Annotated in this window: 228 protein-coding genes and 9 tRNA genes (2 of these 237 running past the window's edge); 139 read left to right on the top strand and 98 right to left on the bottom strand. The window is 54.4% G+C overall.

The window, feature by feature from the left end:
• The 17 genes from DFP90_RS01725 to DFP90_RS01645 form a co-directional block, all read right to left on the bottom strand.
• Window positions 1-819: the 5' portion of an 8-amino-7-oxononanoate synthase gene (locus DFP90_RS01725; RefSeq protein WP_115934685.1), read on the bottom strand. Its footprint begins 303 nt before the window's first position; only the first 819 of its 1,122 coding nucleotides appear in the window; its start codon is at window positions 817-819; its stop codon lies beyond the left edge, outside the window.
• Window positions 767-1,786 carry a biotin synthase BioB gene (gene bioB / locus DFP90_RS01720; RefSeq protein WP_181905135.1) on the bottom strand — a complete coding sequence of 340 codons (1,020 nt, stop codon included), beginning with the start codon at window positions 1,784-1,786 and terminating at the stop codon, window positions 767-769. Before bioB ends, DFP90_RS01725 begins: the two co-directional genes overlap by 53 nt.
• 180 nt (window positions 1,787-1,966) lie before the next feature.
• On the bottom strand, window positions 1,967-3,622 hold the full coding sequence (locus DFP90_RS01715; protein WP_115934684.1) for a DUF4384 domain-containing protein: 1,656 nt from the start codon (window positions 3,620-3,622) through the stop codon (window positions 1,967-1,969).
• A 34-nt stretch (window positions 3,623-3,656) separates the two neighbouring features.
• Window positions 3,657-4,202 (bottom strand): OmpA family protein, encoded by a 546-nt coding sequence (locus DFP90_RS01710; RefSeq protein WP_181905134.1) that lies wholly within the window; start codon window positions 4,200-4,202, stop codon window positions 3,657-3,659.
• Between the two features lie 51 nt (window positions 4,203-4,253).
• Complete coding sequence (locus DFP90_RS01705) at window positions 4,254-4,988, bottom strand: hypothetical protein (protein WP_115934682.1); 735 nt, start codon at window positions 4,986-4,988, stop codon at window positions 4,254-4,256.
• Window positions 4,985-6,280 carry a hypothetical protein gene (locus DFP90_RS01700; protein ID WP_115934681.1) on the bottom strand — a complete coding sequence of 432 codons (1,296 nt, stop codon included), beginning with the start codon at window positions 6,278-6,280 and terminating at the stop codon, window positions 4,985-4,987. Before DFP90_RS01700 ends, DFP90_RS01705 begins: the two co-directional genes overlap by 4 nt.
• A gap of 42 nt (window positions 6,281-6,322) precedes the next feature.
• Window positions 6,323-6,973 (bottom strand): hypothetical protein, encoded by a 651-nt coding sequence (locus DFP90_RS01695; protein WP_115934680.1) that lies wholly within the window; start codon window positions 6,971-6,973, stop codon window positions 6,323-6,325.
• 1 nt (window position 6,974) lies between these two features.
• Entirely contained in the window at window positions 6,975-7,496 is a 522-nt protein-coding gene (locus tag DFP90_RS01690; RefSeq protein ID WP_115934679.1) for a hypothetical protein, read from the bottom strand.
• Window positions 7,496-7,885, bottom strand: coding sequence for a hypothetical protein (locus DFP90_RS01685; RefSeq protein ID WP_115934678.1), 390 nt, complete (start codon window positions 7,883-7,885; stop codon window positions 7,496-7,498). Before DFP90_RS01685 ends, DFP90_RS01690 begins: the two co-directional genes overlap by 1 nt.
• A gap of 41 nt (window positions 7,886-7,926) precedes the next feature.
• Complete coding sequence (locus DFP90_RS01680) at window positions 7,927-8,823, bottom strand: hypothetical protein (RefSeq protein ID WP_115934677.1); 897 nt, start codon at window positions 8,821-8,823, stop codon at window positions 7,927-7,929.
• A gap of 26 nt (window positions 8,824-8,849) precedes the next feature.
• Complete coding sequence (locus tag DFP90_RS01675; RefSeq protein ID WP_115934676.1) at window positions 8,850-9,443, bottom strand: hypothetical protein; 594 nt, start codon at window positions 9,441-9,443, stop codon at window positions 8,850-8,852.
• A gap of 147 nt (window positions 9,444-9,590) precedes the next feature.
• Entirely contained in the window at window positions 9,591-10,541 is a 951-nt protein-coding gene (locus DFP90_RS01670) for a hypothetical protein (protein ID WP_115934675.1), read from the bottom strand.
• A gap of 134 nt (window positions 10,542-10,675) precedes the next feature.
• Complete coding sequence (locus tag DFP90_RS01665) at window positions 10,676-11,524, bottom strand: class I SAM-dependent methyltransferase (RefSeq protein WP_115934674.1); 849 nt, start codon at window positions 11,522-11,524, stop codon at window positions 10,676-10,678.
• 7 nt (window positions 11,525-11,531) lie between these two features.
• Entirely contained in the window at window positions 11,532-12,020 is a 489-nt protein-coding gene (locus tag DFP90_RS01660) for a cold-shock protein (RefSeq protein ID WP_115934673.1), read from the bottom strand.
• 176 nt (window positions 12,021-12,196) lie between these two features.
• On the bottom strand, window positions 12,197-12,895 hold the full coding sequence (locus DFP90_RS01655; protein ID WP_115934672.1) for a glutathione S-transferase N-terminal domain-containing protein: 699 nt from the start codon (window positions 12,893-12,895) through the stop codon (window positions 12,197-12,199).
• Window positions 12,896-12,920: 25 nt separating this feature from the next.
• Window positions 12,921-13,610 carry a glutathione S-transferase N-terminal domain-containing protein gene (locus DFP90_RS01650; protein WP_115934671.1) on the bottom strand — a complete coding sequence of 230 codons (690 nt, stop codon included), beginning with the start codon at window positions 13,608-13,610 and terminating at the stop codon, window positions 12,921-12,923.
• Window positions 13,611-13,687: 77 nt separating this feature from the next.
• Window positions 13,688-14,470 (bottom strand): substrate-binding periplasmic protein, encoded by a 783-nt coding sequence (locus tag DFP90_RS01645; protein ID WP_245956981.1) that lies wholly within the window; start codon window positions 14,468-14,470, stop codon window positions 13,688-13,690.
• A gap of 330 nt (window positions 14,471-14,800) precedes the next feature.
• Between DFP90_RS01645 and DFP90_RS01635 the strand changes: the two genes are divergently transcribed.
• Both DFP90_RS01635 and DFP90_RS01630 read left to right on the top strand, forming a co-directional pair.
• Window positions 14,801-15,859 carry a hypothetical protein gene (locus tag DFP90_RS01635; RefSeq protein WP_218044547.1) on the top strand — a complete coding sequence of 353 codons (1,059 nt, stop codon included), beginning with the start codon at window positions 14,801-14,803 and terminating at the stop codon, window positions 15,857-15,859.
• A 6-nt stretch (window positions 15,860-15,865) separates the two neighbouring features.
• Window positions 15,866-17,275 carry a hypothetical protein gene (locus tag DFP90_RS01630; protein WP_147300904.1) on the top strand — a complete coding sequence of 470 codons (1,410 nt, stop codon included), beginning with the start codon at window positions 15,866-15,868 and terminating at the stop codon, window positions 17,273-17,275.
• 91 nt (window positions 17,276-17,366) lie between these two features.
• Here DFP90_RS01630 and DFP90_RS01625 read toward each other — a convergent pair whose 3' ends face one another.
• The gene (locus tag DFP90_RS01625; protein WP_147300903.1) at window positions 17,367-18,371 is read right to left on the bottom strand and encodes a hypothetical protein; all 1,005 of its coding nucleotides are present in this window, start codon (window positions 18,369-18,371) and stop codon (window positions 17,367-17,369) included.
• Between the two features lie 334 nt (window positions 18,372-18,705).
• Here DFP90_RS01625 and DFP90_RS01620 point away from each other — a divergent pair, with 334 nt between their 5' ends.
• From DFP90_RS01620 to mltG, 10 genes are all read left to right on the top strand, one after another.
• Window positions 18,706-19,143: a hypothetical protein gene (locus tag DFP90_RS01620; RefSeq protein ID WP_115934665.1), complete on the top strand. Its 438-nt coding sequence runs from the start codon at window positions 18,706-18,708 to the stop codon at window positions 19,141-19,143.
• Window positions 19,144-19,145: 2 nt separating this feature from the next.
• A complete protein-coding gene (locus DFP90_RS01615; RefSeq protein ID WP_181905131.1) occupies window positions 19,146-20,033 on the top strand; it encodes a lytic transglycosylase domain-containing protein in 888 nt (295 codons plus the stop codon).
• A 175-nt stretch (window positions 20,034-20,208) separates the two neighbouring features.
• The gene (locus tag DFP90_RS01610) at window positions 20,209-21,714 is read left to right on the top strand and encodes a hypothetical protein (RefSeq protein ID WP_115934663.1); all 1,506 of its coding nucleotides are present in this window, start codon (window positions 20,209-20,211) and stop codon (window positions 21,712-21,714) included.
• Entirely contained in the window at window positions 21,711-22,265 is a 555-nt protein-coding gene (locus tag DFP90_RS01605; protein ID WP_115934662.1) for a hypothetical protein, read from the top strand. Before DFP90_RS01610 ends, DFP90_RS01605 begins: the two co-directional genes overlap by 4 nt.
• On the top strand, window positions 22,262-23,662 hold the full coding sequence (locus tag DFP90_RS01600) for a hypothetical protein (protein WP_147300902.1): 1,401 nt from the start codon (window positions 22,262-22,264) through the stop codon (window positions 23,660-23,662). The genes DFP90_RS01605 and DFP90_RS01600 overlap by 4 nt, the downstream gene beginning before the upstream one ends.
• Window positions 23,663-23,803: 141 nt before the next feature.
• Window positions 23,804-24,745: an ACP S-malonyltransferase gene (fabD, locus tag DFP90_RS01595; protein ID WP_115934660.1), complete on the top strand. Its 942-nt coding sequence runs from the start codon at window positions 23,804-23,806 to the stop codon at window positions 24,743-24,745.
• 37 nt (window positions 24,746-24,782) lie between these two features.
• Complete coding sequence (fabG, locus tag DFP90_RS01590; protein ID WP_115934659.1) at window positions 24,783-25,520, top strand: 3-oxoacyl-[acyl-carrier-protein] reductase; 738 nt, start codon at window positions 24,783-24,785, stop codon at window positions 25,518-25,520.
• A 179-nt stretch (window positions 25,521-25,699) separates the two neighbouring features.
• Window positions 25,700-25,936 (top strand): acyl carrier protein, encoded by a 237-nt coding sequence (locus DFP90_RS01585; protein ID WP_115934658.1) that lies wholly within the window; start codon window positions 25,700-25,702, stop codon window positions 25,934-25,936.
• A 162-nt stretch (window positions 25,937-26,098) separates the two neighbouring features.
• Window positions 26,099-27,361, top strand: a complete 1,263-nt coding sequence (gene fabF, locus DFP90_RS01580) for a beta-ketoacyl-ACP synthase II (RefSeq protein ID WP_115935480.1) — start codon at window positions 26,099-26,101, stop codon at window positions 27,359-27,361.
• Window positions 27,362-27,377: 16 nt separating this feature from the next.
• A complete protein-coding gene (mltG, locus tag DFP90_RS01575) occupies window positions 27,378-28,367 on the top strand; it encodes an endolytic transglycosylase MltG (RefSeq protein ID WP_115934657.1) in 990 nt (329 codons plus the stop codon).
• A 2-nt stretch (window positions 28,368-28,369) separates the two neighbouring features.
• On the opposite strand, the gene DFP90_RS01570 is transcribed toward mltG, so the two are convergent.
• The gene (locus DFP90_RS01570) at window positions 28,370-29,140 is read right to left on the bottom strand and encodes an SDR family NAD(P)-dependent oxidoreductase (RefSeq protein WP_115934656.1); all 771 of its coding nucleotides are present in this window, start codon (window positions 29,138-29,140) and stop codon (window positions 28,370-28,372) included.
• 141 nt (window positions 29,141-29,281) lie between these two features.
• Between DFP90_RS01570 and DFP90_RS01565 the strand changes: the two genes are divergently transcribed.
• Window positions 29,282-30,154, top strand: a complete 873-nt coding sequence (locus DFP90_RS01565; protein WP_115934655.1) for a YicC/YloC family endoribonuclease — start codon at window positions 29,282-29,284, stop codon at window positions 30,152-30,154.
• Window positions 30,155-30,198: 44 nt separating this feature from the next.
• Window positions 30,199-30,852: a guanylate kinase gene (gene gmk, locus DFP90_RS01560; RefSeq protein ID WP_115934654.1), complete on the top strand. Its 654-nt coding sequence runs from the start codon at window positions 30,199-30,201 to the stop codon at window positions 30,850-30,852.
• A gap of 3 nt (window positions 30,853-30,855) precedes the next feature.
• Here the strand turns inward: gmk and DFP90_RS01555 are convergent, their stop codons facing one another.
• Window positions 30,856-31,281 carry a hypothetical protein gene (locus DFP90_RS01555; protein WP_115934653.1) on the bottom strand — a complete coding sequence of 142 codons (426 nt, stop codon included), beginning with the start codon at window positions 31,279-31,281 and terminating at the stop codon, window positions 30,856-30,858.
• Window positions 31,282-31,480: 199 nt separating this feature from the next.
• Here DFP90_RS01555 and DFP90_RS01550 point away from each other — a divergent pair, with 199 nt between their 5' ends.
• Both DFP90_RS01550 and DFP90_RS01545 read left to right on the top strand, forming a co-directional pair.
• Window positions 31,481-35,221, top strand: a complete 3,741-nt coding sequence (locus DFP90_RS01550; RefSeq protein ID WP_115934652.1) for a hybrid sensor histidine kinase/response regulator — start codon at window positions 31,481-31,483, stop codon at window positions 35,219-35,221.
• Between the two features lie 9 nt (window positions 35,222-35,230).
• Window positions 35,231-35,941 carry a response regulator gene (locus DFP90_RS01545; protein WP_115934651.1) on the top strand — a complete coding sequence of 237 codons (711 nt, stop codon included), beginning with the start codon at window positions 35,231-35,233 and terminating at the stop codon, window positions 35,939-35,941.
• Window positions 35,942-35,966: 25 nt separating this feature from the next.
• On the opposite strand, the gene rsmA is transcribed toward DFP90_RS01545, so the two are convergent.
• From rsmA to DFP90_RS01515, 6 genes are all read right to left on the bottom strand, one after another.
• Window positions 35,967-36,818 carry a 16S rRNA (adenine(1518)-N(6)/adenine(1519)-N(6))-dimethyltransferase RsmA gene (rsmA, locus tag DFP90_RS01540; RefSeq protein ID WP_115934650.1) on the bottom strand — a complete coding sequence of 284 codons (852 nt, stop codon included), beginning with the start codon at window positions 36,816-36,818 and terminating at the stop codon, window positions 35,967-35,969.
• A gap of 2 nt (window positions 36,819-36,820) precedes the next feature.
• Entirely contained in the window at window positions 36,821-37,831 is a 1,011-nt protein-coding gene (gene pdxA, locus DFP90_RS01535; protein ID WP_115934649.1) for a 4-hydroxythreonine-4-phosphate dehydrogenase PdxA, read from the bottom strand.
• A 24-nt stretch (window positions 37,832-37,855) separates the two neighbouring features.
• Window positions 37,856-39,127 carry a peptidylprolyl isomerase gene (locus tag DFP90_RS01530; RefSeq protein ID WP_281269683.1) on the bottom strand — a complete coding sequence of 424 codons (1,272 nt, stop codon included), beginning with the start codon at window positions 39,125-39,127 and terminating at the stop codon, window positions 37,856-37,858.
• A gap of 34 nt (window positions 39,128-39,161) precedes the next feature.
• Entirely contained in the window at window positions 39,162-41,237 is a 2,076-nt protein-coding gene (locus tag DFP90_RS01525) for an LPS-assembly protein LptD (protein WP_181905130.1), read from the bottom strand.
• Between the two features lie 115 nt (window positions 41,238-41,352).
• Window positions 41,353-42,444, bottom strand: coding sequence for an LPS export ABC transporter permease LptG (lptG, locus tag DFP90_RS01520; RefSeq protein WP_115934646.1), 1,092 nt, complete (start codon window positions 42,442-42,444; stop codon window positions 41,353-41,355).
• Window positions 42,445-42,457: 13 nt separating this feature from the next.
• Window positions 42,458-43,558 (bottom strand): LptF/LptG family permease, encoded by a 1,101-nt coding sequence (locus tag DFP90_RS01515; RefSeq protein ID WP_281269682.1) that lies wholly within the window; start codon window positions 43,556-43,558, stop codon window positions 42,458-42,460.
• A gap of 331 nt (window positions 43,559-43,889) precedes the next feature.
• Here DFP90_RS01515 and DFP90_RS01510 point away from each other — a divergent pair, with 331 nt between their 5' ends.
• Both DFP90_RS01510 and DFP90_RS01505 read left to right on the top strand, forming a co-directional pair.
• Entirely contained in the window at window positions 43,890-45,350 is a 1,461-nt protein-coding gene (locus tag DFP90_RS01510) for a leucyl aminopeptidase (protein ID WP_115934644.1), read from the top strand.
• A gap of 23 nt (window positions 45,351-45,373) precedes the next feature.
• Complete coding sequence (locus DFP90_RS01505; protein ID WP_115934643.1) at window positions 45,374-45,838, top strand: DNA polymerase III subunit chi; 465 nt, start codon at window positions 45,374-45,376, stop codon at window positions 45,836-45,838.
• A gap of 45 nt (window positions 45,839-45,883) precedes the next feature.
• Here DFP90_RS01505 and DFP90_RS01500 read toward each other — a convergent pair whose 3' ends face one another.
• Entirely contained in the window at window positions 45,884-47,614 is a 1,731-nt protein-coding gene (locus DFP90_RS01500; protein WP_115934642.1) for a SpoIIE family protein phosphatase, read from the bottom strand.
• Window positions 47,615-47,802: 188 nt separating this feature from the next.
• On the opposite strand from DFP90_RS01500, the gene DFP90_RS01495 reads away from it, so the two are divergent.
• On the top strand, window positions 47,803-48,513 hold the full coding sequence (locus DFP90_RS01495) for a 5'-methylthioadenosine/adenosylhomocysteine nucleosidase (RefSeq protein ID WP_245956979.1): 711 nt from the start codon (window positions 47,803-47,805) through the stop codon (window positions 48,511-48,513).
• Window positions 48,506-48,958, top strand: a complete 453-nt coding sequence (locus DFP90_RS01490; protein WP_181905128.1) for a GNAT family N-acetyltransferase — start codon at window positions 48,506-48,508, stop codon at window positions 48,956-48,958. Before DFP90_RS01495 ends, DFP90_RS01490 begins: the two co-directional genes overlap by 8 nt.
• A 74-nt stretch (window positions 48,959-49,032) precedes the next feature.
• On the opposite strand, the gene DFP90_RS01485 is transcribed toward DFP90_RS01490, so the two are convergent.
• A tRNA-Gln gene (locus tag DFP90_RS01485) sits at window positions 49,033-49,106 on the bottom strand.
• A gap of 277 nt (window positions 49,107-49,383) precedes the next feature.
• On the opposite strand from DFP90_RS01485, the gene DFP90_RS01480 reads away from it, so the two are divergent.
• The 5 genes from DFP90_RS01480 (at window position 49,384) to dtd (ending at window position 52,552) form a co-directional block, all read left to right on the top strand.
• On the top strand, window positions 49,384-50,433 hold the full coding sequence (locus DFP90_RS01480; RefSeq protein ID WP_245956937.1) for a Ppx/GppA phosphatase family protein: 1,050 nt from the start codon (window positions 49,384-49,386) through the stop codon (window positions 50,431-50,433).
• The gene (locus DFP90_RS01475) at window positions 50,423-51,172 is read left to right on the top strand and encodes an RlmE family RNA methyltransferase (protein ID WP_115934639.1); all 750 of its coding nucleotides are present in this window, start codon (window positions 50,423-50,425) and stop codon (window positions 51,170-51,172) included. The genes DFP90_RS01480 and DFP90_RS01475 overlap by 11 nt, the downstream gene beginning before the upstream one ends.
• Before the next feature lie 115 nt (window positions 51,173-51,287).
• Window positions 51,288-51,827, top strand: coding sequence for a DUF2975 domain-containing protein (locus DFP90_RS01470; protein ID WP_115934638.1), 540 nt, complete (start codon window positions 51,288-51,290; stop codon window positions 51,825-51,827).
• Window positions 51,827-52,102, top strand: a complete 276-nt coding sequence (locus DFP90_RS01465; RefSeq protein WP_115934637.1) for a helix-turn-helix domain-containing protein — start codon at window positions 51,827-51,829, stop codon at window positions 52,100-52,102. The genes DFP90_RS01470 and DFP90_RS01465 overlap by 1 nt, the downstream gene beginning before the upstream one ends.
• A 3-nt stretch (window positions 52,103-52,105) precedes the next feature.
• Window positions 52,106-52,552: a D-aminoacyl-tRNA deacylase gene (gene dtd, locus DFP90_RS01460; protein ID WP_115934636.1), complete on the top strand. Its 447-nt coding sequence runs from the start codon at window positions 52,106-52,108 to the stop codon at window positions 52,550-52,552.
• Window positions 52,553-52,573: 21 nt separating this feature from the next.
• On the opposite strand, the gene DFP90_RS01455 is transcribed toward dtd, so the two are convergent.
• The 7 genes from DFP90_RS01455 to guaB all read right to left on the bottom strand — a co-directional run bounded on the left by DFP90_RS01455 (window position 52,574) and on the right by guaB (window position 59,725).
• Window positions 52,574-53,698 carry an agmatine deiminase family protein gene (locus DFP90_RS01455; protein WP_218044546.1) on the bottom strand — a complete coding sequence of 375 codons (1,125 nt, stop codon included), beginning with the start codon at window positions 53,696-53,698 and terminating at the stop codon, window positions 52,574-52,576.
• A gap of 37 nt (window positions 53,699-53,735) precedes the next feature.
• Window positions 53,736-54,458, bottom strand: a complete 723-nt coding sequence (locus DFP90_RS01450; RefSeq protein WP_115934635.1) for a ribonuclease T2 family protein — start codon at window positions 54,456-54,458, stop codon at window positions 53,736-53,738.
• Entirely contained in the window at window positions 54,455-54,670 is a 216-nt protein-coding gene (locus DFP90_RS01445; protein ID WP_115934634.1) for a hypothetical protein, read from the bottom strand. Before DFP90_RS01445 ends, DFP90_RS01450 begins: the two co-directional genes overlap by 4 nt.
• Window positions 54,671-54,774: 104 nt before the next feature.
• Window positions 54,775-56,328: a glutamine-hydrolyzing GMP synthase gene (guaA, locus tag DFP90_RS01440; RefSeq protein ID WP_115934633.1), complete on the bottom strand. Its 1,554-nt coding sequence runs from the start codon at window positions 56,326-56,328 to the stop codon at window positions 54,775-54,777.
• A gap of 11 nt (window positions 56,329-56,339) precedes the next feature.
• Window positions 56,340-57,659, bottom strand: a complete 1,320-nt coding sequence (locus DFP90_RS01435) for an RsmB/NOP family class I SAM-dependent RNA methyltransferase (protein ID WP_115934632.1) — start codon at window positions 57,657-57,659, stop codon at window positions 56,340-56,342.
• 8 nt (window positions 57,660-57,667) lie between these two features.
• The gene (locus DFP90_RS01430; protein ID WP_115934631.1) at window positions 57,668-58,231 is read right to left on the bottom strand and encodes a GNAT family N-acetyltransferase; all 564 of its coding nucleotides are present in this window, start codon (window positions 58,229-58,231) and stop codon (window positions 57,668-57,670) included.
• A gap of 30 nt (window positions 58,232-58,261) precedes the next feature.
• Window positions 58,262-59,725, bottom strand: a complete 1,464-nt coding sequence (guaB, locus tag DFP90_RS01425; RefSeq protein ID WP_115934630.1) for an IMP dehydrogenase — start codon at window positions 59,723-59,725, stop codon at window positions 58,262-58,264.
• Window positions 59,726-60,028: 303 nt separating this feature from the next.
• On the opposite strand from guaB, the gene DFP90_RS01420 reads away from it, so the two are divergent.
• A complete protein-coding gene (locus DFP90_RS01420) occupies window positions 60,029-60,772 on the top strand; it encodes a substrate-binding periplasmic protein (RefSeq protein WP_181905127.1) in 744 nt (247 codons plus the stop codon).
• On the opposite strand, the gene DFP90_RS01415 is transcribed toward DFP90_RS01420, so the two are convergent.
• Window positions 60,747-62,024 (bottom strand): MFS transporter, encoded by a 1,278-nt coding sequence (locus DFP90_RS01415; protein ID WP_115934628.1) that lies wholly within the window; start codon window positions 62,022-62,024, stop codon window positions 60,747-60,749. The two genes, DFP90_RS01420 and DFP90_RS01415, sit on opposite strands and share 26 nt — an antisense overlap.
• 251 nt (window positions 62,025-62,275) lie before the next feature.
• On the opposite strand from DFP90_RS01415, the gene DFP90_RS01410 reads away from it, so the two are divergent.
• From DFP90_RS01410 to DFP90_RS01400, 3 genes are all read left to right on the top strand, one after another.
• Entirely contained in the window at window positions 62,276-62,911 is a 636-nt protein-coding gene (locus tag DFP90_RS01410) for a glutathione S-transferase N-terminal domain-containing protein (RefSeq protein ID WP_115934627.1), read from the top strand.
• Window positions 62,912-63,041: 130 nt separating this feature from the next.
• Window positions 63,042-63,130: transfer RNA gene (locus DFP90_RS01405), tRNA-Ser, on the top strand.
• A 98-nt stretch (window positions 63,131-63,228) separates the two neighbouring features.
• The gene (locus DFP90_RS01400; RefSeq protein ID WP_218044545.1) at window positions 63,229-64,938 is read left to right on the top strand and encodes a site-specific integrase; all 1,710 of its coding nucleotides are present in this window, start codon (window positions 63,229-63,231) and stop codon (window positions 64,936-64,938) included.
• Window positions 64,939-65,477: 539 nt separating this feature from the next.
• On the opposite strand, the gene DFP90_RS01390 is transcribed toward DFP90_RS01400, so the two are convergent.
• Window positions 65,478-66,086 carry a virion core protein, T7 gp14 family gene (locus DFP90_RS01390; RefSeq protein ID WP_115934625.1) on the bottom strand — a complete coding sequence of 203 codons (609 nt, stop codon included), beginning with the start codon at window positions 66,084-66,086 and terminating at the stop codon, window positions 65,478-65,480.
• Entirely contained in the window at window positions 66,079-66,555 is a 477-nt protein-coding gene (locus DFP90_RS01385; RefSeq protein WP_115934624.1) for a hypothetical protein, read from the bottom strand. The genes DFP90_RS01390 and DFP90_RS01385 overlap by 8 nt, the downstream gene beginning before the upstream one ends.
• Window positions 66,556-66,906: 351 nt before the next feature.
• Between DFP90_RS01385 and DFP90_RS23315 the strand changes: the two genes are divergently transcribed.
• Window positions 66,907-67,032 (top strand): hypothetical protein, encoded by a 126-nt coding sequence (locus tag DFP90_RS23315; protein ID WP_281269663.1) that lies wholly within the window; start codon window positions 66,907-66,909, stop codon window positions 67,030-67,032.
• Between the two features lie 104 nt (window positions 67,033-67,136).
• Complete coding sequence (locus DFP90_RS01380; RefSeq protein ID WP_115934623.1) at window positions 67,137-68,027, top strand: tyrosine-type recombinase/integrase; 891 nt, start codon at window positions 67,137-67,139, stop codon at window positions 68,025-68,027.
• Between the two features lie 56 nt (window positions 68,028-68,083).
• Here the strand turns inward: DFP90_RS01380 and rnhA are convergent, their stop codons facing one another.
• A complete protein-coding gene (rnhA, locus tag DFP90_RS01375; protein ID WP_115934622.1) occupies window positions 68,084-68,539 on the bottom strand; it encodes a ribonuclease HI in 456 nt (151 codons plus the stop codon).
• A 188-nt stretch (window positions 68,540-68,727) separates the two neighbouring features.
• Window positions 68,728-69,261 (bottom strand): hypothetical protein, encoded by a 534-nt coding sequence (locus tag DFP90_RS22645; RefSeq protein ID WP_147300901.1) that lies wholly within the window; start codon window positions 69,259-69,261, stop codon window positions 68,728-68,730.
• Between the two features lie 48 nt (window positions 69,262-69,309).
• On the opposite strand from DFP90_RS22645, the gene DFP90_RS22750 reads away from it, so the two are divergent.
• The 3 genes from DFP90_RS22750 (at window position 69,310) to DFP90_RS01360 (ending at window position 71,828) form a co-directional block, all read left to right on the top strand.
• The gene (locus DFP90_RS22750) at window positions 69,310-69,468 is read left to right on the top strand and encodes a hypothetical protein (RefSeq protein WP_181905126.1); all 159 of its coding nucleotides are present in this window, start codon (window positions 69,310-69,312) and stop codon (window positions 69,466-69,468) included.
• 891 nt (window positions 69,469-70,359) lie between these two features.
• Window positions 70,360-71,124 carry a hypothetical protein gene (locus tag DFP90_RS01365; RefSeq protein ID WP_115934620.1) on the top strand — a complete coding sequence of 255 codons (765 nt, stop codon included), beginning with the start codon at window positions 70,360-70,362 and terminating at the stop codon, window positions 71,122-71,124.
• A 152-nt stretch (window positions 71,125-71,276) separates the two neighbouring features.
• The gene (locus DFP90_RS01360; RefSeq protein ID WP_115934619.1) at window positions 71,277-71,828 is read left to right on the top strand and encodes a recombinase family protein; all 552 of its coding nucleotides are present in this window, start codon (window positions 71,277-71,279) and stop codon (window positions 71,826-71,828) included.
• A gap of 228 nt (window positions 71,829-72,056) precedes the next feature.
• On the opposite strand, the gene DFP90_RS01355 is transcribed toward DFP90_RS01360, so the two are convergent.
• Window positions 72,057-72,299 (bottom strand): hypothetical protein, encoded by a 243-nt coding sequence (locus DFP90_RS01355; protein ID WP_115935476.1) that lies wholly within the window; start codon window positions 72,297-72,299, stop codon window positions 72,057-72,059.
• 112 nt (window positions 72,300-72,411) lie between these two features.
• On the opposite strand from DFP90_RS01355, the gene DFP90_RS01350 reads away from it, so the two are divergent.
• The 5 genes from DFP90_RS01350 to DFP90_RS01330 all read left to right on the top strand — a co-directional run bounded on the left by DFP90_RS01350 (window position 72,412) and on the right by DFP90_RS01330 (window position 76,845).
• Window positions 72,412-72,900, top strand: coding sequence for a hypothetical protein (locus DFP90_RS01350; protein ID WP_218044544.1), 489 nt, complete (start codon window positions 72,412-72,414; stop codon window positions 72,898-72,900).
• A 33-nt stretch (window positions 72,901-72,933) separates the two neighbouring features.
• Window positions 72,934-73,776 (top strand): putative phage abortive infection protein, encoded by an 843-nt coding sequence (locus DFP90_RS01345; RefSeq protein ID WP_115934617.1) that lies wholly within the window; start codon window positions 72,934-72,936, stop codon window positions 73,774-73,776.
• A gap of 305 nt (window positions 73,777-74,081) precedes the next feature.
• Complete coding sequence (locus tag DFP90_RS01340; RefSeq protein WP_181905125.1) at window positions 74,082-75,122, top strand: DNA cytosine methyltransferase; 1,041 nt, start codon at window positions 74,082-74,084, stop codon at window positions 75,120-75,122.
• A 1-nt stretch (window position 75,123) separates the two neighbouring features.
• Window positions 75,124-76,053, top strand: coding sequence for an NgoMIV family type II restriction endonuclease (locus tag DFP90_RS01335; protein WP_181905124.1), 930 nt, complete (start codon window positions 75,124-75,126; stop codon window positions 76,051-76,053).
• A 114-nt stretch (window positions 76,054-76,167) separates the two neighbouring features.
• Entirely contained in the window at window positions 76,168-76,845 is a 678-nt protein-coding gene (locus tag DFP90_RS01330; RefSeq protein WP_147300899.1) for a hypothetical protein, read from the top strand.
• 208 nt (window positions 76,846-77,053) lie between these two features.
• Here DFP90_RS01330 and katG read toward each other — a convergent pair whose 3' ends face one another.
• Entirely contained in the window at window positions 77,054-79,246 is a 2,193-nt protein-coding gene (gene katG / locus DFP90_RS01325; RefSeq protein WP_115934614.1) for a catalase/peroxidase HPI, read from the bottom strand.
• A gap of 202 nt (window positions 79,247-79,448) precedes the next feature.
• On the opposite strand from katG, the gene DFP90_RS01320 reads away from it, so the two are divergent.
• Entirely contained in the window at window positions 79,449-80,129 is a 681-nt protein-coding gene (locus DFP90_RS01320; RefSeq protein ID WP_245956977.1) for an RDD family protein, read from the top strand.
• Window positions 80,130-80,149: 20 nt separating this feature from the next.
• On the opposite strand, the gene def is transcribed toward DFP90_RS01320, so the two are convergent.
• The 4 genes from def to DFP90_RS01300 form a co-directional block, all read right to left on the bottom strand.
• Window positions 80,150-80,653, bottom strand: coding sequence for a peptide deformylase (gene def, locus DFP90_RS01315; protein WP_115934612.1), 504 nt, complete (start codon window positions 80,651-80,653; stop codon window positions 80,150-80,152).
• Between the two features lie 92 nt (window positions 80,654-80,745).
• Entirely contained in the window at window positions 80,746-81,135 is a 390-nt protein-coding gene (locus DFP90_RS01310) for a DM13 domain-containing protein (RefSeq protein WP_115934611.1), read from the bottom strand.
• 123 nt (window positions 81,136-81,258) lie between these two features.
• Window positions 81,259-81,645, bottom strand: coding sequence for a hypothetical protein (locus DFP90_RS01305; RefSeq protein ID WP_115934610.1), 387 nt, complete (start codon window positions 81,643-81,645; stop codon window positions 81,259-81,261).
• A 222-nt stretch (window positions 81,646-81,867) separates the two neighbouring features.
• Window positions 81,868-82,821, bottom strand: coding sequence for a glutaminase (locus DFP90_RS01300; protein WP_245956936.1), 954 nt, complete (start codon window positions 82,819-82,821; stop codon window positions 81,868-81,870).
• 65 nt (window positions 82,822-82,886) lie between these two features.
• Here DFP90_RS01300 and DFP90_RS01295 point away from each other — a divergent pair, with 65 nt between their 5' ends.
• A complete protein-coding gene (locus DFP90_RS01295; protein WP_245956976.1) occupies window positions 82,887-83,330 on the top strand; it encodes a 2-thiouracil desulfurase family protein in 444 nt (147 codons plus the stop codon).
• Here DFP90_RS01295 and DFP90_RS01290 read toward each other — a convergent pair.
• Entirely contained in the window at window positions 83,319-84,170 is an 852-nt protein-coding gene (locus DFP90_RS01290; protein ID WP_115934608.1) for a LysR family transcriptional regulator, read from the bottom strand. The two genes, DFP90_RS01295 and DFP90_RS01290, sit on opposite strands and share 12 nt — an antisense overlap.
• A 101-nt stretch (window positions 84,171-84,271) precedes the next feature.
• Here DFP90_RS01290 and DFP90_RS01285 point away from each other — a divergent pair, with 101 nt between their 5' ends.
• The 4 genes from DFP90_RS01285 to DFP90_RS01270 all read left to right on the top strand — a co-directional run bounded on the left by DFP90_RS01285 (window position 84,272) and on the right by DFP90_RS01270 (window position 87,114).
• The gene (locus DFP90_RS01285) at window positions 84,272-84,565 is read left to right on the top strand and encodes a hypothetical protein (protein ID WP_115934607.1); all 294 of its coding nucleotides are present in this window, start codon (window positions 84,272-84,274) and stop codon (window positions 84,563-84,565) included.
• A 13-nt stretch (window positions 84,566-84,578) separates the two neighbouring features.
• On the top strand, window positions 84,579-85,265 hold the full coding sequence (locus DFP90_RS01280; protein WP_115934606.1) for a hypothetical protein: 687 nt from the start codon (window positions 84,579-84,581) through the stop codon (window positions 85,263-85,265).
• A gap of 109 nt (window positions 85,266-85,374) precedes the next feature.
• Complete coding sequence (locus DFP90_RS01275) at window positions 85,375-86,124, top strand: SDR family oxidoreductase (RefSeq protein ID WP_245956935.1); 750 nt, start codon at window positions 85,375-85,377, stop codon at window positions 86,122-86,124.
• A 123-nt stretch (window positions 86,125-86,247) separates the two neighbouring features.
• A complete protein-coding gene (locus tag DFP90_RS01270) occupies window positions 86,248-87,114 on the top strand; it encodes a bile acid:sodium symporter family protein (RefSeq protein ID WP_115934605.1) in 867 nt (288 codons plus the stop codon).
• Window positions 87,115-87,185: 71 nt separating this feature from the next.
• Here DFP90_RS01270 and DFP90_RS01265 read toward each other — a convergent pair whose 3' ends face one another.
• Both DFP90_RS01265 and DFP90_RS01260 read right to left on the bottom strand, forming a co-directional pair.
• Complete coding sequence (locus tag DFP90_RS01265; protein ID WP_115934604.1) at window positions 87,186-89,609, bottom strand: GcvT family protein; 2,424 nt, start codon at window positions 89,607-89,609, stop codon at window positions 87,186-87,188.
• Window positions 89,610-89,661: 52 nt separating this feature from the next.
• On the bottom strand, window positions 89,662-91,248 hold the full coding sequence (locus tag DFP90_RS01260) for a trimethylamine methyltransferase family protein (protein ID WP_115934603.1): 1,587 nt from the start codon (window positions 91,246-91,248) through the stop codon (window positions 89,662-89,664).
• A 120-nt stretch (window positions 91,249-91,368) separates the two neighbouring features.
• Here DFP90_RS01260 and gcvA point away from each other — a divergent pair, with 120 nt between their 5' ends.
• The 4 genes from gcvA to DFP90_RS01240 all read left to right on the top strand — a co-directional run bounded on the left by gcvA (window position 91,369) and on the right by DFP90_RS01240 (window position 96,818).
• Window positions 91,369-92,286: a transcriptional regulator GcvA gene (gene gcvA / locus DFP90_RS01255; protein WP_115934602.1), complete on the top strand. Its 918-nt coding sequence runs from the start codon at window positions 91,369-91,371 to the stop codon at window positions 92,284-92,286.
• A gap of 101 nt (window positions 92,287-92,387) precedes the next feature.
• Window positions 92,388-94,244 carry an ATP-binding protein gene (locus tag DFP90_RS01250; protein WP_115934601.1) on the top strand — a complete coding sequence of 619 codons (1,857 nt, stop codon included), beginning with the start codon at window positions 92,388-92,390 and terminating at the stop codon, window positions 94,242-94,244.
• A gap of 209 nt (window positions 94,245-94,453) precedes the next feature.
• On the top strand, window positions 94,454-96,313 hold the full coding sequence (locus tag DFP90_RS23145; protein ID WP_115934600.1) for a M23 family metallopeptidase: 1,860 nt from the start codon (window positions 94,454-94,456) through the stop codon (window positions 96,311-96,313).
• On the top strand, window positions 96,297-96,818 hold the full coding sequence (locus DFP90_RS01240) for a bactofilin family protein (RefSeq protein ID WP_181905122.1): 522 nt from the start codon (window positions 96,297-96,299) through the stop codon (window positions 96,816-96,818). Before DFP90_RS23145 ends, DFP90_RS01240 begins: the two co-directional genes overlap by 17 nt.
• A gap of 6 nt (window positions 96,819-96,824) precedes the next feature.
• Here DFP90_RS01240 and DFP90_RS01235 read toward each other — a convergent pair whose 3' ends face one another.
• Genes DFP90_RS01235 through DFP90_RS01220 form a run of 4 tightly spaced genes read right to left on the bottom strand, consistent with a single transcriptional unit; the run spans window position 96,825 to window position 101,371 of the window.
• Window positions 96,825-97,823 carry a threonine ammonia-lyase gene (locus DFP90_RS01235; protein ID WP_115934598.1) on the bottom strand — a complete coding sequence of 333 codons (999 nt, stop codon included), beginning with the start codon at window positions 97,821-97,823 and terminating at the stop codon, window positions 96,825-96,827.
• Window positions 97,777-98,652, bottom strand: a complete 876-nt coding sequence (locus DFP90_RS01230) for an alpha/beta fold hydrolase (protein ID WP_115934597.1) — start codon at window positions 98,650-98,652, stop codon at window positions 97,777-97,779. The genes DFP90_RS01235 and DFP90_RS01230 overlap by 47 nt, the downstream gene beginning before the upstream one ends.
• Complete coding sequence (locus DFP90_RS01225; protein ID WP_115934596.1) at window positions 98,652-99,341, bottom strand: haloacid dehalogenase type II; 690 nt, start codon at window positions 99,339-99,341, stop codon at window positions 98,652-98,654. Before DFP90_RS01225 ends, DFP90_RS01230 begins: the two co-directional genes overlap by 1 nt.
• Before the next feature lie 8 nt (window positions 99,342-99,349).
• Window positions 99,350-101,371 carry a lytic transglycosylase domain-containing protein gene (locus tag DFP90_RS01220; protein WP_181905121.1) on the bottom strand — a complete coding sequence of 674 codons (2,022 nt, stop codon included), beginning with the start codon at window positions 101,369-101,371 and terminating at the stop codon, window positions 99,350-99,352.
• A 250-nt stretch (window positions 101,372-101,621) separates the two neighbouring features.
• Between DFP90_RS01220 and dapA the strand changes: the two genes are divergently transcribed.
• Together dapA and smpB are read left to right on the top strand one after the other, a co-directional pair.
• Window positions 101,622-102,503, top strand: a complete 882-nt coding sequence (gene dapA, locus DFP90_RS01215; protein WP_115935472.1) for a 4-hydroxy-tetrahydrodipicolinate synthase — start codon at window positions 101,622-101,624, stop codon at window positions 102,501-102,503.
• 16 nt (window positions 102,504-102,519) lie between these two features.
• Window positions 102,520-103,020: an SsrA-binding protein SmpB gene (gene smpB / locus DFP90_RS01210; RefSeq protein ID WP_115934594.1), complete on the top strand. Its 501-nt coding sequence runs from the start codon at window positions 102,520-102,522 to the stop codon at window positions 103,018-103,020.
• Between the two features lie 14 nt (window positions 103,021-103,034).
• Here the strand turns inward: smpB and DFP90_RS01205 are convergent, their stop codons facing one another.
• Both DFP90_RS01205 and DFP90_RS01200 read right to left on the bottom strand, forming a co-directional pair.
• On the bottom strand, window positions 103,035-104,273 hold the full coding sequence (locus tag DFP90_RS01205) for an NAD(P)/FAD-dependent oxidoreductase (RefSeq protein WP_181905120.1): 1,239 nt from the start codon (window positions 104,271-104,273) through the stop codon (window positions 103,035-103,037).
• 100 nt (window positions 104,274-104,373) lie between these two features.
• Window positions 104,374-105,384, bottom strand: a complete 1,011-nt coding sequence (locus tag DFP90_RS01200; protein WP_245956934.1) for a proline racemase family protein — start codon at window positions 105,382-105,384, stop codon at window positions 104,374-104,376.
• Between the two features lie 344 nt (window positions 105,385-105,728).
• Between DFP90_RS01200 and DFP90_RS01195 the strand changes: the two genes are divergently transcribed.
• The 3 genes from DFP90_RS01195 (at window position 105,729) to DFP90_RS01185 (ending at window position 109,214) form a co-directional block, all read left to right on the top strand.
• On the top strand, window positions 105,729-107,930 hold the full coding sequence (locus DFP90_RS01195; protein ID WP_115934592.1) for a sensor domain-containing protein: 2,202 nt from the start codon (window positions 105,729-105,731) through the stop codon (window positions 107,928-107,930).
• 113 nt (window positions 107,931-108,043) lie between these two features.
• Window positions 108,044-108,646: a TadE/TadG family type IV pilus assembly protein gene (locus DFP90_RS01190; RefSeq protein ID WP_115934591.1), complete on the top strand. Its 603-nt coding sequence runs from the start codon at window positions 108,044-108,046 to the stop codon at window positions 108,644-108,646.
• Window positions 108,647-108,650: 4 nt separating this feature from the next.
• Window positions 108,651-109,214, top strand: coding sequence for a TadE/TadG family type IV pilus assembly protein (locus DFP90_RS01185; RefSeq protein ID WP_115934590.1), 564 nt, complete (start codon window positions 108,651-108,653; stop codon window positions 109,212-109,214).
• Window positions 109,215-109,219: 5 nt separating this feature from the next.
• On the opposite strand, the gene DFP90_RS01180 is transcribed toward DFP90_RS01185, so the two are convergent.
• A complete protein-coding gene (locus DFP90_RS01180) occupies window positions 109,220-109,720 on the bottom strand; it encodes a CoA-binding protein (protein ID WP_115934589.1) in 501 nt (166 codons plus the stop codon).
• A 2-nt stretch (window positions 109,721-109,722) separates the two neighbouring features.
• Entirely contained in the window at window positions 109,723-110,544 is an 822-nt protein-coding gene (locus DFP90_RS01175) for an enoyl-CoA hydratase (protein ID WP_115934588.1), read from the bottom strand.
• 73 nt (window positions 110,545-110,617) lie between these two features.
• Here DFP90_RS01175 and DFP90_RS01170 point away from each other — a divergent pair, with 73 nt between their 5' ends.
• The 3 genes from DFP90_RS01170 to rpsI all read left to right on the top strand — a co-directional run bounded on the left by DFP90_RS01170 (window position 110,618) and on the right by rpsI (window position 112,217).
• Complete coding sequence (locus tag DFP90_RS01170) at window positions 110,618-111,049, top strand: PaaI family thioesterase (RefSeq protein WP_115934587.1); 432 nt, start codon at window positions 110,618-110,620, stop codon at window positions 111,047-111,049.
• Between the two features lie 206 nt (window positions 111,050-111,255).
• Window positions 111,256-111,720 carry a 50S ribosomal protein L13 gene (gene rplM, locus DFP90_RS01165; protein WP_115934586.1) on the top strand — a complete coding sequence of 155 codons (465 nt, stop codon included), beginning with the start codon at window positions 111,256-111,258 and terminating at the stop codon, window positions 111,718-111,720.
• Window positions 111,721-111,722: 2 nt separating this feature from the next.
• Window positions 111,723-112,217 carry a 30S ribosomal protein S9 gene (gene rpsI, locus DFP90_RS01160; protein WP_115934585.1) on the top strand — a complete coding sequence of 165 codons (495 nt, stop codon included), beginning with the start codon at window positions 111,723-111,725 and terminating at the stop codon, window positions 112,215-112,217.
• Between the two features lie 77 nt (window positions 112,218-112,294).
• Here the strand turns inward: rpsI and DFP90_RS01155 are convergent, their stop codons facing one another.
• Window positions 112,295-113,272 carry a GlxA family transcriptional regulator gene (locus tag DFP90_RS01155; protein ID WP_115934584.1) on the bottom strand — a complete coding sequence of 326 codons (978 nt, stop codon included), beginning with the start codon at window positions 113,270-113,272 and terminating at the stop codon, window positions 112,295-112,297.
• Between the two features lie 305 nt (window positions 113,273-113,577).
• Between DFP90_RS01155 and DFP90_RS01150 the strand changes: the two genes are divergently transcribed.
• Complete coding sequence (locus tag DFP90_RS01150; RefSeq protein ID WP_115934583.1) at window positions 113,578-115,005, top strand: alanine/glycine:cation symporter family protein; 1,428 nt, start codon at window positions 113,578-113,580, stop codon at window positions 115,003-115,005.
• A gap of 85 nt (window positions 115,006-115,090) precedes the next feature.
• On the top strand, window positions 115,091-116,248 hold the full coding sequence (alr, locus tag DFP90_RS01145) for an alanine racemase (RefSeq protein WP_115934582.1): 1,158 nt from the start codon (window positions 115,091-115,093) through the stop codon (window positions 116,246-116,248).
• 14 nt (window positions 116,249-116,262) lie between these two features.
• On the opposite strand, the gene DFP90_RS01140 is transcribed toward alr, so the two are convergent.
• Window positions 116,263-116,544: a putative quinol monooxygenase gene (locus DFP90_RS01140; RefSeq protein ID WP_115934581.1), complete on the bottom strand. Its 282-nt coding sequence runs from the start codon at window positions 116,542-116,544 to the stop codon at window positions 116,263-116,265.
• A gap of 93 nt (window positions 116,545-116,637) precedes the next feature.
• Window positions 116,638-117,531, bottom strand: coding sequence for a LysR substrate-binding domain-containing protein (locus DFP90_RS01135; protein WP_115934580.1), 894 nt, complete (start codon window positions 117,529-117,531; stop codon window positions 116,638-116,640).
• A 100-nt stretch (window positions 117,532-117,631) separates the two neighbouring features.
• On the opposite strand from DFP90_RS01135, the gene DFP90_RS01130 reads away from it, so the two are divergent.
• The 5 genes from DFP90_RS01130 to rocF all read left to right on the top strand — a co-directional run bounded on the left by DFP90_RS01130 (window position 117,632) and on the right by rocF (window position 122,375).
• On the top strand, window positions 117,632-118,555 hold the full coding sequence (locus DFP90_RS01130; protein ID WP_115934579.1) for a glutathione S-transferase C-terminal domain-containing protein: 924 nt from the start codon (window positions 117,632-117,634) through the stop codon (window positions 118,553-118,555).
• Window positions 118,552-119,148: a LysE family translocator gene (locus tag DFP90_RS01125; RefSeq protein WP_115934578.1), complete on the top strand. Its 597-nt coding sequence runs from the start codon at window positions 118,552-118,554 to the stop codon at window positions 119,146-119,148. Before DFP90_RS01130 ends, DFP90_RS01125 begins: the two co-directional genes overlap by 4 nt.
• Before the next feature lie 105 nt (window positions 119,149-119,253).
• Window positions 119,254-120,285, top strand: a complete 1,032-nt coding sequence (gene ltaE, locus DFP90_RS01120) for a low-specificity L-threonine aldolase (protein ID WP_218044543.1) — start codon at window positions 119,254-119,256, stop codon at window positions 120,283-120,285.
• A 199-nt stretch (window positions 120,286-120,484) separates the two neighbouring features.
• Window positions 120,485-121,279, top strand: coding sequence for a hypothetical protein (locus DFP90_RS01115; RefSeq protein WP_115934577.1), 795 nt, complete (start codon window positions 120,485-120,487; stop codon window positions 121,277-121,279).
• A gap of 133 nt (window positions 121,280-121,412) precedes the next feature.
• Window positions 121,413-122,375, top strand: a complete 963-nt coding sequence (gene rocF, locus DFP90_RS01110) for an arginase (RefSeq protein ID WP_115934576.1) — start codon at window positions 121,413-121,415, stop codon at window positions 122,373-122,375.
• A gap of 64 nt (window positions 122,376-122,439) precedes the next feature.
• Here the strand turns inward: rocF and DFP90_RS01105 are convergent, their stop codons facing one another.
• Entirely contained in the window at window positions 122,440-123,144 is a 705-nt protein-coding gene (locus DFP90_RS01105; RefSeq protein ID WP_245956933.1) for a DUF599 domain-containing protein, read from the bottom strand.
• Here DFP90_RS01105 and DFP90_RS23310 point away from each other — a divergent pair.
• Together DFP90_RS23310 and DFP90_RS01100 are read left to right on the top strand one after the other, a co-directional pair.
• Window positions 123,143-123,274 carry a hypothetical protein gene (locus DFP90_RS23310; protein ID WP_281269662.1) on the top strand — a complete coding sequence of 44 codons (132 nt, stop codon included), beginning with the start codon at window positions 123,143-123,145 and terminating at the stop codon, window positions 123,272-123,274. The genes DFP90_RS01105 and DFP90_RS23310 overlap by 2 nt on opposite strands.
• Window positions 123,275-123,447: 173 nt before the next feature.
• Window positions 123,448-125,898 (top strand): sensor domain-containing protein, encoded by a 2,451-nt coding sequence (locus tag DFP90_RS01100; RefSeq protein WP_115934575.1) that lies wholly within the window; start codon window positions 123,448-123,450, stop codon window positions 125,896-125,898.
• On the opposite strand, the gene DFP90_RS01095 is transcribed toward DFP90_RS01100, so the two are convergent.
• Window positions 125,899-126,810 carry a LysR substrate-binding domain-containing protein gene (locus tag DFP90_RS01095; RefSeq protein WP_115934574.1) on the bottom strand — a complete coding sequence of 304 codons (912 nt, stop codon included), beginning with the start codon at window positions 126,808-126,810 and terminating at the stop codon, window positions 125,899-125,901. It abuts the gene before it with no gap.
• A 175-nt stretch (window positions 126,811-126,985) separates the two neighbouring features.
• On the opposite strand from DFP90_RS01095, the gene DFP90_RS01090 reads away from it, so the two are divergent.
• From DFP90_RS01090 to DFP90_RS01075, 4 genes are all read left to right on the top strand, one after another.
• The gene (locus DFP90_RS01090; RefSeq protein ID WP_181905119.1) at window positions 126,986-127,501 is read left to right on the top strand and encodes a GNAT family N-acetyltransferase; all 516 of its coding nucleotides are present in this window, start codon (window positions 126,986-126,988) and stop codon (window positions 127,499-127,501) included.
• A gap of 5 nt (window positions 127,502-127,506) precedes the next feature.
• Complete coding sequence (locus DFP90_RS01085) at window positions 127,507-127,809, top strand: hypothetical protein (RefSeq protein ID WP_115934572.1); 303 nt, start codon at window positions 127,507-127,509, stop codon at window positions 127,807-127,809.
• Between the two features lie 89 nt (window positions 127,810-127,898).
• The gene (gene argC / locus DFP90_RS01080) at window positions 127,899-128,960 is read left to right on the top strand and encodes an N-acetyl-gamma-glutamyl-phosphate reductase (RefSeq protein ID WP_115934571.1); all 1,062 of its coding nucleotides are present in this window, start codon (window positions 127,899-127,901) and stop codon (window positions 128,958-128,960) included.
• An 87-nt stretch (window positions 128,961-129,047) separates the two neighbouring features.
• On the top strand, window positions 129,048-129,611 hold the full coding sequence (locus DFP90_RS01075; protein ID WP_115934570.1) for a nucleotidyltransferase family protein: 564 nt from the start codon (window positions 129,048-129,050) through the stop codon (window positions 129,609-129,611).
• Here DFP90_RS01075 and DFP90_RS01070 read toward each other — a convergent pair.
• Window positions 129,596-130,129, bottom strand: coding sequence for a PAS domain-containing protein (locus DFP90_RS01070; RefSeq protein ID WP_115934569.1), 534 nt, complete (start codon window positions 130,127-130,129; stop codon window positions 129,596-129,598). The genes DFP90_RS01075 and DFP90_RS01070 overlap by 16 nt on opposite strands.
• 184 nt (window positions 130,130-130,313) lie before the next feature.
• Here DFP90_RS01070 and DFP90_RS01065 point away from each other — a divergent pair, with 184 nt between their 5' ends.
• Both DFP90_RS01065 and DFP90_RS01060 read left to right on the top strand, forming a co-directional pair.
• The gene (locus DFP90_RS01065) at window positions 130,314-131,150 is read left to right on the top strand and encodes a glutamate racemase (RefSeq protein WP_115934568.1); all 837 of its coding nucleotides are present in this window, start codon (window positions 130,314-130,316) and stop codon (window positions 131,148-131,150) included.
• A gap of 2 nt (window positions 131,151-131,152) precedes the next feature.
• Complete coding sequence (locus DFP90_RS01060) at window positions 131,153-131,746, top strand: gamma carbonic anhydrase family protein (protein ID WP_342767782.1); 594 nt, start codon at window positions 131,153-131,155, stop codon at window positions 131,744-131,746.
• On the opposite strand, the gene DFP90_RS01055 is transcribed toward DFP90_RS01060, so the two are convergent.
• Entirely contained in the window at window positions 131,743-132,381 is a 639-nt protein-coding gene (locus tag DFP90_RS01055; protein ID WP_218044542.1) for an ureidoglycolate lyase, read from the bottom strand. The two genes, DFP90_RS01060 and DFP90_RS01055, sit on opposite strands and share 4 nt — an antisense overlap.
• 125 nt (window positions 132,382-132,506) lie before the next feature.
• Here DFP90_RS01055 and DFP90_RS01050 point away from each other — a divergent pair, with 125 nt between their 5' ends.
• Together DFP90_RS01050 and DFP90_RS01045 are read left to right on the top strand one after the other, a co-directional pair.
• Window positions 132,507-133,394, top strand: a complete 888-nt coding sequence (locus DFP90_RS01050; protein WP_115934566.1) for a LysR substrate-binding domain-containing protein — start codon at window positions 132,507-132,509, stop codon at window positions 133,392-133,394.
• On the top strand, window positions 133,391-134,806 hold the full coding sequence (locus DFP90_RS01045; protein ID WP_115934565.1) for a cryptochrome/photolyase family protein: 1,416 nt from the start codon (window positions 133,391-133,393) through the stop codon (window positions 134,804-134,806). The genes DFP90_RS01050 and DFP90_RS01045 overlap by 4 nt, the downstream gene beginning before the upstream one ends.
• A 21-nt stretch (window positions 134,807-134,827) precedes the next feature.
• On the opposite strand, the gene DFP90_RS01040 is transcribed toward DFP90_RS01045, so the two are convergent.
• Complete coding sequence (locus DFP90_RS01040; RefSeq protein WP_425452127.1) at window positions 134,828-136,630, bottom strand: PHA/PHB synthase family protein; 1,803 nt, start codon at window positions 136,628-136,630, stop codon at window positions 134,828-134,830.
• 239 nt (window positions 136,631-136,869) lie between these two features.
• Here DFP90_RS01040 and DFP90_RS01035 point away from each other — a divergent pair, with 239 nt between their 5' ends.
• The 5 genes from DFP90_RS01035 to recJ are packed head-to-tail and all read left to right on the top strand — an operon-like array spanning window position 136,870 to window position 143,253.
• Window positions 136,870-137,886: an OmpA family protein gene (locus DFP90_RS01035; RefSeq protein ID WP_115934564.1), complete on the top strand. Its 1,017-nt coding sequence runs from the start codon at window positions 136,870-136,872 to the stop codon at window positions 137,884-137,886.
• A gap of 40 nt (window positions 137,887-137,926) precedes the next feature.
• Window positions 137,927-139,126, top strand: a complete 1,200-nt coding sequence (locus tag DFP90_RS01030; RefSeq protein ID WP_115934563.1) for an LL-diaminopimelate aminotransferase — start codon at window positions 137,927-137,929, stop codon at window positions 139,124-139,126.
• 27 nt (window positions 139,127-139,153) lie between these two features.
• A complete protein-coding gene (locus tag DFP90_RS01025) occupies window positions 139,154-140,461 on the top strand; it encodes a homoserine dehydrogenase (RefSeq protein ID WP_115934562.1) in 1,308 nt (435 codons plus the stop codon).
• A gap of 16 nt (window positions 140,462-140,477) precedes the next feature.
• Window positions 140,478-141,449 carry a class II fructose-bisphosphatase gene (gene glpX, locus DFP90_RS01020; protein ID WP_115934561.1) on the top strand — a complete coding sequence of 324 codons (972 nt, stop codon included), beginning with the start codon at window positions 140,478-140,480 and terminating at the stop codon, window positions 141,447-141,449.
• 19 nt (window positions 141,450-141,468) lie between these two features.
• Window positions 141,469-143,253 carry a single-stranded-DNA-specific exonuclease RecJ gene (recJ, locus tag DFP90_RS01015; protein WP_115934560.1) on the top strand — a complete coding sequence of 595 codons (1,785 nt, stop codon included), beginning with the start codon at window positions 141,469-141,471 and terminating at the stop codon, window positions 143,251-143,253.
• Between the two features lie 18 nt (window positions 143,254-143,271).
• On the opposite strand, the gene DFP90_RS01010 is transcribed toward recJ, so the two are convergent.
• Window positions 143,272-144,549 carry a flagellar hook-basal body complex protein gene (locus DFP90_RS01010; protein ID WP_115934559.1) on the bottom strand — a complete coding sequence of 426 codons (1,278 nt, stop codon included), beginning with the start codon at window positions 144,547-144,549 and terminating at the stop codon, window positions 143,272-143,274.
• A gap of 265 nt (window positions 144,550-144,814) precedes the next feature.
• Between DFP90_RS01010 and DFP90_RS01005 the strand changes: the two genes are divergently transcribed.
• Together DFP90_RS01005 and DFP90_RS01000 are read left to right on the top strand one after the other, a co-directional pair.
• Window positions 144,815-144,890: transfer RNA gene (locus DFP90_RS01005), tRNA-Glu, on the top strand.
• 150 nt (window positions 144,891-145,040) lie between these two features.
• Window positions 145,041-145,361, top strand: a complete 321-nt coding sequence (locus DFP90_RS01000) for a peptidylprolyl isomerase (protein WP_115934558.1) — start codon at window positions 145,041-145,043, stop codon at window positions 145,359-145,361.
• A gap of 62 nt (window positions 145,362-145,423) precedes the next feature.
• Here the strand turns inward: DFP90_RS01000 and DFP90_RS00995 are convergent, their stop codons facing one another.
• The gene (locus tag DFP90_RS00995; RefSeq protein WP_115934557.1) at window positions 145,424-145,816 is read right to left on the bottom strand and encodes a DUF983 domain-containing protein; all 393 of its coding nucleotides are present in this window, start codon (window positions 145,814-145,816) and stop codon (window positions 145,424-145,426) included.
• 149 nt (window positions 145,817-145,965) lie between these two features.
• Between DFP90_RS00995 and DFP90_RS00990 the strand changes: the two genes are divergently transcribed.
• The 4 genes from DFP90_RS00990 (at window position 145,966) to DFP90_RS00975 (ending at window position 150,706) form a co-directional block, all read left to right on the top strand.
• Window positions 145,966-146,859: a DMT family transporter gene (locus DFP90_RS00990; RefSeq protein WP_115935466.1), complete on the top strand. Its 894-nt coding sequence runs from the start codon at window positions 145,966-145,968 to the stop codon at window positions 146,857-146,859.
• Window positions 146,860-146,960: 101 nt separating this feature from the next.
• Entirely contained in the window at window positions 146,961-147,677 is a 717-nt protein-coding gene (recO, locus tag DFP90_RS00985) for a DNA repair protein RecO (protein ID WP_115934556.1), read from the top strand.
• Between the two features lie 97 nt (window positions 147,678-147,774).
• Window positions 147,775-150,003, top strand: coding sequence for a DNA topoisomerase IV subunit A (gene parC, locus DFP90_RS00980; protein ID WP_115934555.1), 2,229 nt, complete (start codon window positions 147,775-147,777; stop codon window positions 150,001-150,003).
• Window positions 150,004-150,091: 88 nt separating this feature from the next.
• Window positions 150,092-150,706 (top strand): biotin transporter BioY, encoded by a 615-nt coding sequence (locus DFP90_RS00975; protein WP_115935465.1) that lies wholly within the window; start codon window positions 150,092-150,094, stop codon window positions 150,704-150,706.
• On the opposite strand, the gene DFP90_RS00970 is transcribed toward DFP90_RS00975, so the two are convergent.
• From DFP90_RS00970 to DFP90_RS00920, 11 genes are all read right to left on the bottom strand, one after another.
• Window positions 150,697-151,614 (bottom strand): GNAT family N-acetyltransferase, encoded by a 918-nt coding sequence (locus DFP90_RS00970; RefSeq protein WP_115934554.1) that lies wholly within the window; start codon window positions 151,612-151,614, stop codon window positions 150,697-150,699. The genes DFP90_RS00975 and DFP90_RS00970 overlap by 10 nt on opposite strands.
• Window positions 151,611-151,844 carry a hypothetical protein gene (locus DFP90_RS00965; RefSeq protein ID WP_115934553.1) on the bottom strand — a complete coding sequence of 78 codons (234 nt, stop codon included), beginning with the start codon at window positions 151,842-151,844 and terminating at the stop codon, window positions 151,611-151,613. Before DFP90_RS00965 ends, DFP90_RS00970 begins: the two co-directional genes overlap by 4 nt.
• 178 nt (window positions 151,845-152,022) lie before the next feature.
• Window positions 152,023-153,825 (bottom strand): TRAP transporter large permease, encoded by a 1,803-nt coding sequence (locus DFP90_RS00960; RefSeq protein ID WP_115934552.1) that lies wholly within the window; start codon window positions 153,823-153,825, stop codon window positions 152,023-152,025.
• Window positions 153,826-153,827: 2 nt separating this feature from the next.
• Complete coding sequence (locus DFP90_RS00955) at window positions 153,828-154,370, bottom strand: TRAP transporter small permease subunit (RefSeq protein ID WP_245956932.1); 543 nt, start codon at window positions 154,368-154,370, stop codon at window positions 153,828-153,830.
• 201 nt (window positions 154,371-154,571) lie between these two features.
• The gene (locus tag DFP90_RS00950) at window positions 154,572-155,666 is read right to left on the bottom strand and encodes a TRAP transporter substrate-binding protein (protein ID WP_115934551.1); all 1,095 of its coding nucleotides are present in this window, start codon (window positions 155,664-155,666) and stop codon (window positions 154,572-154,574) included.
• A 340-nt stretch (window positions 155,667-156,006) separates the two neighbouring features.
• On the bottom strand, window positions 156,007-156,723 hold the full coding sequence (locus tag DFP90_RS00945; protein WP_115934550.1) for an arginyltransferase: 717 nt from the start codon (window positions 156,721-156,723) through the stop codon (window positions 156,007-156,009).
• A gap of 88 nt (window positions 156,724-156,811) precedes the next feature.
• On the bottom strand, window positions 156,812-157,288 hold the full coding sequence (locus tag DFP90_RS00940) for an RDD family protein (RefSeq protein WP_115934549.1): 477 nt from the start codon (window positions 157,286-157,288) through the stop codon (window positions 156,812-156,814).
• Between the two features lie 78 nt (window positions 157,289-157,366).
• On the bottom strand, window positions 157,367-158,296 hold the full coding sequence (locus DFP90_RS00935; RefSeq protein ID WP_115934548.1) for a flagellar motor protein MotB: 930 nt from the start codon (window positions 158,294-158,296) through the stop codon (window positions 157,367-157,369).
• A gap of 36 nt (window positions 158,297-158,332) precedes the next feature.
• Window positions 158,333-159,277 carry a flagellar motor protein MotB gene (locus DFP90_RS00930; protein ID WP_115934547.1) on the bottom strand — a complete coding sequence of 315 codons (945 nt, stop codon included), beginning with the start codon at window positions 159,275-159,277 and terminating at the stop codon, window positions 158,333-158,335.
• Window positions 159,278-159,307: 30 nt separating this feature from the next.
• Window positions 159,308-160,168: a flagellar motor stator protein MotA gene (gene motA, locus DFP90_RS00925; RefSeq protein ID WP_115934546.1), complete on the bottom strand. Its 861-nt coding sequence runs from the start codon at window positions 160,166-160,168 to the stop codon at window positions 159,308-159,310.
• Between the two features lie 163 nt (window positions 160,169-160,331).
• On the bottom strand, window positions 160,332-161,111 hold the full coding sequence (locus tag DFP90_RS00920) for a class I SAM-dependent methyltransferase (protein ID WP_147300898.1): 780 nt from the start codon (window positions 161,109-161,111) through the stop codon (window positions 160,332-160,334).
• 108 nt (window positions 161,112-161,219) lie between these two features.
• Between DFP90_RS00920 and DFP90_RS00915 the strand changes: the two genes are divergently transcribed.
• Entirely contained in the window at window positions 161,220-161,711 is a 492-nt protein-coding gene (locus tag DFP90_RS00915) for a flavin reductase family protein (protein WP_115935463.1), read from the top strand.
• Window positions 161,712-161,754: 43 nt separating this feature from the next.
• Here the strand turns inward: DFP90_RS00915 and DFP90_RS00910 are convergent, their stop codons facing one another.
• A complete protein-coding gene (locus tag DFP90_RS00910) occupies window positions 161,755-163,131 on the bottom strand; it encodes an L-serine ammonia-lyase (protein ID WP_115934544.1) in 1,377 nt (458 codons plus the stop codon).
• A 263-nt stretch (window positions 163,132-163,394) separates the two neighbouring features.
• On the opposite strand from DFP90_RS00910, the gene DFP90_RS00905 reads away from it, so the two are divergent.
• On the top strand, window positions 163,395-163,889 hold the full coding sequence (locus DFP90_RS00905; protein ID WP_147300897.1) for a hypothetical protein: 495 nt from the start codon (window positions 163,395-163,397) through the stop codon (window positions 163,887-163,889).
• A 52-nt stretch (window positions 163,890-163,941) separates the two neighbouring features.
• On the opposite strand, the gene hemB is transcribed toward DFP90_RS00905, so the two are convergent.
• Window positions 163,942-164,946, bottom strand: coding sequence for a porphobilinogen synthase (hemB, locus tag DFP90_RS00900; RefSeq protein WP_115934542.1), 1,005 nt, complete (start codon window positions 164,944-164,946; stop codon window positions 163,942-163,944).
• 210 nt (window positions 164,947-165,156) lie between these two features.
• On the bottom strand, window positions 165,157-166,458 hold the full coding sequence (locus DFP90_RS00895) for an O-acetylhomoserine aminocarboxypropyltransferase/cysteine synthase family protein (protein WP_115934541.1): 1,302 nt from the start codon (window positions 166,456-166,458) through the stop codon (window positions 165,157-165,159).
• 218 nt (window positions 166,459-166,676) lie between these two features.
• Between DFP90_RS00895 and DFP90_RS00890 the strand changes: the two genes are divergently transcribed.
• The 4 genes from DFP90_RS00890 to DFP90_RS00875 all read left to right on the top strand — a co-directional run bounded on the left by DFP90_RS00890 (window position 166,677) and on the right by DFP90_RS00875 (window position 170,470).
• Window positions 166,677-167,813, top strand: a complete 1,137-nt coding sequence (locus tag DFP90_RS00890; protein WP_115934540.1) for an isobutyryl-CoA dehydrogenase — start codon at window positions 166,677-166,679, stop codon at window positions 167,811-167,813.
• Window positions 167,814-167,832: 19 nt separating this feature from the next.
• Complete coding sequence (locus DFP90_RS00885) at window positions 167,833-168,891, top strand: enoyl-CoA hydratase/isomerase family protein (protein WP_181905118.1); 1,059 nt, start codon at window positions 167,833-167,835, stop codon at window positions 168,889-168,891.
• Window positions 168,892-168,974: 83 nt separating this feature from the next.
• The gene (mmsB, locus tag DFP90_RS00880) at window positions 168,975-169,862 is read left to right on the top strand and encodes a 3-hydroxyisobutyrate dehydrogenase (RefSeq protein ID WP_115934538.1); all 888 of its coding nucleotides are present in this window, start codon (window positions 168,975-168,977) and stop codon (window positions 169,860-169,862) included.
• Between the two features lie 116 nt (window positions 169,863-169,978).
• Complete coding sequence (locus DFP90_RS00875) at window positions 169,979-170,470, top strand: MarR family winged helix-turn-helix transcriptional regulator (protein ID WP_115934537.1); 492 nt, start codon at window positions 169,979-169,981, stop codon at window positions 170,468-170,470.
• Between the two features lie 93 nt (window positions 170,471-170,563).
• Here the strand turns inward: DFP90_RS00875 and DFP90_RS00870 are convergent, their stop codons facing one another.
• Both DFP90_RS00870 and DFP90_RS00865 read right to left on the bottom strand, forming a co-directional pair.
• Complete coding sequence (locus tag DFP90_RS00870) at window positions 170,564-171,208, bottom strand: MlaC/ttg2D family ABC transporter substrate-binding protein (RefSeq protein WP_181905117.1); 645 nt, start codon at window positions 171,206-171,208, stop codon at window positions 170,564-170,566.
• A 182-nt stretch (window positions 171,209-171,390) separates the two neighbouring features.
• Window positions 171,391-172,584, bottom strand: a complete 1,194-nt coding sequence (locus DFP90_RS00865) for an acyl-CoA dehydrogenase (RefSeq protein ID WP_115935462.1) — start codon at window positions 172,582-172,584, stop codon at window positions 171,391-171,393.
• A 227-nt stretch (window positions 172,585-172,811) separates the two neighbouring features.
• On the opposite strand from DFP90_RS00865, the gene DFP90_RS00860 reads away from it, so the two are divergent.
• Together DFP90_RS00860 and DFP90_RS00855 are read left to right on the top strand one after the other, a co-directional pair.
• Complete coding sequence (locus DFP90_RS00860) at window positions 172,812-173,066, top strand: DUF6898 family protein (protein WP_115934535.1); 255 nt, start codon at window positions 172,812-172,814, stop codon at window positions 173,064-173,066.
• Window positions 173,067-173,149: 83 nt separating this feature from the next.
• Complete coding sequence (locus DFP90_RS00855) at window positions 173,150-173,926, top strand: phosphatase PAP2 family protein (protein ID WP_115934534.1); 777 nt, start codon at window positions 173,150-173,152, stop codon at window positions 173,924-173,926.
• Between the two features lie 112 nt (window positions 173,927-174,038).
• On the opposite strand, the gene DFP90_RS00850 is transcribed toward DFP90_RS00855, so the two are convergent.
• On the bottom strand, window positions 174,039-174,473 hold the full coding sequence (locus tag DFP90_RS00850) for a Ros/MucR family transcriptional regulator (RefSeq protein WP_115934533.1): 435 nt from the start codon (window positions 174,471-174,473) through the stop codon (window positions 174,039-174,041).
• A 455-nt stretch (window positions 174,474-174,928) separates the two neighbouring features.
• On the opposite strand from DFP90_RS00850, the gene rpiB reads away from it, so the two are divergent.
• The 4 genes from rpiB to ribD all read left to right on the top strand — a co-directional run bounded on the left by rpiB (window position 174,929) and on the right by ribD (window position 178,349).
• Window positions 174,929-175,363: a ribose 5-phosphate isomerase B gene (gene rpiB / locus DFP90_RS00845; RefSeq protein WP_115934532.1), complete on the top strand. Its 435-nt coding sequence runs from the start codon at window positions 174,929-174,931 to the stop codon at window positions 175,361-175,363.
• Between the two features lie 68 nt (window positions 175,364-175,431).
• Window positions 175,432-176,736: a serine hydroxymethyltransferase gene (gene glyA / locus DFP90_RS00840; protein WP_115934531.1), complete on the top strand. Its 1,305-nt coding sequence runs from the start codon at window positions 175,432-175,434 to the stop codon at window positions 176,734-176,736.
• Between the two features lie 43 nt (window positions 176,737-176,779).
• Complete coding sequence (nrdR, locus tag DFP90_RS00835; protein WP_115934530.1) at window positions 176,780-177,244, top strand: transcriptional regulator NrdR; 465 nt, start codon at window positions 176,780-176,782, stop codon at window positions 177,242-177,244.
• Window positions 177,234-178,349 (top strand): bifunctional diaminohydroxyphosphoribosylaminopyrimidine deaminase/5-amino-6-(5-phosphoribosylamino)uracil reductase RibD, encoded by a 1,116-nt coding sequence (gene ribD, locus DFP90_RS00830; RefSeq protein ID WP_342767779.1) that lies wholly within the window; start codon window positions 177,234-177,236, stop codon window positions 178,347-178,349. The genes nrdR and ribD overlap by 11 nt, the downstream gene beginning before the upstream one ends.
• On the opposite strand, the gene DFP90_RS00825 is transcribed toward ribD, so the two are convergent.
• On the bottom strand, window positions 178,346-179,236 hold the full coding sequence (locus DFP90_RS00825; RefSeq protein WP_115934529.1) for a LysR family transcriptional regulator: 891 nt from the start codon (window positions 179,234-179,236) through the stop codon (window positions 178,346-178,348). The two genes, ribD and DFP90_RS00825, sit on opposite strands and share 4 nt — an antisense overlap.
• Before the next feature lie 107 nt (window positions 179,237-179,343).
• On the opposite strand from DFP90_RS00825, the gene DFP90_RS00820 reads away from it, so the two are divergent.
• The 7 genes from DFP90_RS00820 (at window position 179,344) to DFP90_RS00790 (ending at window position 184,994) form a co-directional block, all read left to right on the top strand.
• A complete protein-coding gene (locus tag DFP90_RS00820) occupies window positions 179,344-180,297 on the top strand; it encodes a DMT family transporter (RefSeq protein ID WP_115934528.1) in 954 nt (317 codons plus the stop codon).
• 417 nt (window positions 180,298-180,714) lie between these two features.
• Window positions 180,715-181,326, top strand: coding sequence for a riboflavin synthase (locus DFP90_RS00815; RefSeq protein ID WP_115935460.1), 612 nt, complete (start codon window positions 180,715-180,717; stop codon window positions 181,324-181,326).
• Complete coding sequence (gene ribB / locus DFP90_RS00810; RefSeq protein ID WP_115934527.1) at window positions 181,323-182,468, top strand: 3,4-dihydroxy-2-butanone-4-phosphate synthase; 1,146 nt, start codon at window positions 181,323-181,325, stop codon at window positions 182,466-182,468. Before DFP90_RS00815 ends, ribB begins: the two co-directional genes overlap by 4 nt.
• 75 nt (window positions 182,469-182,543) lie before the next feature.
• Window positions 182,544-183,008 carry a 6,7-dimethyl-8-ribityllumazine synthase gene (locus tag DFP90_RS00805; RefSeq protein WP_115934526.1) on the top strand — a complete coding sequence of 155 codons (465 nt, stop codon included), beginning with the start codon at window positions 182,544-182,546 and terminating at the stop codon, window positions 183,006-183,008.
• On the top strand, window positions 183,005-183,463 hold the full coding sequence (gene nusB, locus DFP90_RS00800) for a transcription antitermination factor NusB (RefSeq protein ID WP_115934525.1): 459 nt from the start codon (window positions 183,005-183,007) through the stop codon (window positions 183,461-183,463). The genes DFP90_RS00805 and nusB overlap by 4 nt, the downstream gene beginning before the upstream one ends.
• Window positions 183,464-183,490: 27 nt before the next feature.
• Window positions 183,491-184,513 (top strand): thiamine-phosphate kinase, encoded by a 1,023-nt coding sequence (thiL, locus tag DFP90_RS00795; protein ID WP_115934524.1) that lies wholly within the window; start codon window positions 183,491-183,493, stop codon window positions 184,511-184,513.
• A 31-nt stretch (window positions 184,514-184,544) separates the two neighbouring features.
• On the top strand, window positions 184,545-184,994 hold the full coding sequence (locus tag DFP90_RS00790) for a hypothetical protein (RefSeq protein ID WP_115934523.1): 450 nt from the start codon (window positions 184,545-184,547) through the stop codon (window positions 184,992-184,994).
• Window positions 184,995-185,016: 22 nt separating this feature from the next.
• Here the strand turns inward: DFP90_RS00790 and DFP90_RS00785 are convergent, their stop codons facing one another.
• Entirely contained in the window at window positions 185,017-185,475 is a 459-nt protein-coding gene (locus tag DFP90_RS00785) for an outer membrane protein assembly factor BamE (RefSeq protein ID WP_147300896.1), read from the bottom strand.
• 169 nt (window positions 185,476-185,644) lie between these two features.
• Here DFP90_RS00785 and DFP90_RS00780 point away from each other — a divergent pair, with 169 nt between their 5' ends.
• The 10 genes from DFP90_RS00780 to DFP90_RS00735 all read left to right on the top strand — a co-directional run bounded on the left by DFP90_RS00780 (window position 185,645) and on the right by DFP90_RS00735 (window position 191,033).
• Complete coding sequence (locus DFP90_RS00780) at window positions 185,645-186,193, top strand: ubiquinol-cytochrome C chaperone family protein (RefSeq protein WP_115934521.1); 549 nt, start codon at window positions 185,645-185,647, stop codon at window positions 186,191-186,193.
• Window positions 186,190-186,759, top strand: coding sequence for a YceD family protein (locus DFP90_RS00775; protein ID WP_115934520.1), 570 nt, complete (start codon window positions 186,190-186,192; stop codon window positions 186,757-186,759). The genes DFP90_RS00780 and DFP90_RS00775 overlap by 4 nt, the downstream gene beginning before the upstream one ends.
• A gap of 127 nt (window positions 186,760-186,886) precedes the next feature.
• Window positions 186,887-187,066, top strand: a complete 180-nt coding sequence (gene rpmF, locus DFP90_RS00770) for a 50S ribosomal protein L32 (protein WP_115934519.1) — start codon at window positions 186,887-186,889, stop codon at window positions 187,064-187,066.
• 30 nt (window positions 187,067-187,096) lie between these two features.
• Window positions 187,097-188,164 (top strand): phosphate acyltransferase PlsX, encoded by a 1,068-nt coding sequence (gene plsX, locus DFP90_RS00765; protein WP_115934518.1) that lies wholly within the window; start codon window positions 187,097-187,099, stop codon window positions 188,162-188,164.
• 21 nt (window positions 188,165-188,185) lie between these two features.
• Window positions 188,186-189,157, top strand: a complete 972-nt coding sequence (locus DFP90_RS00760) for a beta-ketoacyl-ACP synthase III (RefSeq protein ID WP_115934517.1) — start codon at window positions 188,186-188,188, stop codon at window positions 189,155-189,157.
• 107 nt (window positions 189,158-189,264) lie between these two features.
• Window positions 189,265-189,561, top strand: a complete 297-nt coding sequence (locus DFP90_RS00755) for an integration host factor subunit alpha (protein ID WP_115934516.1) — start codon at window positions 189,265-189,267, stop codon at window positions 189,559-189,561.
• A gap of 34 nt (window positions 189,562-189,595) precedes the next feature.
• Window positions 189,596-190,105, top strand: a complete 510-nt coding sequence (locus tag DFP90_RS00750) for a MerR family transcriptional regulator (RefSeq protein ID WP_115934515.1) — start codon at window positions 189,596-189,598, stop codon at window positions 190,103-190,105.
• A 74-nt stretch (window positions 190,106-190,179) separates the two neighbouring features.
• Window positions 190,180-190,256: transfer RNA gene (locus tag DFP90_RS00745), tRNA-Pro, on the top strand.
• A 28-nt stretch (window positions 190,257-190,284) separates the two neighbouring features.
• On the top strand, window positions 190,285-190,680 hold the full coding sequence (locus DFP90_RS00740; RefSeq protein ID WP_115934514.1) for a hypothetical protein: 396 nt from the start codon (window positions 190,285-190,287) through the stop codon (window positions 190,678-190,680).
• A 140-nt stretch (window positions 190,681-190,820) separates the two neighbouring features.
• The gene (locus DFP90_RS00735) at window positions 190,821-191,033 is read left to right on the top strand and encodes a hypothetical protein (protein WP_115934513.1); all 213 of its coding nucleotides are present in this window, start codon (window positions 190,821-190,823) and stop codon (window positions 191,031-191,033) included.
• 276 nt (window positions 191,034-191,309) lie between these two features.
• On the opposite strand, the gene DFP90_RS00730 is transcribed toward DFP90_RS00735, so the two are convergent.
• Window positions 191,310-191,870 carry an IMPACT family protein gene (locus tag DFP90_RS00730; RefSeq protein ID WP_115934512.1) on the bottom strand — a complete coding sequence of 187 codons (561 nt, stop codon included), beginning with the start codon at window positions 191,868-191,870 and terminating at the stop codon, window positions 191,310-191,312.
• 231 nt (window positions 191,871-192,101) lie between these two features.
• Between DFP90_RS00730 and DFP90_RS00725 the strand changes: the two genes are divergently transcribed.
• Window positions 192,102-192,878 (top strand): DUF2189 domain-containing protein, encoded by a 777-nt coding sequence (locus tag DFP90_RS00725; RefSeq protein ID WP_115934511.1) that lies wholly within the window; start codon window positions 192,102-192,104, stop codon window positions 192,876-192,878.
• A gap of 69 nt (window positions 192,879-192,947) precedes the next feature.
• Here DFP90_RS00725 and DFP90_RS00720 read toward each other — a convergent pair whose 3' ends face one another.
• The 4 genes from DFP90_RS00720 to DFP90_RS00705 form a co-directional block, all read right to left on the bottom strand.
• Window positions 192,948-194,159 carry a multidrug effflux MFS transporter gene (locus DFP90_RS00720; RefSeq protein WP_115934510.1) on the bottom strand — a complete coding sequence of 404 codons (1,212 nt, stop codon included), beginning with the start codon at window positions 194,157-194,159 and terminating at the stop codon, window positions 192,948-192,950.
• Between the two features lie 182 nt (window positions 194,160-194,341).
• Window positions 194,342-195,547 carry a 3-oxoadipyl-CoA thiolase gene (gene pcaF / locus DFP90_RS00715; protein WP_115934509.1) on the bottom strand — a complete coding sequence of 402 codons (1,206 nt, stop codon included), beginning with the start codon at window positions 195,545-195,547 and terminating at the stop codon, window positions 194,342-194,344.
• 66 nt (window positions 195,548-195,613) lie between these two features.
• Window positions 195,614-197,125 (bottom strand): 3-hydroxyacyl-CoA dehydrogenase, encoded by a 1,512-nt coding sequence (locus tag DFP90_RS00710; protein WP_115934508.1) that lies wholly within the window; start codon window positions 197,123-197,125, stop codon window positions 195,614-195,616.
• A 3-nt stretch (window positions 197,126-197,128) separates the two neighbouring features.
• Entirely contained in the window at window positions 197,129-197,920 is a 792-nt protein-coding gene (locus DFP90_RS00705) for an enoyl-CoA hydratase-related protein (RefSeq protein ID WP_115934507.1), read from the bottom strand.
• 181 nt (window positions 197,921-198,101) lie between these two features.
• Here DFP90_RS00705 and DFP90_RS00700 point away from each other — a divergent pair, with 181 nt between their 5' ends.
• Window positions 198,102-198,584, top strand: coding sequence for a flavodoxin domain-containing protein (locus tag DFP90_RS00700; protein WP_245956931.1), 483 nt, complete (start codon window positions 198,102-198,104; stop codon window positions 198,582-198,584).
• Between the two features lie 32 nt (window positions 198,585-198,616).
• Here DFP90_RS00700 and DFP90_RS00695 read toward each other — a convergent pair whose 3' ends face one another.
• Window positions 198,617-199,051: a hypothetical protein gene (locus DFP90_RS00695; RefSeq protein WP_115934505.1), complete on the bottom strand. Its 435-nt coding sequence runs from the start codon at window positions 199,049-199,051 to the stop codon at window positions 198,617-198,619.
• Window positions 199,052-199,477: 426 nt separating this feature from the next.
• Here DFP90_RS00695 and DFP90_RS00690 point away from each other — a divergent pair, with 426 nt between their 5' ends.
• The gene (locus tag DFP90_RS00690; RefSeq protein WP_115934504.1) at window positions 199,478-199,861 is read left to right on the top strand and encodes a c-type cytochrome; all 384 of its coding nucleotides are present in this window, start codon (window positions 199,478-199,480) and stop codon (window positions 199,859-199,861) included.
• 81 nt (window positions 199,862-199,942) lie between these two features.
• Window positions 199,943-200,347 (top strand): hypothetical protein, encoded by a 405-nt coding sequence (locus DFP90_RS00685; RefSeq protein WP_115934503.1) that lies wholly within the window; start codon window positions 199,943-199,945, stop codon window positions 200,345-200,347.
• Between the two features lie 17 nt (window positions 200,348-200,364).
• Here the strand turns inward: DFP90_RS00685 and DFP90_RS00680 are convergent, their stop codons facing one another.
• The gene (locus DFP90_RS00680) at window positions 200,365-201,330 is read right to left on the bottom strand and encodes a GlxA family transcriptional regulator (protein ID WP_115934502.1); all 966 of its coding nucleotides are present in this window, start codon (window positions 201,328-201,330) and stop codon (window positions 200,365-200,367) included.
• A gap of 161 nt (window positions 201,331-201,491) precedes the next feature.
• Between DFP90_RS00680 and cdhC the strand changes: the two genes are divergently transcribed.
• The 5 genes from cdhC (at window position 201,492) to DFP90_RS00655 (ending at window position 208,039) form a co-directional block, all read left to right on the top strand.
• Window positions 201,492-202,385 (top strand): 3-dehydrocarnitine:acetyl-CoA trimethylamine transferase CdhC, encoded by an 894-nt coding sequence (gene cdhC, locus DFP90_RS00675; protein WP_115934501.1) that lies wholly within the window; start codon window positions 201,492-201,494, stop codon window positions 202,383-202,385.
• Window positions 202,386-202,435: 50 nt separating this feature from the next.
• Window positions 202,436-203,926 carry an L-carnitine dehydrogenase gene (locus DFP90_RS00670; RefSeq protein WP_115934500.1) on the top strand — a complete coding sequence of 497 codons (1,491 nt, stop codon included), beginning with the start codon at window positions 202,436-202,438 and terminating at the stop codon, window positions 203,924-203,926.
• 13 nt (window positions 203,927-203,939) lie between these two features.
• Window positions 203,940-205,100 carry an acyl-CoA dehydrogenase family protein gene (locus DFP90_RS00665; protein ID WP_115934499.1) on the top strand — a complete coding sequence of 387 codons (1,161 nt, stop codon included), beginning with the start codon at window positions 203,940-203,942 and terminating at the stop codon, window positions 205,098-205,100.
• Window positions 205,101-205,180: 80 nt separating this feature from the next.
• A complete protein-coding gene (locus DFP90_RS00660) occupies window positions 205,181-207,241 on the top strand; it encodes an acetate--CoA ligase family protein (protein ID WP_218044541.1) in 2,061 nt (686 codons plus the stop codon).
• Window positions 207,242-207,256: 15 nt separating this feature from the next.
• Entirely contained in the window at window positions 207,257-208,039 is a 783-nt protein-coding gene (locus tag DFP90_RS00655) for an enoyl-CoA hydratase-related protein (RefSeq protein ID WP_115934498.1), read from the top strand.
• Here DFP90_RS00655 and DFP90_RS22640 read toward each other — a convergent pair.
• From DFP90_RS22640 to aptA, 3 genes are all read right to left on the bottom strand, one after another.
• Entirely contained in the window at window positions 208,036-209,124 is a 1,089-nt protein-coding gene (locus DFP90_RS22640; RefSeq protein WP_147300895.1) for an ankyrin repeat domain-containing protein, read from the bottom strand. The two genes, DFP90_RS00655 and DFP90_RS22640, sit on opposite strands and share 4 nt — an antisense overlap.
• Before the next feature lie 331 nt (window positions 209,125-209,455).
• A complete protein-coding gene (locus DFP90_RS00640; RefSeq protein ID WP_147300894.1) occupies window positions 209,456-210,478 on the bottom strand; it encodes a hypothetical protein in 1,023 nt (340 codons plus the stop codon).
• Window positions 210,479-210,566: 88 nt separating this feature from the next.
• Complete coding sequence (aptA, locus tag DFP90_RS00635) at window positions 210,567-211,883, bottom strand: omega-aminotransferase AptA (protein ID WP_115934495.1); 1,317 nt, start codon at window positions 211,881-211,883, stop codon at window positions 210,567-210,569.
• Between the two features lie 281 nt (window positions 211,884-212,164).
• Here aptA and DFP90_RS00630 point away from each other — a divergent pair, with 281 nt between their 5' ends.
• Entirely contained in the window at window positions 212,165-214,336 is a 2,172-nt protein-coding gene (locus DFP90_RS00630) for a malate synthase G (protein WP_115934494.1), read from the top strand.
• 75 nt (window positions 214,337-214,411) lie between these two features.
• Here DFP90_RS00630 and DFP90_RS00625 read toward each other — a convergent pair whose 3' ends face one another.
• Window positions 214,412-214,615: a SlyX family protein gene (locus tag DFP90_RS00625; RefSeq protein ID WP_115934493.1), complete on the bottom strand. Its 204-nt coding sequence runs from the start codon at window positions 214,613-214,615 to the stop codon at window positions 214,412-214,414.
• Window positions 214,616-214,793: 178 nt separating this feature from the next.
• Here DFP90_RS00625 and DFP90_RS00620 point away from each other — a divergent pair, with 178 nt between their 5' ends.
• From DFP90_RS00620 to lon, 7 genes are all read left to right on the top strand, one after another.
• Window positions 214,794-216,284, top strand: coding sequence for an NAD(P)H-hydrate dehydratase (locus tag DFP90_RS00620; protein WP_115934492.1), 1,491 nt, complete (start codon window positions 214,794-214,796; stop codon window positions 216,282-216,284).
• Between the two features lie 220 nt (window positions 216,285-216,504).
• Window positions 216,505-216,753 (top strand): hypothetical protein, encoded by a 249-nt coding sequence (locus tag DFP90_RS00615; RefSeq protein WP_147300893.1) that lies wholly within the window; start codon window positions 216,505-216,507, stop codon window positions 216,751-216,753.
• 169 nt (window positions 216,754-216,922) lie between these two features.
• Window positions 216,923-217,007, top strand: a tRNA-Leu gene (locus tag DFP90_RS00610).
• A 77-nt stretch (window positions 217,008-217,084) separates the two neighbouring features.
• Window positions 217,085-218,503, top strand: coding sequence for a trigger factor (tig, locus tag DFP90_RS00605; protein WP_115934490.1), 1,419 nt, complete (start codon window positions 217,085-217,087; stop codon window positions 218,501-218,503).
• 148 nt (window positions 218,504-218,651) lie between these two features.
• Complete coding sequence (gene clpP, locus DFP90_RS00600; RefSeq protein ID WP_115934489.1) at window positions 218,652-219,284, top strand: ATP-dependent Clp endopeptidase proteolytic subunit ClpP; 633 nt, start codon at window positions 218,652-218,654, stop codon at window positions 219,282-219,284.
• A 257-nt stretch (window positions 219,285-219,541) separates the two neighbouring features.
• Complete coding sequence (clpX, locus tag DFP90_RS00595) at window positions 219,542-220,807, top strand: ATP-dependent Clp protease ATP-binding subunit ClpX (RefSeq protein WP_115934488.1); 1,266 nt, start codon at window positions 219,542-219,544, stop codon at window positions 220,805-220,807.
• Between the two features lie 120 nt (window positions 220,808-220,927).
• Window positions 220,928-223,333 carry an endopeptidase La gene (gene lon / locus DFP90_RS00590; protein WP_115934487.1) on the top strand — a complete coding sequence of 802 codons (2,406 nt, stop codon included), beginning with the start codon at window positions 220,928-220,930 and terminating at the stop codon, window positions 223,331-223,333.
• Here the strand turns inward: lon and DFP90_RS00585 are convergent.
• Window positions 223,320-223,535 carry a hypothetical protein gene (locus DFP90_RS00585; RefSeq protein ID WP_115934486.1) on the bottom strand — a complete coding sequence of 72 codons (216 nt, stop codon included), beginning with the start codon at window positions 223,533-223,535 and terminating at the stop codon, window positions 223,320-223,322. The two genes, lon and DFP90_RS00585, sit on opposite strands and share 14 nt — an antisense overlap.
• Window positions 223,536-223,564: 29 nt before the next feature.
• Here DFP90_RS00585 and DFP90_RS00580 point away from each other — a divergent pair, with 29 nt between their 5' ends.
• The 8 genes from DFP90_RS00580 to DFP90_RS00545 form a co-directional block, all read left to right on the top strand.
• A complete protein-coding gene (locus tag DFP90_RS00580; protein ID WP_115934485.1) occupies window positions 223,565-223,840 on the top strand; it encodes an HU family DNA-binding protein in 276 nt (91 codons plus the stop codon).
• A 130-nt stretch (window positions 223,841-223,970) separates the two neighbouring features.
• Window positions 223,971-224,046 (top strand) — tRNA-Val (locus tag DFP90_RS00575).
• A 219-nt stretch (window positions 224,047-224,265) separates the two neighbouring features.
• Window positions 224,266-224,341, top strand: a tRNA-Val gene (locus DFP90_RS00570).
• A 476-nt stretch (window positions 224,342-224,817) separates the two neighbouring features.
• Window positions 224,818-224,894, top strand: a tRNA-Asp gene (locus DFP90_RS00565).
• A 32-nt stretch (window positions 224,895-224,926) separates the two neighbouring features.
• A tRNA-Asp gene (locus tag DFP90_RS00560) sits at window positions 224,927-225,003 on the top strand.
• Window positions 225,004-225,405: 402 nt separating this feature from the next.
• On the top strand, window positions 225,406-225,771 hold the full coding sequence (locus DFP90_RS00555) for an NADH-quinone oxidoreductase subunit A (RefSeq protein WP_115934484.1): 366 nt from the start codon (window positions 225,406-225,408) through the stop codon (window positions 225,769-225,771).
• Window positions 225,762-226,310, top strand: coding sequence for a NuoB/complex I 20 kDa subunit family protein (locus DFP90_RS00550; protein ID WP_115934483.1), 549 nt, complete (start codon window positions 225,762-225,764; stop codon window positions 226,308-226,310). The genes DFP90_RS00555 and DFP90_RS00550 overlap by 10 nt, the downstream gene beginning before the upstream one ends.
• Window positions 226,311-226,335: 25 nt before the next feature.
• Window positions 226,336-226,863, top strand: partial view of an NADH-quinone oxidoreductase subunit C gene (locus tag DFP90_RS00545; RefSeq protein ID WP_115934482.1) — the 5' portion only. The gene runs 108 nt beyond the window's last position; the window shows 528 of its 636 coding nt (coding positions 1-528); it begins with the start codon at window positions 226,336-226,338; its stop codon lies beyond the right edge, outside the window.

Below are 226,863 nucleotides of genomic sequence, written 5' to 3'. Positions count from 1 at the left end.
GGCAAGGGCCTCGCGGACTGCTACCGCCATCACGGGTGAGGGGGCGGTTGTGTAGATGAAGGCACGTGATGCGTTGACCATGAAATCGCAGAGGGTGGCATCCATGGTGATCAGGGCACCGGAAACACCAAGAGCCTTGCCGCATGTATGCATGGAGATCAGGTTTTCCCGGCCTTCAAACGGTTCGGCAAGCCCGCGACCGTTTGGCCCTTGTATGCCGGTGGCGTGGGCTTCATCGACGACCAGGAAACAGCCATATTGGTCGGCAATGGCCATCAATTCCGCAATTGGCGCTTTGTCGCCATCCATGCTGTAGACGCTTTCAACCGCCAGCCAGATATTTTTAGCCCCTTTTTCCCGCCAGCGTTTGATCTCAGCCTCAAAGGCGTTCGCATCGTTATGGGCGATCTTGGATGATTTCGCGAAGGAAGCGCGGATGCCTTCCTTGGCGCTGGCATGGATCAATTCATCCATCAAAATCACATCACCGCGCTGGGGCAGAGTGCTGAAAAGGGCGAAATTGGCCATGAAGCCTGACGCCATGTAAAGCGCGGCACCCGCCCCAAAAAAACTGGCAGCATCCTGTTCCAGCGCTTCAAACGCTTTGTGATTGCCGCGCAGCAGGCGCGAACCGCCGGACCCAAGGTCCATGCCGTCGGACAGGGCGTGTTCAACGGCCATCCGGACGGCGGGATGGTTTTTCAGACCCAGAAAATCATTGGAGCTGAAATCGAACCCCGCTGTTGGTTTCAGGGAGCGCCTGCGTTCAAGCGTGCTGAGCTGCTGCAGCGTCTTCCTGTACGGACTGATGTCGGCCATTGCATTTCGCCCCTTCCGGGCGCAAACCCAGACGTTCAAACAGTTCCCGGTCCTTGTCGGCAGCCGGATTGGCGGTGGTCAGCAGCTTGTCACCATAGAAAATCGAATTGGCGCCGGCATGGAAACACAGTGCCTGGGTGGCGTCATCCATGATCTCGCGGCCGGCGCTCAGGCGAACGTGGGATTTCGGCATCATGATCCGTGCGACAGCCACGGCACGGACAAAATCAAACGGATCCAGGTCCTCGACATTTTCCAGTGGGGTGCCTTTGACCTTAATCAGCAGGTTAACCGGCACGCTTTGCGGATGCTCAGGCAGATTGGCCAGCTCCCGGAACAAATTCGCCCGGTCGGTTTCGGTTTCTCCCATGCCCATGATGCCACCGGAGCAGACATTGATCCCGGCATTGCGGACATTTTCCAATGTGTTCAACCGGTCGTCATAGGTCCGGGTCGAGATGATCTTCTCGTAATATTCCCGGCTGGTATCCAGATTATGGTTGTAATAATCCAGGCCGGCTTCTTTCAGAGCGATGGTCTGTTCGGGCGACAGCATCCCCAGGGTCATGCAACTTTCCATACCCAGATCCCTAACCCCCTCGATCATTTTCAGGACATACGGGAAATCACGGCCATTGGGGTTTTTCCAGGCGGCACCCATGCAAAATCGGGTCGCTCCTTTATCCTTGGCGGCGCGGGCCTGGGTCAGGACCTTTTCCACTTCCATGAGCTTTTCTTTATCAAGCTCGGCATTGTGATGCGCGCTCTGCGGGCAATAGGCGCAATCTTCCGGGCAGGAACCGGTCTTGATGGACAGCAGGGTGGAAACCTGGACCTCATTGGGATCGAAATTCTCACGATGAATGCACTGGGCCTTATGCAGCAGATCCATGAAGGGCATTGCGAACATCGCTTCTACCTCTTCCAGCGTCCAGTCATGCCGAATGCGTGTGTGAATCAATTCCATGAGAAATCACCGTCCTGTACCTGTGCGAGAGACCTTAAGGTCCCCCTTGTTTAGCCTGCCGTTTATAATGACCGGGACAAGGTCTGTCCAGTGACGACGGATAGTGCCGCCGTCGGATGAAAACTTCGATACCATACGCATGCGTATGGAACCTGTCCAGGCCAGCTTGACTGGTTGTTATCAGCGCCGAACCTGATAGGGGAGAATATGAATAGAGATCCGGCTGACATCCAGCTTGCTCAAGGCATTGAAAAACTGGCTGCCGTCGGTTGATCGTTTCATCGTTTCCGAGAGGGTTTGTCCGACTTCCGGGGCCAGGCTTTTAAAATCGGTGGGTTTGTTGCTGGCAATTACGATCAGGGCCTCGTGATCCTCGGGATTGTCATAGCCCGGCAGCGGCATGGACATGAAACGGCCATCCTTTTCACCCGGCAACAAAAGTGGGCTGTCTGGCTCAACCGCCAGGGACGGGCGGCGCGGGTTCGGGAATATTCGCACGACACGATTATCGGCCCCCCAGGAATAGACACCGATAAAGGCGGTGGCTGTGCTGGAAACATCCAGATAGATCGGCTCCATCGCACGATAGGTTCCTTTGCTGAGCCGGGCTTTCACGTCCGGCACCAGAACGGTTCCAACGGGGAGGACCCTGGCGCGGATTTCAACCGCGATCCGCTCACCGGGTCCGGTGGGATTGATGTCGATGAAGCGTTCCTCGATCGGGATACCGGCGCTCAGGGTCTTGGTCAGGGCATGGGCGGCATCGGCCTCGCTGACAATCTCCTTGACTGCGGGCCCCGGAATGCCTAGCGCCTGGGCAACCACGCGCGCGCGGGCCAGGTTCTGCGCGGCGCGGCGCGCGGCATCCTGGTCCAGTTTTGCGGATACTATGGCCTCTCCAACCGCACTGAAGACGCGCTCCCTGATATTCTGGGATTCCTGATGGGACTCGGGGAGCGATGCCAAGGTCAGTTTGGCACTGCCTTTGGCTGCGGTCTGGCCGCGATGATCGAAACTGACCAGCAATTGCAGGGTTGTTTCGTCCAACCGATAGAGCGTGCCGGTCAGGGAATAATGGCCGGTGGGTTGCATGGTTTCCTGTGCGGTTTCATCCAACTCCCGCTGGCGTTCATACTGTTCCTGATCCTGCCGCTGTTTCTGGGAAACCCGGCTTTCCACCTGTGTTGCTAGCTGTTTTCCAAGCCAAGCGCCAAGGTCGGTCTGGCTGCCCTTATTCTGGTCCCGGATGGCGATCCGGTCTATGGCCTTCAGATCCCCCAGCTTAGGCGCGACCTGGAAGGCAATGTCTGACAGCGCAAGCTCATAAGGTTGTGCGCCGCTTTTCTTGGCATCAAGCGGAATCACCGCCTGTGCCCGGCCCAGAGTGGTGGCATGCAGCAGGTCGCTGGCATTGCAGGCAAGCAGCACGCCGTCAACATGGGGGGTCGGGGTACAGATGATTTCCACATCTGCCTTTGCTGACCGCAGCAATTGCTCCAGATCTTCGGCATAAAACTCTTCACGGGACCGCATGATTTTGATCAGGTTCTGGCGCTCGACGAAGACATGGTCCCCGGCGCTCACCCGGAAAAAGGCGGTGAAGAGCGAATCGTAGAGGCTGTCGGCGATATCACGCGGCAGATCAGTTTCCTGGTCGAAGAACGGCCGGATCGCAAGCTTCTTGCCCCGAGGCACGTCGTAAATGATCTCGATGGCCAGCTTGCGAAGGGTGCGGTCCGCATCCGCAGCCATGGCAGCCCCCTTGAAGCTGAGCAGAATAAGCGGCAGCACCAGGGCGGTAAGAAGTTTTCTGGCAAAAGGCGTGAAAGCGATCATAATCCTATACAATATCCTGTCCCGGGGTCGGCGGTCAGTTGATGGCCTGTGTGTCGCCTTCCGGCGGTGGGGTGCCGGTGATCGGTCGGGTGGTCACCACTTCTACACGGCGATTTTCCGCCGCCAGTGGCGCTTCTGGGTGCAACAGGCGTTCCTCGCCATATCCCCGTGCCGTTAATTTTTCCGGATCAATCTTAAAGTGTTCGATCAGATAGTCGCGCACCATCTGAGCCCTTTTATCCGAAAGGGTCAGATTGTAACCCGCCGATCCGGAGGCATCGGTATGGCCGAACAGGCCGACATCCATCAAGCTGAGAGCTTCCGACTGCAAAGCCTGACCCAATTGGTTCAATTGATCCCGAGCTTGGGCGGTCAGGTCGGCAGAGCCGATTTTGAAGGGGATGGAAAGATTGACAATGGCGACCTCGCCGGTGACAGGCGTCAACTGGCCAATCAGATCGCGGCTGTCGATGATGTTGTTATCCTGTTGGGCATGGGCGGCAATGGCTGTGAGGACAATTCCCGCTGAGACAATGAAATGCAGACATTTCCGGAGAGTTTTACATTTGTGCTCGGTCATCAGCGTCATCCTCTAAATATTTGTACAGTTTAAATTTTTGCTGATTGTCGGTCAATTCGTACCAAAGGGCTTTGTGGGGGTGTAGCTGTATTGGGTGATGGTGCTGCGCCGCATGGTGGGAATAGTCGCCACGATATTGCGGGCCACATCATCGGCCAACGAAAGCGGTATTTCAGAATCACTGGACAGGGCATTTGCCTCATAGGCGCTGAAAACAGCGGAAAACGGGTTGAGCGGAAGCCCACCATCGGATCGTGACGCCACATGGCGTGCTTTCCAGAGCGGGGTGTTGTCATCGGCGCGCACAATGGAAACCTCCGCGCCGATGCTCTCCCGTGACCAGAAGACCAGATATTGATTGCCGCCGCCCCAGGGGCGGATGCGGACAAAATGGCGACAACGGCTGGTCCGGGCGTAGGCTGAGCGGTCGGATGAGTGAGACAGATCGACCGCCAGTCGGCGTTCCAGCAGGCGACGGTCCGTGCGATCGATCACCCGGGTCATCTTCATACGCATATAGCGCGAAACTGCATCTTCAACTGCTAGGTGGATCGTCGTCTGCGCGTCTCCGCCTGTATCCACCGGCAGAATGGTCACGCATTCCGGTGCATCCTGGTAGAACCGGTCGTTGATCTCATATTCGACCGTGCGGCCCAGAGTGAGCGGTTTTTCATCCCGTGCTCCATAGGGTACATGCTCGGTGGTGACGCAAGCCGACAACAGGCTTAGGCCTAACCCGGCTGTGGCCAGGATCAGGGGGCTCTTGGGTTTGAAGGATATCTTCATGTTAGCCCTCCGCAATGACGATAGGCTTCCACGGAAATTGTTCCGGAAACAGGGGTGCCATCTACCATGATAGAACGGATCTCCAGCCCGCGGCCGGATTTTTGATAGCGCGCATGAATGACGCGGGCTTGCTTGTAGCGATGCCCTATCAGTCGGCTCAAGCCGCCCAATATGACTGCATCGACAGACCGGGGGAAAACCCGGACCATGGTGGATGGCCCGGCGAGGCGGTGCTGGCGGCGAATCAGGGCGGCCTTTTTCTCTTCCGCCTGGATGACGGCGCCGGATGGCTGGCGGACGAATCCGCTATAGGCATCCATGCTAACCTGCCAGGGTTTACCGGAGCGGCCGCCTTCCCGATAGAGCATGCCGGAGCGGTCCATGACGGCGGTCACCATGCCGAAACAAGCGTTGAAACTGTCGAATAGGGCCATACGCTCCCGGTTGCTCGACGGCCAGGCGATCTCGATGGCCGGGCCGGAGCCATGTTCCAGCAAACGCAAGAGGCTGCGCCCGGCCTGTACCTCCGATTTTGACTGGCTGGCAGAGACATGGAGTACCTGATCCGCCTGTTTACGCCAGTCATCCAGTTCGGCCTTGGCGGCGGGGAGTTCTTTTGCCGCGGAGAGCGCTTGCCCGCGCGCATCTGCAACCAGGTCGGCATTGTCATTTGTCGGATAGTTCTCATGTGTTTTTTCCGGGCGGTCTTGGGGATCCGGCTGTTCCTGATTATCCTGGGGCAACTCGGCCTTGATGGGTTTTATTGGCTCAATGACCGGTCTCATTGTTTCAGGCCTGGTGGGGGCAAATGTTTGGATCGGTGTCCGGGTAACCTCTACAATCTTAGTCCGTTTCCGGGGCTTGATCGGCTCAATCGTCTTTCTCTTCTTTGTGGTCGGCGGATCTTGCGGGGCAGCCTGTTTCAGGGGCTGCACCGCCCTGACCGGGGTCGGCTTTTGCGCTTCCGGTTTCAAGACGGACCTGGTTTTGAGCGGTTTCTCCGCCGGCTTTGGGGTTTTAGCAGCGGTATCCGGCACAACTGCGGCGTTCGTTTCCATCGCTGGTGCCGGCGGCGGTGCGGGCAGGGTGACCGTGTTCATCTGCGCCTGTTCCTGCAGGGCTCGTTCCAGTTCTTTCCGGATTTCAGTCTCAGACATTTGAGCCGGGCTCTGTTTCTTCTGAACCGTCTCTTCCCGTTGTTCGGCCCGATCCTGCGGCCATTTAAGCCAGGCGAGAGACAGGGCAACGGCCAGCATCAAGGCAATGGATGCAAAATTTCCGGTCCGTTTCATGATCCTGTCTCTCCTCAACAGCGTTTTCGAATCACATGGGGCTTATTGGCCGGCCCGGTTCAAAAACATCATTTCCATATTCTGGGCGAGCGCATCCAGCTCCCGCTGGCGATCGCGCGGTGCCATCATCTGCTCGCCTTCCGCGATCTGGATGCTGTCCGGCGTTGGCGGGCTGAAGTCTCCGGCCATTTCGCGGGATTGACCGACTGCTTCCTCCAGGCCATCGATCGGTTTATAGGTGGTGACAGGGGCAATCTGAACCTCTTCGATCGGCGGCAGGGTTTCGGCGATGGCGGTCTCCTCCGGCAGGCCGATGGCGGGATCCTGATACAGCGTATCTTCCGGGTCCAGCATGGCCGCGGTGACCGGGTCGGCCTGCGCCGGGACATGGTCCGGCCCGGGTGCGATCGGTGCAGTGCTTCGGGCTGCGATTTGCAGGGAGGACACCCGCTCCTGCTCAAGGCGCGCGGCAATTTCATCGGCCACCCGGGCGGCCACCTTTTCGGCGACCTCTTCCGCGACCTTAGAGGCGGTCTTCTCTACTTCTGGTCGGATTTTATTGATCGTTTCATCCAGCCGAACTTCCGTGTTTTCAATCGCTTCGGTCGGGCTGGTCGGCAGTTGCAGATCATCTCCCGCCACCAGATAAACCAGGGCGCCGGCGACCACGATATTGAAGATAATGTATTTCATCTCATTGTCCTCCTGTCAGCAGGGGCATGCGGGCCTGTTTCGCCCGGATATTGGTATAGGTAACCAGGATCAGTGCACGCAGCAGAGCGGCCAGTGGCAGGCCGATCACGGTTGTCAGAAAGGCCAGTGAAAATTGCGCGGTCAGCCCCCGGATTACCTCTTGAACGGTTTCCGGTGTCAGGGTCTGGTCTGCCAGAGTGCCGATGCCTAAGCTGATCCCAAGAAGGGTGAATGTCAGTGCCAGCGTGGTAATGCCATTGGCGGCATGCATGCCCGCTTCCAGCCAGACGGCGGTCTCACCGGTGCGGCGCAGGATATTCACCCAACAAAACAAGGTGCCGGCAACCATGATCGTGAGCAGGGTGACGAAGGTCGGTCCCAGGACCTGCCCCATCCATTGGGCAATGTCCTGGATGCTGAGCGAGGTGGTCATGGCGGCAATCGCCAGGGTCACAACCACCCCACCCAACAGATAACTCAGCGTCCGGGAGGCGTTCCCAAGGGTTGGAGCAAGCTGTTTCATTATTTCCGCCCCACACGCGCATTCATCAGGGTATTGGTGGTGACCCCCACCTGTTCCAGCCATTGTTCGGTCATGGTGACCTGCTTTTCGGTTGCGGCATGGGCCAGGAAGGTCAGGTCGTAATTGCGGAAGGCAACCCGCACAACGGGCGTGTTTTTGCCTTTTAGATCCTTATCGCGCAGGACCATACGCTCCATATCCACCAGTCGGTGGCGGGACTGGTTCAAACGTTGCTGGCGCTCTTCCGCGCTGATGCTGGGATCCAGGATCACCTGAATGGTCTCCGCACGCTCCCGTTCCAGGTTTTCAAGCGTGCCCGCCTGAGCGGTGGTAATGCCGGCTGCGGCCAGGGCCACGGACAAAATGGTGCTTTTGAGTAAGATATTCATGGTTCAAGTCTCCTTAAGTCTATTCAAGGGCTTCATCAGGGTCAGTTCAGGAAAAGATCGACATTGTTGGCAACTGCCAGCGGATCTTCCTGTTCTTCATCATCCGGGTCGAAGCCCAACTGTTCGTCCTGGACGTCTTCTGCCAGGGCCAGCGCATCCAGCGCCACCAGTTTGGCCATGTAGCCAAGAATGCTGTCCTGTTGATCCAGCAGGGCTTTTTCGGATTCTGCGGTCTGGATCAACTGGCGCAGGTAATCCTGCTTGCTGATCGGCTCGCCGTTCATTTCCGGCTGCTGGTTCATTGGGTGGCTGTTGATTGCGGCGCTCAACTGCTGGATGGCGGCATAGTTCTTGGCATATTCCACGGAATATTTGCTCTGTTTGACACCGGGCTCGCCGAAGAGTTCCAGATCCAGCTGATCGGCAACCGTTTCAAACCGCTGGCGGGCTTCTTCCTGCTGTTGAACCAGTTGTTGCGTTTCCGGGTCCGTGCCCCGGTTTTCGCGCTGCAGTTTATTCAACAGACGTTTATAAAGGGTGATCCGGGTCTGTACTTGCTTGCGCTGCAAATCCTGGCGCTCGCCCATCAGTTTGATGAACTCCTGCTTTTCGGCTAGATGCTGGTGGCGAAGCTCGATCCGGACGTCACCATCTGCCATCTCGGCGGCTTCCTCCAGGTCCTTGATGCTTTGTTTCTTCAGGTTGACCTGGCTGCCGATATCGTTGATGGCACCCGCAAGCTCAGACCCGGCAAAATCTCGGTCGATCGCCTTTTTCAAGTAATTGCCGGGCAGTTTCACCAGGCGTTCACTGGCCTTCGGCGACCAGTTCGGCACATCGGCAAAAGTAATGGCGGGAGAGCCAAAACCGATGAAGATGGCCAAAGCCGCGCCGCATAAAACGGCCTGACGGAAGTGTTTTTTATGGGAACTGTTCATGGTTCAATCCTCCGTTTTGGGCCTGATCAATTCTGTTGCCAATAATTGACACGGCGCATTTCGGCCTTCAGATCACTATTCACATTCAGCAGGGAGAACTGGCCGTAAGAGGTGGTTTCCTCACGCGAGAGCAACGCACTCATGGTTTCTGTGAAAGAGCTACCGTCGGCGTAATAGAGGTCCTTGCCGGCAAATTCCTGCTGGAAACGCTCGAAATTATTCTGGGCGTTCGCGATCTCGCCGCCTTTCAGATAATTCTGAATGCTCAGGCCGTAGGCCCGCATCCGCTCTACAACGGCAACGCCGCGCGCTTCCGGGCCAAGGTTGGCCTCACAGCCGTCGATCAGCTTGGCGCTGGCGATATATTTTGCGGCCGACTTGGTCTGGCGTGCCTGGGCGTCCAATTCCAGGGCCTCGTCACGGCAGGCGCGATATTCGCGCATTGCGGCGATTTCCTGATAACGGGCATCATGATAACCGATCCCTTCGCCGGTGGGTTGTTTAGCACCATACATGCCGTTACAGGCGGCAAGAGAGGCGAGGGCGGTGCCCAGAATGGCCGCGCGACCAAGGCGCGCCAGGCCGGTGGCTTTTACAGGGCTGTTGAATTGCTTGGTCATAGTGGCATTCCTTATTCATCCGTTTCATGCGCCTTTCGAAGCGCTGGAACGATCTATGAAAAGGTCAGCCGCATTTTTTTGAACAGCTTGGTAAGATATTGAAAAGAAAGAACCCCGCCGGCTGGCGGGGTTCGGTGGTAGGAGGTTTTACTGAAATCTTGGCGATTTTTTGTTCTGCTTTTTTTTCGGGGGATAGGGATCCAGGATATCCAGGCGCGTGACCGAAATCCGATTGCCCGCAACTGTGATGTCCACCTCGTGATCCGGGTTGAAACCCATATCGCTCAGAAGGATGACGATCCATTTTTCAAGTTTCGCCCGGCTTGCTTTGCTGTCATAGCGATAAAGTCTTGTTGTGCGGTTCCTGCTGATCAGCTCAAGATCCTGGTAGCCTGGAAATTCATTTGTCATGACCCGGATGATTTCCCGAGATTCCTCGGAATTGAAACCTTCCAGAGTCAGCTTGAAACTGTCTTCATTATCAAAATCATCCCGGTCATCTTCATATTTCCGGTCTTTGCCGCCGGGGCTGTAAGCGGCAAGTTTTCGGCCAAGAACGGTCCCAAGGCGATTGGATATATCTTTTGCCTTGGACCCAACCACTCTGTCCATGCAGCGTTGATTGCAATCGGCGGGGGCGGAATATTCCGCGACCGGTAATTCAAATTCATCTAGGAATCGGTTCCCGGCGATGTCAAAGATCGCACCGGCCAGCCTTGTGCGTACAACCGTTGCATAACCATTGTCACGGTGCCGACTGTGCAGGCGGTAGAGAACCAGGATTTCGGGCTGCAGATTGGCCTGCCCGGACTGCCGCATCAGTTTTGCTGCCTGGATCAGATCGGATTCCGGCTGGCGATCATGGAACCGCCATCCCAGCTGGGCTTCGGCAAAATTTTCGTCCAGCAATCGAAAACCCTGGCGGGACATGGCCCCTTTCAGGCCAGCATTGACCCGGTAATGGGTGCTGTTGGAACGGGCCAGGGTGGTGGGATCAGAATCATCCGCCATCACCAGGATGGTGGTTTTGGATCGTCCGGAAAACTCACCTGGCTGGCTGGCACATGCGCCCAGCATTGCCAGGGGAACCAGGATCATGAGTTTCCAGCACTGGGTTTTCAGTCGGTAAAACACGGCATTTCCTCACTTGAAATATGTATTTCTCTCAGTTGGGCCGAGTTATGAAATGGTCAGGTGGAAAAATTGTACCACAATCAAGGGGAAGGGATGGCTTAACCTTTTTGGGCGATCAGTATCCGGGTGTGGCTGTTGAGGATCGTTGATCCCTGTTCGTCTCTTGGTAAATCTTTGAAAAGACAAAGGATGTGATTATTCAGGTGATCGAGTGCAGCTTGGTCCAGATCGGTCAGGAGATGCCCGTAAGTCATATGGAGTTGTGCCTGCCAGAAGGGGCGGTCCAAGTGCGCACGGGCCTTGTGATATTGATCCGTTTCGACCACGGAATGGAAGCCGGCATCAAGGAAAATATCCTGCAGATCACCTTTTCTGCCGAAGCGAAAGATTGATTGGTGATGGCTGTCCGGTTCCTGTCCCAGAATATCAAAGACAGCCTGAGACAGAATGCTGAACAGGGTCTGATCTTCTTGCGGTCCCCAGATCATGAAACCGCATACACCGTCTGTTGACAAAATACGTCTGCATTCGCGAGCGACCGCGGCGGGATCAGGTACAAACATGATACCGAACCGGCAACTGATCCTGTCGAAAACAGTATCGGCAAAGGGCAGGGCCTGCATATCGGCGGCGGCCAGTTTCATTTGATCCGCACCAGGCCGTTTCTGGAGGCCCGTCAGCATGCCGGGCACGAAATCCGTGGCGACCACCAGGCCGTTTTCTCCTGCGATCGATAGCGCGCTCATGGCGGGCTCACCCGCGCCGGATGCCAGGTCCAACAAACGATGGCCCGGTGCCAGGTCTATAGATTCCAGGAAAGGTATGTTGATTTTTTCGGCCAGCCTGGCAACAGGATCGGCCCATTGAACCCAATCACCCGCTTTCCCCGCCCAGTAAGACTGGGCGGCGGCGTGATCAGGCACAATCGGTGTTGCCTGCTCTGTCACGGACGGTTCAGACCAGTTCGACGCTGGTGGCCTGGGGCCCTTTCGGGCTGTCTCGCACGGTCAGTTTGACACGCTGGTCGGTTTCCAGCGACATCAATCCACTTCGCTCAAGCGTGCGGATTGAAATGAAAACATCACGGCCGCCCACATCCGGCGTGACAAAGCCAAACCCCTTGGCACTGTTGTAAAATTTAACAGATCCAACCTGAAGCGCGGCTGAATCATTCTCTTCAACCGGGCTTGGGGCGGATTCCAAATCCACTTCGTGAATTTCGGTGACCTGCCATCCTTTGCGGCCCTCAGCGATATCGCAAACGACGGATGCTTTCTCCGGTAACCCCTGCAATCCGGTTTTAATCAGTACTGATGCGTGCAGCAATGCGTCACGCTCGGAGTCTTGCGGTGTTACAAAACCGTACCCTTTTTCAGTATTGAACCACTTTACGACAGCGGGCGCTTTCTCAAATACCAAGCCCGGTGGTAGTCGTCTATCCATGGGAATCTGATGCTCCAACTAATCTCTCTCGCAGCCAACTGACATCTGCCAGGTGCGGTAGCTTAGAACTGAACAGTTCACGAACGCAACCCTTAACACTGAATTCTTGCGTCAGTTTTACGTCAGTGCACATTTTCACGATGCAATCAGAAGCTGTGTCCAAAGAGTGGTTGGTTTCAATTCCTTACGGTATTGGCGTTCTGGCCGAACAAAACCTTCCTCGCGTCATCCGTCACGGTTGGGACCTGATTGATGTTGTTGGCGATGTCATAGGCTTTTCTGACTGCGGTTCGCTTGCCGACCCGTTCAAACCAAGTCTTCAAATTCGGAAAATCCGCCAGTTCCTGACCTTGCCCTTTGTGGTTAACTATCCAGGGATAACAGGCCATATCGGCAATGGAGTAGGGGCCTGCTACATATTCCCGGTCGGCAAGGCGACGGTTTAGCACGGCGTAAAGCCTTGCGGTTTCGCCAACATAACGATCAATGGCGTAGGGAATTGTTTCTGGCGCATAGGTCTTGAAATGATGGTTTTGGCCAAGCATCGGCCCCAGACCGCCCATCTGCCACATCAGCCATTGCGTGATCTCTGTCTCCTCGCGCAGTGTTTTGCCACCAAACTGACCCGCTTTGCGTGCCAGATATTGAAGGATCGCACCGGATTCAAACAGGCTGATCGGCCCGTCGCCATCTTGCGGTTCATGATCGACCAGGGCCGGTATGCGGTTGTTGGGGGCGATTGCCAGGAATGCCGGTTCAAACTGTTCCCCTGTGCCAATATTGACCGGCTTGATGGTATAGGGAAGACCGGCTTCTTCAAGGAAGATCGTTATTTTATGGCCGTTTGGCGTGGTCCAGTAATAAAGGTCCAACATATTTTGGTTCTCCTTTGTTCCAGCGTTAAACGGGATAGCCGGCCGTTTTCAAGGGCATGCCATCGAACAGTTGCAGTAAGCGGTCGCGCCATTGGAAAACCGGGTCGCTCTGGTCCAGCAGTTTGGTTTCGGAAACCCCTCTGGCCCATTGGAAGGCACCGAACAGGATATAATCCGCGAAGCCCGGTTGTGTGCCGCAAAGGAAGTCGTTATCTGCGAAAACCGCGCGGACAGGAGACAGGGCCGTGGCAAGGCGTTCTATCTGTTCGGGGCTTTTATCCTCGCGCTGTTCAAGGGGCATGCCGAAACGTTTTTCCCGGGTGATTCGGAAATAGTCGCGGTCCTTTTCATGGATATGATTAAAGATATCCATGATGATGACGGGTAAAATCAGGGGCTGGAGTGTGCCTTCCACCCAATGGCGGAAAAACAGGGTCTGTGCCACGGCACTCTTACCGGGAAAGAGTGGATTTTCCGGGTAGGTTTCTTCCAGATAGCGCGCGATGCCCCAGGAATCATGCATGATTTTTTCACCATCCTGGAGAACAGGCACCAATTTCTGACCTGATTCCCGGATCAATTCCTTTTCGGTGAAACGGCATGGAATATAGCTGGCATCCAGCCCTTTGTGAGCCAGCGCCATCCGGATCCGCCAGCAATAAGGACTGAACAGGTTATTGTCCTGCTGTCCCGCCAATTCATAAAGTTTCATCATATTGCCCCACCCTGTCATGTTTGGAATGATCATTCTAAATGTAGGCAGGTTTTACTGAGAGTCCAGTCCCATCATTTTTATTGTGGAAAGAAGTTGGAATAATTCTCGGGAATGTAGCGGCTGAATATCTGTTGCTGAAAACCGGATAGCCGCAATTGAGCATCTGTGGCGTTGATGAGATCTAGGTCCTTTTGCGACAAGGAAGCACGCGACAACATGAAATGCACGTAATTGTCGTTCACGATCAAAGGGTGTACCCCAATCACTTGTTCTTTTGCCAACAACCGGATTAGGCTGAGGCCGTTGTATAGATCATTGACGACCACATCCATGCGACCAATGGCCAGCCATTTGAATAGCAGGATATAGTCACTGTTCAGATGTAATTGCCTTTGAAAGACGGCATCGTTTTTTTGCAACCGGTCAAATTCAGCGCCATACCAACTGCCGCGCAGAACCCCGATTTTCATCGATGAATGACGGGTGATTTCGTTCAGGCTGCTCAAGGGGCGCAACGGAATATCGTTATGGCGCATGAACAGTACCATATATTCCCTCCGGTAGGGGTTGCTGAAACGGGCGAATGTCTCACGCTCGGCCGTTTTGGAAGCCCCCAAAGCAAGGTCCACGCTTCCGGCTTTCACTTCCACAAGGACACGTTTCCAGGGCATTTTCCTGAAATCATATTGGCAACCGGCTTGGTCTAGAATCGCCCGGATGAAATCGATATCAATCCCGGCGGGTTCTCCGGTGTCATTTTGAAACTGATATGGCGCCCACTCACTCCAGGCAATTGTTATTTTTTTACTACAATCTGCGGCCACCAGGGGGGAGCTGGCAATGCCGGTTAAAAAGAGCATCAGCATGAAAAGCCAAGCATTTAGAGATTTGTAGGACCGTATCATCATGGAATAAGGGTGCACGGAGTTCATTAATTTTGAGTAAAGCGCTACAGGAGGGAGGTGGATTGGAGAACTGTGTTAGCGGCCGAATTATCTTGCCCGCTTGTCAGGAATGCTTATTTTTTTGAAGAGATGGGAATAAGAATAAATTCCGGTAAAAAGCCGGGAAACAGGGAATGAAAATGAGTGTTGTGGTAAGGTCGGTTTGCCGGCTTTTTGTGCAGGGCAGGCAAAATTGTGAATAAAGAAGCAAAAATCTCGCTCCCAAAAACCTTTTTGCAGCGTGGAGTGGCTGTCGCTTTTACCACGCCGGCACTCAAATATGCGCGTCTTAGGATAACGGCTTCCGGCAATTGGGAAGCCATGCTGCCGGGGCTGTCGGGCAGTATGGGAACCTATATTCTTCCCTGGTTCAGTCTACCCGAGATGGTCAGCTTCAGTTTGCATGACCGGGCGCTTTTTGACTTGGTGAAAACCCCAGCCGATATCCAGCCTCCTCAACTGCGGCGTCATCTTCTTTCTGTTCAGGCGGAAGGATATGACGGGCCGGATCGCGCCTTGGCCGCACAGGATTCACTCGACCGGGAAGAGGAAGCAGGTCGGGAAATTCATTACATTTTGATTGAACGGGCTTTGAAGCAATTTGGCTCGGATTCTGATCGGTCAATCACGGCGGACCAGCTTTCCGATCCCAATGTCATGGCGTGTGCGCATCAATCCCTGGATGTTGCCAAGGGACAGATCGGCATGATTGGAGAGCATGTGGTCGCGACCCTGCGGGATTGGTCCGACGTTATCCTGCCGATTGGCTTGGATCAGCCTCAGGTCAATGGCTATGTTATGGACCAGTTGCAGGCAATTGCTGCTTTCACAGCGGAGTTGCAGGAATGGGCGAGTGAGGAATCATCCAGCACCGCTGCCATGGCTGGCCAGATAAGCGATGCGGTTTCCATGAGCGGGCGTCTGGCTATGGAAACCGCTGAGAAACTGCATATGCCGGAACAGAATATCCGGGCCAGTCTGAAAAATTGGCCTGAGACCCGCAAGATGATCCGGCATCTGGTGCATTGGTGCTGCTGGCTTCTTGATGGCTGGCCGCGCTTGCTGGATCAGTGGCAGCGTGAAGCGGAAGCGCCACGCTTCCGACAGAGGGAATTGGTGGCACATCTGATACAGAACCTGCCTGTGCTGCCACAGGAAGCCTTGAGCAGCAATCAGATGGTGCTATGGGCTAATTACCGAAAGAACCAGAAAAACTGGGCGACTTTGTCTTTGCACGGTGCGCCGGAGGAAATTGATCCGGATTTGCAGGAAATGTTGGATGCATTTCCGGTTGAAGAGGGGTGAGGATTGTTGCTGAAAGCTGAAAAAAAAGAAGCGCTTCAGGCACTTTTTTCCCGGATGCCGTCCCACCGGGTCTCAGAACTGGTGACCTTGCTGGATAAAGCAAGGCAGGCCGGCGATACCGGCATACCCCATGATTTGATCATGTCCTTGCTGCGACCTTCATTACAATTCGTCAAACCGCCAAGGCGCAATACGCCACAACGGATTTTCTGTAACCCGTTTGAGGATCTGCTGACCCCGATGGATCCCCGGGTCAAGGAAAAGGCCTTGATTGCCAGGGCTTCATTGCAGCCGGTCTGGGAATGGCTGTTGCGTGCCGGTGGCGCGGATATGTCCCGGGTCTGTGCGATCTATGACAAGGTAGCTGAGCGTGGGGATAAGGAAGCGATTTGGGAAGCCCAGGTTGCAATTTGGGAAACCGCTGTTGAGGTGATTGAGGCACCGGTCGAACAGGCCTATGCAGATGCCGAGAGCGGCAAGAAACTGGCGGCAGACATCGGTGGCGTGAACCGTTTGGATGATCTGCGGGAAATGCTGCCTTTCCTACGGATCGGGGCCGAAATTGAACGGTTGAAACTGCGGCTGCCAATGAAACCGATCATGAAGCTGGACAGCAATCATGTGGGTGAGATTAAGGAGGCCTATCATAAGATTGCGGGTTCCAAGCCGGGGAATGAATCCTGGCTGGTAATCGGAATCATGCGGCGTCTCCTGCGGGATGCGGATATCCTGAAGGTGGTGCGTTCGCTTAGCCCCAAAGGCGATGACACCCTGGCCAGCATGACGGACCTCTCCCTTGTTGGCGATGTTGTGTTGCAGAATGTGGAAGCCTTCGCCGACACGATCGAAGCCGTGGCCGGGCGGCCGGGCGGCGCGCAGGAAGTGATGAAGCTGGCCCAGGAATATGTTGGCTCCTTCAAGGCGGTGACTGATAATTTGAATATCAAACGCGAAGGGGAGTGGGGCCAGCGGTTGCTGGAAACACGCAAGCGGATCAGCGGCACCATCGACAAAGTTGTTTTGCAATCGGCCAAGGAACAGGTGTTGGGGTCGCTGAAAATGCGGCGGAAAAAGATTGGCCGCACCACCACCGGAGTGGCGGATCTCAGGTCTGATATCGATCCGGCTGAATATCGTAAGGCGGAAGAAAGGGCCAAGGCAGTGCGGGAAACGGTCCGTATTGGTGAGCGGATTGGTGTCAGCAGTGCGGCCCGCGCAGTGGTCAGCAACCTGAACAAGGAATTGGACACCTATGGGGAGACCCTGCTGGATCAAATGGCCAATGTGCCGCCGGAATACCGGAAACGAGCCAAATCCTATGTGATCATGGCTGCCCATTTGAAAGAGATATTAGTCGGCCCGGATGAAGCGGATCTTTTCCGACGCCGTGCGCTGGCAAGGATCAGCGGCACATAGGGCACCTCTTGTTGGAGAGATTCCTGACAAAATAAGAAAGGCCCCTTTGATAAAGGGGCCTTTCTGTGATGGTTGGGAAGGAACGTCCGGGTCAGTTAAACCGGGAGGTTTCGTCATCCGACCGGGGTCGGTCCGGGGTCGGTACGATCTTGTCGATGATGATCCGGCCGGCCTGGACATCAATGTTGATCTGTTTGTCCACATCATAGCCCATATCGATCATCAGGATATTCAACCATTCTTCCAGTTTGCTCACCTTGGCATTGGTGACATATTCATATTTGCGGGTCACTGCGCCCTTTTCCAATAGGTCATGGGAGGAATAGCCCGGGAATTCATCAGCCATCACCCCGATGATTGAGAGTGCTTCGCGTGTGTCGAAATAATTCAATGTCACCGTGTAAGGCACCAGCATCTGGCTCTCGGCCTGGGCGGTTCCGGCGGAACCGGCATTGGCCATGCCTTCCGGCTGGTCATAGGCAACATATTCCAGTTTCTTTGCCAGGATATCCCCCAGGTTTTGGGCGATCTCTCGGGCTTTGCCACCGACAACCTCGTTAATACAGATCGAATTGCAGTCCGCAGGGGCGGCATAGGCCGCCGGGGCCAATTCAAAACTGTCGATGAAGCTGTTGCTGGCGATATCATAGATCTCGCCATCGATGCGGGTGGTCACTTTGTTGGAAAAGCTGAGGTTTTTGGACGTCGCATGAATGCGGAACAAAACCATCACCCGGCTGCGCAGATTGCCTTGGGCGGCATTGTTGGCAAGTTTTGCCGCTTCGATCAGTTCGGTTTTTGGCCGACGGTCGGTGCTTTTCCAGCCAAGATCCACGGCCATGAATTCTTCATCGACCATACGGAAACCATAGCGCTGCATGCTGCCTTTCAAACCGGCAAGAACGCGCTTGAAGATATCGCTGGATCGTTTCACGGAAGACGGGTCCGAATCCTCCCCCATCACGAGCACCGGCAAACGCGTGCTGTGTGATTGAGCGGCGGCCGTATGTGCCATGCCGGTCATTACGGTTCCAGCCAGGCCCAGCGCCGCAATCGCTGCAAGGCCATGCCTTAGTTTTTTCCCGAATACCATCATAACCTGGTTCTCCATTTTGTTTGCGCGGTTGTCACCGGCGCTGTCTATGCTGGTCACCGTAATGAAAGGCCCTGGCGGTTTTTTGCAAATGCCGGTTCAAAACCGCGATTGGTTCGATCTTTTTTCAAAGAAAACCTGATGGCCAATAGAAGTATATTTCCCGAATAAATTCAATGATATCATATGTGCAGCAGGGATCATATCCCCCTATCGGTCCAAAGGTTTTTCAGATTCTCTTGGGATTGGGCCCGGGAAAAGTCGCTTCCCCCTTCCATAGCGTTTTTCACCGGCGGACAAGCCTGCCGTTTTAATGACAAGTCAAGCGGTGAAGAGAATGGATCACGGACATCACAGCTATTCGGCCGACAGTGCCATGACAGAGATCGCATTAGCCCTGGCCATGGGGTTTTTCTCCATCATGGTGCTGACCATGGTTTCCATGGGCGCTGGCAGCGGTCAGGAAAAAGCTGCGGCGCAGGCTGTCATGTCTGTGGAATTGGCCCCCGCCAAACCCGACGCATCGGAAAATAGCGGCAAGGCCGAACCTGCCGCGGAAGACATCATCGTTATCTATCACGAAGGCAGTTTCTTCGATGCGGATCTTAAGGATCTGGATCCAATGGACCTGCCGCCGGATGGCCGGGTGATTCTGGCCATGCCGCCCAGTCTGCCCATGGTGGAGGCGCTGGAAATCCGGTCTCGGTTCAACCGCGACAATTTGATTGTTTCCACCCTGGATGCCCGGTGGATGGAAGCCCTTGGAAGGAAATGACCATGACAAAACGCATGACTGAGCTTTTCTTATCGCGATTCCTGTTTGCAATATTCGTATCCTTCACGGTCTTTGCCACCACGCTTGGCATTCTTGTGGCGACATCGGGCAGCAGCTTTGCCACCCGCCAGGATCAGGGGTACAGCCGTGAGACCATCCAGCGGATGGTGGTTGAAGAAGCCAGGAAAAACGGAGTGGTTCCGCCGGCGCTGGCCCTGGCGGTAGCCAAGGTTGAATCCGATTTTCAGGCCCATGTGGAAAGCCACGCCGGAGCGAGAGGTGTGATGCAGATTATGCCTGCAACGGCGCGGGGGGAATTTGGTGTCGCACCAAAGCGTTTATGGAACCCGAGGCTAAATATCCAGCTGGGCATCGCGTTTCTTGAAAAACTCTATCGGCAATATGGCAACCGCTGGGACCTGGCCCTGTCGCATTATAATGGCGGCACGCTGAAAGGCGGCAAGGGGGCTCGTGCCCGCGCCCATGGCTATACCCGGAAATATGTGGCGGATGTGACCCGTCATTGGCGTCGCTTCACCCGCTCTCGTGTTGTGTTGGCCGCGACCGAGGCCTCGCGAGACTATGCCAAACAGAAACAAAAGCTGACGCATGCCCCGGTTGATCCGGACGCCTATTGGCTGCTGGAAGAGGACGGTGTGGAAAAGGGCTGGCGCGACTATCTGGCTGAAGCGGACCGGATCCTGGAAGGTAAGGATCTTGTCGGCGAAGCGGTCACAAGCCAGCAGACAAGTATGCAGGAACCGTCTGTTCCGGCATGGTATGAAGCCATGGGCGAGGATCCGGAACCGGAGTTGCGCAGCCGCTTTCGCCAGAGCCTTAGTCGCTCCGAAAACCGCTTGAAGGCAAAAGGCAGCGCCCGTTTCATGTGATCAACTGTCAGATTTAACCTTCCTTCCCCTTATCCCCGGCTTTCACCCAAGGCCGGGGATATTCGCGTTTTCAGGGCTTGCGCCGCGGCTGGTTGATGCAATAATCAGGTTCTAAAGAGTTGGCTGATCAGCGCGTTAGCCGGTTTTATCGGTGACAAGACGGACCTGGGTGATTATGTCGGATTCTCCTGCTGAATTTTTTCTGCTCCAGGCGGGTAAAAGCCCGGTGCTGGAACAGATTTTTCATGCCATCGCGGATCAGGATTTCGACGGCAGGCCGCGTTTCCGGGAAAAAGAATGTATGGAACTGGGGCGCGTGATCGCCTGCCGAATCTATGCCAAGCCCATGCTGGAACTTTTGCATCTGGTGCGGGCTGCGGCCTTGATGGACCGAAAAGGGGCTTTTGAGACTCTGTTCTGGGAAGTTATTCCGGCGACGCCCACCAATTTCCGCGATGTGATCTGCGCCAAAGCGTCGTCTGGACGTGTGGCGCAGGAATATGTCAGCGTGCGCACCGACGGGATCACATTGCACTATCCGGGGGCCGAAGATTTTTCGATAAAATTTGGCCGTATGCCATTTCTGGCCATTTTGATGGATTTTCTGGTAAATGCGTTGGGCTATGTGGAATGCGCCGAGGTTTTCCAGCCTGTGCTATCACCGGATTGTAGCCAGAAGGCGGTCTCTGACGGGGCAAAGGAAATGGCGCGCCTGGTCTATCGTTTCCTGGAAGATCATCTGCCCACTGTGCAAAACCAGAAGAAATTCCGACAGATCGTAACTTTCCTCGAGGAACAGTACGGTCCATCCTTTGACGGTTCTGAAATTGATGACGCCTGTTTGCTAGCCTTCTGGCGGGAATATTCCCATCTGCCGGGCGAGGAGAGCGGGAATTTCACGGCCTTTCCTACTGTGTTCGATGGATTTGTGCGTTTCGTTCAGTCGCTCGATCATGGCAAGATGCTTCAGGCGGCTGGGCGTGCAGGCGTGATTGGCAATGATCGGGAAATGGGCGAGATCGATCCGGATTCAGCCCACCAGCTCAGCGATTTTGTCGTCGATGAGGCAATGGATCCCCTGGAACGCCTGATGGAACCGCCGCTCGACCGGATCAAATTCCTGAACAAGCGGGAAACGGAAACATTATCCTACCTATTGCCCCGCCTGGAAGAGGTCCGGCGATGGCGGATATCCTATATGCGTGCCGAGGTGTTCGGCCGCGGCCAGGCCCGGATTTCTCAAGCGCTGCGCAACAAGATGCTGGCGGATGAGTTCATGTCGCTTTTGGAAAACGCGGCGGTGGAGAATTATCAGGATCGGCTGTCGGCCATGGAAAAGGTCGCGGGGTATCTGGATAAACTGATGCTGGCGGCGCTTTATGTGGTCGGGCGCGCCCAGGAACGGGACAATGAAACCAGCACGATTGATTTTGCCGTTATGGGAAAAGCCCGCAAGGCCTTTCATAGCATTTCCCGACAGGGATTCCAGGAAGAGCTTCTGGATGAACCGGAAACCGCAGAGGCGTTTGAACAGGCTGCGGATTGTCTGGCCCCGGTCAATGGCAGGTTCCAATCGATCCTGGAATTGCTGCAAGACAGCGAGGACTGGGGTAAGATCTATGAAATGGACCGGCCGTTATTTGCGAACCAGTTCAGACGTATTTATGGAGAGTCGGCATGACGACATCCTGGAACGGGAAAACCGTTGAAGAAAAACAGGCCGCAGAGCGCCTTTTTGACGCACTCAGCAATATGGACCAGATCAGCCGGGCAATACACCGCTCTGATGCAGTCCCCGCAATAGGGTTTGCCCAGATTTATGCTTTTGCCAATGATCCGCATGCGCTGATGACACCGGAAATCAGCCGGGCCTTGAAAGAAAGCGCGCGTTTGCGACGGGATCTGGATGCCCTGATGTCGCGGACCGCGATTTATCAGTTTCCGCGTGTTGCCGCCGCCAGCAGCGGTATGGTGGATCAGCGTGAGGGCGAAGGCTTTACCCTGCGCCTCAAAGCATCGCGCAGCGGGCAGAATCAACTCTATATCATTCTTGAGCTGGGGGATTATACCCAGCAGGAACCGGGGGCTCTTGTGCTGAAGGATGCGGAGGGGCTCTATCTGAAACAGCCGCTGCCGGCACCGGTGAATGGCAGAATTCAGTTGATAGAGGAAGAAGGGTCGGATCTGGTCCGTGCGCTCAGGGATGTGAAAACGGAGCTCTATCTCCAGTGATGAAGCTGCGCATCTATATTGCGACAACAAACGGCCCCTCCGAAATCCAGAGCCTCGTAGAGGAAGATCCTGATATTTCGTCGGTGGTCTGCCTGAACGGTACCACCCAGTCCCTGCCGATTACCCCCGGTTATGATGCCTTTGTCCGCAAGCCGACGGGGGTGATCGAACGGATGACAGGCCACAGGGTTTACCGGCTGGATGTTTCCGATCCCATCACCAATGGCGAAAGCTGGCAGCTGGGGGTATATCTGGCCCATGCGTTGGCGGCAGAGGGGCGCCTGGCGCAGCGAGGGGAACCGGCCAACGGGGTTCTTTTTGTTACCGGTGCTGTCAATGCGCGCGACCTTGGGGTGGAGAAGGTCGGCCATATGGTAGAAAAACTGGATCATACCGGCCAGTTGATGATGGAAACGGCCGGTGAAGGCCTGCCCTTGACCATCTTTTTACCGAAAGCGGACCTGGATCAGGCGTTGATTGGCAAACTGCCGCCGAATGTGGATGTGTTTGCCATTGAAAATGTGTCCGAGGCCCTGGATGCCCTGCAGATGGGCGTGCCGGAAAAGACTGCCGCACCTGATAGGGAAGAGGTGCAGACATCACCCATGCCAAGTTCTGTGGATCATTCCGAAGAGGAAAAGGCAACAGAACCACCTGCTGACACAACCTCGCCATCGAGCAGTATTACCCGGTACCGGGTTTTGCTGGGACTTGGATTGATTCTCATCTTTTCGTTGGCTGCCTTTGGTTATCGCCTTTGGGATGAAGGGCCGCGGCAATGGCAGGAAATGGCGGAAAAAGGGCAGATTGAGCGCTTGGAGGCTGCGCTGAATGATCATGCCTGGCCATGGCTTGCGGAAACATATCGTGAAAAGCTGCAGCGGTCGCCGCAGGCTGTGTCGCTGGCGCTCAGCGTTCGTGGCCTACGTCCCGCCGATGGTAAAAGCTGTGCGGGCATGCGGTTTCGCAACACTTCCCTTAAGGCGGAAACCCTTAAGGTCCAGGGGGAGAACAACCTGCGTTTGACCCGCCCGGACCGATTGTGCCGTCTGGAATTTGAATTGACCAATCGGTCGGGCGCAACCCGGCAGATCTGGTCCAGCGTGATCCCTCAGATGAGTAATTCCCGCTTCCGGGATAAACAGGAAACCATGCAGCTTTTCACCGGCGAGTTGGAAAGCGGCGAATCCGTCGTGTTGCCGATCCGTCTGCCGTTGTTCCGCAGTGGGGATCTCAATTACACCGTGACCGCGCTGTCTTTCGATCAGCCGTCTGAAGAAATCTCCAGCCAGTTTTATGCCATGGTTGAGAATCCGGGCGGGACCGATGAAGTCTTTGAAAAATACAGATCTTATGGCCTGACAATGATCCGCCGTGAGATCCCGGTCACGCCATGAACGGAATATGCCATTCTGTTGGCCCAGGGCTGCCCGGCCTTGACTTAGCGGTATGGTCGACTATCAACTCGACGAATCTTTCCGAGGTGCTATCCTGCATCCCGGATCCACACATAGATTAATATCGGAGAGGTCAATCATATGGCACGCGCTTTTGTGTTTCCCGGACAGGGGTCCCAGGCGATTGGAATGGGCAAGGAACTGGCCGAAGCATACGCAACCGCCCGTGAGGTGTTCCAGGAAGTGGATGAGGCGCTGGAACAGAATCTGTTCCGTCTGATGACCGAAGGCGACGCGGACGAGTTGACCTTAACCGAAAATGCGCAGCCCGCCCTGATGGCGGTTTCTCTGGCGACCGCGCGTGTGTTGGAATCAGAGGGCGGTAAATCGCTGTCCGATATGGCCAGCCTTGTTGCAGGTCATTCGCTTGGTGAATATTCCGCGCTGGCGGCGGCCCGTGCCCTCAGCCTGGCCGATGCAGCCCGCCTTTTGAAATTGCGCGGCAAAAGCATGCAGGCGGCCGTGCCGGTGGGCGAGGGGGCCATGGCGGCTTTGTTGGGGCTGGACCTTGCTGATGCCGAAGCGGTTGCCGCCGAGGCGGCTCAGGGCGAAGTTTGCACAGCAGCCAACGACAATGCGCCGGGCCAGGTGGTGATTTCAGGTGCCCGGGCGGCGGTGGAGCGTGCTGTTGAACTGGCGAAGGCAAAGGGGGCCAAACGTGCCGTCCTGTTGCCGGTATCCGCACCGTTTCATTGCGCGCTGATGCAGCCGGCTGCTGATGCGATGGCGGATGCGCTGGCAAAAGCGGAGATCAATGCGCCCTCGCTGCCGCTGGTGGCCAATGTGGTTGCTGAGAAAATTGTCGATCCGGTACGGATCCGCGAACTTCTGGTGGAACAGGTATGCGGCCGGGTGCGCTGGCGTGAATCCGTCCTTTATATGAAGTCCCAGGATGTGGATACCCTGGTTGAGGTTGGGACGGGTAAGGTGCTGTCCGGGCTGGTGCGTCGTATCGACCGTGACATGAGTGGTGTGGCCGTCAATACCCCCGCCGACGTTGAGAGCTTCCTCGGAAGCCTGTAAGCCAATAATAGAATCCAGAGAAACAAAGGGAATAGACATGTTTGATCTGAGCGGGAAATGCGCGCTTGTTACCGGGGCGTCCGGGGATATCGGGAACGCCATTGCCAAAGCGCTGCACGCGCGGGGGGCGACTGTCGCCCTGTCCGGCACCCGGACCGAGCCGCTGGAAAAATTGAAAGCAGAACTGGGTGAGCGCGCTTTCGTGACCCCGGCGAACCTGAGCGACATGGATAGCTGCGTACAACTGATCAAAGATGCCGAGGCGGCTATGGGCCAGATCGATATTCTGGTCAATAATGCGGGCCTGACCCGGGATGGCCTGGCCATGCGCATGAAGGAAGAAGACTGGGACACCGTGATCAATGTGAACCTGAAGGCTGCTTTTAAACTGTCCCAGGCGGTCTTGCGCGGCATGATGAAACGCAAAACCGGGCGAATCATCGGCATCACCTCCATCGTCGGTGTGACCGGTAACCCCGGCCAGGCCAACTATTGCGCCTCCAAGGCTGGCATGATCGGGATGAGCAAATCACTGGCCCAGGAAGTGGCCAGCCGCGGTATCACCGTGAATTGCGTGGCCCCTGGTTTCATCGCCACGGCCATGACCGATGTATTGGACGATGCCCAGCATGAGAAGCTGAACGCCTCTATTCCTGCGGGCCGTATGGGGTCTGTCGATGATATTGCCGGGGCGGTCGTTTATCTTGCTTCCGACGAAGCGTCCTATATGACCGGCCAGACCCTGCATGTGAATGGCGGGATGGCCATGATCTAATTCTGATACATAGTCTTGCCACCGGCTGGGAGAGCATGCTAGTTGGCTCTGGCCAGCCGGGGTGAACTATGTTAGGAAACCTCGCCTCCGTGGTTCCGTGCTGAATTTTCGCGCGAAAACGGAGCAAAAGTTCTGAACCTTGGGATTGTGCCCAAAGAAATTGACAAAGGATTTTGAAAATGAGCGACGTTGCGGATCGCGTTAAAAAGATCGTTATCGATCACCTGGGTGTTGACGAAGCCAAAGTAACCGAAACCGCCAGCTTCATTGACGATCTGGGCGCAGACAGCCTGGACACCGTTGAACTGGTCATGGCCTTCGAAGAAGAGTTTGGCTGTGAAATCCCGGACGACGCGGCTGAGAAAATCCAGACCGTGAAGAACGCTATCGATTTCATCGAAGCGAACCAGGGCTAATCCTGCCGGTTTTTTTGTGAAAGGCGCGCGGTCGGTTGACGATTCGCGCGCCTTTCGCTTTTATACCCAATGATTCTGAGCGCGTTTTGGCTGACGCCGCAGAAAATGCGTGAATCATATAATCAAATTGCCATCGTTCAACAGGCTGAGAAGATCATTTCCATGAAGCGTGTCGTTGTTACTGGTCTTGGCATTGTTTCCCCGCTGGGGAACGGCATTGACCATGTTTGGAACCGTCTGACCAATGCCCATTCCGGCATTGTGCCCATCACCCATATTGATGTCTCCGATCTGCCGGCCCGGATTGCCGGTATGGTCCCGCGGGGCGATGGTTCTGATGGAACCCTCAATATCGATGATTATGTCGATAAGAAGGACCAGAAGAAGATGGATACCTTCATCACTTATGCGATGGCGGCCGGTATCCAGGCTGTTGAGGATTCCGGCTGGAAGCCGGAAACGGAAGAGGATCAGGACGAAACCGGTGTCATGATCGGTTCCGGCATTGGCGGTCTGCCGGGCATTTCGGAAGGCACGCTGACCCTGAAGGATCGCGGACCCCGCCGTTTGAGCCCGTTTTTCATCCCGGCCAATTTGATCAACCTGGCCAGTGGCTTCCTGTCGATTAAATACGGTTTCCGCGGCCCCAACCATTCCGTGGTCACCGCCTGTGCAACCGGTACCCATGCTATTGGTGATGCGGCCCGCATGGTGGCGCTGGGCGATGCCAAGGTCATGGTGGCCGGTGGTGCCGAAGCCGCGGTCTGCCGCATTGGCATGGCCGGATTTGCCGCTGCGCGTGCACTGTCCACCGGCTATAACGATACACCGGAAAAAGCGTCCCGCCCATGGGACAAGGACCGCGACGGCTTTGTCATGGGCGAGGGTGCCGGTGTGGTTGTCCTGGAAGAATATGAGCATGCCAAAGCCCGTGGCGCCAAGATTTATGGCGAGGTTCTGGGCTATGGCATGAGCGGTGACGCGCATCATGTGACAGCGCCTGCCGAAGACGGCAATGGCGGTTTCCGCGCCATGCGGGCTGCCCTGCGCAGTGCCAAGATTGACGCGGATAAGATCGATTATGTGAACGCCCATGGCACCTCGACCCCGCTGGGCGACGAGATTGAGCTGGGCGCGGTTAAACGCCTGTTTGGTGATCATGCCCATAAGCTGGCCATGTCTTCCACCAAATCGGCGGTCGGCCATCTGTTGGGTGCCGCTGGTGCCATCGAGGCGATCTTCAGCATCAAGGCCATTGAAACCGGTATTCTGCCGCCGACCTTGAACCTGGATAACCCGTCCGACAGCTGTGATTTGAACTTGGTGGCCCATGAGGCTCAGGAACGTTCTGTGAATTACGCGTTGTCCAATTCCTTCGGCTTTGGCGGCACCAATGCCAGCCTGGTCATGGGGAAGGTTTCCTGAAGGAGTTGATCCGGGGATGAAAAAAGCCCTGATTGCCTTATCTGTTTTGATTGTCGCCGCCGTGCTCACTGCCGGCGGCGCAATCATGTGGGCGCAGGAACAATTTGTGAAACCGGGGCCCCTGATCACGGATACCACGGTGGTGGTGAAACGGGGGCAGGGCGTGCGCCAGATTGCCAGAAGCCTGCAGCAGGCGGGGGTCATCGAATATGACTGGCTGTTTGCCGGGATGGTACGCTTACGTGAGCAGCATCTGACATTGGCGGCTGGGGAATACCGGTTTGAAGCGGGGATCAGCCCCGCCGAAGCATTGGATAAGATCCAGCGCCAGGAGGTGGTGGTCCGTTCCATCACCATTCCCGAAGGCCTGACCAGTCTGGAAGTGGTGGCGCTTATCGAGGAAATGGATGGCTTGTCCGGCCAGGTGACGGGGCCTGTCCCGGCAGAGGGCAGCCTGCTCCCCGAAACCTACCATTTCACCCTGAATGACGATCGCATGGGGCTGGTGGCCCGCATGCAAAAGGCGATGGATCAGGCCAGGCAGGATTTGTGGGCTGGCCGACAGGCGGGCCTGCCGGTCAAAACCTGGCATGAGGCGGTGATCCTGGCCTCAATCGTCGAAAAAGAAACCGGCCTGGCCGCCGAGCGCCCGCATGTGGCGTCGGTTTTTGTGAACCGGTTGAATAAGGGGATGCGGCTTCAGTCCGATCCGACCGTGCGGTATGCGCTGACCGACGGCAAGAAGCCGCTTGGCCGCGCGCTTACCCGCCAGGATTGGAAGTTGGTCCATCCCTATAACACTTATGTGATCCCGGGATTGCCGCCCGGCGCTATCGCCAATCCCGGGCTGGCATCCATCAAGGCCGTGTTGAACCCGTTGCAGACCAAAGACCTCTATTTCGTGGCGGACGGCAGTGGCGGTCATGCTTTTGCCCGCACATTGAAAGAACATAACCGCAATGTGGCGCGCTGGCGAAAATTCAAAAAGCAGCAGCAGGGGAACTAGGTTCACTCCTTGGCGGGCAGGCCGCTGAGCAGCGGCACCGCCAGGCGGCCCGGCAAAATCCTGAAAATCCAACTGACGAAGCGGGTCGGCCAGGGGAAGGCGATCACGGCACGGTTCACGCTAAGCCCCTTTTTGATCAGGATTGCTGCCCGGTCGGCCTTCATCAGGAAGGGCATGGGGAAACGGTTGGCATCGGTGATGCGGGATACTACAAAACCGGGGCAGATTACATTGACGGCGATGCCATCGCGTTTCAGCGCGCCTCTTAAGGCCTCGCCATAGGCTTTCACCGCAGCCTTGGAGGCAGAATAGGCCGGCGCGCCGGGCAGGCCCCGATACCCGGCCAGAGAACTGACAATGGCGATCTGGCCGCGTTGGCGGAGTTTGTACAGTTCGATTGCCGGATAGATACTGTTCAGCACACCATTGAAATTAATATCAAAAATCTGGCGGGCCTGCGCTTCGGTTTCCCCCGATTTGTCTTTGCCGGCCACACCACCCGAGATACCGGCATTAGCGATTACCAGATCAAGGGGGCTAAGCGAATCGCTTTCCCGGATCCAGGCCTCCATGGCGGCACGATCGGTGACATCCAGCGACTTTGGGTGCACATCCGCGCCCCTGTCCAGACAGTCTGCAACCGTTTCCTGCAATCGTTCAAGATTACGGCCGGACAGAAACAAAATGACGCCGGGTGCGGCATAGGCCTGCGCGAGTGCGCGCCCGATGCCGCTTGAGGCACCGGTGATCAAGATGGATTTCGGTGGTTTCACGGGCGGGGCCACTCCATTCGCAGGTGAATTGCCGGTTGTTGTCCGCATTGGGCTTCGTTATACAAACACACAGGATATTGATGTATGTATAGTGCGTTCTACCAGTCGTTTGACAGCACTGTTTTAACAAGAGGGCCTGATATGACCATTGCCAGCATGACCGGCTTTGCCCGATCCGAAGGCCATGATGACCAGTATAGCTGGGCCTGGGAAGTGCGCAGTGTCAACGGCAAGGGCCTGGATATGCGCCTACGCATGCCGCCCGGCTGGGAACGGCTGGATCCCAAGGTACGCCATGCCATCCAATCCTATTTCAAGCGCGGTTCGCTTAATATCGGGTTGACTCTGCGCTCTTCCGAAAATCAGTCCTCGATGCGGGTCAATAATGAGCTTCTCGATCAATTGACCACTTTGTGCCGCAAAATGGGTGATACGCCCAAGATTGACCAGCTCTTGGCGGTGCGCGGCGTGGTCGAGCAAAGTGATGATCGGGATGATGCGGTCAGTGACGAAGCCCGGGTCAATGCCATCCTGTCCTGCCTGGATCATACATTGAAGGCGTTGCATGCCGCCAGACTGGAAGAAGGCGCGCAGACGGCTCAGATCCTGAATGAACGGCTTGATGAAATTGAAGCCCTGGTGAATGAGGCCGAAAAGCTGGCGGTGACCCAGCCGGAAGCGCTTAAGAATCGCATCAAGAACCAAGTTGCCCTGCTGTTAGAGGCAAGTCCGGCACTGCCGGAGGAAAAACTGGCGCAAGAAGCGGCCCTTTTGGCGGTGAAGGCGGATGTCCGGGAAGAACTGGACCGGCTAAAAGGCCACGTACAAGCGGCCCGCAGCCATCTTGGTAAGGGCGGTGCAATTGGCCGGAAACTTGAATTTCTGTGCCAGGAATTTAACCGGGAAGCCAATACGCTTTGTTCGAAATCTGCGGATCTGGAACTGACCCGGATCGGCCTGGCGCTGAAATCCAGCATTGATCAGCTGCGCGAGCAGATTGCCAATATTGAATAATTGCCCCTTGTGAGGGCCAGTGAGTTATAAGCAGGAAGAAGATTATGTCGGGTGATAAAGTGGATCCGTTCAACATCAAACGCCGGGGGCTGATGCTGGTTTTGTCGTCGCCGTCAGGTGCTGGCAAATCCACGATAGCCCGGGAAATCCTGGCGACCGATCCCAATATCACGCTTTCCGTTTCCGCCACCACCCGGCCCAAACGCCCGGGTGAAGTGGCCGGGCTGGACTATCATTTTGTCGATACCTCAGAATTTAACCTGATGGTGAACCGGGGCGAGATGCTGGAACATGCCAAGGTTTTCGACAATTATTACGGCACCCCGCGCAAGCCGGTGATGGATGCCCTGGCCGGCGGCCGGGATGTTCTGTTTGACATTGACTGGCAGGGCACCCAGCAATTGGCGGAAGAGGCCAAGGATGATCTGGTGCGTATCTTCATCCTGCCACCTTCGACCAAGGAATTGGAAGAACGGTTGAAACGGCGTGCGCAGGACCCGGCGGATGTGGTCGCGAAACGCATGGCCAAAGCGGCCGATGAAATGAGCCATTATCCGGAATATGACTGGGTGATCGTCAACAATGACGTCAATGAGAGTGTGCATCAGGTGCGCTCGATCCTGACGTCCGAACGTCTGCGTCGCAGCCGCCAGCTTGGGCTGGGCGAATTTGTCAAACATTTGCGCGACGGCCAGTAATATCTAGTCCGGAAGGTTGGAAAAGGCACCTGCTATGACGGTGCCAATACCGACAACGAACATGCCAAACGAGATTTCTGTCACCCTTTGGCAGCATTTTGTCCAACAACGGCCTGCGGTTATTCCCTCATTCTGATATTTCATGGACGTATGGTATCTCAGATAGGGGATGATGCCCGCAAACGCGGCACCGGCGGCCATGAAGGCCATTCCAATCACAACCCAGGCCGATAAACCGGTCATCGATTGTTTGACCCAGATTGCCTGCAGAAAAGCCAGCAGGGTGACGGTTCCACCGCCGTTGAGGGTCAGCAATGCCTTGACCGCACCGTCATACATCGCATCCCGCCGTAGGGCATGTTCCCAGGCCTTTTCCTTTTTCCGGGCTTCTTCACCCTCGCTGCCGCTAGAGGCCTCTTCTATGGTCATTTGTCTACTCCATATAGTCGATTTCCGTATTCTGATACTACCATGATGGATGAATGAGCGGGAGTATCGGCTATGACGCAATGAATTTGGGCCAAGTGTAAATCATTGATATTCGAATAGGATTTGGGGCATAGTTACCAAGGGGTGAGGCAGGAGCCGCCGCTTTTGTCGGTGGTCAAGACTGTGACTGTAGGTGTGAATGGATTCTCTTCATGACCTGTTGGACGTAACCCCCCATGCGGCGTGCCTTGTTTCCGCATCGGGCGTGCTGGAGCGGTTGAACAGCCCGGCCCGTCACCTCTTTGCCATCTCCTCGGATCAGGTCAAATTGTCTCTGGCTGAAATTTTGGTCAAGCCGGAGCAAATGACGGTTTTGCTCAAGGGATTCGCGGGGGCGAAGGGGCAGAGCGAGATTGTCATTCCCATGCGCTCTGTCAAAGGCCGTGAATTCCGGTGCCGATTGACGGCGACAAAGGGAAACGGGATTGGAAAAGATAGCCTTCTGCTCTGGTTTGACGAGCAGCCAGGCAAGGATAAGACAGCTCAGGCGTTTCAGGAGATATTCACCCAATCTGACCAGCCTCAGCTGATTGTCTCCCGGGCGGACGGACGGATCCTTAGGGCCAATGATGCGGCCAAGGTATATTTTAGCCTGTCCGGTTCCCGCAGCAAACCTGACCGGATTGAGGATTATCTGAATCCGGATGACTGGAACAGCCTGATCGGGATCATCGATCATGATGGCAGTCTGTCTCAGTTTCGCGCTGGGTTGATCGATGGAAAAGATGACAGCCATCAATCCCTTCTGACGGCGCGTGCCCTGTCTTTTCATGATATTGCCTGCGTTGCGATCTGTTTTCTCCCGCAAGATAAAGGGGATGCCGGTGTCAGCGCTGCATTGAGCGAGATTCTCGACAGTGCACCGATGCCAACACTGGTTTGCGACCCGCTCAATGGTGCAATCCTCTCCATGAGCGGTGATTTATTGCATCTGCTTAAAATCGCTGATTTTTCACCGGGTAACGGACTGATGTTGCAACAGCTCCTGGTCGGTGGCGATCCACTGCAATTGCTGCAAAAAGTGGTGGCATCGGGCAGCCAGCATGACATCGATACGCTCTGGCGGCGCAATGACCATGGTCAATGCCGGGCTAAGGTCAGCGCGACGCCGTTTGAAGGCAGGAGCGGAACCAGAGTCATGATGGCGCTTACCGTTCAGGAAGGCCAGGATGGCACCGCCTACGAAGATTTCTTTGATAGCGCGCCGATGCCCATGTTGCTGGCATCCCGTCTGGATGGCCAGGTGAAACGGTTGAATAACCGGGCGATGGAACTGTTCGACCCCAGCGCAACCCTCTCAACCAAGACCGTTCGGTTGCGGGAATATATCGGCAGTAAACCGGCTAGGCATGTTCTCGACCGGATTAAATCGCACGGTTATGTGGGGGAGTTTGAAGCCCAGTTAATCACGGTTTATGACGAACAGATCGATTGCCTGCTGAACGGTCGCCAGGTTCTGGTCAACGGCCAGCTAATGGCGCTGATCTATATTTCGGATATCACCCAGCAAAAAGCCGCGGAAAATACCCTGAAGCGGTTCTTTGAGGCAGCCCCCATGCCTATGATGTCGGTGCGGGTGGAGAACCGTCAGGTCTTGCAGCTCAACAAGCGTGCCTCCGAGCTGTTCCTGTCACAGGACGACCTGGAGGGGTCGGAAACCTTCCTGGGGCAGTTTTTTGGTGATGAAAATGCCCTGCAATTGATGGAGAAGGTTAAGTCCGGTGGTTTTGTCGATGATCTGGAATTGAATTTCACATCTGTTTATGGCGAATCCATGTGGGTGCTGATTTCGATCCAGCTGTTGCATATGGAGGATGAGGATATCGTCCTGATCGGCATGAATGATATCACCGTGCGCAAGGAGGTGGAGCAAGCGCTCAGCGAAGCGAAGGAAGAAGCGGAAAACGCCACCAATCAGAAATCAAGTTTCCTGTCGACCATGAGCCATGAGATCCGCACCCCCATGAATGGCATGCTGGGCATGATCGGCCTGATGCAGTTGATGGAACTGGATGATGAACAACAGGAAGCCCTTGATATTATTTCTGATTCGGCCAAGTCCCTGCTCACGATCATTGATGATATTCTCGACTTCTCCAAGATTGAAGCCGGAAAGCTGGAGCTTGAATCCATTGCCACCGATCCGGAAAATGTGGTGGAAGGGGCGCTGGATATCATGGCCGGCAAGGCCCGTGAAAAAGGCGTTGAACTGGTGGCCTTCATCGCTACGGATGTGCCGCGCCAGATCACAGGCGATCCGGTGCGTCTCCGACAGGTGATATTGAACCTTGTTTCCAACGCGGTGAAATTCACGGCCAAAGGTATCATCATCACGCGACTATCTCGGCTATCCGGCAATGATGAGGGAGACGCCGACCGATTGCGGTTTGAAGTGATTGATCAGGGAATCGGGATCACGGAGAAAAAACAGAAACATTTGTTCCAGCCCTTTATTCAGGCGGAATCTTCAACTGCCCGCGAATTTGGCGGCAGTGGGCTTGGGCTTTCTATCTGCCGGGCTCTGGTGGAACTGATGGGAGGCCAGATCGGTGTTGTCAGCCGGGAGGGGGAAGGGGCAACCTTCTGGTTTGATGTGCCTTTGGACGGCAGCGAGGAGCCAGCCCGAATAAGTGATCCAATCCTGGAAGGGTTGAAGGTGCTGTTGATCCAGCAGCATGAAAAAGCCCAACTGGTTCTGGCTGGCCAGATGGAAGCAGCGGGTGCGGCTGTTGTCGGGGGGGGCGCCGGTGAGGATATTGACGGCCTGGTCCGGGATCTCGACGGCCAGGGGCCGTTTGACGTTGCAGTGATCGATTATGAGAATCATGGACCGGACGGCTGTGAGATCGCAGTCAGGCTGTCAGAGGCGGGACAGGTGAGCCGGGACCGGGTGATCATCACGGTGCCCAGCAGTCGGGAAGCAGTCACACAGCGGATCAAGGATGAACGTTTCGCTGTCCGGTTGATGAAGCCGATCCGGCGTCAGAAAATTTTGAATTCCGTGGCCGAAGTGGCGGGCCGGGTGCTGGTGACGGAGACCCGGCAGGTGGAAACGCCGAAAGTGGAGCCGCCGACCCGTGAAGAAGCCATTCGGCAAGGCGGGCTGATACTGCTGGTCGATGATAACGAGGTTAACCGGCTGGTGATCGGCAAACAGCTGACCCATCTGGGATATGCGTTTGATACGGCTGTGAATGGCGTCGATGCTTTGGAAAAGGTGGGCGAGACCCGTTATGGCTTGATATTGACGGATATCCGCATGCCACAGATGGACGGCTATGAGCTGGCCCGTCAGATCCGCGCCCAAGAAAAAGAAACAGGTACGGCGCGAATGCCGATGCTGGCGCTTACCGCCAATGCCATGGCGGAAGAAGAAGAACGCTGTTTGACGGCGGGCCTGGATGTGTATTTGTCCAAGCCATTGAAATTACAAAAATTGTCAGAAAATTTGGGCATCTGGTTACAGCGGCCGACCCCGGACACTGAAAAGCCATCATCGCAGGAGCGCGCAGAGACCCTTCCTGATGGTAAAGGAGGTTTTGTTGATCTGGCTGTTCTTTCCGAGATTTTGGGCTTGGAGGATGAGGCGGAACTGGTGTCCATCCTTGAATATTTTGCGGAATTGCTGCCGGGATTAATGAATACATTGTCAGAAGCTTTGAGTGCCCGAGATCGTGAAGCCATAAGGGATGCAGCCCATGCGGCCAAAGGAGCCTGTCGGAATGCCGGTGCGTCACGACTGGCGGAAATCCTTGAACAGATTGAGAAAGGAGCGCCGGATTTGGGAGAAGAAAGACTTGATGCCTTGTGGCAGGATGCTCAAAATGATGCGGAAGGTACATTGGCGCAGATCCGTCAGATGGCTGAAGACAGCAAATGAAGGTGGTGAATGTCTAAGATTATTAAAGGTAAAGTTGTCGTAGCCGATGATGAGATGTTTTCTCAATCGATCATTGTGCGCCAGGTCAAGGAAATCGGAGCAGAATTAATCCTGCGGGCGGCCGATGGTCGTGAATGTGTGCAACTCCTTGAAAATGATTTCAATAACGAGGTGTCACTGATCTTGCTCGACATCAATATGCCCAAGATGAACGGCCTCCAGGTGCTGAAAATGGTCCGGACCGGCGCGATCGAATGCGAGCGAGATATTCCTGTCATAATGCTGACCGGAAACACGGACCGGGAACTGGTGAGTGCCGCCATGGCTTTGGATGCGGATTCCTTTCTTGCCAAGCCGGTTTCAAAAGCATCCCTGGCTAACCGGATCCATGCTTTGTCGGAAGAGATGCGGACGATTAAGCCGGCGGATGATTATCTGTCGGTGGATATTGGTTCCGCGCTTAGGTTGAAAACCGGAAACAAAGAGGACAAACCGGTTACCGGCAAGGTCATCAAGGATGATGAAAGTGTGAAAAAGGGACGGCGTTATCCGCGCTCGGATGTGCCAATCGGCAGCATTGTCTCGGAACCGATTTATACCTCCACCGGCCAGGTACTGATCGGTGAGGGTGTGGTGATCAATGCCCGTTTGAAACGGAAGTTGGAAGAGCTGGCTACCGTTGGTGAAAATATCGGTTTCATTTGGGTCGAAGAAGACTAAGCGAGAGAGTATTTCTCCGAGACGGTCAGGATTGGTCTTTGCGCATTTCCCGATACAGCTTGGCGATGGTGGCAAATTCTTCAACAGAGAGATTTTCTGCTCGATCGGTGGCTGTGATGCCAGCCGCATCGATCAAAGCATCTGTATCGACACCCAGGCCCTTCAGGGATCGGCGCAGCATCTTGCGGCGCTGACCAAAAGCCGCGGCTGTTACCGCTTCCAAATCTTCAAGCATGCAATCAAATCGTGGTGTTTCCAACGGTCGTAGGGTCACGACAGCGGATTCCACCTTCGGCGGCGGCGTGAAGGCGCGAGGCGGTAGAACCATTTCCATCTTAGTGTCACAGCGCCAGTTGGCCAGGACGGCGAGCCTTGAATAAGCACTATCACCTGGCACCGCGACGATCCTTTCCGCCACTTCTTTTTGGAACATCAAGGTCATGGATGTGATTTCGGATGCCTGTTTGAGCCAGCCAACGAGTAACGGGGTCGCCACATTATAGGGAAGGTTGGCGACGATACGTCTGGGGGCGTCTCCAAGTTTGGTGACGTCCACGGTCAGTGCATCGCCCTCAAACATGGTGAGCCTGCCGCCGGAAGCAGCACTGATTTGATCAAGAATGGGACGGCAGCGGGGGTCTTTTTCGATGGCAACAACATTTGCTGCACCTTCCATCAGCAAAGCCCTCGTCAGACCGCCGGGACCGGGACCGACCTCGATGACTGTACCATGGCGGATATCGCCTGCGCGGCGGGCAATCTTGCAGGTTAGATTTAGGTCCAGCAGGAAATTTTGCCCCAGCTTTTTTTGGGCGTTCAACCCATGTTCGGCGATGATTTCACGCAGCGGAGGAAGGTTTGCAACAGAATCCGACATGGTTATTTCCCGTTGCGCTGTGCCGCCATGCTGGCAGCTTGCTTCAAGGCATTGAAAAAACTGGTGGGATTGGCATTCCCACTGCCGGCGAGGCCCAGGGCGGTGCCGTGGTCCGGCGATGTCCGGATAAAGGGCAAGCCGATCGTTATATTCGTCCCGCCGTGGAAATCCAGGGTCTTGATCGGTATTAGCGCCTGGTCATGATACATGCACAAGGCGACGTCATATTGCGCGCGGGCTTCTTCATGGAACATGGTGTCGGCTGAGAGCGGGCCGATGCACTCAATGCCCTCGGAGCGCAACTCTTCCATTGCCGGGCCAATGATCTTTAATTCCTCATCTCCCATACTGCCATCTTCACCAGCATGAGGATTGAGCCCGGCAAAGGCCAGCCGTGGTTGGGGAATGCCGAAATCCTGTTTCAGTCCGGCATGAGTGATGCGTGCGGTTTCCAATATGAGATCCCGGGTCAGGATTTCCGTGGCACGGCGCAAGGAAACATGAACCGTGATCGGGACCACCCGTAATTGATCACAGGCCAACATCATCACTGAACGGTGGGCGGCACCGGCCAATTCGGCGAGGAACTCGGTGTGGCCGGGATGACGGAAGCCGGCTTCATACAGCACTGATTTATGGATCGGATTGGTCACCACGGCCGAGGCATCGCCCTTGATGACAAAATCCACTGCCATTTCTATGGAGGAAAGCACTTTGGCCGCGTTCGCCACATTCAAAATGCCAGGCTCGACCGTTTCGGGGAGAGATAAAGGCAGGACTGGCAGAGCCTTGTCGAACAAGGCCGCGGCCTCGCCAGGGGCTGAAATCTCAGCGATTGGAACCGTCCATCTAAGGGTATTGGCAAGGCTGCGCAGGCGATCCGGGCAATCCAGGCAGAAAAATTGCGGCAAACCGGCCATTTCTCTATCCTGCCAGGCTCGAAGCGTCAGCTCCCCTCCGATTCCTGCCGGTTCCCCCATGGTGACTGCAAGTGGTGAGGGAGGATGGGTCATCTCCAGATCCCCGATCAGTAGCCGTTACAAACGCACATCAATGAACGCGCTATGGCGAAGGTCACGCAGATACTGGCGTGCTAATAATTCCAACCGTGCCTGTGTCAATTGTTCCCGAATATCGCGGCGGCTGGGCAGATTGGATTTAGCTTCCTGCTTGCGGCAGAGTGTAAAAATCATTGCAGCTTTTGACAGGGCCACGGGCTCTGATGTTTGACCAATTTCGAGATCGGCAACAACTTTTTGAATATTTCCGGCAAGATTGGATACCTTGACCATGCCTGTTCGGGAACTGGAAGCCCCTTCCAGAGTTTTCGCGGCTGCAGGAGAGGCGTCGCAACTGTCGATTTTATCGCGCAACCCATTTAGCTGGGCCAGGATTGTGTCGCGGGCTCCTTGGTCTTGGTTTAGAGGCAGGCTAATCTGTGCCAACTCAATGCTGGCATCTTTCTCTTCCCCGCCAAGACGCCGTTCGCCGGTGACTTTCAAAAGATACATGCCTGTGAGAGTCTCAATGGGACGGGAGACTTCACCTGCTTTGAGGTTTGCCACGGCTTGCTGCAACTCGTCTGGCAATTCGGAGGGAAGGACCCAACCTTTATCTCCCCCCAAAGCCGCAGTCTGGGCCTGGGAGAAGTTCCGAGCGATTTCCGTGAAATTTGCACCTGCCGCGAGCTGGTTGCGGATCCGTTCAATCTCCTCCTTTACCTGGCTTTCATCATCTGGCGTATCCATGGAGAGATAGATTTCAAACACACGTTTCTGGATCAGTTCAGATTTGCTCTCCAGAACGGCGAGCTGTTCGTCGATCTCTTCCTCGCCAACATTGACCCTGCGCCGCATGGTACGCCCGATTAACTTGTTCCAGATTATTTGTGCGCGTATCTGGGATTTCAATGTTTCCGGATCAATGCGGCTCGCCTGAAAGAACTTCATCAAAGAGCCGGGGGTCATGCCATTGTTTTTTTCAATATAGCTGATCTGTTCGTCGATTTCTTTTTCCCGAACCTGGATGTTTTTTTCTTCCCCGGCCTGCCGTTTCAAACTTTCGTCGATCATGACCTTAAGAACTTCGCGGGCGAGCCTCTGCCTGGTGGCGGGAGTATCCTGCATCTGCGAGGATTGAATGGTCATTCTGATCCGCGACTCAAGGTCGTAATAGGAGATGATTTCGTCATTGACGACGGCGACTATTTTCAGCGATTGCGCCCGTGCGGTGTTCAGTATGGCCAAGCTTGACAATGCCATGGTCGCCAACAAAAGGAATGATGAAATTGCGCGTGTTTTTTTTGTCATCATAGAAAAACGATACCAGCAATATAGGGGCAAATCAGATGGTAACTTCGCCCAGGGTTTTAAACGTCAATCGGAAGAAGAGTGTATCATTCGCATTCACGTCGGTTTGGTGCACAAACGAGCGTGTAAAAGAACTGTCGAAAATGAAACATTCATCTTCATATTTGATTCCAAAGCCGCTGTTGATAGAGCCACCATCTGTATTGTCCTGCAGATTACGTTTGCCGAACAGCCGGCCAGACCATTCATCGTCAAACTTGGCCCTTGCCGATGCTTGGATTTCTTGAATCTCAGAGCTTGAAGCGGAGGCCTTTTCAATATCCGTGTAGGTCAGAGTGAAACCAAATGCGTCGGTGCCACCGGAGAGGCTCACTTCGTTCCTCGTGGTGTTGAAATCGCTTTCATCCATGGCAAAACGATAATTCAGCTGTGCATATTTATGGGGCGAAATGTTGATCCAGCCAAAATAGTCCGAAGCGCCATTTTGCAATCCGGTCTCGGCTTCCAACGCGTTATTGTCGGTCAGGCGATAGCTTTGGCCCAGAAAAAACTCCACATGATCGGTGGCATTGAAATAGTGACCGGCCTTGACGCCATAGGCAACACGACTGCCGGTTTCCATACGGTCACGTCCGGCAATCCGATCCATACTGAACAGATTGGTATCATCTTCTTCGACGACGGTACTGTCGTCATTGTTAATATTCGAACTGTTGCCGCCATTTGGTGCAATGAAGACACCGGCGACAGGTTCGATCATTTGATGACCGAGATCTTCCAGCGGACGATAGAAAGGATATTGCCACTCCGCTGCCAATTGGGGGACAAGCCTGCCGGTGACACCATCCTCTTCGGTTTGGCCCAGGGAATTGGTTGACGTTGAATGATCGACGAAATAGAGATCGCTGTTCAATTTTGCCGATAAGGTCGTGATATAACCGAGGCTTGAGGCAATCGGCAAAGAATAGCCAATGTCGAAGGAAAGCCGTATGTTATCGCTTTCGTCTCTCTCGCTCAGGCCCCTGAAGCCTGCGGTCGCATCCCAACGGCCACCATATCTATCCGCTTCCCCAAACCCGGTATATTCGAGGTTAGGGAAAATGACTGGAGTGGGCGCGGTAGAATCATCCCGAAGGTCTTGGAAGTCATATACACTTGCCGCCATGTAATTGCGCTGGCGGAACCCTTCGATAAATGCACTGGAAGTCAGTGAATTTCCGGGATTTTCAAAGAAGTTGAACTTCGAGAGATAGGTTTTGTCAAAGGTGCGTTCAATATCGAATCCCCATCTATACGTATCATCGATATCGAACCGGCCAGTGCCAAAAATATGTCCGCGTACCCGGTCTTCCTTGGTGTAGGTATCATTTTCATCGCCGGCCTTTCGGTCCGCTACCACGACACTGCCGGACAGTTCCATTTCACCATTGTCAAAAGCCTGACGATATTCAGCCGCGATAATAGGGCTGGTATCTGTGGTGATGATAGGATCAAAAGTAATGTCTTTATCGTCAGACAACGCCCAGAAATAGGGGGTCCGGACAAAGGTTCCGACGGCACTGGAGGTTGTGCCGAAAGACGGGGCAAGGAAACCACTTTTCCGTCTCACACTGGGATCCGGATGCGTCAGATAGGGGGTATAAACCACCGGCACGCCGAAAAACTCCAACGTGGCATCATGATACTCGACTGTCTTGGCTTCCTGGTCATGAATGATGCGGTCTGCCTTGACCTGCCAAAGCGGTGCTTCGTCCGGTGTGTCCTTGCAGACGTCACAAGGGGAATAGACACCTTTGCTCATGATAGAAACCGTGCCGCCGACCCGGCGGGCGCCATTGGCGGCGATTCTGGCATTGTCGTCCATCAAGATGCGGATCTCGCGGATCGCGCCATCCCGCATCTGGTCATGAAGTTCCAGATATTCCGCGAAGATAACCTCTCCGCTGGGTTCGAGGATCTTGATATTGCCGGATGCCGTGACCGTATCTGTCTTTTGGTTGTAGCTCAGTGTATCAGCGAGAAGAAAACGCTCTCCCTGCGCGATTTCGACACCACCGGTGGCGACAATGATTCCCAGTTCTTCATCGTGATTGATCTGCCCTGCACGCAAGACAACCGGTTCATTACCGTCCGAACCCAAAGTTTGAGGGAACGCGGGCGGTGGAACCGCCAAGGCAGCGCATAGTGCGATTGAGCAAATTCGAGTATTTTTCCCCATTTTTTCCTTATCCGTCCTCCATATGGAGAAGGGCGGTAACCCCCAACATGACGCTTACACCTGCTGGCATCCACGCTGCGAGCGCAACGGGAATATTTGTCGTTAATCCAAGTGCATGAACCACATTAGTTAATAAGTAAAGCAAAAACCCGCTCGTGATTCCGCCTAGTATCATATAGGAGGTGCTTGCCCGGCGGCTTGCACCGAAGGAAAAAATAGCTGCGATCAAAACCATTGCGCAAAACAAAATTGGCGTAGAAAGCATGGAATGAAATCGAAGCCGATGGGCCGAAGAATCGAATCCCGCTTCATCGAGCGCCTTGATGAATTCCGGTAGCTCCCAAAAGGAAAGTGTATCGGGCGAGGAGAAACTTTCCTGGATTTTTTCCATGGTCAGGTTCGTCGGCAGCGCGTACCGGTCAAATCGTTCAGTCTTGCCCTGTAAATCGGAATGCACTGCATTGATCAGCTCCCAGTAGTTGGATCTGAGCGCGGCTTCTTCCGCGTCAATGCGGGCGTGGAATTTACCGCTGGTGTCAAACAGATAAACCACGACCTGTTCCATATTGCGACCATTGGCCGAAAGGCGATTTGAATGGATAACTGCTTGGCCGTCCTGATGACTTTGGCGCAACCAGAGACCTGTTTTTGAAATGGCCAGTTCGTTTCGCTGAGAGGCCAGGTATTTGGCTTCCAGCGCTTCATATTTTGATCGTAAGCTTGCGGCAAGTGAGCTGTAGGTCGTGATCTGGAGAATGCCAACCAAGAATGCGATCACCAGGGTCGGAAACAGGATCTGCCAGGCTGAAATACCCGCAGCACGGATAACCACCAGTTCATTTGATTTGGCCAGTCTCCAAAAACAGATCAAAGCGCCGAACAGCATGATGAACGGGAAGATATCCTGGATCAGATGCGGCAGCTTCAGAAGATTCATCTGAAGGACGATGGCAAAGGTCAGCCCCTCTTTGCCTGACGAGCGCCGCAGCAGTTCAACAAGGTCAAAAATCTCGAACAGGCCGGCCAGGGACAGAAATACGGATAGCAACCAGAATAGGAAGGATCGCGAGAGATAGGAAAATAATACGCCAAGAGTCATTGAAAGCGCCTCGTCAGGATTGGGGCCGGGCTTCTGCCGGGCGTTTTCTATATTGTTTTGGCATTAAGATGAAAATGAGACTTGCAGCCAGGGGCAGCAGGGCATTGGCATAGATTGCCGGTACGAATGCAGCATTGCCTCCGGCCGCATTCACGAGCGAAATATTTCCTATATAAATGGTAAGCATGACGCCAATGGCTGAAAGGATCGTCTTTGTCTGTCCCCGACGACTGAATCCCCCGCCAAGAATGATCGCAATCGCGACGCTGGCAAGAGTCAGGGCGATAACGGGTGAGAGAATACGGTTATGCGCCTCGGCTTTGATTTTCAAAATGAACTGCTGAACAGAAGGGTCGCTGAGATCCGGGTTCAGGAGATCTGGCAGGAAACGCTCCTGCGGTTCAATCCAACGCAACTCTTTGGATTTTTTACTAAGGCCGACATCAAGGGAGGATTGTTCAAAACTCAACAGGTGCAATCGGCCATCCTTGAAAAATTGCTTTGACCCATTTTTGACAATAATGCGAGGGCCATCCGGGCGGTCGATGATGGCTCCGCGTTCCGCTATGATAGTGAGTTGGTCCTTTTGATTATGATACAAAAGGTCGACCAACTCACCTGATGCGGTCCGTTCCCGAATGAAAATAGTTACATTATCGCCGATGCTGGTAAAGCGGCCCTCTCTCAGGAAAGCAGCCCCCCATTCTGATCGAGCCTGAAGCAGAATGGTGCGCAATTCGCTCTGGCTGGCCGGCAAAAAATAGAGCGTTTGCGAATAGAGTATGGCGGTGATGATGACCCCGAGCAACAATCCGGGCCGAGAGAGGCGTCCCCGGCTGAAACCGGCTGCCCGGAGAACAATCAATTCGCTATCGTTGATCATCCGGTTATAGGTAAACAATGTAGCGCCAAACAGAACGATAGGCAGCAGGTAAACCAGATAACGCGGTGCCGCCAGGATATTGATACGCAAAAACTCGGATAGTGGCAGCCCGTTATTAACAATCAGTTCAATGAAACGGACGGACTGAACCAACGTGATCAACATGCACATCGACAATGTTGCCACGATCGTAACGACCGTAATCTGGCGCGATATATATCGGGTTACCATGGACATGAGGCTTTGTGCCTGCCTTTACTTATTTTCTTAGCAGGTCTTTGTTATCAAACCATGGTTCATGATGCACGGATTTTTAGCGCTCATTCTGGCGTCGAATTGAATGGACAAGCTAAGCCAGGGGCCAGCATGCGAAACACACATATAAGAAGCAAAGGAAGCCGTTTTTGGGCCAATTCTGTGTTTTTTCCCGTTGCCATTTACCCTGCCTGTGCCTATCACTTTTGGGAAGGCATAAGCCGCATAAAAGTAAAAAAATCGAGGGGGCCGGTGAGTGGACTGCTGATGGAAGCTGCGCCGAGCCGGGTCTTAAAAGGGAAAAAACATGAAAATTTCTTTCAGTAAATCTCAACCGGCCAAGGGGGGTGTCCTTGTCGTCGGGGTTGAAGAGGGTAAACGCTTCCGGGAAACAGCCCAAGCGATTGACGAGCAAACCGGCGGCATGTTGTCCCGGGCGCTGAAAACAAGTGAATTCAAAGGCAAGGCCAATCAGTTCCTGGAACTGGTCGCGCCGGCCTCTTGTGAATGGAACCGGGTTTTGCTGGCGGGCCTGGGCAAAGAGCTTGCGCCGGTCGCATTGCAGAATTTGGGTGGTGCACTGTATCAGAAACTCTCAACGTCAGGTGAGAAGGATGCAGCCGTCGCGCTTGATTTTGGTGCGGAAGAAAGCGCCCAGCTGGCTTATGGTTTGAAACTGCGCAGCTATCGCTTCGACAAATACAAAACCAAAGACAAGCCGTCGGACAAAGTTAAGCTGGCCAAGCTGGCCGTGGTGACCGCGGAGCTGACGGAGGCTAAGAAACTCTTCAAGGATCTGGAAGCCGTTGCCGAAGGTGTGTTCTTCACCCGTGATCTGGTTTCCGAGCCGCCCAACATCCTCTATCCTGCAACCCTGGCTGAGCGTGCCGCCGAGTTGGAAGCCCTTGGTGTGAAGGTTGAGGTTCTCGGCGAAAAGGAAATGAAGAAACTTGGCATGGGTGCCCTGTTGGGCGTTGGTCAAGGGTCTGAACGCGAAAGCAAACTTGTCGTGATGCATTGGCAAGGGGGCGCGAAGAAAAAGGCGCCTCTGGCATTTGTCGGCAAGGGCGTGACTTTTGACACCGGCGGCATTTCCCTGAAGCCGGGGCCCGGCATGGAAGACATGAAATGGGACATGGGCGGTTCCGGTGTCGTTATCGGCCTGATGAAGGCGCTGGCCGGGCGCAAGGCGAAAGTCAATGTCGTTGGGATTGTTGGTTTGGTCGAAAATATGCCGGACGGTAACGCACAGCGCCCGGGTGATATCGTCACCAGCATGTCCGGCCAGACCATTGAAATTCTGAATACCGATGCGGAAGGCCGGTTGGTGCTGGCGGATGCGCTCTGGTATTGCCAGGACAAGTTCAGGCCGCAGTTGATGATTGACCTGGCGACCTTGACCGGGGCCATGATGGTCAGCCTGGGGACCGAACATGCCGGCTTCTTCGCTAACGACGACACTATCGCCGACCAGCTTTTCCTGGCCGGAAAGGATGTTGGTGAGAAAACCTGGCGCATGCCGCTGCATGACAATTATGATAAACTTCTGCGCTCTGATGTTGCTGATATGAAGAATATCGGTGGCCGTTACGCCGGTGCTATTACCGCGGCTCAGTTCCTGCAGCGTTTCGTCAATAATACCAAATGGGCTCATATCGATATTGCCGGCACCACATGGTCCTCCAAGGACAGTCCGACAGTGCCGAAAGGCGGTACAGGATATGGGGTCCGTTTGCTGGACCGTTTTGTGGCGGATAATTACGAATAAGGCTGCCGGAGTCATAACCTGAAATGGAAACCCGCTATTACCACCTGCAACGCAAGACACTGGAGCAGATCCTGCCCCAGCTGCTTCAGATGACCCTGGAGCGGAACTGGCGTGCGGTGGTGATGGTGGGGTCTCCGGAACGGGTCGAATTCCTGAACCGACACCTGTGGACATTTAATGACCGCAGCTTCATTCCCCATGGGGCCGCAGAGGATGGGGAGGCCGAGCTACAGCCGGTTTGGCTCACGTCGGAAGAAGAAAATCCAAATAATTCCAATGTATTATTCTTGGTCGATGGCGCGGATAGCGCCGATCTTGAACAATATGAACTGGTTTGTCGCCTGTTTGATGGCAACGATGATCTGGCGGTTGCTGATGCCCGGAAATTTTGGAAGGCTCAAAAGGATGCAGGGCACCGTCTGACCTATTGGCAGCAGACGGATCAGGGCGGCTGGACGAAAAAGGCGGAAGCCAACAGCCCCGAATAACAGATTGAACGCATTGATTTTTGGTCGGTTCGATCTGTTTTCAACTCACCGAGAGAGCCAAACCATGGTCAGGTCGTCATTCAGGGGCGGTTTGGCGTTTTCTTTAAACCGGTTTCGGACATATTCCAGATATCCACCTTCCTGGCTTTTCTCCTCCAGGGCGGCGGTTATCCATGATTTCACATGATCCATATCCATGCGCCCGCCATCGGGTAGGTCCGCTTCGAAGAGGGCGTCGCTATAGAGGAAGAGGAATGAATTTGCCGGGAAATCGATCTGATGATTTTCATAGGTTTGGGTTTTCGTGAGGCCGATCGGCAGTCCTGAGCCATCCCCCAACGCATAACTTTTCTCAGTGAGGCTTCCAAAAATGGGAGCTGGATTACAGGCGCCGGAATAGGTCAGCGTGTTCTGGGCGACATCGATGATCGCATAAATCATGGTCGCGTAATGACCTGTCTTCAGATGTGCGGCCATTTCAGCGCTGAGTTCTGAAAGATAGTCCGCGGGCGTTTGGCCTTCGGAGAGCGGTTTGTCGGCGAGGAAGGTATGGCAACGGAATGTGTTCAGGGCGGCGCCGACCCCGTGGCCGGAAAAATCGACGGTATAGAGCCCAAAACGATCGTCATCAATCGGATGCAGGCCCCAAATGTCGCCGCCTAGCTCTGAAGATGTTTCGAAATGGGCACCAAGGCTGATCCCATAGCGCTGTTCCAGGGCGGCGATTTCATCTCTGGTCGGCAACAGGTCCAACTGCATTTCCTGCGCCGTTACAAGCTCGCTGCCAATGCGGTCATGGAAGGCCTGGAGATGGTCATTGGCCGCTGCCAATTGCTGTTCGGCTTTTTTCCGTTCGGTGATGTCGGTATAGACGGCAACAAAACCACCGGATTCCACCGTGCCGTGATGCACTTCGAGAACCAATCCATCCGGTGCGTTTTCCTGCTGCCGGCCAGTTCCGCCGGGATTCCGGTAATAAGCCATCATTTTGTCGACAAGCTGTTCCGGGTCGCCGTCGCCAAAATCGCCCCGGCCGGCACGAAAACGTATGATTTCCTCAAAAGCGAGCCCGATCTTCATCAGATGTGGCGGCAGGGCAAACATTTTGACAAGTTGTGGATTAAAAGAGCGTACCTCCAGCTTCTCATCGACCAAGATTATACCGCCGGCCATGTTATTCATGGCGATTAGCAGTTTTTCTTCGCTGTCTTTGAGTTTTTGCTCCGCCTGGATGCGTTCATTGATTTCGGCTTTGAGTAGTTCATTCACCGAACGGACCCGGCTGAATTCCGAAAGGGTCAGGTCCCGGTAAGTGCGGAGATTGGTGATTAACAGGGTATAGAGCTTGGTGGCAGTTAGCTCGGTTTTGCTTTTGTAATCATTGATATCGTAATTTTGGATGACATCTTTTTCCGGTGCATAGCCGGGTTGTCCGGTTCTGAGCACGATCCGGATATAGGGGTTTTTTTGTTTGTTCCGGATCCAGTCTGCAACTTCCAGACCTTCATGTTCAGTCTCCATGACCACATCCAGCAACACGACGGCAATGTCGGAGGTATCGGCGAGTATTTCCCTGGCTCTTGCGCCGGATTCTGCATAAAGAAACTGGATTTTCCGTCCATCGAAATTTTGATCGGACAAGGCTAGGCGGGTTGCCTGAAACACTGCTTCATCATCATCAACGACCAACACCTTCCATTCACCCTCCGATATCCCGTCGGGTGTTTCGTCTTCCAATTCTTCTTCGAAGGTCAGTATGTCGTCTTCTTCAGTCACGTTTCCGGCACAGCCAAAATAGTTCTAAAGGTCATTAATTTATCAGTTTTCGGTTTCCCGAATGTTAACTGCAAATATATAGTCATGTTAATTAAGCGTTTGTGAATAAACAGAATGCTATCATTGGCATGGAACCAAATTCTATGCGGTCTGTAAATTAAATTGGTGGAGGTGGTCCTTTGCTTGCCGTGATTGGTGCTCTGGATGAGGAAATCGAGTGGATCCACTCCAGTATGGAGGCGGTGAGCGATTACCGCCATGCCGGGATCACTGTTTCCTCTGGGCTGTTCCGGGACTGTCCTATCGTGTTGGCAAAATGTGGCATCGGTAAGGTGAATGCTGCGATTTGTACCCAGATGCTGATCGACCGTTTTGAACCGGACCGGTTGTTGTTCAGCGGGGTTGCGGGGGGCTTGCTGCCCAACATGCGGGTGGGGGACTTGGTCATTGCCAGCCATCTGATCCAGTATGATATCAATCTCACCGTATTTGGACGAAGGCCTGGAGAGTTACCTGGCGAGGACAGGATGATTGAAAGTGATCCTGCCATGGTCAATTTGGCCAGTGATGCCTATGATCAGGCTTTTACGCCCGGACCGGCCGTTCCCAATCTGATGGTCGGCACGGTTGTTTCCGGCGATAAATTTATTTCCGATCAGGAAACACTGCGCTGGCTGCAACGGGAATTTGCAGCTGTGGCGACAGAGATGGAAGGGGCGGCTGTTGGTTATACCTGTCGCCTCAATGGGGTTCCCTTTGTTGTCATACGCGGCCTGTCTGATACAGCGGGAGATACCGCTCGCAAGGATTTTGATGCCAATTTGAAACTGGTTTGCCAAAATTCCTATAAACTGATTGATCTGCTGATCCCTATGCTTGGACGTGATGATCATGTCTGAACGGGCTGTTCGGGAGGCCCGGGACGAAGATAGGGAAGAGCTCGTTCACTTGGTGTCGCAGTTCTTTGAGGAAGAAGGGATAGATGTCGCCGTCAAGCAGATCACGCGAAACCTAATGGTGATGTTGGCTGATGAACGGGCAACATTCCTGGTTTGCGAAGGTGAAGGCCAAATTTTCGGATTTGTTACAGCGACAGCGACTCATGGCCTGGAATATGGCTGGGCTGCCGAGATCGAAGATCTTTATATACGGCCGGAAATGCGGGGCAGGGGGATATCGTATATTCTCTTGGCTGCAGCGGAAGACTGGTGCCGGGACCGAGGGATCGCTGATATACAAGTTGTTTTGACTGCGACGGGGCGGAAGGAGCAAGGGCTGGAACGGTTTTATCAGCGTCATGGTTATCGTAACGAAGGGCGCTTGCTGATGGTTAAGGCCCTGTAACGACAGGCTCAAGAATCCCGGAACGCAGTTGAAAAATAAAAGCCCTTGAAAACGTGATGTTTTCAAGGGCTTGTTGGCTGGGAGACGTGGATTCGAACCACGATTGACGGAGTCAGAGTCCGTAGTCCTACCATTAGACGATCTCCCAACAGTAGGTCCCGATCATCGGGTGGCCGGTTTTTAGCTTTCCAGGCCAGCGGGGTCAAGAGTGAAAACAAAAGAAAATTGCTTTTTGCCGGACTTTTTTTGTCTGTGCCGCATGCGTGAGGGTGTAAGTCGCGAAACGGGCGGTGACGAGGACCATCCACGGTTATGTTGCAGCAATCTTTTGCACCGGGGCATCCCATGCACTAATCTTTGCTGATGATTGGTAAAATTGAAGGGCGTTCGGTGCAATTGCCTAAATTGGATCGTTTGGAACGCCTATGAGCAACCGCATCAAGCAGCGGCGCATTTCGCCGAGGTCACGTTTCATGCCCTCCACAGGGCGTTGGGCGCATACATATGCGGCACTGGATCTTGGCACCCATAACTGTCGTTTGCTGGTGGCGCGGCCGACCGCAGGGAGCTTCCGGGTAATCGATTCTTTTTCCCGAGTGGTCCGGTTGGGCGAGGGGGTCGGCCAAACAGGGCGTCTGTCTGAGGCGGCCCAATTGCGGGCGATTAAGACGCTTGGCGCTTGTGCGGCCAAGATGAAAAAGCGCGGAGTGGATCGTTTCAGGGCCATTGCAACACAGGCCTGCCGCCTGGCAACCAATCAGCAGCAGTTTCTGGACCGTGTCCTGGATGAGACTGGTCTTTTACTGGAAGTCATTGATCCCGTTGAAGAGGCCAGGTTGGCCATCAGTGGCTGTGTGCCACTATTGAACCGGCGGGATGACTATGCGCTGATTTTTGATATCGGCGGCGGCAGCACACAGGTGATTTTTCTGGATGCAAAAGCGGAGATACCGTCGATCATTGACAGCCTCTCGATCCCATATGGTGTCGTCACTCTGGGAGAAAAGATTGGGCCCGGCGAGTTAGGGCAGCAGGCTTATGATCAATGGGTGATGTCTGTTGCGGATGCTTTTTCCGATTTTTGCAAACGCAATGATATTTCTGATCGGATTGAGCAAGGGCGGGTTCAGATGGTTGGCACCTCCGGGACGGTTACGACACTGAGCGGCATCCACCAGGCCTTGCCACGCTATAACCGTGCTGATGTAGATGGCAGCCGCCTTTCCTTCGAGGCTGCGCAGGCGATCAGCGACCGGTTGCGCCAGATGCCGCTGGATGAACGGATCAAGCATCCCTGCATCGGTCGGGATCGCGCGGATTTAGTATTGGCAGGCTGTATTATCTTTTCCGCGATTTGCAAATGTTGGCCGGTTGGTTCATTAAGTGTTGCGGACCGCGGAATTCGGGAAGGAATCCTGCAGGATCTGATGTTTGAGGCGGATCGGGAATCGAGAAAGAAATACCATGGCCAGTGACAAGCGCGGAAAAAAGACGGGTGCGAAAAAACCGTCGGGCAAGAAAAATGCCGGTGTCGTGGAGCATATCACGGACAGCCGCTATACAAGGGTGCGCGTAAAAACGGCCAAAAAGAGGAAAATTTCTTCCACCCGGTGGCTGGATCGTCAATTGAATGACCCCTATGTCTCGGAGGCCAAACGACTGGGGTACCGGAGCCGGGCGGCGTTCAAACTGATCGAAATTGATGATAAATATGATTTCCTTCGACCGGGTCAGACTGTCGTGGATCTGGGCTGTGCGCCCGGCGGCTGGGTCCAGGTTGCCCAGGAACGCATCGGCGGTAAGGGGGATGTGGTTGGGATCGATTTGCTTGAAGTGGAACCTATCCCCGGTGCCACCCTTTTGGTTGGGGATTTCAATGATGATGATGCCCCCGAACGCCTGAAGGCGGAATTGGGCGGGCCTGTGGATGTTGTGTTGTCTGATATGGCCCCCGCCACGACCGGTCATTCGCCAACCGATCACTTGCGTATTGTTGGCCTGGTTGAGCTGGCCATACATTTTGCGCTGGAGGTTTTAAAGCCCGGTGGCAGTTTCTCTGCCAAGGTTTTTGCTGGTGGCACGGAACAGAGTTTGTTGAACCTGCTAAAACAGAATTTCACCAAAGTGGCGCATTTTAAGCCAAAATCCAGCCGCAAGGAATCGGCGGAAATGTATGTTGTAGCCACTGGGTTCAAAGGGGATGGCAACGTCTGACTCTTATAGATCCACCGGCTTAGCGGATCGGCTGCTTCGGCAGCCGATTTTTTTTGTTGCCACGCGAAAAAATTAATGTAAAGCATTAATAAATTAAATTTTGAAAGTGGAGCCGATGCAGGAAAATTTGAGCAAGATCAAGCGGGTCAGTACTGTCTTGATGGTGCTTTGTTGGTTGGTCATCATTGTCAGTCCGGTTTTCATTGGGGTTTTTTGGATCATGCCGGAAAAGATGTCTGTGATCGCCGAAGTCGAAGGCATGGGGTTGGTTGATATGGCAACTTTGGATATCTGGCAGAAAATTAGCTGTTTTCTGGTGACCATGGTAAGCCAGGGTATCTTGTTGTATGGCATCTGGCGGCTGCAAAAATTGTTTGCGGCCTATCAGCGTGGCGAGATGTTTGAGGTTGAGACGACCGCTCACCTGAGGGCTTTCAGCATTAGTCTTTTGATCTACATGCTGGCCAAGCCGCTTGTGGGCGGGGTCATTACGGTTTTGTTGACGATGAATAATCCTGTCGGGCAGCGTGTGTTGGAGATTGATGTCAGTTCTGATGATCTGTTCCAGGTGCTGCTGGGTGCGGTCATGCTGGTGGTGGCCTGGACCTTGAATGAAGGGGCAAAAGCCGTGCGTGAAAACCGGGAGATTGTCTGATGAGAATTATCGTCAGGCTTGATGTGATGCTGGCTCAGCGCAAAATGAAATCCAAAGACTTGGCGGAAAAGATCGGCATTAGTGAGCAAAATCTGTCCATGCTGAAATCCGGCAAGGTCAAAGGGGTCCGGTTCGACACCCTGGCAAAGATTTGCCAGGTGTTGAAATGCCAGCCAGGGGAGTTGCTTGAGTTCGAGGCCAGCCCTGGCGATCCGCTGGCGGTCAAGCCTGAGCTGTTGAAAAGCATGTTTGAAGGTGTGAAGAAGGGGAGCTGAGGCGTGAAGATCGTATTGCAACGCGTGGCGGAAGCTTCGGTCACAGTAGAGGGGGAGACAACCGGCGCCATCGGCGCCGGTCTGCTGATCCTGGTTTGCGGCGAACCAGATGATAGCGACCAGGAAGTGAGTTATCTCGCCGGCAAGATCGCTAAAATGCGGATCTTTGAAGATGATCAGGGCAAGATGAACCGGTCGATCCAGGATATCGGCGGATCGGCCCTGGTGGTCAGCCAGTTTACCCTGGCTGGGGAATGGCGCAAGGGAAACCGGCCCGGCTTTTCCAAGGCGGCCCCGCCCGAGAAGGGGGAACAGCTCTATGAGGCACTTTGTGCGGAGCTGTCCCGTTTGGGGTTGCCGGTTGAGAAGGGGCGCTTTGGTGCGGATATGAAGGTGCAGCTGCTCAATGACGGGCCGGTGACCATCGTCATGGATACGGCGCGATCTTGATGAAACGGAATAGGGGCGGTGTCAGCTGGCTGGCTGTTGTTGGGTGGCGCAATGGATGCCTCCCCCCGTTTCGCCCAGCGGATCGACATTGAGTGCGATCACCTCCCGGTCCGGGTAAAGATCGCCGAGAGCCTGTCGGGCAATTTCATCGGTTTCTGGGTCGCCGAACTGGGAGCAGACAACCGCTCCGTTGCAAACATAATAGTTTACATAGGATGCCAGAAAATCCTCGGATTCGACCCGCACATTCACGGGTTCGGGTATTTTGGTGATTTCCAGTCTGCGGCCCTTGGCATCCGTCGCGTTCTCTAGAATTTCCAATGTTCTGTATATGGATTGACTGAAGGGCGGGAAGACATCCGGCCCTTCCGGCAGTTGGATCAGCACATGGCCGGGCGCCACAAAGCGGGCCGTGGCATCGATATGGTCATCGGTAATGTCCATGCCTTTGACACCGGGGGCCCAGATCATCTTATCCGCACCATAGGCTTCCAACAGTTTGGCTTCGATGACATCACGGGACTGGCTGTTGCGGTTGGGATTCACCCAACAGCTTTCATTGGCGATCAAGGTGCCTTCACCATCGGCTTCAATACCGCCGGGTTCCCCGACAATGCCATTGTCAAAGAGCGGCAGGCCCAGCCGCTCGGCGACACGGCGGGCGATTTTGCCGTCATTGCCATGAGTCTGCTTATTGCCCCAGCCGTTGAAGTTCATATGGCTGATCATCTGGCGGCCATCTTCATGAATCAGGAAGAGAGGGCCGGAATCCCGGCACCATAGATCATCTGTCGGAATATCCCAGATCTCAATTTTTGGATCCAGTTTGCGTCTGGCATCCATGGCATATTTCCGATCCATCATCAGAACCACAGGTTCAAAATCAACGATCGTATTGGCAATATCGGCTATGGTTTGCTGGATCATCTCGCGGAAAACGGGGTCGGGATGGACCCGCTTGCTGACCGGCCATTGCATGAAGGTGCGCAGGTGGTCTTCTCGTTCCTCCGGCACATAGAAACCGGTCAAATCAAGATCGTTTGTTGTTGCGTCGGAAATGGTGGCCCCCTTCGTCAAGGCGGCGGCACATCCGGCCAGCGCAAAGCGGTTAAATTGGCGACGTGAGATTTTCCGTTTCATTCGCATGTGGCGTCTTCCTTACATGGCCGGAGGCCTGATGATATCACGGGCCGCTGGGATCGATATGCAATTTGCGGTTATCGCATTTGATCGGCTGGATTGGGCGCAGATCTTCACGCGAAAGCCTAAGTTTACCATCCGGGCCTGTTTTCAGCGCGAATTGAAGCTCTACAAGGTTGAAACGGGAACCGCTTTTCTTTTGCCGGACTTTGACCGCTTGTGGCCCGACAGGACCGAAATCATGGGTCAGGCTGTTACACAGATCCCGATAGGCGATGGTCTTGCCGATATTGTCCCGTAACAGGCGTGTGGTTTCCAACTTTTCGGCGGCGTCCACCAAATCGAGGGACAGCCGGTAATAACCCCCGGCGTTCAACCCTGAACAGGTACCATGTTTTATCCATTCATGCCGGTCCAGATGGGAAGCCACCCCTGGCATTTTCTGGGCCAGTTCATCCCGAAGGGGCAAGGGCAGTTCCGTTTCCGGTAATTTTGCCCATTGCCGGTCCTTGTCCAACTGTTGGTTTTTTTCCGAAACGCCGCAATATTGCCCGGTTTCCGGCCAGAGCCCGTGAAGCACAAGGTTGCTGGCGGCATAATCATCCTCGCGTGCAGTCTTGCATTCGACCGGACGGTGGCTGACGGTTTCACAAAATGCCGGTTCCCAGCTCAAAGCCTGCACCCATTCCATGTCGGGATCCGCAGACCAACCGGTCTTGGATAGGGCGATGGCGGAGAGAAAAAGCGCGGCGAGAGAATATTTCATTTTTTGGCCCGGTCATGGGCCAGTTCGCGCAAGGATCGCAACAGCCAGATCAGAGAAAGGAAGACCGGCACCGTATAGCTGAGATTGGTCAAAAGCGCATTTTCCGCATTCATCGGCATCAGGCCATGCCCGGCGGCGGTGTCGGTGACCGCATGATAGAGGAAAAACAAGGTCAGGGTGGCGGCGATGATGGTTTTCTGTAGCGAAGTCATGGTTTTCGGCTATTGCGATGGATGAGGGGCAAAATTGGCAGGTTTACACCCGGCATGACAAGAAAAAAGCGGCCTGAAAATCAAGCCGCTTTTCTCGTTTTTGCTTATTCCCACTCAATGGTGCCCGGCGGCTTTGAGGTGATGTCATAGGTCACCCGGTTGATGCCGCGGCATTCATTGATGATCCGGTTGGCGACCCGGCTCAGGAAATCATGGTCGAAATGATAATAATCCGCCGTCATCCCGTCGGTAGAGGTCACCGCCCGCAGCGCGCAGGCATAGTCATGGGTCCGGGCATCACCCATCACGCCGACCGTCTTCACCGGCAGCAGCACCGCAAAGGCCTGCCAGATGGTGTTGTAGAGGCCAGCATTGCGGATTTCTTCCAGATAAATGCTGTCGGCTTTGCGCAGGATGTCCAGTTTCTCTCGGTTGATTGGCTGGCCCGGGATACGGATCGCCAGCCCAGGGCCGGGGAAGGGGTGGCGGTCAACAAAGCTGTCCGGCAGGCCCAGTTCGCGACCCAGGTCACGGACCTCATCCTTGAACAGTTCGCGCAGCGGCTCGACCAGCTGCATGTTCATCCGTTCCGGCAGGCCGCCCACATTATGGTGCGATTTGATCGTGACCGACGGGCCGCCGGTGAAGGAAACGCTTTCGATCACGTCGGGATAAAGCGTGCCCTGGGCCAGGAAGTCAGCGCCGCCAACTTTTTTGGCTTCTTCTTCGAACACATCGATGAAAAGCTTGCCGATCGCTTTGCGCTTCACTTCCGGATCGATGCTGTCGCCGATGGCGCCCAGGAAATCGTCGGACGCATCGCGATGCACCAACTGAATATTGTAATTGTCGCGGAACATGGAAACCACCTGTTCCGACTCACCGGCCCGCATGAAGCCGGTATCGACAAAGACGCAAGTGAGCTGTTCACCGATGGCCTCATGCAGCAGGACCGCCACAACAGAGCTGTCGACGCCACCGGATAGTCCGCAGATCACCTTGCCGTCACCCACCTGTTTGCGGATGGCATCCAGCGCCTGTTCCTTAAAGGCCGCCATGGTCCAATCACCGGAACAGCCCGCCACATTATGGGTGAAGTTTTTCAGCAGCTGCGCGCCATGGGGGGTGTGGACTACTTCCGGGTGGAACTGGACCGCGTAGAACTTTTTCTCTTCGTTGGCGACGGCCGCATAGGGCGCGCCCTCAGAAGTGGCGACCACTTCAAAACCGGGGGCCAGTTTGCCCACGCGGTCGCCGTGGCTCATCCAGACTTGTTCGGAGGTGCCGACCTCCCACACGCCATCGAACAGCGCGCAGTTTTTGTTGATCTCAACATAGGCGCGGCCAAATTCCCGATGATCCGAGGTCTCCACCTTGCCGCCCAGCTGTTCCATCATGGTCTGCTGGCCATAGCAGATGCCCAGGACCGGTACGCCCATTTCAAAGACCTTGGCCGGAGCACGCGGGCTTTCCTCCCAGGTGACAGAAGCCGGGCCGCCGGACAGGATGATCGCCTTGGGTGCATATTCTTCCAACAGTTGGTCGGTTACGCTGTTGAACGGGTGGATTTCGGAATAGACCCCGCTTTCGCGCACGCGCCGGGCGATGAGCTGGGTCACCTGGCTGCCGAAATCGATGATCAGGATGCGATCGGTCATAGGCGGATCCTTTACAATTTACGTTCCATCACGGCGACGAAGAAACCGTCTGTGCCGTGATCGAGCGGGTTGAGACGCAATGTGTCGGCGTCGGTCGGGCAGGGGGAGGGGAATTTCTCGCCCCAGATCTTGGCAATGGGATGCAGGAAAAAGCTGCTGTTTTCTTTCAGGAAATGTTCGACCTGGGCCTCATTTTCCTCTTCAAAGATCGAGCAGGTCACATAAATCAGCCGGCCGCCGGGGCTGACCAGGCGGGCCGATGAATCCAGGATCGAGGCCTGCAATTTGCTCAGCTCTTCCAGATCCTGTTCGGTGGTGCGCCATTTCTGGTCCGGGTTCCGGCGCCAGGTGCCGCTGCCGGAGCAGGGGGCGTCGACCAGGACGCGGTTAAACCCGCCATCCAGCTTGCCGGCCCGGCGTTTGATCCATTTATCGCGTTCAGAAGACAATGTGCGGGTCTCAACAGTGAAGACACCGGCGCGCTTGAACCGCTGGGTTGCGCGTTTCAACCGGGCTTCGGAAACGTCGCAGGCGATGATCCGGCCTTTGTTTTCCATCTCGGCGGCCATGGCCAGCGACTTGCCGCCGGCACCACAGCAGAAATCCACAACCTTATGGCCGGGTTTGGTATCGGCCAGTAATGCGGCCAGTTGGGAACCTTCGTCCTGAACCTCGACCAGACCATCGCGGAAACTTTTGGTGCCGCTCAAAGGCTGGCGCTTTTCCAAACGCAGGCCGATGGGGGAGAGGCGGGTCGGATCGACAATAATCTCTTCGGCCTCCAACGCCTTGATCGCGGCACTGCGGCTGGATTTTAGTGTATTTACACGCAAATCAACAGGCGCTTCCTGGTTGAAAGCGGCCAGATGCTCGATGACCTTGTTGCCATAAAGCTTGGTCATTTTTTCTTCGAGCCAGTCCGGGATGTTGCCTTTCGCAGCGATCGGCTGGCAGCCATGCATCAGTTGCTGGCCATCCAGTTCAATCAGGACACGCTTTTCCCGTTCGGTTAATTTTTCGGGGGCATAGTTGGTGCCGTCGAAATTTTCCTCAATCCGCTCCATCGGCATATCCCGGCGGAACTTGTACCAGACCAGCAGGCGTGACCGGTTGGAGATGTCGCCGCCGGCGCGCTGCAGCCACCAATCCAACTGGGCCCGTCGGCGCAGCACGCCATAGACCTTGGTGGCGATGGCGCTGCGGTCTTTGGAGCCGGCAAAACGGTTCTGGCGGCCCCAGTCGGCGAGCAGTTTATCGACCGGAATATTGTCCGGTTCATCCAGCCGGTCGAGAAGGTCGATTGCTGCGAGGGTTCTGGCAGCTGGTTTCATTTATAATCCTAACTGTTCCGGGCCGCGCGCCATTCGGCGGCGGTGATTTCAAAGGTCGGCAAGATCAGCCCATAGGCCGGAGTCTCTCCGATATAGCGCATGCCCAGTTTCTTCAATACATTCTGTGATCCGTTATTCTCCGGATCGATGCAGGCGATCAACCGGTCCAGACCGACTTCATCAAATTGCAGGGCCAGGAACGGTTCCGAGGCTTCGGTCGCAATGCCTTTGCCCCAGGAGGTTTTGCGCAGTCGGTACCCGATCTCGATCCCGCTGGCCTCAATGGTATCAAACAGCCTTCCATTGGGCTCTTCCACCGGCATCGGCTTCACCAGGACCAATCCGTGGCGTTCCCCATCGGTCTTGGAAACAATACACCATTGGCCATGAATTTTCTCTTCATCCCGGTGTAGATAATTGGGCAGGCGGGACCGGACTTCTTCCTCGGTCATGGCCCCGCCGACATGCTTCATGATCTCTGGATCCGTATCCATCTCAAGCATCAGGTCCAGGTCGCTTTCCTGCAATGGCCTGATGAAGAAACGCTCGGTCTCCAAAGTCGGTAATGTCATAGATGCCCCCTTGTCAATATGGCCGGATGATCAGCTCCCCATCTGATAGTTGGGGGCTTCCTTGGTCACCGTAATGTCATGGACATGGCTTTCGCGCAAGCCAGCCGATGTGATCCGGCGGAAGGTGCAGTTTTTTTGCATTTCCTGGATACTGCCATTGCCGGTATAACCCATGGAGGCCTTCAGTCCGCCGATCAGTTGATGAATGACACCTGCGACCGGACCTTTGTATGGAACGCGGCCTTCGACGCCTTCGGGGACGAATTTATTGGTGCTGTCCACTTCTTCCTGGAAATAGCGGTCGGCGGAACCTTTTGCCATGGCACCGGCGGAGCCCATGCCGCGATAGGATTTATAGGACCGGCCCTGATAGAGGAAGGTCTCGCCCGGGGCCTCTTCCGTGCCGGCCAGCAGGGAACCGACCATGGCGACACCGGCACCGGCTGCAATGGCTTTGGCCAGATCACCGGAGAATTTGATGCCACCATCGGCAATGGCGGTCACGCCAGCCTGTTCACAAATCTCGGCGCATTCCATGACGGCGGTCAATTGCGGGACACCGACACCGGCGACGATGCGGGTGGTGCAGATGGAACCCGGCCCAATGCCAACCTTCACCGCATCCGCACCCGCATCGATCAGCGCCTTGGCCCCCTCCGGGGTGGCGATGTTGCCGGCGATCACCTGGACGTTGCTGGATAGCTTTTTAACCATACCAACCTGGTCAAGCACGCCTTCGGAATGGCCATGGGCGGTATCCACCACGATGACATCCACACCGGCATCAATCAGGGCTTCAGCGCGGGCAATGCCGTTGGGGCCGGTGCCGGTGGCGGCGGCGACGCGCAGGCTGCCATTTTCATCCTTACAGGCATTGGGGTGAACCTGGGATTTCTCGATATCCTTCACCGTGATCAGGCCGACACAGTGTTTTTCCTCATTCACCACCAACAGTTTTTCAATGCGGTGTTTGTGCAAAAGTTGTTTTGCTTCCTCGGGTCCGACACCTTCCTTGACCGTGATCAGGCCGCGCCTGGTCATCAGATCGCGGATCGGGGTTGCCATGTCATTGGCAAAGCGGACATCGCGGTTGGTCAAGATGCCGACCAGGTGGCCCTTGCGTTTGGAAATGACCGGAATGCCGGAAATGGAATTGCGGCGCATGATTTCCAGCGCATCGGCCAGGGTCCGTTCCGGGGTGATGGTGATCGGGTTGACGACCATGCCGGATTCGAACCGTTTCACCCGCCGGACCTCTTCCGCCTGCGCTTCCACATCCAGGTTTTTATGGATAACGGCAATGCCGCCCTGCTGGGCCATGGCAATCGCGAGTCTTGCTTCCGATACCGTGTCCATGGCCGCAGCCATAAGTGGGATACCCAGCTTGATGGATTTGGTCAGCATCGTGGATGTATCGGTCTCGTGCGGCAGCACGGACGAGCGTGCGGGTTGCAGGAGAACGTCATCGAACGTGAAAGCTTCACGGATGGTCATGGCCGGGAATCCTTTATGGAAGAGGTTATGTTGCGGCGACTATATGCAATTTTTGCCAACAAACAAGGTTTGTTGTGTTTGACCTTGCATTTTTTATGCTGAAAATCGAGTTTATGTGAAAATCGCGTTACAAAATTCACGATAATGCTGTTTTTTTGAGTTCATAGCGTGCGAAATCGGGGCGAACTGCATTTTTCTGCCCGGGCGTGACATTCAAATGGTGAAAACAGACGGTAAATTGATTATGCTAGGGAATTCGAACAGGTGGTTGGCTCCGGCAACGAATGCGTTATGATGGATTGCATGAAGACTTTTTTGCTCTTTCTGGCCGTCTGGATCGGCTGCATGTCACCCGTTTCCGCCAGGCTTCTGCTGGTGACGCTTGATTATCCGCCTTATGAATATATGGAAGATGGTGAAGCCCGGGGACTTGCTGTTAATGTGGTGCGTGAGGTGTTTCGGCGTCTCGACGAGGATATTGAAATCCAGTCTTTTCCCTGGGCGCGATCACTGAAAATGGTGGAGTTGGGCAATGCCGATGCCATTTTCACCGCCTATCGCACGTCGGAGCGGGAAGCTTTTCTGGATTATTCCTCCGAAGTGCTGATGCCGCAGGAAGTCTCCTTATTTGTGCGCAATACTTCTAAGATCGAAACTTATGCCACCCTGGCGGACCTGGCCGACCAACAATTTGCTGCCCGGCATGGGGTCAGCTATGGCCAGGCCTTTGACCGGGCGGTCACAGACGGGACCATTGCCAATATTCACCGGGTCAGCGATGGCGATACGGTGATCCGCCTTTTGATGAATGGCCGGGCGGATGTTGTGGTGTTCAACCGTCTGGGCGGAATCTATCGCTTCCGTAGTCTGGGTGTTTCCGATCAGGTGCGGGAATTGCAGCCGCCTTTGCAGAGTGTGCCGAGCTATATCGCCTTTTCAAAGAAAAACCGCCTTGCCAACCTGCGCGACCGGGTGGATGCGACTTTGCGTGCGATGAAAGAAGACGGCACTTATCAGGCGCTCACGGTTTATCAGCTGATTCAATAGCCGGTTCTGATTCAATCACCGGTTCAGGCGTTTCTTCCTCGTTCCAGGCCAGATCAGTACTGGCCGGGGCGGGGGCAAGGGCTTGGAACTGTTCCTGATCGGCCTCGGGCGGTTGGGCGCGGGCGGTCAGGCGCCAAAGGGCAAAGAGTGCGAAGGCAGCGGCAACGACACCACAATAGAGCGGAAGGCCGACCGGTCCCAACCAGCCGAGCAGCGGGGTGATGGCAATCGGTCCGCTGAGCGCGCCGACCGACCAGACAATCAGGATCGTGCTGGACAGGGTCACATAATCATCTTCATCGGCCCAGTCATTGGCGTGGGCGGCGGAGATGGAATAAATCGACTCTGAGCAGCCGCCAAGCGCGGCAAAGGCGATGGCCAGAATGAGGAAGGTCTCGCCGCTCAGGCCGCTGATGAAGATGGTCAGGGCCGAAACCGCCAGGCCAGTGCCGACCAACACATACCGGCGGTCCAACCTGTCAGAGAGAAACCCCAGCGGCCACTGGATGACCAGGTTGCCGGCCTGGGTGCTGAACATCAAGAGAGAGATGGCGGCAGGTGCCAGGCCCAGAAGCCCGGCGTAAACCGCGCCGGACCCTTGCAGGCCCATACCGACCGCGCCGGAAACAAAGGCACCGACCAGGCCGACCGGCGACAATCGGTAAACCTTGACCAGATCGATGGAGATCCGGCTGGGCAGACTGGGGGCTTCGACCCGTGTGGTCGACATGGGTACTATGGCGGCGAGATAAAGCGCACAGCCGATCATCAACGGCCCGGTGGTGGTGACATCGACCCCGGTCAGGATCAGGGCGCCACCGCCATATGAGAGAGTGTACATCACATAGAAGAAGGCCATGATCTGGCCGCGGAACCGGCTTTCTGTCCGCTCATTCAACCAGCTTTGCACGATCATGAATATGGCGTTAGAGGTAAAGCCGTGAACAAAGCGCAGTCCGGCCCAGCCCTCCAGACTGATCTGCCAGGACATGGCCAGCATGACCAACCCGGAAATGCTGGCAAAGGCGGCGAACGCCCTTATATGGCCGACCCGGCGGATCAGATAACCGCTCAGCAGGCATGAGGCCAGCATGCCAGCCGCAAAACAGATCACAGCAATCATCACCTGTTCTGGACCATACCCGCCTTCCTTCAGGCGGATCGGCACATAGGTGCCCATCATGCCATTGCCGCAGGCAACGATGGCGGCGCTGAGGATGATGGTCAGGACGGCCTGATACGCTCTTAACATGCTGGTGCTCCGCTCCCTCCGGGCGGGAGGACTGTCTGTATGGCCGACGGTATTGCCGGTCTCCTAGCCCTTTAGCAGGAAAAAGGCGGTGGGCGTCAACGAAAATGCGCCAGGTTTTTATCCAATTCGCGCGGTTAACCTTTTTTTCAAACTTAGCTATCACTCTGGGCGAAGCTTGGGATATAGTCGCGCCCAACCGCTAAATTCTTGATAGTGGACAGCGACCTGACCGAATGGGGAGGATAAGTAAGATGGGGCAACGTGAGCCGATTCAGCTCTATACATGGGGAACCCCCAATGGTCGCAAGGTTTCCATCATGCTGGAGGAATGCGGCCTCCCTTACGAGGTGCATTCGGTTGATATTCTCAAGGACGAACAGTTCGGCCCGGCTTTCCTGAAAATCAGCCCCAATAACAAGATCCCGGCAATTATCGATCCCGCGGGCCCCGGCGGCGAGCCGCTCTCCCTGTTTGAAAGTGGGGCGATCCTGTTTTACCTGGCGGAAAAAACCGGCCGCTTCATGCCGGTCACGCCCCGGTCTCGCTTTGAAGTGATGCAATGGTTGATGTGGCAGATGGGCGGTATCGGTCCGTTTCTGGGCCAGGCCCATCATTTCCGGAAATTTGCTAAAGAAGAGATCCCTTACGCGATCGAGCGCTACAGCAATGAGGCAAAGCGGCTTTATTCCGTTCTCGATCAACGGCTTGCCGAAACGGATTATCTGGCGGGCCGGGATTATACGATTGCGGATATCGCCACTTATCCCTGGATCGCGCGTTGGGAATGGCAGGGAATCGACTGGGCCGATTATCCCAATGCCAGGCGCTGGTTCGAGGTGGTCGGCACCCGCCCGGCGGTGGTTCAGGGAATGGCCGTTCCGGACTGAATGCCGGGAAACAGAGCCTGTTGTTGATCCGCAGTCATAAAATCGCAATAAGATCAAATCTGGCCATTGACAGCAGCCCCCGTGAGCGATACTAACGCGCCTGCACCGAGGGAATATCCCTTGGCCATCTGGAGAGGTGGCAGAGCGGTAATGCAGCGGATTGCTAATCCGTCATGGTGTAACAATCATGCCCGGGTTCGAGTCCCGGTCTCTCCGCCAGATTTCGAAAAGCCCTGTGAAGTCAGTAACTAGCTGGTTTCCGGGGCTTTTTTCTTCCCGTTGTTCCATTGGACTGTTACAGTGAGGACATGGAGAAGATGACTGGACACCCCCGTTTATATCGCCGTGGAGCAACCTATTATCACCGTGCCGCCGTGCCGATTGATATCAAGGATTCGTACCCAAAGACCGAAGAGGTCTCCTCACTCAGGACAAAAGATAGGGCCGAAGCAATGCGGTTGGTTCGTATTGAGGCCGCAAGGGTAGATGCTTTGTTTGAGTCCCATCGTTTGGGGTTGCACCGAAAGAAGAACCCGCCCGTAAAGGAGCTGACGGCTGAACAAATGGCGCAAGCTGCTGAGTTGTACTATGCGAGTATGTTGGCGGAAGATGATGACGTTCGAGAGGGTGGGTTCTTTGATCCTGATGACGATGAACTGCCAGAACTACCCGTTCCTACCTTTGAGGAATACGAGGAAGAAATCGACGAATGGGATATGAATGCCCGTCATTACCATGCGAGAGGCAAGGTGGACAGCTTCTATCTGGCAGAGGCGGAAGACTGGATTGGTGGTATGGGAATTGAGATCGACCCCGATTCCCCCAGTATTAGACAACTGGCCCGCAAGCTTCAGGCGGGGTACATCAAAGCCAATGAAATACGTAGGGCAAGGAACAAGGGCGATATAATTGAGACTCCTGAATTTCCTGATAGCCAACCTGTTTCAAATAACAATCTGCCTCTTTTGTCTCAGGCTTCCAAGGAATGGATAGCGGAAAAGTCTCGGGGCGCATGGAGGCCAAAAATTGAGCGGGAGCATACGATTTGGATGGGGCACTTCCTTGAGGTCATTGGAGATAAGCCTATCTCTGACTATTCCAAGGCTGATGGGCGTGCTTTTAAGGCCATCCTGACGGCATTACCGGCTAATTGGGTGAAGCACCCCGCTTTGAAGTCTCTGACCATTCAGGAAGCTGCTGAGAAGGCTAGGGAGTCGAATATGACACCAATGTCTGACACCAACGCCAACAAGCTTATGGGGTTCATTGGGTCTTTCTGGACATGGGGGGAGGCGAACTATGATGATTGTACCCCGAGTCCGTTTAAAGGACTGAAGGTGAAGAACAAACGGAATATTCGAGACGAGCGATTACCGTTTACCGTCAATGAACTCAACACGATCTTCAAGACTCCCATATATACCGGCTGCAAGTCGCAATCGTCATGGAAAGATCCGGGTTCGTTGATACCAAATGACAAAGGGATCTACTGGATTCCCCTCATAGGTCTGTTCACAGGGGCTAGGGCGGGTGAGATCATCCAGTTACATGTGAACGATGTGAGGGAACAGGACGGTATCCTATATCTTGATATGAATACGGATAGCGATGACAAGACCCTGAAAACGGCGGGGAGCAAACGCAAGATTCCTGTTCATCCGACACTCATTGAGCTGGGTTTCTTGAAGCATGTTGAAAAGATGAGGAAAGCCAAAAATGACCGATTGTTCCCAGAGATCAAGAAAGGGAATGATGGGTACTGGTCTTCACCGTTTTCCAAGCACTTCTCAAGATTCCTTACGGTCCACAAACTGAAACATAACAAGATATCATTCCATTCCTTCAGGCATAACTTTGAGGATGCTTGTAGGGAAGGCGGGGTTTCAAAGGATGTGATGGACGCCATTCAAGGTCATGTGGAAACTGGTATGTCCGGGCGATATGGTTCTGGGCATTCGCTGAAGGTACTAAATGAAAACATGAAGAAGATCAGCTATGCTGGACTGGATCTGGCACACCTGATGTAAGGCGCTGGTCCGGTCACGGTGAACGAGAAAATACGGGGAGAATAAACGATTATGGCCGCTGTTACATCTGTGTTTACGCTTGCCTATGTAGCAGAACTCCTGAACCAACACCCTGACAGGATTGCGGAAACTAGTCTCGAACTAGAACCGGAAGATGGTTTCATACATGTTCACGGCTGTAATGATAAATATACTCCGGCTTTCACAGCCAAAGGGATTGAAAACCTCAAGGAGCTTCTGGAAATACATGAGAGTAGCAGAGAATCTTATTAGTGATCGAATAATAGATCCGAAACAGCTAGGTTGCTTGTTACTCATGTGATTAGTTTACTTGAACAGAAGACCGCTCAGTTAAACCTAATAGCTGACGGTATCGCTCATACTGCCAGGATCAATCGGTACCTTTTCGTTACACTGATAGTCACCGTTGCGATTGGCTTTGTCGGTGTCATAACAAGCTTGAGCATCTGACGGGAAGGGACCAACGGGATTTACCTTCCTATTGGTCCCTTCATCTCGGTCAGGCTTTGGCGTTCGGCTTAGAACCCCATCTCACCATGATGTCCGTAACCAACCCCGTATTTCTTCTGGGAGCCGGTCAACGTGCTAGTGGTCTTCTTGGTCGGAGCCTTGAGGTATTGGTTGTATGCCCCAAACCCATCAACAGCGACTTGAAGGACTGCACCAGCGGCAGACGGTCCAGAAACCGGAGCGTTAGCCATGTATTCGGACTGGTGTTGGGCATAGGCGGCTTCTTTCTGGTTCTGAAGACCCAGGACCTCTCGTTGGACGTTCGCGTCTGTCATACGGTCGAAGTTACCCATTGAGCGGTCGAAGTCTGCCATGAGGACATCATAGACCGACCCACCGGCACCAGACTCTAGGGCGGCAACCTCAGCGGATGCTTGTTCTTGAAGGGTCATCGTCTTGTTCTGCATCTTGTCCACCAAGGCCGCGTCCTGAGCCTCGATCTCTTGGGCCTGCAACTGGGCTATCTTGGAGTTGTAGTTCTTGGTGGACTGTTCCCTGTTGTATGCCTTCTGGGCGTTAATCGCATCGGTCTGTTGCTTCTGGGCTGAATAACTGACCGCTGACGTCGCAGCAGAGAGAGCCAGGGAGGCCGCGAACAGTGAAGAGGCTTCACACATGGGCGCGAACCTTTGCGTATTCATGGAATGGTAGGTTGCTCAGGCCCCATGACTGATGGGTTTGAACCTTTTGGAAGCCACACCATTCAAGCCACCGAATGCTGATAGTGTTTCGGGCATCAACACAGTTGGCCAGGACATTATGCTTGTCTTGGAACCGTTCGATCCAGCCCCGGCACTCACTCAGGAAATGACGTCGATGTTTGAGGATCTCAGGAGAGGCTAGTAGCCAGGGGATACCCAGAGAGCCATCAGGGACGGCACAGAGGCCAAAGATACCGATCACCTGACCTTCAGGGCTAACGATTGAGTATGCCTCTGAGGAGATCTCTAGGGACTCCTGGATAACCTTCAATGGATCTTTGCCTGTTGAGGTGATGACTTCTTGTTTGTCTGCTTCCCGGAGATTGGGAGCGAGTTGGAACGCATCTTCAGGGAGTGCGATGCGGATATGTAGGTTGTTGTTCAAGTTCTTTCATTCAATTGTTTTCAGACAGTGATTGCTAGGTCGGGGATGAGAAGTGATTGATGTCTAAGTCATATTAGGTGTCTCACTTGTGGGATGTCCCACATTGTCAACAATATCAAACACTTAATTGAATTGACTCGTGATTTTGGATGGCTTTATGGTCCGGTCTTGGCGGGCTTAGCAAACCGATCACAGACAGTTTTTCATTCATGTCAGTTATCGACCGGGAGCCTTACGCATATGTCCAAGGTTTAAACCCAAAGGCGTAAGGGCATGGCTCTGTGACCATGTTGTTAACTCCCGGTCATATTCGCTCTTAACAAGGCGACAAACACAGAAAGTGAGGAAGACATGAGCCCAATTTCCATTCAGCTCTATTCGTTCGAATTGGCGATTACCCCCTTTAAGATGCTGTGGCTCAAGGTGGGCCGCTGGGAGTGCTGCTGGGCCAAAGGTATGGGCCTGGAAGTAAGCTGATAGTCAATTGGGGTGTTGCCTCTTGGGTATTCCTTGGGGGTAACACTGCTGGTTGGGATGAAGGCGGTGTTTCCTCGGTATTTCATTGTAGTTAGGAGACAAAGATGTCCGTTACCGTGTTGGCTATGCCGCCTTCAATGCCTCGTTCAATGACGCTCAGACAGTTGATGGAGAGGTCTATTGCCATGATATGGGCCGGAAAGGCTTCAGAGGTTACCGTTCAAAGCTATTGGCTAGAAATAATTGATGTGCTTGGCCCAGACTTTCCCGTCGCTGATATAGATACTGAAACCATTGACCGGTTAGTGGTCCATTGGCGCAAGAAAGGGAACTGCGGAGGTACCATTAACAAGAAGCAATGCGCACTGAATGTGGCGCTTAAGTTTGCTGAGGCGCGAGGATACATCGAAAAGCTGCCAAAGTTCACCCATTTCAAGCCCAATCAGGAACGTCTTCGCTGGCTGACCGACGAAGAGGAAAAATGGCTGTTAACCTACTTCCTCGATATGGGCTGGGAAGAGATGCACGATTTCGTAATCCTTGCCCTTGATACCGGTATGCGACGAAGTGAACTCCTTAGATTGAAATGGAACCATTATGATGAACACGGTTTTCTCCACCTATGGAGAACAAAGAACTCGATCTCAAGGTCACTTCCAACAACTGACCGCGCCAAAGAGGCTTTGCTCCGTAGGAAGTTAGATCGGGCTAGAGATGGGAAGATCTTCGGTATGCTCAAGACGGCTGTTCGATACAAATGGGATGAAGGCCGAAAAGCTCTTAGGCTGTCTGGAGACAAGGAGTTTGTGCTTCACGCCTGCCGCCATACATTTGCTACAAGATTGGTCCGGGAGAATGTTCACATCAAGGTAATTCAGGAACTAATGGGTCATAAAACTCTGGAGCAGACCGCCAAGTACGCAAAGATCCACGGAAGTTTGTATCTTGATGCAATCAACCGACTGAACCGGAGGAATAACCTCAAGAAGGGCTAGCGCCGGTGGGGCCTCTCATGTTGTTTGTGGGAGGCCGTCATCTCTCTATGTCCTGCTTAGTCCAAGATACTGAGCAAGCCTTTGTGAGCCAACGCATCAGATCTTTCATTGCCGGGGTTGCCCGAGTGGCCTTTCACCCATTTCCAGTCTACCTGATGGATTTGGACTAGTTCATCTAGTCTCATCCATAGGTCCTGGTTCTTCACAGGTTTCTTGTTCGACCCACGCCAGCCGTTTTCCTTCCATTTGATGATATGCTTGGTGATGCCATTTCTTAGGTAGGCGCTGTCGGTAACGATGGTACGGGGATGGTTGCCTTGCTTCAGTGACTCCAAGGCCTTGATAGCAGCGGTCATCTCCATTCGGTTATTCGTGGTATCTGGATCTCCACCATGCATCACTTTGGTATTGCTGCCTCTGGTGAGGAATACACCCCAACCACCGGGGCCGGGATTACCTCTACAGGCGCCATCAATGTAGATGACTGTTGGGATTTCGTGTGTGTTGGACATATGCGTCCTTTCATAGGTTTGGGACATGTAGGACCGTGGCTTCTAGGTGAAGCGAAATCGGCCGGCTGTCGGGTTGTGATAGTTGAGTGTCAGTCCCGCTGGTTAAGGAAGCGGATTAGCTGCCTCATTATGAGGAGAGGAGGGTGGGGACTGGAAGGTCTAGACTGATAGGTAAAGTGACTTAACAGCTATCTATACGGTGTGATCAAAGGTTCCCTCTGTAGGATGGATTGATAGGCAAGGGACATCTCCCTTCTAAGGTCCTCTTCATAGCGGTCCTGGACGATGAAGCTGTCATGAATGCCCAGAATGGGAAGTCCTCTTCGGGTGAAGGCTGACATGATCTTCTGAGCCATGACGCTATCGAGGTGCTGAAGCCTTAACCATTGCTCGGAATAGAACAGGTTTCTTATCGGCTCATGGAAGTCCTCATAGTCGGACAAGAGCTGTTTGGGGTTGTATTGCCCCTTCAGTACCCCGTCGAACTCCTCAGTGAACATCTTGTCTATGGACTTGATGCAGGCTGATCTGTCGGTGGTATTCAAGACCCTCATGCACAGACCCTTGATGACCTCACGAGGGTAATCACCATTGGCTTGGTGACAGTCCTCAGGGGCATCCAATCCTTGAAGGTGATAAAGCATGCGAGGGTGGAGGCTCTTGAAGTCCAGCTCAACGGTAGGCAGGCCGTCGATCAGAAGAGTCTCACGTTCTTCCTTCATGAGGCCCTGAGCATCACAGTGGAACCTGCCGGTCTGCTGGAAGTTCCCATGAAAGACCCTGTGGTATTGGATCTGTTCTGTCGGGACCGTGTGATAGCAGGCGGAGAAGTGAGCATGCCTGATACGGTTCAGTCCATCCCATTCGTACCGGCGTTGAAGGCATGGCCTGTAAGTGAAGACATGCTGGCTATTGATCCGGTTAAGTGACTTTACTGCCTGTCGTTTCAGTCTGACTGTTGGGTGTGACCGATCTTGATAAGGAATGTACAGCTGTATCTCTGGACCGGTACCTCTGTTCCTCGCTTCCGCCTTGGTTTCTTTCAAGCGGATCAACTCGGTATTGTGCGTGAAACGCCCGCAAGTGAATAGGTTGCCGTTCCGGTTCAGCCAGTCCCGAGATCTATCTGTAAGTCCGAAACTGCTGGATATCCCATGGGCATGGAGAGCTGATCTGGTGCCGATGTTCTGTTGTATGAACCTCAGGTCTTCCAATCGGTCTAGCACCTTCATTAAAACCGGATGTCCGATATCGTTGGAGCGGTATTCTGAGGCCATCTTGCATGAGGCTTTGTGCCTGCTGATCAGTGCCAAGGTTTCTTTGCCTGATCGTTGTTCATGGACGTGGATACAGAAGCAGTTGTAGAGGACTAGCTGGACTGCATGTTCGTATTTCTGGCGGTAACGCTTTGGTGGTCCATCAGGGAAGGTTAGGAAATGTATCTCATTCGTGACGGACGGCTCATTCCATCCGAGGTGTTTGACTGCTTGGAATGTGTGAAGGTCGCGGCCCAGACCGGTGCTGACCTGATAGTTATACTCAGCTTTGGGCGGTATGAGGCGGTCGGAAAGTGACGGGCAGTATGGGGAGGTTTGTTGACTGGGATTAGTGGATGACTGGACGGCCATCTGATTGGTTTGTCGTAAGGGGCATAGGTTTCCTTCAAGTTTATTAAATCATGGATTCAGGCATGAGCACCTGAAAATTCTGTGAGGTTACCTCTATGGGGTGTGTTTTATTCCCCTATGGTGGGCCTTTTATTATTGAGGCGAAGAACCTAATGATACGCGAAATCAAGCGAATGAAGATGGAGTCGAAGATTGGCAAAACAGCAGTGTGGTCTGTGTGGCAAGAAAGGCGTCAAGCTGGTTGAATCGCACGTGATTCCAAGAGCTTTCTATAGGGATATTACCAACCCTGATCGGCCATTCAAACTTTTGTCGGATGATGCAAATGTGTTCCCTAAGACCTCACGGACTGGGGTGTATGATCGGATTGTTTGCATAGATTGCGAAAGGCTCTTCGGCCCTTGGGATGACTATGTATCTGGTTTGCTTTTCAGGAACATCCCTGACGGAAAGACGGGGACTAATACCGATCAGTTGACACTATATTATTCAAACTTTGACCGGCACAAGCTGAGGATGTTCTTCCTATCATTGCTTTGGAGGGCGCACGCTAGTGATCAAGATTTCTTTTCTGCTGTGGATGTCGGTCCGCACAGTGCATCAATAGCAGAGGCGCTTCTCACAAATGACCCTAACAAGGCAAAAGAGGTCGATGTTCTGCTCACAATCTTCGCAACAGAGATGACCTCGGGATTTCTATGTCCAATTCGCGAACGGAATGACTACTTTAACTGTTACCGCTTTTGCTTCCCTGGTTTCAGTTGCCTCATTAAGGTCGATCAGCGGCCTTTTACAGGCTCGTGGAAACATTTTGGTATCAACAACTCGGATAAAATCTATTTGCTTGTTAGGAGCTTTCAAGACAGCCCGGAGTTCGCCGCCTTACGTGAAGCAGCATTAACTGTTTTGAGAAGGGGGAAAGATCCTTGGGGGCGCGAATTAGAGTGGACCAAGTAAGGTTCGATGTAACAATAGAGTGTACCCTTTGGTTGCGTCATCATGTTACGTCAGATATGTAACAATAGAATTGACATTGGTTATATGTTACGCCACAGTCAAAGACTCTAAAGTCTAATGTTACTTCTTGTCACTGAATGGAGTTTGACCGAATGGGGGAGCATGTCGCCTACTTGAGGGTGTCTACCACTGATCAGAACACAGAACGCCAACTGTCCGATACGGGCTTCAAGTTTACCAAGATCTTTGAAGACAAATGCAGTGGGGCAACTGCAAGCCGTCCAGCCCTTGAAGCTCTTATCGAGTATGTTAGGGAAGGGGATACGGTCCATGTTCACAGTATCGACCGCCTTGCGCGAAACCTGAATGACCTTCTCCAATTGTTGGAACAGCTCACAGGAAACGGCGTATCAGTCACATTCCATAAAGAGAAGCTGACCTTCAACGGTGAAAACAATCCATTCCAGACGCTTCAGCTACAGGTTATCGGTGCTGTGGCCCAGTTTGAAAGATCCATGATCAAGGAGCGCCAACGTGAAGGCATAGCCAAAGCGAAGGAAGCCGGGAAGTACAAAGGTCGGAAAAGATCCATCAAACGGGATCAGGTCATCGCCATGAAGGCAGAAGGGCTTGGGCCAACCGCAATTGCAAACGAGCTAGGGGTAAGCCGTATGTCCATCCATCGCATTCTCAACAGTGGGTGAGGGCTGATTGACAGTAAAGTAGCTTTACAGGTCGGTTGCCTTGTCTCTATGGGGCGTCTTTTATTCAGTCTCCTGAAAAACACAGATGCAGACGGGAGGGGGGGCAACTATCAAGACTGGGACGGGTCGGTCCCGCCCCCTACCGGGGGAACCTCCGGGTCTCGCCCTAACGATAACCCTCTCACATTTTTGCCGGTAAACAGCCGGGTTTTTCGAATGGGTTTGGCTTCAGTGTCGGGTCGCCAAGAAAGTTCTGATCCCTTCAACCTCAATGGTCTTCAATGCTTCGTCCAAAGCGGCTTGGTCGGATGGGAATAGGTCATCCCACACAGTAGAAGCATTTTCCTCGTCAACAACTTCCAAAGACCATTCGTTATCTGTTTCCATACGGTAGATATCGATTCTGACATATGTGCCATCATCCTCAATTGTACGGGACAGAGGGGATTGTACGAGTTCAGGGTCGGTCATGATTTCCATCCAAAAGAAGGTATTCAAGTGCTGCTTAACCCTAGTCTACCAGAGTTAAAGGGTATGAAAAGCCTATAACATTTGGGATATGTAACTCCTCAGCATAACTCTCTTGTCGATGGCAATTTTAGGGGGGTATCTAATCTGGATTATTCAACCTAAGTGTTTCTGTGGAGGGGCTGTTTTGAAGTTTTCGACTTTAATGGTGATTGTTACCAGCATTGTTGTTTCTAACTCTGCTACTGCGGGACCAAAAACAGTGGAAACCAAAGTGGGGACGATTGCTGTTGAGAATGATAGTGCAACCATGTTCGCCGAGAAAGACTGGTTTGTGACAGTGAGTACTGGTCCGGTTGGAAAGACCGGTATTCCTGCAAGGATCAGACTTGGAGATGTGATATCGGTTAAGGACCGGTCTCTGACTGCGAATCATATTATTGCAACAAGGTACCTTGAGACCCTGACGTGGAAGGGTGAGGTTCTTGCTAGGGCGGGTGATACCTCCTGTATTGTGGTAGAGAAACTTACTGACATTCCATCTGATGATGCTCGTGACAGGCTTTGGATTCATGTGAAGCAATGCAAGGTCGTTTCAGATTGATATCTGGATGCCGGAAGAGAAGAGACTTGAAGGATGACGATAACGCCGAACGAAGTGCCAAGACGCAGTAGTTTGAACGTCTTAGTTCTAGTTGCTGTAGCATTTGTATTATGCCTAATACTTGGTTACGCATTTGCGTTGATCTTTGGAGAGCGCGCGTGGGTATTTGATGATATCGGAAAGGCGGGGCTGTTTGGTGACAGCTTTGGGATACTCAATTCTCTATTCTCAGGACTCGCTTTTGTCGGAATCGTTTATACGATATTGTTGCAAAAACAGGAGCTTGGATATCAAAGAGAAGAACTTGCACTAACTCGAAAGGAGTTAATGCTGTCTCGCGAGGAAATGGCCCGTCAAGTTGAAGCCTCTCAACAGCAGAACTTCGAAGCCACTTTCTTTCAGATGTTACGTTTCCACAGCGATACCATCGATTCGATGCAAGCGACATACAAACATTCGAAGTATTTGGGCCGAGAGTGTATCAAGGTTTACAGGCAATACTTTGATGATGTTATGCATGAAAAAATTCCCGCCAACGCGCCCAGTGATATCGAAGTGGAGGAACTTGCTAGGTTCAATCAGTTTTGGTCTTACGCAATGAATGACCTGCTTCCGTATTTTAAGCAGTTCCAGAAGATACTCTCTTTCATTGAGAACAGTGATGTTGCGGGCAAGCAACTCTACGCCGATTTGGTTAGTTCTAAGCTGTCTGCGCAAGAGGCGGGCCTGATCGAAGGTGTGTTGAGCTATAATAACTCATTTCCAGAATTGTCGAGTTTGGTGGAAAAGTATGAGGTTGTTCCGCTGGGTATCTCTTCAAAGCTGAAGTCAGAAGCTCCGACGAGTATTAGTGTTCGCAGGGTTGATGGGGTCTAGGCTAATACGATAGCGAATACAGCTTGGATTATGTAAGAGTTTATTGTACCGTATTGAACTTGGAAACAAACCGTGAACAGATTTGGCGTGCAGCCTTATTGTGTTACGTAAGTTTGTGAAAGGGGCGGCTCGACTGGATTGTTTCCTCGAGTGTCCGCCAAGACTGATTGGTCTCGATCTTTAGACCTATTTTTAGTGTTTCTTATGATTGTTACCTACCGTATATTGATTTTCACATAGTAATCTGACCTGTAATTCGCAGGGTGCGATCTTTCTTAAAGTAACGATTTTTGCTTGGAGTCATCATGAGAACCATAGAGATTTGTGCTGGAGCTGGCGGGCAAGCGATTGGGCTGCACATGGCCGGAGCAGAACATGTTGTGTTGGTAGAGAATGATCGTCATGCTTGTGAAACTCTTGAGAATAACAATCGTACCCATAAGCTGAACTGGGGTGAAGTTATCTGTGGGGATCTGGAAGAGTTTGTAGAGAAGCAGGCTGAGAGCTATCGTGGTCAGATAGACTTGGTTGCTGGCGGTGTTCCTTGTCCACCTTTCAGTAAGGCTGGGAAGCAACTGGGCGGAGATGACGAGCGAGATTTGTTCCCTGCGGCGTTGAAGCTGGTGGAGATCGTTCGTCCAACTGCTGTTATGCTTGAGAATGTACCTGGGTTATTGGAGCCTAAGTTCGCAGCCTATAGAAAAGAGCTTAAAGCAAGGCTACTGTCCCTTGGGTATGAGTCTGAGTGGGCGGAATTACAAGCTAGTGACTTCGGTGTATCTCAATTGCGTCCTCGTGCTGTATTAGTTGCTTTACCTAAGCAATACTTCCCGTTGTTCGAGTGGCCTGAACATTCTAAGGAAAAACCAAAATCAGTTGGAGAAACCTTGTTAGATTTGATGGAGTCTAAGGGGTGGGAAGGCGCCGCAAATTGGGCGAGCCTAGCAAATGATGTTGCTCCAACTATCGTCGGTGGCTCTAAGAAGCATGGCGGTCCTGATTTGGGACCAACAAGAGCAAAGCGGAAGTGGCACTCAATGCACGTTAACGGTCATCGTATTGGTAAGAACGATGAGGTTCCTGATAAATCCTTCCGTGGCGTACTGTCGAAAGATGGGACTATCAGGGAGGGACATGAAAATATGCCTCTCCTCACACTTAGAATGGTGGCCAGACTGCAAGGTTTCCCAGACTATTGGGAGTTCGCTGGTTCTAAGACCCATGCTTATCGACAGATTGGTAACGCTTTTCCGCCTCCCGTTGCGGAAGCTGTAGGAAGACAAATAAAGTCGGTCCTTTCGAAGATTAATGTTGATACCGATTACTTTGTTGAGGCTGCCGAATAATATGTCCTCCGCTGCGTTTTCTGCTGGTCGCCTCAATCTGCATAAGAAGCTGATTCAGGATGAAACACTTGCTTACTCACCTGTTCCTGAGAAGAACCACAAAAAACTTGGCGGTATTACAGAGATTGCCAGTTTTGGAGATGTTGGCCAAAAGCTTAGTGCCGAAGTATCGAACAGGCTTGCGGAGGTCATAGCCGATAAAGTGGATCTCCCACTAGTGAGGCGAAGTAAGAAAAAGGACGGACAAACGCTTGGCAACGAGTTTGAAGACGCATGTGCTGATTTTGTGCGAGAAACCTTTCTTGAACTCAGCCACTTGCGACCGGGGAAGTGGATTGTTGAAAAAGTCTCTAGCCGCAAGGAAAGCTTGATTGGTAGGTACGCACAATACTCGCATTTGTCCGAATTGAATGGTCTGATGGATAAGTACACAGAATTGCGGTCGTTCCTAGGTGAGGGCTATGCGATTGCACCAGATGTAATCATTGCTCGTTTGCCAGAAGAAGACGCAGAGATAAATCTGAGGACTGAACTCGTTGATGGCTCATCTGCTAAGCAAGCTGTCCTAAGGAAAGAGAACCAATATTCTGAGACTGAGACCAGTATTTTACATGCCAGTATATCTTGTAAGTATACCATGAGGTCTGATCGTGCTCAGAATACGAGAACTGAAGCGTTGAATCTCATTAGAGCCAGAAAAGGGAGGACTCCCCATATTGTTGCTGTGACTGCGGAACCCATCCCAAACAGGATTGTCTCTCTCGCACTTGGTACTGGGGATTTGGATTGCACTTATCACTTTGCTCTATATGAACTGCGGGAGACCCTTCTGCAATTGGGTAAAGAGGAATCCTTGGATACTCTGGATATGATGATAGAGGGGAAGAGACTGAAGGATATCTCGGATCTACCCTTGGACTTGGCTGTATAGTTAAGAATGCAAGTAACATTCGAACAATGTCAAAGAGAGCTTCTAGATAGAGGTGGAGCGAAGGCGAGGAGCGTATACAGTTCCTGGACCCAGAGGAGGGGCTATCAAGATGTTGTGACGTTTGTGACAGGGTTCAGGCATGAATATCTCTTCGCTATTACACCACATGATATTCAAAAGGTGATAAATGATAGCGAACATGCTTTAGGGGATGTAAAATCCAAAGAGCAATTGGCTGAAATAGAGAATTACACCTGCCCATTCGCCCTTCAGCACATATTTCATGACTATCTTGAGAAGAATCAGAAGATCCCAACGTGGCAGGATTTCTGGCTATGGATGACGGAAGATGCAAGGTCGCTTTGGTTAACACCATTAGCACCTACTCTGCATAAGTTATTTAGGCAGTATGGCTGCTGGGACAGGATCAAAAGGGCTGTTCGGTGGAGGCTGGGAAAGTTCTACTATTCAGCCATTCGTGAGGTTGATCTGATTGCACATCTTCACTCAAATGATGTTCCGGTTAAGTATCATTTGCTTGCAGACGTTTTGTTCCGAACAGACTTTTGGTTGGATGACGTAATTATCAGCCTCTATTTCAAGAACCGGAAGTATCGTGATGGACAAACCGGTCGTAAGCCAAAAACGTTTGACTTGTTTGAAGATGCTGAACCTCCATTTGAACTTCGGGAATATGGAGTTGATAGACAAGGATTTGGTGAGTTCTGGTTGGTTAAAGATGAGTCTAAACGAGAGCTTGTTGCGGAGTTATCGAAGCTTTTGGTGCGCTGAGGAATAGTATGGCTGAAGAGCTGGGAGGTATTCTGATTGATACCTTGAAACTGTTACAGTGAACCGCTACAGTGGCAACGGAAGCAATGGGCTGAATGCGGCAGAAACACTGGGTTTCTCAGTTTTGTGAGAGCTTCCCGGTCTCTCCGCCAGATTTCGAAAAGGCCAGCGCTTAGAGCGCTGGCCTTTTTCATTTCCAGGGTTAGCTTTACTTCAAATCAAACCGGTCCAGCTCCATTACCTTGCTCCAGGCTTTCACAAAATCTCGTGTAAAGCGGGGCAGGGCGTCTTTGGTGCCATAGACCTCCGAGAGGGCGCGCAGTTGGCTGTTGGAGCCGAAGATCAGATCGGCGCGGGTGCCGGTCCATTTCAGCACCCCGGTTTTCCGGTCGCGGCCTTCAAAGACACTGTCATCGTCGGAAATGGCGCTCCAACCGGTGCCCAGATCGAGGATGTTGACGAAGAAGTCGTTGCTGAGCACGCCTTTGCGGTCGGTGAAGACGCCATGGCTGGACCCATCGGCATTGGTGCCCAGAACCCTCATGCCGCCGATCAGCACGGTCATTTCCGGCGCGGTCAGGGACAGTAATTGCGCCCGGTCGACCAGCATCTCTTCGGCTGATACCGTGAATTTGGCTTTTTGATAGTTGCGGAAACCATCGGCCAGCGGTTCCAGCACGGCAAAAGAGTCGATATCGGTCTGATCCTGGCTGGCATCTGTCCGGCCGGGGGTGAAGGGAACGGCAATATCCTGTCCCGCCTCTTTGGCCGCTTTTTCGACGGCGGCCGCGCCGCCGAGCACAATGAGGTCGGCCAGCGAGATGCGTTTGCCACCGGTCTGGCTGTTATTGAAACCCTGCTGGATATCCTCCAGGATGTTAAGCACATGGGCCAGCTGTTCGGGCTGGTTCACCGCCCAATCCCTTTGCGGAGCCAGACGGATGCGTGCGCCATTGGCACCGCCGCGCATATCCGATCCCCGGAAGGTCGAGGCCGATGCCCAGGCGGTTGAAACAAGGTCTGAAACCGTCAAGCCAGAGCCGAGGATCTGTTCCTTCAGCTTAATGATATCCGCCTCATCGACCAATTCATGGTCAACCGCCGGGATCGGATCCTGCCAGATCAGGTCTTCCGCTGGCACTTCCTTGCCCAGATAACGGGCTTTCGGGCCCATGTCACGGTGGGTCAGTTTGAACCAGGCGCGGGCAAAGGCATCGGCAAACTCATCCGGATTGGCCTGGAACCGACGCGCGATTTTCTCATAAGCCGGATCGTAACGCAGCGCCATATCGGCGGTGGTCATCATGATTTTGACCCGTTTGCCGGACTCGTCGACATCGGGGGCGTGATCCGCCTCGGCCAGGTCTTTGGGCTGCCATTGATGCGCGCCCGCCGGGCTTTTGGTCAATTCCCATTCATATTTAAACAACACGTCGAAATAGGACATGTCCCATTGGGTTGGGGTCGGTGTCCAGGCGCCTTCGATGCCGCTGGTGATGGTATCAACACCCTTGCCGCTTTTGTGGCTGGAAAGCCAGCCCTGGCCCATGGCCTCGATCGGGGCGGCTTCCGGTTCCGGGCCGACCTGGGCTGCGTCGCCTGCGCCATGGGCCTTCCCGAAAGTATGGCCGCCGGCCACCAGGGCTACGGTTTCTTCATCATTCATGGCCATGCGGGCGAAGGTTTCGCGGATATCGCGGCCGGAGGCCACCGGGTCCGGATTGCCATTGGGGCCTTCCGGATTCACATAGATCAGGCCCATTTGGACTGCGGCCAGCGGATTTTCCAGGTCGCGATCACCGGAATAGCGTTTGTCATCGAGCCATTCGGTTTCGGTGCCCCAATAGATATCCTCTTCCGGCTCCCAAATGTCGGCGCGTCCACCGGCAAAACCAAAGGTTTTGAAACCCATGGATTCCAAGGCCACATTGCCTGCCAGGATCATCAGATCCGCCCAGGAGATTTTCTGGCCGTATTTTTGTTTGATGGGCCAGAGCAGCATGCGCGCCTTGTCCAGATTACCATTGTCGGGCCAGCTGTTCAGCGGGGCAAAACGCTGGTTGCCGGTCCCGCCACCACCGCGGCCATCACCCGTGCGGTATGTCCCGGCACTATGCCAGGCCATGCGGATGAACAGCGGGCCGTAATGGCCGTAATCGGCCGGCCACCATTCCTGGCTATCGGTCATCAGATGGGTCAGGTCGGCTTTTACCGCATCCAGATCCAGGCTTTTGAAGGCTTCTGCATAGTTGAAATCGTTTTCCAGCGGATCGGACAGGTTGGAATGCTGGTGCAGGATATGCAGTTTCAGTTGATTGGGCCACCAGTCGCGGTTGCGGGTGCCACCGCCCGCTTTGGGGGTGTTGGCATCATGCATGACGGGGCATTTACCTTCGGCCATGGATCTTCTCCTTGTTTGGTTCCGGTTAAGTTTGTCTTGAACTACGATCAGCTTACGTGATCGGTTTTAATGAGTGAAATTGATTTATGTCCTTTTTGTTATCGAAAAATGCGAATAATTGTCGATGGCATTAATGGCGGCGCTGTTCTATTATCAGCGGGGGCAAGTCATTGTTTTTAAGGGGGGGAATGAAAGAGTGGTGATGTTTGGCGATATGCCGGATGAGAGCCCCTATGCCGGTTTTTGGCGGCGCTGGCTGGCTTTCATGCTGGATTTGGTCCTGTTCGGGGTCGTGACTTTCGGGTTGGGAATGGCCGATGATGCGCTGTTTTCCGGTGAGTTTGGCTTTGCCAGCCCGGTGATCCTGGAAACCGAGATATTTAGAGAGGTGACGGAACGGGATCCGGAAACCGGTGCCGATATCGATGTCACGGTCTCGCGGGAGGTCCGGCAATATGGCTGGGGGGATACGGCGGTCTGGCGGGTGATAGAGCGCCGGTGGCAGAACAGGGATGAGAGGGGTTTCCTCAGCACGGAAACGGATACGGCGCGTGAGATGCTTTCCGCTAGCGGCCGGACAGAGGGCCGGTTCGATTCTGCCGGTGACCTGATTCTGCTGGCGCTGTTTGTTTTTTATTGGCTGGGGGCGGAATTGTCGCCTTTACGGGCGACACCGGGCAAGGCGCTGTTGGGCCTGACATTGACCGATAAAAATGGTGAAAAGCCATCATTGGTGCAGACGGTGATCCGCAATCTCATCAAATGGATAAGTTTGCCATTCTGGTTGCCCTTCATTGTGATCGGATTGACCCGACACAAACAGGGGCTTCATGATATGGCGGCGGGCACTTATGTGGTGAAACGGCGGGCGCTGGCGGGGTGATTGGGCAAGCCTGCCTCGTCTCAGCCGGATTTTTTGAGTTTTTTGGCCTTGCGCAACAGCATATTGCGTTTGGTTGCCGAGAGATAATCGAAATAGAGAATGCCGTCGAGATAGTCTATTTCATGCTGCAGGATCGTTGCCAGCCAGCCGTCTGCAGAGATTGAATGACTTTCTCCGTTGATATCCTGAAAAGTGACTGTGACAGAACGGGGACGGGTAATCTCCGCCGAAAGGCCGGGGAAGGACAGAGATGCTTCGGTGAAGGTCTGGGTTTCAGCCGATTTTTCAGTTACCGCCGGATTGACTAGGATCATTGGCGCTTTTGTACCACCTTCCTGCAAATCAACCACGATGATCCTCTGCAGCAAACCCAGCATATTGGCCCCGAGGCCCAGCCCCTGTTCCCGATACAGGGCCTCGAGCATGGCTTGAGCGGTTTTTCCCAATTCTTCATCAAAAAGTGTGACCGTTTCGGCCTTCTTTCTGAAAATCGGGTCCGGGCCAAGAACAAGTTCCAGGGGCATATCGCTGGGTATCCTTCCAATCAAATCGAATGGGAAAGAACTAACCGGCGTGGAGGGGAATAGACAATCCCGGAATCGAAAGGCCGGCTGAGTTATTTGCCTAGTGGCGCATGTCCCAAGGGCACCGCATAGCGTTTGCACCAGATCCAGACCTCGTCATAGGCGCTGACATCAAGGTCCGCCGGGATTGGGTAAACCTGCCGACCGCTGTTGGCCTTGAGATGGGACAGTTGAACCCGCTCGCCATTGTCGGTCCGGCCGATAACAACCTTGGGATCAGGCGCGCCATCGTGGAAAAAATCATCCTGCAAAATGACGGAAAAACCATTTGCGCCTTTTTCAAGGGTGACGCCGCCGCGGGTTTCATGGCTGGATTTTCCGCTGAATTGGCCCTGACCAAGAATCTCGTCGGCCAAACCGACAACGGGCGCGAACGTAAGCAAAAGCGCACCGGCTATGAAAAGGGGCTTCAACAGCGTCATGATCTTGTTTCCCGGTCGATTATCAGTTTCATTGACCGAAAGATGGAATGGAAAGCCCGCGGCTGCATTACACGCTTTTTCACAGCTCTGTGAAAGGCGGCAATTCAACTCTCTCAAATCAGATCAGTTCAGAAAGTCATCGGCGCGTGGATGACGCTGGGGGTCGGCGCTGGCGGTGCAGAAGAGGCCGGAATCCGTATCAAAGCAACCATATTGCCGGACCGCATGGGATTTGATGGTGAACATCTTCCATTTGTTATTGATTCGCAGGCAAAGGGATGTGTCGGTGGTGAAAATTTTCCACTCCACCGATGGCGAGGGAAAATTCTTGGTATACCAGCGCCAGTTCATATCGGGCTTTTCGGCCGAGGTGCAAACCGCCTGGGCGTCGGATTTATCAATCGGGGTCCGCACGGCCTGGCGGATTTCTTTTTGGAACATAATGGCCATGCCCAGCAGGAAAAGTGCCGCGCTCAATATTGTGAATGCGATGAGATAATTCCGTTTCATACAACTAAAGGTCCCAAGCCTACGAATACTATATTGCAGCCATGTTCGCCGGACAGGCATGCTGTTCGTGCCAACGTGCTTATCCTGCCTGACAGTTCTTTATAGGACGTTAACAAAGACGCAGGAATATCCAAGCGCAAGTTGCCTTGGGAATGTTAATCCCTGATGACGGTTTTGTTGGCAAATGGCGGTAATTGTTACCAACTTTCCCCTAAAGTCCGATCAGAATATCGATAAGCCTGTCTTCGTGGTGAAGAGTTCAAGCGCTTTCGTACCGACCAGGGAATTGCCGTTTGCATCCAGCTCCGGCGACCAGACGGAAACGGCGAACTGGCCGGGCAGAACGGCGATAATACCGCCGCCAACACCGCTTTTGGCGGGCAGGCCGACCCGATAGGCGAAATTGCCAACCGCATCATAAAGTCCGCAGGTGAGCATCAGTGCATTCAGTCGTTTGGCATCTCGGCGGTCCAGAATCTGTTGGCCGTTGATCGGGGAATAGCCGCCCTGGGCCAGGGGGGTGGCGGCCCGCGCCAGGTCGCGGCAGGAAATGGTGATGGCACATTGCCGGAAATAGACGTCCAGCAGGGTGGGGATATCGCTCTCGATATTGCCAAAGCTTTTCATCAGATTGGCAAGAGCGGCATTGCGGTAGCCATGCTCTTTTTCAGACAGCGCCACTTCCTCATCCACCCGGTTGTCCTGATTCCCGGTCAGCATACGAATAAAGTCGGCAATGCGGCGCTGAGCGCCCGCACTTCGGCTGGTGACCACGTCTGTTACCACGATGGCGCCGGCATTGATGAAGGGGTTTCTGGGAATGCCGGCCTCATGCTCCAACTGCACCAGAGAATTGAAGGCCGTGCCGGAAGGTTCGCGCCCGACACGCAGCCACAGATCATCGCCCATAATATCGAGCGCCAGCATTAGCGAAAACAGCTTGGAAACGCTCTGGATGGAAAAAGGGCTATCGGCATCACCAATAGTGAATTCATCGCCATCGACCGTGCGCACCGCCATGCCGAATTGGCGGCCGGGCACGCGGGCGAGGGCTGGAATATAGTCCGCGACCCTGCCCATGCCGAAATAGGGCTGGATTTCCTGTTCGATCTCTTGAAGAACTGCCTGGTAATCTGGCTGCATATCCCGCACCGATCTTGCTTTTTTTCGCAACATGCCTAGGGTTGCTGTCCAATGCAAGGGCGGGTTAGGTTGATTTGACAAAGAAACAGAGAATACTGGTGAGTGCCTGTCTGCTGGGCCAAGAGGTCCGCTCTGACGGCGGCCATGCTTTGAATAATCACCGCATGCTGGCACATTGGCAGTCCGAGGGTCGGATTGTGCCGTTCTGCCCGGAATGTGCGGCAGGCCTTCCAACACCCAGAGAGCCCGCAGAAATCCTAAATGGACGGGTTATGACGCCGTCCGGTGAGGACTTTACGGATGACTTTAGCCGTGGTGCTGAACTGGCCCTGAAACTGTGCCTGAACCAGGGGATAAAATTGGCGGTGTTAAAGGAGAATAGCCCGTCTTGCGGGTCAACCTTCATTTATGACGGCCAATTTACAGGCACAAAAATTTCGGGCCAGGGCATGGCGGCGCGGACGCTGAGAAAGAACGGAATCCGGGTTTTTAGTGAAGATCAGCTTGAAAAAGCCGCCCATTGGCTGGAATCAATAAGCTGACCCCTCAATCAAGACCCGCTGTTCGTCAAAAATCTCATAGAGAAAGTCCATAGCGGACCGAATGCGTGGCACATTTTTTATATCCGGATGCATCAAAGCCCAGATTTCCATATCTGGGATCGGGTCGATTCCGGGCATGCGCGTTACCCCTTCCGTTTGATCGCCCAGAAAACAGGGCAGCAAGCCGATTCCCAACCCGTCACGGATATGATCGCGCGCAATAATCAGAGAATTTGCCGTCAGCACGGTCCGGGCTGACAAAATAGGCTGGCGGGCGGGTTCATGGGTCAGGGCAATCCATCGATCCAGCTTTGGCCGGTCGGCGAGATAGCCTTCGGCCGCATAACAGGCCAGGGGGCTGTCGGCCAGTTTGCGACCAAGGGCACTGTCGGGTGGGGTTTTTGTGATCCGCACCACAATGTCCGCTTCGCGCTGGGCCAGATTGCTGAGATAATCGGTTGTGATCAGCTCGATCTCGATCATAGGGTGGCGTGCCTGAAAGCGGCCGAGGAAAGGCTGCACAATCGCAAGATACAGGCTGTCGAGCATGGAAAGGCGCACCAGTCCCGCCAGGCGGCTATCGCGGGCAAAAGCCATACGATCAATTCTGGCCATGCCGGCCTCAACCTCTTGGGCCGTTTCCAGGATATTCTGTCCAGCTTCGGTCAGGATATGCCGGGTACTGGTACGATCGAACAGGGTGGTGCCCAGTTTTTCTTCCAACTGATGCAGGCGCCTGGAGACGGTGGCATGGGTCAGTGAAAGTTGTTTGGCGGCCCCCCTGACCGTACCGGTCCGGCTGACGGCCAGGAACAGGCGGATATCATCCCAATCAAACATGGATAATTATTGCACCGCTATGTTTCAATAATGGTGAATTTTAGATCCAAAGGCTTTGTGCGATCAAGAGGTCATCAACCATTATCGAAGGAATTGTTCCTATGAAGTATGACGTTAGCCTGATTGACGCGCAGATCGAGCATGCCATGAAGGGCAAGATGCGGTTGGGAATCTGCATGGACGGCCGGGAAGCGGCTCAGGTCTCCTATGACTGGAATGATGAGCATTTCACTGCCCGTTTCATCGGTCACGCTCCCAGTATGCCGGTACCGGCCCACCCCATCGCTTTTGTGGCTAAACCACTGGAGGCTATTCAGGCAATGAAAACGGAGCGGCATAAGCTGCCGACGGATGTTTTCTACGACCATCAGGTCTCTTTCAACCTGGCGGAATGAGGGAGGGGATGTGATGGAACAAAATAAGATGGCTGCCGCGGCAGCGGTTGCAATGATCTGCCTTCTTGGTGCGCCACAAACCGGGGGGGCGGCGAGCCATGCCTTATTGGCTTTGGTCTATGGTGAGGATGGCGGCAGTATCGCAGAGCAATTGGCCACTGCAGTGGTGGAAAATGACTGTGTCGTCAAGCGTATGGGGCCGGTTCTGGGAGAGGCGGGTGCGATCAATCTCGACCAACCGGAGCAGTTCATCTGGCTCACCTGTGATCAGGCGGTTGATCTGGAGGCGGCTGGTTTCGCGGGATTGGTGAATGGACCTGACCGGCGGCCTGTATTGCTCGTTGGGCGGCAAACGGATTTTCCGGAAGATGACAGTGCTTCTGATTATCGGAACCGAGCCTATATCCTGAAAGTCAGCCACTTTAATAACGACAAGCCGCCTCGGCGACGCAAGGACCTGGAACAGATCCGCAATTGGACGCTGGACCGGAAAGACCGTTATCGCCGGGAGAGTTTCATGCGGGTGCAGGCGGCATCAGGCATGGAAACACCGGATGAAGCGGTTCTTCTGTTTTATGATTCGCCCCTTCACGGCGAACGGTTCCGGGAAAACAATCCGGATATTCTGGAGGCGATCGAAGCATTTAATGACGCCCACCTGAATGACCATACCTATTATTTTGCTGGTGCGGCGCAGTAAACAGGTCAGTATCAGGGAAAGGCGGTTGGCGGAAACGCCCGCTGCCTGTTCCCTTTTCATCCCATTCCCCTTAATGTGCGTTCGGGAAAAATTGGTGGGAGGCCTGGATTTGGATTTGTTCTCTCTTAGGGGCCGTCAGGCCCTGGTCACGGGGGCGACGCAGGGGCTTGGCCTTGAAATGGCACGGGGCATGGCCAAGGCCGGTGCATGTGTCTGGATTAATGGCCGTGACGCACAAAAAGTGGGTGATGCGGTGCAGCTGCTGGTCAATCAGGGGTATCCGGCAAAACCGGCCTTGTTTGACGTTTCTGATCCGGAAGCGGTGGCGTGTTTTTTTGATCAGGCCGACGAGCTGGACATCCTGGTCAATAATGTCGGGGTTCGGGATCGCCGCGCGCTCGATGAATTTGATCTGGAAGATCTGCGCCGCCTGCTGGAGGTGGATCTGGTGGCACCGTTCGATCTTTGTCGTCGTGCCGCCTCCTTGATGAAAAAGAGGGGCAGGGGGCGGATCATCAACATCACCTCAATTGCGGGGCCGATGTCACGTGCGAAAGATGCCGCCTATACCACGGCCAAAGGCGGGTTATCCGCCATGACACGGGCATTGGCGGCGGAGCTGGGCCCCTGCGGGATCACGGTCAATGCCATTGCACCCGGCTATTTCGCGACCGAAACCAATGCGGCCATGGCCGAAGATGAGGCGCTGCTTGACTGGTTGAAAACACGGGTTTCGCTGGAGCGATGGGGCCGTCCGGAAGAGATAGCGGGTGCCGCTGTCTTTTTGACATCCGATGCCGCCAGCTATATCACCGGTGAGACTATCACGGTCGATGGCGGCATGTCGGCGCATTTTTAGGCTAATCTGATGGAGCGATAAGTAAAACTGTTCTGGCATGAAGAGTAGTCTGGATCGTTCCAATTTGCTGCCCGCTGGGGGTAGCTTATCTGAAACTATAACAATGAAACGGGTTCTTGAGAAATGGGTATTGTCACGGACGTGGTCCTGCCGCTGGTGCTGGCCTTCATGATGTTCACGTTGGGCCTGGGCCTGACCTTTCCAGATTTTGCCAGGCTGGCCACAAGGCCGAAGGATATGCTGGTCGGGCTGTTGTTTCAGATCGTTCTGTTGCCGGCGGTGGGCTTTGCCTTGGTCTCCCTCTGGCCGCTGGCCCCAGAGATTGCCATGGGGGTCATGCTGATTGCGGTGGCGCCGGGCGGGGTCACGTCAAATTATCTGACCGCATTGGCCCGGGGCGATGTTGCGCTGTCCGTCTCCCTGACGGCGGTGGCCAGCCTGCTTTGCATTGTGACCATTCCCCTGGTTCTGGCTTTTTCCCACGAATGGATTTTGGGTGAGGCCATGAGCGGGGAAGTGACCTTGGCCGGCACGGCGATTAAAATCTTTGCCATTGTCACCGCGCCGGTTCTGCTGGGCATGCTGGTACGCAGGCTGGCAGAGAGATTTGCTTTGAAGGCGGAGCCGATCGCACGCACCGTTTCCACCATTTTCTTTGTGCTGGTTCTGGCCGGAGCAGTGTTCCAGCAACGGGACAATGTGGTGGCCTATTTTGCCGAAGCGGGCGGGGTCACGCTGGCGTTGAACCTGACCATGATGCTGTTGGCTTTCCTCGGCGCTAAAATGCTGGGCAGCGGCATGGCGCAAAGGATTTCGATCTGTGTGGAATGCGGGCTCCAGAATGGCACCTTGGCCATCGCGGTCGGGGTTCTGCTATATGGTGGCGGGGCTTATGTGATCCCGGCGGCGATCTACAGCCTGATCATGTTTGCCTCCGCCATGATCTTCCTCGGCATTTCACGGAAGAAGCTGGCGCCGCAAGCCGTTTGACGGCTCGGGTAGAGAATGACAAAGGGTCAGGAACGTTGGTTCCTGACCCTTATTTTCTTAATCATGTCGCTTTAAGCGCGTGGGCGTTCGTTATCCGGGTCGAATAAAGGTTCCTGGGCGACCGCTGCCGGATAGCGTTTGCCGAGGATCTCAACTTCCAGCTTAGTGCCGGGTTTTGCAAGATCAGTGCGGATATAGGCCAGAGCGATGGATTTGCCGATCGTATGGCCATAACCGCCGGAGGTCACCAGACCGATATTGTCGTCACCATCAAACACTGAGGAACAGAAGGGGGCATCGGCACCGTCGGCTTCGACCAGCAGGGGAACGAACCGTTCCTTGACCCCTTCCCGCAGTTCTTTTTCCAGGGCGGCCTTGCCTTTGAATGCCGCCTTGTCCAGGTCCATGAACCGGTCCAGGCTGGATTTCAGCGGGGAATATTCATGGCCCAGGTCCGACTTCCAGCCGCGATAGCATTTCTCCAGGCGCAGGCTGTCCATGGCATACATGCCAAAATCAATCAGGCCATGCTCCTGGCCCGCGTCCCAGACCAAGTCATAGACCGCGCCCAGATATTCCATTGGCACATGCAATTCCCAACCAAGCTCACCCACATAGTTGACCCGCATGGCCAACACGGAAGAAAAGCCGATATCGATTGTCTGCGCGGACAGCCAGGGGAAATCCTTGTTTTCCAGCGAGGCAGAGGTGATCTTGCCCAGGATATCCCTTGATTCCGGCCCGGCCAGTACCAGGCAGCCATAGCGCGCGGTGACATTCTCGATTGTGACAGAGCCATCTTCCGGTTTGTGGAAATTGAGCCAGTCCTCGTCATGCCACAGCCCGGCAGCTGCAGAGATCAACAGGAAACTGTCATCCGGATTGCGCAGAATGGTGAATTCGCACATCACTCCGCCTGCTTCGCCCAGCATGTAGGAGAGGGATAAACGACCGGTTTTCGGCAGTTTGCCGCAGATCATGCGGTCGAGCCACGCTTCCGCTCCGTCGCCTTTGACGATGTAGCGGGAGAAACCGCCCAAATCCAGGATGCCGGCCTTTTCACGCACAGTTTTGCATTCCTGCGCGACCGCTTCGGTCCAATTGACGTCTGACCGGCGGAAAGACAGGTCCTGTTTGGCCTCTTGCCCTTCCGGCACAAACCAGGTCGCCCGTTCCCAGCCGCCCCTGGCGCCGAACATGGCGCCCTTGGCTTTCAGTTTTTCATAGACCGGTGTGGTCTTGGCCGGGCGGCCGGCCTCGCGTTCTTCATGCGGGTAACCGATGGCATATTCATGCTGGTAAAGTTCGACCGCTTTGTCGGTGACATATTTCTGGTTGGCGTAATCAGTGTACCGTCTGGGGTCCAGGCCCCACATGTCCCATTCCGGCTCGCCTTCGACGATATATTCGGCGATGGTCTTGCCAGCCCCGCCACCCTGACAAATTCCGAAGCTGAACGAGCAGCAATGGTAGAAATTTTTCAAACCATGGGCCGGGCCGATGTAAGGATAGCCGTCGGGGGAATAAGGGATCGGGCCGTTGATCACTTTCTGGATCCCGGCGCTTGCCAGGATCGGCACGCGGCCCATGGCCTGCTCGATATACCATTCCAGCCGTTCCAGATCATCAGACCAGAGCTGATAGGCGAAGTTTTCCGGAATGCCGTCCTGCCACATTGGCGTGGCTTTCCATTCATAGGGGCCCAGGATCAGGCCATCGCGTTCTTGACGCAGATAATAGCTGTCATCGGGGTCGCGCAGCAGCGGCAGTGGCGTGTCCCGGTTGGACAGTTCCGGCACACTTTCGGTCACCAGATACTGATGCGACATGGTGGCGATGGGCAGGAACTGGCCGACCATGGCTGCGACCTCCGCCCCCCGATAGCCTGCGGCATTCACCACGATCTCGCAGGTGATGTCTCCTTCGGGCGTGGACACCTTCCATTCGCCGTTTTGCAGCTTGGAAATGCCGGTGACAGGTGTGAAGCGGTGGATCACCGCGCCCAGATCACGGGCACCCTTGGCCAACGCCTGGGTCACCTGCGAGGGGTCGATATCGCCGTCATAGGGGTCCCAGAGGCCGCCTTCCATATTATGCAACTCGAGGAAGGGATAGCGGTCCTTCATTTCCGAGGGCGAAAGCATTTCATATTCCATGCCCTGCTTGCGGGCCATGGATGTTACATGATGAAACTCATCCATCCGGTCCTTGTTATTGGCAAGCCGGATGGAGCCGGTCACATGATAGTTGATCGGATAATCGACCTCTTCCGCCAGCGTTTCATAGAGCTTGGAGGAATAGCGCTGGTATTTCATGATATTCCAACTGCCGGCATAGGTCGGGATATTGCCCGCCGCGTGCCAGGTGGAACCGGATGTCAGCTCATCCATCTCCAGCAGGACCACATCGGTTTCCCCCATTTTTGCCAGATGATAGAGAGCGCTGCAGCCGACGATCCCGCCACCGATGATAACTACACGTGCATGTGATTGCATGGGTTCTTTATCCTTCTACTCTTCGCCTGTTCTTGTCCTGCTGCCGGTTCGTTCAGGCTGAACGCTCCCAGCGACCATTGCCCGCGGTCATGTCCGCGCGGTCGATCTTGATGTCAAACCTGGCCCGGATTTCCTCGTCCATCTTATCGGAAATATGCCGGGGATAGTGGGTGGAAAGCACCTCCCGGACCTTTTTATGGGCTTTTTCGACCGCATCGGTTTCACCCTGTTCAACCCATTCCTTCGGGCTGGTCCGGTCCCCGACCTGTGGATAGACATATTCCGTTTCCATCAGGCTCAGGGTCTGGTCATGGCCCAGGAAGTGGCCGGGGCCCTGCGTGCAGACCTGGCGGATGGCCTCGACCGAGAGCGAATCTTCGCTAATTTCGATTCCGCGAACCGTGCGCAGCACCGCGCCGATGGAGTCATTGTCAATGACCAGGCTTTCGAAACAGGCCCCCAAAAGGCTTGCATGCATCCCGGCCGATTCATAGATCATGTTGAGGCCGGAATTGGCAGCCAGCGCGTGGTTATAGCCTTTTTCATAGCCGCCCTGGGCATCCGGCAGTTTTGAATCGGTCATGCCGGCCGGCGCACCGCCGGTCAGATCGTAGAATTGTGCCATCTGCCCGCATGCGGCCGAAAGCAGGGCCTGCTCGCCCGAGCCACCGGACATAGCACCGGTGCGCAAATCGGAAACAAAGGGCCAGGTGCCGAAAATTGCCGGATGGCCCGGTTTGATCGCATTAACATAAACCAACCCCGCCAGGACCTCGGCCACTTCCTGTACGATGCAGCCTGCAAGGGCGGCTGGGCTGGTGGCCCCGGCCTGTCCGGCGGAAAGCAGCAGCACCGGCATGCCGCCGCGCACGGCAACCTCCAGGCAGGCACAGGCATCCTCGGTGAATTTCAGCGGTGGCACCACGAAACAGTTGGATTGGCTGACAAAGGGGCGTGCGCGCCATTTACCCTCACCGCCGGCGATGTAGTGAAGCATCTCCAGTGATTTCTCCAGATGCTTCGGGTTGACCCAGCTGGATCCCACATGTTTGGTCGTGCCGCTGACAGAAGCATAACAGGTGTTGAAATCCATATCTGCCGGTTCCGGCAGGTCGCGAGGCACAACCATGCGCTGGAAGAAATGGATATTGTCCATCCGATCCGCCAGTCGGGACAGGTCGTAAAGATCCTGAATGTTGGAATGGCGGTATTGCTTGGTAAAGGGATCGACAATGCTGACCGCGGCACCGGCGGTGCCAAAATGGACCTTGCTGCCCCAAGGTTCCAGATCATGTTCCGGCGACTGGCCATGCAACACAAATTTGCGCGCAGCCTTCGCAAGGGTGTCTTCGACTAGGGCACGGGGGAAGAGCAGTCGGCCATTGTCAGCGAGTATTCCGCCCGCCTTGGTGATGTAATCGATACAGCTGGGGGGGGCATCAGCCATGCCCACGGTTTCGAGCACGGTTAAGGCTGCTTCATGAATGCGGAAGATATCCGATTCTTTCAGCGGTTTAAAACTACCGCCATCGAGGCCAGCACGGACAGGACGGGCGTCCTCGGTCTTTGGCGCGGCCCTCAATGCCTGGCGGGCTTGCCTTCCGCCCCTTCGGCGTGATACCTGTTGAACCTCACTCATGACGCTCTCCCAACATCGATATTGTTATTATGCGCTTTTTGCCTGTAAAGTGGGGGTGCTAGCAAATGATTGCTTTTCACCGTTAGTTGAGCTCAAGTAACCAAAGAGTGATATTGGTCCATGGCCCGTAAAATTCCCAGTCTTAGTGCGCTCAGGGCTTTTGAAGCGGCGGCACGGCATTTAAGCTTCCGCAAAGCTGCGGAGGAGTTGAACGTCACCCATTCTGCAGTCTCCCATCAGGTCAAGGGGCTTGAGGAACAGTTGGGCGTAGTTCTGTTCAACCGCTCGGCGCGCTCTGTCATGTTGACGGAAGAAGGCGCCTTCTATTATCCGATTTTGCGGGATGCCTTTGACCGGATCAGTGACGGCACCCGTTTCCTGACCGCAACAGGCTCGCCGGATGTGCTGGCGTTGCAGGTCTATATCACGGTTGCGATGAACTGGCTGGTGCCGCGGCTGCATGACTTTCAGCAGGCGGAGCCTGGCATGCAGGTGCGCCTTTCCACGTCCTATCTGGATTGGGAATTTGATCGGAATGATGCGGACCTGGCGATTCTCTATGTGCGCAAGAAACAGCAGGACCTTCAATATGTCCCCTTGTTCGACGGTGTGCTTTATCCCGTTTGCGCCCCGGCACTGGTTGACGGCGATGAGGGAATTAAATCCCCGCAGGATCTGGGCCGCCATTCCCTGTTGCGGGTCTATACCGCGCCAGAGGAATGGGATGACTGGCTCGCGGCGGCGGGTGTGCCGGAGTTGGCTGAGGCACCGGGGCCGACATTTGACAGCTATATCCTCTCCATGAAAGCCGCGATCGAGGGGCAGGGGATAGCGCTGGTCAATGGCCCCTGGGCCATGGAGGAATTGCGTAAGGGGCGACTGGTTAAGCCTTTTGAGTGTGAAATCCGCAAACCAGAAGGCTGGTGTCTTGTCTATCGCAAGGATCGACGCAACGATCCCAGTATCAAGAGGTTTCAGAATTGGTTGGTGAAACAGATCGCCAGAGATTCGGATTTTGAAGACATTTTATGCGCTTAGTTGGATATCTTGTGGCCAGCTATAGACAAATGTCATATTCTTGCCCGGCACCAAGGCAAGCAGGTAGCAGTGCAAGGATGGATGGCTGACGGTTCCTCTGTATGTTTAATTTGATCAACTCAATTCGGGCGAAACTGTTGTCTGTCGTCCTGCCGTTGATTGCAATCAGCATGATTTCGCTGTTTGCGCTGTTGGAATATGCCGGGATCACTTCGGCGCAGGAGAACCTCCAGCAGCGCTTGGTGCAAAACACCAAGGTTCAGGCCCTGGCTCTGGCCAGTCCGCTCTGGAACTATGATATCCGTGCGATCAGCCCGATTTTGCTGGCCCTCGAACAGGATCCGGATTTTCTCTATGTGACCGTGCGTGATTTCACGGGCGAGGAAGTGGCGTCATTGCGGGCAAGCGGTGTCGGCGATGTCCCGGTATCCGTCTCCAAAACCTTGCCGATTGTCTATAGCGCGAGCGACCATGAGGAGATCATCGGTTCTGTGACTGTCGCCCTGCATGGAGAGCGGATGCGTCAAGAGGTTTTCAGCCGGCTGCAGCGAAATGCGCTGATCCTTATCATTTTGACGGCGGTGATTGTGGCTGCGACGGTTATCGCGACCGAGCGGACCATCGGTTATCCCCTTCGGGAATTAATGAACTCCATCGAGTTGGTCAAAAACAGCGATATCCGCACGCCGGTGGAATGGACCTCGACCGATGAGCTGGGCGAGGTGGTGAAAGCTTATAACGAAATGCTCAAGCTGCAGGCGAATGCGGAAAACGCCATGCGTGAGAGTGAAGAGCGCGCCCGTGAATCCGAAGCGAGGCTGCGCGACGCAGTGAATTCCATGTCGGACGGATTTGCCCTGTTCGATGAGAATGACCGTCTGGTGCTCTACAACAAGAAATTTGTCAGTTTGACTCCCAGGGTTGCCCAGGTGGTCCAGGAAGGGGCTTATTTCGAGGATATCGTCCGGGCGGGGGTGGCGGCGAACCACTTCCCCGGAGCGGAGGGGCGCGAGGATGTCTTTGTGGCCGAGCAGCTGGAAGCGCATCGAAAATACAACGAGCAAAAAGTGCTTCGCTTGGATGACGGGCGGTGGATTTTGTGCACCGAGCATGGGACCAGCGCGGGTGGCACGGTTGCGGTCAGGACTGATATCACCGAGCTGAAAAAACGTGAGATGGAATTACAGATGGCCAAGGAGGACGCGGATGCGGCCAACCAGGCCAAATCCCGGTTCCTGGCGAATATGAGCCACGAATTGCGAACCCCGCTAAACGCCATTCTCGGTTTCTCGGATATCATCCGGATGGAGATGCTGGGGCAGGTTGGCCGGGTTAAATACAAGGAATATGCCGACGATATTTTCACCAGCGGCAGCCACCTGCTTGATTTGATCAACGATATTCTGGATGTTTCAAAGATTGAGGCCGGTGCCTTTACCCCACGCGATGACATTATCGACTTGCCGGCTCTGCTATCGGATTGCACACGGTTTGTGGAATACCGGGCGCGCAATAAGCGTATTGAACTCGGCAAGGCATTGACCAATGGTATACCGGTCTTGCGCGCAGATAAAAGGGCGGTGAAACAGGTTCTTCTCAATCTGGTCACAAACGCTATCAAATTCACACCCGAAGAGGGGAAGGTGGTGGTTGGTGCCCAGGTCAACGAGGCGCAGGAGCTTGAGCTTTATGTTTCCGACACGGGGTTAGGCATGTCTGGAACAGACATTGAGACCGTTATGCAGCCTTTTGGCCGCTTGGATAGCCCTTGGACTCAATCGGAAGAAGGAACCGGGCTCGGCCTGCCGCTATCCGACATGCTGATGGACGCGCATGGGGGCAAACTGAAGATTGATTCCATACCGGGCAAGGGAACGACGGTCTTTGCAATCTTCCCGAAAGACCGGCTCAATTATGATGAACAGCCTGTGGTTCAGGACGACCGGGACCGGGCTTGAACCGGCTTTCCAAAAGAATCTCATAATCTTATTAGTGACAGCTGTGGCTGTCGGCAGATTAGGTGAATGCCGACGAATCGGTTATTCTAAGCTAATCGTTTGACTCTGGGCGCTGAAGATTCTCTACTGCAACCGCAGTTTCACTGCATGGAGGGGGTCGTTAGGCCCCCGGGGCTTGGACATTCGGATGGGGACCTGTGAGAACAGGAATGGCTGATAGAAAATCGTCAGGCAGCGCATTGGGTAAGTCGCTGTTGTCACAAAAGAAACGGAAAACCTGGTTTCAGCGCCTTTTCCGTGAGCGGGAGCTTTTGCTCCGCAGTGAAGACCGGGTTCGCCATATCCGGTTGACCACAGCATTCCAGGCCGGCAGTGCGGCGATCGCATTAATTGGGTTGACCTGGGCGACCGGCGCAACCGTGGCAAGCCTTTATCAGGATAATCTTCTGGATCAGCGACGTGTTGAAATTGCCGAGGCAAAGCTGGCTTATGACAGCGTGCTGGGAGAGCTGGGTGCCTATCAGAAACAGCTTAAGACGATCTCGAACGAGATATCCGAGCGGCTCGTCAATGGACAACTGGTTGCTGCGGATTCGTCTGACTTAACCGAAGAGATGACCGCCTTTGTCGATATCGGTCGGGCGCTGACGCGGACCCTGAATCAAGCCTATATCGATCTGGATGTGCCTCCGGATGAGCGGCATCGCCTGATTGCGTCGCGGGATGTCTTGCATGACAAGATCAAGGAGTTGGAGGCAACCCTGGCGGATGCGCATGATTCGATCCGGTCTCTGGAACGGGATGCCCGGCGAAAGGATGTGTCCCTGAGTGATGCACGCCAGGAGAATGAGGATTTGATCCTGTTGCGGACTCAGCTTGAAAGCCGGGTCGACAGTTTGAAAGATTCCATTAGCCGCTCGCGGAATAACAGCGTGCGCCTGATCTCTGAAGTTGAAACCTTGAACGCGCAATTGACCCAGTCCCAAGGCAGCACACAAAAGCTGGAGCGCGACAAGGCACTTTTGACCGTTGAACTGGCTGCCACCCGCGACCGGCTGGACCAATTGAACCGCGACCAGGTTGAAATTGAGAGGCGTATTGCGGCCGTGAACGAGCGGCTGCAAAAAGTGGCACCGACAGCGCAATTGGCGGATCTCTCTGACGAAACCGGAGAATTTCGCGGTATGGCACAGCTTGCCTTGCTGGAAACCGGCAGTGCCAGTGTGATTACGAAGCTGGAGAAAAGCCGGGATGCGGCTGTTAAGGCCAACCGCGCCCTGGATACGGTGTTGGACGGGCTGAGCAGGGTGGCCGGTCACGAACCAACATCGCACGATCGCACGGGGGCTGGTGAACCGGAACGCGCTTTGGCTTTGCTCGGTGAGATCGAAAGCCTTCACGACACCCAAATGGCGCTGGTGGAACAGCTCACCGATGATACGTCGGCAAATATCGCACAGTCTGAGAAGGTGATTGCCTCCACGGGCTTGGATGTGGAACGCATGCTGGCGCTGACCGGCTTTGCAAGCGGCCAGGGCGGGCCTTTGGAACAAGAAGGCGGCAGTATTACCGGCAGCTCGGCGGATCTGGCGATGAATGTCGGGCATCTTGAAAACAAGGTGCAGCGCTGGCAGGCCCTGCGAAAAGTGCTGGGCTGTACCCCGCTTGTCTCACCGGTTGACTATTATCATTTGACCAGCAAATTCGGAAAGCGCAAGGATCCCTTCACCGGCAAACGGGCCATGCATAAAGGTGTCGATATGGGTGGTTGGCCGGGTACAAAAGTCTTCTCAACTGCGCCTGGCAAAGTCACCAAGGCAGGTAATAGCAATCAGTATGGTCGCATGGTGGAAATTGATCATGGTTGTGGCATCATCACACGCTATGGCCATCTGAAAAAAGTGCTGGTCAAGCGGGGGCAGGAAATCGGACATCGTGCAGTGATCGGTAAACTGGGCAGCACGGGGCGCAGTACCGGCCCTCATGTCCATTATGAGATCCGGGTGGATGGCAAGCCCGTGGATCCGGTGTTGTTCATTGAAGCGGGGCGCCATGTTTACAAGGGCTAAATCATCTCCGACAACAGAGGCGGAGAAAAAGCCGGTTCATCATAATCAGCTTTCGGTGCTCGCACAGGATCTGGCCATAGTCGGCAACCTGGTCAGTGACGGTGATATACAGATAGACGGCAAGGTTGATGGCGATGTTCGCAGCAGCAAGCTGACTGTGGGGGAAACCGCAATTGTGACAGGCACGATCTATGGTGACCACATTCGGATTGCCGGCACTGTTAAGGGCGAGATCGTAGCCCGCGTTGTCGTTTTGACGGCAACGGCCCGGGTGACTGGCGACATTCGTCATGACAGTCTTTCCATTGAAGCCGGGGCCTATGTGCAGGGCCTTTGCAAACGGGTTGAGCCGGACCAGTTGAAGCAAGCCATGAATACAGATCAACCGGAAAATAATCCTGCGGACTCAGCTCAGGCAACGCGGGAAAACACCGGCGCGCCCGGTGCCACTGTGTCCTCCGGTCCGCAGACAACAGGTGCCTCCGGAGCCAGTGCCGCAGAATAATATTGCTTACGCCGCTAGGATGGTGCGGAACAATTCCGCATCCACATTGCCCCCGGATAGGACGACGATGATGGTTTTTTGCCGAATATCGATCTTCCCGGCCAACACAGCGGCCAAACCGACGGCGCCGCCCGGTTCGACAACCAATTTCATTTGACCAAAGGCTAACTTGACGGCTTCGGTGACCTCTTCATCTGTCACCGAAACGGCACCTTTGAGCAGTTTCTGATTGATCGGGAAGGTGATTTCACCCGGCGACGGCGACAGCAGGGCGTCGCAGAATGACCGTGCACCGGCACTGTTGGTCTCACGTGTGCCGCTCGCCAGTGAACGCACGGTATCATCAAAGCCAGCTGGTTCCACCGCATAAAGCTCGGTTTTTGGCAAAAGCTCCTCACTGGCAAGGGCAATCCCAGACATAAGGCCGCCGCCGCCGCAGGGAGCGAGGATGATATCCGGTTGCAACGACATTTCCGCAGCCTGTTCGGCGATCTCCAGGCCGATCGTTCCCTGGCCGGTAATGGTGAGAGAGGCGTCATAAGGCTTGATCAAGGTTGCGCCGGTCTCTTCGCTAACCCGCTGGCCAATGGCCTCCCGATCTTCTGTGTAACGGTCATAAAGGATAATGTCGGCACCGTAGGCCCTGGTATTCCTGATCTTGATCGAGGGGGCATCCTTGGGCATGACGATGGTTGCGGGTATGCCCGCTTCTTTTGCTGCTGCGGCAACGCCCTGGGCATGATTTCCTGAAGAAAAAGCCGTGACACCATTGCGTCTTTGCTCATCACTCAAAGCCTGGATGGTATTGGTTGCACCCCTGTATTTGAACGAACCGGTTCGCTGAAGGTTTTCCGGTTTGAAAAGAACCCTTGCTCCCAATTGCTCATTGAGAATGGGAGACTCCAGCAGAGGCGTTCTTACGGCTTTGCCTTTGATACGTTCAGCAGCTTGAAGAATGTCACTGAATTGCGGCCGCGCTTCTGCGGTAGGGGAGAAGAAATTCATCCAAAGCCTCAACGGATTCCGGTTCTTGTAAGGATGGCACATGCCCGACATCAGGCACGGTCACACAGGTGATATTATTATGGCTTCTGTGCATGCGTGCAAAGGTTTCTTCGGTCAGGATATCAGATGTGCCACCACGGAAAGAAAGCACGGGAACATGGCTAAGAGATCGGAAAAGTGCCCATAGATCCGGTAAGGGCGCCTTAATGCGCATCGGCATCACAATATTCGGATCCCAATCATACCGGATCATGCCGTCATCACATTCCTTGCAACTGTTTTCCGTGAGCCAGCGCCAATCTTCCTCACGCTCATAACCGACCTGGGGAAAAACCGATTTGATGTGGCTGACTGCCTTTTCCCAGCTTTCGAAAACCGGACGTTGGGACAGGTAGCCGATGATGCGATCCAACCCGTCAGGTTTCAGGTCCGGGCCGACATCATTCAAGATGACCGCTTCCAGAACGGATGGCAGGGCGGCCCCAAGCCCCATGCCTAACAAGCCGCCGAGTGAGGTGCCCAGCAATATGATTTTATGGAGGTTTCGCAGGGTGAGCAAATGCCGGATATCATCCAGATAAACGGTTGGATTATATTTGGTAGGATCCGCGCAATAGTCAGAGCGGCCACGTCCGCGATAATCGAGCACGACCAAATGAAAACCCTGGCTTTTCAGGCGCAGGGCCACACGATGATAGTCCTTGGAATTCCGGGCCAGTCCGGACAGGCATAAAATGCTTGGCTGATGGGGGATCGGCTCACCATATTCCCGGTAATAGAGACGGGTTCCGTCCTGAGCGCGAAACAAATGCTCACTGAATTCCTGCATTACCGACGTGCCTCCCGCAGAAGTTCGGAAAGTTTGGTGAGGTCCGGCAGGACAGCCTTTGGTTTGCCGGGCAGGCGTTCCGGCGGCTGGTTGAAACGATTGACCCAAACGACTTGAAATCCGAAATGCGCGGCCCCGGCCGCATCCCAAGCGTTCGAAGACATGAAGCAGATCTCGTCCGCTGAAACTCCGAGGCGATCAACAGACATCTGATAGACAATCGGTGCAGGTTTGAATATGCCAATATCCGCTACAGAATGCACTTGATCCAAAAGGCTTGGTAATCCGGCCGAGTTAACAGCGGCTGTCAGCATGTCAGGGGAACCATTTGAAAGAATGGCAGTTTTTAAGTCATTTGATTTCAACTCTGTGAGCATTTCAGGCACTTCGGGATAGGCATCCAGCTCCCAATAAAGATCCAGCAGCCGCGCACGAATATCCGGATCAGCCAATTTGACACCTGCCATTGCATAATCCAGGGCGTCCCGGGTGATGTCCCAAAAATCGGCATACTCGCCCATCAGGCTTCTCAGCCAGGTATATTCCAACTGTTTTTGACGCCAAAGCGAGGACAGTTGGTCGGATTTCTCCCCCAACAATGGTTTGCAATTTGCCGCAGCGGCATGGACATCGAACAATGTGCCATAGGCGTCAAAAACACAGGCTTTGATCCCAGAGAGCGTTTCCATGATTGTCCTCAGTTGGAGGGATAGGGCTGAAGGCTGTTGATCAATTCCCAATTCAGCGCCACGTGGCGCCCCTGTTCCCGTTGGCGGTACACCACAACATTTTCCAGAACACGCTGTACATAATTCCGGGTTTCCTCGTAAGGAATGAACTCGATCCAATCCAGGGCCTCATCGGCAGAATTGCGTGGATCACCGTAATCTCTCAGCCAGCGTTTAACCCGATGCGGGCCTGCATTATATCCAGCGAATGCCATGGGCAGAGAACCATCAAACCGGTCGATCAAACCGGCCAGGTAACTCTGTCCCAGTGTGACATTGTAGGCACCATCGACCGTTAACCGGTCGCGGCTGTATTTCAGTTTATTCTGGCGGGCGACCTGCTTGGCGGTTGCGGGCATAAGCTGCATGAGACCCCGGGCCCCAGCCGAACTGCGCGCAGCCACATCAAAGGCGCTTTCCTGCCGGATGATCGCCAGCGTAACGGCCTGGTCCAGGATGTTGCCTGATTTCAAAGATAATGTCGGGAAGCCGGTCTCAGTCAGCGCAAACAGTTTTTGGTTGGCTTTGCGGGCGGTATAGACGCCGAGATCGGGCCGGTCCAAGTCATGGGAAAGCCTGGCGATCAGCACGAATGAGCCTTCATCTTCAACTGTCTGTGCCAAATGGCGAATCATGCGTTTGGTCTGATCCTCTGCCTTTGCCTGATCCAGCATCCGGATCAAACGCACAATCTCGGATTTATTGAAGGCTGAGACCTCAGCGGCACCTGGCCGGTATTCTGCGGGTAGGACGGGACGCAATGACGATGGAAGATGGTTTGCGGCCATTTGCCCGTAAAACCGCGTCGGATAGGCCGCGGCTTTTTCAAACCACAGGCGGGCTTCATGTTTGTTATTCATGCTCTCATAGGCAAGGCCGGTCCAATAGGCACCTCTTGAGAGCGAAACGGGGTATGAAACGGCTGCATGCATGCGTTTGAAATGGCCCAGCGCCATGGAGGGGTCGCGCAGAAAACGAAGGGCGATCCAGCCGGCGGTCCATTCCGCATCGGCAAAAGCGTAACCGCCCTTGGCCGCATGACCGGCGGCCAATCGGTATGCCTGGCTGATCCGCCCTTCTTTCAACGCCCAACGCGCCAGGATCGATCGCTGCCGCCACCAAAGGTGAGGATAAGCGCTTTCGTCAGCCCTGCTGTTTAAAACCAGGTCAATAGCGTCCGGGTAGCGGTCCTTGCGGACCCGCCAGCGCAGCCTTTCATAAACCAGTCCCGGATGGTTTTTCAACTTGGCCGGGACCCTGTTGACCGCACGATCCACGCCATATCCCATCCGCCGCAATGTCACCCGAGCCTCGGCGAGGGCGCGATAATCTTTGGACACCAATCGTGCCTGACGCAGGGCCGCCCTGGTTTTTCCTTCCCATAACAGACGTTCCAGCCGGGCCAGGTTATCCTCCGCGGAGATCCATTTGCGGTGGCGGGCTCGCAGGGTTTTTTCATCTGTTGTGGTCAGGTCCATTTTGACCCAACTGGTGCGGATCAGTGCCTTGGCATCCTGTTGGCGTCCAATCTGTATCAGTGCATTCGCGTAATGCAGCATGCCGCGTGCGCTGACCGGTGGATTGTTGGTAAACCAGCCAAGCAGTAATTTCCGGGGCGTCTTTTCTGTGATCTGCTGTTCGGCGTTGCGCTGCAGGCTTGTAAGTAGGGGCCAGTTCGGATTGGCATCAATAAAAGAGGTAATCTCTTCAAAAGAGGCCTGGGTACCTCGGTCCAGATAATATTGAAACTGCAGGGCTTTTAACGGCAGCTTCTCCGTTGTGCGGCCGGCATGGCGGAAGGCCGCCTGCCACTTTTTCTTGTCGGCTGCCAAAAAGGCTGCCTGGTATTCCTTCTGATCTTTCACAGACAACAATTTGGGAGGGGTGCCATGGGCCGTTCCGGCCAAGAAGGATAGGAAAACCAGTAAAAATGCGAACCGCACATGCGGCAGTTTTCTGCCAATGCCCATCTGGTTGTTCAACCCCGTCAAATTGCTGAGCCCCCGAAACCTGTCCAGCCGTCCTGTTCCTGTGTCCGGTCGAGCCCAAGTGTAAGGGCAGGGCATTTTATCAGCAAGGGATAGCTTTTCATTTCTTCCTCTTGACAAAGGTTGGGTTTGACCGCGCGGATGCGTGGAACCGCTTGTGTCTCGGCCCGGCTATGGGTATTGTCCCGCCTGCCTTAAAAGGATTTAGGGACGACAAGACGTTTGACCAATAGGAGTCGTTGAAATGCCAGCAATGTTTAATGGATCACTGACAGCCCTGATCACGCCGATGAAGGCGGATGGTGCCGTTGATGAAAAGGCATTTCAGGATTTTGTCAAATGGCAGATCGACGAAGGCACGCACGGTTTGATCCCGGTGGGAACCACCGGAGAATCTCCCACTCTCAGCCATGATGAGCATGAGCGTGTGATTGATCTTTGCCTGGAAGTTGCCAAGCCGCGGAATATTCCGGTGATTGCGGGAACTGGCTCCAACAATACTGCGGAAGCCATTTCGCTCACCCGCCATGCGGCTGAGGTCGGTGCCGATGCGGCGCTGGTCGTTACCCCTTATTACAACAAACCAAGCCAGGAAGGCCTTTATCAGCATTACAAGGCCATTGCTGAAGCAACCGATATTCCGATCATCATCTATAACATTCCGGGCCGCAGCGTGATTGATATGTCGGTTGCGACCATGGCGCGTCTGGCGAAGGATTTCTCCAACATTGTCGGAGTCAAAGATGCAACTGCCGACCTCTCACGCCCGCTGGCAACCCGGTTGGCGATCGGTGAGGATTTCTGTCAGCTCTCTGGCGAGGATGCGACCATTGCCGGTTTTCTGGCACAGGGTGGTCACGGCTGTATTTCGGTCAGCTCCAACGTCGCGCCCGGCCTCTGCTCGCGCCTACATGTGGCGTGGCAGAACAAGGATTGGGATGAGTTTGCCCGCTTGCGAGACCAATTGATGCCGATCCATGAGGCCATGTTCTGTGAAAGCTCGCCCGGTCCGGTTAAATATGCTGCCAGTCTGTTGGGCAAAGCCAACGCCAATGGTCGTCTGCCGGTTGTAGAAATCACCGATGCGGGTAAGGCGCAGGTGAAGGCCGCTCTGGAACAAGCAGGTCTGCTGTAAGCAAAGACGATTTCTGATGGCTGGTAAGAACAAGAACACGAAAAAGAATAAAACCGCGCTGGAAACGGGACGCGTGGCAACGAACCGCCGTGCGCGCTATGATTATGAAATCATTGAAACCCTTGAGGCGGGGCTGGTTCTGACCGGAACCGAGGTTAAATCCTTGCGAATGGGGACGATCAGCTTAAGCGATGCTTATGCCGGGCCGAAAAACGGCGAGCTGTATTTGTTTAATGTGCATATCGGCGAATATCCCCATGCCCATATCAAACAGCAGCATGAGCCAAAACGGCCTCGCAAAGTGCTGGTTCACAAGAAAGAACTGGCAAGGTTGTTGGGGGCGGTGACCCGTGATGGCATGACGCTGGTTCCCATGTCACTTTATTTCAATGACCGGGGCATCTTGAAATTGTCTCTGGGGCTGGCCAAGGGCAAAAAGACAGTCGACAAGCGCGACAGTATCAAGAAACGTGATTGGGAACGCCGCAAGGGCTCCATCATGCGCGAGCTTGGCTGATCCGGATTAAAACCTTAGTTGAATCGCTCGATGGAGAAGGGGCTGAGATCAATAGCCGGTTTTTCGCCATTGGCCAATTGCTGAACCAGGCGCGCGGTTCCTGCTGCCTGGGTCAGGCCCAGATGACCATGACCGAAAGCAAACAGGATATTGGGATGGCGTGGCGCCTGCCCGATCACGGCAAGCGAATCCGGTGTTGAGGGGCGCGGCCCCATCCATTCCCGTTTTTCCGTCTCATCCAGCTCGGGCAGATACTTTTTTGCAATCTTCAGCAGATTTTTGGATCGCTGGAAATTGGCCGGGGCGGAGAGACCCGCAAATTCCGCAGCGCCACCGATGCGCAGACCGCAGGCAAGCGGAGAGATTACGAAATGCTGTTCACCAAACATGATTGGTCGGTTTAACTTGAGACCGGCATTAGGCAGGGTGGTATTATAACCGCGCTCCGCCTCCAGCAGCACTTTATAGCCTAAGTCATTGGCCAATTTCTTGGACCAGACACCGGCCGCTATCACTGCTTTTTCAAAGGCGATTGTCCCGCCATTCTCCAAAAGCAGGCTGTGGCTGTCCGCGAAATGACGCGCCCGCGCTGTAATAACGGTGCCGCCTTCGGCAACAAACCGGTCAAGAAGCGTTCGGGCAATTTCATAGGGGTCGCTGACATGGGCATAGGCGGGGGTCAGGATTCCGCCGGCAAAGCGGGTGGTGAGCGCGGGTTCCATTTGGCGGATCTCGTCGCCGCTCAGTTCATGAAATTCGACACCGTTTTTCTGGCACCATTCCCAATAGCCGCGGTCGTTTTCCATGCCTTTTTGGGTTTCATAAACCATCAGCTTGCCATTCCAGGTGACCTGGTCGGCAAAATTGCTGTTGTTTGACGTTTCACGCCATTCGGATTCGGTGAGTTTCATCAGGTCCGCCTGCGCGCGGGAGGCTTTTTCAACCTGGGCATCATTGCCCATTTGGTTGAAGCGCATCAACCAGGGCACAAGTTTGGGGAAATGGCGGGCGCGAATGGAAAGTGGGCCAAGCGGATCCATCAGCCAACCTGGCACATGACGCAGCATACCCGGCAGAGAAATTGGGACGACTTCGGAGACAGCAAGACAGCCAGCATTGCCGAAGCTGGCTTCTTTCCCCGGATCACCGGATTCCAATAATGAAACCCGTTGGCCGGAACGCAACAGCTGAAGGGCGCTGAAGATACCAATAATGCCACCACCGATAACCAGGGTCTCTGTTTTACTGTTCATTTCGCCTACCTGATACAATTGCATATATCACAGATATATTTAATGCCGACGGTGCACAAGAGGGAGCTCGCCATAAATCGATAACAAGGGACTATCGCTGTTAGCGCAAAAGAAATCCAGCTCCGACCGTATCATCTGTCTCGTGAATGAAGTGGCAGCTCCCGGAATAGAAGGATTTCCCGGATACGAGGACCCGGACAGCAGGATAGTCACCGCAACTGGTTTCATTGTTGACTGCAGCGGTGAACAACGCGCCGGTGACACTCTCAAATCTGCGTTCCTGCCCGATCCGGACCAGGTCCTTGGAATATTGTACGGCCATGCGGGCTGTCACACCGGACCCGGTCGGACTGCGATCCACCTGAGCATTGGCAAAAACGCAGATGTTTGCGGTAGGTTCGAGACCGTAGGAATCTGATCCATCCGTCAGAATTGTGCCATACAGGAAAGCGAGGTCCGGGTCGTCAGGATGGGAAAGCGCAATATCAGACTTTATTCGCTCTGTTAAAGCGGTGGCTGCATCCACCAGATCCCGGGTTCGGGAGTTTCTGATATCCAGGCCGAATTGACCGGCGTCGGCCAAGGCATAAAAGGCGCCACCATAACCAATATCAAACCGGATTTCGCCATATTCACTAAGAGTCAGGCTTAGGTCATTGGCAAAGGAAAAGGCGGGAACACTCAGGAAGCTGGCATTTCCGGCACGGCCCTCCTTGACCTCGACTCGAACCTGGACCAAACCGCAGGGGCACTCGATATTCACATCCGTATAAGGCTCGCTGGGCGGCACAATGCCCTGGTCAACCGCGAACCGCCCAAGTGCGATGGTGGCATGGCCGCACATGGTGCTATAGCCTTCATTATGGATGAACAAAACGGCAAGATGGGCATCGGGGTGGCTGGGGCTGACCGGGATAACCCCGTACATATCATAATGGCCGCGTGGCTCGTACATCAGAAATTGCCGGAAATGATCCAAATGCTCCTTGGCATAACGCCTTTTCTCCAGGATCGTTGTTCCTGGTATGTCGGGATAGCCTTTTAGGATAATTCGGACGGGTTCACCGCCGGTATGCATTTCGACGGTTTCAAATTCTGGCAAGATCGACATCTGGTTGGTTCTTTCTCTCTGATATATCAGTGGAACGCTGTCTTGTTTTGTGTCGATTGACAAGACTTGTTTTATTTTTTTTCCATAAGTGCCTGAAAAAAGGAGAACTATGTTTTTGCCGCAGAAACCGGGCGATTAAGTCCCCGTTAATCATCTTGTGATAGATTCCCCTAGAAGTGGATGAACGCCATGACTCTTCATCTTGGGGTAAGGGGCGAGAGTGGCGTGAGGCTTCGTTTTGGGAGCTTTAGATTGGTATGGCTGCGAATCTTATCCAATGGTGTTGTTTGACGGACTGTCTCTGAACGGGGCAGGCAGATTTGCGCGGCCTGGAATGACAGGTTATGCGACGTATAGATATTGCTGAGACAGATTTTGTCATGGAAGTTTCTGATCTCTGGGATGATCAGAAAACAGCCATCAGTTTTGCCTCCCACCAGCAGGAAGTCGGTGAGATACTGGATATCATGCCGGTGGGATTATTGGTGCAGAACCGACATTCCATTCTTTATAGCAATTGTGAAGCTGCTCGTTTGCTGGGGTGCAGCCAGCAGGAGTTGGTTGGCAAACATTGTATGGATTTCATATCTGGCAAAGTTCGGGAACGTCTGATCAGCCGGTTCATGGGTCTGTTCCACGGAGGGGACACCCTGCGCGAAACCGGTCTTAAAATCAAAGCGGCCGACAACGGCCGGAATATTATTCAGTTCGTAGCGGGGACGCTGCCATCGGCGGAAGGTGAACTGGTCCAGGTTTTTATACAGGATCTTTCTTATCTGACTGAGCTGGAAAAGGATATTTCCGCGCGCAAACGGGCGGAAAAAGCCCTGCAGCATCAAACGGCGGTTTTGGAAGAACAACAGGCGGATTTCCGGGTTGCCCAGAAACTTGGCAAGATCGGCAGCTATAAATGGGATGTGATTTGTAACCATCTGGTCTGGTCGGATGAGCTGTACCGGATCCTAGGATATGATCCGGCGAAAATGGTGCCGACCATGCATGCGCTCCGCGATGTTGTTGATGATCAGGATGCGGCGTTATTGCTTTCTGCGCTGGAAAAACTTGAAAAGTCGGGTGTTGAACTCTCGGAACAGTACAGGATCAAGGATGTCGATGGTGAAGAACATTGGGTGCATGAACGGGCAGTGGCCACATTCACGGCGTCTGGTGAGCTCTCCTTGATCCGGGGAACGATCCAGGATGTGACAAACAGAAAACTGCGGGAAGACTATATCCGCCAGCAGACATATTTCGATCAGCAAACCGGACTGCCGAACCGGCAATCGCTTCACGATAAACTATCGGAGTTATGTGCCGGCCCCCATCGGCGCGGAAGCAAGGTTTATGTAATCCAGGTGGTCATTGAAGATTTCCGGCGGATCTATGATGCCATGGGGGTGGGGGCGGAAAACAAACTGATTGATATGTTGGCCCCGCGGCTTCGAAGCTGTGTACCGGAATGTTATATGCTGGCCCGTCTTGAAGGTGGGGAATTCATGATTGTCATGGATGGCATTCGCGAAGTGAAAGAGGTTGAGGCCTGTATTCACCGCATTCAATCTATTCTATGCCTGCCCATGGAACTGGAGACAAGACGTGTCGCGCTCACCTCCAGCATCGGTGTTGCGTCTTTCCCGGATGACGGGGATACGGCCGACGCACTTTTGCAATATGTTGATACGGCTACAACGGTTGCGGCATCGGGCGGGTTACGGTCCAAAAGCTCGGTCAGTCTGTTTAACCGGGCGATGGCCGATGATATCGCACGCCGACTGGATATGGAGCATCTGCTGTGGCAGGGCATGCAGAACCAAGAGTTCGAGATGTATTTCCAGCCTCAGATCGACATGCAAAACGGCCAAATCTGTGGGGCGGAAGCGTTGATCCGGTGGCATAGCGCGACCCTGGGGCCGGTTTCCCCGGCTGAGTTTATTCCCATCGCAGAGGAGACCGGCTTGATCATAGAGCTTGGCAAATGGATTCTGGCCGAAGCCTGTAGGGTGACAAGGACTTGCCTGGATTTGGTAGATGACAGCTTCCGCATGGGGGTGAATGTATCGCCCGTTCAGTTCCAGGATAGGGACCTTCCGCGCCAGATCGCCCGCTGCATTGAGCAATTTGAACTGCCGGCAGATAGCCTTGAAGTGGAGATCACGGAAGGCGTGCTGATTGATCCGAGTCTGGATTCCCATGAGTTGTTGCCGAAAATCAAAGCTTTGGGAGTGCATTTGTCTCTGGATGATTTTGGGACCGGTTATTCCTCGATCAGTTATCTGCAACGGATGAAATTTGATACCCTGAAGGTCGACCAATCCTTTGTACGTGATATCTGCACGGATTCCGATACCAGAGTGATCGTCCGCTCCATTGTCGCGATGGCTAAGCGGCTTTCCATGTCCGTTATCATGGAAGGGGTTGAAGAACAGGCACAATATGAATTGCTACGCAGTTTTAACAGTGACCGCAGTCAGGGTTATTTTCATGCCAAGCCGATGCCGGAACAGGATTTTCTGGAATTCGCCCGGACAATAGCGGCAGAGCGCTAGAGGCAAAAAGACACAATTTTATCAAATTATGCATGTAATTAGGTTTCTAATATATATATTGAGTTCGCTTGGCCGCGCGCGCAGGATAAAGCCATTATTTATGGTGAAATGCGATGTGCTCCATCTTCAAGAAAACAGAGGATTGCCTTATCTCGTCTTCAACCCATCGGTTGAAAGGCGATGAACGCGGTATTGTCTCGCAGGAATTTGCGATCATTTCACCGCTGTTGATCTTGATGATTATCGGGATATTCGAACTGGGCACCATCATGCTGGTCAACAGTCTGATGGAAGGCGCGATGCGCGAATCCTCTCGCTATGGCATAACCGGACGGGCGGATTCAGGCATTAGCCGAGAATCCTATATCCGCCAGATTGTTGACGAGCAGACTCTTGGCTTTGTCGACATGGATAAGGCGAAATTTGAGACTTTGGTCTATTCGGATTTTGGGTCGATCGGGGATGGGGAGCCATATATCGATGGCAACGGCAACGGTGCCTATGACGTGGGGGAAACCTTTACCGATGAAAATAGCAACGGTGCCTGGGATGCGGATGTGGGCGAGGACAGCGCCGGCGCCGCGGATGATGTTGTGCTCTACCGCATCAGCTACAACTGGCCGATCATGACACCGCTGATCGGCGCGCTGATCGGCACCGACGGGCACTTCCCGATGGAAGCCTCCATCGCGGTCAGAAACGAGCCTTGGGAGTGATCGGATGAAGCGCCTGATCACCCATCTTCGTCATCTTCTTAAATCCCGGGAAGGAATTGTCTCTGTGGAATTTGCTATGGCGATGCCGATTCTGTTGGGGCTGATGCTGACTGGGTTGGAAATGACGCGTTATGTCTTCCTGCATCAAAAGCTGGAACGGGTCAGCACATCCATCTCCGATCTTGTGGCCCGGGAAGAGATCATCACCGAGGCCAAGGTGACGGACATTTTCGAAATCACCGAACAGTTGATGGCCCCGTTTGACCATTCAGTGAATATCCAGGTGATCGTGACCTCGTTAAACCGGAACACCGGCGCGGCAGCGACGGTCAGCTGGCAGCGCAATTGGGGCGTGGGCTCTCATGAGAGCCGGTTTGGCAAGGAAGGGGAAGCGGCAGCAATTCCGACCAATTTCGATGTCCGTGAAGGGGAAAATGTGATTGCGACCGAAGTCTTCCACGAATTTGTCCCGACATTCGGACAGGATGTGATCGGGCCGACCACCATCGAAAAAATGGCTATATACCGGCCGCGCTTTGGCAGTCTTGCCAATCTGATCAGTGACTGACCGGATCAGATAACACGTTTTTTGGCGGTGATCACCCGGCTGTTGATACCGTTCCAGCCCAGCTCGCCGCTTAATCTTGCATATTCAATCTTCGGACAGCGGTTCATCACCACCTTCAATCCGGCTTCCTCTGCGCGGGCGGCGGCGTCCCGATTGACTACACTCAACTGCATCCAAACGGTCTTTGCGCCAATTTCGATGGCTTCGTCGGTGATTGGTCCTGCAGCTTCCGCATTCCTGAAAATATCAACCAGGCCCACCGGGACCGGGATGTCTTTCAAGCTGGCATAAACCTTTTGTCCCAGGATCTCGTTGCCCGCCTGTCCCGGATTGACGGGAATAACGTCATAGCCTTTGGCCAGCAGGTATTTCTGCACAAAAAAACTGGGCCTGTTCCAGTTGGCACTGGCACCGACCAGGGCGATCACGGGCCGTTCCTGCAGGATGCCGCGGATATAGATGTCGGAATAATAATCCTGGTCATGGTCGAAGTGAGGCATGGACATGATTATTCCCCTTTCCAGACGGGTGGGCGCTTGCCGATAAAGGCATCGATGCCTTCTTCCGCATCCTTGAAGGCCATGTTTTCAACCATGATTCGGCTGCAATGGTCATAGGCCTGGGCAAGGGGCATGTCGATCTGCTGATAAAAGGCCTCCTTGCCGGTTTTCAGGACCAGCGGTGACTTGGAGGCAACTTTTTGCGCCAGCTCCTTCACTGCGCGGTCCAGCAAGTCGGAGGGCACGGATTTATTGATCAACCCGATTCCGGCGGCTTCCGGCGCGCCGATCATGTCACCGGTCAACAGCATCTCCATGGCTTTCTTGCGGCTGACCGCGCGTGACAGCGCCACCATCGGCGTGGAACAGAAAAGGCCGATATTCACGCCGGGGGTGGAAAATCTCGCATCGGTCGCGGCAATCGCCAGATCACAGCTTGCCACCAGTTGGCAACCTGCGGCCGTTGCAATGCCGTGGATTTGGGCGATTACGGGCTGGCGCAGCTGGGTGACCGCCATCATCATGGCCGAACAGGTTGCAAAGGTCTTTTCCCGGAAGGCCACATCCGGATTGGCGCGCATTTCCTTCAAGTCATGACCGGCACAGAAACCTTTACCGCTGCCCTTGATCACAACGGCGGCAATGCCGGGATCCTGGTCAAGCCTGGCCAGTTCCTGGAGCACGGCCTCCATCATCGCCAGGCTGAGCGCGTTATAGGCGCCAGGCAGGTTCAAGGTCAGAAAGGCTACGGAATCTTCATCCTGGCGCAGCACAAGGCCTGTATTATCCAGAGATTCTGCGTCAACTTGGTTGCTTTGCGGTTCGGTCATCGGCTGATCTGCATTATCCTGACGGCAAAAGACAGTCTTATATAATGAAGGATTACAGGGAAGAGGAGGGCAGATGTCCAGCAGAAAACCGTTGATCACCGCAGAGGAATTCAATGAAATCAAGCATGCGGATGCGCCATTCACCGAATATTACAATTTCGGGATTGAAGAAATCGGCTATGCCAGCTGTGTGGTCCGGCTGCCCTATGATATCAAGCATGTGCGCCCAGGCGGCACCATCTGCGGCCCGGCCATGTTCGCGCTGGCTGATTTTTCCATGTGGCTGGCGGTGTTGAGCGCGGTTGGCAAGGTGCCGCTGGCGGTCACTACCAATATGAATATCAATTTCCTGCGCAAACCGTCGGAAACGGACCTTCTGTGCCATACCAAATTGATCAAAATCGGCAAGCGCCTGGCGGTGGGGGATATGACGCTGCTGGCGGAAGGGGATGTGGAGCCCTGCGCCCATGTGACCGGCACTTATTCCATACCACCGCGATCATGAGCCCGGGATTCGGGTGAAAATAAGCGAGATTTGAGGTGAAATAGTGTGGTATCATAATACCTATTTTGTAAGCCTTTGATATGTATTGGTTATTTCGACTCAAATTCATTTGACTGTAATCCGGCAATCCCTTAGAACACCGGCCAGACGCAGGGAACCTCTCTGCGGCATTTGTTTTTTTATTCTAGCTGAAAGGCGAGACAGGTATGAAAACCTACTCGATGAAAGCAGGCGAGATCGATAAGAAATGGATCCTTATCGATGCAGAAGGCCTGGTTCTCGGCCGCTTGGCTGCTGAAGTTTCCAAGATTCTTCGCGGCAAGCACAAAGCCACCTACACCCCGCATATGGATTGTGGCGACAATGTCATCATCATCAACGCTGAGAAGGTTGCCCTGACCGGCCGCAAGATGACCGACAAGAAATTCTACTGGCATACCGGTTACGTGGGCGGCATCAAGTCCCGTACCATGGGCCAGCTGCTGGAAGGTGAGCATCCGGAGCGCGTGATCCAGAAAGCCGTTCAGCGCATGATCCCGCGTGGCCCGCTCGGTCGCGACCAGATGCGCAACCTGAAAGTCTATGCCGGTGCCGAGCATCCGCATGACGCTCAGCAGCCGGAAGTGCTGGACCTTGCCAGCCGTAACTCTAAGAACAAGCGGAGCGCCTAATCATGGCTGACGAAACCTTGAATGACCTGTCCCAGCTGGGTGACGCGGTTTCCGGTCAGGCTGCCGCTGCTGCTGAAGCTGCTGCACCGGCCGAGCCGAAAATCGACGCTCAGGGCCGTGCCTATGCAACCGGTAAACGGAAAAACGCCATTGCCCGCGTTTGGATCAAGCCGGGTTCCGGTAAAGTGGAAATCAACGGTCGCGAAATCGAAACCTATTTCGCCCGTCCGGTTCTGCGCATGATCATGAAGCAGCCGTTTGAACAGGCTGAGCGCGTTGACCAGTTCGACGTATACGCCACCGTTACCGGTGGTGGCCTGTCCGGTCAGGCCGGTGCCATCCGTCATGGCATATCCAAAGCCCTGGTTGCCTTCGAGCCGGCCCTGCGCCCGGTTCTGAAGTCCGGTGGCTACCTGACCCGCGACAGCCGCGTTGTTGAACGTAAGAAATACGGTAAGGCGAAAGCCCGTCGTAGCTTCCAGTTCTCCAAACGTTAATCGCGTTTCGAGCTGCAAAGTTCAGGAAAAGGGTCGCTTCGGCGACCCTTTTCTTTTGTGCTTTAACAGCCGCATAATCAGTTATTGTTGGCGCTGCGCAGTATCCCCGGCGTCTGTTCGAATTTCTTTCGGAAATGATGGATGAAATGGGCGCAGTCGTTGAAGCCTGCTTCATAGGCGATTTGGGTGACTGACTTGCTGGTATGCAGCAATTGCCAGCGACCGAAATTCAGACGCAGATCCATCCAATAAACCTTGGGCGATATGCCAAACTCACTGCGGAACAGCCGTTCCAACTGGCGTTCGGAGATGCCGAGCCTGGTAGCCAGGCCGGAAACCTTGTCCGGGGTGCCGATATTGCGCTCCATATAGGAAACCGCCTTGCGCACCCGGTAATCCCCTGCGCGTTTCCGGTCCAGCGCATCGATGCGCATGGTTCCGGCCTGTTGATGTGACATGGTCATCTGGAAAACCGCCTTGGCGGCCTGCGCATCGCTGCAATGGCGGGCGATCAGATCGGTTGCCAGGCCGATGGCGGAAACGCCGCCGGGGGCGGTGAAAATCCCCTTATCCTCCAGATAGTCACGATCCTGCAGGCAGCGCAGGTTGGGGTGGCGGGACCGGAAATCCTGCACATGATAGGGGTGCAGGCTGGCGGTTCGGTTAGCCATGATCCCGGCATCAGCCAATACAAAGGACCCGGTGCATAGTCCGATCAGGGGAATACGGTGATCATGCATTTTTCTCAGATAATCGTGGATGGCTCTGGGGACATGATCGATGTTGCGCAGCAAAGGCCCGACCACGGCGACATAATCCAGCTGCTCGGACGGCAGCAGGCGGCTGGTGGCGGGCACCGGGATGCCACAGCTGGACAGGCCAGGCTTTAGGTTTTCCTCCATGATCGACCAGGAGCAGAATAGTTTGCGGCTGGTATCCCCGATATCGGCGGCATGGCGCAGGGCCTCGATAAAACCGCTGAGCGACAGCAGCGGAAATTCATCACATAAGATAAAACCGACATGTAAATCCGGTTTTTCATGGCTGGTGATCATAATTTCAGGGCTGCCGGGTTAAGTTTATTCATGATATTTGTTTTGTAATACAAATGCTTGTGTTGCTTTCTTGATGCTATCCCATGTCTCTCGCAAATTGAGCCTGTCTCCTGAATACCTCTTCTGATAAGAATGCGCCGCGATTGATACCGTCACAATCTGTCGGTTTTATTATGCAATTTGTCGAGCTTCGGTAGCAACCTTATTCAAGGGCTCGGCTAAGCTCTTTAACGAAGGCATTTCATAAGCCTTCGGGAGAGCTGTCACATTCTTGTTCTTGGGGACATTACGGGAAAGTATAGAAAATGGGATTCCTAGAAACGATTTTTGGCGCCATCGGCGATCTGACATGGGGGTGGTCTTTGATCCCCATTCTGGTTGTGTTTGGTGTCTTCATCACGCTGATGACTGGCTTTGTCCAGTTTCAGTTCTTCAAACGCATGTTCCGCGTTCTCTCGTCGAAAAACCAAAGCGGCGATCCAACTTCCATTTCCGCCCGTGAGGCGCTATTGGTCTCCGTTGGTGGGCGCGTTGGCGGTGGGAATATCGCCGGTGTTGCCGTTGCGATCACCCTGGGCGGGCCTGGTGCGGTTTTCTGGATGTGGGTGATCGCCCTTGTTGGCATGGCCACCAGTCTGGTGGAATGCTCGCTGGCTCAGCTCTACAAGCGCCGCCAGGAAAACGGCGATTTCCGCGGCGGCCCGGCGCGCGCGATCATCCATGGCCTTGGCCAGCAGTATAAATGGCTGGCGATCGTTTACGCTGTCTGCCTGATTGCGTCTTTTGCCATTGGTTTCAACGCGTTTCAGGGCAACACGGTGGCAGGTGCCGCCGAAGAAAGCCTGGGCGTCAGCCGCTATATCACCGGTGCCCTCCTGACGGTGATTTCCGGTTTCGTTGTCTTTGGCGGTATCCGCCGGATCGCTAAAGTGGCCGATGTGGTCATCCCGGTGATGGCACTGGGCTATATCCTCATGGCGCTGGTTGTCATCGTGATGAATGCAGGTGATTTGCCGGCGGTATTCGTTTCCATCATCCAGAATGCCTTTGGTCTGGAAGAAGCTGTAGGTGGCGGCATGGGTGCCGCGATCGCGCAAGGCTTGCGCCGGGGGCTTTTCTCCAACGAGGCGGGGCTTGGTTCCGCCCCGAACGTTGCGGCCACAGCACATGTGCGCCATCCGATCAGCCAGGGCATCACGCAATCCTTCTCCGTTTTCATTGACACCATTGTCATTTGCTCCTGCACGGCATTTGTCATCCTTTTGGGCGATGTCTATGTGCCGGGCGCGGAAATTGACGGCGTGGTGCTGACCCAGCAGTCGCTGGCTTCACATCTGGGCGATTGGACGCGCTATTTCCTGACCTTCATCATCCTGCTCTTCGCCTTCAGCTCGATCATCTACAATTATTATCTGGGTGAAAATGCACTGAGCGTGATCACCAAGAGCAAGCTGGCGATCAACGGCCTGAGGGTCGCGATCATGGGGATCATCTTCCTGGGCGCAGTGGCACCGGGCGCGACCGCGGTCTTCTTCTTCTCCGATCCGGCCATGGGGCTGCTGGCCCTGGTCAACCTGGTGGTCATCATGATGCTGTTGCCAACCTGCCTGCGGGTGCTGGCGGATTTCCGGAAACAGCTGAAAGCCGGGGTCGACCGTCCTGTTCTCAATCCGGATGATTTCCCGGATCTTGATCTGGACCGGACGGCCTGGACCGGCAAGGTTGAAAACTGATCTGACGTGAGTTTGATGAAACGGGGGCGTCCGGTTCTTCCGGGCGCCCTTTTTCTTGGTTTTTATTGATAAGGGGCGGTCTGGCATGACTGGCGCATATGCACCATTCCATGAAATTGTCGTTGATCTGGAGATCCTTGCGGAAAATACCCGTCGCCTGATTCAGGCGATGCGGCCTGCCAGGTTATGTGCGGTATTGAAGAATAATGCTTATGGCCATGGTTTGCTGGAATGTGCACGCGTCATCGCCGCCCAGGGAGTGGAGGATTTTGCCGTCGTCAATAACCGGGAAATAGCCATATTGCGCGACGAAGGCGGACGGCTTCTGGAACAAGCCAGGATCTGGCGTATCCGGCCGCCATTGCCTTGGGAGCTTGAAGAGGCGCTTGAAAGGGACTGGCATGTGATTGAGCCTGTTGGTTCGCTGGAAGATGCCGAACGGGCGCTGAGCTTTGCCGCGCCGATGCCGGTGTCCGTGACCCTGGACTGCTCCATGGGGCGCGAAGGTTTTGGTGTGCCTAGCCATCTGGATGACCTGGTGCAGGCTGTGCGCAGGCTGGGACCGGACCGGGTTCGGGGGCTGATGTCCCATTTGGCCAATGCGGATGGGGACAAGGCAGCGCTGGAGACGACACATGCTGAATTGGATGATTTTGATGAAGCGTTCCGGGCGGTTCGGCATTGGCTGCCCGATGAGTGCATGACCCATGTGGGCAATTCTGCGGCCTCCCTCAGGCTCAATCGGGTGCGGGAGGATTATGACATGGTCCGTTGCGGAGCGATCCTATTTGGTGAGGCGACAAGCAATTTAGTGGCGCTGCCGGAGGGAATCCGGCCCTGCCTGCGCTGGCACAGCTGGATCGCTCAGGTGCGCGATGTGCCGCCGGGTGCGCGTGTTGGTTATGGCAGCCGCTATGTGGCAAAGAGCGAGGAGCGGCTGGCCACTTTGCCGGTCGGTTATGCAGATGGCCTGAAAAAAACGTTGGCGGATGGCGCAGGCGAAGTCCTGGTCCGTGGCATCCGCTGCCCGGTTCGCGGGGGGATAAGTTCGTCCAGTGCGGTGATCAGCGTTGCCCAGGTTCCAGGACCACCAGTCCAGGCCGGCGAGGAGGTTGTGCTGATCGGGGAGCAGGCTGGTCAGGTACAGACGCCTGATGAGCTTGCAAGAATGGCTGGGACCGGCCATCTGGATCTGCAGACGGGTATTGTCGCGCCTATTCGATACAGTGCTGTCACTCCTTGAGATCGAGGGGGGTATTAATCGGCTGTCCTAATGGTGTAATCACGTTCAATCCCAACGGAAAAGGCGCCCCAGGGGGAGGTTTTGGCCCGTTCCTGATGACGGTCGAACGCCGCCTGATCAACAAATTCCTCATAGACAGTATATCGCTGCGGATTGTCCGGATCCTGGTCAACATTGAAGATGATGTTACCCGGTTCGGCGCGGGTCAGGGCGATATGGTCTTTTAACTGTTCAGGCATGGCAGCCATTTTTTCTGCGGGAACAGAGATCCAGCCGGACAGGATTATCTTACTCATGGGGCACGGTCTTTCTTACGGCCTGTGTGAAATCGGAAGGCAAATCCTAGGGTGGGCTTTGTTCCGTGACAATATCGGATGGGAATTATCATTTTATGCCAGAGATTTGTTGCGTGCCTCTTGTCGCAGCCAATTAATGAGGACCTGGACAGCCCCTCTGGGAGAGCCGCCTTCCGGCTGAATGATCCAATAGGCCCGGGCCAGATGGATCTTTTGTTCGGGGTAGAGACGCTTAAGGTTGCCAATGGCCAGATCCTCTTCCGCCAGTCTCTCCCGGGCTAGGGCGATGCCCAGATTTTGTGCGGCCGCCCGTAGCAGCAGGTCAGAAGATGCAAAACGCGGCCCTTTCCCTAAATTGGGAATTTCCTGCGGAAAAACAGATTGCCAGCTTTGCCAGGATGTTTGCGGGTCCCGGTCATGCAGCAGGGTATGGTCGGCCAGGGCAATATCGGGCCCGTGACACTCAAAAAACTCGCGTCCTGCAACGGGAAAAAGAGTTTCATCCATCAAGGGCAGACAATTGACCCCGGACCAGGGGCCTTTGCCCATCCTGATGTTGAAGTCGACCCGTGCATCATTTGGGTGGTGGATTTTCTGGTCGGCGATGACGGAAACTTCTATGGCGGGATGATCCTCGTTGAAACGGGCGAGACGGGGCAGGAGCCAGCGTGCGGCAAATGAGGGGGTCGTTGCGATGGTTACCGTATTGCTGCCGGTCATTTCACGGATGGCGGCACAACTGCTGTCCAGGGCGCGCAGTTGTTTCAGGCTGTCACGGCCAAGCATTTCCCCCTGGGCCGTGAAGGATAGATTTTTCCGCCCCCCTTCGTGGCTGACCAGCGTAACCCCCAACCAGGCCTCTAATTCGCGCAGATGACGGCTGACGGATGAATGCGTGATGGACAGGGATCTGGCCGCCGGTCTGATGCCGCCGGTTTCGTAGATGGCAGCAAAGGCCCGCAAGCCATTGAGGGGGATGTTTTTCATGGTCTAATAAATAGACCAAAAAATACAAATTATGAACCATTAATTTTAAAGGGCCTCCGCTAATCTGCCCATCGATCATTGAACAGTAGGGAGAGAAGCCATGGGCATGTTAGTGAAGGGTCGCTGGCGCGATGAGGATCAATTGCATATCAATGGACACTATCAGCGGCCAGTCAGTGTTTTTGACGGCGAGATTGAAGGTGAACATCTAAAACAGGCCCGTAATCAGCCGGGGCGCTATGTCCTGATCGGTTCTGCAAGCTGCCCTTGGTCGCATCGATGTATTCTGGTCCGGGCGGTTGAAGGGCTGGAGGGGATGATCCCGATCCATCTGGCCCATGGGCCGCGAGTTGAAGGCTACGCCCTCGATGGCGGAAAAGAATGGCCTATTCCCGGCACCAGAAACACCGCCCGGCATCTGCACCAGCTATACAGCCTCTCTGAGCCTGCCTATACCGGCCGTTCAACGGTGCCGGTTCTGTGGGATCGCGAAACCTGCAGGATCGTCAGTAACGAATCTTCTCAGATTGTCGCCTTCCTTGCTGCTTTGGGAGGGCGGGGAAGACTGTTCCCGACACCAACGGCAGCGGCGCAGGAAGAATTGCAGCTGCGCATGCATGAGGCGCTCAATAATGGTGTCTACCGTGCTGGTTTTGCGGAAAGCCAGGAGGCTTATGATGAAGCTGTGGTAGAGGTTTTCACCATGATGGATGAATTGGAAGAGCGGCTCGGCGATCATTCATTCCTTATGGGTAAGGCCCTATCCTATGCTGATCTGCAGCTTTTTGTGACGTTGGTCCGGTTTGATCCGGTTTATTATATTCTCCACCGATGCTGTTTGAAGCGTTTGGTCGATTATCCGCGACTTTGGCGCTGGGCGCGCAGGATCTATCAGATGCCTGGTGTTTCCGACACTGTTGATTGGGGGGCCATCTGCAGAGCCAGCTATGCCAATGACACCCGTCATGCCCAACCGGCCATTGTACCGGTTCTGCCGCTGGCCGATTGGTGGCAACTGCCATGAGCTGGGAATGGATGTCTGGTCTGGCCGGTTTGTTGCTGCTGATCACGCTGTCGCCCGGTCCTAACAATCTGGTCCTGTTGAATGTGGGCACAAGCGGCGGTATGTCGCGTGCGTTTGCTGCTGTTCTGGGCATACAGGTCGGCAGCCTTCTGGTACTGGCGCTGGTTTGGCTGGGGGTGGTCGGCGGGGCGTTGATTGCTGGTCTGGACCGTTTGATGGTCTATGGCGGCGCATTGCTGCTGATAATCATGGCATTCTCAATCTTTATGGGCGGAAAAAACGGGTCTGTGAAGATGCCGGCCATGGCCTTCTGGCCTTTGATGCTGTTTCAATTGGCTAACCCGAAAAGCTGGATGCTGGTCTTTGCAGCGCTGTCGGTCATTCCAAAGCAGAATGATGCCTTGTTGGAAGGGGCGGTCTTTTTGACCATCTTTGTCCTGGCGCCGCTCTGCGCACAATTGATCTGGCTTGCCGCCGGGGCGGTGATCCGGGAAAAGTTTGATCAAAGTCAAAGGTTCGATTTGCTTTTCCGTTATCTGATGGCCGGGGCTTTGCTGCTCTTTGCCGGCATGGGGATGGTGAACGGTATGTGAATGATTGCTCATGCCCGGCCTGAGGGATCTTCATTTGCCTCGGCCGGGCGTTTCGGGCCTTATTGCCGCGAGAGACATGACGCCGTTGGTTGGAGGAAGAAGACAATGGGCCAGATGAAAACTTACAAATTCGATTTCAGGAGCGACACCGTGACAAGGCCGTCTGCTGGCATGCGTCAGGCCATGGCTGAAGCAGAAGTCGGGGATGATGTTTTCGGGGATGATCCAACCGTCCGGAGGCTTGAAATGGCCATGGCGAAAAGTTTGGGGAAGGAAGATGGGTTATTTGTGACCTCCGGAACCCAGTCAAACCTTGTGGCATTGATGGCTCATTGCGGGCGCGGGGAGGAATACCTGGTAGGGCAGCAGGCGCATTGTTATCGCTGGGAGGGTGGCGGTGCCGCGGTTCTGGGCAGCATCCAGCCCCAGCCGATCGAAAATCAGCCAGACGGATCCATTGCCCTGTCGGATATCAAGGCCGCGATCAAGCCTGATGATCCGCATTTTGCCATGACCAGTCTGTTGGCCCTGGAAAATACCATTGGCGGTAAGGTTTTGGGCATGGACTATATTACTGCGGCAACCAGCCTGGCCCGTTCTGAGGGGCTGAGATGCCATTTGGATGGCGCGCGCGCCTTTAATGCGGTGACCGCACTCGGTTTGCCTATCTCAACGCTTGCAGACCCGTTTGATAGTGTTTCCATTTGTCTGTCAAAGGGGCTAGGCGCGCCCATTGGATCTGTCCTGGTGGGTGAGGGGGCGTTTATTGCCAGGGGGCGGCGTATCCGGAAAATGCTGGGCGGCGGCTTGCGACAGGTCGGCATTCTGGCAGCGGCCGGTCTCTATGCTCTGGAACATAATGTGGACCGCCTTGCCGAGGATCATGCCAACGCGCGTTTGCTGGCAGAGGGGCTCAATACCATTGACGGGCTGACGGCCGGGCTGCCCGACAGCAATATTTTGTTTGTCGATGTCGCGCCGGAAATTGCCTCGGATCTCTCCACCCATTTGGCTGAGGCCGGGATCGGCTATACCGAGCTTTATGGAAAACAGCGCTGGGTAACCCATCTTGATGTGGGCCGGGAGGCCGTTGAAACAGTGCTGGACCTGCTGTTCCGTTGGCAGGCGGGTCGCTAAGGTTCTCTCTTGTCTGGCGAAAGTGGCAATGGTATGCATTTTATCATAATTTGCATGCAATTTACTTGCGAAGTCATTGATATTAATAAAATTATTCACATTTCTGTGACGCTTGTCACAGTCCCTGGATCTCGTAAAATGATAGGTATGATTGGCAGCAGGATGGTAACCGTTATGACGTGAGATGTGAGGGGCTGATATGTTTGGGCATGGAGTTTTTGGCCGGAAGAAGAATCGGGACGGTTTTGCACAATCGGCAAAAGACCGGGATTCCATCGGTCCGGATGGCACCTGTAAGGATGCCTTAAAAAACCCACCTGCGAATGAGACAGCCGCGCCCGGCCCGGAAGAAGCCGACGAGGAACAGGCCTGCAGCGCATTGATCGACATGATCCGCAGTCATTATCGGAAAATAGAGGCGGACCGTACCGAAAACCTGCTGAATGCCCTTGGGGCATTGGCGGGGTTTGGCTGTCAGGTCGGCCTGCGCGAGAATTTGATCGACAATGGCAGCGAGACTGAAGAGACGCTGTTCATCACCATTAAAACCGAAAATGAGGAACGTTTCTTTACTGGCGACAAGTTAAATGAGGCTTTGTTCGGAGATGCCTGTTCCGGTGCGCTATCCGTTTGGTCCCTGGTGTCTCGCCCACTGCGCGATATCGGCGGAGAATTGCTCGATCTTGAGGATATGGTGCGCCGGTCAGCGGCTGCTATGGGAACAGCTGTTTATGGTGTGCCGAAACTTCCGCAAAGTCATCTGCCGGACGAATTGCCCATAGAGGCGTTGCAGCAGCATTGGGGGCAGGCCCGGGCATTGATGGAAGATCTTGGGGTGGCTTCTGCCGGTTTCGCCTTGGTGCCTGCTTTTGCTATTGGCCGAATCATCCGTGAACAGCAGGAAATGCTGTCTCCCTATGTCGGGGTGAAGGTTGCGATGGAGGCGGTGGTGCCCATGTCGCGGGTCGACCCGAAAGTTATTCTCAAATCCTGACTGGAAAACCGCATATTCTGCGGTTTTTTGTTCCTCTTTGCTATTATCTAAACCCTAATTGTGGCTGATAATTCCATCTGTTAAACAGATCGTGTATTCTCTGTTTTCAACAGTTTTCTGGAACGATTCGACCATGAGCAAATCTCAAAAAACCGCGCCTGAACGTGTCTCTTTGATTGGCGCCCCCACCGATGTTGGTGCGGGACGACGCGGCAGTTCCATGGGACCCGAAGCCCTGCGTGTGGCGGGGCTGCATAAAATGTTGCGCGGGCTTGGGATGGAAGTGGTGGATCGCGGAGACCTGATCGGGCCACTTAATCCGGAGGAAAAACCGGTTAATGGCTATCGGAATCTGAAAGAGGTTGCGGCCTGGAATGGTTTAGTACGCGATGCGATGTATGAAGCCCTTAAAGATGGTGATTTTCCGATCCTGATGGGGGGCGATCATTGCCTGGCAGTGGGATCAATAGCCGGGGTTGCAAAGCACTGTCATGAAGCGGGGAAATCACTGTCTGTCCTGTGGCTGGACGCCCATGCGGATTTCAATACCCCGGATACGTCGCCTTCCGGCAATATCCATGGCATGCCTATTGCCTGCCTGGCCGGGCATGGCCCAAAGGAATTGACCGGTCTGGGGCATGCGGTACCGATCCTTGATCCAACGAATGTGATACAGGTGGGGATCCGCTCCGTTGACGCGGCGGAAAAGGAATTGGTCGCGGAAAATGGGCTCACAGTTTATGACATGCGCCAGATCGACGAACATGGCATGCGCCGGGTGATGGATATGGCGCTGGCCAAAGCTGCAGAGGCCGGCGGCCATATGCATGTCAGCTTTGATGTGGATTTCCTGGACCCCAGCATTGCGCCGGGCGTACCGACCACCGTGCCGGGTGGCCCCAATTACAGAGAGGCACAGCTCTGCATGGAGATGATTTATGATTCCGGCCTGACCTGCTCCCTGGATATCATGGAATTGAACCCGGCTTTTGATCGCGGGAACATGACGGCGGAACTGGCGGTGGAACTGGTATCGAGCCTGTTTGGTGAGCAGACCCTGGCCCGTACTCATTCAAACCGGAAATACAGCCTTTGACTCAGTCACCAACCAAATGTGGTTCGGAAGCGGGATCTTAAAACGGGTCCCGCTTTTTTTATGCCTATTCGTCGTCCTTCAGGGCCAGCAGAGCGTTTGAACTGAATTCCCGCCGGTAGAGAACATAAACCACCAAAGTTGCGGCCGCGATCATCAGTACCGGATTGAAAAACCAGGCTAAGGCTGCGGATCCAAAGAAATAGGCGCGCAAACCGTGATTGAAATGATAGCCGGATCGGCGGCTCACTTTTGCGGCACGCCGGGCATGCTTTTCAAGCTCATCCCAAGGGGCCTCGGGGCTGGGGGAGCTGCCGACCATGATATTGCAATAGTTGGTCAGTCGGAAGGCCCAGGCAAATTTGAAAAAGGCATAGACGAATATCAGCGCCAGGAAGAGCACCTTAAACTCCCATTGGGCGGTTGTATTGCCGGTGGAGAAAGGCAGATGGCTGATCGCCTGGGAGACGTCGCTGCTGTTTGACAGCAAGGCGACAGTACCGCCCAGGATCAGCATTGCGGTGGAAGCAAAAAAGGCGATGCCAGTCATCAAATTGCCGAGAATGGTGGTGTCGATCATCTTCATGTCGCGCTTTACCATCTGCACCATCCACATCTCACGATATTGGTTCATACGGGTGGTCAGGCTTTTGCGCGCCCATTGGCTATGATCTGCAAAGAGGGTGTAGAGCACCCATAGAGCCATGAAATACAGCATGCAGACCCAATCCAGGATGGAGAGAATCTGATAGGGCATTGGGAAATCGGACATGGAAAATCAAAGCTTTGGTAACGGTTTTGAAGAGTCCATTCTTGCCGTTCCGAATGATATTGTCGAGCTATCTAAAATCGGGAATAATTTGCAACCGGTTAAACGCATGGTTATGTCAGAGACTGAGTAGGGGGTGTTTTGACGATTCATTGGGGCCGAAGCATTCAATCTTGGAAATTGATCTGGGTCATGGTGCGCTTTGCCCGACTGATCCAAACAGCTGCGCTTCGCGCCGTGTTTTTTTGTGGGGGAGGCCGTTATTGGTGCAAACGGCCGTCAGATTTAGAAAAGAAGTAATGGGTTATGCAGGCGTCTGATTCTTTGGCTGTCATCACGGAACCGGCAATTGAAACCAATTCTGTTTCGGATGGTGATTCCGCCCGTGGCAATATGATCCTTGTGCGGCTTGGGCGATTGGCTGTCTCGGCCTTGTTCATCCTGTTAGTGACGGGATTGGATGTCTTTGTTGTCACCGGCCATCATATGGACAGCCTCTATCTGTTGTCGCTCCTGTTTGTGATGAAATCCAAGGACCGGGCTGATCTTTTCATCGTTTCAACGGGTGTTACCTTGCTTGGTGTTTCGGGCGCTTTGCTTAAAGACGGCACGGCGGGCCATGGTGTCGAATGGCCTTATCTTGCGACGGCGGTCGCGGTTGTTTGGGTGGTTGCCGTCTCCATTGCCATATTCAAGGAGACCCTTTGGACACAAGACGCGATCCTTGAAAATATTGCTGACGGCATTGTCATGCTGAATGACAGTCTTAGGATTGTGCGGTTCAACAAATCGGCCGAACAGATTTTTGGGTATGATCGAAACGAATTGAAAGGGGCGCCTTTCAATGTCTTGTTGTCCGAACCGGAAAAACAGACAGTTTCCCAGATGCTCGGAGACCTGATCCTTGCCGGTGGCTCCGGTAAGTACTTAAAAACGGAAGTTTCAGGCCGCCGCGGGGATGGTTCGGTGTTTCCATTACAACTGTCGGTTCGTGCTGCCAGGGTCCGTGGCCGGCGCAGATATTATGCGGTCCTGAACGACCTGACTGGCCAGAGGGAAACCAATGAAAAGCTCTGGAAGCTATCCAATGCCGTGGAGCAAAGCTCTGCTGCGACCATCATCACCGATCTGTCGGGACGTATTGAATATGTAAACCGGCGGTTTTGTGAGTTGAGCGGCTATGAGCCTGATGATGTGTTAGGGCAAAACACCCGCATATTGCGTTCCGATGATCCGCAGAATCAGAACGGCCCCAATATTTGGCAGACCATCAACAATGGCGAGTCCTGGCGCGGCGAGTTCCATAATCGCAAGAAAAATGGCGAATATTATTGGGTCGAAGCGGCAATTTCGCCGATCAAGAAGGATGGGCGCATCACCCATTTCATGAGCGTTCAGGAAGATATCTCTGTCCGCAAGGAGTATGAGGCCCAGCTGGAACGGCAGGCGAATTACGATGACCTGACCGGATTTCCCAATCGGCTGATGGCCATGGAACGGCTTGGCCAGGCCCTGGAGATCCGAAATTCCCAGCAGACCAATGTGGCGGTCATGATTGTTGACCTGGATCAGTTCAACGCCGTGAATGATACTTTGGGTCATCACAGTGGGGATTTGTTGATCCGGGAAACCGCGTTCCGCATCAAGCAGACGCTGGATAAAACCGCGACACTGGCCAGGCTTGGCGGGGATGAATTCCTGGTGATCCTGCCAGCGATCAACACAGCGAAACTGGCTGACAAGGTGGCAAGCCGGATCCTGGAAGCAATTGAAGCCCCCTTTGTCATCGACGAGCAGGAAATATATGTCACGGCCAGTATTGGTGTTTCCATTGCCCCCGATGACGGCACGGATGCGCACAGTCTGCTGAAAAATGCTGATGCGGCCTTGTTTCTTGCCAAAAAAGACGGCCGGAACACATATCGTTTCTTCAAGGCCCATATGAATGAAGCGGCATTGCAGCGGCTTGAGATGGTCACGAAGCTGCGTAAAGCCATCGCCAATGACGAATTGAGCGTTCATTATCAGCCGTTGTTTGACATTGCGACTGGCAATCTCGTGACGTTGGAAGCGCTTATTCGCTGGAACCATCCGAAAGAAGGCTGGATCGCGCCGGATCAGTTTATTCCGGTGGCTGAAGAAACCGGCCTGATCAAGGATATTGGGGATCAGGTGCTTCGCCGGGCCTGTGCGGATGTAAAGGAAATCATGTATCGCCTGCAGCGTCCGGTGAAGGTCGCGGTGAATATCTCCGCCCGGCAATTCAAGGATGGTCATTTCGATGAAAAAGTCCTGGGCATCATCGCGTCACAAGGGATTGTCCCGGAATATCTGGAACTTGAAATCACTGAACGGCTGTTGATGTTGGATGATCCGGAAACAGCTGGGATTTTGCGACGCCTTGCCAAGGCGGGTGTCAGCCTGTCGATCGATGATTTTGGTACGGGTTATTCATCGCTGAGCTATCTGAAGCGCTATCCGTTTGACGTGCTGAAGATTGACCGGGCGTTTGTGAAGGATGTCACCCATGACAGCCAAAGCGCGGCCCTGGTATCTGCGATCATCGCCATGGCGCAAAGCCTGGATCTGAAGGTCATTGCTGAAGGCGTGGAGGAGGAGGGGCAGTTGGCCCATCTGAAAAAGCACGGCTGTGACATTGCACAGGGGTTCCTGTTGGGACGGCCCATGAGCGTTGCTGATCTTACCGCAAAGATCCATCAATGGCAGATGGTGGAACTGGAAGCACCGGTGGCGTGATTATTTGAGCTGGCGGCCTGTATTGCGGCAAAGCCAGTCACGGAACAACAGCACTTTCATATTGGCTTCCCGGTCTGGCGGGTAGATCAGGAAATAGCCACGTCGTGATTTCACCGTGATGTCGCTGACCTGGATCAGTTGACCAAAGGCAAGTTCGCGTTCTACCAGGACTCGGGGTAACAATGCCACACCAAGGCCGGAAACGGCGGCTTCGATCAGCATGAAGAAATGCTCGAATGAATGACCTATGGTCAGGTCGGTTTCCACCTCGGCAATAGCGCACCATTCCAGCCAGCTTTCCGGGCGGGTCGAATGATGTAGCATGGGATATTGGGTGACTTCACGGGGCGTATTCAAATGCCGAAGCACCAGCGAGGGGGAGGCCACTGTTATCAGTTCCTCATCCATCAACGGAATGCTCTTCAAGCCCGGCCAATGGCCATCCCCGTAAAAGAGGCAGAGGTCGATTTGTCCGCCGGCCAGGTCTGGTGCTCGTTCCGCCGTTGCGAAGTTGAGATCAACAGCACTGAGTGAGATGCGGATCTCGGGATGTTCCTGATTAAACGGCACCAGCCGCGGCACCAGCCAGCGGGTTGCCAGGGTTGGCAGGCTGGCGACTTTAAGATTTTCAATCTGCCCCCCATGGGTCAGCAGATCCACTGTCGCCGCTTCAACCCGATCCAGGGCGTCGCGCAGTGGTGGCAGATAGGTGCGTCCGGCCTCTGTCAGATACATGCGCTGTTTCACCCGTCGGAACAGGCGGATGCCCAAACGGCTTTCCAGTTGGCTGATTTGTTGGCTGATGGCACCGGATGTGACGTTTAGCTCCTCTGCGGCCCTGGCGAAGCTTTCACGACGGGCTGCGGCTTCGAATGCCCGGATGGCGGTCATGGGCGGAGAGTTTTTGCGCATGGTTTTCCTATAGAAAAACTTAAAAACTGCTGAAACTTATCCTTAGGAACTAACTATCTGTTATTTTTTGATTGGTCGCAATAATCGTTTTTGGAGTGTTGGGAACTGCTGGTGTCAGCGCAAGGGAATGGTTAATATTCTGGGGGATTTGGGTTGGCTGGAGGAGTGGTTCGCTATGGCGATCGTAATTGATCATTTGATCTGTACGGATGGAATGCGCGAGGAGTTGACCGCGCTTACGGCGCGTGCCGTTAAAAGTACCTATTATCGGGACGATCTCACCCAGGCGCAGCGGGACGCCAATCAACGGATCATCGATATTGCCTATGACAGCTGTCTGGCGGCGAACCGGAACGATCAACAAGCTGTTTTGGGGGCCTGGGTGGAGGACGAACTGTCGGGCTTTGTTATCTCTACGATCCATGGTGAAGAGAATCGTGAGCTGGATTGGCTGATGGTGGACCCGGTGCATCATGGACAGGGCGTTGCGGATACTTTGATGCGTGCGGGGCTGGAATGGTTGGACCCGATGACCGATATCTGGCTCAATACTATCCGGTTCAACAGCCGGGCGATCCATTTTTATCAGCGCTATGGTTTTGCCATTGACGAGACGGCGCAATCCCATCATGTGGTGCCTAATGTGATCATGCGGCGGCCGCCCAGGCCACTATCCAATGAAGGCAGGTAAAGAAAATGACTGATGACCCCAGATTTAAGCGCCGCGAAGACTATCTTGAGGAAAAAGAGATCCTGGCAAAGGCGGACCTGGCCGAACTGGAACATAACAGCGGCGGCTTTCTAGGGCTTGCCAATTTCCTGCCGCGCAAAGGGGCTGCCATCGGTGCTTTGGCCCGATTTAAGGTGTTGAACGAAGCGGACCGTCCAATTGAGTATGGCGGGCTGCTCTCGGGCAGGAAGGGAGGGGCGGTGATGGCCATTATCCTGCTGGTGGTCGCAGGATTGTTGGTGGTCAATATGGTTGTCCGCCATCTTTGACCTTTTCATCGCGCTTCAATGGCTTATAACCAGCAAAGACCGCTTTGTTCGTGAAGCGGGCTGAACAAATCAATTCAATGGTGAGAAAGATGTCTTTTACAGAGAAAGTCAAGGTGGGTGTGCTTGGTGCCAGCGGTTATACCGGGGCCGAGCTTATCCGACTGTTGAACCTGCATCCCAATGCGGAAATTGCCTTTCTCACCGCAAACCGATTTGCCGGCCAGCGCATGGCCGATGTGTACCCGCATCTCTCTCATCTGGATCTACCGGATCTGATCGCGATCGAAGAGGCGGATTGGAAACAGGCGGATGTCATTTTCTGCGGTCTGCCCCATGGCACGACCCAGGAAACCATCAAGCAGGTTCTGAGCGAGGCGCCGGAGAGCAAGATTGTGGATTTGTCCGCGGATTTCCGGCTCTCGGATCTGGATACCTATGCGGAATGGTATGGTCATGCCCACCAAGCACCGGAATTGCAGGCCGAAGCGGTCTATGGCCTGACTGAGATTTTCCGTGATGCTGTTGCCGGCGCGCGTCTTGTTGGCAATCCCGGCTGTTATACGACTGCCGCCCAATTGCCGCTGATTCCCTTGATTGAGGCTGGCCTGATCGAGGCGGACGGGGTGATTATTGATGCAAAATCCGGGGTTACCGGAGCTGGTCGTTCTGAAAAACAGGCTAATCTTCATGCCGAGATTTCCGAAGGCATGCACGCCTATGCGGTGGGAACCCATCGTCATGCCTGTGAAATTGAGCAGGGATTGACCCTGGCCAATGGTGGCAAGGCGGTTATGACGTGTTTCACTCCTCATCTGGTGCCAATGAACCGTGGCATTCTTGCGACCAGCTATGTGAAGCTGACCGGTGCTGAGAGCCATGAGAGTCTTCATGCCTGTCTGTCGGAGCGCTATGACAGTGAGCCTTTTGTTCATGTCATGTCGCTAGGGGTCGCACCTGCGACCCGCGAAGTGCGCGGCACCAATCAATGCCGGATCGGTGTTTTTGCCGATCGTGTGCCGGGGCGGGCGATCCTGGTGTCAGTGATTGATAATCTGGTGAAAGGGGCCTCCGGCCAGGCGATCCAGAATATGAATGTTATGCTGGGTCTTGAAGAGACGGCGGGTCTTGATCAGGTGGCGATGTTCCCCTGATATTGGCGTATCTGACGAGGTCCGGTGACTTCCGAAATTGAAAACAGCCTATGCCTTTGCCAGTGGATCCGTCAGGATCCCTGGCGCATGGCGGCATTAGAGGTCATGCATGCGCAGGACAGTGATGCCTGGATTGCCGCAGGATTTGTCCGAAACATGGTTTGGGACCGGCTGAGCGGTATTGCTGAACGGCCGCTTGATGATATTGATGTCCTGATTTTTGATCCCGACGACCGAACAAGCTGGGCACCTGAGCAAGCCCTGGAGGCGCGCCTGTTGGCCGCAGCGCCGGAATTCCCCTGGTCGGTGCGCAACCAGGCGCGCATGCATATCCGTAACCGGGATGATGCTTATCAAGATATTCCCCATGCCATGGCCCATTGGCTTGAAACTGCGACCAGCATAGCGGTTCGCATGACATCGTCCGGAACACTGGAAATCTGCGCGCCCTATGGGTTGGCGGATCTGTTCGGCCTTATTTTGAGGCCGACATCACCCGGCCATGTAAAGCGAGATGAACTAAGAGCGCGGGCAGACGCCAAGGGGTGGCTGAAAAGATGGCCGGATCTTGCCTTTTTGCGCGATCATCCGGCTGAACCTTATGCCGGCGGTTGCTTCAAGTTTTCTGAGGCAAATCAGTCAATCTTGTAATAATGCTGGAAATCATCACCGCTGTCGGCTTCAAATCGGTTAGGCCGGTATTGATAGTGGCTGGTACCAAAAACAAAGCGGATGCGATCATTTTCGTCGGCCAGCGGCAGGACAAGCTTCTCAACTGGCTTTTGAGTGGTATCGCAATAACGCCGGATATGAAGAAGGGCCGGTTTGTTGATGACATTACGCATGCGCGGCAGGCTGGTTTCCGCCAGATCGGGCGGCATGAATTCTCCAACCAAATGGTCTCTGATCGGCTGGCCCCAGGCTTCATCCACCACGCTGCCGGAAACACGGCAAAGGAAATCGTCTGCTTCCGAGACATATTCGTAGAGCCAGCAATAAGGCAGGCTGCGTGGAAAATTGACAGGATCAAACGCTGATTTTCGGGGAATTTTCCCCACGGCCTGATGGAGGTCCTGCCAGGTTTTCAGCACCGCCGTCAGATGTGGGCTTTCCTGGGCGGGTAACTGCCCGCCTTCGATTTTTCCGAATTTGAAACACTGGGTTTTCATTGAAAAAGCTGAGTCTTACCCATGAAAAGAGTCAATAAGTTAACAAATAGTTAACAGCAAATATCTCTGAGACCAAGAAAATAATGGTTTGATAATCAGCCTCTTTTTCCTTTTGAATGACATAATTAGGTCGTAATCCGTCTGTGGAATAAGCGGGTATTCAAAGACCAGGAGAGATTAAGGCGTGATTGGCGTTTTTGATTCAGGCTCCGGCGGTATGACCGTTCTGGACAAATTGCGGGAAACTTTTCCAGGCCAATCCTTCATTTATTTGGGGGATCATCGTCATGCGCCTTATGGCAAAAGGACGGCGAAAGAACTTTATGAGTTATGCTGCCGCAATGTTTCTTATCTGATGCAGCGTGGCTGCCGGCTGGTGGTGTTGGCGTGTAACACTGCGTCCGTGTCGGTGCTGCGCCGCATGCAGCGGGAATGGCTGCCGCGGCATTTTCCGGATCATCGGATCCTTGGGGTGTTTGTGCCGATGGTCGAGTTCTTAACAGGTTGGGACTGGCGTTCCGACAAGGCCAGCGGCCAAGGGCTTCAGGGACGGGTGACTTTGTTTGCCACACCCTTCACGGTGCATTCCAAACGCTTTTCGACAGAGATTCGGAAACGCAGTGAAAGCCTGAGCGTGATGGAAACCGCTTGTCCGGCATTGGTGCGGGCCATTGAAGACCATGCCTGTCAGGATGTGCTGGATATTTTGGTGGAAAATTATGTGCGCCGCAGCGGTTTGCGACCGGAAACCAACGGCAAGCATTATGCGCTTCTCGGCTGCACCCATTATCCGTTGCTGGCCGCCTGTTTCCGGCGTCATCTCCCCTCTGGCTGTAGGCTCTTATCACAACCAGATGTGGTGGCAAAAAGCCTGATGGAGTATGCATCGCGCCATCCGGATATTATTGCTGATGAAGGAATGGGGGGGGAAGATCTTCTGTTGACGACGGGGGATCCGGATAAAGTTTCCCGTACTGTATCCCGTTTCCTGGATTATCAGGTTCGTTTCGAAGCGGTTTGAGCATGGATACAGTAAATGCTATGGAAGCGGGTAATTGCCATATACTGCCGCTCAAGGATGAAATGATGCTTCCAGCCCAGATCTTGCCCTTCGAAGATAAAAGCCCCTTTCTGCATCAAACTGTATTCCTGGCCCCTGGCGCGACGGTGATCGGTGATGTTCAGGTCGGTGCTGATAGCAGCATCTGGTACGGCTGTGTGCTGCGCGGCGATGTGAATGAAATTCGCATCGGCAGGGGCAGCAATATCCAGGACGGCACGGTGATCCATGTGGCAACACACGGCCAGGGCAGTTATATCGGCGACAATGTGTCGATCGGTCATCAAGCATTGATCCATGCCTGCACCATTGAGGATGGGGCCTTCATCGGCATGAATGCAACCGTTATGGATGGCGCGGTTGTCGAAAAAGGAGCAATGGTCGCGGCGGGGGCCATGGTATTGCCCGGGCGGGTGGTGAAATCGGGTACGCTTTGGACCGGTAGCCCGGCACAATACCGGCGTGATCTCACCGATAAAGATCAACAGATGATCGATTGGACTGCGCCGCACTATGTGGAGCTTGCCCGCCGTCACCTCCGTTCTCTTGGGGATTAACCCGCCTTGCGCAAGGGGACAGAGAGGTAGCAGCCGAATTCCTTTGGAAAATTGACGCTGACCCTGGCATGCACCTTGCCCTGCCGATCAAAAAAACGAATGTCATCATCAATCGGTGCCTGGGCCTCATGCCAGACATTGGGATGGATATACAGCGCTTTGCTGCCATCACAATAGAAGGCTTTGAATTTGTCTGGGCTGATATCGTCGCCGGGCAGGGCAAGCATGGATATAAAGGGTTTGCCATCCAGGGAATAAAACAGTTGGCCCCCGTCGGGGTGATAATTGGCATGCCATATTAAAAGCCGGTCCCGCGGTGCGGTCGGTTCTTCCGATGAGGCCTGTACCGGGTCGCAACTCCAGCCGATCAGATAGCTGTCATCCACGGCTTCGTTGACTCCGCAAAGAATATCCCCGAACCATTTAAACCGGAATATGCCTTCGGTTGTGCCGGCCTCGTCACCGGTATCCTCATCAACAGGTCGCCATCCCTGAGCGGGCCAGCGGACGATCTCAATAGGAAATTCTTCATAATTGTCCACCAACTCACCATAACCGGTCAGGGATTCATCGGTGGCCTGGATCAGCGGGATTTCGTGAATACTGAACTCTTCCAGCAGAAAGGGCGGTTTCATTCTGACATCCATCGGGGGTATCTCTTCTTTGATGTGATTTCTTTATCGTGAATTCAGCAGGAAGAGGGGTGTTTAATCAAATTTATAATGTTGGAAAAAAATATCAAAAAAACTAATATTCCGACATGCGATATGCTCAGTTAAAAGCCTTTGATGCCGTTGCCCGGCTGTTGAGTTTTTCCAAGGCGGCGGACCGCTTGGGGATAACCCAGCCTGCGGTGACCTTGCAAATAAAAGCCCTGGAAGAGGAAAACGACGTTTCCCTGTTTTTGCGTCAGGGCGGTGGGGTTTCTCTGACGGCGGCGGGCCTTGCGCTTTTTGACCACACCAGCCGGATGTTTGCGGTCGAAGAGGAAATTCGGGAATTTCTGACGGATCGCCGCAATTTGTCGGCCGGCGAATTGGTTCTGGGGGCGGATGGCCCTCATGTGGCACTGGATTTGATCGCGCGTTTCAAGATGCTCTATCCAGGCATTCACGTGAAGCTCGAGCTGGGAAATGCCCGCAGCGTTTGGCGCGATGTGACGGAAAGCCGGGTCGAGGCAGCGATCATGGCCAATCCACCGACGGATGACCGGGTGACAGTCCAGCCTCTGTTGCGCTCCGGCATGATGGCGATCATGCCGCTGGACCACCCGTTGGCTGAGGGGGGGGATGTCGGGTTGGCGGATTTCGCAGCCTCTTTCCTGATCGCGCGAGAGCAAGGGTCCAATACCAGGCGTGTGCTGGAAGCCGCCATGAAGTCCGGCGGATACGGTTTCGATCCTGCGATGGAGCTTGGCAGTCGGGAGGCTGTGCGCGAGGCGGTGGCTGTCGGCATGGGGGTTGGTTGTGTTTATGCGCGTGAAACCGTCGGCGACAGCCGGATTGCGGCACGCCCCATCCGCGAACTGACCAACAGCAATCTCGACACGCTGGTTTTTTTATCCAGAAACAGCAATCGCCGTGTGATCCGATCCTTGCAGGACTGCGCAAAAGGGCTGTCGATTGATTTGGGGAAAAATGACGAATGACCAATGTCATCTGGTTCCGCAGGGATCTCAGGCTGCGGGACAATCCAGCGCTGAAGGCAGCGGCGGAAGAAGGAGAAATCCTGCCGCTCTATATTTTGGAAGAGGGCGCGAACCTGCGCCCGATCGGCGGTGCCAGCCGATGGTGGCTGCATCACAGCCTTGAACATCTGGAAAGCAGCCTGGGCGGTATGGAATATGCGCACGGCGAAGCGTTAGGCATTCTAAGGGAGCTGGCCCAACGATCCGGCGCGAGGACAATCCACTGGAACCGTTGTCTGGACGCTAATGGCGAACAGCGGGACTATCAGTTGGCGACGGAGCTGCGCGAGGAAGGGGTCGATGTCGTCATTCATGATGACGGATATCTGTTCCGGCCAGAAGAGATGCGAACCGGGGCCGGCGGGCCGTTCAAGGTGTTTTCGCCTTTCTGGAAAGCCTGTCAGACACGCCAGGTGATGCCGCCGGTTGAAGCGCCGGAAGTTAGCCTTTCCAAGGAATTGGACCATAGTCTTGGCCTGGCGGATTTGCAGCTTTTGCCGCGCAGTCCTGACTGGGCGCAGGGTTGGTGTAACCTTTGGCAACCGGGAGAGTTGGGGGCAAAGAGCCGACTGGAGCAATTCATCAAAACCGGCTTGCCGGGATATGGCTCGGGGCGGGACCGGCCGGACCAGGCGCATGTTTCCAGGCTCTCTGCTCATTTGCATTTTGGCGAAATATCACCGCGGCAGGTCTGGGCCAGGATGGCATTTGCGCAAGAGGCACGGCCGGAGCTTGCCCGCGATATTGCAAAATTCCAGTCCGAGTTGGGCTGGCGGGAATTTTCTCATCAACTTCTGTATCATTACCCGGATTTGGCGGAAAAGAACTGGCGCCCGGGCTTTGATCATTATCCCTGGCGGGATGATCCCCGGGGGCTTGTTGCCTGGCAGCGGGGCATGACCGGTTATCCGATTGTGGATGCGGGCATGCGGGAGCTTTGGCAAACGGGATATATGCATAACCGTGTGCGCATGGTGGCGGCCAGCTTCCTGATCAAACATCTGCGCATTGATTGGCGCGCAGGCGAGCGTTGGTTCTGGGATACACTGGTTGATGCGGACGCGGCCAATAATGCCGCAAGCTGGCAATGGGTCGCCGGTTCCGGTGCCGATGCGGCACCTTATTTCCGGATCTTTAATCCGATGACCCAGGGGCGAAAGTTCGATCCGGACGGCACCTATGTCCGGCGTTGGTGCCCGGAATTGAAGCGGTTGGATAACCGGTTCATCCATGCCCCGTTTGAAGCCAGTCCGATGGAACTGGAGATGGCCGGAATACGGTTGGGGCGGGATTATCCCAACCCCATCGTGGATCATGCGGCCGCTCGCCAGGCTGCGCTCAGCGGCTATGACCGGGTAAAGGCGGCCGGATGATCCAGGCTGTCATCTAGCGGGTTAGACGCGGACCCTGACGTAGGAACCGGGCGCATCCTCTATGGCTTTGAGCTTTCCATCTCCGGGCTGACGCGCTGGAATTTTTTTACCCGCCTTCCGGGCTATCCATTTCTGCCATTCCGGCCACCAGGAGCCGTCATTTTGGGTAGCGCCATCCAGCCAGGCCTGCGGATCCGCTGTCTTTTTCGTGCTGGTCCAATAACCGTATTTCATCTTGTCCGACGGCGGATTGATGACACCGGCAATATGACCGGAACCCGCCAGTACGAATTTGACCGGACCGGCATAGGTCTTGACCGCAGAGTAAGTCGACTTCCACGGCGCGATATGGTCTTCCTTGGTGGAAAGCACGAAGGTAGGCGTTTTGATCGTGGTCAGGTCAATGGGCACATTGTCCAGAATGATTCCGCCCGGTTCCATCAGCCGGTTCTCCACATACATCTTGCGAAGATAAAAGGAATGCATGGCGGCGGGCATCCGGGTCGAGTCCGAATTCCAATAAAGCAGGTCAAACGGGAAGGGTTGTTTGCCCATCAGGTAGTTATTGATGACGAAGGACCAGATCAGGTCATTGGCGCGCAGCATATTAAAAGTGGTCGCCATCTCGCTGCCATCCAGATAGCCCTTTTCAGCCATCATCTGATCCAGATGTTTCATCTGCTCTTCATCGATGAAAACGGAAAGCTCGCCCGCCTCGGTGAAGTCGATCATAGTGGTGAAATAGGTTGCGGATTTGACCCGTTTGTCATTTTTGGCCGTCATATAGGCCAATGTGCTGGCCAGCAGCGTGCCGCCGAGGCAATAACCGATGACATTGGCCTCTTTTTCACCTGTGGCCTGTTCAATGGCGTCCAGGGCGGCAAGTGGACCTTCGAACATATAGTCTTCGAAGCTCTTATCCGCCAGCGTTTCATCCGGATTGATCCAGGAGATCACAAAAACCGTGTGACCCTGGGAAACGGCGTAGCGGATGAAGGAATTCTTTTCTTTCAGATCCAGAATATAAAATTTGTTGATCCAGGGCGGAATGATCAGCAGCGGTGTTGTGTAGGTTGTTTCAGTGCTGGGGGTATACTGGATCAGCTGCATCAGGTCATTCTGATACACGACCTTGCCGGGGGTGGTGGCGATATTTCCTCCGATTTCAAAGGCTTCCGGATCGGTCATGGAAATTTTAAGCCGGCCTTGCCCCCGTTCCAGATCGCCCAGCAGATTCTCAAGCCCCTGAACCAGGTTGTCCCCTTTGGAATCGAGCGTTTCCCGCAGGGCCGCCGGATTGGTCATCAGAAAATTGGTGGGGGCCAGCGCATCGGCGAATTGCCGCGTATAGAAATCAACCTTGCGAGCGGTATGGTCGTCCAGCCCTTCCACCTCATTCACGGTTTCCTGCAGCCAGCGCGAGGTCAGGAGGTAGGACTGTTTGATGTAGTCGAATAGGGTGCTTTCACTCCATTCGTCATCTTTAAACCGCTTATCGCCTTGGTCGGGAGCGATCATGGGATCTACATTTTCGCCCAGCATTTTGCGGGTGGTGTTTTGCCACAGGGTCATCTGGCTATGCCAGAATTCCTGCTGTGCCTTTGCCAGGGCCTGTGGGTTTTCCATCATTGCCCGGCCCATTTCCAGAAAAGCATTACCGATATTCAAAGGGTCAATGCTGGTGGTGGCGGTCGGCTGCATGCCGGGATGCTTTTCCAAATAATCGGTAATCATCTTATGGCTGCGCTCGGCGACATCGGCCATGACATGGGACCATTCTCTTGATGCTTCCCAGATGTCGGTATTTTCGCGGCTGTCCTTCATTTCAACCCCCGTGAACTGCTATGGACTGTTGCAATTTTTACAATAAGCTAGTGGCGGAAAGTTTCAACTTTCTTACAGGTTTGGGAGAGAGAAACTATTTCTCTTGTTCTATTGCCGGACCGGTTGCGCTTCCTTATGATGCGCGGTCAAAGCGAGCCAGGGACGGGCGGCCTTATTGCTGCCGCATTGCGCCGGTTTGTTAGAGTGATTTTTGGGCGGTTATCTAGGGGCATATTGAGATGTCTGATATGAAGAAACTTCTGGCCACGGTGGCGATGGGCATTTTGGTTCAGGGATGTGAGACCACTTCCGATGTGTTGGATGCTGCCAATCCTGTGAACTGGTTCGAAGAGGAAGAGACAACCGCTCAAAAAGAAGCGCCGGTGCCGGGGGAAGATGAGGATTATCCGGCCATTGGCTCCGTCCCGGAGCGGCCCGAAGAACCGGAAATCAAACGCGAATATACCGAGTTGAAGTCGGGGCTGGTTGCGGATCGCGAAAACGCCCGCTACACCGACCAGGTGATCCGCAGCCAGGAGATTCCGACGGTATCCCTTTCAACGGTTAAGGCGGCCAAACTGCCGGTCGCGACGCAGGTTCCGTCCAATCCGCCGGCGGCCACCAATATCAAGAAAGTGCCGGAAGGCAGCGGTCCTGTCGCGGATGCGGGTTCCGTCCCGCAGACGACGAAGGTGCGCGCCGCCAAATTGCCGGATCCTGCGCCGCAGGAAGTCGCCATGGCAGCGCCCAACCCGCAGCCTCTGGCCGCTCAGCCGGCACCGATACGGGCAAAGCCTGCGCCTCAGCGCGGGACCCAGCTTGCCGGCGGTGATGACACGGCGGACGAATTGCCGCCCGCGGCCAGGACGGCACAACCGTCGCCGCGCAATGCGGATGGCCTTGTGCCCAAGCTTATTGCCAATATCTATTTTTCGGACGGTGCGACCGGCCTGACCAGTAACGACCGGCAGGTGATCGGCCAGGTGATTGAAATTGCCAGGAGCGGCAATAACCCGGTCCGTGTGATTGGCCATTCCAGTCTCTTGTCCGGCAATGCCGCGACCAGCGCACAATTGGGCAATTACAAGATATCTCTGGACCGCGCCAATGCAGTAGCGTCCGAATTTGTCCGCCAGGGCATGTCGGCGGCCAATATCCAGGTTGACGCCAGAGGGGCATCCGAACCTGTTTATGAAGAAATGACCAAGAATGCGCAGGCCTATAACCGGCGTGTTGAAATTTTCATCCTGCAATAACCTGCAGATCTCTCAACCCTAGAAGTAAAAGTTAATACCGATGATCGAAGCGTTTCACCGTATCAAGCGTCTCCCGCCTTATGTTTTTGCCGAAGTCAATAAACTGAAAGCGGAAGCGCGAGCGGCGGGGGAAGACATCATCGATTTCGGCATGGGCAACCCGGACACGCCCACCCCTCAGCATATCGTCGATAAGATGGTCGAGGCGGTGCAGAACCCCAAAACCCATCGATATTCCACCAGTCGGGGCATTCCGGGGTTACGCAAGGCGCTGGCGGCTTATTACGAGCGCCGCTTCAATGTCACCCTCAATCCGGAAACCGAAGTGGTGGCGACACTTGGGTCCAAGGAAGGGCTAGCCAACCTGGCTCAGGCAATCACCAGCCCAGGCGACATCATTCTGGTGCCCAACCCCTGTTATCCGATCCATTCTTTTGGTTTCATCATTGCCGGCGGGTCGATCCGCCATATGCCGGCATGCGGTGGGGATGCGACTTTCCAGGAAGACTTCATGCGTGAGTTGGAGCGGGCGGTGACTCACTCGATCCCCAAGCCGTTGGCGGTGGTGCTGAACTTCCCGCAGAATCCGACGGCCCATTGTGTCGATCTGGCTTTTTATGAAGAAGCGGTCAAATTCTGTAAGAAGCATGAGATCTATATCCTATCCGATATTGCCTATTCGGAGATCTATTTCACCGACACGCCGCCGCCATCCGTTCTGCAGGTGCCGGGCGCGAAGGATATCGCGGTGGAATTTTCGTCGCTCTCCAAGACCTATTCCATGCCGGGCTGGCGTGTGGGGTTCGCGGCAGGCAATGAAAAGCTGGTCGGGGCGCTGACCCGGATCAAATCCTATGTGGATTATGGCGCTTTCACACCGATCCAGGTGGCGGCCACGGCGGCGCTTAATGGCCCGCAGGATTGCGTGGATGAATTGCGCGCGCTTTATAAGGAGCGCCGCGACGTGCTTTGCGACGGCTTGGCGCGCTTTGGCTGGGATGTGCCGAAACCGGATGCGACCATGTTCGTCTGGGCGCCGGTACCGGAACAGTTCCGCGAAATGGGATCTCTTGAATTTTCCAAGAAATTGCTGACCGAAGCCAACGTCGCTGTCGCGCCGGGGGTCGGTTTCGGCGAATATGGCGAAAATTTCGTCCGTTTCGGCCTGGTTGAAAATCTGCATCGCACCAGACAGGCCTTGCGAAACATCCGCGATTTCTTTAGTGGAAGCACTGAATAAAATTTTAGGGAAGTAGAAGCGTTAATCATGTCGGATGCATCCAAGATTTGCAAAGTCGCCGTGGCCGGTTTGGGCACGGTCGGCGTGGGAACTGTCCGCCTGTTACAAGAACAGGCGGATTTGCTGGAAGCGCGCTGCGGGCGGAAGCTTGTGGTGACTGCGGTTTCCGCCCGTGACCGAACTCGCGACCGTGGGTGCAATCTGGATGGCATTACCTGGTTTGATGATGCGGTTGAAATGGCCCGTTCGGCGGATGCGGATATCTTTGTCGAACTGATCGGTGGCAGCGACGGGCCGGCGAAAGCCAGCTGTGAGGCAGCGCTGGCTTCTGGCAAGCATGTGGTTACTGCGAATAAGGCATTGGTTGCCCATCACGGCCATGAAATGGCGCTGGTTGCGGAAGAGGCGGGACTTGGCCTTGCCTATGAAGCGGCGGTTGCTGGCGGTATTCCTGTGATCAAATCGATCCGTGAAGGCTTGGCAGGCAATAAGATTCGCACCCTGCACGGCATCCTGAACGGGACCTGTAACTATATCCTGACCACCATGCGCGAAACTGGCCGCAGTTTTGACGATGTTCTGGCCGAGGCCCAGGAGCTGGGCTATGCGGAAGCGGACCCGACCTTTGATGTCGATGGGATCGATGCGGCCCATAAACTTGCGATCCTGGCCAGCCTGGCTTTTGGTGCCAAGCTGGATTTCGAAGGTGTCTATGTTGAGGGTATCCGCCATATCACGCCGCTGGATATCGAATATGCCAACGAGCTTGGCTATAAGTTCAAATTGTTGGGTATTGCGGAAGATTGCGGCAACGGGATCTTTCAGCGGGTTCACCCGGTGATGGTGCCGACCGATGCACCGATCGCCTCTGTCGAAGGCGTGTTTAACGCCGTGGTCACTGAAGGCGATTTTGTCGGTACCACGGTTATGGAAGGTCGGGGGGCCGGGGGTGGTCCGACCGCTTCTGCGGTTGTTTCCGATATCGTTGATATTGCCTGTGGCCGGATCACACCGACCTTCGGCATGCCGGCGAAGAAACTGGTGGAGAAATCCACGCTTCCGATGGATAGCCACAGCGGGGCCTATTATGTGCGCCTCTCGGTGGTTGACCGTCCGGGTGTAATGGCGGATATCACCGCCGCCATGCGCGATCATGAAGTCAGCCTTGAATCCGTGATACAGCGCGGTCGGGATCCGGGGGCGCCGGTCACCGTGGTGCTGACCATGCACGAAACCAGTGAGGCCGCGATCCGTGGCGCGCTGGAGGAAATTGAAAAGCTGGACGCTGTCAAGGAACCGCCGCGTCTGATCAGAATCGAGCGGTTCCAGGATTGATTAGGGGTAATCAAAGATGAGCATTGAAGAACGTAACCTTGCGCTTGAAGCCTGTCGCGTGACTGAAGCGGCAGCGCTGGCAGCGTCCCGCTGGATGGGGCGTGGCGACGAAAAAGCCGCTGATCAGGCCGCTGTTGATGGCATGCGCACAGCACTCAATGGCCTGGATATCCAGGGCACCGTTGTGATCGGTGAGGGCGAGCGCGATGAGGCGCCCATGCTCTATATCGGTGAAGAAGTCGGCAGCGGCAAAGGCCCGAAAGTCGATATCGCGCTGGACCCGCTGGAAGGCACCACCATTACGGCAAAGGGCGGCCCGAACGCGCTTGCGGTTATGGCCATGGCCGAGCATGGCGGCTTCCTGAATGCACCGGATGTCTATATGGACAAAATCGCTGTTGGTGGTGGTTTGCCGCAGGATGTTGTTGATCTGGATGCCAGCCCGGAAGAAAACCTCAAAGCGCTGTCTAAGGCGAAGAGCAAAGACATCTCCGATATGCTGGTCTGTATCCTGGATCGTCCGCGCCATGCGGAAATCATTCAGGCGGTGCGTGAAGCGGGTGCCCGCATCCTTTTGATCGGTGACGGTGATGTTTCCGGTGTGATCGCCACTGCGGATCCGGAATCGGGTGTTGATATGTATATGGGGTCCGGTGGTGCGCCAGAAGGCGTTCTGGCGGCGGCGGCTCTGCGCTGCATTGGCGGCCAGATCCAGGGGCGTTTGTTGTTCCGCAATGACGATGAGCGCGCGCGTGCCCATAAATGGGGTATCACCGATCTGGATAAGAAATATTCCCTTACCGACATGGCATCCGGTGATGTCATGTTCGCTGCTACCGGCGTGACCGATGGTGCCATGCTCCAGGGCGTCCGGGTATTTGCTGACAAGGCAACCACCCATACGCTGGTGATGCGTTCCAAATCGGGCACGGTTCGGAAGATCGAAGCGATCCACAATTTTGATCGCAAAACCTGGGTTAACTGGTAAGAGGCGCAAATTTCCAGCCATGAGCAATAATGCCGCTTTTCTTGGGGTTTCATCCTCCGTCAGCGGAAAACGCTGGGAATTAAGAGACGCAGACGAACGGGAAGCGCTGGCCATTTGCCAGCGCTTTTCTTTGCCGGATGTCGTTGGGCGCTTTATGGCAGCCCGCGGGATCAGCCTGGAGGAATCCGCCGATTTCCTAACACCCAGCCTGAAGGCACTGCTGCCTGACCCGCATCATTTGAAGGATATGGACAAAGGCGTTGAGCGGCTGGTTGCGGCGATACGCAATAAAGAACCAATTGCTGTTTTCGGTGATTATGATGTGGATGGTGCGACCTCATCCGCTGTGCTCAACCGCTTTTTTTCAACCATCAACGTGCCGCTTGAAATCTATATCCCCGACCGGATGAAGGAAGGCTACGGCCCTAATTTGCCAGCCCTGCGCGCATTGGCCGCTAAAGGGATCAAGGTGGTAATCACCGTTGATTGCGGAATTACGGCTTTTGAGGCGCTGGAAGGGGCGGCGGAGGCCGGTTTGGATATCGTGGTGGTCGACCATCATGTTGCTGAGCCTTCGCTGCCAAAAGCTTCTGCAGTGATCAATCCCAACCGGCTGGATGACGATAGTCCGCATGGCCATATGGCGGCGGTTGGTGTGACTTTTCTGCTGGTTGTGGCCCTGAACAAGGCGCTTCGTGAAGCGGGGTATTACGGGGATCGGCCCGCGCCTGACCTCAGGCTGCTTCTGGATCTGGTGGCGCTGGGGACAGTCTGCGATGTGGTGCCCTTGCGTGGCGTCAATCGTGCCTTTGTTGCTCAGGGGCTTAAAATCCTGGCGCAGAGACGGAACAAGGGGCTGGCGGCGCTGGCGGATGTATCCGGAGTGGACCGATTCCCGGAAGCCTATCATCTGGGCTATCAGATGGGGCCACGGGTGAATGCCGGTGGCCGTGTCGGTGAATCCTATCTTGGCGCCAGGCTGCTTTCCACTGATAACCCGGCCGAGGCCAGGGATATTGCCCAGCAGCTCAATCTCTTTAACCAGGAACGCAAGGAAATCGAAGCTGCCTGCCTGGAGCAGGCGATAGAGCAGGTTGAGAGCAGGGATATGCATGCAGGCCTGGTCTATGCCGCCGCTGAGGGATGGCACCCGGGTGTGATCGGGATTGTCGCTGGACGGCTGAAGGAGCGCTATAACAGGCCTGCCTGTGTGGTGGCTTTTGAAAATGGGATCGGGAAGGGCTCTGGGCGGTCCATAGAAGGCGTGGATCTTGGCGCTACCGTCATTGCGGCGGGGCAGGCGGATTTGTTGATCAATGGCGGCGGGCATAAGATGGCGGCGGGTTTTACTGTCGCACAGGAAAATAGTGATGCTTTCAGGGATTATCTGGCCCAAAGAATCGAGGCGCAGGTCGGAACGGATGGGATCATCCCCAGGCTGTCACTGGATGGGACGGTCACGGTTGCTGACGCGAATATCGATCTGGTGAAAAAACTGGAGCAGCTGGGGCCCTTTGGCGCTGGAAACAGCACGCCACGCTTTGTTTTGCCGGATGTGGTGTTGGAAAAAGTTTCCATCGTCGGTACCGACCATGTGCGCTGCCAGATCAAGGATCGTAGCGGCCGTGGCGGCTGGATCAAGGCGATTGCCTTCCGTTGTGCCGATCAGCCGCTTGGCGATTTGTTGTTGGGGCAGAGGCCCGGTATGCCGGTGCATCTCTGCGGCAAGCTTCAGATCGATACCTGGCAGGGTCGTGAAAACGTCCAATTCATGATTGATGATGCAGCGCCGGCCTATAGCTAGGCCTGTCTTCGAGTCTGTTTACTTCAGCTCGGTCGCGGTTTTGGTCATCTCATCGACTGTGCGCAGGCTCGTGGCTGCGGAGCTGTAGGCCCGTTGAGTCTGGATCATCAGCGTCACTTCGTCGGAGAGCTCTGTTGTTGAGGTTTCGTATCCGCCGGCGACGAAGGTTACAAGATCCGTCGCATCAGGATCCCGCAAAGTGAGAGTTCCGGAATCCGCTGTCAGCAGAAAATGGGTGTCGCCGGTATTTTGCAGGCCATTGGTATTGGTGACGGTGGCAGCGGCAACTTTGGCAACCGGCCGCAACAGGCCATTGGTAAACTCACCCATAACAACGCCGTCATTATTGAAGCTGGCATTTTTCAGATAGCCGTCGGTATTGCCGTTGGCACTGATATCCCGGATATCAAGCTGTGTCCCGGCAAACTGTGTCATGTTCGCTACATCAAGGGAAAGCGTGTTGCTGGCCCCTGCTGGACTTGTCCAGTTGATGGTGAGTGCCTGGGCGCTGGTGTTGGTTGCGGTAAAAGTGGGGTTCAATCCGGCGCCGTCAAAGGTCAGTTGCACAGCTGCCGCAGGGGAAGCCACGGTGCCCCCGGTGGCGGAGAAGGTGATATCCCAGGTGTTGGTCGCGGTTTTCGTCCAGATGACATCCAGATTCCTAACGTCGGAGACATTGTCGGCATCTCCCGTGCCGTCATAAATGGACATGGATGTTGTATAGCTGTTGCCGACAGCTGCATCCGCCGGGATGTTGGCCGCGATGCTGGCCTGGGTTGTTCCTGCGGCGGCAAAAAGATTGTTCGGATCAATCTGAATTGGCTGTAGCGAGGGGATCCCCGTGCCGGTGGTGAAGCTGTTGGTCGCGGTGCTGTACGGCCAACCCAGCAGATAATGCCCACTGGCATCCGTCAAATAGGTTTGATTGGTTGTGGAGGCCGGGTCCACTGTGGGGTTGAACTGTCCAGCTTTGGTCAGGCTGATATTGCCTGCGGCGGAAGGGGTATCACTGGTTACGAAAAAGCCGCTGCCTAACATGGCAGCATCATAGGGGCGCGCGGTATTGGCAACCTGACCGTCACGATCAAACATGTTCTTCAAAAGCGGCCGCATGCCGCTGTAATTCTCGGAGGTTGAACCGATATCTGTCGATTGGACAAGGTCATGAAACTGCGCTTTCTGGGCCTTGTAGCCAGCGGTCGAGACGTTGGATACATTGATACCAATGACTTCCATTGCCTTTGACTGGGCTTTCATGGCCGCCAGGCTGGCGGAAAAAGCATAATGATGAACCATAGCTTAACCTTGCTTCTCAGACGTCATACCTCATATGTCCAGAGATTATGCAACAAGGGTGCCAATCATTGTGAAGGCCAGTCTATCCCTTAACGATATACCTGATCTATTTCTTGATACGTTTGCGGTTCGGTAATACTGGCGCGGGGAAGTGAAAAAAATGCCGGGTGTAGGGGTGGAAAAATAATTTTCATATTTTTGCAATTAATCGCTTGACCGGGAGGGGGCTGGAGGATACATCAAGGCCCGTCCACAGGATGACAAAGTCCCCTTCGTCTAGAGGCCTAGGACACCGCCCTTTCACGGCGGCAACACGGGTTCGAATCCCGTAGGGGACGCCATCCAGTTGGGAGAGAGTTATTGATGAAATGCCGGAAGGGTTCGCACTTCCGGCTTTTTTGTTTTTTTGGCCCGGGTCGGTTGCTGCGCAGTTCCTTTCCAGTAGTTAGTTTAATCAGGCCGGGCAAAGACTGTTTCAAAGGAGAAGGCCGATGGCTGACCAGGTTGCTGCTTCCCATATTCTGTTGATGTATGAAGGCTCCATGCGTTCCACTGCCACCCGTTCCAAGGATGATGCATTGGAGCTGATCAATAAGCTGAAAGCGGATATTGAGGGTGGTGCTGATTTTGCGGCTCTGGCGCAGGAACATTCCGATTGTCCGTCAGGCCAGTCCGGCGGGGAGCTTGGCTCTTTCGGCCGCGGCCAGATGGTTCCGGAATTTGAAACCGCAACCTTTGCCTTGGAAGTTGGCGGCACCAGCGACGTCGTGGAGACCGCTTTCGGTTACCACTTGATTACGCGGACCGCTTAATCCGTTTCCAAGACGGTTATGAAGAGCCCCGCCGGCTGTCCGGCGGGGCTTTTTTATTGGACCTAATGTTGTTCGTCACCACGAATGCGCAGGGCCCACATCAAGCCGAGGATGGCCCCTTTTGAAAAGGGCAGGATCATTGGGACCAGAGCGCAGGCCATGCCGAGCATCACCAGGGCTGTCTGCCACCAGGGCGGTGTCCAGTAGGTTTCCAACAGAATGATCGTTGGGAAGACAAAATGGCTCAGAATGATGATGGTCAGCCAGGGACCAAAATCATCCGTTCGGATATGAGATAGGGTTTCACCGCAAACAGCGCAGGAATCGGTTGCTTTCAGATAACGGCGATAGATTTTTCCCTCACCGCAATTGGGGCATTTCTGGCAGAGTCCCCGAAAAATCGATTTGAAGAGTGGCCTTTTTTCAAGCTCCTGCATTGCGGTTTCTTCCGTCATATTCTCGCCCCCTGCATCTCATTGATCCTGAATTCATCCGTTAAATCTAGGCCTGGTTGCAAAATGCGGCAAGAGATCGATTGACGCAGGTTTCGGGAGGGGGTACCGGGGAGGGGTAGATAACAATAATGCTGGGCGGGTTGGGTCTCATGATGATTGCGATAATCGGGGCGCTGGGGGCAGCCCTATGTTGGTCGTTCAGCTCACTTATTTCAGTATATCCCGCTCAGATACTGGGCGCGGCTGCCTTTAACCGGTTGCGAATGGTATTTGTGACGTTGCTGTTGTCTGCCGCGGTGACCGTGACCGGGGAATGGGACAGTCTTGCCGGCGGGATGATGGTCGCGCTGATTTTGAGCGGGGTCATTGGGATTTTTATTGGCGATACAGCGCTTTTCACCACGCTTAGGCGCATGGGGCCGCGGCGCACGGCCATTCTTTTTGCCATGAATGCTCCGATCGCAACGTTGTTGGGGTTCCTGTTTCTGAACGAGAGGTTGGTGCCGATGGCACTTGGCGGCTGTGTGCTCGTGGTAGCGGGAGTGGTCCTGGCCATTGTTTATGGTAAGCGAAAAGATCAACTGCACCAATGGGAAAGCATTCGCGGAACCTTGTTGGCCGGTATTTTGTTCGGCTTGCTGGCGGCCACCGCGCAGGCGGTCGGTCTAATCCTGTCCAAACCTGTGTTGGCTCAAGGGGCGGATCCCGTAGCAGCCTCTGCTGTCCGGGTCGGCGTATCGGCGGTTGGGCTGATGGTCTTGGCGCAATTACCTTTGCCGCAATTTAAGCCGCAGGGTGAAATGAGCCGGAAGGTATTCTGGTTTACTCTGGCCAGTGGTTTTTTCGGCATGGGGGTTGGTATGACCCTGCTGATGGTGGCTTTGCGCCATGGGGATACGGGAATTGTGGCCACCCTGTCGGCAACGTCTCCGGCTTTGATGCTGCCGTTGATCTGGATTAAAACCAAAGAGCGCCCTGCGGCAGGCGCCTGGTGCGGAGCCCTGGCTGTTGCTGTTGGCACTGGCATGATTTTCATGGTGTGACATGGCGATTTTGCATATGCAATTGGCATCGGATACATAGTGAGGCGTTCTCTCTCAATGAGCATGGGCTGATCTGATTTTGGTTCAATCCGGGGATTGCGATGGACTGGCAGGATGATGGCGTGATTTTAGGGGTGCGCAAGCATGGCGAGACCTCGGCTATTGTCTCGGCCTTTACACGCAGCCACGGCCGCCATGCCGGTCTGGTCCGGCAGGTGAGTTCAAAGAAACTTCGCGGCATTGTACAGCCGGGCAACCTTGTTCGGTTGAACTGGCATGCCAGGCTGGAAGAGCATCTGGGTATTTACAGTATGGAATTGCTGCAAAGCAATGTGGCGCCCTTGATGCTGGATCCAGGAAAGTTGACCGCTATGATGTCCGCATGTGCATTGGTGTCGGCCGGGGTGCCGGAACATGAGCCGCATCCGGATCTATTTGAAACACTCTCTTCTTTGATGGTGGCGCTGGATCATGACGACTGGCCCTCAGTTTACGTGAAATGGGAAATCGGCCTGCTGGCAGAATTGGGGTTTGGCCTGGATTTCAGCCAATGTGCGGCGACGGGAGAACGGGACGGGCTGGTTTACGTGTCGCCCAAAACCGGGCGAGCGGTATCGGCGCAGGCAGGCAGGCCTTATCACGACCGGCTGCTGGCATTGCCGGCCTTCCTGTTGACGGGGGAGGTGCCGGGGGCTGCTGATTTGGTGCAGGCGCTAAAGCTGACAGGGCATTTTTTGAACCGCCATGTTTTGGCCCATTCCAGCAAAGCCCTGCCGGACAGCCGGGGAAGGCTGATGGATCGCTGGTTAAAGGCCTGATTTCCTGCAATTTGATTGTTGATGAACCAGCTAGCTGTTGCGTTTCTGTGCTCCCTGATTACTATATCTGGTAAGTATCGTAACTTGGGATTCCGTCATGAGTGATTCTAAAAATGCCGCTGCCGAGATGCGCGTCACCCCACTTGCAGAGGCGTTAAGTGAACGATATCTGGCCTATGCCATGTCCACGATCACATCGCGCTCGCTGCCGGATGTGCGGGATGGCTTGAAACCGGTTCACCGGCGCTTGCTGCATGCCATGCGCGAGCTCAAACTCAATCCGGATTCCGGCTTTAAGAAATGTGCCCGTATCGTCGGGGATGTGATGGGTAAATACCATCCTCACGGTGACCAGGCCATTTATGATGCGATGGTTCGTCTGGCCCAGGAATTTGCCGTGCGCTATCCGCTGGTGGATGGCCAGGGCAATTTCGGCAATGTGGATGGCGATAATGCAGCGGCCATGCGTTATACCGAAGCACGTCTGACGGAAGTCGCCCAGGCGTTGCTGAACGGCATTGATGAGAATGCGGTTGATTTCCGCCCCACCTATGACGGTGAGGGCGAGGAGCCGGTTGTCCTGCCGGCGGCTTTTCCAAATTTGCTGGCCAATGGTGCCTCCGGTATCGCGGTTGGCATGGCGACCAATATCCCGCCGCATAATGCTGGGGAGCTGTGCGAAGCTTTGCAGCATCTGATCAAGTTTCCCAATGCCGGCATGGAAAAGCTGGTGGAGCTGGTGCCCGGACCGGATTTCCCGACGGGTGGCGTTTTGTGTGAAAGCCGGGAGGCGATCCTGGAAGCCTACAGCACGGGCAAAGGCGGTTTCAGGGTCCGAGCCCGCTGGGAGGTGGAGAAACTGAAAGGCGGCACCTGGCAGATTGTCGTGACCGAAATCCCCTATCAGGTCCAGAAATCAAAACTGATTGAGCGGATCGCGGAGCTGATCGCCAATCGTAAAATCGCAATCCTGTCGGATATCCGGGATGAATCGGCCGAGGATGTACGCATTGTGCTGGAACCCAAATCCCGCAATGTGGAACCGGAAATGCTGATGGAATCCCTGTTCCGCCAGACGGATCTGGAAAACCGCATCTCGTTGAACATGAATGTCCTGGCCGATCGCGGACGGGTGCCGCGCGTGATGGATTTGCGCGAGGTGCTCAAGGCCTTCTTGGAACATCGCCAGGATGTTTTAGTGCGGCGCTCGGAACATCGTAAAGCCCAAATCGAACGGCGCCTGGAAATTCTCGATGGCTATCTGATTTGCTATCTCAATCTGGATGAAGTGATCCGGATCATCCGATTTGAGGATCATCCCAAGCAGGAACTGATCAAGACCTTCTCGCTGACCGAGATCCAGGCTGACGCAATTTTAAATATGCGTCTGCGCTCCTTACGGCGGTTGGAAGAAATGGAGATCCGCAAGGAGCATGATAGTCTCACCGAAGAGCTTAACGGCCTGATTGCGCTGTTGGGTGATGAAGAGATGCAGTGGAAAAAAATCTCTTCGGAAATCGGTGAAATGAAGAAGAAATTTGGCAAGAATACCGAACTAGGCCGCCGACGGACGGAGATCGGCGAAGCGCCAAGCGCGGTTGTCGTGCCTTTGGAAGCGATGATCGAAAAAGAACCGATCACGGTTGTTTGCTCGGAAAAAGGCTGGGTACGGGCCATGAAGGGCCATCTCGCCGATTTCGGGGAGATCAAATACAAGGAAGGCGATGGCCCGAGATGGGCCATTCACGCCCAAACCACTGACAAGATCCTGTTCCTCTCCACCAATGGCCGCTTCTATACGGTTGGTGCAGATAAATTGCCGGGCGGCAGAGGACATGGAGAACCCTTGCGTCTTATGGTGGATTTGCCCAACGAACATGATCTGGTAAGCCTTTTTGTCCACGATCCTGAACGTAAAATTTTGGTGGCCTCCAGCGATGGGCGTGGTTTTGTTACCTCTGAAAAAGATGTGGTTGCCCAGACCCGAAACGGCAAGCAGGTCTTGAATGTATCGGGCCGGGTAACGGCGAAGCTTTGTTACCCGGTGGTGGGGGATATGGTCGCGATTATCGGCCAGAACCGCCGCATGCTTGTTTTCCCAATCTCGGAAATTCCTGAAATGGGGCGCGGCCGGGGTGTGATCCTGCAGAAATACCGTGATGGCGGCATTTCCGATCTCAGGATTTTCAAGAACGAAGATGGTCTGACCTGGAAATCCGGGGATCGGGTACGCACAGTGACCGATGTAACCGATTGGCTGGGCAAGCGTGCCCAGGCCGGCCGGATGCCGCCGCCGGGTTTCCCGAGGAATAATCGATTTGCATAACGGATAGTCTGAAAATTGGGGCGTGACCTCGGTTCTGGTCGATGTTATGACCTTTCGTAGAACAGGGTATTCTTTTGGGGGAATGGGGATGCAGGCACGGTCTGCGGTTTCCACAACGATTTCAGCGGTGCTGGCACAGTATCTTCCGGGATCTCGCGGAAAGCGCGGGTTTCTGCTGGTGGTTGCTGCCAGTTTGTTGTTGGTTTTGTCAGCGAAAACTCAAGTGCCTTTTTGGCCGGTACCGCAAACCATGCAGACTTTTGCCGTTATGGTATTGCCCATGATTCTAGGGCGCCGCTTGGGTATGGCAGCTGTTGCGCTTTATCTGTTTGAGGGCGCTGTTGGATTTCCCGTTTTTGCAGGCACGCCGGAACGCGGGATCGGGATCGCCTATATGGTGGGGCCGACTGGTGGATATCTGGTCGGCTTTCTGATCGCAGCCTGTCTTATTGGCGGGCTTGCACAAAAAGGCTGGGACCGGAATCCCGTGACGGCCGCCGCGGCCATGGCCATGGGATTGCTTTGTATTTATGGGCCGGGACTTGTCTGGCTGACCGGTTTCGTCGGCGTTAACAAGGCGATTGAACTTGGTTTACAGCCTTTCCTGTTTGCTGATCTCGCCAAGGTGATTTTGGCTGCGCTGTTGTTGCCCGGTCTCTGGAAGCTACTCTCGATAACCGGATTTGATGCGGCTCACAGATAGGTGCCGGCCAAGGTGAATTTTTCGCCGCCCACCCTCTCTTTGAAACGGGCCAAACCCGGATTTTTTGTCGGTTCCACACCACCCAAATCGAGCCAAGAGATCTCTTTTTCCTTAAGGATAAGGATGGCCCGCCAAAGCAGGAGATTGGTGGCATGAAGGCTGCGGCCAATGTCTTTGGTCCAGCCAATTTGGTAGGTTGCGGCCCTGCCATGGCGCAAGATCAGCAATGAGGCGACATCCTGACCGTCTTTCCTTGCCGACAGGCAGAGTTTCTGAGCGGTAGGGATGAGACCGTAGGTTTCAGGTGGTAGAGCATGAAAGCCCGCTTGTTTCATATGGTCTTTATGCTGTGCGAGTAATTGGGAAATGTCCGGTAGCTCGACGATTTCCAGCGCGTTTTTTTCCGCCTTTCCCAGTTGGTTTCGCCATTTCGGATGAAGATCCGTTCGCAGTTTTTCGGTCGAGGAAGCCAAATTGAGCCAGATTGACTGATATCCCGTCATAATGCGGTTCAATCCTGCATCTGAGAGAGTTTTTTGGGTGGCATCCGTGTCTGGAAGCTCGGGCAAAAGGGTGGTCCAATATCCTTTTGTTAAGGGATACTGGGTTTTGCACTGTCGCATGGCTTCCATCAGTTCGGATGATCCAGGCAGTTTAGAAAAAAGCGGGCCACGGATCATGCGGGCAGATTTGATCCCCAGCCAATGGCGCTGGATATACAACTGGCAGAGACCGATTGCGTTTGCTTCCCGATAGATCAAGGCGCGGGCGATTTCCATTTTCTCGGCTTTGGCAATAGCCACGCCGATATGCCAATCCTGAAAGATGCTGGATCGGGGGATCTTGTTCAGAACCGATTGCCAGTCAGATTCGTTGGGTGCTTTCCAATCGAGGCGAATCCCGGTCATGATGCGGGTTCCGAGATAAGAGGGACAAGGACCATGACCGGCCGCAGGAAATATAGCAAAGCGAGCAAGGCGGCATCAAAGGCGTTGAAGGGGGCCCATGCTCCGGCGGAGCCCATTGTCACCGTTAGCCGGCCGGAGAGAAATACATCGCTGGCTGACTGGTTCGGTTGGCTGAACCGACCGGTCATGAAGGGGATGCGCATCACGTGGCGCGCGGTGATGCTCTTCATGATGTGCTGCCTGATACTGGACGTCATTTTATATTTTGTGGTTCAGGTGGGGCTTGGGCGATGTTACGGACTGCTTTGCCTGCTTGGTTGATACTAGGCCAGCCAGTCTATTGAAATCCAATGAAAAAGGGCTGCCCCGAAAGGCAACCCTTTTTCTTTTGCTTGACGGTCGCGCCCGTTAGCTGAACTTGGTGCCGAAGATCGCTTCCGGCAGGTAATTTGCCAGCCACGGGTTCATGGCCAGGATCCCCAGCGCGATGATTTGGATCAGTACGAAAGGAATGACACCTTTGTAGATATGCATGGTCGTGATCGATTCCGGTGCCACCCCGCGCAGATAAAATAGCGCAAAGCCAAAGGGCGGTGTCAGGAAGGATGTCTGCAGGTTCATGGCCATCAGAATGCCGAGCCAGACGGGGCTAACCCAGTCATTTTGCAACAGGATCGGGGCTACAATCGGCACCACCACAAAGGTGATTTCGATGAAGTCCAGGAAGAATCCCAGAATGAACATGACAACCATCACCATGAAAATCATGCCCCATTCACCGCCCGGCAGGCCGAGCAGGAATTCCTGTACAGCCTCATCACCGCCAAAACCGCGGAAGACAAGGCTGAACATGGCTGCACCGATCAGAATGGTGAAGACCATAGAGGAGATTTCCATAGTACCGCGGTTAACCAGGCGCAGAATTCCGGCGCCCCAGACACGCCAAAGGGCCACCAGCATGCCCCAGGCCAGGCCGATGGTCGCAAGAATACAAATCGCAATACCGATCAGATCGGTGACTGCGATTTCGTCTTTCATGATGATCGTATCCAGGAAATTGGACACAAACAGCATGACGGCAAGAGATGCTGCGGCGACATAGATCGGCCGGTTGGAACCGTTATCCAACCCACCCATAAATTTCCGGAACAAATGGGCCGCGGTAATCAAGACACCAACCACGGTTCCGACAATGCCGGAAATCCAGGGGTTGGCAAAGAGGGCGTCGCCTGCCAGCATGAACAGAATGAAGCCACCGATGGCGGCACCGGCGAGGCGGCTGATCACCGCCTCAGTGGAGGGGGCGTTATCGACCAGCGGACGCTCCATATCCAGTTCCTGAACCCGGAGACCGGCCAGCAGGATCGCGCCGACCGCGCCAACAGCAGCGGCCTCGGTAGGGGTGGCAATACCGGCCAGGATCGAACCCAGAACGGCAACGATCAGCAAGACCGGCGGCAGCAAAGCATGCATGACCTGGCCGGCCAGACCGCGAGAGGCATCCGGATCCGCCGGGATCGGCGGACAGCTGTTGGGTTTCACGAAGGCATAGATCATCTGATAGGCCATATACATCCCCACCAGCATCAAGCCCGGCAGCAGGGCGCCCGCAAACAGATCGCCCACCGATACAGGTTCGGGGGACCAGTTGCCGACTGCGCGCTGCGCATCCACATAAGCGTTGGAGATTTGATCCCCCAACAGGACTAATACGATAGAAGGCGGAATGATCTGGCCCAGGGTGCCGGCAGCACAGATGGAGCCGCAGGCAAGCGAGGGATCATAACCGCGCCGCATCATGGTTGGCAGGGACATCAGGCCCATGGTGACAACCGTCGCCCCGACAATGCCGGTGGAGGCGGCCAGCAACGCACCAACGATGGAGACAGACAAGCCCAGGCCACCGCGCATGGTGCCAAAAAGGCGTCCCATGGTCTCGAGCAGTTCTTCGGCTACCTTGGATCTTTCCAGCATCACGCCCATGAAAACAAAGAGCGGTACTGCGATCAGAACCTCGTTCCAGACGGCGCCGCCAAAAATACGGCTGGGGATGTTGCCGATGAAGGCCATATCAAAATGACCGGTGGCAAAGCCCATCAGCGCAAATATCAAGGCCACACCGGCAAGCGTGAAAGCCACAGGGAAGCCCATCATCAGGAAGATGCAGGCCACCGCGAACATGGCAATGTCAAAATATTCAGCAATGGCCATGGTTACAGTCCTTCATGCTCTTCATCATTGGGAATTTCCTCGTCACCGGCCAATTGCCGGATGGAATGGATTGCCATGGAAATGCCCTGCAGCATGATCAGCAACAGGAAGGCCTGCATGGCGGTTTTCAAGACGAATACGGCTGGAATGCCGCTGGTTTCCTTGGAGGATTCCAGGATTTCCCAGGAATTGGCCACATAGGGCCACATGTAAAACCACATGCAGATGCATACCGGAAAGAGCAGGCTCACCAAGCCAAACAGATTGACTGCCGCTTTTTTCTTGGGGCTGGCATCGCGGTAAAACACATCAACGCGTACATGACCGTCATGCAGCAGGGTGTAGCCTGCGCCAAGCAGGAACAGGAAACCATGCATATAAATGATGGATTCCTGCATGAAGACAGTGCCGTAGCCGAACACATAACGCAGCACGACAACGACAAATTGCACGATGACCATGAACAGGGCAAACCAGGCGACCGACATCCCGACAGTCTGGTTGAACCGGTCAATGGCGCGCGCCAAAAAGGCTAGAGCTCCCAAAAACCCCTCCTGAATACTTTGTTAGTTAGGTCGAACCATAATTCTTTTGCAGCCTACCACGGAAACGAAGCACCTTGGGGCTGGAAACGAGAAACAGGACGAAAATCTATAAAAGAATGCCATATCGGAGCCCTGAACGGGCTCTCTGGAAAAAGCCCCGGGGAGTTCCCGGGGCTTAATTTCCAGCAAGACTGTTTCCGATTAGGAGGACAGAACCTGCTTACGTTTGCGCATATAACCGGCGTCGGCCAATTCAGACCAACCCATGGATTTCCGGCGGAACTCCGCAAAGCTGTCATAGACACGTTTGGAAATGTCGTCGGTCGCAGCGGTCTCTTCCAGCACTTCCTGGGAGGCCTTACCGAAGGCTTCGTAAACATCGTCGGAGAATTCACGCAGCTGCACACCATGGCGGGTCAGCAAGGTGTCGAGAGAATCCGCGTTCTTGGCATTGAACTCGGCCCAGGAATAATTGTTCTCGGCCAGTGCGCAGGCACGGATAAGTTCCTGGTCGGAGGCTGAGAAAGATTCCCAAACATCTTTGTTGATGCCAACCGCCAGGGTGGAACCCGGCTCATGGAAACCCGGATGGTAGTAGAACTTGGTCACCTTGTAGAAACCAAAGGCCAGATCGTTCCACGGGCCGACCCATTCGGTGGCGTCAATGGCACCGGACTGCAGGCTGGGGAAGATCTCTCCACCCGGCAGGGTCACAGCGGTTGCACCCAGGCGGCGCAATACTTCACCGCCCAGACCCGGCATACGCATTTTCAAACCTTTGAGGTCTTCAACGGAATTGATTTCCTTGTTGAACCAACCGCCCATCTGGACGCCGGTATTGCCGCAAGGGAAGGCTTTCAAGTTGAACTGGCCGGACAATTCGTCCCACAGTTCCTGGCCGCCGGCATGGTTGATCCAGGCATCCATTTCGTTGGCGGTCAGGCCAAAGGGTACCGCGGTGAAGAAATTGAAAGCCTTATGTTTGCCCTGCCAGTAATATTCAGCCGCATGATACATGTCGGCATTGCCCTGGGAAACGGCATCAAAGGATTCGAAAGGCGGCACCAATTCGCCAGCCGCATAAAGCTTAACCGTGATACGGCCGTCAGTGGCTTTGGTTACAGAATCGGCAAAGCGCTGTGCGCCGGTGCCAAGACCCGGAAAGCCTTTCGGCCAGGTGGTGACAAGTTTCAGCTCACGCTTGCCCTGGGCAATGGCCGGAGCGGCCAGAGCGCTGGCGCCTGCCGCAGCAACCGCGCCGGTGGCAGCGGATTTTAGAAAATCACGACGTTTCATTAGTTGCGTCTCCCTCTAGGTTTTTTTGAGAGCCGCATTGTTCACATGCTTGAAGGATGTGATGGCGAAGCGACCCCCGGTTTTTAGTGACCTGCATTATATTTTTACCCCAGTCAGGCCACCTGCATGACAATATTTATAGCCTAATTTTATACCAAGGCAACAGGCACAAATTGCAACATCCTACGCATTATTGGGTATCTACCCTCCGTAATATGACCCAGTTATCTCCTTTAAATAGTTGATGAAATCTTCATCTCCACCAAACGAGGCCAAATACCGATGCGTGTGGTGGGCGCGTGACCAAGCTAACAATACAATATTGGATCACACAGCCAGCTCAAAGCCGAACCCAGCCATTTCGATCAAAAAATTCCAGCGGGGCAAAGCGGCGCTTGTAGGCCATTTTGGGGCTGTTATCGACCCAGAAACCTAAATACACATGATCCATGGTTTGTGCTTTGGTCCATTCGATCAGTTTAAGAATCATGTAGCTGCCAAGGCTGTCACGCTCATAGGCCGGGTCGAAGAAGCTGTAGACGGCTGAGACCCCATCACGCAGCATGTCGCACAGACATGCTGCACGTAGGCGTCCGTCCGGACCGCGAAATTCAAAAATCGTGGTATGAACCGGGCTGGCCAGGACCAGTCCCAAATAGTCCTGTTCATTCATTTCCGCCATCTCTCCGTCACCATGGCGGGAGCGGACATAGGTGCTGAACAGTTCAAATTGTTCCCGCGTGACCCTGAGGCCGACCTGATCCATGGTCAGGTCCTGGTTGCGTTTCATGACCCGTTTCCAGGATTTGGACCATTTGAATTCATGGGCGGGAATGCGTACCGACTTGCATCCGTCGCAATTTGGGCAACTGGGGCGATAGATGATCTGGTGTGAGCGGCGGAAGCCGGCATGGCTCAACTCTTCAAACAAGCCCTGGGCATTGCTGGACGGTAACTCCGCAAAAAGCTGTTGTTCCGCCTCACCTTTAAGATAGGGGCATTCCATGACACCGGAACGGTGAAACAGTGTTAGATTCTTCGGGCGTTCAACAGACATTGGGCGAACTCGTCACTGCGGTTGCTGTTGAAATTCTGCCTGCTAACCGGTGCTTCTGTCCAGTGAAGATCAAATGATGGGACCCAGGTCAATTCTCGCGAACGGTTACCGTGCCGCTGAAAATATCATGCAGGCACCGGGATTTGTCATCAAACAGCGCCCAGAGAAGCAGCAGGCCGCCGCTGAAACCCAATGTGGCGTAGAATAGGACGGTTTGGAATAAAGCCTGGATCGGACTTACCTGATCACCATCATGGGATATGACGCGGAGCCCCATGATTCTCTGACCAATTGTCGCGCCCCGGGAGGAAGCAATACAGACCGGATGATAGATGAAAGGTGCCGCCATCAGCACCAGGGCGATGATAGGTGATAACAGCCCGAATGTGATGATGCTGAGCAGCCAGGAAAGCGGTACAAGCAGGCCGAGCAGACAGACATCAATCAGATAGGCAACCATTCGCCGTCCGGTTACTGCTGTTGCATCTGCATCTTGATGGGTGCGCATTGACACGCCGGATGCCTGCCATTTTGCATCCTTGTGATCATTCGGGCTTAAAGTCACAGCGCTCTCCTGAAACGATTGATCTGACTACAACAGGATGTGGGGTTTTGCTGATGCCGTTACAAGGACAGAGGCGGATTACTGCTGCGGATTTCCAAAGATGGAGGGGGGCGCATTGCCACCACCGACCCGGCTTTTCGACCCGACTTGGCGCAGCAGCACAACCACCATCCGGCGGTTGCGCGGTGATGTCGGGTCATCGGGGAACAATAACTCCGAATCCCCGCGGCCTATGATGGTTTCAAACCGGGAAATGGGAATCGCTTCGTTCTGGATCAATGTCCGTCGGGTCGTCAGCGCCCGGTCGACAGAAAGGGTCCAGATATTATCGGCGGACGGTTCTTCACCCGTATGACCGGTGATCGAAATTTTGTTGGGAAGCCTGGAGATATATTGCGCCATGAATTTGAGCAGCATGCGGCCTGTCTCGGTAAGTTCCGCGGAACCTGGGGCAAAACTCTCCCGGTTCTTCTGGTCGATCAGCTGAAGTCTAAGGCCTTCTTCAGTCACATCGACAAGGACGGATTGTTTTAGATCCTGCAGTTCAGGCGGCAACGCATTGATTGCGCGTTCCAGATTTTGTTTCGTCGCATAGAAATTTGCGTCTTCTTGCAAAGGATCCAGTTTACCCGCGTCACCGGTGCTTTCTTCGTCATTCTTACCAGATCCGCCTTCTTCGGCTTCCAATGCCCCTTTGGCGCTGGTCTGTCGGTCCTGCGCAGCCGAATGTAGCATGGTTTCGGTGGGGCCGGGTTCGTTGGATGTAATGCCGCCAAACAAGCCACCACTGCCGCTGGCGCCAGATGTGGTGCGGGTTGTGGGGTTGAAATAGTTGGAGATGCCTTCCAGCACTTCCTGTTCGGTTGCATTCAACAGCCAGAGCAGCAGGAAAAAAGCCATCATGGCGGTGACAAAATCGGCATAGGCAATCTTCCAGGCGCCCCCATGGGCGCCTTCTTCTTTCACCTTTTTTGTTATTATGATGACTTCTTGGTCTTCGTCAGCCATGCCTTGCCTGTCTGGGATATAACTTCTGTTTTATGATCACGGATCAATGGACGGCGGGCCATCCTGCACGGACCCTTCTTCGTCATCGTTTTCCAATGTCAGCAATATGCTGATTCGCCGGTTGCGTTCGGAAGTCGGTTCGCGGGGGTTGAGCAATTCGGTATCCGCTTTTCCCTCCACCTGAATGATCCGTTCCTTCGGCAGTCCCGCATCGATCAACCATTGCTGGGCTGCAACAGCACGATGGCCTGAGATTGCCCAATTGGTAAAATCATTGGCCCGCTTGAATCCGCTACGCTCGGTATGGCCTGTTATGGCGATATCATTTGGCAATGTGGCGACAATGCTGCCAACCAGCGCCAGCAAGCGTCGCGAGAATTTGGTGAGCTGGGCGGTGTCTTTTTCAAACATCGGTCGCTTTTGCTGATCAAGGATCTGGATCAGCAAGCCTTCCGGGGTCATCTCAATCAGAAGACTGGACTGGATATCTTGAAATTCTTCCATCTTTTCAACGGAAAGCCGCAATTTCTGCATGGCCAGATCCAGCAGCTGGCGCTCCTGCTCGATGTCACTGGCCTTGGCTTCCTTGAGATGGGCTTCCTGCTCGCTTTTACGCAATTCCCCCGCTTCTTCACCTTCGCCTTCCTCACCATATGTGGGAATGGCAACGGTCACACTGGGGCGCGAGCTTTCGGACCGCATGGCCCCTTCAACCGCAATAGCCAGCCCTTTCAGGGCTTCGCCGACGGCGGTTTCATCCTCGGCGACACTGGTGGGGGCGAAAAATTCAGAGATACCGAACATCTGGTCTTCGGTGGTCGCGTTCAGGAGCCAGAGCAGCAGGAAAAAAGCCATCATGGCGGTGACAAAATCCGCATAGGCAATTTTCCAGGCCCCGCCATGTGCCTCAGCCGGGATCTTTTTCTTTTTCGTCAGGATCAGCGGTTTTAACGCATCATCGCCTTCGAAAGCATCAGCCATTCAGTCTTGATCCTCCTGAATGTGCAGTCATCAGACAGGGGGCAGGTTGCCGGTGGCTTCCTCCACCTCGATGAAGGTCGGCCGGTTATGCGGGGCCAGTGCCTTTCGGGCAAATTCTACCGAAACCTGCGGGGCATATCCCTGAAGATGGGCTAGGATACCGGTCTTCAAACAGCCAAGATAGGTGGCTTCTTCCTCCATGATCTGCTTGGCGGTGCTGGCCAGCGGCGCAAACCAGCCGTAACACAGCAAAATGCCGAGAAAAGTACCGACCAAAGCGCCGGCAATCAGGCCGCCGAGAACTTCCGGAGGCTCGGAAATGGAGCCCATGGTTTTGATGACGCCCAGAACCGCGGCGACGATTCCGAGAGCGGGAAAGCTCTCGGCAAGCTGGGTCAGGGCATGTCCAACGGTATGATCTTCCGCGTGATGAACCTCTAATTCCTGATCCATCAGGGCTTCCATCTCATGCGGGTTGTCTGTGCCAAGGGTCATGAGACGCAGGTAATCACAGAAGAATTCCAGGGCATGATGATCACTGTAGAATTTCGGAAATTCCTTGAACAGTGTACTGTCATGCGGGTTTTCAACATGTTGTTCCAGGGCCAGCGCGCCCTTTTGTTTCATCAATTTGAAAACCTGATACTGACAAAGCAGCAGCTCCAGATAGTCGGCTTTCTTGTATTTTGATCCTTTGACACAGCCGGCGAGCCGCCCAAACCCCTTTTTAACGATATGTAGCGGGTTGGACACCAGGAAGGCGGAAATACCGGCGCCGAAAATAATGACAACCTCGAACGGCTGGTTCAGAACGCTGAGTTTTCCACCCATCGCAACGTAACTGCCGATCACCGCGGCGACGACCAGGACCATGCCGATGATGACAAACATGAATTAAACTAGCCCCTTGGAATTATTCATTGGATGAGAATAGACAGCCTTTTACCTTAAAGTCCATCAACTTGTTATCGTTAATTCAACAAGTGTAAAAAATAGAATGACAGTTGTTGAGAATAGGTTAACAGCCCAGGGAAAGAGTAGACACTTTCGGTTACTATATTTGCCACAAATGCAGTTTGGTGTCTCGGTGGTCTTTCAAACTGATTATTTCGTCAGCGGCCTGGCCTGGTACATCAAAGCTATTGCTGACCAGTCTGCTTCCAGGGTGCATCCTTTGGCTCAATTGCCGGAATAGGGCTGGCATGGGGGCAGGGGATAGGAAGCAATAAATGAAATCCTGGTTGTAAACATCTGTTTTCCATATGTTTTTGAGGTGGATGTCGATGTTGTTGCATCCCGAGGCCGCGACCCGGATACGTGCCAACAACCATAGGGCGGGAGAGGCTTCTATACCGGTAAAATGCCAATCCGGTCGTGCCTTGGCCAATTGAATGAGCAAGCCGGCAGGTCCGCATCCAAGATCCATGAAACGGCCCGGCCGATTTTCGGGCAGAAGCTTCAGCAAAGCCCGACCCGTCGCTCGGTTGCTCAGATAAAGCGGCACCCTGTCTCCGATGCTATTCCAGAAAGTGACGATCAGGAACAGCAACGCCAGAGGAAAAATCCAGCCCGGTAAAGCCATGACCTGGGATGCGGCAATCAGAAACGGGAAGGAGACCTGGATATAGAGCCACCATGAAGGCAGTCCCAGAAAAGTCGAAATTGCTGCGGCGATCAACCCATTGAACAGCAGCAGTGAAATTATGGGGAGCCCGGTGCCGGAATAGTGTCCCTGAACTATATTAATCGAGATGACGGCAGCCAGAGCAAACAGCTGGGCAAGAAACCCACGGAGAATGGGATAAGATAGAAGTTTGACGGAAAAGCGCGCCATTTTGTCTCTTTTTTCCTCGCCCCCGCTGTTAAGCTGGATTACAAGATGGGCCAAAGAAGAATGCAGGGCAAGAGCCTGCGGAAGCGATGGAAAGTGGAATCAGTGCAAATGGGTGATAGTTTTACTGCTTTGGATTTCCGGTCCGCCTGTGGGCAGTTTGCAACAGGCGTTTGTGTCGTGACTGGCATGCTGGACAATAAATCACCGGTTGGTGTGACCATTAACTCTTTCTCTTCTGTCTCGCTGGAGCCGCCGCTGGTGCTCTTTTGCCTGGATAAGAATGCCCTCAGCTTTGACGCTTTTTCAATCGCCAGCCGTTTTGCGGTTAATATTTTGGCGGAAGACCAACAGGCGCTGTCGAACAATTTCGCCCGCCAGTCAGATGATAAATTTGCGGATATTGACTATCAGGTGACGGAGGAAGGGGTGCCGGTTTTGGAGAACTGCCTGACCGTCATGGAATGCCGGATGTATGCTGTGCATGATGGCGGCGACCATCAGATTATCGTTGGAGAGGTCAGCCGAATCAGAAAACAACGTGAGGATGCTAGGCCGCTGCTTTATTTCCGCGGCGGTTATAATGCACTGGCGTCGGATTAGATCGCAACATGAAAAAGGCCGGATAAACCGGCCCTTTCCTTAATCAGCATTCGGTGACATTCACCGCCAGGCCGCCCTGGCTGGTTTCCTTATATCTTGAATGCATGTCCAGGCCCGTTTGGCGCATGGTTTCAATGACGGTATCAAGCGAAATGAAATGCGTGCCATCGCCCTTCAAGGCGAGTGATGCCGCGTTGATTGCCTTTACGGCGCCCATGGCATTGCGTTCGATGCAGGGAACCTGAACCAGTCCCGCGACCGGGTCGCAGGTCATGCCCAGGTGATGTTCCATGGCAATTTCCGCTGCATTCTCAATCTGTTCATTGGTGCCGCCAAGCGCGGCACATAGGCCGGCCGCCGCCATGGAACAGGCACTGCCGACTTCCCCCTGGCACCCTACCTCTGCCCCGGAAATGGAGGCGTTTAGTTTGATCAGGGATCCGATGGCCGTTGCGGTCAGCAGGAAATCATCCACCTTCTCATCCGTGATGCCGGGATAGAAATCCTCATAATAGCGCAGCACAGCCGGCAGGATACCGGCGGCTCCATTTGTGGGGGCGGTGACGATGCGCCCGCCGGCCGCATTTTCCTCATTCACCGCAATGGCGTATAGGCTGACCCAATCCATGGATTCATGGGGCACATGCTCGTTACGGCCGCGGCTGCCTTCCAACTGTTCATGGATGGCAAAGGCGCGTCGTTTTACTTTCAATCCGCCGGGCAGAATGCCGGTCTGCTTGAGGCCGCGATCCACACAGTTGCGCATGGTTTCACGGATTTTCCTGAGGCCGGTGCGAATCTCTGTCTCACTATGTTTTGTGAGCTCATTCCGGAAGGTCATCTCGGCAATGGTGAAGCCGTGTTCCCGTCCCATGGTCAGCATCTGTGCCGCGGTTTCAAATGGGAAGGGCATATCCGTGTGATCCATCGGATTACCGTCTTCCAATTCCTCTGCGGTCGCGACAAATCCGCCGCCGATGGAATAATAATCCTGCTCGGCAATCTGTGTGCCTGAGGCATCGAATGCCAGGAATCGCATACCGTTGGTGTGATGGGGCAGCAATTCGTCAAATTTGAAGATCAGATCTTCGGCTTCGTTGAAGGTGACCATTTTCTGGCCATCAAGGCGCAATCCCCTGGAAGATCGGATCTCCTCCAATAAGGAGGGGACGGAATCCGGATCCACCTCGTCCGGCAATTCACCGCACAGGCCTAGCAATGTGGCAACATCCGTGCTGTGTCCCTTGCCGGTCAGGGCGAGGGATCCATAGAGTTCAACCCGAACCTTGTGGATTGGATCAAATCGGCCTTGTTCCTTCATATCGGTCAAAAACCGTTTGCCCGCGACCATGGGGCCCACGGTATGTGAACTGGAAGGTCCTATCCCGATTTTGAACAGTTCGAAAAGGCTGAAAGGCATATTCGAGCTCTCTCATTCTTTATTGTTATAATTATACAGCGTTATTACCCGTAACGATATCATTTGCCGCAAGGCGGAAAGTCCTGCATCGGGCGGCGAGACATTTTGTGGTTGAAATGCGGCATCAGAGCCCAATCCTCGGCGAGGGGGAAATCTGTCCCAGGTAATTCCATATTGCTTTTCAGTGACCGGTCTGTGATCAATGGGAAGACTGGTTTCTATTCATGCGATTGTTTTTGACCTGGAATCTCCCGGAGGGAAAAGTGCGTAACCTTGTGGCTGTTTTCACAGTAATTATACTGACCTTCGCATCGGCGGGGGTAACCTTGGCGCGTGAAGCTGCCAGTTATGAGCAGGCCTTGAATCTTGCCAAGGAGTTGAGCGAACAGGACTTTAACACCGCCACCAAGGAGACACTCCGGTTAAAGGCCGTTGGGCTGGCGCATATCCTAAACAACTTTGCCTTGAACGAAGCGGAGGTGCGGGCCGAATCCAAAGTGGCTCCTCCACTGGCGGCGCTCTCGCGGCCGGGCGAGGCACCGAAGCCGGATATTCTGACCCAGCCAGCCGGGGAAACTGTAGCCCTTGATCAGGTCCCGGATGCCTGGTTCCTGGGCATGATGGATGCAGCGCGCCGGAATATGCGGGACATGATCGCGGAATTGGATCAATCATCCCCACAGCCGGAGCGGCTGAGGCTGCTGGCCACTATGATTTATGCAAATCTAGAAAAAGTCTCCAGGCCGCCAGCCGGGTGACGATACAAAAAAGCCGCCTTACAGGCGGCTTTTTTCGTTGGGCGACAGTTCGTTACCCTTCTTTCAGCCGCTTGGCGGCATCTTTGGCAAAATAGGTCAATATTCCGCAGGCGCCGGCACGTTTAAAAGCCATCAGGCTTTCCATCATGGCCTTGTCGCCATCCATCCAGCCATTCATGGCAGCAGCCTTGATCATGGAATATTCGCCGGACACCTGATAGGCCAATGTCGGGACGCCATAGGTTTCATGAATGCGCCGGATGATATCCAGATATGGCATGCCGGGCTTGACCATTACCATGTCGGCACCTTCATCCAGATCCATGGCTACTTCCCGCAATGCTTCGTCACTGTTGGCGGGATCCATCTGATAGGTGCGTTTGTCGCCCTGCAGGGCCGTTCCGGATCCAACGGCTTCCCGGAAGGGGCCATAAAAGCCGGAGGCATATTTTGCAGCGTAAGAGATGATGCGGACATCTTCATGGCCACTATGATCAAGGGTTTCACGGATGGCCTGGATACGGCCATCCATCATATCCGATGGCGCGATGCAGTCACATCCGGCTTCGGCCTGGACAAGCGCTTGCCGAACCAGCACGTCAACGGTTTCGTCATTGAGGATCTTATCGTCCCGCAACAGTCCGTCATGGCCGTGACTGGTATAAGGATCCAGGGCCACGTCACAGACGATCATCATTTCCGGCAACGCCTTTCGGATGGCCCGTGTGGCGGCATTCATCAGATTGTCCGGATTGAGTGCCTCAAAGGCATCCGAAGTCTTTTTCGCAGGATCTGTATAGGGGAAGAGGGCGATACCGGGTATTCCAAGGTCCCAGGCTTCCTGGGCCGCTTCCGTGATCAGGTCAACGCTCAGGCGCTCAACGCCAGGCATGGCCTCAATGCCCTCTTTTTTGCCTTTTCCATCAATGACAAAGGCGGGCCAGATCAGGTCGTCGACCGATAGCCGATTCTCGGCGGTCAGGCGCCGTACAGAGTGATTGCTGCGATTGCGCCGCATCCGGGTCACGGGATAGCGGCCGATATGGGGGACCTTCATGCCTGTCTCTTGGTAATTGATGTTTTCTTGGCCATGGGCTTAACGCCTGCTTTGGTGGCAAGAGACTAAACCGGACAGTGCCGTTGGACAATGGTCTCGCGACCTATTGTCCTATTTGTTGACTATTTCGGCTGGGAAAAGAAATGAGGGCGGCCAAGTGCCGCCCTCTAGATCTCTGTTTTCACCTGTCATGCGGGTTATTCGTTGGCATCAATTCTGGTTGCTGGCGGCCAGCGCTTGTGCCAGGTCTTCCAGAATGTCGTCGATATGTTCGATTCCAATCGACAGGCGAACATAGGAATCGGTGACACCGCTGGCTGCTTGTTCTTCGGCGCTCAACTGGGAATGGGTTGTGGTCGCCGGATGAATGGCCAGCGAGCGCGCATCGCCGATATTGGCCACATGGTAAAACAGTTTCAGTGCATCGATGAATTTGGCGCCCGCCTCGCGACCACCTTTGATGTGGAAGCCGACAAGGCCGCCAAAACCGCCTTTCAGATAGGTTTCAGCGCGTTCCCGGGCAATGCCGTCGGACTGGCTAGGGTGGATGACGGTCTCAACCAGATCATGGTTGCTGAGAAATTCCGCAACGGCGGCGGCATTGCGGTTATGTTCACGCATGCGCAGCGGCAGCGTTTCCAAACCCTGGATCGTCTGGAATGCGTTATACGGGCTTTGCGCACTGCCCAAATCACGCAGCAAGGTCACCCGTGCCTTGATGATGTACGCAATGGGGCCCAACGGTTTAACCGCCTGGGTCCAGACTGCACCGTGGTAGCTCGGGTCAGGCTGGTTCAGATAAGGCTGGCGTTGCGGATGGTCTTCCCAAGGGAAGTTCCCTGAATCCACGATCATACCGCCGATGGTCGTGCCATGGCCGCCGATGTATTTTGTGGTGGAATAGACGACCACTGCTGCCCCATGATCGATCGGACGGCAGATGAGCGGTGCGGCGGTATTGTCTACGATCAGGGGAATGCCATATTCCCGTCCGATATCGGCGACTTCACGAATCGGAAAGACCTCCAGTTTCGGATTGGGGAGGGTTTCGGCGTAATAGGCACGGGTTTTTTCATCGGTCGCGCGGCGGAAATTTTCCGGGTCGCTCGGGTCGACAAAACGCACCTCAATCCCCTGATCTTTCAGGGTATTGGCAAACAGGTTCCAGGTGCCGCCATAAAGATCGGTGGAGCTGACAATATTGTCACCGGCTTTGGCAATGTTCTGGATGGCGAAAGTTGAGGCGGCTTGACCAGAGGAAACCGCCAGCGCGGCAACAGCGCCTTCCAAGGCGGCGATCCGTTTTTCAAGGACATCCACCGTCGGGTTCATAATCCGGGTGTAGATATTGCCAAGCTCCTCCAGGGCGAAAAGTTTGCGGGCATGATCCGCGCTGTCAAACTGGTAGGATGTTGTTTGGTAGATCGGAACCGCAACGGATCCGGTGGCCGGGTCGGCGCGATAGCCGGCATGTAGGACAAGGGTTTCCGGATTGGAGCTCTCGACGGTCATTGGTCTTCCCCTATTGAGACATTGATTTCAGGCCGGCTGTTCGGCATTTGGGTAATGAACAATAATTCCACGGCGTTCGTCAAGACGAAAAAACGTTCGAATAAAAGAACTCTTAAAGTCACCTGAATCACTGAGGCCGCTTTACGTCGATATTCATTGAAATTCACCATACGCATGCGTATGGTTGGCGGGTTTCATGATGAGGATAGGCGGAAAACATGCAGTTTGACCTGACCGAAGACCAGCGTTCCTTCCAGGAGATGGCCCGGAATTTTGCCAATAATGAAATATTGCCGAATGCAGAGGAATGGGATGATCAGTCAATCTTCCCGGAAGAGACCCTGCGGGCAGGGGCGGCACTCGGGTTTGGGGGCATCTATTGTCGGGCCGAGCATGGTGGCTCAGAGCTGACACGGTTGGATGCCGCGATTATCTTTGAAGAGTTGGCATCTGCCTGTCCTTCCACGGCGGCTTATATCTCAATCCATAACATGGCGAGTTGGATGATCGACCGGTTCGGCAATGATGACTTGCGGGCACGGGTGTTGCCGAAACTGATGGTGATGGATCATTTTGCCTCTTATTGCCTGACGGAACCTTCGGCGGGATCGGACGCAGCGTCGCTCAAGACCCGGGCAGTCCGAGATGGTGACCATTATGTCCTGAATGGTGCCAAGGCCTTCATATCCGGTGGCGGACGCAGCGACATCTATGTGGTCATGGCTCGAACCGGGGAAGAGGGGCCCAAAGGCATTTCCTGTTTTGTTGTTGAAAATGGCACATCTGGCCTGTCCTTTGGTGCCCAGGAAAGAAAACTTGGCTGGAAATCCCAACCGACCTCATCGGTTCAGTTTGATGATTGCCGCATTCCGGTTGAAAACCTGGTGGGTTCGGAGGGGCAGGGGTTCGCTATCGCCATGGCCGGTCTTGATGGTGGCCGGCTGAATATCGGCGCCTGTTCGCTTGGCGGGGCAAGGGCCAGTCTTGAGGCGGCAAAATCTTATATGGCGGAGCGAAAGCAGTTTGGGCGCAGGCTGGATCAATTCCAGGCGCTGCAGTTCAAACTGGCGGACATGGCAACCGAGCTGGAGGCCGCCCGCCTGATGTTGCACCGGGCCGCCAGTGCGCTGGATGGCAAGCATCCCGATGCCACCCAATATTGCGCAATGGCGAAACGGCTGGCCACGGATACCGGTTTTTCCGTTGTTAACGAGGCGCTGCAGTTGCATGGCGGCTATGGTTATCTTAAGGATTTCCCCATAGAACGTTATCTTCGGGACCTCCGGGTCCATCAGATCCTGGAAGGCACAAATGAAATCATGCGCGTTATCATCGCGCGAAAACTGATTGGTTGATAAAGGGTGAGAAATCGGAATGGAAGCTGAAATCCTGTTTGACGTAAAAGGCGGCGTTGGCATTGTTACCTTGAATCGCCCCAAGGCCCTGAATGCCCTGACCTTGGGCATGATCCGTGAATTGGATCCCGTGCTGCGGAAATGGTCCGATGATGATCAGGTGCATGCGATCCTGATCAAAGGAGCGGGGGAAAAGGCATTTTGTGCCGGCGGTGATGTGCGCGCGGTTTGGGAGGCCGGTAAAAAAGGTGATCCGCTGACCCAGGATTTCTTCCGCGAGGAATATATCCTGAACCGGCGTATCCATCAGTTGAACAAACCCTATATTGCGTTCCTAGATGGGATTACCATGGGCGGCGGCGTTGGTTTGTCTGTTCATGGAAGCCACAGGATTGTCACGGAAACCACGCTTTTTGCCATGCCTGAAACCGCCATTGGCCTGTTTCCGGATGTGGGCGGCAGTTGGTTTTTGAATAAATGCCCTGGTGAGAGCGGTATGTATCTGGCGCTGACGGGCGCGCGGCTGAAGGCGGCAGACTGTCTGGCGACCGGTATTGCAACCGACATTTTGAAATCAGGTGATCTTGAGTGTCTGGAGGCGGATCTCACAGCAGCGGATTGGGGGGCTGGTGCGGCACAGTCCATCGTCGATTCGCTCGTTGAACGTTATGCGGGCGTGGCTGATGCGGCGCCGATCGCAGCCAATTTTGACGCGATTGACCGATGCTTTGGCAGAGATTCGGTTGAGGAGATCCTGTCAGTTCTGGAGGCGGAAGGCAGTGATTTTGCGGCGGAGACCCTGAAGTTTCTGTCTAAGAAGTCACCGACCTCTATGAAGCTTTCCTTCCAGCAGTTACGGCGGGGACGTAAGCTTGGTTTTGATGACTGCATGATCATGGAGTACCGTTTGAGTCAGGCTTGCATGGCGGGTCATGATTTTTATGAGGGCATTCGATCGGTGCTTGTGGACAAGGATCATAACCCCACCTGGAAACCAGCCGCGTTAACGGACGTGGCGGATGCCGATATTAGCAAGGCGTTTGAGCCCCTTGGCGCACGGGACCTCAGTTTTTCCTAAACAGGTCTGGTCGCTCTTTATATGATGAAAACCGGTTCCAGGTTGCCCTGGTGCCGGTTTCTTCATTTCAGGGAGGCTGTGTCATGGCAAAAATCGGTTTCATTGGTGTGGGGCATATGGGAGGGCCGATGGCATCAAACCTGGTATGTGCCGGGCACGATGTGAAGGTTTTTGACCTCTCCCCGGCGTTAGTGCGTGCGATAGCGGATAAAGGCGCAATACCCGCGGTTGATTCGGCGGATGCAGTGAAGGATGTGGATGTTGTGATCACCATGCTGCCGGCCGGACCGCATGTGCGCAATGTTTATCTCGATACGGTTTTGAAACATGCGGGCGATTCTACATTGCTCATCGATTGTTCCACGATTGATGTGGCGACGGCCCGGGATGTAGAGGCCGAGGCTGGAAAGCAGGGGTTTTTGATGTTGGATGCGCCTGTCTCCGGAGGAGTGGCCGGGGCGGAGGCGGGGACGCTCACCTTCATGGTTGGCGGTGAGCCAGCGGCATTTGAACGGGCAAAGCCCTATCTGGAGGTTATGGGCAAGACTCTGGTCCATTGTGGCGGTGCGGGAACGGGGCAGGCGGCAAAGATCTGCAACAATATGATGCTGGGAATCCAGATGATTTCCGTCGCCGAAGCGTTTGTTCTCGCGGAAAAGCTGGGGCTTGATCATCAGAAATTGTTTGACGTTGCCTCAACCGCTTCCGGGCAATGCTGGTCGTTGACCTCCTATTGTCCGGTGCCTGGACCGGTGCCGGGCTCGCCGGCCAACCGAGGATATCAACCCGGTTTTGCGACTGCCATGATGCTTAAAGACCTGCGCCTGTCCCAGGAGGCATCACAAAAGGTTGGTGCGGAAACGGAGTTGGGGCGTCATGCTGCGGAGCTTTACCGGAAGTTTGCTGAATCAGGCAAGGAACTGACGGATTTTTCCGGAATAATTGAAATGATTAGAGGGGGGCGGAAGTAGTGAAATGTTGCACAAGGTCCATTCAGCTATAGTATTGTTCAAAGTAAGTACTTTGCGTGGGCTCTTGCGGAGTTTATAGTAGCCTGAAATCTCTCAATATTAGTGATAGTTCAAGCATGAACCAAACCGTCGAAGAAAATAACTTGGGTCTGAAAGACGACTATCTCAATGCCATTCGGTTGATTGAGCGGCTTCACCGTCAGTTCCTGGAAGTAGTCAAAGGGGAGATTGACCGGCTGGGGGTTCGTGATATCAACAATATTCAGGCCCTGATCCTGTATAATATCGGTGATGATGAGCTGACCGTCGGTGAATTGACCCACCGTGGCTATTACCTGGGATCCAATGTTTCCTACAATGTGCGCAAGATGGTCGAAAATGGCTATTTAATCCAGGAACGATCTACCCATGACCGCCGGTCTATTCGGGTGCGCCTGTCCGATAAAGGAAAAGACGTTCGCGATAAGGTGAACGAAATCCTTGAACTGCAATCTGACAAATTGGCCGAGACTGGGATTAATTCCGAGCAGCTCCAATATACCGGGGCGGTATTGAACAGGCTGGAGCGATTCCTGCTTCATACCTTTGGTTACGGTCCTGCCCGCTGATCTGGCCGCTAACTGCTTGAATGAAAAACAAAAAAGGGGCGCGATCCATATCGGTCGCGCCCCTTGGTTTTTGGAGATGAAAACCGGTGTTTGTCAGTTAGAGGCCAGCTTGGCTTCCATCTTATCCAACTGCTGCTGGAGCTGAGAGAGAAGGCCGTCAAAACCCTCTTTTTGCAGAACGGTCTGGAACTGGCTTTTTTCAGTCTGAACCATGCTGATTTTCTCGACTTTCACGTCAAGGATCTTTAGCTCACCTTTCTGTGTGGTGATGCGCCAGCCCACAGCGGCAAGGGGCTTGCCGTCTTTCAGGATGTCTGTGAATACCATGGCGTCGCTTCGACCTGCTTGCTGGCTGTTGGTGATGCTGAAGGTTTCACCATCATATCCGGAAACAAGTACCGCATATTTCATCAGGGCATATTCACGGAAGATCTCTTGATAGGCCTTCTGCTGACTCTTATCGACCTTGCGCCACTGGGTGCCCAGCACAATGCGGCCGATACGCTCAATATCAAGGGATTCGGCCAACAGGTCGCGCATGAGGGTGACGCGCTTAGGGTCGTCAACGGAGCGCCCCTTTAGAGATTTGATTGTCCGTTCGCCCAAAGCGCTGACAAATTTTTCAGCGGCTTTGAGGTCGGTTTGCGATCCCGAGGCATTTGCCTGTCCTGAAAACGCGACAAAACATGCCAGGAAAAAAGTAAAAAATATACGACGCACCACTGCCTCCAGGGTCAATTGCTCGCGAACAATAATTTGGAGTCGCCGGGATTAAGTCAATTGATAATGGCACACTATCACGAAGATTTGGTGTGCGAAGCACCAAATCCGTGCCGAAAATTGACTTTCCCCCCAATACAACAGCCAAGCCGGATAGGAACAAAAGCTTCCTATCCGGCAGAACCGTTCATACGATGGAATCAGGCTCCAGTAAAGGCCTGAAGGCCGGTCTGGGCACGTCCCAGGATGAGGGCGTGGACGTCATGGGTGCCCTCGTAAGTATTGACCGCCTCCAAGTTCATGACGTGACGAATCACATGAAACTCATCGGAGACACCATTGCCGCCGTGCATGTCGCGGGCCATCCGGGCAATGTCCAGGGCCTTGCCGCAGCTGTTCCGCTTGATCAGGGAGATGGTCTCCACCGGGCAACGGCCTTCGTCTTTCAGGCGGCCGGCAGCCAGGCACCCCTGAAGGCCAAGTGCGATTTCGGTCTGCATGTCCGCGAGCTTCTTCTGGATCAACTGATTTGCGGCAAGCGGGCGACCAAATTGTTTCCGGTCCAAAGTATATTGCCGGGCTGCATGCCAACAGAATTCTGCGGCACCCAAGGCACCCCAGGCAATTCCGTATCGTGCATTGTTCAGGCAGCCAAATGGTCCCTTGAGGCCAGAGACATTGGGTAACAGTTGTTCCTCACCCACTTCAACATTGTCCATCACAATCTCGCCGGTGACGGAGGCGCGCAGGCTGAATTTACCTTCAATCTTAGGGGCGCTCAGGCCCTTCATGCCTTTTTCGAGGATGAATCCGCGAATGACATCATCGTCGGTTTTTGCCCAAACCACAAAAACATCGGCAACGGGAGAGTTGGTGATCCACATCTTGGCACCGTTCAACACATAGCCACCGTCGGTTTTGCGCGCCCGTGTTTTCATGCCGCCGGGGTCAGACCCGTGATCCGGTTCGGTCAGACCAAAACAGCCAATCCATTCGCCGGTTGCCAATTTCGGTAGGTATTTCTGTTTCTGCGCTTCGGAACCATAGGCATGGATAGGATGCATCACCAGACTGGATTGCACCGACATGGCGGATCTGTATCCGCTGTCGACGCGTTCTACCTCGCGCGAAACCAGCCCGTAGGCGGTGTAGTTGACACCCGCACAGCCATATTCCTCGCCAATGGTCATGCCGAGCAGGCCCAGAGAGCCGAATTCATTCATGATCTCACGGTCGAATTTTTCATGACGGTTTGCTTCCAATACCCGCGGCATCAGGTTGTCCTGACAATAATTGCGGGCGGTATCCCTGATCATCTTTTCTTCTTCGGTGAGTTGCTCTTCCAGTTGGAACGGATCTTCCCAGTTAAAAGCAGCCCTGGTTTCTGCGACCATGGTATTCTCCAATCACTTTAACCGCATCCGCCTGGCTTCCTGTTTTGCCGTTGGGGGGATGCGTAAAAGGTTATGTTGCCAATGGTTGTATAGACATTTTCCGGCGCGGTTTGAAGTCCAAGCTTCAATATTTTTTCGCAACTGCACAAAAAATCGTCTTGGCAGATTTCGCGAACCAGTCATTTATGAGATAATTCAACGTCGTTCATGGATGGATAAACGGACACATGCGGTTTAAATCGGACATCTTGCCAGAGGGGGCCATTATCGAAATGGTCCGGCAGGGCGCTTATGTGAAAGTGAGCGCAATTGATCCGGTGAGTAAGTTGGAGGTTTCCATTGTTGGAGACCCTTCTGTCGGGCCAGACATTCTCAAGAGCCATGCGATACGCAAATTAGATCGGATGCTCCGTGCGCGGTTGGAAGACCAGGACAAGCAAAGACGGCGTCCGCAGGATATTCCCAGTGGTTGGGATCTGTGATTCTCGTCGGCGTTGAGGCCCCCGGCATTTTCTCCTAGAACTGTAGAGTTGCATTTTTGTGACGCCCGGCTAAATTCGGCCGCATGGCTGATAATAGTTATAAATATTCAGATGCTGGGCAGCATTGGCGCCCCGGTTTGATCGCGGGCTGCACTGTCCTTTCTGTCGTGTGGGTAGGCAGTCTTTTCTGGGGGCCGCTTGTTCCTATCTGGGATTGGCTCGATCGCAAAGCATTCTTCTTCCTGAATGGCTCGCTTCTGGAAAGTGGGGCGTGGAGTCAGCTTTGGGCTTATCTCAATACCAGGGCCGCTGATATCGTCTGGGCGATACTGATGGCATTGCCGTTGCTCTGGGTGATGATTTTTGATCGACGTTGGGCGCCGCATGAGCGGCTTGCCCGGGTTCTTCTGATCGGTTTTTCCATGCTCATTGCGGTCTTCATTGCCAAGCGGCTTGGCGGCGAAATCGGACGCTGGAGTCCCTCCAATGATTTGCGGCCATTCGTTGATCTTTCAAAAATGTTTCCGGAGTTGCAGCCCAAAACGGGATCGAATGATTCGTTTCCCGGTGATCACGGGGTAACTGCATTAATCTATTTCATTGGTTTTGTGGTTTTTATCAAGCGGCCCTGGCTGACTGTCTTGGCTGGTTTTATCGTCCTGGCCAATACCATGCCGCGCCTTATGGGGGGCGGGCATTGGATATCCGACGTGCTGGTCGGCGCGGTTGGGTTTACCCTGGCGACCTATCCCTGGATGGTTGGGTCGCCCGCCTTGCAAGGTTTGCAGCGGCTGGTAAAGCCGGCCAGCGACAAGCTGCTGTGGCCGGTCTTGCGCAAGATCGGGATATCACCGGATTAAAACGGGGCCTCCTCGCGGAATAAGAAGGCCGGAATTGAAAAGAGGCAGCCGTTTGGCTGCCTCTTTCTTTTTTTTGCCGGCCTTGTGGGCACGGTGCTCGTTATCTGTTTGCTTACTGGATTGCCATGGGCCGGTTCTTGCCAAGGCCAATTTTCTTGGCAAAGGCTGAGCGCTGGGCGGCATAATTCGGGGCAACCATAGGATAATCAGCCGGAAGACCCCATTTCGCGCGGTATTCTTCCGGGGTCATGCCATAATTGGTGCGCAAATGGCGCTTCAGCATTTTCAGTTTTTTGCCATCCTCCAGGCAGACCAGGTAGTCCGGAGTGACGGAGCGTTTGACAGAGGTGGCCGCTTTCTTCGACTGGCGTGCGGACACGGCACCGGACGCTCCATTCAGTTTGGTGAAGGAGGCATAAACGGTTTCTATCAATTGTGGGATGTTGGAGCTGTTGGTTTGGTGGTTGCCTAAATAGGAGCTGACCACATTGGTGCTAAAGCGAAGCAACTCTGCGCGGGCGGCATGGCGCTGCTTGTCATGGCTCATTCTGAGTTCCCCTTGTTCAACATGCAGACGTGATCAGTCCCAAGCGATCACAAGTGAAATGGCCGTCCAATTCTTCCGGAAGCCGGAACAACCGATTCGCAAAACGGCAAAAAATTTTCAAATTATAAAAAAACACCAGACAATAAAAAATGCAATAAGAAATCATGGAAAAGCGCGCCGGATAATAAAAATCCCTTTACTTACTGTTGTAATATTAGGGAGTTCGGATGTTTCGATAACAGTTTGAGTATTCAGTTGCCACTAAGAGGGGGCGTAGAACGCGGGTGCTGTTGATTTTTTAGTCCCGGTTGCAATGTATTTTGAATATATCGGTTTAACCCCCCTAAGCCGCAGAGAAACGCGGTGTTTGACGGTCTTGTATGCTGGCTTTTTTCAAGGCGCTGTGTTAATCAACGCGCAACTTCCAAAAACTGATTGCATGGAGATCTTTGCCAATGTCCCAGCCCGTTATCGCACTTGCTTCCGATCACGCTGGTGTGGCGCTGAAATCCGAGTTGGCCGAATGGCTCGGTCAAAACGGCTATCAGGCTCTGGATCTGGGGCCGGACAGCTTGGATTCCGTCGACTATCCGGATTATGCCGACAAGATGGCGGATTGCCTGAAAGAAGGGTCGGCCAGCCTGGGCGTGTTGGTCTGCGGCACTGGGATCGGTATCTCAATTGCGGCCAACCGACACCGGCATGTTCGGGCCGCCCTATGCAGCAATTCGACTGATGCCCGGCTGACCCGGCTGCATAATGACGCAAACGTGCTTGCATTGGGCGCTCGCACGATGGGCGCGGAAGTCGCTCTGGATTGTCTTAGGGTGTTCCTGGAGACAGAGTTTGAAGGCGGGCGCCATCAGCGTCGCATCGACAAGATGTCCTAAGGATAATTTTTATAATCTCGCACCAGCGATGGCCGCTGGGCAATAGTGAACGAAAAGGGTGGACGATCATGACCGACCGGCAGGATCTTTTTGGCTTTAACGGCTTTTATGACGCTCCTGTGAAGGATGCGGATCCCGAAATCTACAAGGCGCTTGAAGGCGAATGGGTACGTCAGCAGGACGGTATCGAGCTGATCGCGTCTGAAAATATCGTCAGCCGCGCCGTGATGCAGACCATGGGCTCTGTCTTCACCAACAAATATGCCGAAGGTTATCCGGGCCGCCGTTATTATGGTGGTTGTGAAGTGGTCGACGTTGCCGAAGAATTGGCCATCGAACGCGCTAAAAAACTCTTCAACTGTGAATTTGCCAATGTTCAGCCGCATTCCGGTGCCCAAGCGAACCAGGGCGTGTTCCAGGCGCTGCTGCAGCCGGGCGACACCTTCATGGGCCTGAACCTTGCCTGTGGCGGTCATCTGACCCACGGTGCGGCGCCGAACCAGTCCGGGAAATGGTTTAATGCCATCCAGTATGATGTGAACGAAGATGATGCACGCATCAATTTCGAGCAGGTCGAGAAACTGGCCCAGGAACATAAGCCGAAGCTGATCATTGCCGGTGGTTCTGCTTATCCGCGTATCCTGGACTTCAAACGATTCCGTGAGATCGCCGATTCTGTTGGCGCATTGCTGATGGTTGATATGGCGCATTTCGCTGGTCTGGTTGCGGCTGGCCTGCATCCGAACCCGCTGGACTATGCTGATGTGGCCACCACCACCACCCATAAGACCCTGCGTGGTCCGCGTGGCGGCATGATCCTGACCAACGATGAAAAACTGGCGAAAAAGATCAACTCCGCCATCTTCCCGGGTCTGCAGGGCGGCCCGCTGATGCATGTGATCGCCGCCAAGGCTGTGGCCTTCGGTGAGGCGCTGAAGCCGGAATTCAAGGAATACGCGAAACAGGTGATTGAAAACGCCCAGGTATTGGCGGAAACCCTGGTTGCAGGCGGTGTGGACATTGTGTCCGGCGGCACCGACACCCATCTGATGCTGGTGGATCTGCGTCCGAAAGGCCTGACCGGTAACGTTGTTGAGCATGCGCTGGAGCGCGCTGGCCTGACCTGTAACAAAAACGGCATTCCGTTTGACCCGGAAAAACCGATGGTTACCTCCGGCATTCGTCTTGGCACCCCGGCTGCCACGTCCCGTGGCCTGAAAGCTGAAGAATTCAAACAGATCGGTGAAATGATCATCGAAGTACTGGACGGATTGGTCGCTAATGGCGAAAATAACGGTGAAGTTGAAGCAGCTGTCCGCGCCAAAGTGGAAGATCTGTGCAAACGCTTCCCGATCTATGACTCTTTGTTCTAAGATAGGGAGCTTGGAGTTTTAGTAACGATCTAGGGGGTTCCCAATGAAATGTCCGTTCTGCGGCCATGACGATACGCAAGTCAAGGATTCGCGCCCAACAGAGGATAATGCTGCCATTCGTCGGCGTCGGTTGTGCGGGAATTGCGGAGCGAGATTTACGACATTCGAACGTGTTCAGCTTCGGGAACTTACCGTCCTGAAAAAGAACAATTCACGGGAACCCTTTGATCGTGACAAACTGATGCGCTCGATCCAGATATCGCTCCGGAAACGTAATGTGGATCCGGAGCGGCTGGAGCGGGTGGTCAACTCGATCGTGCGCCGCCTGGAAAGCAGCGGTGAGAGCGAGATTAAATGTAAGACCATCGGTGAGATGGTGATGGAAGCCCTTCAGGCGCTCGATCAGGTGGCCTACCTGCGGTATGCGTCGGTTTATAAGAACTTCCGCGAAGTATCCGATTTTGAAGATTTCATCGACAAGGAAGTGCGCGTCGAAGGTGACGACTGACTTGCATGATATCCGCCATATGCAGGCCGCGCTGGCACTTGCCAGGCGCGGCCTTGGTATTGTTTGGCCCAATCCGTCTGTTGGCTGTGTGCTGGTCAAGGATGGCGCCGTTGTCGGTCGGGGCTGGACCCAGCCCGGCGGGCGTCCCCATGCAGAGACTGAGGCTTTGCGCCGTGCCGGTGAACAGGCCCGCGGTGCCACCGCTTATGTGACCCTTGAACCCTGCAGTCATACCGGCAAGACCGGCCCCTGTTCCCAGGCTTTGATTGATGCCGGCGTTGCCCGCGTTGTTTCGGCGATTCGCGATCCCGATGAAAGGGTCAGCGGACGCGGCATCGCCATGCTCCAGGCTGCGGGTATTGACGTCACCGAAGGTGTTTGCCGGGAAGAGGCGGATGCTGCCAATGCCGGTTTTTTCTCCAGGGTCACCAGAGGGCGACCTATGGTGACTTTTAAAACGGCGACTACATTGGACGGTCGAATTGCCCTGGAAAATGGTGAAAGCCAATGGATCACCGGCGAGCGGGCGCGCCAGTATGGCCATATGATCCGAGCCACCCATGATGCGGTATTGGCCGGGATCGGGACGGTTGCCGCCGACGATCCGATGCTGAATTGCCGCCTGCCGGGTTTGGAAGATCGGGTGCCGGTTCGGGTGGTTCTGGATACCACCTTGCGGATATCGCTGGATGGTAAGTTGGTTCATTCGGCCCGGCAAATACCGGTCTGGATCTTTTGTCTGCCTGGTATGAATCCGGGCAAGAGGGCCTTGCTGGAGGATGCCGGTGTCCATGTGCTGGACTGTCAGGCGGATGGTGATGGCCGGATCGATGTGATGGCCATGCTGCGCATGCTGGGTGATGCGGGCATCACCCGTTTGATGGTTGAAGGTGGCGGTGAAACGGCGGCTTCGCTGTTTCGGGCCGGGCGGGTGGATGAAATTGCCTGGTTCCGGGCCGGCTCTCTGATCGGGGGGGATGGGCGTGCGTCTGTGGCCGGCTTACGGCTGGACAGTATCGCTGATATGCCGAAATTCAACTGTGTGGAGCGCAGGCAACTGGGGCCGGATCTTCTGGAAGTTTATCGGCTCCGGCTATCCCGTTAAGGGACTAAAAGATCTTTTCCAAACTGATTAAATATCCTGACAAGGGCATTGCTGCTGGCTTTGACCAATGGCGTGTGGCGCAGGTCTTGATGAATGATCATATGGATGGTTGACCGCAAACCGTTATCAATTTTTCCCACCTCAACGAGCCTTGGATCTGCGATGGCGGAAAAAGCGGGCATCACCCCCATGCCGGCGCCGGATAAGATCGCTGTACGCTGATTTTGAACCGTATCTGTTCGATAATGGGGCGTTGCGCTCAATTTCTTGGTCAGCCAGCTATTGCCGGTCTCCAATTGATTTTTTTCATCAAAGACAACCCAGTGGGGAAGACTAAATCGTCTTTCGTCAAGAGCTTCGGGATGACGGTCCACAAATGCGGCAGTGGCATAGACCGCAAAATCCATGGCACCCATTTTCCTGGCAATCAAGTTGCCCGCGTCCGGCAGGCAAAAACGCAGGTTGATATCGGCTTCACGCCGGGAGAGATTGGGATCCAGTTGAGAAGTGACAAGCTCTATTTGGATGGAGGGCAGGTGGTCTTTCAGATCGCGGAGGTGATGAAATAAAAACTGTCCCAGTTGTGCATTGGATGAAATGCGGATTGTACCGGATGCGGTTTCGTCCAATGCATCGCCCTGCAATGAGAAGGCCTCAGCGGCATCCTTCATTTTGCGGGCCGTGTCCAGAAGCGCCAGGCCCTGTCGGGTTAGGCGCAGCCCTTCGCGCCCGCGATCAAAAAGGCGCAGACCGGTTCGCTCCTCCAATATGCTGATATGACGTCCCACCGTTGGCTGAGTGCTGCCAACCTGCTTCGCGGCGGCGGATAGGCTGCCGGTTTCGGCAACAGCCAGGAAAAATCGAATATTGTCCCAGTCGTTTAGCACTTCACTTACCTGATATATAAAAATTTGAATATTAAATATTCAATTTTAAGAATTTATATAGATATTTTAACAGTCCAATATCTCCTTCTTCAAGGAGGAAGTGGATAATGATTAGTAACGGGATGAATGGAGAGGTGCTGGCCGCTGCCGGTTCGGTGCTGTTGGCCTGCTTTTTCTTTTCGCTGATGTTTTTTTTGCCAAAAATTGCCGGGGCAGATCTAGGCTGGCAGCAAGTTGCCTTCATTCGATTTGCCAGTGCTTTTATATGCATATGTCTATTTATCGCGGTTCGCCATAAACCCTCTCAGTGGCCGGGGGTGGTCGCCAGCAGGCAGCCCTTGAAGCATGTGATCCGGGCATGCTTTGGTGTCGGTGCTGTGGGCTGTATTGTCTATGCGGCGGGCCATATGCATTTTGCTGATGTCATGACCATCAGTTTTACCAAGGGCGGTTTCCTGCTGCTTTTCAGTGCAATTTTCCTGAAGGAAGCCGTTGGTTTGAAACGCTGTTTGGCCATTGCTCTTAGTTTTCTGGGCGCGATTTGTGTCATTTTTGCGCAAGGCCAATCCATCAGCCCGGCCATCTTCACCGGCCCGGCGGGCATTGCCCTGATGGCAGCAGCCTTTATCGCAGCGGAGATAACTTACCTGAAACAGGCGAGTTCCGGGGACCGGTTGATGCCGATGCTGTTCATCGTGAATGGAACGGGCACGGCGTTGTCCGCACTGTTATGTCTTCTGTCGGATCAGGGAATGCCTTGGACCGGTTGGGTGCCGTTGCTTTTGCTGATGGGTCCGCTGGCCTTTGTCGGCCAGAGCTTGAATTTCCTGGCACACTGCAAAGCGGATGCAACCTTTTTGGCACCCTTTGCCTATGTGACGATATTATATTCTGCCGTGCTCGGCTGGATATTCTTTGGAGAGGCGTTAACGGTCTGGGGATTCATAGGAGCCGGTTTTTTGGTTGCCAGCGGTCTTGTTGTGACAAGAACACCAGCGAACACAATTGTCGGCGCCCAAAGAGTGGATTTGTCCGTTGGGCAGCGGCGTCATTCCGGGTGAGATCAGGCGGAAAATGGCTGTAGGTCAGGGTTTCAGTGTGATTCAAGTGGATATCTCATAGCATTTTGTGTATCATCACTCAGCCCTCTAAACGTTGTTTGAAGGGTTAACGGCCGACTCTGTGGGGGGATGACCCCACCACATTGTGGGAGTATCATCCAGACAGAAGCATCCCAAATGCTTGGGGTGCTTCTGTTTGTTCGGGGTTGTTTTTCCTTGTAACGGGCCGGTATGGATCATGGCCGGGAATGGTGTTACGGCTATCTTGTACCATTTTTTGTTAGTATTCTGGGGCGTATCATCCTAAAAGACCCGGCGGAAAAGCCTTTGCGCCTGTAGGGGCGGGCGAACTCAGGATCCTGGGCCCCATCAATCGGTGTTCGTGGCCCGATGGTAGGCCGGAAGACAGAGGAATTTATGTTTACAGGGATTATCACCGATATCGGTACCGTTCGGTCAGTGGAAACCAAAGGGGACACGACCTATGTCATTGAAACCTCTTATGATATGGATTCAGTAGATATCGGTGCTTCGATTGCCTGTTCCGGTGTGTGCCTGACGGTGACTGAAAAAGGTACTGCCAGCAATGGCAAAGGCTGGTTCTCGACCGATGCATCTGAGGAAACCTTGAGCCTGACCACCGCCAGGAACTGGGAGGTTGGCACCCGCCTCAACCTGGAGAGGGCGCTGAAGCTTGGTGATGAGCTGGGTGGCCATATGGTCCTAGGGCATGTTGACGGCAAAGCCACAATTGTTGGCAGGGAACTGGAAGGCGACAGCATTCGTTTTCGGTTTCAGGTGCCGGAAAATCTGATGCAATATATCGCTGCAAAAGGATCGGTGGTCCTTAACGGTGTTTCTCTGACCATCAACGAGGTTGAGGGGGATGTCTTTGGTGTGAATATCATTCCGCATACGGCGTCCGAAACAACCTTTGGCGAGGTTTCCGCCGGTGATGAGGTGAATATTGAGGTGGATGCGTTGGCGCGCTATGTCGCCCGCCTGATGGATCATAGGCTGAACTCATGAGTGATGATTGTAAATCGAAGCGAAGCGAGCAGGAGAAGGCCGTGCTGTCCCCGATTGAAGATATTATCAATGATGCCCGCAATGGCCGGATGTTCATTCTGGTGGATGATGAAGACCGGGAGAATGAGGGGGATCTAGTGATCCCGGCCCAGATGGCGACGCCGGAAGCCATCAATTTCATGGCCAAATACGGTCGTGGCCTAATCTGTCTTTCCATGACGCCGGAGCGCTGCGATCAACTGGGGCTTCATCTGATGCCGCAAACCAATTCCAGTCGCTTTGGAACCGCCTTCACCGTGTCCATTGAAGCTCGGGAAGGGGTGACGACCGGCATTTCTGCCCCGGATAGGGCGCGCACCATTGCCACGGCCATTGATCCGGGTTCGACCGGTGCTGATATTGCGACACCTGGGCATGTATTTCCACTGGTGGCGCGTGAAGGGGGCGTTCTCGTCCGCGCCGGTCATACGGAAGCGGCTGTGGATATCGCCAGGCTTGCCGGCCTGAACCCATCAGGCGTGATTTGCGAGATCATGAATGATGATGGCGAGATGGCCCGGTTGCCTGATCTGGTTGAATTTGCCGGAGAGCACGGGCTCAAGGTTGGTGCAATCGCAGATCTGATTGCCTATCGGCGCCGCCACGACCATATGGTTAAGCGGACCGAAGAGGTTCCCTTTACCTCTGAGTTTGGCGGTGATTTCAAGCTGAATGTCTATGTCAACGAGCTTAGCTATGCCGAACATGTTGTGCTGGTGAAAGGGGATATCTCCCATGGCGGGCCGGTGTTGGTGCGTATGCATGCCTCCAATATTCTGGATGACATGCTGGGTGATACGGAATCAGGTAAGGCCGGCGAACTAAGGAAATCGATGGAAATCATCGGGGACGAAGGGCGCGGCGTGATTGTTCTTATCCGGGAACCGCATCCCAAAGCCTTGTCGGCGAGGGTGCATCAAAAACTGGATCGCCCGTCCAGTCACACGGCCAGCCAACAGCTGCGTGACTATGGCGTTGGTGCTCAGATCCTATTGGATTTGGGGATCACTGAAATGGAACTGCTGTCCAATACGGACAAGACCATTATCGGTCTGGAAGGCTATGGTCTGACAGTTGTCGGCCGCCGTCCGATCGGAGAATAATCCTGTATGGCGCTGGCGGAATTGAGTATGCTTTGCGCGCTCGACCAAATAACTGACTGAGTAAAAGAGAACAAAATGGCAGACAAGAAGCCTCATATCATGATCGTCGAAGCCCGCTTCTATGACGATATTGCCGACGAAATGGCCACAGGTGCCATTGAGGCATTGGAAGCGGCTGGTGCGACTTATGAACGATTTGAAGTTGCGGGTGCGTTTGAACTCCCCTCTGCGATCTCCTATGCGATCATTCAGCAGGAACTGAACGATGAGCACAAGTTCGATGGCTATATCGCGCTGGGGTGTGTCATCCGCGGGGAAACATCGCACTATGACTATGTCTGCGGCGAAAGCGCCCGCGGATTGATGGATCTTTCCATTCAGCATGGCCTGTCCCTGGCCAATGGCGTGTTGACGGTGGAAAACCGGGATCAGGCCTGGGCGCGTGCCAGCCGTGAGCAGAAGAATAAGGGCGGTGAAGTCGCGCGCGCTTGTCTTGGTATGATTGACCTGAAAACCCAGTTCGGGCTGTTCCCACGATGAGTAGCAAGGGTAAACGGCGCCGCGCGGCCCGCCTGGCGGCGGTTCAGGCGCTTTATGACATGTCTTTGACCGATCATTCGGTCAATGCTGTCGTTGCGGAATTCGCCAAGCGCGGTGCGACAGCGGAGCTGGAGGGGCAGGAAATAGCTGCTGACAGTGCGCTCTTCACCGATATTGTGCGTGGCGTGGTCGAGCGCCAGGACGATCTGGATGCCATGATCAACAGTGCCATGACCGGAGAGCGCAATATCAACAATATGGAAATTTTGATGCGCTGCATCCTGAGGGCCGGCGCCTATGAGCTGGTGGCCCGGGGTGATATTGATCCGCCTTTGACCATCAGTGAGTATCTGACGGTTGTGACCTCATTCTTTGGAGGGGGTGAAGGCGGTTTTGTCAATGGTGTCCTGGACCGTCTGGCGAAAACGCTTCGTTCCGACAATCTGGAAGATTGATGGCCTGGGATGGCGCGAGGAGGCCTGATGACAGATAAGACATCGGGTGGCAGTCATCCCGAAAAGTGCGCGTCCCTAGGAGAGTTCGGGCGAATAAGAGAGTTTCTCGCGCCGCTGACTCTGGGGCACCCCGACAGTTTGAACCTGCGGGATGATGCCGCTTTGCTGACGGTGCCGGAAGGGGATGATCTTGTTGTTACCACCGACACGATTGTCCGTCATGTTCATTTTTTGGCAAAAGATGGACCGGGTGACATCGCCTCCAAACTGATGCGGGTAAACCTATCAGACCTCGCGGCCAAGGGGGCGGCTCCACTTGGCTATTCCCTGTCATTGGCTTTACCGGTGAGCGTTGATGATGGCTGGGTCCGGGCCTTTGCCGAGCGATTGGCAGAAGAACAGGCGACCTTCGGTATCCGCCTGATTGGCGGGGATAGCGTGCGCACCGAGGGGCCGGAAGTTCTGACCATCAATGCCTATGGCTTAATACCCAAGGGACAGATGATGCGCCGTGATGGTGCCAAGGCCGGAGATCTTGTGTACGTGACCGGGACCATTGGTGATGGTGCGTTGGGGCTGATGGCGGCGCGCGGCGATTTCATCGGGCTTCCGGGGGCTGCGGAACTTGTGCGGCGTTACCAAATCCCGGAACCCCGTCTGGCGTTAGGTGAAGGCGTCCGTGGGCTTGTAAACGGGGCTATGGATGTTTCCGACGGGCTTGTGGGGGATTTGGCGGCTATGGCCGGTACCTCTGGTCTGGGGGCAGTGCTTCACAGTCATCTCATTCCGCTGTCTGACCCCGCTTCCGAACTGTTGGCTGGTGATCCGGACCTGATGATCTCGGTGTTGACGGGGGGTGATGATTATGAACTGTTATTGACCGTGGCAGCAGAGAATAAGGCGGCGTTTGAACGCAAGGCCGAGGCCACGGGAATTCCCGTTACAGCCATAGGCGAGATAACGGCCGCTTATACATCAGGCATGGTGGCGGTTTTGGATGCTGATGGAAACAGGGTTAATTTAGACAATCTCAAATACACACATATCTGACTGGGTTAGTAAGTAGGTTTCGGGTCTCGAGATGAAAAAACTGATTATCATTATGCTCATCTTGATTCTTCTGCTGGGAGGCGGAGGAGGCGGTGCCTATTATTATCTCTATGTGATGAATGCGCCGGAAGAGAATGTGGTTGAAGAAGCGCCACTGCCGCCCCCGCCGGAATTCGAAGAGATGGATTCCATCTCCATACCGGTGATTCGGAATGGGCGGGTGATGAAGTTTGTTTTGCTGAAAACCGCGCTGGAATTGGTTGATTCTGATGCGCGGGAAAAAGTTGAACGCTATCGTCCGCGGCTGAAGGATGCCTATCTCCGGGAATTGCATGACTATTTCAGCACTGTGCCGGTGGACAAGCCGATTAATGTCCGTGCAGTAACAGCCCGGCTGATGCGCGCGAGCCGCCATGTTTTGGGACGAGGCGTGGTAACGGACATCCTGATACAGGGTGTCTATGAAAAGAAGAATTTCTAGGAAAAACCGGGCGACGACGCGCTTATCTGAAGCGACCGAAATTGCCCAGCATCTGTTCCAGAACCGTCAGACTGTGGCCGGCGGTTGGTGTTTCGCGTTCCTGCAGGGCGATTCTGCGCAGGTCTTCTTCGGTGTAGCGCTGCATATTCTGCAAGACGGATCTGTCGTCGAAATAGAGGACAAGAACCTGCTGTTCGAGAACTTCGGGTTCAAAGAAGGCCCATTGTTCGGTGCGGCGGCTCATATAATACCAGATCTGGGCGTCAAAGGTGCCGACTGTCGAAGGCGATCCAAGGATCTGCTGGATATCAGATTTTGTTGAACTGCCAACCGCCACCTGTTCCATTTGGAAAGGCGTCGGCATATTGCCGCGCTGTTCAACCTTTGGCGAACAGGCGGACGTCATCATGGTGATGGCAATCGCCGACAGACCGAATCGGGTGGTCTTGCTGAATTTGCCCAGAATTGTTTTCATCGCCATGAACCGCACCAATTTACTTTTCAAAAAGCAGAGCAATTGTTACATCCTGCTGCGGATGCTTGCCGCGCGCAAATTTACACTGCTGCGCGGCGCTGTCAACGAAACCATGATATTCTGATTCGCCGTTTCCTAGCCGATACTGTGCGGACGGTCTGTTGAAGGACGGATTATGTTGAACTGGGCCAAAAACTTGCTGCTGCGCAGGCCGGAAAACGAGCTTGCCGGGAAACTGTATCAGGACGTGGTTGAACAGGCCCGACAGGTTGCCTTTTATAGGGATTATGGGGTTGCAGACAGCGTGGACGGCCGTTTTGACATGATAGCGATCCATCTTTTTTTACTGTTGGAGCGCTTGCGTGAGGAAAAAACCATCCGGCCGGTGACGCAGGCCCTGGTCAATCTTGTAATCTCCGATATGGACAGCAGTCTGCGCGAAATGGGGGCCAGTGACATGAGTGTCGGGAAGAAGGTGCAGAAGATGGCACGGGCGCTCTACGGTCGGATCGAGGCTTACCAAACGGCTTATGAAGAAAATGACGATTCAATGCTGGCCGATGCGGTTTTGCGCAATGTCTATCGCCGCGAAGAAGGTGACAGGGCGGGGGCGGAAGCGATCAGCTCCTACATGAAGGCCCAGAGCCGTCATCTGAGCCAGCTGCCTTTAGATGGATTTGCCAAGGGCGAGATCGGTTACACGAAAGAAGGTTTGAGCCAATGAAGAATGAGCAGGCCGAAAACGGCAGAGAATTCAGCCATGTGATCACGGCAGCTGATTTGCCCCGTGAAGGGCGTCATTTCAAATTTGATCTGGATGAGGAGATCCGTGCGGCTCTGGCCCGGCGTTTTGGCTTGAAATCCCTGGATGGCATGAAGGCGCATCTGCATGCCAAGCCGCTGGTCGATGGCACGATTGTCCGTGTTGAAGGCGAGATTCAGGCGAATTTGGTGCAAACTTGCATTGTTACCCTGGATCCGGTGCCCGAAAGCGTGGATGAGGATTTCTACGCGGAGTTCTCTACCGATGATATAGAGGAAGAGGAAATCCAGCATAACCTTGAAGAAGCTGATCCGCGGGAGCCGATGGAGGATGGAACCATCGACCTTGGCGAGTTGGTCGCCCAGCAGCTGGGGTTGATGATGGAGCCATACCCGCGTGCGAAGGGGGCTGATATTGGTGCTATGCAGGCGGGTGCGGCGGAAAAAGGCCGCGAATTTGACGTGAATGGCGGGCGTAGTAACCCGTTTTCAGTACTGGCACAATTGAAGGATGGCAAAAAAAAGTAGGCTTTTCCGATATAGTGACTTGCGATTGGCAGTCTTTTTCGTTATGAAACTGCCGCACTTGGCGGTTTTACAGTTTTGTGAAACCCCGAAGAGATTTGTTTTTCAAAGATAGACCGGATTTAGAACAATGGCTGTTCCTAAGAGAAAGGTGAGCCCGTCTCGCCGCAATATGCGCCGCGCTCACGACTCCTTGCAGAGCACGGCACACAACGAGTGCTCCAACTGTGGTGAGCTGAAGCGCCCGCATCATGTTTGTGCTTCTTGCGGCCAGTATGATGGCCGTGATGTGGTAGAGGCTTCTGCTTAATCGTTTGAGCTCTCGACCAAGAAGGCACACGTGACAAAACCACTGGTCATTTCCCTGGACGGCATGGGTGGCGATAACGCCCCGGAAATTGTTGTTGAGGGGGCGGCGCTGGCCCGGGCGAAACTGCCCCAGGCCAGCTTTCTGCTTTATGGCGATCAGAATCGGCTGAAGCCGCTGGTCGATGCACAACCCTTGCTCAAGGGCTGTGTGGATATCAGGCATACGGATCAGGCGGTTGCTGCGACCGATAAGCCCTCTGTTGCATTGCGGACAGGTCGCAAATCCAGCATGCGTCTGGCAATTGATGCCGTGCGCAATGGTGAGGCGGATGGTGTGGTTTCGGCCGGTAATACCGGTGCATTGATGGCTATGGCCATGTTTGGCCTTCGGACATTGCCGGGCATTGACCGCCCGGCAATTGTTTCCACTTTCCCAACCCTGAACGGGGCCAGCTGTATGCTGGATCTCGGGGCGAATGTGGAATGTGATGCCGATAATCTGGTTCAATTTGCGGTTATGGGCGAGGTTTTTGCCCGAACGGTGATGGGAATCCAGAACCCGACAGTTGCGCTGTTGAATGTCGGAACCGAAGAACTTAAAGGCAAGGACGAGGTTAAGCTCGCGGCGACCATGCTGCGTGACACGGACCTGCCGATTGTGTTCAAGGGCTTTGTCGAAGGCGATGATATCGGCAAAGGCACTGTCGATGTGATCGTTACGGATGGTTATACCGGCAATATTGCCCTAAAAACCGCCGAGGGCACCGCTGCCCTGATCACTGGCTTCCTCAAAGATGCGTTTTCCAGCAGCATTTTCGCAAAATTGGGTTATCTTCTGGCAGCCAAAGCCATGGGCCGGCTGCGTAAACGAGTCGATCCACGGCATTATAATGGGGCCGTATTCGTTGGGCTGAATGGCATTGCTGTCAAAAGTCATGGCGGTACGGATGCCTATGGCTTTTCCAACGCCATTGGCGTCGCGGCTGAAATGGCGGCCAATAATTTCATAGCGCGCATGCGAGATGATTTTGAACAATTGAAGGTTGGTGCGGTCGAAAACGGACATGAAAAGTCTGTCGAGGTCTCTTCGAACCAATAAAGATATAACGGCGGGCAGGATATGATTCGATCCATTCTTACGGGCGTTGGCGCCTATCTTCCAGAGAAAGTGCTGACCAACGATGATCTTTCCAAGATTGTCGATACCTCGGATGAATGGATCCGCCAGCGTACCGGGATTGAACGCCGACATGTGGCCGGCGAAGGCGAGCTGACCTGTGATCTGGCGGCAAATGCTGCACGGGCGGCCATGAAAATGGCCGGTGTGGATGCCCGTGAAATTGACCTTTTGATCCTGGCGACAACAACTCCGGACAATACTTTTCCGGCGACGGCAGCCCGCGTCCAAGCCAAACTTGGCGTGCATCAGGGGCCCGCTTTTGACATCCAGGCGGTGTGCAGCGGCTTTATATTTGCGTTGACCCAGGCGGATAACATGATCCGTCTTGGCCAGGCGAAAAAAGCACTGGTGATCGGCGCTGAGATTTACAGCCGTATCCTGGATTGGGAAGACCGCGGTACCTGTGTGCTTTTTGGCGATGGTGCCGGCGCTGTTGTGCTGCAGGCGGCTGAAGGGGATGGAACCTCTGCCGATCGTGGTGTCTTGGCGACTGAAACCGGCACAGACGGCAGCCATTATGATGCCCTTTACGTGGATGGCGGGGTCGCGACAACCGGCCACGCGGGTCATGTGCGCATGGCCGGTCAGGAAGTTTTCCGTCATGCGGTTTCCCGGATGAGCCAGTCTGTGGAAAATGTCATTGCCAGGACGGGGCTTGCCAAAGCGGACCTGAACTGGCTGATCCCGCATCAGGCCAATGCACGCATTATCGCCAAGGTCGGTGATAAGTTGGGCGTTCCCCAGGACAATGTGATCGTGACTGTGCAGGAACATGCCAATACCTCAGCTGCAACCATTCCGTTGGCGCTGACCCATGGTGTGGCGACCCAGTCGTTCAAGCCGGGTGATTTGATTGCCCTGACAGCGATGGGGGGCGGCTTTACCTGGGGGGCGGCATTGCTGCGTTGGTAAGCAATAATTGGCTTGATTGGTTGCCTAATTCATTGACGACCATCGTCCCAAAGAGTACCATTTTATTGAACTCAACCAATTAAATCAGGAACTTCGGGGAGGTCGTGATGTCTGGTAAGACCGTAACGCGCGCTGAATTGGCCGAATCCGTTTATCAGGAAGTCGGGCTTTCCAGAAATGAATCTGCGGATCTTGTTGAAGCGGTGCTGGCGGAAATGTCCAATGCCTTGGTGCAAGGGGAAACCGTGAAATTGTCCTCTTTCGGCAGTTTCTCAGTCCGTCAAAAGGGCCAGCGGATTGGCCGCAATCCTAAGACCGGTGAAGAAGTTCCGATCTTGCCGCGCAAAGTGCTGGTTTTCCGGCCGAGCCATGTCTTGAAAGACCGTATCAATAACGGCGGCTAGTACCAATAATACGTAAAGTAAGGGGTTTGACCCAATGAATGCTGAGGGATCGGCGGGTAAGCGTGGCGCAAAATCCGCCAGCGCTTTCCGGACCATTTCTGAGGTTTCCAAGAGCCTGGATGTGCCGCAGCATGTGTTGCGCTTCTGGGAATCCAAGTTCAACCAGGTGAAGCCGCTGAAGCGGGCGGGCGGGCGTCGCTATTATCGCCCGGAAGATATGCTGTTGCTGCAACGGATCCGTGATCTGTTGTATGCGGAAGGCTATACCATCAAGGGTGTTCAAAAACTTTTGCGTGAAAAGGGCGTGAAAGTGGTGTTGACGGGCGAGAGCACACCTATGACTGTGTCGGCGGCCCCGGCAAAGGCTACTCCGGCTATTGCTGGTGAAGATGGCCAGCATGACTTGGTTGACGCGATCGCGGCGGTTGGTGGCCATACCGGTGGGGAAAAGGGAATGACCACCGTGGAACGCATGGAATTGCGCTCCATTTATGATGAACTTTCCAGTATTCATGGTCTTTTACGCGAACGGCTGGACGCGTAAAAAATCTTTAACTCTGCTCTTGCCAGAGGCCGGGCGTGACGCTATGTTCCGCTCCGCCCAATGAGGGACATGATCGGGGTGTAGCGCAGCCTGGTAGCGCGTTCGTCTGGGGGACGAGAGGTCGCTGGTTCGAACCCAGCCATCCCGACCAATTAAGGCAGGCATCCGGTGAAAACCAGATGCCTGCTTTTTATTTTGCGCAAGAGCCATTGGAAGAAAGCAAACCGATGCAAAAGAAAAACCCGTTGAAATTGAACAAACTTCAACTCCGGACCCTGGCATTGGCACAGGTGCTGGCGCGTGATCCGGCCGGCGCCATCACCGATGCGGAAACGGGCGAGGTGACTTTGACCAGGCTGCCTCACGCCCATGGTAACCATGTGCATGTCGGTGCATTTGTTGTGTCTTCCAAGGATGCCAGCGGTTTTGACAATCCAGCAGTCTGGGTCGCTTTGAAGCGCAAGGGCTTGGTCCGGGAGGAAGCCCGCCCGGGCGGCCAGGTGACCTTGATGCCCCAGGGACTTGAATATGACACTGGTCTTGGCGACAAGTTTCTCGAACCCTCCGATCACTGAGATTGCTGTGCAGGTTCATGAATAGCCGAAATAAAGAGCTAAAATTAAGACTGGGTTAACTCCTCTTTAGGAGAGTATTAACGGCTGACTGTTAGACTGTCCCCATGACGACCTGAAAGGGAATTTAGGGGGCAGTTAAGATGGATATTGATGCCAACAGGACAGCAGCCATGCTGATTGATCAGTACCGTGACAAAGCTTGGTTTTTTGCGTCCAAACGCGCCGACCAGTCCTGGCGCGACAATGATCCGGAAGCGGCGGCGGTCTGGCTGAGAGTGCTTGACCGGATCGGATATTTGCAAAGCGCCACCTACCAGGAATACAGATCGCTTGATAGCGGCATCTGGCAGTGAAACCGGAATGTCTTTTCCGGGACAGTAGACCGGCTTAGTTAAGCCGGTCTAGCATGTGATAACACAATTCTTCTTCTTCCCAGACTATATCATGCACGGGCTCAAATTTACGCCGGTGATCCTGGATAGCCAGGATGGCGTCCAGCGCATTATCCTCTGAATGTCCAAGAGGGTCACAATAGTGGTACTTCACCTGAAATTCGTTTTTCATTGTTTGCATCCCAATAAGCCAACTTTCTCGGGATAAGCACAAGCAATATACAGGCCAGGCGTGTATTATTCGTTCCATTTCAATAAGATTGCGTCGATTGCTGTTTTTCCACCCTGGATGGAAACGGTGACTCCCTCGGCGTGAAATTTCCGCTCTTCGATGTGCAATCCTGCCTGTCCACAATCTCTTTCGAATGCGGATAGCTGAGAAAAATCCAGGGAAACCTCGCCACAGGACTGCTTTTGCCAGACCGAGAGGTCAGCCTCTTCGATAACAGTGGCCGTGGCTAGGGCATAGGCTCGGGCAAGTCCGCCGGTGCCAAGCTTTGTACCGCCGAAATAGCGGATAATGATCACGCCGACATTGATCAGGTCATTGCCTTGAAGAACCTTGAGGGCAGGGGGGCCAGAGGTGCCTGACGGCTCGCCATCATCTCGACTGCCCTCAACCACCTGATCATGCTCATTGAGATGGCGGAACGCAGTGACATGGTGGTTTGCTTTGGGATGGGCTTCTCTGAGCGCTTCCAATCGTTTTTTGAATTGGGCGAAAGGCACTAGATGGGCGATGAAGCGGGAGCGCTTTATCTCTACCTCGGCGCCATGTTCTTCTTGAACGGTTTTCATGGGCTAGGCTTAGCCAACTGCCAGTGGGCTGGCAATCCAAAATCACGGTGAAAGGTTACAGCTACCTAAGATGCCCATTCGGGGTAGGTCTCTGATTATTCAGGAAAAGTTGAGTATATCCTATGCTGCACCCGCGAAAGAATTAACTGTTCCTATCGTGTGAAAATAAAGTTACAATTGAGCATAAAAATAAGAAATCTTGGAAATAGAACAGGAATTGAGGGAGGCCCCATGGGCAATACAATTGTAAATGCAGGTCGAGATTACGAATCTTATCATGTGGTTGATCCCGGTGCGATCGGCCGTTGGCTGAGTGCGGGCTGGGCGGATTACAAGAAGGCATCCGGAATCAGCATTTTTTATGGATTGATTTTCACAGTTGCCGGGTTTGCGGCGACATTCGGACTATATTTAGCGGATCTTCTACCACTGATCTTACCGCTTGCCGGGGCTTTGATGCTGCTGGGTCCGCTCATGGCGATCGGTATGTATGATACGGCACGCCGTTTTGAAAACGGTCAGGAAGCATCGCTTGGAAGTGCATTGGATGCATGGAAAACCTGTCCGAACCGTCTTGCCATTACGGGCATCTATCTGATGCTGTTTTATGTGGCCTTGTCCTGGTTCAGCTTCATCCTTTTTATTGGCGTCATGGGACAATCGAATATCTCGGTTGAGAATCTTTATTCCCAGATTTTGACAACGGAAGCCGGGCAAACATTCCTGTTCCTTGAAGCCTTGCTTGGCATTTTCATCTGCGGTGTTGCCTTCATGACCACCGTGGTGGCAGTGCCGATGTTTCTGGATAAGGGCACAGATGCCTTCATGGCGATCAAAACCAGTATTCGGGTTTGCATGGATAACAAGGCGACCATGGCGGCCTGGGCTTTGACCATCGTCATCCTGATGGGGATTGCGATCGGTACCGCATTCATCGGATTGATTATCGTCATGCCGCTGCTGGGATATGCGTCCTGGCATGCTTATCGGGAATTGGTTCCGCATTGACGGAGGGGCATCATCGCGTTTGCCGCGATGTGATGCAGAAACCGGCGGCCATTGGCCGCCGGTTTTTCATTAGGCAGAGGCTCGGGTCGCCAGGCGTTTTTCATAGCTTTGTCCGGCAAGGCTGATGGCAAGGGCCACCGTCACGGACAATGTCATCGCATAAATCAGCGGATCAGGGCCGCCGGTCAGGGCCATCAGTTTGGCAACAAGGGCACTTGCCAGAGCTCCGCCGCCAATCTGGAGAAAGCCAGACAGGCCCGCTGCTGCGCCAATGCGGTTCAAATCGGCGCTCACGGCACCGGCCGTGCCACTGGGCAAGCTTAAACCGTTGCCAAATGCCACAATGGCCATGCCGGTGAACAGGGTTATCGGTGTGAGGGTGCCGGTCAACAGGCAGGCCAGCAGATGCAGGCCGCCGCTGAAGGCCGACAATGTACCAAAAAGCACCAGCCTGGACGGTCCCCAGCTTTCGGATTTTCGGCCGGTGATGAAATTGCCCGCCATATAGAAGAAACCGGCAACAGCGAAATACAGACCAAAGGTTGTTGGGCTTTCCCCCATATCCTGCATGGCTTTCGGTGCGCCTGCCACAAAGGCAAAAAACGCTGCGGAGGAAAAGGCCGTCTGGAAGGCGTTATGGGTGAAGCGCGGATTGACAATAAGGGAACCAAAACCAGAAAACATCTGGAACAGGCCCGTCATGGGTTGCAGGTTGAAATGGGTTTCATGCAGCCATTTTACCGACAGGGCAAAGGCAAATATTCCGTAAATGCCAGCCAGGATCATATTGGCCTGCCAGCCGGACCGGTCGGTCAAGAAACCGCCTAACGGTGTTGCGATCAACGGCACAACCACCATGATCATCACCATATAGGCCAGCATGGAAGCCGCTTTTTCTGTGCCATACATATCCCTGACCATGGTCCGGCCCATGACCAGGCCCGTACAGCCGCCCGCCGCCTGAATGATGCGTCCGAAGATTAGGAATTCGATGCTGGTGGCCATGTAGCAGAAAAGAGAACCCAGGATAAAGAGCAACATGCCGATGAGAACGATGGGGCGCCGGCCGAAACGGTCCGACAGGGAGCCGACAAACAGCTGGGATACCCCCAGCGCCAACAGATACAATGTCAGGGTCAGTCCGGCGACCTCATAACTGGTCTGGAAATCGGTCTCGATGATCGGCATGGCCGGGTTCAAAATATTCATCGCCAGCGGCCCGGCGGCCGCGATGACGGTCAAAAAGAACAGGCGGGGCCTTTTCCGGACAGCCTCAGTCATTCCGGGCACTCCCCTGGTAACGCGACATTTTCTTCCCCCTGAAAACAAATAAATATCAGTGCGCGCAGCCAGCGCTTTTGCCGGCTGCCGCAACTGATTGTCTGGTTAGATGAATCTATATGTAAGCAGGATTAGGAAATAATCCAGAGCCTTGAAAGATTTACACCCTTATTCGCTCTATTTCAGAGCCTCTCGATGATCATGGCGATGCCCTGGCCGACACCAATGCACATGGTGCATAGGGCATAGCGTCCGTTTGAACGCTCCAATTGGTTCACAGCCGTGGTGATCAGGCGCGCGCCGCTCATGCCCAGCGGATGGCCGAGGGCGATGGCACCGCCATTGGGATTGATCCGGGGATCATCATCGGGCAGGCCCATCTGGCGAATGACAGCAAGTGCCTGTGCGGCAAAAGCCTCATTCAATTCAATGACATCCATCTGATCGAGGGACAGACCGGCCAGACCCAATGCTTTTTGGCTGGCGGGGACGGGGCCCATGCCCATCAAGCGCGGCTCAACCCCGGCAGTCGCACAGGCAAGCACCCTGGCGCGCGGGGTCAGACCGTTCACCTGGGCGGCTTTACCGTTTGCCAGTAATATTGAACAAGCCCCATCATTGACCCCGGAAGAGGTTCCGGCGGTCACAGTGCCATTCTCCCGGAACGGCGCTTTTAGTGCTTTGAGCTTTTCCAGGCTGGTTCCCGGCCGGGGATGCTCGTCAGTGGTCATCTGAATCGGGTCGCCTTTTCGTTGGGGAATGGAAACCGGGACGATTTCGGCTTCGAAGATACCGGCATTCTGGGCGGCGCCGGTTTTTTGCTGGCTGTTAAAGGCAAACAGGTCCTGGTCTTCACGGCTGATCCCGTATGTCTCGGCGACATTTTCCGCCGTTTCCGGCATGGAATCCGTGCCATAGGCTTTCTCCATGACCGGATTGATGAAACGCCAGCCAATAGTGCTGTCAAATATTCGGGCGTCTCTTGAAAAGGCACTGTCGGCCTTTGGCATCACCAGGGGGGCGCGGGACATGCTCTCCGCGCCGCCTGCAATCATTAGGCCCGCCTCACCGCATTTCAGGCTTCGTGCGGCAAGAGCGACCGCATCCATGCCCGAACCGCACAGGCGGTTTACGGTGGTGCCTGGCACGGTAACCGGCAGGCCTGCCAGCAAAGATGCCATACGGGCAAGGTTCCGGTTGTCTTCACCGGCCTGGTTGGCGCATCCCAAAATCACGTCATCAACACCTTCCCAGTCAAGCCGGGGGCTGCGTTCCATTAGGGCGCGGATAGGCTGGGCAGCCAGGTCGTCGGTGCGAACAGCGGATAATGTGCCGCCATAGCGACCGATTGGGGTTCGGATGGCATCAATGATAAAAGCGTCCGACATTGCTTTCTGTTTCCTTTTCTCATCCCTGGTTAAAGGCGGGACGGTGAGACCCTTGTCTTAATTCAATTATTCGAGAAAACATCCGCCGCTAAGAACCTTTCGGCGAAGGAAGGGGGAGGGACGATAGCGGTCTTCACCGAAATGGCCTTCCAAGGCCTGGAGGACGGTAAGAATCCGTGAAAGGCCGACCTGTTCGGCATAAGCCAGCGGGCCGACAGGGTAATTCACGCCCAATGTCATGGCCGTATCAACAGATTTAGCGTCTGCCACACCGTGAGAAACGGTCTCCGCCGCCTCACTGGCGAGCATGGCTACGGTCCTCATGACCACAAGTCCCGGAGAATCATCAACGGCCATTGGGCGCAGCCCGACGGTTTCCAGGAAACCAGCCGCCAACCGGAAGGCCTGCTCACTGGTCTGATCGGCTTTGGCGAGGCAGAGGGCTTCCGCACTGCCATAATCAAGCGCCAGGTCAAAAAGCACCAGATTGTTGATGCCCTCTTCAACGGATCGTTGGGTGGCCGTTCGGCCATCAGTGAGGGCGAGGGTAAAATGATCGCAGCGGATTTCTCCGTTACCATCTTCCCATCGGGCATCAATGCTGCTTTCCGCCAAGCGAGCGGCCAGTTTCCCGGTGTTTTCCAAGGCACCGCATACCTGAACCATGGAGGGGGCGGGCAATGTCTCCATAAAGGACGGAACGGGTGGTTCCGCGCCATGGTTATAGATTCCCTGGCCGGTCTTGCGGCCAAGATGCCCAGCCTGCACCAGTTCCTTCTGTTGGAGAGATGGCCGGTAGCGGGGATCCTGGTAACAGGCATCATAAACGCTGTTGGTGACCGCAAAATTGATGTCATGACCGATCAGGTCCATCAAGGCAAATGGGCCCATGCGGAATCCGCCTGCCTTGGAAACGGCATGGTCGATTGTCACCGCATCGGTCACATTTTCTTCCAACATGCGCCAGCTTTCTGCATAAAACGGTCTGGCCACCCGGTTGACGATGAAACCAGGGGTCGATTTGGCAAAAACAGCTGATTTGCCCCAGGCCTGCGCGGTGGCGAAGACCTTGTCGGCAAACTCTTTTCCTGTGGCCAGCCCTGTCACCACCTCAACCAGTTTCATCACTTGCGCCGGATTAAAGAAATGCATGCCCACCAGCCGTGCCGGGCTTTCCAACACCGATGCGATTGCCGTCACCGAAAGCGAAGACGTGTTTGTGGCCAAAATGGTGTTGTCCGCGCAAATTGCCTCCAATTGCCGGAAAAGCTCTTGCTTGATTGCGAGATCCTCAACGATGGCTTCGATAACAAGGCCCGAATCGGCGAGTTGGGCCAGACGGTCCACCGGATGGATCCGGCTCAGGATATCTGTTTTTTGCGCAGCCGTAAATTTGCCGCGTGAGACCTGCTTTTCCAGGCCGGGGCTGAGCAATTCAATCGCCTTGGCTGCTGCTCCCTCCCGGGTGTCAAAGAGAAATACCTTGTGTCCGGCTGTTGCTGCGACTTGTGCGATACCGCTTCCCATGGCACCGGCACCCACAATGGCAATGGCCGTTTCTTTGGATATTGGCTGCATCAGTCAGAGCCCCTTGAACGTCGGTTGCCGTTTTTCCATGAAGGCATGGACGCCTTCTTTCATGTCTTCTGTGTCAAAGAGAGCGGCGAATAATTCCCGCTCGAATAAAAGCGCCTCTTGCATCGGCCGTTCATAAGCCTGCAAGACGGCCTTCTTGGCGGCCATTGTCGCCAGGGGGGATTTGGCGGCGATGCGAGATGCCAATTCCCGTGCGGTTTCCAGGCATGTTTCAGGCGGGGTGATTGTGGATACAAGCCCAACTTCTCTGGCCTCGGCGGCCTTGATCATGGTGCCGCCAAGGACCATTTCCATTGCTTTTGATTTGCCAACTGCGTGAAGGAGCCGCTGGGTGCCGCCGGCACCCGGTATGATCCCCAGATTGATTTCCGGTTGTCCGAAAAGAGCATTTTCACCGGCAATAATGACATCGGCATGCATGGCCAGTTCATTGCCGCCACCCAAACAATAGCCATTCACAGCGGCGATCATTGGTTTGGTGAATTCCCGGATAACAGCCCAATAGGTTGGCCGGACATCATCGCGGATGGTGGTCGCATCATGGGCGGCCAGTTCCTTGATGTCGGCGCCGGCGGCAAACACCTTGTCTCCGCCGGTCAGGATTACACATCGGATATCCGGATCAGCCTGTGCGTCTGTAAAGGCTCGGCTCAATTCTGCCAAAAGGTTGGTATTTAGCGCATTCCGTGCCTCTGGCCTATGGAGGGTGATTTCCAAGACATGGTCCGCGGTATATGAGATCTGAATGTCCCGATATCCAGACGATTTGTCGGACATGGTGCTCTTTCCTATTGTCGTTCTGATTTATTTCAAGCTTAAAACATTTTTCAGCTTTCGCCAGTTTTTTCTTTTCCTTATCCCTCCGCTGCAGGCATGATCCGCCCTTTCTAAGAGCCATGAGACAGGCAAACGGGTATGGTTCGTGAGCGATGCAGGTGGCACCGAAAGAATGCGTCTGATGGGTAAAAAAACTAGGGATGGTAAAACAGATATGGCCGAGCTGTTAATTCTGGTGGGAACCGAATCCGGAAACGCGGAAATGGTCGCGGAAAAGCTAAGAGATGATCTGGGCTTGGTCGGTTATCAGGTTGAAATAAAAACAGATTTCAGTGATGTTGAAAGGGTGTTTGTTGATCGGGAATTGGTTTTGGTCTGCTGTGCGACCCGTGGCAGCGGTGACCTGCCGGACAATATTCTGCCGCTGAAAATGCATCTGGATGCAGTGCCGCAATATCTTGGCCATATCCGCTATGGGGTGATTGCCTTGGGGGACCAATCTTATGACGAAACCTTTTGCGGCGGCGGCAAATTATTGGATGAAACCCTGGCAGATTTGGGGGCAACCCGGATCGGGGAGCGGCTGGAAATCGACGCTTGCAGCGAACAGGCACCAGACGAGGTTGCACTGGCCTGGTGCCGGGATTGGGTGACGCAGCTATAATCTATAATATGACTATCTGGCCAGGGGGGCGCCTAAGAGGTGACTGTTTGATATCCCTCGCCGCCGAAACGAGTGGCGACGTATCCGATGATCAAACCCAGAACGGCCCCCTCCAGGACGAACCAGAAAGGCGATTGCAGAGCTGAGCCTTCCGGAAAGTATGATGCCAAAATCCTTTGCAAGAGATCATAGGTGATGAGGGTGAGCACCAGATTGAGCCAGGCACCGATGGCCGGGGCACGCAACCACCAGGGCATTGGAATACGCAAAACGGGATGATGATCAAAGATCCCCATGATTCCGATGATGGCACCAAAGGTTATATACCAGAAAAAGAATCCCCATTTTAGCATCAGGCTGTTTTCCTGGCCAAGGTCGGGGAGCAGAAAAAAGGCACCCGCACCAAAGGCAGCGCCAATCAACTTCCCGATGATGATTCTTGTGACAATTTTTGGATGGTCGGTCATGGCTATGACCTCCTTCTGATGAATTGCTAATCATATTCCTACCTTATCCTAATCCTGTGACGGGTGTGTTTCCTCGATCGGAATCAATCGGTGATATGCCCGCGAAATTTGTCTTTCCGCGATTAAATTGGACGGTATATTCGGGACCTATTGACGCACCAAATATGGGTGCAAGGGTATGAAGGCACAGTGTTTCTCCCGATTTTCGCCTGACGGGGAAACGTGGCTATCAAGCAAGCTTGGCAAAAAATACAGCCGGGTATTTGCACAAAATCTGATCTGCGCTATTGTCCCACTTGGCTGAAGATACGGGGAAATCACATTTTCTCCACAATCTCTTCTTAAGCTAAAGAACAAAAGGCTGTCCGCTAGGGATGCCGCAAAACGAACTGGTTTTTTGACAAAAGACGTTGGGAGTTTCTCCATATGAAGAACAAGACAGTAATGCTTCTCGCGGGTGCAGCCCTGGCTTTGACAGCTGGCATTTCCGGTGCCCAGGCGGCAGGTGATGCCGCCAAAGGCGAAAAGGTCTTTAAAAAATGTAAGGCCTGCCACACCCTGGAAGCGGGCGACAAACATAAAACCGGTCCGAACCTGCACGGCATGTTTACCCGTCCGGCGGGCAAGGCTGATGGTTACAAATATACCGACGGCCTGGCCGAAGCGGATTTCAACTGGGATGATGAAAGCCTGGATAAATGGCTGGCCAATCCGAAGAAATTCATCAAAAAGACCAAAATGGTTCTGAAGCTCAAAAAAGAAGATGATCGCGCCAATGTGATTGCCTATCTCAAGGAAGCGACCAAATAAGCATCGCTTTAGCTTGAAGAACATTTTGAAGGCCCGCCGAAAGTTCCGGCGGGCCTTTTGCTTTTCTGGTATGATAGGAGCATGAGCAAGGGGGAATTTCTTTGTGCATTCCTGCCTTCCGCTGTCTTCTGGGGCGCGGGGGGATGGCTGATTGCAAGCCCAGGATTACAGTTCCTATTTGAAACCAATGTCGCACCGGTTGTGGACTGGGCGCTGGCCCATCAGGCGGGTTCGCTGGCCTTTTTATTTCTTTTTGTTTCGCTCGGCAGTCTGGCGGATCATATGCTGTTGCGGGATGGCGCGGGAAAGCAGCCGTTGCTGGCCCTCATTCTTTCTTTGATCGTTGTGGGGTTTCTGGCCCTGGGGTTTGGCGTCTATCTAACTGGAACCTATTTCACCCCCGGACATGAGAGTTTCTTTATCACTATGATCATCTTTACGGTCAAAGGCGCGTTGATCTGGTTCTGGGCCTATAGCCGCTTTTGAGGCGGGATCCGAGTTTCTCAGATCCTTCTATCAATGCTGGGCGGATGGCCGTAGCGCTCGCGGTAGCATCTGGAAAAATGGGCCGAAGATGTGAAACCGCAGCTGATCGCCACTTCCAACACCGACATTTCTGTCTGCTGGAGCAGGGACCTTGCCCGCTCCAGGCGTAGCCGACGGTAGTAACCGCCCGGCGTGGATTTGAGGGATTTCTGAAAAGCCCGTTCCAGTTCGCGCAGGGAGATATTAAGCATGGAGGATATGTCACTGGTGCGAAGCGGGTCCTCCAGATGGCTTTCCATCAGTTCCACTGCTTTGACCACATAGCGGTTATTGGTGGCCAGGCGCTGACTGAGATTCATCCGCTGCGGTGCATCGCCCTCGCGGATACGGTTATGGACAAAGGTATCGGCGACGGCCACCGCTAGATCCTTGCCATGTTGCGCCCGGATCAGCTGCAATGTCACGTCCATGCTTGAAGTACCGCCGGATGATGTTACCCGGTCCCGGTCAATGACGAAGAGATCCGGTACCAAATTCACATGGGGGAATGATTCGGAAAAGCTTTCCTGATGCATCCAGTGGATTGTGGCACTGTACCCATCCAGCAGGCCCGCACAGGCCAAAATGTGGCTGCCTGTATCCATGGCGCCGATGACCGCACCGTGGGAGGCCTGCTTCCTCAACCAGCTCAAGACCGGCTTGGTGGCCACATCTTCGGGCGCGAAACTAGTGCAGACATGGATGATGGATGTCTTTTCAACCTCATCAATGGAACGGTCGGTGACGGCCTGCATGCCATTGCTGGCCATCACCGGCTGGCCGTCTGCCGATAATAGCTCCCATTCATAGAGCGTTTCCCCGGCGAGCCAATTGGCGATCCGCAAGGGTTCGGAGGCCGAAGCAAAGGCCATCAGCGAAAAACGGTGCAGCAGCAAAAACGAAAGATGCTGCGGCCCGGTGGTGGGTTTGTCACCAAACATCATTATTCATCCTGATCCAGAACGGCGGAAAATATCAAGGGGAAGTCGAAATCGGTCAAATTGAAAATTCAACGGCGCTTAGAGTCGGAGACAGCGAAACAATCAAGTTCGCATCCATGAAATAAGCGAGCGCAAAGAAAGTTCTTTGGATAAGGAGAGCGGTTATGAATTTTGAAGTTGCAATCACCTGTGCAGTCACCGGGGCGGGCGATACCGTCGACAAACATCCGGCGATTCCCGTCACCCCGAAACAGATTGCAGAGGCCGCCATCGAGGCCGCCAAGGCAGGGGCGACTGTTGCCCATTGCCATGTCCGCGATCCGGAAACCGGCAAAGGCAGTCGGGATGTGGCCCTTTATCGGGAAGTGGTGGAGCGCATCCGCGAAGCCGACACCGATGTCATCATCAACCTGACCGCCGGCATGGGCGGGGATCTGGAAATCGGGCCTGGTGAAAACCCGATGGAATTTGGCCAGGACGGCACCGACTTGGTTGGCCCGCTGGAGCGTCTGGCCCATATCGAGGAACTGCTGCCTGAGATTTGCACCGTCGATTGCGGTTCGCTCAATTTTGGCGACGGCAACAGCATCTATGTCTCCACCCCCGACATGATGCGCACCGGGCTGAAACGGATCCAGGAACTGGGCGTGAAGCCGGAACTGGAAATTTTTGATACCGGCAACCTTTGGTTTGCCAATGTGGTCAATCAGGAAGGCCTGCTGGACAGCCCGCCGCTGTTCCAGCTCTGCACCGGCATTCCCTATGGCGCGCCAGCGGATGTCGCGACCTTGATGGCCATGGTCAATCAGGTGCCGGCCGGGGCCAACTGGTCCGCCTTTGCCATTGGCCGCATGCAGCTGCCATTCGTTGCCCAGGCGGCTTTGCTTGGCGGGAACTGCCGCGTTGGACTGGAAGACAACCTGTATCTGGAAAAAGGCGTTTATGCCTCCAACGGGTCCCTGGTGGAACGGGCGCGGGAAATCCTGGAGCGCATGGGGGCCAAGATCATGACCCCGGAACGCTGTCGTGAGAAATGGCAGCTGACCAAGCGCGGCTAAGACCGGGCAAGGTAAGTTTTTGAAAACACAATTGAATACGGATTTAAGAAATGTCTGACATCAAGACTTTCGGTATTATCGGCACCGGTGTGATCGGCGCCGGATGGGCGGCGCGTGCGCTTGCTCGCGGCCTGGATGTGGTGGCCTGGGACCCGGCCCCGGATGCGGAGGAAAAACTGCGTGCGGCTGTGGCCAATGCCTGGCCTGCGCTCATCAAAATGGGCCTGCATGAAGGTGCCAGCCAGGATCGCCTGCGCTTTGCCGCCAGCCTGGAGGAAATGGCCTCATCCGCGGATTTCATCCAGGAATCTGCGCCCGAGCGGCTGGATCTGAAGAAGAGTATTCATGCCCGGTTGGATGCGGCCGCACGTCCCGGTGTAATGATCGCATCCTCTACCTCCGGCCTGCTCCCGACTGATTTCCAGGCGGACTGCGCGACCCCGGAACGAGTGCTGGTCGGTCATCCCTTCAACCCGGTCTACTTGCTGCCGCTGGTGGAAGTGATGGCGGGCGAGAAGACCGACCCGAAATATGTAGAACTGGCTAGTGACTTCTACAAATCCATCGGCATGTATCCGCTGCATGTGCGGAACGAGATCGAAGGGTTCCTGTCCGACCGCCTGCAGGAAGCGCTGTGGCGTGAAAACCTGCATCTGGTGAATGATGGCATCGCCACCACCGGCGAGCTGGATGACGCCATCGTCTATGGCCCGGGTCTCCGCTGGGCCTTCATGGGGGTCAACAAAACCTTCCATCTGGCGGGTGGTGACGCCGGTATGCGCCATATGCTCGAACAGTTCGGCCCGGCCCTAAAACTGCCCTGGACCAAGCTGGAAGCGCCGGAACTGACCGATCAGCTGATCGATAATATGGTGGAAGGCACCAAGGCCCAGACCGAAGGTACGTCGGTCAAGGAACTGGAGCGGATGCGGGACGATTGCCTGATCGCGATCATGAACGCGCTGAAAACCTTCAAGGAAGGGGCCGGCCGTCTGCTGCATGAGGATGAGGTCAATCAGATCAATTCCGTGCAGTCTTTCACCCGCTTTGAAAAAGGCATGGATATACCGGCAGCCCCGATGGAGCTGTATCGCTGTTCCGTGCGCCCTGATTGGGTGGATTATAACAGCCACATGACCGAGGCGGCCTATTTGATCGCTTTTGGCTGGGCAACGGATGCGCTGTTCCGCTTCATCGGCGATGATGAGGCCTACCGGGCCAGCGGGCTTAGCTTCTACACGGTTGAGACCCATATTAACTATTTCCAGGAATGCAGCACCGGCGATCCGCTGAAATTCACCACCCAACTGCTGGGCCTGGATGAGAAGCGAATGCATTTCTTCCATGCCATGTATCACGCGCAGACCGGCGAGCTGCTGGCGACCACAGAACAGATGCTGCTGCATGTGGATATGAATGCCGCCAAGGCCTGCCCGATCCGTGAAGATGTCTATGAGGCCCTGCAGGCGGTGATGGCGGCGCATGCTGGTTTGGATGTGCCGGAACAGGTTGGCCGCCAGATGGCCATCAAGAAAAAATAAGGGAGGGGAAATAATGGATTTCGCACTCACCGAAGAGCATAACATGATCATCGAAAGTGCCCGTGCTTTCGTTGAGCAGGAGCTCTATCCCTTTGAGGATGAAGTGGAAAAGACCGACCAGATCCGGCCGGAACTCTACGAATCGATCAAGCAGAAAGCCCTGGAGATGGGGTTTTATGCCGCCAACATGCCCGAAGAGCTGGGCGGCGGCGGTTTGGATACAGTTTCGCTGACCCTACTGGAAAAGGAACTGGGACGAGCCAATTTCGGTCTCCAATATATCGTGGCCAGGCCCTCGAACATCCTGCAGGCCTGTAAGGGGGAGCAGGTGGATAATTACCTTTTGCCAACCATCCGGGGTGAAAAGATCGACTGCCTGGCGCTGACCGAACCCAATGCGGGTTCGGATGTGCGTTCGATGGAATGCCGGGCCGAGCGGGACGGGGACCATTTCGTTATCAACGGCACCAAACATTTCATCAGCCATGCGGATGTGGCTGACTATGTGATCCTGTTTGCGGCAACCGGGGTGGAAGACACACCCAGGGGGCCGAAGAAGAAGATCACCACCTTCCTGGTGGATATGGGCACGCCCGGTTTCACCGTGGAACAAGGCTATCATTCTGTTTCGCACCGCGGCTATCACAACTGTATCCTCAATTTCGACAATTGCCGGGTCCATGAAAGCCAGATCCTGGGAGAAGAGCATCGGGGCTTTGATGTAGCCAATGAATGGTTGGGCGCGACCCGCCTGTCCGTTGCCGCCATGTGCCTGGGGCGTGCCGAACGCGCGTTGGAGATCGCCACTGAATGGGCGGCGACCCGTAAACAGTTCGGCAAGCCTATCGGCAAGAACCAGGGCGTTTCCTTTAAACTGGCCGATATGGCTCTGGAATTAAAGGCGGCTGAGCTGCTGACCCTGTATGCGGCCTGGAAGGACGATAATGGTGGTATGACGGATACGGATGCCGCCATGGCCAAATTGAAAGCCACCGAGATGCTGCAGATGGTCTCTGACGAGGCGATCCAGATCCTGGGCGGCATGGGGCTGATGGACGAACTTCCGCTGGAACGGATTTGGCGCGACCACAGGGTCGAGCGGATCTGGGACGGCACATCGGAGATCCAGCGCCACATCATCTCACGCGCTATGCTGCGTCCCTACGAGCAGTAAGTGAGAGAGACAGCCCCGGTTTCCTATCAGGCCGGGGCTGTCCAGTTTGACGTAACAATAATTGGTTCAGGGAGTGGACCGTGATCAACAAAGATCGTTTTGCCCGTCTGCTGTCGCCGAAATCCATCGTGGTTTTTGGCAGCGTGGGCGCGGATCATGCCATCCGGGAAAGTCGCAAGTTTGGTTTCCAGGGTGAGATTTGGGCTGTTCATCCAAAACGCGATGAGATCGAGGGACTGAAATGTTATCGCTCGGTTGATGAGTTGCCGGGCGTGCCGGATGCCGCCTATGTGGCCGTCAATGCGGACGCCGCCATCAAGATTGTCGGCGATCTGGACCGGGTCGGCTGTGGCGGCGCGGTCCTTTATGCCTCCGGCTTTTCGGAAGTAGGCGAAGAAGGCGCGGCACGCCAGAAGATCCTGGTTGAGGCGGCGGGCAATATGCCGATAATCGGCCCGAATTGTTACGGCATGCTGAACTGCATTGATCGGGCGGTCCTCTGGCCGGATCAGCATGGTTGCAAGGCGGTGGAAAAGGGCGTGGCGATCATCACCCAGAGCGGCAATATCGGCCTGAACATGACCATGCAGCAGCGTGGCCTGCCGCTGGCATTCATGTTCACCATGGGCAACCAAGCGGCCGTTTCGATTGCTGATGTGATGGATGCCCTGCTGGATGATGACCGGGTGACGGCCATCGGCCTTCATATTGAGGGCATATCCGATGTGGGCGAATTCGACCGGGTGTCCCGACGGGCGCTGGAGAAAAAGATTCCGATCATTGCCTTGAAAAGCGGCCGGTCGGAAGCCGCTGCCAAGATTGCCATGAGCCATACAAGCTCACTGACGGGGTCGGATGCGCTGTTTGATGCATTATTTCGCCGGGTCGGCATTGCCCGGGTGGATACGGTGCCGGAATTCCTGGAGACCCTGAAGCTGGTTTCTGTGATTGGACCTTTGAGCGGCAACCGGGTGGCCAGCATGAGCTGTTCCGGCGGCGAGGCAGGCATGATGGCGGATCTGATCGAACGTCATCAGGTGTGTTTTCCGGCCATGGGCAACGATCATGTTGCGGATGTTCAGGCGACGCTAAGCGATTATGTTCATGTGGCCAATCCGCTGGATTACCACACATTCATCTGGGGCAAACCGGATCAGCTGGAAGCCACATTCGCCGCCATGATAAAAGGCGGTGAATATGATGCGACCATGCTGCTGCTGGACTGGCCCAATTATGATGGCGCCAACCCGGAGGCCTGGGATGCGGCGATGAATGCGCTGGCCAGGGCTTCGAAGAAAACCGGTTTTAAAGGGATTGTGGTTGCTTCCATGGCGGAATGCCTGCCAGATCACGCGATCAAAGCCTGCGTGGATCAGGGAGTTGCGCCGATGATCGGCCTGGATCGATGCCTGGGGGCGCTGGGTCATGCCCATGAAATCGGCAAGGCCTTCGACCGGCCAGTCCCTAATCCGATCGCCACGACCACAGGTGAAGGCGCGGAAGGCCGGATTATTGACGAATGGCGCTCCAAGCGCAGTCTTTTGTCCCATGGTCTTTCGGTTCCGGAAGGTGCGTTGGTCACCTCCGCAACCGAGGCTGTAGCCGCTGCGGAGGCCCTAGGCTATCCGGTAGTGGTAAAGGCCGTTGGTTCCCATCTGGCACATAAAACCGAAATGGGGGCTGTGAAACTGAACCTCACCGATGGTAATGCGGTGGATGCGGCAGTGACGGACATGGCGGGTCTGTCCGACAAATTCATGGTTGAAAAGATGGTGCCGGGCTTTGTCGCGGAACTGATCGTCGGTATCAGCCGGGATGACCAGTTTGGCCCGACCCTGGTGCTGGGAGCGGGCGGCATCCTGGTGGAATTGTTGCAAGACAGCGCCACCTTGTTGCTGCCGACCGATCGCGAGACGGTCAGGAATGCATTGCAAGGGCTGAAAAGCTACAAGCTGCTGGAAGGTTATCGCGGCAAACCGGCGGGTGATTTGGAAGCGGTCATTGATTCCGTGATGGCGGTTGCCGCCTTTGCAGAGGCAAACAAAGAGACGCTCCAGGAATTGGATATTAACCCGCTGATGGTTTGTGAGGCGGGCAAGGGGGCGGTCGCGGCCGATGCGCTCATCAGGATTGCGGAATAGGAAAGGGGGAAACCCATGTCTGAAGCAGTAAAAGTTGTCCGCAATGGCGGCATTTTGGAAATCACTCTGGATCGGCCCAAGGCCAATGCCATCGATGCGGAAACCAGCCGTGAGATGAGCAGGGTTTTTGCCGAATTTCGCGATGATCCGGAAATGCGGGTGGCGATCCTGAGCGGGGGCGGGGAAAAGTTCTTCTCTGCCGGCTGGGATCTGAATGCCGCCGCGGATGGTGAGGATTATGAGGCGGATTACGGTGAGGGCGGTTTCGGTGGCTTCACCGAATTGCCGGAATTGAACAAGCCGGTGATTGTGGCGGTGAACGGCATCGCCTGCGGCGGCGGGTTCGAACTGGCGCTGGCCGCTGACCTGGTGGTGGCCGCCGAACATGCGCAGTTTTTCCTGCCCGAAATCTTTGTTGGCGTGATCCCGGATGCGGGCACCATTCGCTTGCCCAAAATGTTGCCGCGCGCCATTGCCCGCGAGATGCTGTTCACGGGACGGCGGATGAGCGCCGAAGAAGCGGCCAACTGGGGCCTGATCAATGCGGTAGTCCCGCTGGATCAATTGATGGAAAAGGCCCGTGAAACGGCCAATGAGATTATCCAGGCGGCCCCGCTGGCCATCGGTTCGATCAAGCAATTGCTGCGCGGGACCGAAGGGCTCGGCACCGATGAGGGCTTTGCCTATATGCGTGACGGCAAGGCCCCCTTGTATAAGCAGATGCTGACCAGCGAGGACGCGGAAGAAGGGCCAAAGGCTTTTGCCGAGAAACGGGATCCGGTCTGGAAGGGGCGTTAAGGGGTAACGAGCAAATCGGCATGTTCCGTTAACCAAAGTCTGATTTGCTCATTCCTGATTTTTGGTAGAAGTGTCTTGAGTTCACTTCTGCGACTTTCAAAATGTTTACAGCCCCGTTCCGTTTCGGAATTGTTGTATAATAAATTAAGTATTTTCAGGTCTTCAATGTGAACAGCGAGCACCATTCCGCGCCCAATCGGATATGAGGCAACACATGGTTCCTCCGCTTTAGCCTGTATCAACGAAATGAGTTTTCTGACAATGTCGCTTCGCCGAGTGATGATTGCCAAACGCATGGCGGAAAAACCAAGATCCTTTTGAATGGCAACGGTGTATCTTGGATCATGTTCCTTCAGGCCATGAATGATATATGGGTCTGCACCAGCATTGATCAAAAGATCCAATATTCCGTCTCGCCCCCTGGCGGCCGCCCAGTCCAGGGGACTCATATTCCACCGATCCGCCTGATTGGGAGAGTGTCCGGCATCCAGTAAAGATTTAGCCATCTCCGACTGGCCGAATCGTGTCGCCCAAGCCAGTTTTCCCTCATCGGGTTCGGGTGGTATTGGCTGTGCTGGGTTGGAAAAACGTTCCAATGTCGTTAGATGCTGGTTGGGTCGGAAATCCGGATTTCGCGGGCCTGATGAGAGAAAATCATCCCTTGAAGGCCAGCAGATGTCTGGATCAGGGTAGTGGGAATGCATGACCACCGTGCGGTTAAATCGCCTTGCATATTCATCAACTTTTTCCTCAGAGGGTATGATTGGCAACGGTTCACCGGTTTCCGGGGCGAGGGGTATCCCCGTCTCCGTATCCCCTACGAGATAATAATGATCCCTCTCGGACTTAAGATGGCGATTTAAAAAGCAAAGGACACCAGGCCTTGATGAGTTCCAGCCATGGTCCAGTAACAAAAGCCGGAAATCTCCTCTGGCTGCGGCTTGTTCTGCAGCTTTTTCCGGTTGGTTTTGTTTTATCAGAAGGGCTGGAAACAGGGATGGATTGTTTTGATCTGCCGCAGCCTGCTGCGTGAAAAGCAACGGCAGGAAAAGGACGAATGCTGCAAGTGACATTGTCGGATTCATTGATCTTAGACCCTTCCCATTTGCCCTTATCCTGCAGAGTATGGGAAGAAAAGAAAAGCCCCGCCGGTTGGCGGGGCTTTTGAGATCAGTCGAGCGGGACCGAAGGGCTCGGCGCCGATGAGGGCTTTGCCTATATGCGTGATGGCAAGGCCCCCTGTATAAGCAGATGCAGACCAGTGAGGATGCGGAAGAAGGCCCTAGGGCTTTTGCCAAGAAACGGGATCCGGTCTGGAAGGGGCGCTGAGTCCAATACAAGAAAAGCCCCTTTCATTAGGGGCTTTTCGTGATTTCCATGGATATAGAAGATTTTCGGTTTTTTTTGAGATTGGATTCAGTTTGTCTGCAACATGTAGCGTATCAGAATTCTTGAGCTTGGCGTTTGATCTCCACCTTCTGGATAGGTGTGTAGCCAAATCATGCTGTCGGCGATGATCGCGGCTTGCTCTAGAATCTTGGTATTGCCTTTGGCAATGGATTTTACCGATCCTAGGTCGGTGTTGCCGACGGACTCCCTATAGTTTTCCAGCAATATGCAGTTTTGCTGGTAACAAGTAGTGTTGCCGGCTACGCGAGTCGTGTCTATGAATGCCGAAATACTGTCGTCGGAAGTGCGTACGCCAGTAAAACGGTCCAGAATGGAGCCGAAAGGCGTCTGGGTTTTGACCAAGAATTTCGAGCTGCTGCTGGCGGATGCTGTTTGTACGGGAATCTCGACAAGAGGTTTGAAAAGCGGGTCGAGAATTTTTTGATGGGGGGCCAGGGCTGCGGGCAAGCCTTCAACCGGTTCTCCGGCAGTATTCAAATGATAATATTTGCGTGTCTTTTCGGAAGTTCCGTTCGATATAACTTCTACAAATTTCAACCCGGTTGGAAGCGCTAATTCCTCGTAATCGCGAATGTTCCCCAATGGGACGACGCCCTCACCAATGAGTGTGGCGCTTGTCGTTAAAGTTTTAGTGTTTTGATTGAAGGACCTGCTCAGTTCCATCTTGGCAAAAAGCAGGGTTTTCAGGTCATTATCTTTAATAAGAAAGGCAAGAATAGTAACGCCAGGCGCTGTCATGCCGCGGACGGATAGTTCAGAGGTGCCATTGGGGTTGACCTGACCTTCGAAACCACCGATTCTTTTGTCCTTTTTTGCCCAAAGTGATTCAATATCTGCTTCAGTTTGAGCGTAGGTGGATGTTGCGGAGACAAGGCTAAATGCCCATATGCACAGGATTGCTCCGATAGATCCAATTAATTTCATATTGCTGCTTTCCGGGAAATTTCCAATCAAACTATTAAGGCTTGGTGCGCCGAGAATTGGAATGATTCGGGTGGCTGGCCAATGCCCTATTGTTGTATTCAGCATGTTCAATCTTGAAATAGTTTGACCGACATTTAGCACATGTAAAAAGCCTCGCCAATTTGGCGAGGCTTTTTGTTTAATTGCCTATAGATCAATCCAGGTTCGTCAGCACGTTCCGGAGCGTGTCGAACAGGAAGTCGATATGGCTCTTTTCGATGATCAGCGGCGGCGACAATGCAATGGTGTCGCCGGTGGTGCGGATCAACAGGCCCTGTTCATAAGCGTCCAGGAAAGCCTGGAAGGCGCGCTTAGTTGGTGCACCCTCGATGGGGGAGAGCTCAATAGCGCCAATGAGGCCCATATTGCGGATATCAATCACATTGGGACAGTCACGCAGACTGTGCAGGGCATCCGCCCAATAGCCGTCCAATTCCGCCGCCCGGGTCAGCAAGCCTTCTTCCTGGTAGGTTTCCAGGGTTGCTAGCGCGGTCGCACAGGCAATCGGGTTGCCGGAATAGGTATAGCCGTGGAACAGCTCGATCATATTTTCCGGACCGGTCATGAAGGCATCGTAAATTTCTTTCTTGGCCAGCACCGCGCCCATGGGGATGACTCCGTTAGTCAGGCCCTTGGCAGTGGTGATCAGGTCCGGCGTCACACCGAAATGATCGGCGGCAAAGGGAGAGCCCAGGCGTCCGAAACCGGTGATGACCTCATCAAAGATCAGTAGGATGCCGTGTTTGTCGCAAATCGCGCGCAGCCGTTCCAGATACCCTTTTGGCGGCATCAGCACGCCGGTGGAGCCGGCCATGGGCTCGACAATCACCGCCGCGATGGTGGACGGGTCATGCAGGGCGCAGATCCGCTCCAGGTCGTCGGCAAATTCCGCGCCATGTTCCGGCTGGCCTCTGGTGAAGGCATTGCGGTCCGGGTCATGAGTGTGGCGCATATGGTCGACACCGGTGAGCAGGGTGCCGAAGCTTTTGCGGTTGGCGACTATGCCGCCAACGGAAATGCCGCCGAAATTGACCCCATGATATCCACGCTCGCGCCCGATCAGGCGGGTTCGGCCGGCATCGCCCCTGGCTCGGTGATAGGCCAGCGCGATTTTCAGCGCGGTTTCAACTGATTCGGAACCGGAATTGGTGAAGAAGACATGATCCATGCCCTGAGGCGCCATAGCGGCCAGCTTGGAAGCCAGCTCAAAGGCTTTCGGGTGGCCCATCTGGAAAGCGGGCGCATAATCCAACTCCGCCGCCTGTTTTTGGATGGCTTCAACAATTTTCGGCCGTTTATGGCCGGCATTCACACACCAAAGCCCGGCAGTGCCGTCCAGAATCTGGCGACCGTCATCGGTGGTGTAATGCATGCCTTCGGCGGCAACCAGCATGCGCGGTTTCTGTTTGAACTGGCGATTGGCCGTGAACGGCATCCAGAAAGCTTCCAGATTGTTGGTCTCGCTCCGCATAGTCCTGTTCCTATTCTTCGTTCATATGACGGCAATTTTTAGCTGATAACCTTTATATCACGCCCGTGATATGCCCGCTTGGTCCAGATTTCCGGATTTTCTCTGGCCAGCGAAGTGCAGTGCAGCAAAATCATGGTATACAAATGCATACAATGCTTGCGTGACAATGAATTTCGCCTACAATATGCGGCAATCACAAAATGAGACGCGGCATGCCCCCGATAAAAACCAAAGAGACGGCATGCCAGGAAAACTGACAAGTGGAACGAGAGTTATTAACCATGTCCGATCGGATTGAAGTTGGCGGCCTTCAGGTTGCCGCGCCCTTGCATCATCTTGTGGAACAGGAAATTTTGCCGGGCACAGGCATAGAGCCGGCACGGTTTTGGGCCGCGCTTGAGCAGATCGTTGCGGATCTGGGGCCAAAGAATAATGCCCTGCTGGAAAAGCGTGACCATTTGCAAAAGCAATTGGATGACTGGTATCGCAGCCAAAATGCCCCGGTTCAGGACATGGCCGCCTATAAAGCCTTCCTCACCGAGATAGGATATCTCTTGCCGGAAGGCGGGAAATTTGAAATCTCCACTCAAAATGTCGATCCGGAAATTGCCGAGGTTGCCGGGCCGCAGTTGGTTGTGCCAGTGATGAATGCCCGTTTTGCCCTGAATGCGGCCAACGCGCGTTGGGGCAGCCTCTATGATGCGCTCTACGGCACGGATGCGATTGCGCAATCAGGCGGCTTGGAACCTGGCAGCAGCTATAATGCAACACGCGGTGCTGAGGTGATCCGGCGGGCTGCGGCTTTTCTGGATCAGGCGGTTCCCCTTGCCAAGGGGGCTCATGATGAAGCAACCGAATATTCCCTGGAATCCGGAACGCTCATTGTTGCCTTGAAGGATGGAACTGTGACTGGCCTTGCCGATGCGGCCCAATTTGTCGGCTATGAAGGTGAGGGCACGCTGACATCTGTCCTGCTTCAGAATAATGGCCTTCATATTGAAATCCAGATCGACAGAAGCGATCGGATTGGCACGCAATCGGCCGCCGGGGTCAAGGATGTATTACTGGAATCGGCCTTAACCGCGATCCAGGATTGCGAAGATTCCGTTGCAGCCGTGGATGCCGAAGACAAGGTGGTTGTCTATCGCAACTGGTTGGGCCTGATGAAGGGGGATCTGTCTGAGAGCTTTGAAAAGGGTGGCAAGGTTATCACCCGTGCCCTCAACCCTGATCGCGTATACAAGTCAGCCAGTGGTGGTGATCTCGTCCTGCCGGGCCGCAGCCTGCTGCTGGTCCGCAATGTCGGCCATTTGATGACCAATCCGGCGATTCTGCTGGCGGACGGGTCCGAGATCCCGGAAGGTATGATGGATGCGATGGTGACGGCGGCCTGCGCGATCCATGACTTCAAAAAAGAAGGGGTAAACGCCAACAGTCGGCTGGGCAGCATGTATGTGGTCAAGCCGAAGATGCATGGCCCGGAAGAGGCGGCCTTGACCAATGAACTGTTCGGGCGCGTGGAACAGGCGCTGAGGCTGGCGAAAAACACCATCAAGGTCGGCGTGATGGATGAAGAACGCCGCACTACAGTGAATTTGAAAGAGTGCATTCGCGCAGTGTCCGAGCGTCTGGTTTTCATCAATACGGGATTCCTGGATCGGACCGGCGACGAGATTCACACGTCCATGGAAGCAGGGCCGTTCCTGCCCAAGGAGGATATCAAAGGCCAGCCCTGGATCGCGGCGTATGAAAACTGGAATGTGGATATCGGCCTGGAATGCGGCCTGAAGGGCCGGGCGCAGATCGGCAAGGGCATGTGGCCGAAACCTGACGAGATGGCTCAGATGCTGGAAACCAAAATCGCGCATCTGACGGCCGGGGCAAATTGTTCCTGGGTACCGTCGCCAACCGCCGCCACCTTGCATGTGACTCACTATCACAAAGTGAATGTGGCCGAGGAGCAGGACCAGATTGCCGGCCGTGGCCGTGCCAGCCTGGATGATATCCTGACCGTGCCGCTTCTCGGCGATCGGAAGCTGTCTGCTGACGAGATCCAGGCGGAACTGGATAACAATGCCCAGGGACTGCTTGGATATGTGGTTCGCTGGATTGATCAGGGGGTCGGCTGTTCCAAAGTGCCGGACATCAATGATGTCGGACTGATGGAGGACCGTGCGACTTTGAGGATCTCCAGTCAGCATATGGCAAACTGGCTGCACCATGGGATCTGTTCAAAAGAGCAGGTTATGGAGACCCTGAAACGCATGGCAACCGTGGTTGACCGCCAAAATGCGTCGGATCCGGCCTATCGGGCGATGGCTGACGATTTTGACGGCAGCATCGCCTTCCAGGCGGCCTGTGATCTTGTGTTCAGGGGAGGGGAGCAGCCAAGCGGTTATACCGAACCTTTGCTGCATGCGCATCGGTTGCGTGCAAAGGCACAGGCTGCTTGAACCCGGATTGAGGAACAAAAGCAAAGGCCCCGCGATAGTGCGGGGCCTTTTGTATCAAACTTCCAGTCTCAAAGCTCAATAATGGGGCGGCGGCGGTTCCGGCAGGTTTTTGCGTTGGGAAAACTCCGCGTCTTCCATCTGCTGGGTCAACAGTTTCACCCGGCCTTTCAAGGCATCAATCACTTTCCACTGATCAGAGATCATGTCGCTCATGTCGGCGACGGTGCGTTCCAATTCGGCCACATGGATCTCCAAGGTATTCAGGCGGTCCTCACTCATGATGTATCAATCCCTTCGACGATGGAAACTGAGGCTCTTCGGGCTTTCATATGGCCCGTGGCAGCAAAGATGGCAACCGGCAAGTTTGCGGGCGGGTCTGTTTGAGGTTTAAGGTGTGAGAATATCAGGATAAACTCATGAAATCACAGAGTAACGGTTAGAGAGGCAGGCGCACGCCATGACCAGCAACGCACGCGGTTGGCCAGATTATACAACAGATTTGAATATACTGACTGTCGCCCAATGTTATCAGGCAGACCAGGAGGCTATGGCGCGGGGCATTACCGGAGAGACCTTGATGGAAGCCGCCGGCGCTGCCATTGCGCGGGAGATCCTGGCGCGCTGGCCGTCCGGAAAAGCTGCCATCTTATGTGGCCCCGGCAACAATGGTGGGGATGGTTTTGTGGTGGCCAGGCTGCTCAAGGAGGCGGGTTGGCAAGTGGTGGTGGGGCTGCTGGGGGAATGGTCGCAATTGCGTGGTGACGCATCAACCATGGCACAGCGGTGGGGCGAGGATGTGCGCCCTCTGACGGTTGAGATCCTTGATGGGGCAACGTTGGTTGTGGATGCGCTTTTTGGTGCGGGGCTTTCCAAACCGGTTGAGGGGATTGCGGCGGAGACGCTTGAAGCCATCGGACAGGTGCCGGTGGTTGCGGTTGATGTTCCCAGTGGTTTGCATGGTGATAGCACAGAAATCCTGGGGACCGCCCGGCCAGCGGACCTTACCGTGACTTTTTTTCGGCCAAAGCGAGCGCATCGGACCTATCCGGGGGCGTTGCACTGTGGTGAGGTCGTCGTTGCTGATATCGGTATTCCAGCGGAGGTGCTGGATCAGATCGCCCCGACCTTGTGGGAAAATGATCTGGAGCTTTGGCGGGATCGGTTACCGCGGCCTGGATGGCGGGACAATAAGTTTTCCCGTGGGATGCTGGCCATGGCGGCCGGTGTCGAAATGACCGGCGCAGCCCGGCTGGCGGCGCGCGCTGCGCAACGGGCCGGTGCGGGCTATGTCTTGTTGGCCAGCCCCGAAAAAGCCTCCACATTGTATCGGGTGTCGCTGGAAAGTGTCGTGGTCAAGGGCTATCGCGATACGCTTGGTTACAGCGAAATCATTTCCGATGAACGGGTGAATGCTTGTTTGATAGGGCCTGGACTGGGCACGGATTTTGGCGGCATGGAAAAGGTATTGGCGACCTTGCGCCGGGAGGTGCCAACAGTTTTGGATGCCGACGCGCTCAGTCTTTTTGAAGGAAATTCAGAACTTTTATTTGAGAATCTTCATGGGGGCTGTGTGCTCACCCCTCATGCTGGCGAATTCAAACGTCTGTTCCCGGAGTTTGGGGGCGAAGACTATTTGGCGCTGGCCTTGGCTGCAGCAAAAAAAACCGGTGCTGTTATCCTCTTGAAAGGTGCGAATACATTTATTGCCTCGCCGGAGGGTGAAATCATTGTCAATACGGGGGCTTCGGCGGATTTGGCAACGGCCGGGACAGGGGATGTTTTGGCGGGGCTCATTGCCGGAATTTTGGCTCAAACGGGGGAACCATTGCTGTCGGCAAGTATCGGCGCCTGGATGCATAGCAGAGCAGGGAAGCTGGCTGGGCCGGGCCTAATCGCTGAAGATCTATCTCCATTGATCCCGAAAATATTGAATGAAATCAATAGGTAGCGAGTTTTATTTCAAGATTATGTTAAGTATTGCTTAAGATTCCATCGGTTATTGTGTAGAATTGAGACTAAAAGTTAATGAGCCAAAGTTGACGATCTGCAATAAGCAGTAGTACTCTAAGGAGTGGGTTATGTTCGGCTACACGTCAAATATTTCAGTACCGTTGTCGGGCAAGACCCAAGCAGACCATCTGAAGAATAAAGGTCAGGAACGGCCCGGTATGTTCTTTAAACGTGGAAAGTCTGTCGAGTATATCAAGGCCGGATCCTCCTTCCGCCGGAAGCGGACGGATGCGACCATAGAGACGGCCCGTGTTCTTTCTGTTGCCTCCGATTCCTTTGGTATTCCGCATGTGCGTTTTGAGGTGGTTTTTGAAAAACCCTGCATGGCGTCGCGTGTGGTGGACGGCCCAAGAGTCCTGGCGCTGAATACTTTTGCTGATATGTATGAGGAACGCGTGGCGTCCTGAACGATTCTTCGTCTCAGGCCCCGATATACCACCCGGATTGCCGCTTTGGGCGGCAAAAACGTCCTCTTCTTTGCCTGAATCTCACATGTAACCTTTGACTGGCCTGTCGCCTGTGTTATAGAACCGCCGCTCCGGTCGATCTTGCGCGGCTTGGCGAGGGCTTTGATGCGCGGTCGTGGTGGAATTGGTAGACACGCCAGATTTAGGTTCTGGTGCCGTAAGGTGTGAGAGTTCGAGTCTCTCCGACCGCACCAATCAACTCCCTTGGCTTCTATAGCGCAGGTTGTACCGGTAACAGGTTTATGAACTAGCCCTTTTCGAAGGTTTTCTTATGCAGATTAGCGAAATTAAAAACGAAGGCCTGAGCCGCGAGTATTCCGTTACCATCTCCGCTGCGGACATTGACAAGCGGATCGACGGGCGTTTGCAAGAAGTCGGCTCCACCATCAAGATCCCCGGTTTCCGTCCGGGCAAAGTGCCGATGGCCATCCTGCGTCAGCGCTTCAGCAAGTCCGTCATGGGCGAGGTGCTGGAAGCTGCCGTGAACGAATCCAGCCAGGAAGTTCTGCGCCAGAACGAACTGCGTCCGGCCATGCAGCCGAAGATCGAAATTGATAGCTTTGATGAAGGCAAAGACCTCATTTACAAAATGGGTGTTGAATGCATGCCGGAAATCAAGGAAATGGATTTCGGCAAAATCGAACTGACCCGCTTGAAGGCGAAAGTCGACGACAAGGAAATCGAGGAAGCCGTTGAGCGGATCGCCAAAGATTTCCGTAAATCCGAGCCGATTGCCAAGGCCCGCAAGATGAAGTCCGGTGACGTTGCCGTGATCGATTTTAAAGGTAGTGTCGACGGCGTTGAATTCCCGGGCGGTGCTGGCGAAGGCCACCATCTGGAGCTGGGTTCCAACAGCTTCATCCCTGGTTTCGAAGAGCAGTTGGTCGGTGCCAAAGCCGGTGACGATCTCGATGTGAAAGTGACCTTCCCGGCGGAATATCATTCCGAAGACCTGGCTGGCAAAGACGCTGTTTTTGCTGTTTCCGTTAAGGAAACCCGTGAATATGTTGACCAGGAAATCAATGACGAATTCGCCAAAAGCCTGGGCCTGGAAGATCTGGACCAGTTGAAGGGCCAGGTTCGCGAGCGCATGGAAAACGACTATAACCAGGTCAGCCGCACCCGCTTGAAGCGCGAATTGCTCGACGCTCTGCATGAAGGTCATGAATTTGATGTTCCTGCCGGCATGGTTGAGCAGGAATTTGAACAGATCTGGAAACAGTTCGAACAGGCCCGTGATGCCGGTCAGCTGGACGAATCGGAAACCAGTAAGGGCGAAGATGAGTTGAAAGCGGAATACCGTGAGATCGCGGAACGTCGTGTTGCTCTGGGCTTGTTGCTCTCTGAGCTGGGCACCAAAAACAACATCCAGGTCACCCAGGACGATCTGAACCGCGCGATGGTTCAGGAAGCCCAGAAATATCCGGGCCAGGAAGCGCAGGTCTTTGAATTCTATCAGAAGAATCCGGAAGCTCTCGCTAACCTGCAGGCGCCGATCTTCGAAGAGAAGGTAGTCGACTTCCTGCTGGAAATGGCAAAAATTTCCGATACCGAAGTCAGCGTTGAAGAGCTGATGAAGGACCCGGACGAGGAAGATGCGCCGGCGCCGAAGGCAAAGAAAACCAAGGCGAAGAAGGCTGCTTCGAAGAAGGCAGCAGCGAAAAAAACGGCTGCTAAAAAGGCAGACTAATTATTTTTTCCCCTTTGCCGTCTGGCTTTTTCCGGGGGAAAACATATATGCTGAGTCCCGCACCGTGCTGATGGCCGTCCTGGCTGTGGCGGGTGCGGGACTTTCTTTTTGAGTATCCAAGACAGAATGACAGGAGAGCCTTGGGGCGATGCGTGATCCGATCGATCTTTATATGAATACTTTGGTTCCCATGGTTGTGGAACAGACCAACCGCGGTGAGCGCTCTTACGATATCTATTCCCGACTGCTGAAGGAACGGATTGTGTTCCTGACCGGTGGTGTGGATGACCATGTGGCCAGCCTGATCTGTGCCCAGCTGCTGCATCTTGAATCAGAAAATCCGTCCAAGGATATCGCTTTTTATATCAACTCCCCGGGTGGGGTGGTGACGTCGGGGATGTCCATCTATGACACGATGCAATATATCCGTCCGGAAGTGTCCACGGTTTGTCTTGGTCAGGCGGCCTCTATGGGGTCCTTGCTGTTGACGGCCGGTGCCAAGGGCAAGCGCTTTGCGCTGCCGAACAGCCGAATCATGATCCATCAGCCGTCCGGCGGAGCACAGGGGCAGGCGACGGATATTGAAATCCAGGCGCGCGAAATTCTTCGTATGCGGGCGCGCTTGAATGAGGTGTATGTCGAGCATACAGGTCAAAAGCTCAAAGCCATTGAAGAGGCTATGGAGCGCGATAACTTCATGGATGCCGAAGAAGCCAAGAAGTTTGGCCTGATCGATGAGGTTGTCGAAAAGCGCCCGTTGGCGGAAGAGGGCGCTTCCTGATCCGGCCCAGACGGCTAGAGACCTGAGTTGATCGGCCCCTGGGTGAAAGCCTGGGGGCCGATTTACGTGTTCTTTACCTGTTTATGGGAGAATCGGGTGTTAGGAACTAGTATTTCCCCAATCGCGCCCCAGATAGGGCAAAAGAAGTTGTTTTTCGGATTGTAGGACCGGTCTAGGCCCGTATAATCGGAAGTCAGACAAGGCCCCGGATGCGTTAACCGGGGCAAAACTGTAGTTAATTTCGGAGAGAGCACAGCATGACCAAGTCGAGCGGCGGCGACAGTAAAAATACCCTCTACTGCTCTTTCTGTGGCAAGAGCCAGCATGAAGTGCGCAAACTGATTGCCGGCCCCACGGTATTTATCTGCGATGAATGTGTTGAATTGTGTATGGATATTATCCGTGAAGACAGCAAGTCAGCCATTTCCAAGAGCAGCGAAGGGGTCCCGAGCCCGCAGGAAATCCGGGAAGTCCTGGATGACTATGTGATTGGGCAGGATTACGCCAAGCGCGTTCTCGCAGTAGCGGTCCACAACCATTACAAACGCCTGGCCCATCAGGGCAGCGGCAATGACGTGGAACTGGCAAAATCCAATATCCTGCTGGTTGGGCCAACCGGTTGCGGCAAGACCCTCCTGGCGCAGACCCTGGCGCGCATCTTGGATGTGCCCTTCACCATGGCGGATGCCACCACCCTGACCGAGGCCGGTTATGTGGGTGAGGATGTGGAAAACATCATCCTGAAGCTGCTGCAGTCGGCAGACTATAATGTCGAGCGTGCGCAGCGCGGGATCGTTTATATCGATGAGGTGGACAAGATCAGCCGAAAATCGGACAACCCGTCTATAACCCGCGACGTGTCCGGTGAAGGGGTTCAGCAGGCTTTGCTGAAAATCATGGAAGGCACTGTGGCCTCTGTTCCGCCGCAAGGTGGCCGAAAGCACCCGCAGCAGGAATTCCTGCAGGTGGATACCACGAACATCCTGTTCATTTGCGGCGGTGCCTTTGCCGGCCTGGACAAGATCATCGCTTCGCGGGGTAAAGGGTCCTCCATCGGTTTTGGCGCCGACGTGAAGGCGGAGGATGATCGCAAGGTTGGTGAGATCTTGCGCGATGTCGAGCCGGAAGATCTTTTGAAGTTTGGTCTCATTCCTGAATTTGTCGGTCGTGTTCCTGTTTTGGCAACGCTTTCTGATCTGGATGAGGATGCATTGGTTGATATTCTGACCTCACCGCGCAATGCGTTGGTGAAACAGTATCAGCGCCTGTTCAGTATGGAAGACGTGAAGTTGGAATTCACTGAAGATGCTTTGCGGTCTGTTGCGTCCAAAGCCATTGAACGTAAGACCGGTGCTCGTGGTCTGCGGTCCATCATGGAATCAATCCTGTTGGATTCCATGTATGAACTGCCGAGCCTTGAGGGTGTCGAGGAAATCGTCATCAACCGTGAGGTTGTCGAAGGCCGTGCCGATCCGTTGCATATCTATGCCGAGCGGCGCGAAGAAGTCGAGACCAGCGCGTAAAAAATAAGTAACCTATTCCCCTTTTTGTCTCTGGTATGCCTCCCCATATAGGAAGGCGTAACCAGAGACGAAGCTGGCCGTCAGTTTTCCGGCCAGACCCCAAGAATTGAAAGGCTAACCATGGATATGTCACAGAGTGTCCTTTATCCGATCCTGCCGCTTCGGGATATTGTGGTTTTCCCGCATATGATCGTGCCGCTGTTTGTCGGCCGTGACAAATCGGTCCGGGCGCTTGAAGATGTCATGAAAGATGACAAGCAGATCCTGTTGGTGACCCAGAAAAATGCCGGTGAAGATGATCCGGACAAAGAGGATATCTATACCGTCGGCACCATTGGCACGGTTCTGCAACTGCTGAAGCTGCCCGATGGCACGGTCAAGGTGCTGGTGGAGGGGCAGCAGCGCGCGTTGATCGAACAATATACCGGTAATGAAGATTTCTTTCAGGCCTATGCAACGCCGATCCCCGAACAGGTGGAGAGCGAGGCGGAGGTCAAAGCGATCAGCCGTGCGGCTGTTGCCCAGTTTGAGCAATATATCAAGCTGAACAAAAAAGTGCCTTCCGAGATCCTGGGTTCGATCAATCAGATTGATGATCCGGCGAAACTGGCCGATACCATCGCCCAGCATCTCACCTTGAAGATTGCTGAAAAGCAGGAGCTTCTGGAGCTTGAATCCGTCGCGGACCGGCTGGAGAAGATTTACAGCTTCATGGAAGGTGAGATCAGCGTGATGCAGGTTGAGAAACGCATCCGCAGCCGGGTCAAGCGCCAGATGGAGAAAACCCAGCGGGAATACTATCTGAATGAGCAGATGAAGGCTATTCAGAAGGAGCTGGGCGAGGGCGAAGAAGGCAAGGACGAACTGGCGGAGCTCGAAGAGAAGATCGCCAAGACCAAGCTTTCCAAAGAAGCCAAGGAAAAAGTCGCCGCTGAAATGAAAAAGCTGCGGGCGATGAGTCCGATGTCCGCCGAGGCAACGGTGGTACGCAACTATCTCGACTGGATGTTATCCATCCCGTGGAAAAAGCGCACCAAGGTCAAGAAAGACCTGAAAATCGCGAAGGAAATCCTGGATCAGGACCATTATGGTCTTGAGAAGGTCAAGGACCGCATTCTCGAATATTTGGCGGTGCAGGCGCGTATGCGCAAAGTGAAGGGGCCGATTCTGTGCCTCGTTGGTCCGCCGGGTGTTGGTAAGACCTCTCTTGGTCGCTCCATCGCCAAGGCCACCAATCGTAACTTTGTCCGGATGTCGCTGGGCGGTGTTCGGGATGAATCGGAAGTGCGCGGCCATCGCAGAACCTATATCGGGTCCATGCCGGGTAAAGTCATCCAGGGCATGAAGAAGGCCAAAAGCTCGAACCCGATGTTCCTGCTGGATGAAATTGACAAGCTGGGGGCCGACTGGCGCGGTGATCCGTCCTCGGCACTGCTCGAGGTTTTGGATCCGGAGCAGAACAGCACCTTCGCGGACCATTATCTCGAGGTTGATTATGACCTCTCTGATGTGATGTTCGTGACCACGGCCAATACGCTTGATATGCCGGGCCCGTTGCGTGACCGCATGGAAATCATCCGAATCCCCGGTTACACCGAGGATGAAAAAGTTGAGATTGCCAAGCGCCATTTGATTGGCAAGCAGATGAAGGAAAACGGCCTTATAGAGACTGAATGGTCTATCTCCGATGAGGCTGTTCGGGATCTCATTCGCTATTATACCCGTGAAGCCGGTGTTCGTAGCCTGGAGCGAGAGATTGCCAATCTCTGCCGCAAGGGCATCAAGGAGATTATGGTTGAGGGGCGCGAAAAGATCGAGATCAAGCCTGAAAATCTCAATGAATTTGCCGGGGTACGGAAATTCCGCTTCGGTGAAATTGATGAAGAGGACCAGCTAGGCGTTGTTACCGGACTGGCCTGGACGGAAGTTGGTGGTGAACTGCTCTCCATCGAATCTGTTCTGGTGCCGGGTAAGGGCAAGGTGATCAAGACTGGTAAGCTGGGCGATGTGATGCAGGAATCCATTGCTGCGGCGGAAAGCTTTGTTAAAAGCCGTTCGGTGTCGTTTGGTATTGAGCCAACCGCTTTCGACAAGACCGATATCCATGTGCATGTGCCGGAAGGTGCGACCCCGAAAGATGGTCCCAGTGCCGGTGTTGCCATGATCACCTCCATGGTCTCTGTCCTGGCTGGTGTGAAGGTTCGCAAGGATGTTGCCATGACCGGCGAGATCACATTGCGTGGCCGTGTGTTGCCGATCGGTGGTCTGAAGGAAAAGCTTCTTGCGGCGCTGCGCGGCGGAATTAAGACGGTTCTTATTCCGCGTGACAACGAGAAGGATCTGGAAGATATCCCTGATAATGTGAAGCAGGGGCTTGAGATCATTCCGGTGGCGAATGTGGAGGAAGTCTTGAAGCATGCTTTAGTTTCGGAACTGAAAGCGATCGAGTGGAATCCGGAAGCGGTTGAGGCGGTCTCGGCCAAGGGCGACGAAGCAGATTCGCATAACGGCGTTACAACGCATTAAAATCAAACGCCTTGTAATTATCTTTCGAACAGACCCCAATTTTGGGGTCTGTTTCTTGTTTGGGGCCTTTGTCAATCATAGAAAGATAAAAAAAACTGTGGAAAAGCGCAGAAAACTGCGGTTTTTCAATTGACGACCCGTTCAGGATGCTCTTAAACTTCGGGCCATACAGCGGATCGTCCGCTGTCGTTACATAAACCATAACCCGCATCCTATGAGGGGGGTCTTACCGTGAATAAGAATGATCTCGTCGCTTCTGTTGCTTCCAAATCCGGTCTGTCCAAAGCAGACGCTACCAGTGCTGTTGACGCCGTTTTTGACGCCGTTACCGGTGCTCTGAAAGGCGGGGACGAAGTTCGTCTCGTTGGCTTTGGTACCTTCTCCGTAGCCAGCCGTGCTGCTTCTGAAGGCCGCAACCCGCGTACCGGCGAGAAAATCCAGATTCCGGCTTCCAAACAGCCGAAATTCAAGGCTGGTAAAGGCCTGAAAGACGCTGTAAACGGTTAAGCCGCTTACATTTCTTTCGAAGGAAGCGGCCGCCTTTTGGCGGCCGTTTTCTTTTTTGCACTTTTTTTGCCGATTTGTGAATTTACAGGTTGATCCAATGGATCGGCTGGCCTATACACTGCGTCGCAACGGGCGGTTAGCTCAGCTGGGAGAGCATCTCGTTTACACCGAGAGGGTCGGCGGTTCGAGCCCGTCACCGCCCACCAGCATCCCCGAATGGGGCAAAAGGCCGGAGAGTTTTCTCCGGCCTTTTTTGTGTTCTGTTCAGGTCAGTCTGTTCGGGGAGGTCAGCGGGTGGAGGTGATTCGCCTGACGTCCCGATTCGAGGCGCCCCGTGTGCCCGGACCGATCAGAAAATAAGTTGGCCGGTTTGTCTTTTTCCTATTGATCGGTTGGAAGGACTGGCCTATACACTGCGTCGCAACGGGCGGTTAGCTCAGCTGGGAGAGCATCTCGTTTACACCGAGAGGGTCGGCGGTTCGAGCCCGTCACCGCCCACCAGCATCCCCGAATGGGGCAAAAGGCCGGAGAGTTTTCTCCGGCCTTTTTTTGTTTTGGGTCGATGTTTTGATCTGTGATCTTGTCAGATGTCCGGATTGATAGGCTTGGGGGAACTTTTTGGTTGGTGTGGTCGGTTCGTTATGGGGTGGCGTGCGAATCAAATGCTTTGCAGAAGATGTGATTGGTTTGGGTGTCGGTTTGGTGTTGGGTGCGGGCGAATTTCTCGGGGTGTGGCGTTGTTGTTAGGTGAGGGGAGTGTAGCGGGTGAAAAGACTGCTGTTGGCCTGTGTATTTTGGTTAAGGTATTGTTTTTAAGGGAAAATGACTTTTTTTTCATAAAAACGCAAAATTCCTATCGGGAAGTTGTTGACAGGGCGGGGGCTGGGCAGTAGAAATCCCTCCGTCAACGAGGACCGGACACAGCCGAAACAAAGGTGGAGACTGGGTTCCGGGTTTCGAAAGCAGACTGCGAAGATGGGGGTGTAGCTCAGTTGGTTAGAGCGCCGGCCTGTCACGCCGGAGGTCGCGAGTTCAAGTCTCGTCACTCTCGCCAGTCTATCCGGTTTGCTTTTTGTTGATCTTTGTGGGGGTGTAGCTCAGTTGGTTAGAGCGCCGGCCTGTCACGTCGGAGGTCGCGAGTTCAAGTCTCGTCACTCTCGCCACTTTAGTGGCTTTTAGAAAAGCGCCTGGCAAGGAAGGTTAAGTCTTCCGATGCTGTTGGCGCTTTTTCTCGTTTTGGCTTTTTTTCTGTCAAAGAACCGCCGGTTTCCCTATATTTTTACAAACTTATCCCTTTGCTTTTAAGGGCTATTGCTCTAATACATGCGGTCAATGGGAGCGGCTATTCGCGCCAGACCCACCTGTTAGCGACATCAAGTCGTCCATGCGCGTCTGGTCAGGATAGATCGCTGCTGTTAATAACGTTGTAGTTGGATCACAGGTAGAGACGGTGTTGCCTGGTGCTTGGGGCATCTGGTGCGCCGCATTTCGATTGGGATATGCAGGATGTAGGCTATTATGCGTCTGCATGGTCCTGTTCATATCCTCGAGGGGAGCGCATTAATATGGAAGAGCTCTTACGGGAATATTTGCCCATCCTGATTTTTCTGGGATTGGCCATTATCCTGTCCGTTGTCATGATTTTTGGCAGCATGCTGTTAGCCCGGCAGAAACCCGATTCCGAAAAAGTATCAGCCTATGAGTGCGGTTTCGAAGCGTTCGATGATGCCCGCACCCGGTTTGATGTCCGGTTCTACCTGGTTACTCTTTTGTTTATCATCTTCGATCTGGAAGTGGCCTTCCTGTTCCCCTGGGCGGTAAGCCTGGGCAATATCGGGCTGTTCGGTTTCTGGTCGATGGTTGTCTTCCTCGGCATCCTGACCATCGGGTTTGCTTATGAGTGGAAGAAAGGAGCGCTGGAATGGGAGTGATTACTACCCCGCAGGGCGGTGCGCCGCTGCAGCCCGGAGAGGCTCAAAACGCTGTTCTTAAGGCAGTGACCGACGAGCTTCAGGATAAGGGTTTTGTTGTTGCGAACCTCGATAAGCTGGTCAACTGGGCGCGTACCGGGTCGCTTTGGCCGATGACCTTCGGTTTGGCTTGCTGTGCCGTGGAAATGATCCATGCCTACATGCCGCGCTATGACCTTGACCGTTTTGGCGTTGTGCCGCGTGGTTCCCCGCGTCAGTCAGACGTGATGATCGTAGCGGGAACCCTGACCAATAAAATGGCGCCGGCGCTGCGGAAGGTCTATGACCAGATGGCAGAGCCGCGCTGGGTCATTTCCATGGGGTCTTGCGCCAATGGCGGCGGCTATTACCACTATTCATATTCTGTGGTTCGTGGCTGCGACCGAATCGTTCCTGTGGATGTCTATGTGCCGGGTTGCCCGCCGACGGCTGAGGCCCTGGTATATGGCATTTTGCAGCTTCAGAAAAAAATCCGCCGTACCGGCACCATTCTGCGTTGATGGCTGAAGGGGCTAGGAAGTAATCATGGATGAAAAACTGCAGGCGCTGAGTGATGTCGGCGCGCATATCGCGGCCAGATTCACGGATGATGTCGAAAGCCATGAATTGGCAAATGGCGAACTGACTGTTGTGGTCGGGGCGCAGGCCATCCAGAAGGTGGCGCAATTTGTCCGCGACGAGGCAAACTCTCTATTCAAGATTTGTGTTGATGTTTGCGGTGTGGACTATCCGGAACGCGAAAAGCGTTTTGAGGTTGTCTATAACCTGCTCAGTCTCAAGCATAACCTCCGGCTGCGGCTGAAGGTCCGGACCGATGAGGATACACCGGTTCCCAGCGTTTCTTCAATCTGGCCGACGGCCAATTGGTTCGAGCGCGAAGTCTGGGACATGTATGGTGTGTTCTTTTCCGATCATCCGGATCTGCGTCGCATGCTGACCGACTATGGCTTTGACGGCCATCCGCTGCGTAAGGATTTTCCGCTGACCGGTTATGTTGAGATCCGTTACGACGATGTTCAGCGCCGAATCGTTTACGAACCGGTGAAGCTGACC

This window comes from Aestuariispira insulae, from assembly GCF_003385955.1.
GTDB classification, from domain to species: Bacteria; Pseudomonadota; Alphaproteobacteria; order UBA8366; family Aestuariispiraceae; genus Aestuariispira; species Aestuariispira insulae.
The sequence above is the reverse complement of the archived record's forward strand: the minus strand, read 5'-3'. Positions and strand labels throughout refer to the sequence as shown.

Coding starts and splice junctions, on each gene's coding strand:
- gmk (WP_115934654.1), top strand. CDS start 30,199: ATGTCGGGTGATAAAGTGGATCCGTTCAACATCAAACGCCGGGGGCTG.
- DFP90_RS01650 (WP_115934671.1), bottom strand. CDS start 13,610: ATGATGAAACTTTATGAATTGGCGGGACAGCAGGACAATAACCTGTTC.
- DFP90_RS00855 (WP_115934534.1), top strand. CDS start 173,150: ATGGCTGATAATAGTTATAAATATTCAGATGCTGGGCAGCATTGGCGC.
- argC (WP_115934571.1), top strand. CDS start 127,899: ATGTCTTTTACAGAGAAAGTCAAGGTGGGTGTGCTTGGTGCCAGCGGT.
- DFP90_RS01205 (WP_181905120.1), bottom strand. CDS start 104,273: ATGAACAGTAAAACAGAGACCCTGGTTATCGGTGGTGGCATTATTGGT.
- DFP90_RS23310 (WP_281269662.1), top strand. CDS start 123,143: ATGGAAAATCAAAGCTTTGGTAACGGTTTTGAAGAGTCCATTCTTGCC.
- DFP90_RS01300 (WP_245956936.1), bottom strand. CDS start 82,821: ATGTTGCGAAAAAAAGCAAGATCGGTGCGGGATATGCAGCCAGATTAC.
- DFP90_RS00750 (WP_115934515.1), top strand. CDS start 189,596: ATGAATGCTGAGGGATCGGCGGGTAAGCGTGGCGCAAAATCCGCCAGC.
- clpX (WP_115934488.1), top strand. CDS start 219,542: ATGACCAAGTCGAGCGGCGGCGACAGTAAAAATACCCTCTACTGCTCT.
- DFP90_RS00815 (WP_115935460.1), top strand. CDS start 180,715: ATGTTTACAGGGATTATCACCGATATCGGTACCGTTCGGTCAGTGGAA.
- rnhA (WP_115934622.1), bottom strand. CDS start 68,539: ATGTCCAACACACACGAAATCCCAACAGTCATCTACATTGATGGCGCC.
- DFP90_RS01505 (WP_115934643.1), top strand. CDS start 45,374: ATGGAAACCCGCTATTACCACCTGCAACGCAAGACACTGGAGCAGATC.
- DFP90_RS01415 (WP_115934628.1), bottom strand. CDS start 62,024: ATGTTAAGAGCGTATCAGGCCGTCCTGACCATCATCCTCAGCGCCGCC.
- DFP90_RS01225 (WP_115934596.1), bottom strand. CDS start 99,341: ATGGAAACGCTCTCTGGGATCAAAGCCTGTGTTTTTGACGCCTATGGC.
- DFP90_RS01390 (WP_115934625.1), bottom strand. CDS start 66,086: ATGTGTGAAGCCTCTTCACTGTTCGCGGCCTCCCTGGCTCTCTCTGCT.
- DFP90_RS00785 (WP_147300896.1), bottom strand. CDS start 185,475: ATGGCGATGAAAACAATTCTGGGCAAATTCAGCAAGACCACCCGATTC.
- thiL (WP_115934524.1), top strand. CDS start 183,491: ATGACAGATAAGACATCGGGTGGCAGTCATCCCGAAAAGTGCGCGTCC.
- DFP90_RS01200 (WP_245956934.1), bottom strand. CDS start 105,384: ATGTCGATCTTGCCAGAATTTGAAACCGTCGAAATGCATACCGGCGGT.
- DFP90_RS00775 (WP_115934520.1), top strand. CDS start 186,190: ATGAAGAATGAGCAGGCCGAAAACGGCAGAGAATTCAGCCATGTGATC.
- DFP90_RS01055 (WP_218044542.1), bottom strand. CDS start 132,381: ATGAAACCGCCCTTTCTGCTGGAAGAGTTCAGTATTCACGAAATCCCG.
- DFP90_RS00790 (WP_115934523.1), top strand. CDS start 184,545: ATGAAAAAACTGATTATCATTATGCTCATCTTGATTCTTCTGCTGGGA.
- rocF (WP_115934576.1), top strand. CDS start 121,413: ATGAGCAAATCTCAAAAAACCGCGCCTGAACGTGTCTCTTTGATTGGC.
- DFP90_RS01060 (WP_342767782.1), top strand. CDS start 131,153: ATGGATACAGTAAATGCTATGGAAGCGGGTAATTGCCATATACTGCCG.
- DFP90_RS01310 (WP_115934611.1), bottom strand. CDS start 81,135: ATGACGCTGTTGAAGCCCCTTTTCATAGCCGGTGCGCTTTTGCTTACG.
- DFP90_RS01185 (WP_115934590.1), top strand. CDS start 108,651: ATGAAGCGCCTGATCACCCATCTTCGTCATCTTCTTAAATCCCGGGAA.
- DFP90_RS01690 (WP_115934679.1), bottom strand. CDS start 7,496: ATGAAACAGCTTGCTCCAACCCTTGGGAACGCCTCCCGGACGCTGAGT.
- lon (WP_115934487.1), top strand. CDS start 220,928: ATGGATATGTCACAGAGTGTCCTTTATCCGATCCTGCCGCTTCGGGAT.
- DFP90_RS22645 (WP_147300901.1), bottom strand. CDS start 69,261: ATGAAGGAAGAACGTGAGACTCTTCTGATCGACGGCCTGCCTACCGTT.
- DFP90_RS01545 (WP_115934651.1), top strand. CDS start 35,231: ATGTCTAAGATTATTAAAGGTAAAGTTGTCGTAGCCGATGATGAGATG.
- DFP90_RS01670 (WP_115934675.1), bottom strand. CDS start 10,541: ATGATCCTGGTTCCCCTGGCAATGCTGGGCGCATGTGCCAGCCAGCCA.
- DFP90_RS01235 (WP_115934598.1), bottom strand. CDS start 97,823: ATGAATTTCTTCTCCCCTACCGCAGAAGCGCGGCCGCAATTCAGTGAC.
- DFP90_RS01420 (WP_181905127.1), top strand. CDS start 60,029: ATGAAGACTTTTTTGCTCTTTCTGGCCGTCTGGATCGGCTGCATGTCA.
- DFP90_RS01450 (WP_115934635.1), bottom strand. CDS start 54,458: ATGAAATATTCTCTCGCCGCGCTTTTTCTCTCCGCCATCGCCCTATCC.
- DFP90_RS00975 (WP_115935465.1), top strand. CDS start 150,092: ATGCAGGCACGGTCTGCGGTTTCCACAACGATTTCAGCGGTGCTGGCA.
- DFP90_RS01155 (WP_115934584.1), bottom strand. CDS start 113,272: ATGATCACCAGCCATGAAAAACCGGATTTACATGTCGGTTTTATCTTA.
- DFP90_RS00990 (WP_115935466.1), top strand. CDS start 145,966: ATGATGATTGCGATAATCGGGGCGCTGGGGGCAGCCCTATGTTGGTCG.
- DFP90_RS00620 (WP_115934492.1), top strand. CDS start 214,794: ATGACCAGCAACGCACGCGGTTGGCCAGATTATACAACAGATTTGAAT.
- rpiB (WP_115934532.1), top strand. CDS start 174,929: ATGTCCCAGCCCGTTATCGCACTTGCTTCCGATCACGCTGGTGTGGCG.
- DFP90_RS00885 (WP_181905118.1), top strand. CDS start 167,833: ATGGAAGCTGAAATCCTGTTTGACGTAAAAGGCGGCGTTGGCATTGTT.
- DFP90_RS00625 (WP_115934493.1), bottom strand. CDS start 214,615: ATGAGTGAGGACCGCCTGAATACCTTGGAGATCCATGTGGCCGAATTG.
- DFP90_RS01710 (WP_181905134.1), bottom strand. CDS start 4,202: ATGACCGAGCACAAATGTAAAACTCTCCGGAAATGTCTGCATTTCATT.
- DFP90_RS01045 (WP_115934565.1), top strand. CDS start 133,391: ATGACCAATGTCATCTGGTTCCGCAGGGATCTCAGGCTGCGGGACAAT.
- DFP90_RS01035 (WP_115934564.1), top strand. CDS start 136,870: ATGTCTGATATGAAGAAACTTCTGGCCACGGTGGCGATGGGCATTTTG.
- DFP90_RS00890 (WP_115934540.1), top strand. CDS start 166,677: ATGCAGTTTGACCTGACCGAAGACCAGCGTTCCTTCCAGGAGATGGCC.
- DFP90_RS00875 (WP_115934537.1), top strand. CDS start 169,979: ATGAACCAAACCGTCGAAGAAAATAACTTGGGTCTGAAAGACGACTAT.
- DFP90_RS01105 (WP_245956933.1), bottom strand. CDS start 123,144: ATGTCCGATTTCCCAATGCCCTATCAGATTCTCTCCATCCTGGATTGG.
- DFP90_RS00655 (WP_115934498.1), top strand. CDS start 207,257: ATGTCTGAAGCAGTAAAAGTTGTCCGCAATGGCGGCATTTTGGAAATC.
- DFP90_RS00690 (WP_115934504.1), top strand. CDS start 199,478: ATGAAGAACAAGACAGTAATGCTTCTCGCGGGTGCAGCCCTGGCTTTG.
- DFP90_RS00720 (WP_115934510.1), bottom strand. CDS start 194,159: ATGACTGAGGCTGTCCGGAAAAGGCCCCGCCTGTTCTTTTTGACCGTC.
- DFP90_RS00665 (WP_115934499.1), top strand. CDS start 203,940: ATGGATTTCGCACTCACCGAAGAGCATAACATGATCATCGAAAGTGCC.
- DFP90_RS01355 (WP_115935476.1), bottom strand. CDS start 72,299: ATGACCGACCCTGAACTCGTACAATCCCCTCTGTCCCGTACAATTGAG.
- DFP90_RS00970 (WP_115934554.1), bottom strand. CDS start 151,614: ATGACCGGGATTCGCCTCGATTGGAAAGCACCCAACGAATCTGACTGG.
- DFP90_RS00960 (WP_115934552.1), bottom strand. CDS start 153,825: ATGGCCATTGCTGAATATTTTGACATTGCCATGTTCGCGGTGGCCTGC.
- fabD (WP_115934660.1), top strand. CDS start 23,804: ATGGCACGCGCTTTTGTGTTTCCCGGACAGGGGTCCCAGGCGATTGGA.
- DFP90_RS00760 (WP_115934517.1), top strand. CDS start 188,186: ATGATTCGATCCATTCTTACGGGCGTTGGCGCCTATCTTCCAGAGAAA.
- DFP90_RS01000 (WP_115934558.1), top strand. CDS start 145,041: ATGGCTGACCAGGTTGCTGCTTCCCATATTCTGTTGATGTATGAAGGC.
- DFP90_RS01170 (WP_115934587.1), top strand. CDS start 110,618: ATGTCCAGCAGAAAACCGTTGATCACCGCAGAGGAATTCAATGAAATC.
- DFP90_RS01050 (WP_115934566.1), top strand. CDS start 132,507: ATGCGATATGCTCAGTTAAAAGCCTTTGATGCCGTTGCCCGGCTGTTG.
- DFP90_RS00730 (WP_115934512.1), bottom strand. CDS start 191,870: ATGAAAACCGTTCAAGAAGAACATGGCGCCGAGGTAGAGATAAAGCGC.
- DFP90_RS01515 (WP_281269682.1), bottom strand. CDS start 43,558: ATGGTAACCCGATATATATCGCGCCAGATTACGGTCGTTACGATCGTG.
- DFP90_RS00735 (WP_115934513.1), top strand. CDS start 190,821: ATGGATATTGATGCCAACAGGACAGCAGCCATGCTGATTGATCAGTAC.
- DFP90_RS00805 (WP_115934526.1), top strand. CDS start 182,544: ATGGCAGACAAGAAGCCTCATATCATGATCGTCGAAGCCCGCTTCTAT.
- smpB (WP_115934594.1), top strand. CDS start 102,520: ATGGCTGGTAAGAACAAGAACACGAAAAAGAATAAAACCGCGCTGGAA.
- DFP90_RS01140 (WP_115934581.1), bottom strand. CDS start 116,544: ATGAGTAAGATAATCCTGTCCGGCTGGATCTCTGTTCCCGCAGAAAAA.
- glpX (WP_115934561.1), top strand. CDS start 140,478: ATGAGCATTGAAGAACGTAACCTTGCGCTTGAAGCCTGTCGCGTGACT.
- DFP90_RS01175 (WP_115934588.1), bottom strand. CDS start 110,544: ATGACCGAACCGCAAAGCAACCAAGTTGACGCAGAATCTCTGGATAAT.
- DFP90_RS00850 (WP_115934533.1), bottom strand. CDS start 174,473: ATGAGCCATGACAAGCAGCGCCATGCCGCCCGCGCAGAGTTGCTTCGC.
- DFP90_RS00710 (WP_115934508.1), bottom strand. CDS start 197,125: ATGCAGCCAATATCCAAAGAAACGGCCATTGCCATTGTGGGTGCCGGT.
- DFP90_RS00865 (WP_115935462.1), bottom strand. CDS start 172,584: ATGGTCGCAGAAACCAGGGCTGCTTTTAACTGGGAAGATCCGTTCCAA.
- DFP90_RS01115 (WP_115934577.1), top strand. CDS start 120,485: ATGTTTGGGCATGGAGTTTTTGGCCGGAAGAAGAATCGGGACGGTTTT.
- DFP90_RS01410 (WP_115934627.1), top strand. CDS start 62,276: ATGGGGCAACGTGAGCCGATTCAGCTCTATACATGGGGAACCCCCAAT.
- DFP90_RS01090 (WP_181905119.1), top strand. CDS start 126,986: ATGGCGATCGTAATTGATCATTTGATCTGTACGGATGGAATGCGCGAG.
- DFP90_RS23145 (WP_115934600.1), top strand. CDS start 94,454: ATGGCTGATAGAAAATCGTCAGGCAGCGCATTGGGTAAGTCGCTGTTG.
- DFP90_RS01675 (WP_115934676.1), bottom strand. CDS start 9,443: ATGACCAAGCAATTCAACAGCCCTGTAAAAGCCACCGGCCTGGCGCGC.
- guaB (WP_115934630.1), bottom strand. CDS start 59,725: ATGACCATCCGTGAAGCTTTCACGTTCGATGACGTTCTCCTGCAACCC.
- DFP90_RS00930 (WP_115934547.1), bottom strand. CDS start 159,277: ATGGCTGATGCTTTCGAAGGCGATGATGCGTTAAAACCGCTGATCCTG.
- mltG (WP_115934657.1), top strand. CDS start 27,378: ATGAAAAAAGCCCTGATTGCCTTATCTGTTTTGATTGTCGCCGCCGTG.
- DFP90_RS00685 (WP_115934503.1), top strand. CDS start 199,943: ATGAGCAAGGGGGAATTTCTTTGTGCATTCCTGCCTTCCGCTGTCTTC.
- parC (WP_115934555.1), top strand. CDS start 147,775: ATGAGTGATTCTAAAAATGCCGCTGCCGAGATGCGCGTCACCCCACTT.
- rsmA (WP_115934650.1), bottom strand. CDS start 36,818: ATGTCGGATTCTGTTGCAAACCTTCCTCCGCTGCGTGAAATCATCGCC.
- DFP90_RS01445 (WP_115934634.1), bottom strand. CDS start 54,670: ATGACTTCGCTACAGAAAACCATCATCGCCGCCACCCTGACCTTGTTT.
- DFP90_RS01345 (WP_115934617.1), top strand. CDS start 72,934: ATGACGATAACGCCGAACGAAGTGCCAAGACGCAGTAGTTTGAACGTC.
- DFP90_RS00550 (WP_115934483.1), top strand. CDS start 225,762: ATGGGAGTGATTACTACCCCGCAGGGCGGTGCGCCGCTGCAGCCCGGA.
- motA (WP_115934546.1), bottom strand. CDS start 160,168: ATGTTTGTCATCATCGGCATGGTCCTGGTCGTCGCCGCGGTGATCGGC.
- DFP90_RS01550 (WP_115934652.1), top strand. CDS start 31,481: ATGGATTCTCTTCATGACCTGTTGGACGTAACCCCCCATGCGGCGTGC.
- DFP90_RS01340 (WP_181905125.1), top strand. CDS start 74,082: ATGAGAACCATAGAGATTTGTGCTGGAGCTGGCGGGCAAGCGATTGGG.
- DFP90_RS01465 (WP_115934637.1), top strand. CDS start 51,827: ATGAGAATTATCGTCAGGCTTGATGTGATGCTGGCTCAGCGCAAAATG.
- DFP90_RS00895 (WP_115934541.1), bottom strand. CDS start 166,458: ATGACCGTCGAGAGCTCCAATCCGGAAACCCTTGTCCTACATGCCGGC.
- DFP90_RS01290 (WP_115934608.1), bottom strand. CDS start 84,170: ATGTTTGATTGGGATGATATCCGCCTGTTCCTGGCCGTCAGCCGGACC.
- DFP90_RS00920 (WP_147300898.1), bottom strand. CDS start 161,111: ATGGCGCGCTTTTCCGTCAAACTTCTATCTTATCCCATTCTCCGTGGG.
- DFP90_RS01695 (WP_115934680.1), bottom strand. CDS start 6,973: ATGAAATACATTATCTTCAATATCGTGGTCGCCGGCGCCCTGGTTTAT.
- DFP90_RS00725 (WP_115934511.1), top strand. CDS start 192,102: ATGGGCAATACAATTGTAAATGCAGGTCGAGATTACGAATCTTATCAT.
- dapA (WP_115935472.1), top strand. CDS start 101,622: ATGTTTAATGGATCACTGACAGCCCTGATCACGCCGATGAAGGCGGAT.
- DFP90_RS01135 (WP_115934580.1), bottom strand. CDS start 117,531: ATGAAAAACATCCCCCTCAATGGCTTGCGGGCCTTTGCTGCCATCTAC.
- DFP90_RS00945 (WP_115934550.1), bottom strand. CDS start 156,723: ATGTCTGTTGAACGCCCGAAGAATCTAACACTGTTTCACCGTTCCGGT.
- DFP90_RS01555 (WP_115934653.1), bottom strand. CDS start 31,281: ATGACCATAGAAGAGGCCTCTAGCGGCAGCGAGGGTGAAGAAGCCCGG.
- DFP90_RS01280 (WP_115934606.1), top strand. CDS start 84,579: ATGGAACAAAATAAGATGGCTGCCGCGGCAGCGGTTGCAATGATCTGC.
- DFP90_RS01455 (WP_218044546.1), bottom strand. CDS start 53,698: ATGCGAATGAAACGGAAAATCTCACGTCGCCAATTTAACCGCTTTGCG.
- DFP90_RS01585 (WP_115934658.1), top strand. CDS start 25,700: ATGAGCGACGTTGCGGATCGCGTTAAAAAGATCGTTATCGATCACCTG.
- DFP90_RS01125 (WP_115934578.1), top strand. CDS start 118,552: ATGAGCTGGGAATGGATGTCTGGTCTGGCCGGTTTGTTGCTGCTGATC.
- DFP90_RS22750 (WP_181905126.1), top strand. CDS start 69,310: ATGAAAGACCCTGTGGTATTGGATCTGTTCTGTCGGGACCGTGTGATA.
- DFP90_RS01360 (WP_115934619.1), top strand. CDS start 71,277: ATGGGGGAGCATGTCGCCTACTTGAGGGTGTCTACCACTGATCAGAAC.
- DFP90_RS01040 (WP_425452127.1), bottom strand. CDS start 136,630: ATGAAGGACAGCCGCGAAAATACCGACATCTGGGAAGCATCAAGAGAA.
- DFP90_RS01685 (WP_115934678.1), bottom strand. CDS start 7,885: ATGAATATCTTACTCAAAAGCACCATTTTGTCCGTGGCCCTGGCCGCA.
- DFP90_RS00915 (WP_115935463.1), top strand. CDS start 161,220: ATGGGTGATAGTTTTACTGCTTTGGATTTCCGGTCCGCCTGTGGGCAG.
- DFP90_RS01250 (WP_115934601.1), top strand. CDS start 92,388: ATGTTTAATTTGATCAACTCAATTCGGGCGAAACTGTTGTCTGTCGTC.
- DFP90_RS01320 (WP_245956977.1), top strand. CDS start 79,449: ATGTTTGGCGATATGCCGGATGAGAGCCCCTATGCCGGTTTTTGGCGG.
- DFP90_RS01240 (WP_181905122.1), top strand. CDS start 96,297: ATGTTTACAAGGGCTAAATCATCTCCGACAACAGAGGCGGAGAAAAAG.
- DFP90_RS01305 (WP_115934610.1), bottom strand. CDS start 81,645: ATGAAACGGAATTATCTCATCGCATTCACAATATTGAGCGCGGCACTT.
- DFP90_RS00950 (WP_115934551.1), bottom strand. CDS start 155,666: ATGAAACGTCGTGATTTTCTAAAATCCGCTGCCACCGGCGCGGTTGCT.
- rplM (WP_115934586.1), top strand. CDS start 111,256: ATGAAAACCTACTCGATGAAAGCAGGCGAGATCGATAAGAAATGGATC.
- DFP90_RS01195 (WP_115934592.1), top strand. CDS start 105,729: ATGCGACGTATAGATATTGCTGAGACAGATTTTGTCATGGAAGTTTCT.
- DFP90_RS01565 (WP_115934655.1), top strand. CDS start 29,282: ATGACCATTGCCAGCATGACCGGCTTTGCCCGATCCGAAGGCCATGAT.
- DFP90_RS00705 (WP_115934507.1), bottom strand. CDS start 197,920: ATGTCCGACAAATCGTCTGGATATCGGGACATTCAGATCTCATATACC.
- DFP90_RS00670 (WP_115934500.1), top strand. CDS start 202,436: ATGTCTGACATCAAGACTTTCGGTATTATCGGCACCGGTGTGATCGGC.
- cdhC (WP_115934501.1), top strand. CDS start 201,492: ATGAATTTTGAAGTTGCAATCACCTGTGCAGTCACCGGGGCGGGCGAT.
- bioB (WP_181905135.1), bottom strand. CDS start 1,786: ATGGAATTGATTCACACACGCATTCGGCATGACTGGACGCTGGAAGAG.
- DFP90_RS00965 (WP_115934553.1), bottom strand. CDS start 151,844: ATGAAGAGCATCACCGCGCGCCACGTGATGCGCATCCCCTTCATGACC.
- DFP90_RS01180 (WP_115934589.1), bottom strand. CDS start 109,720: ATGTCCATGCCTCACTTCGACCATGACCAGGATTATTATTCCGACATC.
- DFP90_RS01430 (WP_115934631.1), bottom strand. CDS start 58,231: ATGACATTACCGACTTTGGAGACCGAGCGTTTCTTCATCAGGCCATTG.
- DFP90_RS00820 (WP_115934528.1), top strand. CDS start 179,344: ATGATTAGTAACGGGATGAATGGAGAGGTGCTGGCCGCTGCCGGTTCG.
- DFP90_RS01705 (WP_115934682.1), bottom strand. CDS start 4,988: ATGAAGATATCCTTCAAACCCAAGAGCCCCCTGATCCTGGCCACAGCC.
- DFP90_RS01530 (WP_281269683.1), bottom strand. CDS start 39,127: ATGACAAAAAAAACACGCGCAATTTCATCATTCCTTTTGTTGGCGACC.
- DFP90_RS01700 (WP_115934681.1), bottom strand. CDS start 6,280: ATGAAACGGACCGGAAATTTTGCATCCATTGCCTTGATGCTGGCCGTT.
- clpP (WP_115934489.1), top strand. CDS start 218,652: ATGCGTGATCCGATCGATCTTTATATGAATACTTTGGTTCCCATGGTT.
- DFP90_RS01470 (WP_115934638.1), top strand. CDS start 51,288: ATGCAGGAAAATTTGAGCAAGATCAAGCGGGTCAGTACTGTCTTGATG.
- DFP90_RS01400 (WP_218044545.1), top strand. CDS start 63,229: ATGACTGGACACCCCCGTTTATATCGCCGTGGAGCAACCTATTATCAC.
- DFP90_RS00555 (WP_115934484.1), top strand. CDS start 225,406: ATGGAAGAGCTCTTACGGGAATATTTGCCCATCCTGATTTTTCTGGGA.
- DFP90_RS01030 (WP_115934563.1), top strand. CDS start 137,927: ATGATCGAAGCGTTTCACCGTATCAAGCGTCTCCCGCCTTATGTTTTT.
- aptA (WP_115934495.1), bottom strand. CDS start 211,883: ATGCGGAGCGAGACCAACAATCTGGAAGCTTTCTGGATGCCGTTCACG.
- fabF (WP_115935480.1), top strand. CDS start 26,099: ATGAAGCGTGTCGTTGTTACTGGTCTTGGCATTGTTTCCCCGCTGGGG.
- DFP90_RS01680 (WP_115934677.1), bottom strand. CDS start 8,823: ATGAACAGTTCCCATAAAAAACACTTCCGTCAGGCCGTTTTATGCGGC.
- DFP90_RS00860 (WP_115934535.1), top strand. CDS start 172,812: ATGCGGTTTAAATCGGACATCTTGCCAGAGGGGGCCATTATCGAAATG.
- DFP90_RS01645 (WP_245956981.1), bottom strand. CDS start 14,470: ATGCTCTTTTTAACCGGCATTGCCAGCTCCCCCCTGGTGGCCGCAGAT.
- DFP90_RS01510 (WP_115934644.1), top strand. CDS start 43,890: ATGAAAATTTCTTTCAGTAAATCTCAACCGGCCAAGGGGGGTGTCCTT.
- pcaF (WP_115934509.1), bottom strand. CDS start 195,547: ATGTCGGACGCTTTTATCATTGATGCCATCCGAACCCCAATCGGTCGC.
- def (WP_115934612.1), bottom strand. CDS start 80,653: ATGCCCCTGGAACTTGTTCTTGGCCCGGACCCGATTTTCAGAAAGAAG.
- DFP90_RS01655 (WP_115934672.1), bottom strand. CDS start 12,895: ATGTTGGACCTTTATTACTGGACCACGCCAAACGGCCATAAAATAACG.
- DFP90_RS01715 (WP_115934684.1), bottom strand. CDS start 3,622: ATGATCGCTTTCACGCCTTTTGCCAGAAAACTTCTTACCGCCCTGGTG.
- DFP90_RS01335 (WP_181905124.1), top strand. CDS start 75,124: ATGTCCTCCGCTGCGTTTTCTGCTGGTCGCCTCAATCTGCATAAGAAG.
- DFP90_RS00910 (WP_115934544.1), bottom strand. CDS start 163,131: ATGCCTTTCAGCCTTTTCGAACTGTTCAAAATCGGGATAGGACCTTCC.
- ltaE (WP_218044543.1), top strand. CDS start 119,254: ATGGGCCAGATGAAAACTTACAAATTCGATTTCAGGAGCGACACCGTG.
- DFP90_RS00585 (WP_115934486.1), bottom strand. CDS start 223,535: ATGGTTTATGTAACGACAGCGGACGATCCGCTGTATGGCCCGAAGTTT.
- DFP90_RS01150 (WP_115934583.1), top strand. CDS start 113,578: ATGGGATTCCTAGAAACGATTTTTGGCGCCATCGGCGATCTGACATGG.
- DFP90_RS01025 (WP_115934562.1), top strand. CDS start 139,154: ATGTCGGATGCATCCAAGATTTGCAAAGTCGCCGTGGCCGGTTTGGGC.
- DFP90_RS01260 (WP_115934603.1), bottom strand. CDS start 91,248: ATGAGTGAGGTTCAACAGGTATCACGCCGAAGGGGCGGAAGGCAAGCC.
- DFP90_RS01625 (WP_147300903.1), bottom strand. CDS start 18,371: ATGATGGTATTCGGGAAAAAACTAAGGCATGGCCTTGCAGCGATTGCG.
- gcvA (WP_115934602.1), top strand. CDS start 91,369: ATGGCCCGTAAAATTCCCAGTCTTAGTGCGCTCAGGGCTTTTGAAGCG.
- DFP90_RS00700 (WP_245956931.1), top strand. CDS start 198,102: ATGGGTAAAAAAACTAGGGATGGTAAAACAGATATGGCCGAGCTGTTA.
- ribB (WP_115934527.1), top strand. CDS start 181,323: ATGAGTGATGATTGTAAATCGAAGCGAAGCGAGCAGGAGAAGGCCGTG.
- DFP90_RS01610 (WP_115934663.1), top strand. CDS start 20,209: ATGTCGGATTCTCCTGCTGAATTTTTTCTGCTCCAGGCGGGTAAAAGC.
- DFP90_RS01620 (WP_115934665.1), top strand. CDS start 18,706: ATGGATCACGGACATCACAGCTATTCGGCCGACAGTGCCATGACAGAG.
- DFP90_RS00695 (WP_115934505.1), bottom strand. CDS start 199,051: ATGACCGACCATCCAAAAATTGTCACAAGAATCATCATCGGGAAGTTG.
- DFP90_RS00615 (WP_147300893.1), top strand. CDS start 216,505: ATGTTCTTTAAACGTGGAAAGTCTGTCGAGTATATCAAGGCCGGATCC.
- nrdR (WP_115934530.1), top strand. CDS start 176,780: ATGAAATGTCCGTTCTGCGGCCATGACGATACGCAAGTCAAGGATTCG.
- DFP90_RS01130 (WP_115934579.1), top strand. CDS start 117,632: ATGGGCATGTTAGTGAAGGGTCGCTGGCGCGATGAGGATCAATTGCAT.
- DFP90_RS00640 (WP_147300894.1), bottom strand. CDS start 210,478: ATGCTGAATACAACAATAGGGCATTGGCCAGCCACCCGAATCATTCCA.
- DFP90_RS23315 (WP_281269663.1), top strand. CDS start 66,907: ATGAGCCCAATTTCCATTCAGCTCTATTCGTTCGAATTGGCGATTACC.
- DFP90_RS00755 (WP_115934516.1), top strand. CDS start 189,265: ATGTCTGGTAAGACCGTAACGCGCGCTGAATTGGCCGAATCCGTTTAT.
- katG (WP_115934614.1), bottom strand. CDS start 79,246: ATGGCCGAAGGTAAATGCCCCGTCATGCATGATGCCAACACCCCCAAA.
- DFP90_RS00740 (WP_115934514.1), top strand. CDS start 190,285: ATGCCTGCTTTTTATTTTGCGCAAGAGCCATTGGAAGAAAGCAAACCG.
- guaA (WP_115934633.1), bottom strand. CDS start 56,328: ATGACCGATCGCATCCTGATCATCGATTTCGGCAGCCAGGTGACCCAG.
- DFP90_RS01490 (WP_181905128.1), top strand. CDS start 48,506: ATGTCTGAACGGGCTGTTCGGGAGGCCCGGGACGAAGATAGGGAAGAG.
- tig (WP_115934490.1), top strand. CDS start 217,085: ATGCAGATTAGCGAAATTAAAAACGAAGGCCTGAGCCGCGAGTATTCC.
- DFP90_RS01660 (WP_115934673.1), bottom strand. CDS start 12,020: ATGGATAGACGACTACCACCGGGCTTGGTATTTGAGAAAGCGCCCGCT.
- DFP90_RS00630 (WP_115934494.1), top strand. CDS start 212,165: ATGTCCGATCGGATTGAAGTTGGCGGCCTTCAGGTTGCCGCGCCCTTG.
- rpmF (WP_115934519.1), top strand. CDS start 186,887: ATGGCTGTTCCTAAGAGAAAGGTGAGCCCGTCTCGCCGCAATATGCGC.
- DFP90_RS01190 (WP_115934591.1), top strand. CDS start 108,044: ATGTGCTCCATCTTCAAGAAAACAGAGGATTGCCTTATCTCGTCTTCA.
- nusB (WP_115934525.1), top strand. CDS start 183,005: ATGAGTAGCAAGGGTAAACGGCGCCGCGCGGCCCGCCTGGCGGCGGTT.
- DFP90_RS01010 (WP_115934559.1), bottom strand. CDS start 144,549: ATGGTTCATCATTATGCTTTTTCCGCCAGCCTGGCGGCCATGAAAGCC.
- DFP90_RS01100 (WP_115934575.1), top strand. CDS start 123,448: ATGCAGGCGTCTGATTCTTTGGCTGTCATCACGGAACCGGCAATTGAA.
- DFP90_RS01380 (WP_115934623.1), top strand. CDS start 67,137: ATGTCCGTTACCGTGTTGGCTATGCCGCCTTCAATGCCTCGTTCAATG.
- lptG (WP_115934646.1), bottom strand. CDS start 42,444: ATGACTCTTGGCGTATTATTTTCCTATCTCTCGCGATCCTTCCTATTC.
- DFP90_RS01605 (WP_115934662.1), top strand. CDS start 21,711: ATGACGACATCCTGGAACGGGAAAACCGTTGAAGAAAAACAGGCCGCA.
- recO (WP_115934556.1), top strand. CDS start 146,961: ATGGACTGGCAGGATGATGGCGTGATTTTAGGGGTGCGCAAGCATGGC.
- rpsI (WP_115934585.1), top strand. CDS start 111,723: ATGGCTGACGAAACCTTGAATGACCTGTCCCAGCTGGGTGACGCGGTT.
- DFP90_RS01285 (WP_115934607.1), top strand. CDS start 84,272: ATGAAGTATGACGTTAGCCTGATTGACGCGCAGATCGAGCATGCCATG.
- DFP90_RS01095 (WP_115934574.1), bottom strand. CDS start 126,810: ATGCGCAAAAACTCTCCGCCCATGACCGCCATCCGGGCATTCGAAGCC.
- mmsB (WP_115934538.1), top strand. CDS start 168,975: ATGGCAAAAATCGGTTTCATTGGTGTGGGGCATATGGGAGGGCCGATG.
- DFP90_RS00935 (WP_115934548.1), bottom strand. CDS start 158,296: ATGGCTGACGAAGACCAAGAAGTCATCATAATAACAAAAAAGGTGAAA.
- DFP90_RS01230 (WP_115934597.1), bottom strand. CDS start 98,652: ATGCAGGAATTCAGTGAGCATTTGTTTCGCGCTCAGGACGGAACCCGT.
- hemB (WP_115934542.1), bottom strand. CDS start 164,946: ATGAAGGTCCCCCATATCGGCCGCTATCCCGTGACCCGGATGCGGCGC.
- DFP90_RS01085 (WP_115934572.1), top strand. CDS start 127,507: ATGACTGATGACCCCAGATTTAAGCGCCGCGAAGACTATCTTGAGGAA.
- DFP90_RS01435 (WP_115934632.1), bottom strand. CDS start 57,659: ATGAAACCAGCTGCCAGAACCCTCGCAGCAATCGACCTTCTCGACCGG.
- DFP90_RS01265 (WP_115934604.1), bottom strand. CDS start 89,609: ATGCAATCACATGCACGTGTAGTTATCATCGGTGGCGGGATCGTCGGC.
- DFP90_RS00680 (WP_115934502.1), bottom strand. CDS start 201,330: ATGATGTTTGGTGACAAACCCACCACCGGGCCGCAGCATCTTTCGTTT.
- DFP90_RS22640 (WP_147300895.1), bottom strand. CDS start 209,124: ATGAATCCGACAATGTCACTTGCAGCATTCGTCCTTTTCCTGCCGTTG.
- DFP90_RS01270 (WP_115934605.1), top strand. CDS start 86,248: ATGGGTATTGTCACGGACGTGGTCCTGCCGCTGGTGCTGGCCTTCATG.
- alr (WP_115934582.1), top strand. CDS start 115,091: ATGACTGGCGCATATGCACCATTCCATGAAATTGTCGTTGATCTGGAG.
- pdxA (WP_115934649.1), bottom strand. CDS start 37,831: ATGACCCATCCTCCCTCACCACTTGCAGTCACCATGGGGGAACCGGCA.
- DFP90_RS01075 (WP_115934570.1), top strand. CDS start 129,048: ATGGCGGCATTAGAGGTCATGCATGCGCAGGACAGTGATGCCTGGATT.
- DFP90_RS01475 (WP_115934639.1), top strand. CDS start 50,423: ATGGCCAGTGACAAGCGCGGAAAAAAGACGGGTGCGAAAAAACCGTCG.
- DFP90_RS01480 (WP_245956937.1), top strand. CDS start 49,384: ATGAGCAACCGCATCAAGCAGCGGCGCATTTCGCCGAGGTCACGTTTC.
- DFP90_RS00780 (WP_115934521.1), top strand. CDS start 185,645: ATGTTGAACTGGGCCAAAAACTTGCTGCTGCGCAGGCCGGAAAACGAG.
- recJ (WP_115934560.1), top strand. CDS start 141,469: ATGAGCAATAATGCCGCTTTTCTTGGGGTTTCATCCTCCGTCAGCGGA.
- DFP90_RS00995 (WP_115934557.1), bottom strand. CDS start 145,816: ATGACGGAAGAAACCGCAATGCAGGAGCTTGAAAAAAGGCCACTCTTC.
- DFP90_RS01615 (WP_181905131.1), top strand. CDS start 19,146: ATGACAAAACGCATGACTGAGCTTTTCTTATCGCGATTCCTGTTTGCA.
- fabG (WP_115934659.1), top strand. CDS start 24,783: ATGTTTGATCTGAGCGGGAAATGCGCGCTTGTTACCGGGGCGTCCGGG.
- glyA (WP_115934531.1), top strand. CDS start 175,432: ATGACCGACCGGCAGGATCTTTTTGGCTTTAACGGCTTTTATGACGCT.
- DFP90_RS01070 (WP_115934569.1), bottom strand. CDS start 130,129: ATGAAAACCCAGTGTTTCAAATTCGGAAAAATCGAAGGCGGGCAGTTA.